The sequence below is a fragment of the Sphingobium sp. WR1 genome, assembly GCF_059693745.1.
The window spans coordinates 56247-286932 of sequence record NZ_JCATID010000004.1; the positions used below are offsets into that span (position 1 = coordinate 56247).

The 230686-nt window shown below is 63.2% G+C and carries 180 protein-coding genes and 8 pseudogenes (2 of these 188 only partly in view); 87 read left to right on the forward strand and 101 right to left on the reverse strand.

The window, feature by feature from the left end; genetic code table 11:
* The 9 genes from AC58EF_RS06880 to AC58EF_RS06920 all read left to right on the forward strand — a co-directional run.
* Positions 1 to 84 carry the end of a TraU family protein gene (locus AC58EF_RS06880; protein ID WP_497275539.1) on the forward strand. Its footprint begins 972 nt before the window's first position, so 84 of the gene's 1056 nt are visible here — the last part of the coding sequence; the start codon falls outside the window, past its left edge; the stop codon is at positions 82 to 84.
* 454 nt (positions 85 to 538) lie between these two features.
* Entirely contained in the window at positions 539 to 2398 is a 1860-nt protein-coding gene (locus AC58EF_RS06885) for a hypothetical protein (RefSeq protein ID WP_497275840.1), read from the forward strand.
* Entirely contained in the window at positions 2398 to 3483 is a 1086-nt protein-coding gene (gene traN, locus AC58EF_RS06890; RefSeq protein ID WP_497275841.1) for a conjugal transfer protein TraN, read from the forward strand. Before AC58EF_RS06885 ends, traN begins: the two co-directional genes overlap by 1 nt.
* Positions 3455 to 4285 carry a type-F conjugative transfer system pilin assembly protein TrbC gene (locus AC58EF_RS06895; protein WP_497275541.1) on the forward strand — a complete coding sequence of 277 codons (831 nt, stop codon included), beginning with the start codon at positions 3455 to 3457 and terminating at the stop codon, positions 4283 to 4285. The genes traN and AC58EF_RS06895 overlap by 29 nt, the downstream gene beginning before the upstream one ends.
* 16 nt (positions 4286 to 4301) lie before the next feature.
* Positions 4302 to 4856, forward strand: coding sequence for a S26 family signal peptidase (locus tag AC58EF_RS06900; RefSeq protein ID WP_497275543.1), 555 nt, complete (start codon positions 4302 to 4304; stop codon positions 4854 to 4856).
* Complete coding sequence (locus AC58EF_RS06905) at positions 4853 to 5695, forward strand: conjugal transfer protein TraF (RefSeq protein WP_497275544.1); 843 nt, start codon at positions 4853 to 4855, stop codon at positions 5693 to 5695. The genes AC58EF_RS06900 and AC58EF_RS06905 overlap by 4 nt, the downstream gene beginning before the upstream one ends.
* A complete protein-coding gene (locus AC58EF_RS06910; protein ID WP_497275545.1) occupies positions 5692 to 6291 on the forward strand; it encodes a hypothetical protein in 600 nt (199 codons plus the stop codon). Before AC58EF_RS06905 ends, AC58EF_RS06910 begins: the two co-directional genes overlap by 4 nt.
* Before the next feature lie 127 nt (positions 6292 to 6418).
* On the forward strand, positions 6419 to 7804 hold the full coding sequence (locus tag AC58EF_RS06915) for a conjugal transfer protein TraH (RefSeq protein ID WP_497275842.1): 1386 nt from the start codon (positions 6419 to 6421) through the stop codon (positions 7802 to 7804).
* A gap of 15 nt (positions 7805 to 7819) precedes the next feature.
* The gene (locus tag AC58EF_RS06920) at positions 7820 to 11539 is read left to right on the forward strand and encodes a conjugal transfer protein TraG N-terminal domain-containing protein (RefSeq protein ID WP_497275547.1); all 3720 of its coding nucleotides are present in this window, start codon (positions 7820 to 7822) and stop codon (positions 11537 to 11539) included.
* On the opposite strand, the gene AC58EF_RS06925 is transcribed toward AC58EF_RS06920, so the two are convergent.
* Complete coding sequence (locus tag AC58EF_RS06925) at positions 11523 to 12050, reverse strand: hypothetical protein (RefSeq protein ID WP_497275549.1); 528 nt, start codon at positions 12048 to 12050, stop codon at positions 11523 to 11525. The genes AC58EF_RS06920 and AC58EF_RS06925 overlap by 17 nt on opposite strands.
* Positions 12051 to 12270: 220 nt before the next feature.
* On the opposite strand from AC58EF_RS06925, the gene AC58EF_RS06930 reads away from it, so the two are divergent.
* The 4 genes from AC58EF_RS06930 (at position 12271) to AC58EF_RS06945 (ending at position 13926) form a co-directional block, all read left to right on the forward strand.
* Positions 12271 to 12531 (forward strand): helix-turn-helix transcriptional regulator, encoded by a 261-nt coding sequence (locus AC58EF_RS06930; protein WP_497275550.1) that lies wholly within the window; start codon positions 12271 to 12273, stop codon positions 12529 to 12531.
* A gap of 172 nt (positions 12532 to 12703) precedes the next feature.
* Positions 12704 to 13012, forward strand: coding sequence for a type II toxin-antitoxin system TacA family antitoxin (locus AC58EF_RS06935; protein ID WP_497275551.1), 309 nt, complete (start codon positions 12704 to 12706; stop codon positions 13010 to 13012).
* A gap of 21 nt (positions 13013 to 13033) precedes the next feature.
* The gene (locus AC58EF_RS06940; protein ID WP_497275553.1) at positions 13034 to 13564 is read left to right on the forward strand and encodes a GNAT family N-acetyltransferase; all 531 of its coding nucleotides are present in this window, start codon (positions 13034 to 13036) and stop codon (positions 13562 to 13564) included.
* A gap of 116 nt (positions 13565 to 13680) precedes the next feature.
* Positions 13681 to 13926, forward strand: a complete 246-nt coding sequence (locus AC58EF_RS06945; protein ID WP_497275555.1) for a hypothetical protein — start codon at positions 13681 to 13683, stop codon at positions 13924 to 13926.
* 237 nt (positions 13927 to 14163) lie between these two features.
* Here the strand turns inward: AC58EF_RS06945 and AC58EF_RS06950 are convergent.
* From AC58EF_RS06950 to AC58EF_RS06990, 9 genes and pseudogenes are all read right to left on the reverse strand, one after another.
* Positions 14164 to 14454, reverse strand: a pseudogene (locus AC58EF_RS06950) (transposase); the annotation flags it as partial.
* A 38-nt stretch (positions 14455 to 14492) separates the two neighbouring features.
* Entirely contained in the window at positions 14493 to 15476 is a 984-nt protein-coding gene (locus AC58EF_RS06955) for a 2-dehydropantoate 2-reductase (protein ID WP_497275556.1), read from the reverse strand.
* Positions 15477 to 15491: 15 nt separating this feature from the next.
* Positions 15492 to 16301 carry an aldolase/citrate lyase family protein gene (locus AC58EF_RS06960; RefSeq protein WP_497275558.1) on the reverse strand — a complete coding sequence of 270 codons (810 nt, stop codon included), beginning with the start codon at positions 16299 to 16301 and terminating at the stop codon, positions 15492 to 15494.
* Positions 16298 to 17104 (reverse strand): 2-oxo-hept-4-ene-1,7-dioate hydratase, encoded by an 807-nt coding sequence (gene hpaH, locus AC58EF_RS06965; RefSeq protein WP_497275559.1) that lies wholly within the window; start codon positions 17102 to 17104, stop codon positions 16298 to 16300. The genes AC58EF_RS06960 and hpaH overlap by 4 nt, the downstream gene beginning before the upstream one ends.
* Complete coding sequence (locus tag AC58EF_RS06970) at positions 17091 to 18548, reverse strand: aldehyde dehydrogenase family protein (protein WP_497275560.1); 1458 nt, start codon at positions 18546 to 18548, stop codon at positions 17091 to 17093. Before AC58EF_RS06970 ends, hpaH begins: the two co-directional genes overlap by 14 nt.
* The gene (locus AC58EF_RS06975; protein WP_497275562.1) at positions 18545 to 19945 is read right to left on the reverse strand and encodes an FAD-binding oxidoreductase; all 1401 of its coding nucleotides are present in this window, start codon (positions 19943 to 19945) and stop codon (positions 18545 to 18547) included. Before AC58EF_RS06975 ends, AC58EF_RS06970 begins: the two co-directional genes overlap by 4 nt.
* Positions 19942 to 20850, reverse strand: a complete 909-nt coding sequence (locus AC58EF_RS06980; RefSeq protein ID WP_497275564.1) for a fumarylacetoacetate hydrolase family protein — start codon at positions 20848 to 20850, stop codon at positions 19942 to 19944. Before AC58EF_RS06980 ends, AC58EF_RS06975 begins: the two co-directional genes overlap by 4 nt.
* Positions 20847 to 21725, reverse strand: coding sequence for a DODA-type extradiol aromatic ring-opening family dioxygenase (locus tag AC58EF_RS06985; RefSeq protein ID WP_497275565.1), 879 nt, complete (start codon positions 21723 to 21725; stop codon positions 20847 to 20849). The genes AC58EF_RS06980 and AC58EF_RS06985 overlap by 4 nt, the downstream gene beginning before the upstream one ends.
* Positions 21726 to 21751: 26 nt before the next feature.
* Positions 21752 to 23224 carry an aldehyde dehydrogenase family protein gene (locus tag AC58EF_RS06990; RefSeq protein ID WP_497275567.1) on the reverse strand — a complete coding sequence of 491 codons (1473 nt, stop codon included), beginning with the start codon at positions 23222 to 23224 and terminating at the stop codon, positions 21752 to 21754.
* A gap of 99 nt (positions 23225 to 23323) precedes the next feature.
* Here AC58EF_RS06990 and AC58EF_RS06995 point away from each other — a divergent pair, with 99 nt between their 5' ends.
* Complete coding sequence (locus AC58EF_RS06995; RefSeq protein ID WP_497275569.1) at positions 23324 to 24235, forward strand: LysR family transcriptional regulator; 912 nt, start codon at positions 23324 to 23326, stop codon at positions 24233 to 24235.
* A gap of 271 nt (positions 24236 to 24506) precedes the next feature.
* On the opposite strand, the gene AC58EF_RS07000 is transcribed toward AC58EF_RS06995, so the two are convergent.
* The gene (locus AC58EF_RS07000; protein WP_497275570.1) at positions 24507 to 27344 is read right to left on the reverse strand and encodes a TonB-dependent receptor domain-containing protein; all 2838 of its coding nucleotides are present in this window, start codon (positions 27342 to 27344) and stop codon (positions 24507 to 24509) included.
* A gap of 405 nt (positions 27345 to 27749) precedes the next feature.
* On the opposite strand from AC58EF_RS07000, the gene AC58EF_RS07005 reads away from it, so the two are divergent.
* The 4 genes from AC58EF_RS07005 (at position 27750) to AC58EF_RS07020 (ending at position 31057) form a co-directional block, all read left to right on the forward strand.
* On the forward strand, positions 27750 to 28187 hold the full coding sequence (locus tag AC58EF_RS07005) for a nuclear transport factor 2 family protein (protein WP_497275571.1): 438 nt from the start codon (positions 27750 to 27752) through the stop codon (positions 28185 to 28187).
* 9 nt (positions 28188 to 28196) lie between these two features.
* Positions 28197 to 28637 (forward strand): GlcG/HbpS family heme-binding protein, encoded by a 441-nt coding sequence (locus AC58EF_RS07010; protein WP_497275572.1) that lies wholly within the window; start codon positions 28197 to 28199, stop codon positions 28635 to 28637.
* Positions 28638 to 28651: 14 nt separating this feature from the next.
* Complete coding sequence (locus AC58EF_RS07015) at positions 28652 to 29512, forward strand: fumarylacetoacetate hydrolase family protein (protein WP_497275574.1); 861 nt, start codon at positions 28652 to 28654, stop codon at positions 29510 to 29512.
* 306 nt (positions 29513 to 29818) lie between these two features.
* The gene (locus AC58EF_RS07020; RefSeq protein WP_497275575.1) at positions 29819 to 31057 is read left to right on the forward strand and encodes a helix-turn-helix domain-containing protein; all 1239 of its coding nucleotides are present in this window, start codon (positions 29819 to 29821) and stop codon (positions 31055 to 31057) included.
* Between the two features lie 11 nt (positions 31058 to 31068).
* Here AC58EF_RS07020 and AC58EF_RS07025 read toward each other — a convergent pair whose 3' ends face one another.
* The 8 genes from AC58EF_RS07025 to AC58EF_RS07060 all read right to left on the reverse strand — a co-directional run bounded on the left by AC58EF_RS07025 (position 31069) and on the right by AC58EF_RS07060 (position 39583).
* The gene (locus AC58EF_RS07025) at positions 31069 to 33132 is read right to left on the reverse strand and encodes a TonB-dependent receptor (protein ID WP_497275576.1); all 2064 of its coding nucleotides are present in this window, start codon (positions 33130 to 33132) and stop codon (positions 31069 to 31071) included.
* A 307-nt stretch (positions 33133 to 33439) separates the two neighbouring features.
* Positions 33440 to 33928 (reverse strand): DUF6644 family protein, encoded by a 489-nt coding sequence (locus AC58EF_RS07030; protein ID WP_497275578.1) that lies wholly within the window; start codon positions 33926 to 33928, stop codon positions 33440 to 33442.
* A 15-nt stretch (positions 33929 to 33943) separates the two neighbouring features.
* Complete coding sequence (locus AC58EF_RS07035) at positions 33944 to 34444, reverse strand: DUF6644 family protein (RefSeq protein ID WP_497275580.1); 501 nt, start codon at positions 34442 to 34444, stop codon at positions 33944 to 33946.
* 154 nt (positions 34445 to 34598) lie between these two features.
* Complete coding sequence (locus AC58EF_RS07040) at positions 34599 to 35924, reverse strand: MFS transporter (protein ID WP_497275581.1); 1326 nt, start codon at positions 35922 to 35924, stop codon at positions 34599 to 34601.
* 41 nt (positions 35925 to 35965) lie between these two features.
* Positions 35966 to 37993 carry a PHB depolymerase family esterase gene (locus AC58EF_RS07045; RefSeq protein ID WP_497275582.1) on the reverse strand — a complete coding sequence of 676 codons (2028 nt, stop codon included), beginning with the start codon at positions 37991 to 37993 and terminating at the stop codon, positions 35966 to 35968.
* A 41-nt stretch (positions 37994 to 38034) separates the two neighbouring features.
* On the reverse strand, positions 38035 to 38334 hold the full coding sequence (locus AC58EF_RS07050) for a hypothetical protein (RefSeq protein WP_497275584.1): 300 nt from the start codon (positions 38332 to 38334) through the stop codon (positions 38035 to 38037).
* Between the two features lie 27 nt (positions 38335 to 38361).
* Complete coding sequence (locus AC58EF_RS07055; protein WP_497275586.1) at positions 38362 to 39114, reverse strand: hypothetical protein; 753 nt, start codon at positions 39112 to 39114, stop codon at positions 38362 to 38364.
* A gap of 40 nt (positions 39115 to 39154) precedes the next feature.
* Entirely contained in the window at positions 39155 to 39583 is a 429-nt protein-coding gene (locus AC58EF_RS07060) for a DUF6152 family protein (RefSeq protein ID WP_497275587.1), read from the reverse strand.
* Between the two features lie 270 nt (positions 39584 to 39853).
* Between AC58EF_RS07060 and AC58EF_RS07065 the strand changes: the two genes are divergently transcribed.
* From AC58EF_RS07065 to AC58EF_RS07075, 3 genes are read left to right on the forward strand one after another with little or no spacing between them, the layout of a single operon-like run.
* On the forward strand, positions 39854 to 40639 hold the full coding sequence (locus AC58EF_RS07065; protein ID WP_497275589.1) for a response regulator: 786 nt from the start codon (positions 39854 to 39856) through the stop codon (positions 40637 to 40639).
* Positions 40640 to 40662: 23 nt separating this feature from the next.
* Entirely contained in the window at positions 40663 to 42015 is a 1353-nt protein-coding gene (locus tag AC58EF_RS07070) for an ATP-binding protein (protein WP_497275590.1), read from the forward strand.
* The gene (locus AC58EF_RS07075) at positions 42012 to 42290 is read left to right on the forward strand and encodes a hypothetical protein (protein ID WP_497275853.1); all 279 of its coding nucleotides are present in this window, start codon (positions 42012 to 42014) and stop codon (positions 42288 to 42290) included. The genes AC58EF_RS07070 and AC58EF_RS07075 overlap by 4 nt, the downstream gene beginning before the upstream one ends.
* Here AC58EF_RS07075 and AC58EF_RS07080 read toward each other — a convergent pair.
* The 6 genes and pseudogenes from AC58EF_RS07080 to hppD form a co-directional block, all read right to left on the reverse strand.
* A pseudogene (locus AC58EF_RS07080) lies at positions 42249 to 43028 on the reverse strand (alpha/beta fold hydrolase); the annotation flags it as partial. The gene AC58EF_RS07075 and the pseudogene AC58EF_RS07080 sit on opposite strands and share 42 nt — an antisense overlap.
* Positions 43025 to 43423, reverse strand: coding sequence for a Rieske (2Fe-2S) protein (locus tag AC58EF_RS07085; protein WP_497275592.1), 399 nt, complete (start codon positions 43421 to 43423; stop codon positions 43025 to 43027). The pseudogene AC58EF_RS07080 and the gene AC58EF_RS07085, both read right to left, overlap by 4 nt.
* Complete coding sequence (gene maiA / locus AC58EF_RS07090; RefSeq protein ID WP_497275593.1) at positions 43420 to 44058, reverse strand: maleylacetoacetate isomerase; 639 nt, start codon at positions 44056 to 44058, stop codon at positions 43420 to 43422. The genes AC58EF_RS07085 and maiA (AC58EF_RS07090) overlap by 4 nt, the downstream gene beginning before the upstream one ends.
* A complete protein-coding gene (gene fahA / locus AC58EF_RS07095; protein ID WP_497275595.1) occupies positions 44058 to 45356 on the reverse strand; it encodes a fumarylacetoacetase in 1299 nt (432 codons plus the stop codon). The genes maiA (AC58EF_RS07090) and fahA overlap by 1 nt, the downstream gene beginning before the upstream one ends.
* Positions 45353 to 46645, reverse strand: coding sequence for a homogentisate 1,2-dioxygenase (gene hmgA / locus AC58EF_RS07100; RefSeq protein WP_497275843.1), 1293 nt, complete (start codon positions 46643 to 46645; stop codon positions 45353 to 45355). Before hmgA ends, fahA begins: the two co-directional genes overlap by 4 nt.
* 83 nt (positions 46646 to 46728) lie before the next feature.
* Complete coding sequence (hppD, locus tag AC58EF_RS07105) at positions 46729 to 47775, reverse strand: 4-hydroxyphenylpyruvate dioxygenase (RefSeq protein ID WP_497275597.1); 1047 nt, start codon at positions 47773 to 47775, stop codon at positions 46729 to 46731.
* Positions 47776 to 47849: 74 nt separating this feature from the next.
* Between hppD and AC58EF_RS07110 the strand changes: the two genes are divergently transcribed.
* The gene (locus AC58EF_RS07110) at positions 47850 to 48311 is read left to right on the forward strand and encodes a MarR family winged helix-turn-helix transcriptional regulator (RefSeq protein WP_497275844.1); all 462 of its coding nucleotides are present in this window, start codon (positions 47850 to 47852) and stop codon (positions 48309 to 48311) included.
* A gap of 15 nt (positions 48312 to 48326) precedes the next feature.
* On the opposite strand, the gene AC58EF_RS07115 is transcribed toward AC58EF_RS07110, so the two are convergent.
* Both AC58EF_RS07115 and AC58EF_RS07120 read right to left on the reverse strand, forming a co-directional pair.
* Positions 48327 to 48629, reverse strand: a complete 303-nt coding sequence (locus tag AC58EF_RS07115) for a hypothetical protein (protein WP_497275599.1) — start codon at positions 48627 to 48629, stop codon at positions 48327 to 48329.
* A 41-nt stretch (positions 48630 to 48670) separates the two neighbouring features.
* Positions 48671 to 49435 carry an MBL fold metallo-hydrolase gene (locus AC58EF_RS07120; protein WP_497275601.1) on the reverse strand — a complete coding sequence of 255 codons (765 nt, stop codon included), beginning with the start codon at positions 49433 to 49435 and terminating at the stop codon, positions 48671 to 48673.
* Positions 49436 to 49730: 295 nt separating this feature from the next.
* On the opposite strand from AC58EF_RS07120, the gene AC58EF_RS07125 reads away from it, so the two are divergent.
* A complete protein-coding gene (locus AC58EF_RS07125; protein ID WP_497275602.1) occupies positions 49731 to 52580 on the forward strand; it encodes a TonB-dependent receptor domain-containing protein in 2850 nt (949 codons plus the stop codon).
* Between the two features lie 82 nt (positions 52581 to 52662).
* Positions 52663 to 53166 carry a hypothetical protein gene (locus AC58EF_RS07130; protein ID WP_497275604.1) on the forward strand — a complete coding sequence of 168 codons (504 nt, stop codon included), beginning with the start codon at positions 52663 to 52665 and terminating at the stop codon, positions 53164 to 53166.
* Between the two features lie 20 nt (positions 53167 to 53186).
* Here AC58EF_RS07130 and AC58EF_RS07135 read toward each other — a convergent pair.
* The 5 genes and pseudogenes from AC58EF_RS07135 to AC58EF_RS07155 all read right to left on the reverse strand — a co-directional run.
* Positions 53187 to 53643 (reverse strand): annotated as a pseudogene (locus AC58EF_RS07135) (transposase); the annotation flags it as partial.
* 11 nt (positions 53644 to 53654) lie between these two features.
* Positions 53655 to 53792, reverse strand: coding sequence for a hypothetical protein (locus AC58EF_RS07140; RefSeq protein ID WP_497275606.1), 138 nt, complete (start codon positions 53790 to 53792; stop codon positions 53655 to 53657).
* The gene (locus tag AC58EF_RS07145; protein ID WP_497275608.1) at positions 53789 to 56839 is read right to left on the reverse strand and encodes a glycosyl hydrolase family 28-related protein; all 3051 of its coding nucleotides are present in this window, start codon (positions 56837 to 56839) and stop codon (positions 53789 to 53791) included. Before AC58EF_RS07145 ends, AC58EF_RS07140 begins: the two co-directional genes overlap by 4 nt.
* 71 nt (positions 56840 to 56910) lie before the next feature.
* Complete coding sequence (locus AC58EF_RS07150) at positions 56911 to 59907, reverse strand: TonB-dependent receptor plug domain-containing protein (RefSeq protein ID WP_497275610.1); 2997 nt, start codon at positions 59905 to 59907, stop codon at positions 56911 to 56913.
* A 137-nt stretch (positions 59908 to 60044) separates the two neighbouring features.
* Complete coding sequence (locus AC58EF_RS07155; protein WP_497275612.1) at positions 60045 to 63068, reverse strand: glycosyl hydrolase family 28-related protein; 3024 nt, start codon at positions 63066 to 63068, stop codon at positions 60045 to 60047.
* A gap of 214 nt (positions 63069 to 63282) precedes the next feature.
* Here AC58EF_RS07155 and AC58EF_RS07160 point away from each other — a divergent pair, with 214 nt between their 5' ends.
* Positions 63283 to 63762 (forward strand): gluconokinase, encoded by a 480-nt coding sequence (locus tag AC58EF_RS07160; RefSeq protein WP_497275845.1) that lies wholly within the window; start codon positions 63283 to 63285, stop codon positions 63760 to 63762.
* Positions 63763 to 63782: 20 nt separating this feature from the next.
* On the opposite strand, the gene AC58EF_RS07165 is transcribed toward AC58EF_RS07160, so the two are convergent.
* Positions 63783 to 64460, reverse strand: a complete 678-nt coding sequence (locus AC58EF_RS07165; protein WP_497275846.1) for a FadR/GntR family transcriptional regulator — start codon at positions 64458 to 64460, stop codon at positions 63783 to 63785.
* A gap of 19 nt (positions 64461 to 64479) precedes the next feature.
* Entirely contained in the window at positions 64480 to 65826 is a 1347-nt protein-coding gene (locus tag AC58EF_RS07170; protein WP_497275613.1) for a GntP family permease, read from the reverse strand.
* A 306-nt stretch (positions 65827 to 66132) separates the two neighbouring features.
* Here AC58EF_RS07170 and AC58EF_RS07175 point away from each other — a divergent pair, with 306 nt between their 5' ends.
* Genes AC58EF_RS07175 through AC58EF_RS07185 form a run of 3 tightly spaced genes read left to right on the forward strand, consistent with a single transcriptional unit; the run spans position 66133 to position 68557 of the window.
* Positions 66133 to 66429: a response regulator transcription factor gene (locus AC58EF_RS07175; RefSeq protein ID WP_497275615.1), complete on the forward strand. Its 297-nt coding sequence runs from the start codon at positions 66133 to 66135 to the stop codon at positions 66427 to 66429.
* A gap of 29 nt (positions 66430 to 66458) precedes the next feature.
* Complete coding sequence (locus AC58EF_RS07180) at positions 66459 to 67562, forward strand: Gfo/Idh/MocA family protein (RefSeq protein WP_497275617.1); 1104 nt, start codon at positions 66459 to 66461, stop codon at positions 67560 to 67562.
* A complete protein-coding gene (locus AC58EF_RS07185) occupies positions 67559 to 68557 on the forward strand; it encodes an SMP-30/gluconolactonase/LRE family protein (RefSeq protein ID WP_497275618.1) in 999 nt (332 codons plus the stop codon). The genes AC58EF_RS07180 and AC58EF_RS07185 overlap by 4 nt, the downstream gene beginning before the upstream one ends.
* 114 nt (positions 68558 to 68671) lie before the next feature.
* Here the strand turns inward: AC58EF_RS07185 and AC58EF_RS07190 are convergent.
* Positions 68672 to 69391: pseudogene (locus tag AC58EF_RS07190) on the reverse strand (DUF5597 domain-containing protein); the annotation flags it as partial.
* On the opposite strand from AC58EF_RS07190, the pseudogene AC58EF_RS07195 reads away from it, so the two are divergent.
* The 4 genes and pseudogenes from AC58EF_RS07195 to AC58EF_RS07210 form a co-directional block, all read left to right on the forward strand.
* Positions 69386 to 69575: pseudogene (locus AC58EF_RS07195) on the forward strand (family 1 glycosylhydrolase); the annotation flags it as partial. The pseudogenes AC58EF_RS07190 and AC58EF_RS07195 overlap by 6 nt on opposite strands.
* A 681-nt stretch (positions 69576 to 70256) precedes the next feature.
* Complete coding sequence (locus AC58EF_RS07200; RefSeq protein ID WP_497275619.1) at positions 70257 to 71468, forward strand: NAD(P)/FAD-dependent oxidoreductase; 1212 nt, start codon at positions 70257 to 70259, stop codon at positions 71466 to 71468.
* A gap of 107 nt (positions 71469 to 71575) precedes the next feature.
* Positions 71576 to 71980, forward strand: coding sequence for a hypothetical protein (locus AC58EF_RS07205; protein WP_497275621.1), 405 nt, complete (start codon positions 71576 to 71578; stop codon positions 71978 to 71980).
* 577 nt (positions 71981 to 72557) lie between these two features.
* The gene (locus tag AC58EF_RS07210) at positions 72558 to 73472 is read left to right on the forward strand and encodes an MBL fold metallo-hydrolase (RefSeq protein WP_497275622.1); all 915 of its coding nucleotides are present in this window, start codon (positions 72558 to 72560) and stop codon (positions 73470 to 73472) included.
* 238 nt (positions 73473 to 73710) lie between these two features.
* Here AC58EF_RS07210 and AC58EF_RS07215 read toward each other — a convergent pair whose 3' ends face one another.
* A complete protein-coding gene (locus tag AC58EF_RS07215) occupies positions 73711 to 74448 on the reverse strand; it encodes a TetR/AcrR family transcriptional regulator C-terminal domain-containing protein (protein ID WP_497275624.1) in 738 nt (245 codons plus the stop codon).
* Between AC58EF_RS07215 and AC58EF_RS07220 the strand changes: the two genes are divergently transcribed.
* From AC58EF_RS07220 to AC58EF_RS07285, 14 genes and pseudogenes are all read left to right on the forward strand, one after another.
* Positions 74447 to 75472, forward strand: a complete 1026-nt coding sequence (locus tag AC58EF_RS07220) for an HlyD family secretion protein (protein WP_497275625.1) — start codon at positions 74447 to 74449, stop codon at positions 75470 to 75472. The two genes, AC58EF_RS07215 and AC58EF_RS07220, sit on opposite strands and share 2 nt — an antisense overlap.
* Complete coding sequence (locus tag AC58EF_RS07225; protein ID WP_497275627.1) at positions 75469 to 77073, forward strand: MFS transporter; 1605 nt, start codon at positions 75469 to 75471, stop codon at positions 77071 to 77073. The genes AC58EF_RS07220 and AC58EF_RS07225 overlap by 4 nt, the downstream gene beginning before the upstream one ends.
* Positions 77070 to 78500 carry an efflux transporter outer membrane subunit gene (locus AC58EF_RS07230; protein WP_497275629.1) on the forward strand — a complete coding sequence of 477 codons (1431 nt, stop codon included), beginning with the start codon at positions 77070 to 77072 and terminating at the stop codon, positions 78498 to 78500. The genes AC58EF_RS07225 and AC58EF_RS07230 overlap by 4 nt, the downstream gene beginning before the upstream one ends.
* Before the next feature lie 4 nt (positions 78501 to 78504).
* A complete protein-coding gene (locus AC58EF_RS07235) occupies positions 78505 to 79179 on the forward strand; it encodes a TetR/AcrR family transcriptional regulator (protein WP_497275631.1) in 675 nt (224 codons plus the stop codon).
* A 210-nt stretch (positions 79180 to 79389) separates the two neighbouring features.
* Positions 79390 to 79797 carry a response regulator transcription factor gene (locus AC58EF_RS07240; RefSeq protein WP_497275633.1) on the forward strand — a complete coding sequence of 136 codons (408 nt, stop codon included), beginning with the start codon at positions 79390 to 79392 and terminating at the stop codon, positions 79795 to 79797.
* Entirely contained in the window at positions 79787 to 81892 is a 2106-nt protein-coding gene (locus tag AC58EF_RS07245) for an ATP-binding protein (RefSeq protein ID WP_497275635.1), read from the forward strand. Before AC58EF_RS07240 ends, AC58EF_RS07245 begins: the two co-directional genes overlap by 11 nt.
* Before the next feature lie 483 nt (positions 81893 to 82375).
* Positions 82376 to 82993, forward strand: a complete 618-nt coding sequence (locus tag AC58EF_RS07250; RefSeq protein WP_497275637.1) for an RrF2 family transcriptional regulator — start codon at positions 82376 to 82378, stop codon at positions 82991 to 82993.
* Between the two features lie 3 nt (positions 82994 to 82996).
* On the forward strand, positions 82997 to 83764 hold the full coding sequence (locus AC58EF_RS07255) for a response regulator transcription factor (RefSeq protein WP_497275639.1): 768 nt from the start codon (positions 82997 to 82999) through the stop codon (positions 83762 to 83764).
* A 24-nt stretch (positions 83765 to 83788) separates the two neighbouring features.
* Positions 83789 to 83923 (forward strand): annotated as a pseudogene (locus tag AC58EF_RS07260) (IS5/IS1182 family transposase); the annotation flags it as partial.
* A gap of 280 nt (positions 83924 to 84203) precedes the next feature.
* Positions 84204 to 84635, forward strand: a complete 432-nt coding sequence (locus AC58EF_RS07265; protein ID WP_497275640.1) for a MarR family winged helix-turn-helix transcriptional regulator — start codon at positions 84204 to 84206, stop codon at positions 84633 to 84635.
* A gap of 72 nt (positions 84636 to 84707) precedes the next feature.
* Complete coding sequence (locus AC58EF_RS07270; RefSeq protein ID WP_497275642.1) at positions 84708 to 85229, forward strand: 2Fe-2S iron-sulfur cluster-binding protein; 522 nt, start codon at positions 84708 to 84710, stop codon at positions 85227 to 85229.
* A complete protein-coding gene (locus AC58EF_RS07275) occupies positions 85226 to 86212 on the forward strand; it encodes an FAD binding domain-containing protein (RefSeq protein WP_497275644.1) in 987 nt (328 codons plus the stop codon). The genes AC58EF_RS07270 and AC58EF_RS07275 overlap by 4 nt, the downstream gene beginning before the upstream one ends.
* Positions 86209 to 88527: a xanthine dehydrogenase family protein molybdopterin-binding subunit gene (locus AC58EF_RS07280; protein WP_497275645.1), complete on the forward strand. Its 2319-nt coding sequence runs from the start codon at positions 86209 to 86211 to the stop codon at positions 88525 to 88527. The genes AC58EF_RS07275 and AC58EF_RS07280 overlap by 4 nt, the downstream gene beginning before the upstream one ends.
* Positions 88528 to 89190: 663 nt before the next feature.
* On the forward strand, positions 89191 to 92058 hold the full coding sequence (locus tag AC58EF_RS07285; RefSeq protein WP_497275647.1) for a TonB-dependent receptor: 2868 nt from the start codon (positions 89191 to 89193) through the stop codon (positions 92056 to 92058).
* Between the two features lie 171 nt (positions 92059 to 92229).
* Here AC58EF_RS07285 and AC58EF_RS07290 read toward each other — a convergent pair.
* Positions 92230 to 92529: pseudogene (locus tag AC58EF_RS07290) on the reverse strand (integrase core domain-containing protein); the annotation flags it as partial.
* Between AC58EF_RS07290 and AC58EF_RS07295 the strand changes: the two are divergent.
* A pseudogene (locus AC58EF_RS07295) lies at positions 92521 to 92619 on the forward strand (IS3 family transposase); the annotation flags it as partial. The pseudogenes AC58EF_RS07290 and AC58EF_RS07295 overlap by 9 nt on opposite strands.
* Positions 92620 to 92803: 184 nt before the next feature.
* Here the strand turns inward: AC58EF_RS07295 and AC58EF_RS07300 are convergent.
* From AC58EF_RS07300 to AC58EF_RS07310, 3 genes are all read right to left on the reverse strand, one after another.
* Entirely contained in the window at positions 92804 to 93469 is a 666-nt protein-coding gene (locus tag AC58EF_RS07300; protein WP_497275649.1) for an FABP family protein, read from the reverse strand.
* Positions 93470 to 93612: 143 nt separating this feature from the next.
* Complete coding sequence (locus AC58EF_RS07305; protein WP_497275651.1) at positions 93613 to 95133, reverse strand: CehA/McbA family metallohydrolase; 1521 nt, start codon at positions 95131 to 95133, stop codon at positions 93613 to 93615.
* A gap of 2 nt (positions 95134 to 95135) precedes the next feature.
* On the reverse strand, positions 95136 to 97616 hold the full coding sequence (locus AC58EF_RS07310; protein WP_497275653.1) for a TonB-dependent receptor: 2481 nt from the start codon (positions 97614 to 97616) through the stop codon (positions 95136 to 95138).
* A 272-nt stretch (positions 97617 to 97888) separates the two neighbouring features.
* Between AC58EF_RS07310 and AC58EF_RS07315 the strand changes: the two genes are divergently transcribed.
* The 3 genes from AC58EF_RS07315 (at position 97889) to AC58EF_RS07325 (ending at position 102224) form a co-directional block, all read left to right on the forward strand.
* Positions 97889 to 98467, forward strand: a complete 579-nt coding sequence (locus AC58EF_RS07315) for an RNA polymerase sigma factor (RefSeq protein ID WP_497275654.1) — start codon at positions 97889 to 97891, stop codon at positions 98465 to 98467.
* Positions 98434 to 99402, forward strand: coding sequence for a FecR family protein (locus AC58EF_RS07320; protein WP_497275656.1), 969 nt, complete (start codon positions 98434 to 98436; stop codon positions 99400 to 99402). The genes AC58EF_RS07315 and AC58EF_RS07320 overlap by 34 nt, the downstream gene beginning before the upstream one ends.
* Before the next feature lie 203 nt (positions 99403 to 99605).
* Positions 99606 to 102224 carry a TonB-dependent receptor gene (locus AC58EF_RS07325; protein ID WP_497275657.1) on the forward strand — a complete coding sequence of 873 codons (2619 nt, stop codon included), beginning with the start codon at positions 99606 to 99608 and terminating at the stop codon, positions 102222 to 102224.
* Between the two features lie 22 nt (positions 102225 to 102246).
* Here AC58EF_RS07325 and AC58EF_RS07330 read toward each other — a convergent pair whose 3' ends face one another.
* Genes AC58EF_RS07330 through AC58EF_RS07355 form a run of 6 tightly spaced genes read right to left on the reverse strand, consistent with a single transcriptional unit; the run spans position 102247 to position 108884 of the window.
* Complete coding sequence (locus tag AC58EF_RS07330; RefSeq protein ID WP_497275659.1) at positions 102247 to 102615, reverse strand: cytochrome c; 369 nt, start codon at positions 102613 to 102615, stop codon at positions 102247 to 102249.
* A 3-nt stretch (positions 102616 to 102618) separates the two neighbouring features.
* The gene (locus AC58EF_RS07335; protein WP_497275661.1) at positions 102619 to 103836 is read right to left on the reverse strand and encodes a molybdopterin-dependent oxidoreductase; all 1218 of its coding nucleotides are present in this window, start codon (positions 103834 to 103836) and stop codon (positions 102619 to 102621) included.
* A gap of 29 nt (positions 103837 to 103865) precedes the next feature.
* On the reverse strand, positions 103866 to 104936 hold the full coding sequence (locus AC58EF_RS07340; RefSeq protein ID WP_497275847.1) for an LLM class flavin-dependent oxidoreductase: 1071 nt from the start codon (positions 104934 to 104936) through the stop codon (positions 103866 to 103868).
* A gap of 5 nt (positions 104937 to 104941) precedes the next feature.
* Positions 104942 to 105850, reverse strand: a complete 909-nt coding sequence (locus AC58EF_RS07345) for an aldo/keto reductase (RefSeq protein WP_497275662.1) — start codon at positions 105848 to 105850, stop codon at positions 104942 to 104944.
* Entirely contained in the window at positions 105847 to 106878 is a 1032-nt protein-coding gene (locus AC58EF_RS07350) for a LacI family DNA-binding transcriptional regulator (protein ID WP_497275664.1), read from the reverse strand. Before AC58EF_RS07350 ends, AC58EF_RS07345 begins: the two co-directional genes overlap by 4 nt.
* Positions 106875 to 108884 (reverse strand): alpha-glucosidase, encoded by a 2010-nt coding sequence (locus tag AC58EF_RS07355; protein ID WP_497275666.1) that lies wholly within the window; start codon positions 108882 to 108884, stop codon positions 106875 to 106877. Before AC58EF_RS07355 ends, AC58EF_RS07350 begins: the two co-directional genes overlap by 4 nt.
* Positions 108885 to 109059: 175 nt before the next feature.
* Here AC58EF_RS07355 and AC58EF_RS07360 point away from each other — a divergent pair, with 175 nt between their 5' ends.
* The gene (locus AC58EF_RS07360; protein ID WP_497275668.1) at positions 109060 to 111375 is read left to right on the forward strand and encodes a TonB-dependent receptor; all 2316 of its coding nucleotides are present in this window, start codon (positions 109060 to 109062) and stop codon (positions 111373 to 111375) included.
* 173 nt (positions 111376 to 111548) lie between these two features.
* Here the strand turns inward: AC58EF_RS07360 and AC58EF_RS07365 are convergent, their stop codons facing one another.
* Positions 111549 to 112781 (reverse strand): MFS transporter, encoded by a 1233-nt coding sequence (locus AC58EF_RS07365; RefSeq protein WP_497275669.1) that lies wholly within the window; start codon positions 112779 to 112781, stop codon positions 111549 to 111551.
* Positions 112782 to 112975: 194 nt separating this feature from the next.
* On the opposite strand from AC58EF_RS07365, the gene AC58EF_RS07370 reads away from it, so the two are divergent.
* From AC58EF_RS07370 to AC58EF_RS07385, 4 genes are read left to right on the forward strand one after another with little or no spacing between them, the layout of a single operon-like run.
* Positions 112976 to 114058 (forward strand): YeiH family protein, encoded by a 1083-nt coding sequence (locus AC58EF_RS07370; RefSeq protein WP_497275671.1) that lies wholly within the window; start codon positions 112976 to 112978, stop codon positions 114056 to 114058.
* Positions 114058 to 115542, forward strand: coding sequence for a glycerol-3-phosphate dehydrogenase (locus AC58EF_RS07375; protein ID WP_497275673.1), 1485 nt, complete (start codon positions 114058 to 114060; stop codon positions 115540 to 115542). The genes AC58EF_RS07370 and AC58EF_RS07375 overlap by 1 nt, the downstream gene beginning before the upstream one ends.
* Positions 115539 to 117020: a glycerol kinase gene (locus tag AC58EF_RS07380; RefSeq protein ID WP_497275675.1), complete on the forward strand. Its 1482-nt coding sequence runs from the start codon at positions 115539 to 115541 to the stop codon at positions 117018 to 117020. Before AC58EF_RS07375 ends, AC58EF_RS07380 begins: the two co-directional genes overlap by 4 nt.
* Positions 117020 to 117511, forward strand: a complete 492-nt coding sequence (locus tag AC58EF_RS07385; RefSeq protein WP_497275676.1) for a flavin reductase family protein — start codon at positions 117020 to 117022, stop codon at positions 117509 to 117511. The genes AC58EF_RS07380 and AC58EF_RS07385 overlap by 1 nt, the downstream gene beginning before the upstream one ends.
* A 132-nt stretch (positions 117512 to 117643) precedes the next feature.
* Here the strand turns inward: AC58EF_RS07385 and AC58EF_RS07390 are convergent, their stop codons facing one another.
* From AC58EF_RS07390 to AC58EF_RS07405, 4 genes are all read right to left on the reverse strand, one after another.
* A complete protein-coding gene (locus AC58EF_RS07390) occupies positions 117644 to 119032 on the reverse strand; it encodes an efflux transporter outer membrane subunit (protein ID WP_497275678.1) in 1389 nt (462 codons plus the stop codon).
* On the reverse strand, positions 119029 to 122085 hold the full coding sequence (locus tag AC58EF_RS07395; RefSeq protein ID WP_497275679.1) for an efflux RND transporter permease subunit: 3057 nt from the start codon (positions 122083 to 122085) through the stop codon (positions 119029 to 119031). The genes AC58EF_RS07390 and AC58EF_RS07395 overlap by 4 nt, the downstream gene beginning before the upstream one ends.
* Positions 122085 to 123134, reverse strand: coding sequence for an efflux RND transporter periplasmic adaptor subunit (locus tag AC58EF_RS07400; protein WP_497275681.1), 1050 nt, complete (start codon positions 123132 to 123134; stop codon positions 122085 to 122087). Before AC58EF_RS07400 ends, AC58EF_RS07395 begins: the two co-directional genes overlap by 1 nt.
* A 134-nt stretch (positions 123135 to 123268) precedes the next feature.
* Positions 123269 to 124093 carry a MipA/OmpV family protein gene (locus tag AC58EF_RS07405; protein WP_497275682.1) on the reverse strand — a complete coding sequence of 275 codons (825 nt, stop codon included), beginning with the start codon at positions 124091 to 124093 and terminating at the stop codon, positions 123269 to 123271.
* A gap of 134 nt (positions 124094 to 124227) precedes the next feature.
* Here AC58EF_RS07405 and AC58EF_RS07410 point away from each other — a divergent pair, with 134 nt between their 5' ends.
* Positions 124228 to 125082, forward strand: a complete 855-nt coding sequence (locus tag AC58EF_RS07410) for a LytTR family DNA-binding domain-containing protein (protein ID WP_497275684.1) — start codon at positions 124228 to 124230, stop codon at positions 125080 to 125082.
* On the opposite strand, the gene AC58EF_RS07415 is transcribed toward AC58EF_RS07410, so the two are convergent.
* A complete protein-coding gene (locus AC58EF_RS07415; RefSeq protein ID WP_497275854.1) occupies positions 125043 to 125306 on the reverse strand; it encodes a hypothetical protein in 264 nt (87 codons plus the stop codon). The two genes, AC58EF_RS07410 and AC58EF_RS07415, sit on opposite strands and share 40 nt — an antisense overlap.
* On the opposite strand from AC58EF_RS07415, the gene AC58EF_RS07420 reads away from it, so the two are divergent.
* A complete protein-coding gene (locus AC58EF_RS07420; protein WP_497275848.1) occupies positions 125214 to 125714 on the forward strand; it encodes a TetR-like C-terminal domain-containing protein in 501 nt (166 codons plus the stop codon). The two genes, AC58EF_RS07415 and AC58EF_RS07420, sit on opposite strands and share 93 nt — an antisense overlap.
* 344 nt (positions 125715 to 126058) lie before the next feature.
* On the opposite strand, the gene AC58EF_RS07425 is transcribed toward AC58EF_RS07420, so the two are convergent.
* The 10 genes from AC58EF_RS07425 to AC58EF_RS07470 form a co-directional block, all read right to left on the reverse strand.
* Positions 126059 to 126520: a hypothetical protein gene (locus AC58EF_RS07425; protein WP_497275685.1), complete on the reverse strand. Its 462-nt coding sequence runs from the start codon at positions 126518 to 126520 to the stop codon at positions 126059 to 126061.
* 122 nt (positions 126521 to 126642) lie between these two features.
* Complete coding sequence (locus AC58EF_RS07430; RefSeq protein ID WP_497275687.1) at positions 126643 to 129174, reverse strand: TonB-dependent receptor plug domain-containing protein; 2532 nt, start codon at positions 129172 to 129174, stop codon at positions 126643 to 126645.
* A gap of 359 nt (positions 129175 to 129533) precedes the next feature.
* On the reverse strand, positions 129534 to 130583 hold the full coding sequence (locus AC58EF_RS07435) for an ABC transporter substrate-binding protein (RefSeq protein ID WP_497275689.1): 1050 nt from the start codon (positions 130581 to 130583) through the stop codon (positions 129534 to 129536).
* A 14-nt stretch (positions 130584 to 130597) separates the two neighbouring features.
* Positions 130598 to 131455: a TauD/TfdA dioxygenase family protein gene (locus AC58EF_RS07440; protein ID WP_497275691.1), complete on the reverse strand. Its 858-nt coding sequence runs from the start codon at positions 131453 to 131455 to the stop codon at positions 130598 to 130600.
* A gap of 333 nt (positions 131456 to 131788) precedes the next feature.
* A complete protein-coding gene (locus tag AC58EF_RS07445; RefSeq protein WP_497275693.1) occupies positions 131789 to 133030 on the reverse strand; it encodes a purple acid phosphatase family protein in 1242 nt (413 codons plus the stop codon).
* Between the two features lie 50 nt (positions 133031 to 133080).
* Entirely contained in the window at positions 133081 to 136275 is a 3195-nt protein-coding gene (locus AC58EF_RS07450) for a TonB-dependent receptor (RefSeq protein WP_497275694.1), read from the reverse strand.
* Between the two features lie 115 nt (positions 136276 to 136390).
* Positions 136391 to 137350: a FecR family protein gene (locus tag AC58EF_RS07455; protein WP_497275696.1), complete on the reverse strand. Its 960-nt coding sequence runs from the start codon at positions 137348 to 137350 to the stop codon at positions 136391 to 136393.
* A gap of 2 nt (positions 137351 to 137352) precedes the next feature.
* Positions 137353 to 137883: an RNA polymerase sigma factor gene (locus tag AC58EF_RS07460; RefSeq protein ID WP_497275697.1), complete on the reverse strand. Its 531-nt coding sequence runs from the start codon at positions 137881 to 137883 to the stop codon at positions 137353 to 137355.
* Positions 137884 to 138039: 156 nt separating this feature from the next.
* A complete protein-coding gene (locus tag AC58EF_RS07465) occupies positions 138040 to 138867 on the reverse strand; it encodes a kinase (protein WP_497275699.1) in 828 nt (275 codons plus the stop codon).
* A gap of 51 nt (positions 138868 to 138918) precedes the next feature.
* Entirely contained in the window at positions 138919 to 139884 is a 966-nt protein-coding gene (locus AC58EF_RS07470) for an alpha/beta hydrolase family protein (RefSeq protein WP_497275700.1), read from the reverse strand.
* A gap of 61 nt (positions 139885 to 139945) precedes the next feature.
* Between AC58EF_RS07470 and AC58EF_RS07475 the strand changes: the two genes are divergently transcribed.
* Positions 139946 to 140527 carry a TetR/AcrR family transcriptional regulator gene (locus tag AC58EF_RS07475; protein ID WP_497275701.1) on the forward strand — a complete coding sequence of 194 codons (582 nt, stop codon included), beginning with the start codon at positions 139946 to 139948 and terminating at the stop codon, positions 140525 to 140527.
* An 88-nt stretch (positions 140528 to 140615) separates the two neighbouring features.
* Here the strand turns inward: AC58EF_RS07475 and AC58EF_RS07480 are convergent, their stop codons facing one another.
* Genes AC58EF_RS07480 through AC58EF_RS07490 form a run of 3 tightly spaced genes read right to left on the reverse strand, consistent with a single transcriptional unit; the run spans position 140616 to position 144518 of the window.
* Positions 140616 to 142229: a sensor histidine kinase gene (locus AC58EF_RS07480; protein ID WP_497275702.1), complete on the reverse strand. Its 1614-nt coding sequence runs from the start codon at positions 142227 to 142229 to the stop codon at positions 140616 to 140618.
* Positions 142202 to 142912 (reverse strand): response regulator transcription factor, encoded by a 711-nt coding sequence (locus AC58EF_RS07485; protein ID WP_497275704.1) that lies wholly within the window; start codon positions 142910 to 142912, stop codon positions 142202 to 142204. Before AC58EF_RS07485 ends, AC58EF_RS07480 begins: the two co-directional genes overlap by 28 nt.
* A gap of 31 nt (positions 142913 to 142943) precedes the next feature.
* On the reverse strand, positions 142944 to 144518 hold the full coding sequence (locus AC58EF_RS07490) for a DUF4153 domain-containing protein (protein WP_497275705.1): 1575 nt from the start codon (positions 144516 to 144518) through the stop codon (positions 142944 to 142946).
* Between the two features lie 254 nt (positions 144519 to 144772).
* On the opposite strand from AC58EF_RS07490, the gene AC58EF_RS07495 reads away from it, so the two are divergent.
* A complete protein-coding gene (locus AC58EF_RS07495) occupies positions 144773 to 146296 on the forward strand; it encodes a vWA domain-containing protein (protein ID WP_497275707.1) in 1524 nt (507 codons plus the stop codon).
* Positions 146297 to 146339: 43 nt separating this feature from the next.
* Here AC58EF_RS07495 and AC58EF_RS07500 read toward each other — a convergent pair whose 3' ends face one another.
* Positions 146340 to 148736, reverse strand: a complete 2397-nt coding sequence (locus AC58EF_RS07500) for a TonB-dependent receptor (RefSeq protein WP_497275708.1) — start codon at positions 148734 to 148736, stop codon at positions 146340 to 146342.
* A gap of 223 nt (positions 148737 to 148959) precedes the next feature.
* Here AC58EF_RS07500 and AC58EF_RS07505 point away from each other — a divergent pair, with 223 nt between their 5' ends.
* Positions 148960 to 150648: an arylsulfatase gene (locus AC58EF_RS07505; RefSeq protein ID WP_497275710.1), complete on the forward strand. Its 1689-nt coding sequence runs from the start codon at positions 148960 to 148962 to the stop codon at positions 150646 to 150648.
* 47 nt (positions 150649 to 150695) lie between these two features.
* Here the strand turns inward: AC58EF_RS07505 and AC58EF_RS07510 are convergent, their stop codons facing one another.
* From AC58EF_RS07510 to AC58EF_RS07535, 6 genes are all read right to left on the reverse strand, one after another.
* On the reverse strand, positions 150696 to 153272 hold the full coding sequence (locus tag AC58EF_RS07510; protein ID WP_497275711.1) for a TonB-dependent receptor: 2577 nt from the start codon (positions 153270 to 153272) through the stop codon (positions 150696 to 150698).
* A gap of 203 nt (positions 153273 to 153475) precedes the next feature.
* The gene (locus AC58EF_RS07515; RefSeq protein WP_497275713.1) at positions 153476 to 154786 is read right to left on the reverse strand and encodes a DUF5690 family protein; all 1311 of its coding nucleotides are present in this window, start codon (positions 154784 to 154786) and stop codon (positions 153476 to 153478) included.
* Positions 154783 to 155628: a phosphonoacetaldehyde hydrolase gene (phnX, locus tag AC58EF_RS07520; RefSeq protein ID WP_497275715.1), complete on the reverse strand. Its 846-nt coding sequence runs from the start codon at positions 155626 to 155628 to the stop codon at positions 154783 to 154785. The genes AC58EF_RS07515 and phnX overlap by 4 nt, the downstream gene beginning before the upstream one ends.
* Positions 155625 to 156764, reverse strand: a complete 1140-nt coding sequence (locus tag AC58EF_RS07525) for a TIGR03364 family FAD-dependent oxidoreductase (RefSeq protein ID WP_497275716.1) — start codon at positions 156762 to 156764, stop codon at positions 155625 to 155627. The genes phnX and AC58EF_RS07525 overlap by 4 nt, the downstream gene beginning before the upstream one ends.
* A gap of 154 nt (positions 156765 to 156918) precedes the next feature.
* Positions 156919 to 158208: a metallophosphoesterase gene (locus AC58EF_RS07530; protein ID WP_497275718.1), complete on the reverse strand. Its 1290-nt coding sequence runs from the start codon at positions 158206 to 158208 to the stop codon at positions 156919 to 156921.
* Positions 158209 to 158231: 23 nt separating this feature from the next.
* Positions 158232 to 160484, reverse strand: coding sequence for a TonB-dependent receptor (locus AC58EF_RS07535; protein WP_497275720.1), 2253 nt, complete (start codon positions 160482 to 160484; stop codon positions 158232 to 158234).
* 170 nt (positions 160485 to 160654) lie between these two features.
* On the opposite strand from AC58EF_RS07535, the gene AC58EF_RS07540 reads away from it, so the two are divergent.
* Positions 160655 to 161281 carry a TetR/AcrR family transcriptional regulator gene (locus tag AC58EF_RS07540; RefSeq protein ID WP_497275721.1) on the forward strand — a complete coding sequence of 209 codons (627 nt, stop codon included), beginning with the start codon at positions 160655 to 160657 and terminating at the stop codon, positions 161279 to 161281.
* 89 nt (positions 161282 to 161370) lie between these two features.
* Positions 161371 to 162285, forward strand: a complete 915-nt coding sequence (locus tag AC58EF_RS07545) for a LysR family transcriptional regulator (RefSeq protein ID WP_497275723.1) — start codon at positions 161371 to 161373, stop codon at positions 162283 to 162285.
* A 91-nt stretch (positions 162286 to 162376) separates the two neighbouring features.
* Here AC58EF_RS07545 and AC58EF_RS07550 read toward each other — a convergent pair whose 3' ends face one another.
* The 4 genes from AC58EF_RS07550 to AC58EF_RS07565 all read right to left on the reverse strand — a co-directional run bounded on the left by AC58EF_RS07550 (position 162377) and on the right by AC58EF_RS07565 (position 167921).
* Positions 162377 to 163498, reverse strand: coding sequence for an alkaline phosphatase (locus AC58EF_RS07550; protein WP_497275724.1), 1122 nt, complete (start codon positions 163496 to 163498; stop codon positions 162377 to 162379).
* Between the two features lie 14 nt (positions 163499 to 163512).
* Positions 163513 to 166398 carry a TonB-dependent receptor gene (locus AC58EF_RS07555; protein ID WP_497275725.1) on the reverse strand — a complete coding sequence of 962 codons (2886 nt, stop codon included), beginning with the start codon at positions 166396 to 166398 and terminating at the stop codon, positions 163513 to 163515.
* 87 nt (positions 166399 to 166485) lie between these two features.
* Positions 166486 to 167403: a FecR family protein gene (locus AC58EF_RS07560; RefSeq protein WP_497275727.1), complete on the reverse strand. Its 918-nt coding sequence runs from the start codon at positions 167401 to 167403 to the stop codon at positions 166486 to 166488.
* Between the two features lie 8 nt (positions 167404 to 167411).
* Positions 167412 to 167921 (reverse strand): RNA polymerase sigma factor, encoded by a 510-nt coding sequence (locus tag AC58EF_RS07565; protein ID WP_497275729.1) that lies wholly within the window; start codon positions 167919 to 167921, stop codon positions 167412 to 167414.
* Positions 167922 to 168155: 234 nt separating this feature from the next.
* On the opposite strand from AC58EF_RS07565, the gene AC58EF_RS07570 reads away from it, so the two are divergent.
* The 3 genes from AC58EF_RS07570 to AC58EF_RS07580 all read left to right on the forward strand — a co-directional run bounded on the left by AC58EF_RS07570 (position 168156) and on the right by AC58EF_RS07580 (position 177150).
* The gene (locus tag AC58EF_RS07570; protein WP_497275730.1) at positions 168156 to 172784 is read left to right on the forward strand and encodes a DUF8508 domain-containing protein; all 4629 of its coding nucleotides are present in this window, start codon (positions 168156 to 168158) and stop codon (positions 172782 to 172784) included.
* Between the two features lie 164 nt (positions 172785 to 172948).
* On the forward strand, positions 172949 to 175486 hold the full coding sequence (locus AC58EF_RS07575) for a TonB-dependent receptor (protein ID WP_497275732.1): 2538 nt from the start codon (positions 172949 to 172951) through the stop codon (positions 175484 to 175486).
* Positions 175483 to 177150: an alkaline phosphatase D family protein gene (locus AC58EF_RS07580; RefSeq protein WP_497275733.1), complete on the forward strand. Its 1668-nt coding sequence runs from the start codon at positions 175483 to 175485 to the stop codon at positions 177148 to 177150. The genes AC58EF_RS07575 and AC58EF_RS07580 overlap by 4 nt, the downstream gene beginning before the upstream one ends.
* Positions 177151 to 177218: 68 nt before the next feature.
* On the opposite strand, the gene AC58EF_RS07585 is transcribed toward AC58EF_RS07580, so the two are convergent.
* From AC58EF_RS07585 to ectA, 7 genes are read right to left on the reverse strand one after another with little or no spacing between them, the layout of a single operon-like run.
* A complete protein-coding gene (locus tag AC58EF_RS07585) occupies positions 177219 to 178541 on the reverse strand; it encodes an MFS transporter (protein WP_497275734.1) in 1323 nt (440 codons plus the stop codon).
* The gene (locus AC58EF_RS07590; RefSeq protein ID WP_497275736.1) at positions 178538 to 179773 is read right to left on the reverse strand and encodes an MFS transporter; all 1236 of its coding nucleotides are present in this window, start codon (positions 179771 to 179773) and stop codon (positions 178538 to 178540) included. Before AC58EF_RS07590 ends, AC58EF_RS07585 begins: the two co-directional genes overlap by 4 nt.
* A gap of 22 nt (positions 179774 to 179795) precedes the next feature.
* Entirely contained in the window at positions 179796 to 181235 is a 1440-nt protein-coding gene (locus AC58EF_RS07595; protein ID WP_497275738.1) for an aspartate kinase, read from the reverse strand.
* Positions 181232 to 182155, reverse strand: a complete 924-nt coding sequence (thpD, locus tag AC58EF_RS07600) for an ectoine hydroxylase (protein WP_497275739.1) — start codon at positions 182153 to 182155, stop codon at positions 181232 to 181234. The genes AC58EF_RS07595 and thpD overlap by 4 nt, the downstream gene beginning before the upstream one ends.
* Positions 182156 to 182185: 30 nt before the next feature.
* The gene (locus AC58EF_RS07605; protein WP_497275740.1) at positions 182186 to 182599 is read right to left on the reverse strand and encodes an ectoine synthase; all 414 of its coding nucleotides are present in this window, start codon (positions 182597 to 182599) and stop codon (positions 182186 to 182188) included.
* A 15-nt stretch (positions 182600 to 182614) separates the two neighbouring features.
* A complete protein-coding gene (gene ectB, locus AC58EF_RS07610) occupies positions 182615 to 183925 on the reverse strand; it encodes a diaminobutyrate--2-oxoglutarate transaminase (protein WP_497275742.1) in 1311 nt (436 codons plus the stop codon).
* An 11-nt stretch (positions 183926 to 183936) separates the two neighbouring features.
* Positions 183937 to 184428: a diaminobutyrate acetyltransferase gene (gene ectA, locus AC58EF_RS07615; RefSeq protein WP_497275849.1), complete on the reverse strand. Its 492-nt coding sequence runs from the start codon at positions 184426 to 184428 to the stop codon at positions 183937 to 183939.
* A 276-nt stretch (positions 184429 to 184704) separates the two neighbouring features.
* Between ectA and AC58EF_RS07620 the strand changes: the two genes are divergently transcribed.
* From AC58EF_RS07620 to AC58EF_RS07645, 6 genes are all read left to right on the forward strand, one after another.
* Positions 184705 to 185193, forward strand: coding sequence for a MarR family winged helix-turn-helix transcriptional regulator (locus AC58EF_RS07620; protein WP_497275743.1), 489 nt, complete (start codon positions 184705 to 184707; stop codon positions 185191 to 185193).
* Positions 185194 to 185266: 73 nt separating this feature from the next.
* Positions 185267 to 186142, forward strand: a complete 876-nt coding sequence (locus tag AC58EF_RS07625) for a helix-turn-helix domain-containing protein (protein ID WP_497275745.1) — start codon at positions 185267 to 185269, stop codon at positions 186140 to 186142.
* A gap of 211 nt (positions 186143 to 186353) precedes the next feature.
* Positions 186354 to 188039, forward strand: a complete 1686-nt coding sequence (locus AC58EF_RS07630; RefSeq protein WP_497275746.1) for an MFS transporter — start codon at positions 186354 to 186356, stop codon at positions 188037 to 188039.
* 8 nt (positions 188040 to 188047) lie between these two features.
* Positions 188048 to 189160, forward strand: coding sequence for an HlyD family secretion protein (locus tag AC58EF_RS07635; protein ID WP_497275748.1), 1113 nt, complete (start codon positions 188048 to 188050; stop codon positions 189158 to 189160).
* A complete protein-coding gene (locus AC58EF_RS07640; RefSeq protein WP_497275749.1) occupies positions 189160 to 190521 on the forward strand; it encodes an efflux transporter outer membrane subunit in 1362 nt (453 codons plus the stop codon). Before AC58EF_RS07635 ends, AC58EF_RS07640 begins: the two co-directional genes overlap by 1 nt.
* A gap of 313 nt (positions 190522 to 190834) precedes the next feature.
* Positions 190835 to 191488 (forward strand): Crp/Fnr family transcriptional regulator, encoded by a 654-nt coding sequence (locus AC58EF_RS07645; RefSeq protein ID WP_497275750.1) that lies wholly within the window; start codon positions 190835 to 190837, stop codon positions 191486 to 191488.
* A gap of 53 nt (positions 191489 to 191541) precedes the next feature.
* Here the strand turns inward: AC58EF_RS07645 and maiA (AC58EF_RS07650) are convergent, their stop codons facing one another.
* Positions 191542 to 192177: a maleylacetoacetate isomerase gene (maiA, locus tag AC58EF_RS07650; protein WP_497275751.1), complete on the reverse strand. Its 636-nt coding sequence runs from the start codon at positions 192175 to 192177 to the stop codon at positions 191542 to 191544.
* Positions 192170 to 192868: a fumarylacetoacetate hydrolase family protein gene (locus AC58EF_RS07655; protein WP_497275752.1), complete on the reverse strand. Its 699-nt coding sequence runs from the start codon at positions 192866 to 192868 to the stop codon at positions 192170 to 192172. The genes maiA (AC58EF_RS07650) and AC58EF_RS07655 overlap by 8 nt, the downstream gene beginning before the upstream one ends.
* A gap of 233 nt (positions 192869 to 193101) precedes the next feature.
* Between AC58EF_RS07655 and AC58EF_RS07660 the strand changes: the two genes are divergently transcribed.
* The 4 genes from AC58EF_RS07660 to AC58EF_RS07675 all read left to right on the forward strand — a co-directional run bounded on the left by AC58EF_RS07660 (position 193102) and on the right by AC58EF_RS07675 (position 197732).
* Positions 193102 to 194007: a LysR family transcriptional regulator gene (locus AC58EF_RS07660; RefSeq protein ID WP_497275753.1), complete on the forward strand. Its 906-nt coding sequence runs from the start codon at positions 193102 to 193104 to the stop codon at positions 194005 to 194007.
* Between the two features lie 150 nt (positions 194008 to 194157).
* Positions 194158 to 195510 (forward strand): MFS transporter, encoded by a 1353-nt coding sequence (locus AC58EF_RS07665; RefSeq protein WP_497275754.1) that lies wholly within the window; start codon positions 194158 to 194160, stop codon positions 195508 to 195510.
* A 27-nt stretch (positions 195511 to 195537) separates the two neighbouring features.
* Entirely contained in the window at positions 195538 to 196434 is an 897-nt protein-coding gene (locus AC58EF_RS07670) for a shikimate dehydrogenase (RefSeq protein WP_497275755.1), read from the forward strand.
* Entirely contained in the window at positions 196431 to 197732 is a 1302-nt protein-coding gene (locus AC58EF_RS07675) for a carbohydrate porin (protein WP_497275756.1), read from the forward strand. Before AC58EF_RS07670 ends, AC58EF_RS07675 begins: the two co-directional genes overlap by 4 nt.
* A 19-nt stretch (positions 197733 to 197751) precedes the next feature.
* Here the strand turns inward: AC58EF_RS07675 and AC58EF_RS07680 are convergent, their stop codons facing one another.
* Positions 197752 to 199623 carry a bifunctional sugar phosphate isomerase/epimerase/4-hydroxyphenylpyruvate dioxygenase family protein gene (locus AC58EF_RS07680; protein WP_497275757.1) on the reverse strand — a complete coding sequence of 624 codons (1872 nt, stop codon included), beginning with the start codon at positions 199621 to 199623 and terminating at the stop codon, positions 197752 to 197754.
* Positions 199624 to 199764: 141 nt separating this feature from the next.
* Positions 199765 to 200691: a LysR substrate-binding domain-containing protein gene (locus AC58EF_RS07685; protein ID WP_497275758.1), complete on the reverse strand. Its 927-nt coding sequence runs from the start codon at positions 200689 to 200691 to the stop codon at positions 199765 to 199767.
* 309 nt (positions 200692 to 201000) lie between these two features.
* Between AC58EF_RS07685 and AC58EF_RS07690 the strand changes: the two genes are divergently transcribed.
* Genes AC58EF_RS07690 through AC58EF_RS07700 form a run of 3 tightly spaced genes read left to right on the forward strand, consistent with a single transcriptional unit; the run spans position 201001 to position 206783 of the window.
* Complete coding sequence (locus AC58EF_RS07690; protein WP_497275759.1) at positions 201001 to 204192, forward strand: efflux RND transporter permease subunit; 3192 nt, start codon at positions 201001 to 201003, stop codon at positions 204190 to 204192.
* Positions 204185 to 205390, forward strand: a complete 1206-nt coding sequence (locus tag AC58EF_RS07695) for an efflux RND transporter periplasmic adaptor subunit (RefSeq protein ID WP_497275760.1) — start codon at positions 204185 to 204187, stop codon at positions 205388 to 205390. The genes AC58EF_RS07690 and AC58EF_RS07695 overlap by 8 nt, the downstream gene beginning before the upstream one ends.
* The gene (locus AC58EF_RS07700; protein ID WP_497275762.1) at positions 205380 to 206783 is read left to right on the forward strand and encodes an efflux transporter outer membrane subunit; all 1404 of its coding nucleotides are present in this window, start codon (positions 205380 to 205382) and stop codon (positions 206781 to 206783) included. The genes AC58EF_RS07695 and AC58EF_RS07700 overlap by 11 nt, the downstream gene beginning before the upstream one ends.
* A gap of 48 nt (positions 206784 to 206831) precedes the next feature.
* Here the strand turns inward: AC58EF_RS07700 and AC58EF_RS07705 are convergent, their stop codons facing one another.
* The 10 genes from AC58EF_RS07705 to AC58EF_RS07750 form a co-directional block, all read right to left on the reverse strand.
* The gene (locus AC58EF_RS07705) at positions 206832 to 207494 is read right to left on the reverse strand and encodes a peroxiredoxin-like family protein (protein ID WP_497275764.1); all 663 of its coding nucleotides are present in this window, start codon (positions 207492 to 207494) and stop codon (positions 206832 to 206834) included.
* Positions 207495 to 207785: 291 nt separating this feature from the next.
* Entirely contained in the window at positions 207786 to 208577 is a 792-nt protein-coding gene (locus AC58EF_RS07710) for a class II aldolase/adducin family protein (RefSeq protein WP_497275766.1), read from the reverse strand.
* An 82-nt stretch (positions 208578 to 208659) separates the two neighbouring features.
* Entirely contained in the window at positions 208660 to 209625 is a 966-nt protein-coding gene (locus AC58EF_RS07715; RefSeq protein WP_497275768.1) for an ABC transporter substrate-binding protein, read from the reverse strand.
* Entirely contained in the window at positions 209600 to 212182 is a 2583-nt protein-coding gene (locus AC58EF_RS07720; protein WP_497275770.1) for a TonB-dependent receptor plug domain-containing protein, read from the reverse strand. The genes AC58EF_RS07715 and AC58EF_RS07720 overlap by 26 nt, the downstream gene beginning before the upstream one ends.
* A 130-nt stretch (positions 212183 to 212312) precedes the next feature.
* The gene (locus AC58EF_RS07725) at positions 212313 to 213272 is read right to left on the reverse strand and encodes an ABC transporter substrate-binding protein (RefSeq protein ID WP_497275772.1); all 960 of its coding nucleotides are present in this window, start codon (positions 213270 to 213272) and stop codon (positions 212313 to 212315) included.
* 3 nt (positions 213273 to 213275) lie between these two features.
* Positions 213276 to 214364, reverse strand: a complete 1089-nt coding sequence (locus AC58EF_RS07730) for an LLM class flavin-dependent oxidoreductase (protein ID WP_497275774.1) — start codon at positions 214362 to 214364, stop codon at positions 213276 to 213278.
* A gap of 17 nt (positions 214365 to 214381) precedes the next feature.
* Positions 214382 to 215644, reverse strand: coding sequence for a rhodanese-like domain-containing protein (locus tag AC58EF_RS07735; protein ID WP_497275776.1), 1263 nt, complete (start codon positions 215642 to 215644; stop codon positions 214382 to 214384).
* Entirely contained in the window at positions 215641 to 216255 is a 615-nt protein-coding gene (locus AC58EF_RS07740; protein ID WP_497275778.1) for a cysteine dioxygenase family protein, read from the reverse strand. The genes AC58EF_RS07735 and AC58EF_RS07740 overlap by 4 nt, the downstream gene beginning before the upstream one ends.
* On the reverse strand, positions 216252 to 217040 hold the full coding sequence (locus tag AC58EF_RS07745; protein ID WP_497275780.1) for an ABC transporter ATP-binding protein: 789 nt from the start codon (positions 217038 to 217040) through the stop codon (positions 216252 to 216254). The genes AC58EF_RS07740 and AC58EF_RS07745 overlap by 4 nt, the downstream gene beginning before the upstream one ends.
* A 2-nt stretch (positions 217041 to 217042) precedes the next feature.
* Entirely contained in the window at positions 217043 to 217876 is an 834-nt protein-coding gene (locus AC58EF_RS07750) for an ABC transporter permease (protein ID WP_497275782.1), read from the reverse strand.
* 294 nt (positions 217877 to 218170) lie between these two features.
* Between AC58EF_RS07750 and AC58EF_RS07755 the strand changes: the two genes are divergently transcribed.
* Complete coding sequence (locus AC58EF_RS07755) at positions 218171 to 219007, forward strand: LysR substrate-binding domain-containing protein (protein ID WP_497275784.1); 837 nt, start codon at positions 218171 to 218173, stop codon at positions 219005 to 219007.
* Positions 219008 to 219029: 22 nt separating this feature from the next.
* On the opposite strand, the gene AC58EF_RS07760 is transcribed toward AC58EF_RS07755, so the two are convergent.
* The 4 genes from AC58EF_RS07760 to AC58EF_RS07775 are packed head-to-tail and all read right to left on the reverse strand — an operon-like array spanning position 219030 to position 222284.
* On the reverse strand, positions 219030 to 219977 hold the full coding sequence (locus AC58EF_RS07760; protein ID WP_497275786.1) for an NAD(P)-dependent oxidoreductase: 948 nt from the start codon (positions 219975 to 219977) through the stop codon (positions 219030 to 219032).
* Position 219978: 1 nt separating this feature from the next.
* Positions 219979 to 221160: an acyl-CoA dehydrogenase family protein gene (locus AC58EF_RS07765; protein WP_497275788.1), complete on the reverse strand. Its 1182-nt coding sequence runs from the start codon at positions 221158 to 221160 to the stop codon at positions 219979 to 219981.
* Positions 221161 to 221164: 4 nt separating this feature from the next.
* Positions 221165 to 222139 (reverse strand): ABC transporter substrate-binding protein, encoded by a 975-nt coding sequence (locus AC58EF_RS07770; protein WP_497275790.1) that lies wholly within the window; start codon positions 222137 to 222139, stop codon positions 221165 to 221167.
* Between the two features lies 1 nt (position 222140).
* Positions 222141 to 222284 carry a hypothetical protein gene (locus AC58EF_RS07775; protein ID WP_497275792.1) on the reverse strand — a complete coding sequence of 48 codons (144 nt, stop codon included), beginning with the start codon at positions 222282 to 222284 and terminating at the stop codon, positions 222141 to 222143.
* Positions 222285 to 222835: 551 nt separating this feature from the next.
* On the opposite strand from AC58EF_RS07775, the gene AC58EF_RS07780 reads away from it, so the two are divergent.
* From AC58EF_RS07780 to AC58EF_RS07815, 8 genes are all read left to right on the forward strand, one after another.
* On the forward strand, positions 222836 to 223432 hold the full coding sequence (locus AC58EF_RS07780; protein ID WP_497275794.1) for a DUF7676 family protein: 597 nt from the start codon (positions 222836 to 222838) through the stop codon (positions 223430 to 223432).
* On the forward strand, positions 223429 to 224217 hold the full coding sequence (locus tag AC58EF_RS07785) for a (2Fe-2S)-binding protein (protein ID WP_497275796.1): 789 nt from the start codon (positions 223429 to 223431) through the stop codon (positions 224215 to 224217). The genes AC58EF_RS07780 and AC58EF_RS07785 overlap by 4 nt, the downstream gene beginning before the upstream one ends.
* Positions 224202 to 225209 (forward strand): DUF6925 family protein, encoded by a 1008-nt coding sequence (locus AC58EF_RS07790; RefSeq protein ID WP_497275798.1) that lies wholly within the window; start codon positions 224202 to 224204, stop codon positions 225207 to 225209. The genes AC58EF_RS07785 and AC58EF_RS07790 overlap by 16 nt, the downstream gene beginning before the upstream one ends.
* Positions 225210 to 225259: 50 nt before the next feature.
* Positions 225260 to 226171, forward strand: a complete 912-nt coding sequence (gene dmeF / locus AC58EF_RS07795) for a CDF family Co(II)/Ni(II) efflux transporter DmeF (RefSeq protein ID WP_497275800.1) — start codon at positions 225260 to 225262, stop codon at positions 226169 to 226171.
* A 264-nt stretch (positions 226172 to 226435) separates the two neighbouring features.
* On the forward strand, positions 226436 to 228355 hold the full coding sequence (locus tag AC58EF_RS07800) for a TonB-dependent receptor plug domain-containing protein (RefSeq protein WP_497275801.1): 1920 nt from the start codon (positions 226436 to 226438) through the stop codon (positions 228353 to 228355).
* On the forward strand, positions 228355 to 229257 hold the full coding sequence (locus AC58EF_RS07805; RefSeq protein ID WP_497275802.1) for an ABC transporter substrate-binding protein: 903 nt from the start codon (positions 228355 to 228357) through the stop codon (positions 229255 to 229257). Before AC58EF_RS07800 ends, AC58EF_RS07805 begins: the two co-directional genes overlap by 1 nt.
* Positions 229257 to 230240, forward strand: coding sequence for a FecCD family ABC transporter permease (locus AC58EF_RS07810; RefSeq protein WP_497275803.1), 984 nt, complete (start codon positions 229257 to 229259; stop codon positions 230238 to 230240). The genes AC58EF_RS07805 and AC58EF_RS07810 overlap by 1 nt, the downstream gene beginning before the upstream one ends.
* Positions 230237 to 230686: the 5' portion of an ABC transporter ATP-binding protein gene (locus AC58EF_RS07815; protein WP_497275804.1), read on the forward strand. 318 nt of this gene lie beyond the right edge of the window; only the first 450 of its 768 coding nucleotides appear in the window; its start codon is at positions 230237 to 230239; its stop codon lies off the right edge, out of view. Before AC58EF_RS07810 ends, AC58EF_RS07815 begins: the two co-directional genes overlap by 4 nt.

The window sequence follows — 230686 nt, forward strand, 5'->3', positions numbered from 1 at the left end:
GCCAAACATGCTCCGGGCAAGGACAACGCCCAGTTCATGTCCTTTGAAAAGGTGATCTGCTGCGCGGGGGTCTCGACCCCATGAGCCGATCCCCTCCCCCAAGCCCCGCAGCGACCCGGCTCTCTGCCCGGTCTGCCCGCCAAGGCCATGTCGGCCCGGCCGGACGCTGCGCGGGTGGAGCGGCGCCGGCGCCATCCGGCGCCGCTCCTTTCCCGGTTTCTTCTCCTGTGGCTTGGAAGACGCAGGAGAAGGAGGTCGGCACGGCCGGATATACCCCCGGCGAGCGAGGCTACCCCCCTCTGCCTGAAGCCCCGTTCGCTTCGGCCGTGCTGACCATAGTAAATGGACGGGCAGCCTTCCGCTGTCTGTCGGCGCCTTCCGACGTCGCCGCACTTTGCCCCCTGTTTCGCCTGCGCTGGGTGGGTGGCTCCGGCAGAGACGAGGGTCAGTCGTGAAACTCCATATCTCCGCCGGCCTGGCCGGCCTCTGCGTGCTACTCGCACAGCTCGCACAGGCGCAAACGGCCAGCACGCAGGACATGGATGCACGGGCGCGGGCCGCCGCGGCGGCCTCGCGCGCCAGGTCATCGGACAGCGAGGCGATCACCACCAATTATCTGACGCCGGGCCTTGCCAACCAGCCGATAAGCACAGTCGACAACAGCCGCAGCTTCACGCCCAACCTTGCCTGCCAGCAGAGCGCCACCATGCTCGAACTGCTGGTCCAGCCCGGCGCCACCGGCGACATCACCCATCTTTCGATCGCGCAGGACAAGGATCTGGATGGCCATTTCGATTCCAACCTGACCGTGCCGGTCCCGGTCTCGGGCATTTGCGCCAATGGCGTCATTGCCTGCGATCCGGGGAGCTGGAACAATTGCCGGTCCTTCCAATGGGACGTCGCCGCGTCTGGCGACCTCAAGCTCACGCAAGTCGATTTGCCCGCGCTTTCCGGCTGCTATTGCGTCAATGCCAGCTGCGGCGCGAACCTCGTCGCGGGCAACCTGCCCTCGGTGCTGAAGGATCTGGGCGGCGGGGTCGTCGGCGCGCTCACGACCGCAGATCCCCGGATCGGCGTCGCGCAGGCGAGCATCGAGGGACCGGTCATCCGCTATACAGGCGCGCAGACCACCGCCTGTACAAATTCGCCGCAGGTCTTGGCCACCGCCTATCGCGCCAATCCGACCGCGATCAGCGGGGACGCGTCTTCGGCCTCGAAGACAAGTTCGGTCTTTACCGCGCTCGCCGCCTCTCCCGCCGGCAATGGCAAGGCGGAGGAGACACGCAGCTGCACGATCGAGCGCGAGATCACCGTCAAGGCATGGGATTTTGAAGATATCGTCGCGGCCAGCGGCTCCATCACATCGACCAGCAGCTGTGGCACCGGGTGCCTCCGGTTCGAGATCCGGGGCGCGGGCAGTTGCGGCAGCAACCCGCCCGTCTATGCGGTCAACTTCACGCCGCTCGATGCCGCGCGTATCCGATCGGCGCGGATCGTCGAGATGGGCGCGGACGACTGGGTCCAGGCCCGGATCAACGGCGTGGTCGTGGGCTATGCCGGAAAGCGGCCCTGGACCGGCGATGCCCTCCCCTCGGGCGACTGCCGCATCAGCGACGATCCCTGGTACAACCGCAATCCCGTCGACTTCACTGCGCAATTGCAGGCCGGCGCTACCGCGGTCGGCGCGCGCATGCGCGGCGGGGGCGGCGGCAATTGGGGCTATGTGACCGTCGAGATCCAGGTCGACACAGACTGCGAGGTCTCCGAGCGGCTGGTGAACCTGTGCGCAGGCTATGCGGGCGACACCGCCTGCCGCCTCACCCAGGAGGATGTCGATGGCGTCGAGACGGTCCGCAACGGCGTCAATACCGGACTCAAGCCCCTGCCCCAGACCAGGCTGTTCGGCACTGGAAGATGCACCTACCAATATAGCCGCGACTTTTTCCTGCGAACCCGGCGCTACGCCTGCCTGATCGACACATCGGGAACCACGCAGCCCGATCTTTCACGCGCCGCCTATATCATCGATCATTCGACCGAGACGCTGCTCGCCGATCAGACGCGTGGTGCCGACGGCTCGCTCAGCCAGACCACCCGCGCCTTTACCCTGCCCGACCGCCCCACGGTGGCAGCCTGCGAATCCGTCTGCAAGACCAGAGCACCCAGCGCCAATAGTGGCGTCGCGCCGGCCGGAACCGTCGCGCAAAAGCAGAATGTGCCGGTAGGCTGGGACAGCTTCTATCATGTCTGCGCCAGCGACAATGTCTGTCCGCTGGGTCCGGGCGAAGAGATCGTCTCAAACTGCGGCTGCCTTGATGATTTTCCCGAGGCGGTCGTCATGATGCAGACTGTAAGGCTCGCCGGTTCCGATCTGGCCTGCACGGCCGCCAGCCGATGATGCGTCGCCTCGCCATCGCCTGCGCTGTAGCGCCCCTCTCCCTTGTAGCTTTGGCGTCCCCGACCCATGCCGCACAGCTCTGCGCCGCAGACCTCAATGGCAATGGCGATGCCGCCGACGCGGGCGAAATGGCGCAGTGCCTGACGACAGCCGATGGCGTATCGCTCTGTCCGATCGGCAAGGTCGATTGTGTGGCGGATAGCAGCGGGGCCTATGGCTGCCCTCTGGGCGCGGCCTATGCCTGCCTCACCCCGTTCGGCGGCGGCGTGCCCGCCTGCTCTTCCCATAGCTGCATCGATACGAGCGTCACCCCGATCGAGACGGAGGAGCCGGTCGATGATCCGGGCGCACCCGCCGACGGGCCGGTCGATGCCGAGGGCAATTGCCTTGGCACCATCGAGATTTTCGGCGGACGCGCGCTGCGTTGCCGCCCGCCAGGGGCGAGCACTATTTTCCAGAATTGCTGCAAGGATAAGGGTAGAATCGTCAAAGACGGGATGGGCGGTTCACTCAGTTCGATCACGACCAAGATCGCGATCGCCAAGGGCGTCTTCACGGGCATGAAAGCGGCCTACACCGCCTTTAAAGCCGGTGCGACCGCGAGCGAGGCGGCGAGCGCGGGCGCTAACGCGATCATCGTCGGTATCGATCCCACCTCGATCGCGATCAGCCTCGCCGTCAACTATATGATCGAACTGTTGCTCCAGGGCTGCGACCAACAGGATATGGAGACCGGCATGCTGCGGGGCTCGGACATGTGCCATGAGGTCGGCAGCTATTGCGTGTCGAGCATCCTTGGCGTCTGCATCCAGAAGGCGATCGGCCATTGCTGCTTCAACACCAAGCTTGGCCGGATCATCCAGGAACAGGGCCGGCCCCAACTCGCGGCCTTCAATGAGCTTGGCTGGGGCACCCCCAAACATCCTTATTGCCGCGGCTTTTCTCCGCAAGAGTTTCAGGCGCTCGATTTCAGCCGGATGGATCTCTCCGAATATTATGCCGACATCGAGGCCCGCGCCCAATCCGACATCCAGATCGACATGAAGGACAAGGTCGATGCCTATCTGCGCACCATCACGCCCTGACCGGCGGCAACGGGTCAGCCCCTCGCTGCTGTTAGCCTTCGCTTCGATTGGCGTTGCCAGCCCGGCAGGCGCGACCGAACCGGTCGATGCCGAACCGCCGACGCCGACAAAAGCACAAGCGGGTCCAACGTCCATTCCCGTTCCGGGCGAAGCGATGCGCAGGCGGGCTTTCGACGCGCTCGGGCGCAGGGGCCGCTTCCCCGAGATCGAAGCCCGGGCGAAAGCGGACCGGCAGGCGGCGACCGAGCGCATGGCGGCAGAACATGACGCCATGCAGGCGAGGCTTTACCAGGCGCTTGGCCTTGCTATTCCCAATGATCCCACTGCGCCAAAGCCTCGCACCCCTACAAGCAAGGCCTGGGTGCCGCTGATCTTCGCCTCTTCCTCCATGCCGATCCCGACCCTGCGCAATTATGCCGCGCAGCTCGAAAAGGCGGGCGGCGTCATCGCTTTTCGCGGCGTGCCGGGCGGCCTCAGCCACATCGGCCCGATGGCGAAACTGAGCGCTCGGATATTGCGGCTTGATCCGGGATGCGAGGGACCGGCCTGCGCCATGCGCAGTGTCCAGCTCGTCGTCGACCCGATCCTGTTCCGCCAGCATGGCATTGCCCGCGTGCCTGCCTTCGCGATGGTACCGGGCGATCCCACCCTCCCCTATTGCGAGCGCGACGAGGAGAGCGGCCCTCGCGCGAGCCACATCGTCTATGGCGATGCCGCGCTATCGGGCCTGATCGAAGAATATGCCCGCCTTGGCGGAAAGGAGGAGGTCAGCGATGCTGCGTCTCGCCTGTCTCGCCGCTAGGGCCGCCTGGCCTCGCATGAGGGCGCTCCCTGCCGACGCCGCCTTGGCGCTGGGCGGCGCGGTCGGGGGTCAGCCGGCCAATGGTCGGCGCTTCTGGACGATGCTGGCGCTGATCCTGCCCGTCGCTTCGCTTACCTCGCTCGGTCTCTCCCGCGTCACGCTGGTGATGAGCCCGTCGATCGACGCCTGGGCGGTCAGCCCTGTGCCCGGGCCGATCAGCAAGGGCGACCTCGTTCAGTTCATGCTCTCCCATCCGGTGGCGGGGCCAAGGCCCGTCAGCGTCACCAAGCGCGCCCTCTGCATGCCCGGCGAGCGGCTGCGCGAAATCGAGCGTCCGGCGGTTGACGGTAAGCCGGGAAGCCGCAGTTGGTATTATTGTGGGCGAAGCTTCCTCGGCGCGAGCCGGCCCTTCGGCCGCGATGGTCAGATCCTTCCCCATCTGCGCTGGGGCGATCGGCCGATCCCGCCCGGCTATATCTATGTCGGCTCCGATCATGCCGGCGGTTTTGACAGCCGCTATTTCGGGCCGGTGCGGATCGAGCGCCTGACCCGCATGGAGCGCATCCTGTGAGGGCGCGCATCCTTGCGCCGGCGCTGACGATGCTGCTGTCCATCCCGGCGGTCGCGCAGGAACCTTCGGCGCGACAGGGATATTGGTGGTATGTCCCCAAGCCCGATCCGGCTGAGCCCGGCGCAGCGGACATCAAGGCGCCCGTCATTCCGCCCATGGCCGATCTTGCCAGATGGTCGCCACCTCGGATCGCCAGGCTCATCATCGAGCAGCGCGATTATGCCGCGACCGTGCTGACGGTTGAGGCTGTGTCGGATTTCTGGCGGCTGCAGGATTTTGCCCGCCGCAAGGCCCGCGCCTTTGCCGGCGTCACTCAGCTCGCCATGCTCGCCCATCCTGAACTGAGCGCCAAATCCGCCAATCCCATGGTCGGCGACGCGCGCGATGCGCTGGGGGCGGAGAAGGACGCCGTTCGTCGCTCCTACCTCCGCTCGCGCGGGAGCGAGTTTGCGCTGGTCATGTTCTCGCGCGCCTCCTGCGGCTATTGCCGGGTGCAATGGCCGATCATCCAGCGCTTCCAGGAGGAGACGGGCTGGCAGGTGATGCGTCAGGATCTCGACCAGAAGCCTGAGCTCAGCGCCCGCTTCGGGGTCGAGGTGACGCCCACCACCATGGTCATCCGCCGCAACTCAAGCCAGCGCATGGTCATCGCCAATGGCGTCGAGGCCTTCCCGACGCTGATCCAGACCGCCTATCAGGCGGTCAAGCTTCTCTCCGGCGATATCCGGCCCGAACAGTTCCTGACCGGCGCGGGCGAGGAGAATGGCTTCTTCGATGCGCTGGCCAATGGGCCGGTGGCGGCGGGTGATCCTGCAGGCACGACGGGAGCGCGGCCATGAAGAAGGCGGCCACCTTCGCGATCTTCGCCGTCCTGCCAATGCTTGTGCTCGCTCCAATCTACGCTGCTGTCGCCGAGCCGGATCGCGCCTTGGCCGCACGCGCCGCCATCCATCCCGTCACAACCCAGGCGGAGATGCGGGCCTGGCTCGCCCGGGTTCCGCAAACCCGCGACTATCCTCCAGACTTCGACGCCACGCTCAAAGGTCAGGGCGCGGCGTTCATCATCGAGATGAGCACCACCCCCGGCTGCGTCCCTTGCGGCGATCTCTGGACCAGGCTGCTTGCGCTCAAGTCCCGATACGGCCTGACAGTCCGCACGATCGGGGAACCGGAAGCCATGCTGCGATCGGGGCGACTAGGTCTCCCCTGGATCGGCCATCCGGTCCTCTGGCTACGCCCGGTCTCCGACAGCGGCCGCACCCTGCCGATGGCGATCGGTACCGATCATGCGGTCAATATCGCGCGCAATCTCTATCTCGGCATTAAGATGCAGACCGGCGTACGTCCGGCCGTCGGCGTGCGGGCCATGGCCAAATTCACCGGGATCGTCGGGCTACCGGCGCAATCCGCACCCTCCCATCGTCGGAAAGGCTGAGCAATGGCGGGCTCGGTCTCTCTCCTTCCCCCCCATGCTTTCGGAGTCCGCCATGGCCCTCGCCGTCCTTGCCCCTGCATTTTTGAACCTGCGCCGCCTTTGCCGTCCGATCCCCTTGCTGGGGGCAATGCTGGTCGCAAGCTGCGGCATGACCGTCGCGCCCGCCCATGCCCAAAGCTGGGCCGAGCATTGGTTCGACAATGTGACCTATACCAGCCCCGGCAGTTTCGAGGACCAGACCCGCGGCTATGTGACCGCCGGCGGCATGTCGGGCCGGATCGATGTCCATAGCGATTATCTGACTAGCCTCACCCTCCCCAAGGTGAAGGCGGGCTGCGGCGGCATCGACATGTTCTTAGGGGGCATGTCCTTCCTCGACCCCGACTATCTCGTCCAGAAGCTCGAAAGCATCCTCCAGGCCGCGCCCGCCGTCGCCTTCCAATATCTGCTCGAGACGCTCGACGAGAAGATGGGGAACATCATCTCGAAGATGGAGGCGGCAACCAATTTCCTCAATTCCATCCAGGTCAACGACTGCCGCCTCGCCAACCGCATGGTTCAGATCGCCAAAGGTGACGATAATATGTCGGGCATCATCGAGGAGATGACCGGCTACAAATCGGTGAAAGAAGGTTACGCCAAAAGCTATCAGCAGAGCCGCGAGAAGATCCAGGCGAACGGCAACAGTCCGACGGAGGATCTGAAGGATGCGCTCGCCAACTGTCCGGCGGAAGTAACCGACATCTTCCGCACCGGGTCGCTGCTCGCGCATGCCGCCTCGCGCGTCGGCGCGTCGGACTGGGCGGGCGTGATGCGCGCCCGGGTGGGTGACGTGTATATGCGCTGGGACGCCACCGACAAGGTGCCACTGTTTGCCGCTATCCCCGCCTGCGCGGCGCAGGATACCGAATCCTCCGATGATTTCCTGAGCGGCCGGGTGATGCGCCGCGCGCTCGCCATGCCGCCGACCGCCGCCGACTGCACCCAGGATGGCGGCAAGGGCGCGCTGGCGCTCACCCGCGAGCGCATGACTGCCATCGCCGAGAAAATCCGCACGCGCGCGGCGCTGACGGCCGAGGAGCGGCAGTTCGTCGCCAATGTCCGCACCCTGCCGGTCTACCGCATGCTCGAATGGGGTGTGCGCCAGGATGTGGTGGATTCGGTGATCGGCGATACCGACGAGCTGGTTGCGCTGACCCTTGCCTATCAGATGCTGAACGACCTTTCGCGCAGCATCGATTTCGCGCTCTCCAACGCGGAGCGCGGCACCAATGCCGCGGGCGCCAGCAACGGGACGAGCGCCAATATCTGCCAGACCCGCATTCTCACCAAGGGGATCGAGCAACTGCGGGACCTGCGCGAGGAGGTGCTGCGCCAGCGCGCGCAGATGCGCCAATCCTATCTCGCCGCCCTCTCCCAGGCCAATCTCTCGACCGGCTATGCGGGCCTCATCCGCCAGCGCGACCGCGATGCGCGCGATGCGGCCGGCGCGGCCGCCAACCGCAATCGCTGAGTGGGGACACGATTGATGCAACGCTTTGCCCGCACCCTCGCCAGCCTGACGGCGATCTCGATCACCTCCCCTGCTCTCGCGCTGGAGACAAGTTTCCACAGCTATGACGGCTTTGCCGAAACGGTCGATGCCTTCCGCCTCGTCTCGATGATCTTCGCCGATCCGCGCTATGAGACGCTGGTGCTGATCGTCGCGGTGGTGGGCCTCGCGCTGGGCGCCGTGCTCGCCATGATCCGTGGCACCGGCATGGGCTTGGTCGCCTTCGGCCTCCAGATGCTGGTTGGTATCGGTCTTTTCGTCGGCCTGGTCGCGACCACCGGCACCGTCCATGTCTATGACCGGGTGCGCAATGCCTATCAGCCGGTCGGCGATGTTCCGAACCTGATCGTCCTGGTGGCGGGCGTCACCAACATGATGGAGCGCGCGCTCGCCGAGACGATCGACGACAACACGCTCGCCCCCCATGCCAAGCTCGAGTTTGGCGCTGGCGGCCATGCCTTCGACCTGTTCCTGAATGCGGTGAGCCCGCGCGGTCCCATGACCGATGCCTTTCTCGATGCCACGATCAAGGATTATGTGCGCCAATGCTATCCGGTGGCCCGGGTTTCGCCCGCTTACGCGATCGACGACGACCAGTTGTTCCGCACCAGCACCGACCTCCCCGCATCCTTCGCGGCGATGGCGGGGCCGGCGACGTTCAGCACGGTGTTTACCGCTGCCGACAAGGGCGGGACGACGGTCAGCTGCAACGAGGCCTGGGAGCATATCGCGGACCGGCTGTCCGATCCGGCGGTGTTCGAAGGCTATTCGATGCAGGTCTGCCAGCGCACCGGCTATGACATCGACAAGCCCGACCAGCTCGCCCGCTGCCGCAGCAATCTTTCCGAGATGGGCGACATGATGCTGGGTACGCCGCTCACCGCCCAGGCCTTCCTCACTGATGTGCTGCTGGGAACCAGCGTAGGCGATGTATTGTTCGAGGACAGTCCGGCGACCGCCTCGCGGGTGATGGCCAACCGGGCCGTGGCCGCGGGCGGCCTGGCGACCATGTCGACCGCCAATGAATGGATGCCGACGATCCGCGCGACCGTGTTCGGGATCATGCTGTTCATGATGCCGATCGCCCTCCTGTTCGTCCTCACCCCCATCAACCTGCGGGTCGCGAGCTTTGCGCTGGGGCTGTTCGTGTTCGTAGCGCTCTGGGGCGTCATCGATGCGGGCATCTATCAGCTGACGCTGGGTCGGGCGATGGCGGTGCTGGCCGAGATGCGGTCCAACCATCTGGCGGCCAATGCCTGGATGCTGGCCCCTTCCTCGGCGATGAAGGCGCTGGCGATCTTCGGGAGCTTTCGCACTGCGGCGGCGGGCCTGGCCGGCGCGTTCGTGTTCACGGTGTTCCGCTTTTCGGGCAATGTCTTCTCCTCCTTTACCGGCGGGTCGCTGGGTGTCCAGGCGCAAGGATCGGCTGCCGCCGCTGGCGTGTCCACATCCGAGGGTCTCGCTTCCGCGCTCGAAGCGCAGGCCTCGGCCATGGGCACGGGCGCGCGCCGTGGTGCCGCGTCGACCTTCGGGGATTTTGGCGAGCGATCGAGCTTCGGCGCCAATCGGAGTTTCGGCGCGGCGGGCGCGGTCATGGCATCCCATGGCACTGGCGCGCCCGGCGGCGCGGCGATGGGGCTTGGCGCGCTCGATTCCGCCCGCGAGATGGGCGGCCTTGCGCCCGCGCTTCATGGCCGGGACCTGGGTGACCCGGCAACGATCAGCGCGGTTCGCGCGGCGGCGGCTACCGGCGCCATCCACAATTTTGCCGAGAAGGATGCGCTGCGGAGCCTCGGAAACCGCTATTTTGGCGCAGGTGAGGCCGGCGAGAAGGCGTTCGGCGCCTTCACCCAGGGGCTGGTCCAGTGGCGGGCCTTCGGCGACACCCGCGCTTATGGCATGATGATGCAGGCGGCTACCCGGCATTTTGAACGGGCTGGTTATGGCACCCAGGATGCCGAACTCAAGGCGAGCGGCGTCGTGGCCGAGGCCAGCGCCGATCCGACGTTCGCCAAGCTCATCGCCAATAGCTTCGCGCAGGAGGCAATGCTTCGCAATGATCTGACGGCAGCGCAGGTGCAGGTCGGGGCGATGGAAGGACGGCGCGACTATGCGGGAGACAGGGTCGCACGGGTGGAGCGCGGCAATGTCGCGACCGAACAGGCCCACCGCACGGGCGGCAACGAAGGCCAGCGCAACGCTGTTGTCATGCTGGGCCTGCCCGTTGACGAGATGAGCCGCCGCATCGCCTTCATCAACGCCCTCTCCGGCGAAGCGCGTTCGTCTGCCATCACACAGCTCTCCCGCGCCACTGGCCGCAATGAGGCCCAGGTCGCCAAGGCCCTTGAAACGTATCGGGCCGCCACGGAGCTCGGCACCGCAGATGGGGCGACCGCCGAGGCGGCGCGCGAGGGATCGAGCGTCTATGGTCGGACCCGGGAGGCCGCAGGATATGACTTTGCCGAGCGATCAGGCAAGCTCGATGCCCAGCGCGAGGTCGGCCATGACGGCACCCGCAGCGCCGCGCGTATCGGAGAACAGCGACGGCAGTCGGAGAATTTTGGCTTTGCGCAAGGCGCCGAGGCGGCAGGCATGTCGACGCGGGAAGCCGCCCGTCTCGACAGCTTCATTCGGACCCTGGCCGATGCAAGCGGCAATCAGCTCGACATGGCGGAAGGCGGCGCAGATGGCATTGCCGACCGGGCGCGAAACGCCCGGATGACCAGCATCGTCGAACGCGAGCGCCTGTCGCGGATGCAGGGGCTGCTGCGCGCCAACGGCATCGATATGAGCAAGCGGCAGATCGCCATGGACCAGAATGGCGACTTCAGCCTCAACCTGACACCCGCGACCACAGCGCAGATGTGGAAGGCGGGCCTGCTCAACGAGAGCCAGCTTGGCGCGGTCGCCAATGGCGGCCATGCGCGGTTCAGCCTCGCTCATAATGACCTTCTCGTCTCCAGCAGCGCCGGGTTCGAGAAATCCGCCCGCAACGACACCAGCACACGGTTCGAAGCGGGCAAACAAGCTGGCCCCGACACGATCGAGCATTTCATGGGCGGCGGCGCCGAAGGCCGGGCTGCCATGGCGAACTGGCTGCGCGGCGGGTTCGAAATGGACCGAAAGGGCAATTGGCGTCTCAAACCGCAGGTCGCGGACACGCTACAGCGCGACGTGCAGGCGATCATAGCTCAGACAGGGTGGGAGCGCTCGATCGCAAGATCGGCACAAGATCAGAATACATTCAGCATATCGGCACAAGGCGAGATTGCAGGTTCTACATCGAGTGGACGCGGCTCAAGCGGCCGAGCTCTACCGAATGCTGCTGCCGGGCGCGTGGGCGGATCGATCGGCTTTTCAACACAGGAGACCGGATCGACTAACGAAGTGGCAAGCGCTCAACTGAGCGTGGTGAATTACGATGTTCGACAAGCGATCTCAGATTCCGAACGCGCTGCATCTAAATCTGGGAACCCGGCAGAAGCATTCACCAGCCATCTCGCGACCGAAATCCTCGGCCCGCAAGGCCTGCGAAATAGATATTTGCGCGAGGGGGATAGCAGTCGGGGAACGGCAGACATCAACGCGCCTGTTACGTCCATGGAGCAATCGTCGATTCTGCATACGGGCCGCCTTTCAACCGATCTCGGTCACGGACCCATGGATGGGAACCCAGAGTTCAAGACCCGCGATTGATGTAGCCCGGATTGAGAGGGTTCAAGGGACTGCCGATCCAGAAAGCGCCAGAGGTAGGTTCAAGCGGATCGACCTCTTTCGGCATCCCTGATGGGCCGAGTTTCCGTTTTCTCCAATATTCCTCCTCGTCCATCTCATCCTCGTCAGTCGCAGGCAATCGGGCCAGCCAGCATTTGAGAAATCCAAACGAGAGGACGAGCGCTACGATTGGCGGAAAGAAGAAGACGTTCAGATATCCACCGGCAGCGGAATGATAAATTTCAGCCAGGGCGTCAATCTTGAGCGATGCGAGCATGCCCAGCCAATAGACGGGTACGCCACTCCACCAGAGCTTTGCATGCCACGGTCGCCAAATCCAATTCCTGAGATGGAGTTCGCTGCGTTCTTGTTCCGTGCCGTCGGGTTCAATGGTTGAAGCCATCATCAATTCCTCTTCACCAAACCTATCATCTTGGCCCGACTCCGAAAATAGCGAACCATCGGATATAAGGATGTTTCGACCTTTGCTCATCTGCTCTCGTGGAGCAGCTTGATCCTCCGCGCGCCACTGAGCTTGCCCTCCCTCTTCCCTTCCTGCACGTCCAACTTTCCCCGGAAGTTTCCCATCTCACTGAATGTGGTTTCCCTTGGGTAAGATCAGCAATTTAATTGATTCTCTTGCAATTCGAGGGCATCTTACCGTTGGCCGGGCAGACCTCGTTCATGAGGTGGATAATGCCTAAAAAATTTCGATGCCATCGGCTGCGCCGGAGGTCGTCACATCTGCTGCGAAAGATCGCCGTACCGATACCCTTTGGCGCATTGCCACGGTTGCTAAGCGAACAGGTCTCTCCCGCGCAACCATTTACAGGCTGGAAGCGGCGGGCAACTTCCCCCGCCGACAGCAGATCAGCCCAAGGTGCGTCGGATGGTATGGAAGCGATATCGAGGATTTCATCGCAAACCCGATTGCCTTCATTCGATCCGTGGAAAGGCGATCTCCTCGGCGATGACGGCCGGTCCTGCGACTAAATGCAGTTACGCAGTTGCGACGATCCAGTTCGGCAACGGAAGGTAGCTCGACAATATCCACCGGTCCCGCCTTACCACCTCTCATCGCCTGTAATGTATTGACATTGTCGTTACAGATCGATATATTAGAGGCACAAAGGAAAGCATGAAACCATGGCGCAGACGGCACAGCCTCATTCGAACCGACGTTCTCCGGCACCCAAGAATGATGTCATTCAGATTCGAGCCTCTGCAAGCATGAAGGCCATCCTCACCCGTGCCGCGTCTTTGCGCGGCCAGAAGCTCTCCGAATTCATGCTCGACAGCGCGCGCCGGGAGGCAGAGGACGCAATCTTGGACCAGCGCACCTTCTTTCTGGACGCCGAGCAGCATGATCAGTTCCTGGCCATGCTCGACTCTCCGCCTGCGCCGTCAGAACGGCTGAAAAAGCTGATGCAGCGGAAACCGGTGTGGGAAAGCTAACACCCGGCTAGCGATAGCTTCATGGCGAGAATCCGCATCACCGCGCCAGAGCGTCTGGCCGCGCAACATGACGTCAAAAACTTTGCAAATGGCGCGCATGGATCGCTGGACGCCTGGTTGAACGATCGCGCACTCGCAAGCGAAGGCAATTCGGCGCGCACCTATGTGGTGTGTGACGCAGCACAGCCCCAGCGGGTGGTCGGCTATTACACGATCACCACCGCGATGGAGCAGCGCGTGGCCCTGCCGTCAGCAAAGCTGCGGCGCGGCATGCCCGAGCAAGTCCCGCTGCTGCTGATTGCCCGGCTCGCCGTCGATGCGGGGTATCAAGCTATTGGCCTTGGCGCCGACCTGCTGGCCGATGCGCTGCGGCGCTGCGCGGCAGCATCGGAAGTCGTCGGTGCCCGGGCCGTGATCGTTCATGCTATCGATGAAAAGGCAGCCGCGTTCTACGCCCGGCACGGTTTCATAGCTTCGCCATTGGGCGATCTGGTGATGCTGCTGCCTATCGAAACGGTCAGGTCGCTTATGGATGACGAAACGGTCGATTAGTCCAGATTTCCGCAAGACCTATCGAAGATAAATAGTGGCTTATGCTTTTTTTGCGTTGATAACCTAAGACAATATCTGGCTATTTTAATCCATTGGAGAAAATTACAGGTAGTTCGATGAGCAGCGTAGCGCCGCAGGTTATGACGACGGTCAACGCTCCTTATGGGACGAACCTTTCCGCTTATAATCTGGCCGAACTTCTCATCGATCTCGAAAGAGTGAACACCTTTAACGCTATTTCCTTTTCTTTCTTCTCGGAGATTCCTCCTGACATTCAACGCGATTTTCTCAGGGAGATGGGTGTCAGCGCTTTAGCGGTCCGTGCTATGAAGGTGACGGTGTCATCGATCATGCGACCCTAAGCACTCTGATCACGGCCCACTACATGCATCGCAAACCTATTTATCGCGGTTTTTATCGCGGTATTGGTTGAAGAATGGATGCCTATCTGCCAAACTGCAAAAACTCACGGAAACCCGTGGGTTCTGGCTAGGCAATTTTTATCGCTAACCTCCGATCAAATGTTACGAATTCATTGCGAATCTGGATTCTACATTGGAGCTAAGCTGCTGAAGTTATTGGCCAGATTCTAAAATGCGATGATCGGGCTGAAGAAAGACCTGCCGGATCGCGGCGGCAACGACGGTGTTCTGCCCCTTGGGCACGTAGCCCAGCTCGTTCCTCATGAAGTGGACGCGACAGCGCTGCCAGGTGGCGCCGAGCACGCGGGTGATTGCGGCCTTGAGGCCTTCGTGGTCATCAGAGATGACGAGCTTCACGCCCTTGAGCCCGCGGCGCGCCAAGTCCTTGAGGAAGGTCGACCAGAACGGCTCGGCCTCGCTCGGGCCGATATGGAGGCCGACGATCTCGCGCTTGCCCTCGGTATGGACCCGAAAGCAGCGCACGCTCTGCGGCGAGCCTTCTCCGGTCAGGATCCAGGATAGAGTCCGCGCTGGACCGCGAAGAGTCGCGTGATCCCTATGAGTGCGTCCAACATCGGGGTCTCGATACCGAGCTGCTGCGCGATTTCTCGCGGCGCCCCGAGCAGCTGGTCGACCTCCAACGGTCGTCCCGCTTCTACATCCTGAAGCATCGACGTCTTGAAGGCTCCCAGTCGTCGCGTCACCGCCTGGCGATCTTCCCCCCGCTCCATGATGAGACAGCCGATCATGGCGCCGATGGCTTGAGCTTCGGCCATGACGGCGAGAATGAACGACGCTGCCAGCGGATCATCCAAGATCCTGTCGCAGGTCGCACCCGTGACGGCAGAAATCGGATTCATCGTCATGTTGCCCCAGAGCTTGTACCAGATCTCGTATCTGATCCTTGAGCTCCGTTCGACGTCGAAGTCGGCGTCCTCGAAGATGCCGGCGAGCCGGTCGAGGCGCTCCGAATGTCGCCCCCCCGGCTCCCCGAATATCAGGCCATTGCCGGCCTTATGAACGATATGCCCCGGCGCCTTCGACATCGCACTCGCATGGACGACATTGCCGATCACCTGATCATAGGGAAGCGTTTCGGCAATGATGCCGCTCTCGTCCACCGACAGGAGCGGCAAAGAAGGCCGATCGCCGTCGTTCTCCAGGAGAAACCACCAAGGTACGCCGTTCATCATCGGCACGATCGATGTCCAGGGGGTGATCATCGGCAAGATTCGAGGCGCCAATGCCGCCAAGGCCGGCCCCTTCACCGAGATGAGTACGATATCTTGAGGCCCCAGATCCGCCACGCTGTCAGAAGCTGCGACCGATGCGACCAGCGTCTCTCCACCGATATCGAGCTTCCAGCCGTCCGCTCTTATGGCCTCCAGCGTGTCGCCCCGCGCGAGGACGCTGACATCATGTCCGCGTCTTGCGAGACGAACGCCGATCCATCCGCCGATCGCACCGGCCCCGACGATACCTATGCGCATTCTACCTCCATCCGTTCAATAGCCCTTCGCGGTGAGCCCGGAATCGACATCGGCCGCCTTGGCGCCGCGAAGCGCGGCGAGCCGTTCGCTGGATCGCGCCAGCAGGGAGACATCCGTACCCACCGCGATGAACGTGCAACCCGCCTCCACCGCGCGATCGAAACCGACTTCATCCAGCGCCAAGGTTCCGACGGCTTTCCCACTGGCGTGAGCCATATGGATCGCCCGTCGGATCGTCTCGACCATCACGGGATGGTCCGGCTGACCGCGATATCCCAATGCCGCCGACAGATCCGAAGGACCGATGAAAATTCCATCCACGCCGTCCAAAGCCGCTATCGCTTCGAGATTCCCGAGGCCAGCGACGGTCTCGATCTGCACCAGCAGACAGATATCCTCGTCGGCCTCCTCCAGATATCGAGGAAGGCGGTTCCATCGCGCCGCTCGCGACAGTCCGACGCCGATGCCGCGCACACCTTTCGGCGGATAGCGCGTCGCTCGAACCAGATCTGAAGCCTGCAACGCCGTATCGACGAACGGGATGAGGAGGGTCTGGAACCCGATGTCCAGATATTGCTTGATCAAGGCTGTGTCGCCGCACGGCAATCGCGCCACGGGATGAGATGGATAGGGCGCGACGGCTTGCAACTGCGCGACCATGCCAGGAATGTCGTTGGGCGCATGCTCGCCATCGAAGAGAAGCCAATCGAAACCCGCTCCGGCACATATTTCGGCCGTGTAGGGGTTCGCGAGCGCCTGCCAGAGGCCGATCTGCCGCTGCCCTCGCATGATCGCCTTTTTGAAACCGTTTCGTCCCATCTTCATACGAACCGCGCAGCGATCGAACCCAGGGGGCCATAGTCGACATGAAAAGTGTCGCCCCGCGCGATAGGGACAGGAGCCGTGAAAGAGCCGCTCAGAACGATTTCGCCGGGCTCCAGACCGACGTCGAAGGGAGCAAGCTTGTTCGCCAGCCACGCGATGCCCTTCGCCGGATGATTGAGTACCGCGGCCGCGACGCCGGATTCCTCGATGACGCCGTTCTTGTAGATCAGGGCCGATATCCAGCGAAGATCCAGAGCGTCTGTCCGGACCGGCCGACCACCCGTTATGATGGCCGCATTCGCCGCATTGTCCGCGATCGTATCGATCATCGTACGTGTCCTGCCACTTGCGGGGTCGGACCTACGAATACGTGCATCGATCACTTCGAGCGTCGGGATTACCCAGTCGGCCGCCTCCAGGACGTCGATGATGGTCACTTCCGGTCCCTTCAACGGCCGCCCGAGAATGAACGAAAGTTCGACTTCGATGCGCGGCTCGATGAACCGATCAAACGGAAGATCTCCCCCCTCGGGCAGAAGCATGTCGTCCAGCAACGTTCCGTAATCCGGCTCGTCGATATTTCCGGCCCTTTGCATGGCCTTGCTGGTGAGCCCGATCTTGTGTCCGACGGCCCGCCGACCACCGCCGATCTTCTTGGCGACCCAGGCGGTCTGCACCGCATATGCATCTTCGAACGTCATGTGAGGATAGCGCAGGGAGAACAGATCCACCTGACGACGGGAGCGTTCGGCTTCGTCCAGCTCGTTCGCGAGGCGCGAAACAAGATCATTATCGAGCGGCATCAGCTATCTCCGAATCCGCGTTGACGTAGGCCGTCTTGACGGCAGTGTAGAATTCGGCGGCGTAGGTCCCCTGTTCACGCGGCCCGTAGCTGGACTGCTTGCGGCCTCCGAACGGCACGTGATGGTCGACGCCGGCCGTAGCAAGGTTCACCATCACCATGCCGGCTTCCGCCCTCCGCTGAAATTCCTTGGCATGGCGCAGCGAATTCGTCGCGATCCCCGCACACAGGCCGAAGGGAACGTCGTTGGCGATGGCGAGCGCGTCTTCGAAATCGGCCGCCTTAATGATGGAGGCGACCGGGCCGAACACCTCTTCCTGATTGATGCGCATGCCGGACTCACTGCCGGCGAAAAGCGCCGGGGAGAGGAAATATCCGTCCGTTCCCCGTTCCAGCCTTTCTCCGCCCTTCACCAGCGTCGCGCCTTCCCCCTGCGCCACGGCGATATAGTCGAGGTCGATCTCCAATTGTCGCTCGCTGGCTACCGGACCGATGGTCGTCGATGGATCCCTCGCATCTCCTACCCTCTCTCGACCCATGGCCGCGATCAACGCTTCCAGGAAGGCATCATGTATCCCTTCTTCCACGATCAGCCTGGATGATGCCGTGCATCTTTGACCGGTCGAGAAGAAGGCGCCATCGAGCGCGCAGCGGACCGCCAGATCGAGACGCGCGTCATTCAGAACGACGAACGCATTCTTCCCGCCCATCTCGAGCTGGACCCGCGCGCCGTGCGCGCTCGCCTTGGCAAGGATATCACGGCCGACCCGCGCAGACCCCGTGAAGCTGATGGCGGCGATCCCCGGACCGCACAGGGCATCGCCAAGCACGTCGCCACGCCCCATGACCAGATTGAACACGCCCGCAGGAGCACCCGCCCGATGGATGATCTCGGCGAGCATCCAAGCACTGGCGGGCGTCGATTCCGCCGGCTTGAAGACGACCGTGTTCCCATAGGCGAGCGCGGGTGCGATCTTCCACGCCGGTATCGCGAGAGGAAAGTTCCAAGGCGTCACGAGCGCGACGACCCCGATCGGCTCACGCGTGATCTCCACGCCGACGTCCGGTCGAAGCGAAGGCAGCTTCTCACCCCGCATCCGATACACCTCCGCGGCGAAGAAGGAGAATATCTGGCTGGCTCGAACGACTTCCTTTCGGGCATCGGCAAGGGCCTTACCTTCCTCCCGAGCGAGCAGGTCGGCCAGCTCTTCCCGGCGCACGGAGATTTCCCGCGCCACCCTTTCGAGCAGATCGGCTCTCGTTCCGACCGAACTGGTCGACCAGGACCTGAACGCGTACCGTGCCGCAGCCAAAGCGCAGCGCACCTGCTCTTCGTTCGCATGGTCGTAATGACCGACGACATCGGAAAGATCGGAAGGATTGACGTTCGGCGTCGATATGCCTGCCGACCACTCGCCGCCGATGAGGTTGGCGTGCGAATTCATGCGAACACCTTGCCGGGGTTGAGTATCCCCTTCGGATCGAGAGCTTGCTTGACCGAAGCCATGAGTGCCATTTCCACGGGCGACTTCAGCCGTTCGGCTTCGGAGGTGCGCAGGGCTCCCAGGCCGTGCTCGGCCGAGAACGTACCGCCATGGTCGACTGCCAGATCGTGGATCACGGTATTGAGCGCGCTTTGCGATGCCAGGAAGCGACTTTGGCTCGCGCCCGGCCGGGGCGAGAAATTATAGTGGAGATTGCCATCTCCCAGATGCCCGAAAGTGACGGGGATCATGTCCGCCACGAGAGGCCGGATGGCGGCTTGGGCGGCTTCCAGGAATGACGCGATGCTCGAGAGCGGGAGCGCGATGTCGTGCTTGATCGTCTTGCCTGCCGAGCTTTGCGCCTCCGAAATGCTCTCACGAATCCGCCAGATTGCGAGACCCTGTGCTTGTGACGCGGCGATCGTGGCGTCACATATCGTGCCACGTTCGAAAGCATCGGCGAGGAGCGCTTCGAAGACGTCCCGACTCTTCTCGTCCCCGCCGAACGGGGAGAGCTCGACAAGGGTATACCAGGCCGCTGATCCGATGGGATTGCGGCTTCCGGGGATGTGCGCTTCGACCAAATCCATCGCCTGGCTCGAAACCATCTCGAAGGCCGAGAGAGCTTCGCCGAAACGCGCCTTGATGTCGTGGAACAGCTCAAGCGCGGATCGAACGGAGGGCAAGCCGATGAATGCGGTGATGTGCGCCGCCGGTGCTGGAAAGAGCTTGAGCACCGCCCCGGTGATGATCCCGAGCGTCCCTTCGGAGCCGATCATCAGATCCCTCAGATCGTAGCCGCTATTGTCCTTGCGCAACGCCCGCATACCATCCCATATCTTCCCCTCGGCGGTGACGACCTCGATACCGAGACACAGATCGCGGGCGTTGCCGTAGCGCAGTACGCCGGTGCCTCCCGCGTTCGTCGCGAGATTGCCGCCGATGGTGCAGGATCCTTCAGCGCCCAGGCTCAACGGAAAGAAGCGCCTTGCCTCGCGCGCCGCTGCTTGGACCGTCGCCAGGATGCATCCGGCATCCACGCTGATAGTATCGTTCACGGGATCGATACCGCGGATGCGATCGAGCCGCGAAAGCGAAAGCACGAGAGCATTGCCACTCCCATCGGGAGTAGCTCCACCCGACATGCCGGTATTTCCGCCCTGAGGCACGATGGGGACATCATGTTCCGAGCACCAGCCCACCACGGCGGCGACATCCTGTGGTGTGTCCGGCTGGGCGACGCCCAACGCTCGACCGTGCCACATGTCCCGCCAGTCCGTGAGGAAGGGCGCGACGTCGGCCTGCTCGGTCAGCAGTCGGCCCGAGAACCGGGAGGACAGACTCGCGAGCCCGCTCATCTCGCTTCCCTTACGGACGCGCGATAGTTCGCCTTGAGATCGGCTCGAACTCTCTCGTCGAACCCCAGCGCCACCCGTCTTACTTCGGGCGTATCCATAGGCGGATGGCCGATGTCGATCGCTCTGGGAGCAGGACCTTCGACGACCCTGTTGGTGAGGCGACCGATGTTGGTGATCTCGACTTCGATCGTGTCGCCAGGGTCGATGGAGCGTGAATGCGCCGGTGTTCCGGTACAGACGATATCACCGGGAAGAAGCGTGATGTGGCGGGCGATATCGGCGATCATATAGTCGGGACCCCAGATCATCTCCTCCCCGATGTCCGCTTCCTGGACGATGAGACCGTTCCGGTAGGTGCGCAGTGTCTGTTCGCGCGGATCGACGCCCGACACGATACCCGGCCCGATCGGACAGAAGCCGTCCATTCCCTTCACCCGCAGCATCGATCCCTGATCGGTATCGCGGAAATCCTGAGCGCCCATATCGAGAACCGGCGCGAAGCCCGCTATGTGATCCCACGCCTCCTCGGGAAGGATGTTCCGCGTCACCCTGCCGATGATCGCCGCGAACTCGCCTTCATAATTGAGGTAGCGGACGTCCGCCGGCTTGACGAGCGTGCCATTGTGCCCGTTGAGCGACGTGAACGGCTTGGTGAAATAGGTGGGCGTGAGCGTGGGCCTCGGGTCGTTCCGCGTTTCCACACCGCGCGAGGCGTAGCTCAGATGCACGGCGATGATCTTGCTTGGTGCCGTCGCGCAAGGCGGCAGGTGGACGAGCGCGCTTGGGTCGACCACCCGGCCGTCGTCGAGCCGCAGCTCAGATGCCCCTACCATGGTTCCCCAGCATGCGCTGCCTTCTACGAGAACCTTGCGCCGCTCGATACGTGGGCCATCAAGGACGCTCATGCCGCACTTCCCTCGTCCTCTAGGTCGAACCAGATGTGGATGTTGCCCGTCCCCCGAGCGTTCTCATATTCCGACAGAGGCTCGCCCCTTGCACGGCACGCCGCGCCGCCGAGAGCTCCGATCATCTGGAGATAGTGCCCGCCAAAGCCCTCCCAGGGAATGCGCGCGTATTCGGTGGGAAAGCGCTCGAGGATCACGTCATGGCGTCCTTGGCGGAACAGCTCCACGACTTCCAGATCGCTACACCTATTCGCTTCGCTCGAGACGTTGGCAGCATCGAATATCCGCTGGTGACGTTGTACGCTATCGATGTCGTTGAACTTGTGGCTGAGGGCTCCGCTTGCCAGAAGAACGACCCTCGAATCCGATCGGCCGATGGCCTCTCCGACCGCTTGCCCCATCGCGATGAAATGATCGGGCTTGCAGTTCTGGCAGTTGCTCGCGGTGAGTACCCTCTCCTTCGCGTTCAGCAGATTTACGACGTTGATCGTGGCATAGTGGCGCGGCAGATCGGGCGCGTCGATCGCCAGAGCGGGAACGCTCCGCTCCTCCGCAACGCTTTGGATCAGATGCGCGAGATCCGGCGCCCCCCGATAATCATACGCCTGTCCATGCAGATACCATGGCATTTCATCGGAAATATAGTTGCCCGAATAGCCTTCACCGGCATCGAGAAGATGAAAGCCGGTCGTGAACCAATGGGTGTCGAAAATCAGCAGGACGTCGGGCGCGACCTCATCGATCTTTCGCCTCAACCGCCGATAGCCTGCAATAAGATCGGAATCCCGCCCGGCCCCGACCTGCAGCCGAAAATCATCCGATTGCATCAGGCCGGGATGGTGAGAGACGAGAGCCGCTCCTACGATTTGTCCCATGATCTGTTCTCCGCTCGTGCGATCGGTCAACGATGGCTGAAGCTGGGCACGAAGGGCTGCTTGGGCAGGATGACGTCCTTGACGTCACTGAAGAACTCGAAGCTCCAGTCGCCTCCTTCACGCCCGATTCCGCTCTGGCGACAGCCGCCGAAAGGTGCGGCGAGGTCCCGGATGCCGAAGCTGTTGACCCAGATGAAACCGGTACGCACCCTTTCCGCGACGGCACGCGCGCGCTCGGTTTCGCCGAAGCAGACGCCCCCCAACCCATATCTGCTGTCGTTGGCCAGCGCGATCGCCTCGTCATCGTCGCGGAAGCCCTGCATGACGAGAACGGGACCGAATATCTCGGATTGCACGACCTCGGAGCCCTGCTCAACCCCGGTCAGCATGGTCGGTCGGTAATAGAGATCACCGAAGGCGTCGCGCCCTCCACCCCAGAGGACTTCGGCTCCCGCGGCCTTCGCACGATCGACGAAACCCTCGACGCGCTCGATCTGGCGAGGATGGATGATCGGTCCCACCTCGGTCGCCGCATCTCGCGGATCGCCGATTACGAGTTCGGCGACAAGCCGGCTCATCTTATTGATGAACGCCTCGCGCACGGCTTCGTGGACCAGAAAGCGGGTACCCGCGAGACAGACCTGGGTCGCGTTGCGATACATGAGCGCACCGGTCTCTGCGGCTCGATCCAGATCGGCATCGGCCAAGACGATGAACGGAGACTTGCCCCCCAATTCGAGACTGCAGGGAGTGAGGTTCGCACCCGCGGCCTGCGCTACGGTCTTCGCGGTTTCCACCGATCCGGTGAAGGAGATGCGCGCCACACGTGGATCCGCCACGAGGGCAGCCCCTGTCTTCGCACCCGTTCCCTGGACGATATTGAAGACGCCCGGCGGCAGTTCCGCCGCCGAAGCGGCATCGGCAAGCAGCGAACAGGTCAAGGGCGCCCATTCGGGCGGTTTGATGATGACCGTGTCACCGGATGCGAGGGCCGGCCCCGCCTTCCATGTCGACAGCATCAGCGGTGCGTTCCAGGGCGTGATGATCACGCATACCCCCGCCGGATCATGACGGATTAGATGCGTGGCCTGGGCGGTCTCGATGACCTTGTCCTGAAGCCTCAGGGCCGCGTCCGCGAAGAAGGTGATATTGAGCATCGCTCGGGGCACGATGCCGTGCCGCATGCGCGAGAGAAGCACACCCGCATCGTTGGATTCGGCAAGGCAGAGCAGATCCGCACGCTTGCCGATTTCCTCGGCGAAACGAACGAGATAGGGAAGTCGTCCCTCGGCGCCGAGGGCGGCCCAAGCGGGAAAGGCTCGCGACGCCGCTTCGACCGCCAGTTCCACCTCGGCCGCCCCACCGAGCGCCACGTCACCCAAGACCCTCCCGTCGATGGGTGAAAATATCTCGAACCGCTCGTCGGCGTCGATGCGTCGTCCGTCGATATAATGTAGGGCGGAGATTTGTTCGCCGCCGATGAGAACCGCTTCCGTCATGCCGTTCCTCCTGTCCGAGGAGGAACTACCCTCGGGCTTTATCTACTAGAAGCGAAATATCCGATAGTCTTTTTGAATTTTTCTGTATAATCTAAGCCCATGTCCCCGCATTTCACGCCCCGGCAGATCGACGCGTTCGTCGCTGCAGCCGAGCTCTCCAACTTCACATTGACGGCGCGTCGCCTGGGGTTGACTCCATCGGCGGTCAGCAATCTCATCAACGATCTGGAGGGATCGTTCGGTTTCACTCTCTTCGAACGGACGACCCGCAAGGTCTCTCTGACGGCGGAGGGCCGAGAATTCCTGCCTTCCGCGCTGGCAGTGCAACAGCAGATCAGCCGAGCCTCCTTCGCCGCTGCAGACATCGGAAATCGCGCCATCGACGTCGTGCGCGTCGCCGCTCCGATGGCCATCGCCGCTCTGATATTGCCGCCCCTCATAGCCGCCTATCGCCGCGGCAAGCCGAAGACGCTCGTGCGGATTCTCGATACCGGCGTCGAATGGCTGGCCGACCGGGTTCAGATCGGGGAGGCGGATCTCGCCCTCGGCCCGGACCGCGCCGTATCGGTCGACATCGCCAAAGCGGATATCTTTCCGACGTACTGGGTTCTCTGGTGTCATCCCCAGCATCCACTCGCAGCGAAAGGCGACGAGATAGAGTGGCGAGAATTGTGCGATGCCGACGTGTATGCCGCTGGGCGTGATCATGAGCACAGCATCGGCGCCTATCTGCCGGCTGGATCCGACGCCGTCCAGGTTCGTCCCGTTCAGATCGTGGAGAACCTCTCGACTGCACTCGGGATCGCAGCAGCCGGCCTCGGCGTCACCTTCTCACCGGACTATGTCACCCCTTTCGCCCAGGCGCTCGGCCTCGTGAAACGGCCACTCATTTCCCCGCGAGTAGTTCGATACATGACCCTCTATCAGCCGGCAGACAGACCCTTATCGTCCGCTGCCGGTCACTTCAGTGCCTATCTCGCGGTCGAACTCGGCGCGACGAACGGAGAATAGCACGAAACCCGAAAAGCTCGCCATGATCGCGATCGAGGCCTGAAGCGGAGTGGAAACGCCTCACCTGGGGGAACGCAGCTCGATCATGAAGCCGTGCGCGTTGCCCGGTTCGACGACGAGCGATCAGATCGGCAGGATCGTGCCTCCCGGAGAAGAGCCCTGAACGGAACCAAGACCGCGAAGCGAGGCACAAAGAAAAGGGGGAAACCAGAGGTTTCCCCGCCCAGTTTGCGCACCACAGCCAGGGCAGGCTGGTGCCTCGGTGGGTCCGTCACATCTTGAAGCGCAGCCCGATCGTATAATAGCGGCCGATCGCGTCGTCGCCGTTCACGGCCGGATTGCCCGTACCCGGCGTCCCGACGCGGGTGGTCGACGGCGCGATACGTGGGTCGCGATCGAACAGGTTGTTCACGTTCAGGAACAATTCGAGCGACTTGTTCCCGACATCGATCGCCTTGCTGAGACCCAGATCGGCATAGAAAGCCGATGAGAGATCCCCGTCCGCGAAGATCAGGTTCGGATTCTCGCTCCGCGTCTGTGCGCTATAATAGCGCAGTTGCAGATTGGCATTGAACCCGTCGACCGTGTAGCCGAGGAAACCGGTCACGCGATGCTTCGATAGACCTGGAGCCCCCGCGAGATTGAGCAGGGTCGAGGTGGGAAAAGCGCGCGTCTTGAGCACCGGCTGATAGGTGTAGAATGCCCGCAGATCGACCTTCCCTGCACCGAGATCGAAATTGTAGCTGCTCTCGAGATCGATGCCGCGGGTGAAGGTCTCGGCCACGTTGAGGTTGCTGTTGAGGACCATCGTTGGAAAGTTCGCCGCGGACGTGTCGCTGAACGGCAAGGGACGCACGATCGCCGCGCAGACGGGCGAGGCACCGTTCGATTGCTCGCAGTCCTGAAGGATCGAGGCGTCGGCGCCATTGATCGTCCCGATCGCGTTGTTGATCCGGATACTGAAATAATCGACCGACAGAGAGAAACGCGGAAGCCATGCCGGGGTGTAGAGGAAGCCGACCGTGTAGGTGCGAGCGACTTCGGGCACCAAATCGACGTTCCCGCTCTTCTGCACGTCCACGATGCCCGACACACCGGTATGAGGATCGTAGATGTTGGCGAAACTCAGCGCACGACCCGCGAACAAGTCCGAAAGCGTGGGTGCGCGGATATCTTGGGAAACGGCCCCTCGAAAGCGCAACTGATCGAACGGCTGCCAAATGGCCCCGACCTTCCAGGTCGTGGCGTCTCCGGATGTCTTGTAGTGGGTCTGGCGCAGCGCGCCGTTGATGGCGAGCCGCTGCGCGAAGGGAACATCCTCGAGCAGTGGCACCAACACTTCGCCTCCGACTTCCCAGACGTCGTTGCGCCCCGACATGGCGGACTCGGTCGGGTAGGCCCACATCAGCGTGGGAGGCGTTGCGAGCCGGATGCCGGTGAAGTCGGGGACCGTGAGCGAACTGGAATCCGTCGTCTGGACCAAGCTCTCTTCACGATATTCGAAGTTCAGCGATACGGAGACCGGCCCGGCCCAGGTCGAGAATGGAGAACCGTTGATGCTCGCTCCGAAGTCGTGCATCTTGTTGCGCGCGGACCAGGAGGTGTCTTCGTAGATGAAGTCCTTGGCCGCTTGGCTCTGGTTTCCGACACCGAACATGTTGATCGGCGCACATCCCGGATAGAGGCCGGGATTCGTGATGGAGACACGGCAGACGATCGCACCCTGATTGTCGCGGACGGCATCGAGCGCAGCATAGAAATTCGGGTAGTTGATATTGTTGTGCGTGACGGAATCTACGTCTGCCTGACCGTAGGTGTAATAAGCGTCCCAACGAAAATCACCCAGCACGGTTCCGGTGAGCCCGACGGTATAGCGTTGCGAGCGCGTGCTTTGATCGAGCGTGGAATCGGCCGACAGATCGTTGTTGAGGCGCCCCAATCCGAAGAAGGGTGTGTTCGTGGCGGTGAGCAGCGCTTGGGCGTCTGCGGGAAGGAAGGGATTGCCGCTGTATATCCGGTAATTATTGGGCCTCTCGTTGGAATTGTGCATTCCGTTGGTCTTGGACTCCGCCCAACTGGCCTGAGCATAGAAGCGCACGGAGTCGCTGAGTTCGTAATCGAAGCGCCCGAAGAACTGATTGGTTTCGATGGGTGGGACGAGATTGACCCCCTGATAATAGGAGCCATCGCCGCCTATCGCGAGATTGGGCGTCGAAGTCGGCACCCCGGCATTGAAGGACGCGAGCGTGCCGCTTCCCACGAACTGACGACCGGTGAAGGGGCCACTACGCGCCAGACCGCCGTCCGACACATTGGAGATCCGGCCATTGTTCACCAGCACGAAAGGCTGCGAACTCGTCCCGAGGCCGGCATAGGTCGGCGCGGTGGCGCTCCAATCCCGATCCGCGGTCGAGGCGATCCCCTTGTTCTCGTAGCGCTCGGCGCTGAACAGGAAGTGTCCCCGATCGCCGATGTCGAAACCGCCGGCGACGCCCGCTCGCCAGGAAGCGGCGTCGCCGGCTTCGGCGATACCGCTCTGGATTTGGGCCTTGAGTCCCTTGAAATCACGATCGAGGATGAAGTTCACCACACCCGTGACGGCATCCGAGCCGTAGACCGCCGAGGCGCCGCCGGTCACCACTTCGACGCGTTCGACCAGCATCTGCGGGATCGTGTTGGCGTCGACCTGTCCATTCAATGCAGTCGCCGGAACCCTACGACCGTCCTGTAGCACCAGCGTGCGGATGGCACCGAAGGAACGCAGATTGATGAAGTTGCCCGAGAATATGTTGGAACGTCCGCTGCCGGCACCGTTCCCGGCACCGACGTTGTTCGTCGAGCCCGCGAATTGCGGCATCTTGTTGAGCGCCTCGGGAATGCTCGAAGGCGTCAATTGGAGCTGCTGAGTTCCTGCCACGGTGAGGGGCGTGGGCGCATCTCGGCCGTCTCTGATGGCGCGCGACCCGGTGACGATGATGTCTGCGGGGTTCGCAGTGGCCGCTTCCTCGGCTTTCCCACCGGCGTCGGTTTCGACGGCCTGTTGCGCCAGCGCCGTCGGCGAGAGCGCCAGCAGGCACACACCCGCGTTTAGAGCCACGAACAACTTCATATTCCCCTCCAGCAGTCTTCAGATTCGAAACGATGGGCTGCAGTCCATTCCGGCCTCCTTTTCGAAATGCCTGGACATGCTGCGCCGTGCTTTGTTTCAAATGAAACTAATAAGCAAATAATTTCTGTATTTTTGATATTATGTCGAAGTTTGTCGGTTCTTATCTTCATTTATAGAATATACATCTTTGAACACAAAGATAACAATTAATATTTATTGGCAGAAATCTTGACTATTACATCTCGAAAGGAGAAATATCCGCTCATAGACCGAGCGGTGCAAGATCAATTCCGGGGGTATGGTGCGCCTCTTCACACCACGGCGACTTCGACCGCCGCAGTGAAGTGATCGGTTTCCGACGCACGGACACTGCGGATACCCGGCCGACGGCTGCAAGGAGAGTTCATGGACATGAAGGCTGACGACAACCCCGCAGATATCCTGCTTCGCTTCACCGCAGCGGTCGATCGGCGCGACCACGAGGCAGCGGCGGCCTGTTTTGCGGAGAACGGATCTTTCCGTCCAGGGGAAACACTCATAGAAGGCGTGTCGCAGATCGAGGCCTTCTATGAGCGGCGTCTTGCCGATCCGCGGCGAAGGACCAGCCATATCTGGGCCAACATACTCATCGACAGGGTCGACGAAGACCATGTCGCAGTCAGCGCGACACTCTCGAACTATGCGTTGGAACCGCAGATCTCCGAAACGGAGGTCCAGCTTCGCATCGGTCGGGTCACGTGTGAGCTCGTGCGCGACGCGCGGGGTACCTGGCTCTTCGCCGAGCAATCCTACGAAAAGACCTTCGCTCTCGTACTTCCCCTCAGTGCGGCCGGGCCGCGATAGGAATCGAACATGCCATCAATGACCCTCGAAACCGCCGCGACGATCGTGGATGGAGCTCTCGCTCATGCCTCGACGCTCGGCCTCAATCCTCTGACCGTGGCCGTACTCGATGCAGGCGGTCATCTCGTCGCGTTCAAGCGCCAGGACCGGTCCGGCATATTGCGTCCCGAAATCGCCATGGGCAAGGCTTGGGGCACCCTCGGTATGGGCCTGGGAGGTAGATCCCTCGCTCAGCGGAGCGAAATCGCACCGGCCTTCTACACGGCTCTCGTCGGCGCATCTGCAGGCCGGGTCATCCCCGTGCCCGGAGGCGTACTCATCCGCGATGCGTCCGGCGACATCATCGGCGCCGTCGGAATCAGCGGCGACATGCCCGACAAGGACGAAGCATGTGCTGTCCAAGGGATCAGCATGGCCGGTTTCGACGCGGACGTCGGCGGTAGCCACTAACCCGGAGAAGACAGTTGAAGCTCGCTCAATTCCATGATGGCACCCAATGGCGTCCCGGCGCGGTGGAGGGTGACGAGATCATCGACCTGCTCTCGGGCGATGCCGGGGTCCCCGCTTCCGTCACCCGGATCGTCGCGGGCGGCGAACAGGCTCTCGCCTTGGCGAGACGTGCAGCGGCATCGGGCATCCGCCGACCGCTTTCGTCCGTGCAATTCGGTCCACCCATCACACCGCGCAAGTTCCTCGGTCTCGGCCTTTGCTATCGATCACACGCTCGCGAGATGGAACGTAGGGGGCAGGTCATCCCCAAGCATCAGGTCTGGTTCAATAAACAGGTCACCGCTCTGAACGGTCCCTATGATCCGATCCATCTGCCGCGCGTGTCCTCGCATCTCGACTATGAAGGCGAGCTCGCCATCGTGATCGGGCGCAAGGTCAGACATCTCAAGGCGCAAGACGCATCGTCCGCGATCGCCGGCTACATGATCTGTAACGACGTGTCGGTGCGGGACTGGCAGCAGCGATCTCCCACCGCGACGCTCGGCAAGTCGTTCGATACTCACGGCCCGGTGGGACCATGGTTGACCACGGCGGACGAAATTCCTGATCCGGGCAACCTCGCGGTGCGGACCTGGGTGGACGGCGAACTTCGACAGGATGGCAATACGCAGGAGATGATCTGGACCTTCGGGCAGATGCTGGAGGAACTCACCTCGGTCTTTACTCTGGAGCCTGGCGACATCTTGTCCACGGGCACGCCGGCCGGTGTCGGCCAAGGCTTCGATCCTCCGCGCTTCCTCACGGTCGGACAAGTGGTACGCGTCGAGATCGAGGGTCTGGGCTATATCGAGAACAGCGTTGTGGCAGAGCCGTGATGTCCGGCGGCCGCCCCACCCGCATTCTGGGGCAGGCCGCCGCATGCGTTCCTGGCTCGCCTCGTCGAGCGCGACACGAAGGCCGTGGTCTGATCGATCTACGTTCGCGGCAACTCTTCGCTCCACTGCCGGCCCGTCCTGGCAGCACCATCGACCAGTGACCGGATCAGTGGGGGATGGCGAGGATATGGGCGGACCGATCGAGGAAAGGTGTCCCGCCTCGAGCGAGCGGCGGGCTCGCGTAAAGAGGACAGCTTCGCGAAGCATGACGAGCGTTGCGGGGCGGGGTGAATAGGTACCGAGATCATGGATATGTGCGTTGGAGACGGGCAGACCGCCCTGGAAGCCGCGGCTGACGAGCTTCGACAGAATCTGGCCTGGGGACAGACGGACGTCCTACGACGCGTGTTCGAATTCCTCTTTCAGCGTTCGCTCGAAGGCCGAACCGCACGCGAAGTGGAGATCGCGCAGGAGGTATTCGGGAAGTTCGAGGGCTATGATGCCACGACCGACGCGTCGGTTCGCGTTCATGTCCACCGGCTTCGGCGCAAGCTCGACGAACATTATGCCGGTCGTCCGGGCGCACGCATCGTCATTCCCCGCGGTGCCTACCGGATCGTGTTGGGAGAACCGATCGCGATCTCACCCGAGGTTCCACGAGCCATCGTCGCGCCGACCGGATCGCGCGCGCGCAGGATCGGATTGATCGCGGGCTTGTCCCTCCTGCTCGTCGCCGGTGGATACTGGGCCGCGCATCTCAAATATAGCGCGGGACCGCCTGCAGCCTCGACGGGCCTTTGGTCTCCCTTGATGAAGGACGATCGCTTGAAGCTGGTCGTCACAGGAGACTATTACATCTTCGGCGAAGCGGCGCCGGGCGGCAGCGTGACCAAGCTGGTCCGCTCCTTCACCATCAATTCTCGTAAGGATCTGGATCAGGCGATCATGGAGCGACCCGAGCGGAACGGCAACTATCTCGATCTCGATCTCCACTATCTTCCCACCAGCATCGCGCCCGCCCTTCAGCGAATATCGCCGCTGCTGGAGGCGGCAGCGGCTCGATCCCCTACCCGACCCAGGGTTATCTCCATGTCGCAGCTACCCACGGATGCCATCCGCAATCCGGATATCGTCTATGTCGGCTTCCTCAGCGGCCTCGGCGAATTGCGCGATAGCGTATTCGATCTGTCGGGATTTTCGATCGGCTCGAGTTTCGATGAATTGGTCGACCGGAAATCCGGACTTCACTACATGTCCGATTGGGAGAATGTCGTGGCGGACCGAACGCCGCGCCTCGACTATGCCTATATCGCCGCCCTGCCCGGCCCTACCGGCAACCGGATCATCGTGATCGCAGGTACGAGGGATGCGGCAGTGATGCAGGCGGCCGAGATCGCCTCGGATCCCCATCAACTCGCCGCCATCCCTGATGACGTGTCCAAGGCGAATTCCTTCGAGGCGCTCTTCGCCGTCAAGACGCTGGGCAACCAGAATCTGTCGAGCCGGCTCGTCTTGGCAAGGCGAACGAAGAGCACCACGCTTTGATGCTCCTTCTCCTATAACTTGTATTTGAAGCCGACCCTGACGGTACGCGGTTCGACCACTCGGCTCAGTCGACCATCGGTCGGAGCAGCATCGAAACCGGGTATGTAGGATTCGTAATAATAAGCGATATCCTTGTCCCGGCTGTTCAAGATGTTGAGGATTTCGCCGTAGATCTCGAGCCGGCCCGGCTTGAACCCCGCACGCGCGTTGACCACGTCGCTGCCCTTGTCACGCACGCTGTCGTCCTCGAGCAGTGGATAGGGGCCCAGATGCCGCCATCGCAACGACCCTTCCCAGCGCCCACGCACGACCGAGGCTCCCAGCTGCCCGGCATTCTCGAAAGCGTTCGGGATGTAATCGCCATTGTCGTAGCGCGAATGGCTGGCCGTGAAATTCCCGTCGATAGCGAGCCAGGAGAACGGTCGCCAGAATGCTACGAACTCATAACCATGTCGGCGGCTGGCGCCCGTCGGTTCTACGGCGTTCGAGTCACCCACGAACCTGAGTTCGCTGCCGACGTCCAGCCACCAATAGGTAGCCGTCATGTTGAGCTTACCGAGCTGAAGGCGGGCCCCGAGCTCCTTGCCGGTGCCTGCGACCAGGAGAGGAACGGGCGTCTGCGTCACCGCTCCACGCGCATCGTTGGAGTGGAACCCCCTCCCCCAATTGGCATAGAGTTCGAACCGGCTCGATATCTCGTAAGCGGCACCCAATTTGGGGGAAACCAGCGCCTTGTGCCCGCTGCCTTCCCCCAACGCCGCAGCCTGTATGTCCTGAGCCGACACGTCGAACGCATAATAGTCGCCCCTCAGGCCCGCCGTCAGTCGCAATGCCGTCAAGGGCTTCCAACTCGTCTCGGCATAGGCAGAGGCCGATGCCTCGCGTACCGAATAGGTCCCGAGGCTCGCGATGATGATGCCCTGATCGCTGTTCGCGACACCGACATTCCCTATATCGTCGTAGCGATCCTCGGTTCCCAAGCGGAGCGTCAATCGATCGGAGAGCGCGTGTTCCCAATCGGCCTTGACGCCGAAGATCCAGCGTTTGTCGAACTGCGTGATCTGTGCGCTGCTGCCATCCGCATTGGCGTAGGTCGGGTTGGAAGACATCTTCCAGTCGTAGAATTGTGCGTAGACGTTGCCACGAAAACTCGGCGCCGCGAGCTGCGCGTTGGCTATGAAACGCGTCGTCTCCCCCCTGGCACTCGGGTCGGGGGAACAGAAGACGTCGGCGCATTGTGCCGACCCGACGATGCGCTCGGGAATCTGTTCGGTGGGTCTCCATGAACCGCGATAGCCCTGAAGACTGAGATCGAGCTGCTTGTCTCCGAGAGGAAGGGCATATTTCGCGAAGCCGGCATAGTGTCGCAGATGCTCGGCCTCCTCCCAGGGCCCGTCATATCGCTTGACCTGACCGATGAGCGTCAGATCGCCCGGACCGACCCCCTCGATCGTGCCCCCGCCGGCGATCTTACGTCCTCCAAAGGAACCCCATTCGACCGCGACCCACGGACGATCGAACCCCTCGATCGTTCGCATGTAGCTCGCGCCCGCAAGAGCGAAGTCGCCCCCGTCGGCGCGATACGGCCCCTTACGATAGTCCTCCCGCTCTATGATCTCGGGGATGAGACCATTGAGATCGAGATAGCCCTGGCCATGCCCGTGCGTTCTCAGGTTCATCTGCACACCATCGATATAGGTCGTGAAATCCGATCCATGGTCGAGATTAAAGCCCCGGAGGAAATATTGGTTGGCCTTGCCGCTGCCGGAATGTTGGGCGGCGACCATGCCTGGGACCGCTTCGAGCAGCTCGGCAGTGCGCAACAACGGACGGACGAGTAGATCGGCGCCCGAAACGGTTCCTTCGCTCGCGGCATGAGCCACGCCGATCTTCGCCTCCGCCCGCCCGAACACGACTATCTCATTCTCTCCATTCACATCCGCTTCGTTCGGGACGGGGTCGGCGGAGACGGCGGTCTGCGCCAACACGCCGGGTGTAACAGCACAACCGGTGAGAAGAAGCGCATAACGGTAGAGAGACGGTGCAACGGGCATGAGGTCGATCCTTTCAGCCATCGTGCATCCTCATTTCTCGAGAGCTGCAGCAAGCAACGAACAGTTCCGTATTCGTTACGGAACGTTATCACGCCTCCGTTACCATGTGGCCGATCTAGCAGGCGAGGCCCCGATCTCTAGACGTGTCGTCATCGTCACCGACCGGACCGCTCTGCAGTTTCATGGGTTTCGTGAATGCCGAGCCCCCGCGATAGCGACTTGGACGAGACCGTTCTATCGAGGTCGTCGCGCAGGAATATCCTGCACATCGGGCGATGGGCTTGCTCTACCCCTTCTCTACACCGGGAGTTTTGCTCCCCGAGGCGCGTCACACGAACCCGATCCACCTGCCGGCGAATACCACCGCGACCCAGAAGCAGAGAGACAAACTCGCGGCGACCCGGGCCATGATGGGGGTCGGAATATTGTTGTTCCAATCATGCACCGAACGGAAACTCGTGACGTGAAAGATCGCCATGTTGATACCCGCAAGCAAGAGAAGCACGATCTTGATGCGGAAGGGGATGTTCTCGAAATAGCGGGATGCCGACGAAACGAACATCAGCACTCCGGTGATCACCGCGACTACGAAGGCGCTCCAGGTCCACGGCAGGACTTCGTCGGAAAGCTGCAGGACACCCATGTTCCGGGATGAAACACCCAGAAGTCGCAGATCGAGCATCGCGATCGAACCTACGACGAGCACCAGGGCGAGAACATGCAGGGTCTCGATGGTCGGAAACATCCAGGACGATTCCGCGATCGCGAGCGCCACGCTTGTATTCTCGAGCCAGGTGAAAAAACCAAGAAAATCCATCACTCGTCTCCCGCCTCAGACCGCATTGCCGCCCGCGTAGGCGATCCAGCGCCCACAGGTCACGATCGCCACCCAAGCGACCAACGAAAGGCCGCCGCAAAGTCGTATGAGGTTACGCTTGTCCGGCGCCAGGTCCCGGAAGCGATGGTCCTCGAGCAGATTGCGGACCGGCAGGGTCACTGCGACGGCGAACACGAGCAGACCCATCTTCGTCCAGAAGATCCAATTCAGCAGTTCACGGGCAGGCTCGCTCAGAATCATGGCAATTCCTGTTAGGAACAGAACGACCAGTGCTCCCCATATCCAAGGAAAGAAGCGTTGCGCCAGCCCATGCAGGGAATGTTCACGGCCGATGAATCCGACGAGCCTGAGATCGAGCATTCCGATGGACGCCATCACGATCGCGATCGCCAATATGTGAATGCTTTGGACGACCGGCACCACCCATGCGGTGTTCGCGATGAATTGCGAAGCGTCCGTGGAGGATAACCAATCACTTATGGCTTGCATGGTCATTCTATTTCCTCTGCCTAGTTTTTTCGTTTCGGACCGTTCGCGGAGGCATCGATTGACGCGCGGCGAGATCGGGCCGCCGACATCGCTCGTGCGACCGTAGGATCGGATCGGGACCAAGTGTCCTGGCCGATCGCTCCGCCAGGGAGATTTTGGTTCAAACCGAGGCCGGACGGCTCGTGCCGAGAACGAAACGGCCCATGGCGAACACCCCAATGGCGGCAAGCAACGAGACCCCGCCGGCGACGACGAAGAGATTCGCGGCCGACATGCCTGCGCCGATCAGCAGACCACCCAGCACGGGTCCCATGATGGCGCCGATACGCCCGGTTCCCATCAACCATCCGATGCCCGTCGCCCGAATGGCAGTCTCGTAGAAGCTCGCCCCCAGAGCGACGACGCACATTTGAGCGCCGATGCTCAATGCCCCCGCGATGAAGCAAGTGAGCAGGAGCAACCCGGTCGAGTGCGCGCTCGCACCGATGACCGCGATCGCGAAGGCGCCGAGCAGGTAGCCCCACCCGATCGGACGTGTCGGCCCCATTCGATCGGCTAGACGGCCGATGACGAGGCACCCCAGAATGGCACCGAGATTGAGAGCCGCCACGCCCAACACCGCACCTTCCATTCCGACCCCGGCCTGGCGCGCGAGAAGCGGCAACCAATTGACCAGGAAGTAGGCGAGCATCAGGCTGAGGAGAAAAGTGACGGTCAGGATCGACGTGCCGACCAGTTTGCTTTCAGAGAAGAGAAGGAAGATCGGTGCCCGATTGGACTCGGCGCCATCGCCGAATTCTTCCGCCTGAAGAAAGTTCATGCGTCGTTTCACGCGGTCCGCCGCGGCATGGTCCTCCTTGAAGAGCAGAAACCGCATGGATTCCGGCACAAGCAGAGTGACCAGCGGCAGAAGCAGAAGCGGCACCACTCCTCCGATGTAGAAGAGGATCGGCCACCCGAAGGTCGGGATCAGCTGCGCGGCGACTATACCGCCGATGACCGCGCCGAGCGGAAAGCCGCAGAACATCAGCGAAACGATCGTCGCACGGCGGCGCGGCGGCGCATATTCGGACGTCACCGCGATGACGCCCGGCAGCGCGCCTCCGAGACCGAGGCCCGTCACGAAGCGTATCACGAACAGATCCGTCAACGACGTCGCGAACGGCGTCAGAAGCGTCACTGCTCCGAACAGAAGGATCGCAACGATCAGGCTCGGCTTGCGGCCGAAGCGATCGGCCGCCATGCCGAACCCGAGCGCCCCGAAGAGCGCCCCGAAGAGCCCGGCGGCGAACACGCTGCCGAACCGAGCCGCCTCTATCTCCCACGCAGTGGCAATTTCGGGAGCCGCGAGCGCGATCGCCTGTGTATCGAATCCATCAATCAACGCCACCATCGCACAAAGGAGGAAAGTGGTGATCTGATGGGGAGTGAGCGAGATCTCGGGTGTCAGGCCGGCCGCCGGCACGCCCTCGGTTGTGCTTATCATTTTCGGTCCATTCCCGTAATCCGTTGTCCGGCCGACATTCGTCATCGACCACTGTAGGACAGCGATCCGTCCTGATTGCGTCGCCACTGCTTGAAATAGTCCCATTCGAGTTGGGCGCTGCGCGGATCCTGACCGTGAGACATGTCGGTCACCCAGACGAATTTAAACAGATTGAGGGGCTTGGGATCCGCGCTCATGTAGGCGCTGATCTGGAAGCGTCCATCCTTGTAGCGCTTATCGATCCCCTCCTTCACGAGTTTCGCGCCCGGAACGAGGACTTCGTACGGCACCGTGTTCGGGCTGTTGAACGTCACGATCCGATCGGCGGTCTTGATGTTGTTGTATGCCTTCATCTCGTCGATAGCTCCGCGAAGCACCCCTTGGGCCGGAATCTTCGCGTCGGTCGATCCGCCGGAGTCGACATCGCCGTAGAGAAGGATCATCGGAAGACGCACGTCTCCCTTGGACTTGAGCTCCGCCACGCGATCAACGACCGGTTTCGCCATCGGCCCAATACCGTTGTTGGGCGAAACGGCCGCGAAAATCTGTGGATGGGTCGTGCCCATCATGTAGCTCATGCCACTGCCGAGCGAGAAGCCCTGCATGTACACGCGGCTGCGGTCTATGCCGTAGTTCGCGGCGAGATCGTCGATGACACCGGTGATGAACTTGGCGTCGGATCCGTCCGGGTTATCGAACTGCCAACGGTTCTGCTGACCGTTCACATAGACGGTGATGAAGCCCTCCTTCTCTCCGACCTCGTGCATACGAATCTGACTCGCATACATCCACGCCGGGAAGAAGGCGCCATGCGCCGCGACGACCAATGGAAGCGACTGCCCCTTGGTGTAGTTGCTGGGAGTCTTCACATAGTAGCCGTATGTCTTCCCATCGACCTGGAGCGTTCGAGCGTCGAACGTCGAGCGAACCTCCGCCTCTGTCATGAGACGTCCCAGGTCCCCATTGGGCGAGGAAGTCCATCGAGCGATATGGGCGAAGAAGTCGCTCCATATGACGCTAGATAGCTTCGCGTCGTATTTGGTATTGAAATCGAGGCTCGTCATACGAACCTGCTCGTGGGGATTGACCGCATTGCGGAAGATCTTAGCAGGTATCCCTCCGACCTCGCGGTCTTCCGCGGAGGAAGCGACAGCGTTGCTCCGCTTCCAATAGTCGGCGACCTTGACCTCTGCCGGAGAAGCCTCGCCCGTCGTCAAGAGCCACGCCGCGACGGGCACCTCTTTCTTGAGCTGCTTCCAGACCGGCAGCGCATTCTTGTCGGCGCGCATATATTGGAAATATGCCTGTGCCGGATCATCGCCCTTGCGATAGGCCGCATCGAAGGGGGCACCATCGAGCGTCGCGATCGCCGCGAAGACGCCAGGATTGTTGATGACGAATTCCTGAGCGACGGTAGCGCCAGCCCCCACTCCCGTTACATAGTGGAACGGTACCCACGTCTGCGCCCGAGGCGCGCGCGCGCCTCCGCGTCCACCGCCGCCTTCGCCTTCGCCCGCCGCGGCGCGCGCGCCTGGCGCTGCCGGGCCATCCGCACCTGGCCGGCCTCCGGCTTGGGGATCGGGCCGATTACCGCCGCCGCCAGCGCCTTCTCGTCCCGGTCGTGCGCCACCACCGACGAACAAGTGCCCGATCGCGTGGTCGTAGACCGCCTTCACATAGGCATCCTCGCCGCCGCTATTGGAAGCCCACCGTCGACCCTCGGGCTGCAGGAAGACGACGACGAAATTCTGCTCGTCCGCAAGCTTGAGCCACCCTGAGTCCCGCGCGAATGCTTCGGCCGGCTGATCGTCGTCGGCAAGCACGTAGACGACATAGTTGAAACCATCGGCTCGGTAATTCGCCGGCACATGATAGAGATAGGCTCGGTCGCGCCCCTTGACGCTGACCATGTTGCGCAGAAGCGGTGCAGCTTCTGCCGCCAGTGCTTGAGGCGAAGCGATCAGTCCGAGCGGTATCGCCAGAGTAGCCCCTAAAACCATGGCGAGGGTCATGCGGGCGGCCGAGATGCCGATTGCCCGCCTGGTCTTCTGGAACGACGAAATATGCACCCGATCCTCCTCTATAATTCTTCTGTCACTAGCGCCGATCGTCATGGACGATGGCAGGCGGGGTTCTGACCGTCGGGATCGGCCGAACAGAAATATTTGTTCGACCGCGTCGTGCCGATCCATTTGATTACCCCCTTGGCCTTTTCGACCTGGGACACCGACACGCTCTCCCAGGCGAGGTTGCCGATGGCGAGGCTCGTCGCGCGTTGAAGCGTCTCGGTCTGATCGGGCGTGTGCGGTTTGAAGAACATGCGCCGGTCGCTCGTCACTTGAGCGTTCAACGCTTGTTGGAACAGAAGCAGTGCAGCCAGGCAGGCACCGCCATATGAAAGCTTGGACATAAGACCTCCTGAAACTCGATCGACGCGCTAGTCGGCAGCAGGGCGGCCAGCGGCCTGTGCCGGCCGATCCCTGTCGTTCTCGTTGCGATCATATTCGACCGGTTCCCAATCGGGCCGCCGGTAGAAGACCTTCTCGGTCGTCCACGGCTTCGTAAACGCCTTGGGATCCTCCACGGTGATCTCGTCCACGAGCGTCTTGAAATCGCGAAGGTAGAAGCGCTCCTTGATCCGCAGCTCGTCACTATGCGGGCCGTTCCCGGGAAGCCGCGTATCTTCCCTGATGCAGCAGGTCTCGACATGCAGCTCCCCGTTCACCCAACGACCGACGGAGTGGCCGTTCGAGCTCGGAAGCGTATCGGGAGTATGGACCCGCCCATCCGTGAAGATCCGGCGGAAATTGTCCTTGTTCTCCGACATGATGGACACTTGCATGCGGCTTATCTGGAGCTCCATCGGGAACAGCATGCTCATGAAACCCGGCATGGAGTTGAATGCCGAACCACGATTGGGCGCGATACTCTTGGCCAGCGCCTGATACTCGCTGTTATAGGGCGGGTCCTGTGGCACGCCGACAGGTAGACGGTTGTCCCAGACATTGTCGTCCGCACGTTCCCAGAGACCGTCCCAATCTGGGAGCTTGGCCAAATCCGGTATTTCCGGGGCTCCGCTCGGATAAGATGCGGTTTGGGCGATCGCCACGCCGGAGAACGACATCAACGCGGACAGGGCCACGGCGGCCACCATATGTCGACGGCGCTGCGCTTGAGAATGCTGCTTCAAAATTTCCTCCCCTCGAAGGCACGTGCGTCGAGCGATTGCGTTAGTTGGGCGTGATGCCCGAGCTGATCGTCCTGCCATTGGCGAAGGTGGCCGAAAGGAACGCCCCGCCCTTCTGACCATTGCGCAGCGGGTACATGTCCACCGTGATCTTGTCGCCCGGCTTGAACGTCGTGCGATTCCATCCACGACGGATCAGTGTGTTAACGCTCGCCCCTTCGAGGCTATATTCGACATCCCGACCATTCTCGGTGACCATCAGCTGCAGCCAGCTGTGAGGATTGGTGAACTGCCACTGCTTGACGGTTCCCTTGATCGTCACTTTGCGATCCTTGTCGAAACCGGCGAACGAATGGTGCGCGAACGAAGGCTCCACCACGCCACTCAGAGCCACCAGCACAGCGAGACCCGCCATGACAGCCTGCTTGGGGCGAGTCTTTAGTCGATGCATTGCCATCTCCATGGATTCCATATTATTTGTTCCATCAGTCTTCACATGCTTTCGATGCGTAGTAGTCCACATAACTATTCGATAGTCTCCAAGATAGTTATTTATTATCTGGGCGACTTTTGTCTTATTTCCGTGAAATTCTATACTTAGATATATTTTGACACATTACGATAAATTTGCTCGACACGATCGAACCGACTATGGGTCGGCCAGATTAGTGTCTTTGCAGCCGATGCATGCTATGATCGCGCAGGAATGAATCCTGGGCACCCAAGTCCCCGGAGGAGAGGAATGATTACGCAATTCGCGCAAGCCCCCGATGGCCCGGAAACCGGGCCGGCCCCGGCCCGACATCAGACGTTGCTCCTGGTCGACGACGACACCGAAATACGGTCGCTCGTCGCGGAGCAGCTGGGAGCCGCCGGCTATTCTGTGATCGCCGCCTGCGATGGCCCTACCATGCGGGCGGCGCTTGCCGGACACGAGGTCGACCTGATCATTCTGGATCTCAACCTGCCCGGCGAGGACGGCCTCTCTCTATGTCGTGAGACGCGCACGCGACGCGACACTCCCATCATCATGCTGACGGCACGCGGCGAGGCCATCGACAAGATCATCGGGCTGGAAGTGGGTGCGGACGATTATCTGGCCAAGCCCTTCGACCCCCGCGAGCTGATCGCAAGGGTGCGAAGCGTCATCAGGCGGGCCTATACTCCCATGAAGCCCCCGGAGACGCCGCCGGCCAAACGTGCACGCTTCAGGGATTGGATCCTGGATTTCGAGCACCGACGGCTGTTCAAGGCCGATGGTCGGATCGTGATGCTGTCGGGAAGCGAATATAGTCTTCTCAAGTTCCTGGTCGAACATGCGAACGAGATACTCACCCGCGAAGAAATACTCACGCTCGTGGCAGAGGAGCACCGCGCGGAGCATGGTCTTCACGCAGAACAGAGGCTGGCAGATCTCCAGATCAGTCGACTTCGGCAGAAGCTGAACGAGAATGCTCGCGCTTCCGACCTCATCATGACCGTTCGAGGGCAAGGTTACGTCCTGGCCGCGCCGGTCACGTTCGAATGAGGCGCCCCCGTTTCTTCAGCACGATGTCGGGCTGGTTGTTCCTGTTTCTCCTGATCGGCGTCACCGGCTCCGCCGCTTTGGCCTTGGCACTCGCCGACAGACAGCGGCAGGAAGATCTCTTCAGAATCCGGTTCGAACGACTGATCGACAGAATGAGCGACTTTCTTTCCGTCGCCGATAGCGTGCCCTCTCCCTTACGACAGGCACTGCTCCAGAAAGGTGTCACGGGCATCCGGCAAGCCACGGGCGACGAACGGATCGTCAAATTCGACGAGGATCTCAGTCGCAGCCTCGCATCGCGTCTGCCGGGGAAAAATGTCGATGCTCGCATCGCGCGCCCCGACACCTGCTTGCGGCAACCGGCCGGCAGATTGAACGGCGAACGGTTCGAATGCTGGGTCGTGACCGCGACATTGTCCGATGGCCGCGTAATCCACCTTCAACTGCGAGGGCACATGAAGCCGGATCGACTTGCCTTGAACCCCGTAGTGGTTGGTGTTCTGGCCGTTCTCGTAGCTACGCTGGCGCTCGCTGCCGCCCGTATGGCGGCAGCGCCGCTAGGCGATCTTGCTCGAGCGGCCACGGCTTTGGGAGCGGATCTCGACCGACGCCCCCTGCCGGAGCGTGGGCCTCATGAAGTTCGAGAAGCGGCGCGTGCATTCAATCATATGCAGATGCGACTACGAACATATCTGGTCGAGCGGACCCAACTCCTTGCATCGATCACCCACGATCTGCAGACGCCGATGACCCGCTTGCGGCTCCGCCTGGAGAAGGTTTCCGATGCGGCATTGCGCAGCCGTCTCATAGACGACCTCGGTGCGATGCAGGCGCTCATCCGCGAGGGCCTCGACTACGCCCGGAGCAATCAGACAAACGAACCGTTCGCCAGCTTGGATCTGGATCAGTTGCTGGATCTGGTCGTGGAGGACAGCTCGGAAGGGAACGCACAGGTACGCTTCGCGCACCGCAGCGACTGCTATGTCGAGGTCCGTCCAAGAGCACTCCAGCGATGCCTCGAAAATCTCGTGGACAACGCCCTCAAATATGGTGGGTCCGCAGAGATAAGTGCGTGCTACGCCGGCGGACGTGCGGTGATCACGGTCAAGGACGAAGGGCGGGGAATCCCTGAAGACAAGCTGGGCGAAGTCTTCGAACCATTCGTTCGCCTGCAATCGAACGACGCATCGGCAGCAGGCGTAGGGCTGGGCCTCGCCATCGCCAAGACATTGGCGGAAAAGAACGAAGCGGACCTTTCTCTTCGCAATATCCCCGGCAGTGGCCTAGAGGCGCGCCTGATCCTCAATCGCGGAATAGAACGCCGCTCCGGCGCCCCGCATCCAACGCCTCTACCGGAGAACCGACAGCCAGCGTGATCGCCCCTGTTTCGGTTCAGGGATTTCGAAAGATAGGCATCTATGATGGATGTCGCCATATCGCCCTTCGTGCCGAGCTCATAATTGAGCGCGTTGTGATCCCGCCCCGGGATGATGTGGACCGCTGCTGGCGTACCTTGCTTTTCAAGCGCTTCCCGGAGCGACTGCGCCTGAGCCTGCAGGTCCGCCGACTGCGCATTGAGCATGAGAAAACTTTTGGCGTTGGGCAAAGCGGCGTGGCCGACAGGCGCCAGACGTTGCCGGTTGGCCGGTGATCCGAACGCCCCGCCAGGCCGCGCAGGACGTGGATTCACCGAGGGATCGAGACCGGCGCCGTCCAGGAGAATGACGCCGGCGATCGACGAGACGTCGACGCCCGCTCGCTCGAGGAATACCGGGTCGGTGCCGATGAGCGCCGCGACATGCCCACCCGAGCTGTGGCCCATGAGGAAGATCCGGTTGCGCGCGAATCCCAACTCGGCGGACCGCGAGACCAATGAGCCCACAGCGTCGGCGACATCCTGGACCTGTTCTTCCACTGCCACCTCGGGCACCAGTCGATAGTTCACCGAGGCATAGGCATAGCCTTTGTCGAGGAAGTGGCCGATCTTGGGGATGCCCTCTTCGTCGGATTTGTCTCCGCCCGACCATCCACCTCCATGAACGAAGATGATGAGCGGCGCTTCCGCACGTCGGCTCGGATAGAAATCGAGCCGCTGCGACACGTCCTTACCGTAAGCCAATTCACGCACGGACGTGGCGTCCGCTCCTGCTCCCGCGCCGAGCAGCAGGATGGCCGGACAAAGAGCCAAACTCGACCAGAAACGCCTCGTTCTACTCATCCTCTCTTTCCTTTCCTTTTCCTGTTTCGTGGGCATTGAAAATGCTGCATCTCGGTGATCCGCACAGCTCGAGCGCGGAAAGCGACCGAAGTGAACGTCGATCGGGTGCGGCCGTCTCGGTCCAAGTCGTATCTTCCATCTCCGATCGACGTCTTCCGGTGCCGGCTTCATCCCGATCGGGAAACATCGACGTCCTTCGGTCCAGGGCCGGTGACGATGCGGTCACCTTCGATGTGGACCGGCCATTCGGTCAATCGAGCGCCCCGACACGGGCCCCCGATGCATTCACCGCTGATGGGATCGAACAACGCCCCGTGCCAACTGCATGTGATGAGTGTCGCATCCGGAGTGAGGTAGGCATCGAGCTCCTGAGCCAACGGCAGGCCCATATGAGGACAACGATCGACATAGCCCTGGATTCCGTTGGGCGTCCGGACCACGAACCCATGAAAAAGTCCGTTGCGCGATCGAACGACGAAATTGCGAGCCGTGAGGACGGGAATGAGGTCGAGCTCCCCCAGTACGACGCCTACCGGAGTGCGGTCGATCCGTCTATTCTCTGTCATGCCGGATCGGCATCGGGCTGACGGGACGGATGCGCGGCGACGACAGCATCGATATTCGCGAAGCGGTCGCACACCGCCCTGATCGAAGGGTAGGAGTCCGTATCGATACCGAAGCGCTGCGCCGAGTAGAGTTGCGGGAGGAGAAAACAATCCACCAATCCTGGCTCGTCACCGAACGCGAAATCGCCCCCATAGCGACGGATCTGCGTTTCCAGTGCGGCGAATCCTTCACTGATCCAATGGCCGATCCACTCCTGCGGAGTTTCCGGACTCGAAGAGGCGATCTGCCGCAACCTATTGAGCACCCGCAGATTATTGAGCGGATGAATGTCGCAGGCGATCAGCCCCGCCATGCTTCGGACGATCGCTCGGTCACCTGGATCAGGTGGGAGAAGCGGAGGCAGAGGGTGCGTTTCCTCCAGCCACTCGATTATGGCGGAGGACTGGGATATCACAAGCCCCTCGCTCTCGATGGCCGGCACTAGGCCCTGCGGATTGACTGCACGGTATGCATGACTTTCCTGTTCGCCAGATCGCAGGTCGTGATTGCTCTGTACGTAGGGGAGCCCCTTCAATCCCAGCGCTATCCGAACCCGATATGAGGCCGTGGAGCGCCAGTAACCGTGGAGAAGCATCAGCTCCTCCTCGCCGGAAGGATCCGAGCCCGACACTCGCCGAAGCCGATGGGAACATAGCCTAGCGCACTCGCCGAAGCCGACAGGATGATCTCGTCTCCGTCCTCGAGGAACGTACGTTGCTCGCCCGAAGGCAGCAAGATCGGGTCGGATCCCCCACGGGTGATCTCGAGTAGGCTACCGAATGCATCTCGCTCGGGGCCTGAGATCGTCCCGGTTCCAAGCAGATCACCCGCATTTAGATTGCAGCCGTTCGAAGCGTGATGGGTGACGATCTGGGCTGCAGTCCAATACATGTTTTTTGCAGGCCCTTCGCTCAAGCGCAAGGGCTCCAGCCCCTCGTCGCGCATGGCCTGGCTCGAAAGGGAGACGGAAAGATCGATCGCGAACGCTCCCTCGCTCTGGTCTCGCTCGTTCCAGAGATAGGGCAGCGGCCGAGGATCACCACTCTCGCGGCTTGGTTGCGCAACCCGGAATGGCGCCAGCGCTTCGGGCGTGATCACCCAGGGCGATATGGTGCTATGGAAGTTCTTCGCGAGAAAAGGCCCCAGAGGCACATATTCCCAAGCTTGAAAATCCCGCGCTGACCAGTCGCTAAGCAGGCAGAAGCCTGCAATATGTTCATTGGCCCGATCTATCGGTATAGGCTCGCCCAATTCGTTCCCACGACCGATCCAGATCCCCAGCTCCAGTTCGTAGTCCAATCGTTTGGAAGGGCCGAAGCTCGGACAGGCTTGGTCCCCACCCTTTGCTTGACCCGATGGGCGCACGACGTCGATACCCGAAGGAAGAACGGATGAAGCGCGCCCGTGATAGCCGATGGGTACATATTTGTAATTGGGTAGAAGAGGATTGTCCGGCCGGAACAGCCTGCCCACGTTCGTCGCATGATGGATACCGACATAGAAATCGGTATAATCACCGATGGTAGCCGGGAGATGCATCTCGCACTCTTCCGTGCGATGGAGGGCCGGAAGCAATGCTTCACGATATCGGCTGTCGGACAGGATGATCGAAAGAATACGCCTTAGCTCTCGTCTCTTTTCTGCTGCCATCGCGAAAAAGCGATTGAGGCGGACATCGCCGAGCGGCGCGTGCAGCGTCTCTGGGAGCACGGACAGGATGGCGGTCAGGTCGAGTACATGATCGCCGATCGCTACCCCTGCTCGAGGAATGCCTCCATTCGGAGAGAATATTCCCAGAGGAAGGTTCTGAATGGGAAAATCGGGATGCCCGTTCGCCTCCTCCACCCAGCTTTCGAGCGTACGCGAATGGGTCTGATCGATGTCGCTGGTCACTGGATCGTATCTCCGAAAGGCACCTGAGCCTTGCGGAATCCGTCCCAACACGTGTCGTAGTCGTATTGCGCGAAAGGTGCTTCTGCCGCGAAGCGCGTGGGACGGAACATGAAGCGGCTCTCGAACATGAACGCCATGGTCTGTTCGATCTTGTGAGGAACCAGATCGGACGAGATTGCCGCCTCATAGCTTGTCCGATCCGGACCATGGCTTGCCATCTGATTGTGTAGCGAAGCGCCGCCCGGCGCGAATCCTCCTGCCTTCGCGTCATATACGCCAGTGATCAGCCCCATGAATTCGCTCATCACGTTTCTGTGGAACCACGGAGGCCGGAACGTATCTTCCGCGACCATCCATCGTGGAGGAAAGATGACGAAGTCGCAGTTGGCGGTACCCGGCGTGTCGCTAGGGCTGGTGAGGACCGTGAAGATCGATGGATCCGGATGGTCGTAGCTGACCGTGTTGATCGTGTTGAAGCAACGCAGATCGTAGCGGTACGGCACCAAGTTGCCGTGCCAGGCGACGACGTCGAACGGTGAGTACGGCAGATCGGTCGTCCAGAGGCGCCCCTGGAACTTCTGAATCAACTCGCCCGGCGCATCGGAATCTTCGAACCAGGCCCGAGGCGTCTCGAAATCACGCGGATTGGCCAGACCATTGGAGCCGATCGGCCCCAACTCCGGAAGACGAAACAGCGCACCATAATTCTCGCAGACATACCCCCGAGCGGCACCGTCGAGAAGGTTCACGCAGAACCTCACGCCACGCGGCACGAGCGCGATCTGCTGCGGATGGACATCGAACCGTCCCATTTCCGTGATCAGCTCGATCCCGCCCTCCTGGGGCACGATCAACAGTTCGCCGTCCGCGTTGAAGAAGGCCCGCCCGGTCATGGATAGATTGCATGCGTAAAGGTGAACGCCGATCCCGGCCCCCGTTTCCACGGCACCATTGCCGCAATAGGTCACCAATCCATCGACGAAATCGGTCGGATCGGTAGGCATCGGCAAAGGGTCCCATCGGTGACGGTTCGGGGACGCGGGATGCTCGTCGAAAGGACCCGACCGAACGTGCGAAGGCTGGGCATAGGGCTTGTATGGAGGATGCTGCGCCGTCGGCCGAAGCCTGTACAGCCAGCTACGCCTGTTCTCTGCCCGAGGCGCGGTGAAAGCCGAACCCGAGAGTTGCTCCGCATAGAGGCCGAACGGGACCGTCTGCGGCGAATTGCAGCCCACCGGCAACGCCCCCTCGACCGCCTCGGTAGCGAAATGGTTCCCGAAGCCGGGCATCATCCTCGCGTCGCCGGTCGCCGACGCCGTAGCGTCGGAAATCTTCTGGATCACGGTCATCTTCTTCGTCTCCCCGGTGTGGATCAAGAGTCGACGGTGATCACGCCACGGCGGATCTGGTCGAGTTCGATCGACTCGTACAATGCTTGGAAGTTGCCGTTGCCAAACCCTTCATTGCCCTTGCGCTGGATGATTTCGAAGAAGATCGGTCCGAACATGTTCTCGGTGAAGATCTGCAGCAAGATTCCCTCATTCTCGACGTCCCCATCGATCAGGATACGGTTCCCCCGCAGGCGCTCCAGATCTTCGCCATGCCCGGGAACGCGTTTGTCGACCAATTCGTAGTAGGTCTCGATCGTATCCTGAAGCCGGACGCCACGAGAGCGAAGCTTTTCGACCGTCTCGTAGATATCGTCGGTAGACAGTGCGATGTGTTGGATGCCCTCCCCGTTATAATCCTTGATGAACTCTTCGATCTGACTCTTGTCGTCCTGGCTTTCGTTGAGCGGGATGCGGATGGCACGGTCAGGGGCGATCATCGCCTGACTGAAAAGACCGGTCGCCTTGCCCTTGATGTCGAAATATTTCTGCTCTTCGAAGCCGAATATCCGTCCATAGAAGGTCGACCAGACACCCATCTGGCCGCGACGGACATTGTGGGTCAGGTGATCGAGCAGATCCAGCCCTACGGACGCTTCGGCCGCCTTCTCCTTCCATCCCTCGACTTCTTCCCAAGATGCGAACGGGTCGGCTTCGACCAGATAGAGCAATGCTCCTCCGATCCCTTCGATAGCGAACGCCCCCGGTAGTGCACTCTCAGAGGTATCCGCCGCATTCGCACCACGCTGAAGGGCATTCGCATGAGCATCCGCCGCATTCGCGACATGGAACGCCATTCCGTTCGCGGACGGACCATGTTCTGCGCGAAAGCGCTCCGCGTGACCTCCACCGGAATTGAGGACGAACGCCGTCCTTCCCTGACGATAGAGTGTCAGGCCGCGCGCCTCGACCCTTGCTGCAGCCACGAAGCCGAGTTGTTCGAACTGCGCCGCCATGGCTGCGGGATCGGGCGAAGTGAACTCGCAGAATGCGAAACCATCAAGGCCCAGGGGATTGTCGATGCCAGTCACGCGAATCTCCATTTAGTTACATTTGAAACCAATATGCGCGTTGTGGAATTGGTGTCAAATGTTACTACATGCCGATGACCGAGAAACTTCTGCTGCTGGAACGATTCCTTCCCTATCGCCTGTCGTTCACGAGCAATCTGGTGAGCGACACCGTTGCGAGCGCGTATGAAGCGCTGTTCGCCTTGCGAATTCCCGAGTGGCGCCTCATCGCCGTGATCGCGGAGAACCCGGCGGGGATCACTCAGCAGGCGATCGGTCTCAAGACCAGAATGGATAAAGTCTCCGTCAGCCGGGCGGCGACCAGCCTCATCGACCGAGGCCTCATCGCGCGCCAGCCCAACCCTGCGGACCAACGCTCGCACCTCCTCACGCTCACTGCTGCCGGCCGCGAACTCTACGAAGCGGTGGTTCCCAAGGCTCTCGATCTCGAACAGCGCATTTTCGGCGCGTTCACGAAGCAAGAGATTGATCAGTTCGAGAACATGCTCAGGAGAGTGGACGCCATCGTATTGGCCTCGGACTCGACTGCTGCATGATGAGAGACCTGACATCTACTCGCCTCCGTCAGTCGTTCCTGCCTCGCCTACTGCACGATCACCACCCATCACCCGGAAAAGCGTGATAAGGTTGGCGGCGCGCTCCTGGCGTATGTTCGTCGGGAATATGGCGCCGCCGCCGGCAAGCGCTCGCCGGAGCTCCAGCGGATCCGCGCTCGACTGCTGGATGTCCCCGAATATCGGATCGAGACGCTGGATTATCGCCAGCGGATCGATCTGGTTGGCCGTCACCTGCGCACTCGCGAGATTGGCGCGAGCTTCGTTGAATGGGCGGATATTGGGGATAAGGAAACTCAAATCTAACTCCGCAATGGATTGGGGCGAACGCGCTGAGGCTGCTACCTCGCCCCTTCCTCTCTCCAATCCCTCAGCCAGACCTGCACACCAGGCAAGGCCTTCACGAGGTCGGCGAATTTGCGGACATCGCTCTGCCCATAGTGATACGGGATGACTACAGCGGGCCGAAACGCCTTCACCGCGTCCGCCGCCTGCTCGATCGTCATCGTGTATGGAAGGTTCATGGGAATGAATGCCACGTCGATCCTTTCGAGCGCACGCATCTCCGCCGTATCTTCCGTATCACCGGCTATGTATATTCGGCGTCCGCCGACATCGAGGACGTAACCGTTACCGCGCCCCTTGGAATGGAAGCGCAGCCTGTCAGGGCTGATGTTGTACATCGGGACGGCTTCTATCTTCGCCCCGAGCGCCGTCGATGAAGCGCCGTTGGCGAGTACCGTGGTCCGAGCCTGCAAGCCGGGTGGCATCAGATCGCGAACGGCCGCTGGCGCAATGATATGCGTCTCGGGACCCACGACGGCTTCGGCGATCGATACGTCGAAATGATCGCGATGGATGTCGGTGAAGAGGATCAGATCCGGCTTGGGCAATCCGTCATAAAGCGACTTGTCCCAGGCAGGATCCACGAAGACCGTCTTGCCGGACCATCGCAGCACGAAGCTCGCATGCTTGATCGGCTGGATCTCCAGATCCCCCGACTTCGTCGGCAGCCGGTCCTGTGCGAACGATGCGGAGATGCAGCCGAGCACCGGCAATGCTGCCAGAACGAACGCCAGTATAGGAATGCGCGATCCGAAGGCCATTTATTCACTCCTACCTACTTGCGATTTCCGCCCAACTTCGGGCAACCCGACCGAGCCCCTACCCATGGTCGACCAATGGCCCACCCCTACGCTTCGGTAGAGTCGAGTCATGATGACTCAGCTGCAATTTAAGTCTTACACAAGATAATATATCCATCAAATAAGATAATTTGTCGAACAAACTTTGATAAATCATGACAAACTAATAAATATATTGCTCATCATAATTTCTACTGGAAAAATTAAAGTACAGACCAACCGAGTCTGCTAGAAATATGAGAGCGAAGGGAGAGATATGTACCGCAAGAGAGCTTGGCTTTCAGGCGCAGCCTTGATCGCAATGGCTACACCGGCATGGGGGCAGGATGCCGGATCGACCGAAACCGAACCCGCCGCCCTCGAAGATATCGTGGTGACCGGTTCGCGTGTCATTCGCGACGGACAGGATGCCCCCACACCGGTGACGATCACCTCGGCGCAGCAATTGCAGGTGACGCCGTCCAACATTCCCGACGCGCTCAACAAGCTACCCCAGTTCGCTGGCTCGACCACGAGCGTCGGCGCAGGCAATGGAGCGGGAGCCGGTCGCTCGAACATCTTCACCGGCAATTATCTCAACCTGCGAAACTTCGGCGCCATCCGTACGCTCGTGTTGCAGGACGGGCGCCGCTTGGGGGCCACCGCGGTGAACGGTCAGGTCGACACCAACACCATTCCGCAGATGCTGGTCGAACGCGTGGAAGTCGTGACCGGCGGCGCTTCGGCGGTTTACGGCTCCGACGCCGTGACCGGGGTCGTGAACTTCATCTTGGACAAGAAGTTCAACGGCCTGAAATTCAATGTCCAACAAGGTATTTCGGACCGCGGTGACGCTCCGTCATGGCGCGTCGGCGTCGCCGGAGGGTTCGACATCGGTGATCGCGGACACTTCGAGTTCAGCGCCGAACATTACGACAACAAGGGGATACCCGGACAATCGGAGCGCGATTTCGCTGCCGATCGCCCGGTCTACACCGGGGGCGGCACGGCGACCAACCCCTATGTCCTCACCGATCATGCTACCGTGTCCAACGCCGCATTCGGAGGCTTGGTCACGAGCGGTCCATTCGCAGGGCGGCAATTCGTGGGCTCCGGCACGTTAGCGACCTTCAATCCCGGCACGCCCACGCGGACCCAGAACATCGCGAGCGGGGGCGATGGAGGTTACTTCCAGGGGACCCTGGTCAACAACCTCGAAACCAACCAGATATTCGCCAGGTTCGATTATCAATTGGGGGACGATCTCAGATTCTTCGCCGAAGGCAGCTATTCCGATGGATCGACCCAGACCCAGAATCTGAATGAGCGGGTCGCGAGTTACACGATCTACAGTGGCAACGCCTTTCTACCGACATCCGCACAAGCCATGCTCACGGCTGCCAACGCTCCATCATTCGTCATGAACAGGATCAACAACGATCTCTCGATCTATGCCTCGACGGACCAGAAGACGAGGGTCTACCGCGGAAGTGCCGGGCTGGAAGGCAAGATCTTCGGCGATCTGGATTGGCGGCTCTACTATTCACATGATGAAGCGAAGGTGACGTCGGTCACGAGGAACAACGTCAATTACCCGAATCTCTATGCGGCTCTCGATGCCGTACGCGACGTCAACGGCAACGCGGTATGCCGCATCACGCTCACCAACCCTTCCAGCCCTCTGGCCGCGGGCTGCGCGCCGATCAATATGTTCGGCGTCGGCAACCAGAGTCAGGCCGCCCTGGACTATGTTCTGGGCGACACCTCGTGGCAGGCCGTCAACAAGATGGATGACCTGGGTGCGAGCATCTCGGGTACGGCATTCGAAAACTGGGCCGGCAAGGTCGTGGCGTCGATCAATGCGGAATATCGCAAGGTGTCGATGAAACAGACGACGAGCGACGATCCCAATTACCTACCTCCCGGCATCTACACGGGGGTCAGAGGCGTCAACGCGACCAGCTTGCCGCCGCTATGGGGCTATACGACCGAACCTCCGCGCGAGGGCCAGAACGAGGTTTGGGAAGTCGGCGGTGAAATTCTGTTCCCGCTTCTGGCAGACCTGCCTTTTGCCCGAAAGGTCGATTTCAACGGAGCCGTGCGCTACACCCATTATGACAGCAGCGGGTCCGTCACGACCTACAAGTTGGGCCTGACGTACGAACCCATAGAGGGTCTCAAATTCCGTGCAGCAAAGTCGCGGGACATCCGCGCACCCACCCTCGCCGACCTTTCTCCGATCACGGGCCTCAGCTTCACGAGAATCGTCGATCCGCTCACTGGCGTCACCGGCAACGTCAACGTCCAGACGAGCGGAAATCCCGATCTCGTGCCCGAGGTCGCCAGGACCTATACCGCGGGCGTCGTCTATCAGCCCAAATGGCTTCCTCGCCTGACTCTCGCGCTCGATTACTACAATATCCGCATCAACAATGCGATCAGCTCGCTTGCCGGCACCAACGCATCGATCCTGCAGCAATGCGCAGCATCGGGTGGCGCCTCGCAGCTGTGCCAACTCATCGTTCGCCCGTTCCCTTATACCAATACGACGGCAGCGAACTTCCCGACACTGACGCGGACGATCAGCCTCAATATCGCCGATGCCAGGACGGAAGGCCTCGACGCGGAAGCAAGCTATAATTTCTCTCTGAGCGAAATCGCCGCGAAGCTTCCCGGTGAATTGCGACTTCGTGCCTTGTACAGCTACCAGCCCCATCTCGAGACTCGGTCGTATCCCGACGCCCTTCCTGATGATGATGCGGGCCAGGTAGGGATGTCCAAGCATCGTCTAACGGGCATGGTCAGCTACAGAAGCGGTGGTTTCGGCCTGGACCTTCAGATGCGTTACCTGGGCAAGCAGAAGCGCCAGGAAACGCTGGAAGCCGTGTATGCCGATCCCTATCTGCGATCCGCCTTCTATACGGACTTGAACCTGTCGTACGACGTGCCCTTCCGCAGTAACGGTACGGCCCAATTCTTCTTCAACGTCGGCAATCTGTTCGACACCGCTCCCCGCATTTCTCCGGCTCTGCTCAGGACGAGCGCACCGGGGACCGCCAACCCAGCGGTGTCTGGCGACGACTCGATCGGACGTTACTACACCGCAGGCCTCCGCCTGAACTTCTGAGGCTCTTTCCCAGGGTCGGGGCCCGCTTCGGCGGGCCGCGACTTTATCCTGCCTTCGGTGAACAGTCGCAAGAAGGACTGACATGACTCGAGCATTCCGTACTCTGATCCTGACCGCGATGGCACTATCCGGCTGCTCCGAACATCAAGCAGCGGACAAACCCGTCGTCGAGAATAAGGCCGAAGCGGGCGAACCCGTCTTCTACACGAAGTTGCCCACGAAGGAGTTCATGCTCCACGTGATGCAATATTCCGGTGATGGGATCTGGAAGCGGCAGGGCTGGGTGAGCAATGCCAGCGGCGATCATTCATTGTTCCCGAAGAACGATGGCGAATGGGAAGATGCCGAAAGTGCAAGTCTCGCCCTTGCGGAAATGACCAATGTCCTGCTGATCCCGGGCCGACGAGTAGAAGAGCCGGCTTGGGACGAGGCAGTCAAACGGGTCAGAAGCGTCGCGCTGGAGGCCGCCGCGGCAGCGGAAAAACGGGACCCGAGCGCTTTTCTGAAAGCCGGAGGTGATCTCGATGTCGCCTGCGACAGCTGCCACGAACGCTACGATCCGACATTCGCCAAGCCACAGGAATGAGCTCTCATTAGACACCTCCTTTATCGCAGTTTTATCGCGATTATCCTCTGTGGTGGTCTCAGAGTCGGTGCCGAAATTAAACTGCATAGATGCCTTGCGATCCGCCTGGTGGCGAGCTGGATCGAGGCGACGGAGATCCCTAGGCGGTCGCGGATGCGATAGTCTGTTCGAAGTCCTTGGCAGGCGGCGGTTTCGGTTGAGCCATGCAAGAGTTCGCTCGACAACCCAGCGCCTTGGCAGGACTTCGAAGCCGCTGGCAGCGTCTAAGCGTTTGATGATCTCTACCGTCCATTCCCCGGTGCGCTTCAAGGCGTCCTTGAGCTTGCTTCCCGAATAGCCGCCGTCGGCAAACACGTGGCGTAGCCACGGGAAGCATCCCAGGATCTCTGTGAGCACCAGTGGCGCACCGTCTCGATCCTGAATATCGGCGGTGTGAATGACGGCATGGACCAGATACCCTTGGGTATCGCTGAGGATATCGCCTGGCGTCACCCGAGACCCAGGTCGACATGCGCAAGGGCGCGATCCCGCCCGCCCTTGACCATCTTCCAGGTCGGGATAGCAAGCGCCGCCGTGACCGCGAACAGGGACAGCAGAAGGGCAAGCAGGCGCGCAATCATGGTCATGCGCCCTGCTCCAGCGTCACGGCATACAGACCATGGTGGGACAGGATGAACAGCGTTCGCCCCTCTTTCCCCCCGATAACCAGTTGCAACGGGCGTTCAGGCACGTCGATCCGCCCGATTTCCCGCCCATCGGCGGCGTGGACGAAAATCTGCCCATTGGCGATATAGACCCGCCCTTCCCGGTCGCGCACGACGCCCTCGCCGCCCCGCTCCGCGAAGATGGCCAGGTCGGTCATGGCGCCGCCTGCGCCGACCACGGCGCTATATGTCCGGTTTTCAGAGCCGTTGGTTATGTAGACGCGCTCGCCCGGCTTGCCCTGGATGAACCCGTAGCTGTCGAGCGAGTCCGAAAAGCGCAGGCCGCGATGGTCCGCCGGTCCCTGCGCGAAGACGCGCCATGCCGGCAGGGTGACGCTGCCGTCGGGCGAGACATATTCCCTGGCCTTGGGCAGCGCCATATCGCGCGCGAACATGTCCGCCAACGTCGTGAATGCATAGGTCTTGGGATCGATCTGATCCTTGAACTCACCATTGTTCCACCAGTTGACGGGCAGCACCGTGGCTGCGCCTGGATGCGGAGCCACGGATGTCGCGGGAATGACGCTGATCTCGCTGTCCGGCGCATCGGGCCTGACGCTATAGACCGTGCCGTTGCGGCCATAGGAGGAAAGAACCAGCAAGTTGCCCGAACGATCCACAGTCAGGTTGACCGGATCGAGCGTGGCGTCGCGCACCATTTCCAGCCGTCCTTGATCGGACCAGCGCCAGATGCGCTGGAACTTGCGGTCGATGAAATAGAAACGCCCTTGCGCGTCCACTGCGCCGCCGCCGGCAGAGTGGAAACCTGCTGCGAGTTTCTCCACCCTGGCGCCCAGGAAGGTGGAGGGCGTGACCGGATCGGGCTTGGCCGGCACATCCAGCACGGCAAACTCCCGCTCGCGCACGTCGAGCCCATGGGTCACGTCCCTTATGCTATTCTCGAACGGGAATTTGGTGAGCCGCAAAAAGGTCGCGCAGCCATTTTCGTCGCAGGTGGCAAGGCCGCTTTCGCCATTCACATGGACGTTGCGGAAACGGATATCATGGGAATTATAGAGGGTGACGGCGGCCGGCGCAGGCTCACGGGTGCGGGTGACGCGATAGCCGTGGAAGTTGGCGACCAATATATTGTGGGAATTGCGGATCTCCAGCGCGACGGCATTGCCGCTCTCGCCCGCTTCACCTTCGGTCTGGGGCGCCAGCAATTCCCAGTTGGAAACGCGGTTGAGGCCGATTTCGGTGCGGACATGATGTTCGACCGACGCCTGGATCAGACGACCGGGCGTGTCCGTGTCGGATATCAATATGCCGGGATGACCGAAGGTGCTGGGACTCCAGATATTGGCGAAGGTGCCACCACCGCCCTGCGTGACCCAGAGGCTGGCATATTGGCCGGCCCAGCGGCGCGCGGCGTCGGGATCAGCGGTAGCATTGTTATTATAGGGCGTGACGCGGCTGCCATCGAAGCGATCGGTGCCATGGCCACCCTGGAACTTGACGTCGTTGACCATCGAGTGGGCGCCCGCTTTCCACAGCAGCGCGGTGGCGCGCGGATTGGCGCCGTTGGTGTTGAGGCCAAGGCCCGCGACGATCGCATCGCCGCCCTGGGCGCTTTCGACCAGCGCCTTGGGCGCACCGACCCCCGCCCAGGCGGGGGTCGTGTCGGGCAGCACGATCTGCGTCAGGCTGGGGTGCAAGCCCAGCAGCACCGTGCCGGGGCGTAGACGCAGCGTATCGCTGACCCGATAGAAGCCCGCGGGCAGATAGACGACACGATGGCTATCGATCGCCTTCTGGATCGCGGCCGTATCGTCCGTGCTGTCATCGCCCTTTGCACCGAATGTGCGGACGCTCACCCATTCGGATACCGACGGCAGCGCACGAATGGCGGGCGCGGCCGGCGCGGGCAGGCTCGCGATGCGTTCCGCCTCCATCTCGGTTCTATATTCGCCGATGCGGCCAAGACCGGGCAGGGTCAGGCCATGGGTGAAGGATGTGACCTTATAAGCCGCGCCCGCGCCTGCCACCGTCCGGCCGCTCTCGCGGAAGCGGGCGAAAGTCGGGCTATTGGCGGCCAGCACATTCTGGAAGCCGATCTGGGTATAGACATTCTTCTCGTTGGAGATGAGGACGCCGGCCTTCGACACATTTTCGAACCGGACATCCTGGCCCCAGAGCCAGTCGCCATAGCCGCGATCGATCTCGATTCCGACCGGCACATTGCGGAAAGCGACGTTGACGAGGGTCAGGCCCGCTTCATGCTCGCGAATGGCCGCGTCACGCTGCCCTTCGAAGGTCGCGTCGACCAGCGCGAACGGCCAGGCGGGCGACGGCTTCTCGGCCAATATGCCATAGCGGCCACCCCTGAAATGCAGGTCTTCGGCTTCGTTGGCGACATGGTAGAGACCGGCCAGGCCAGAGCCGATGTCGAAATCGACATGGCTGACGAAGCTATGCTGCGCGGAATGGAAACGGATCGCGGTGGCGGCCGGATTGCCGTCCAGGATACGGAAATCGATATTGGCAAGCGCGGAATAGAAGGTGCCGGGATTGGCGTCGGCTATGTCCTTGTTGAAGGGCACAGTGCCGGCAGGCGGGAAGGCGGCAGGCCGGGTGTCCTTGTCGGTCTGACGCGTGCTACCGGTGAACATCAGCATATGGGCGACGCCGCGCTGGAAGCCGGGCGTGTTCTTGCCGAGCAGGATGATCGGCCGTTTCTCACCGATGCCGAAGATGCGGACCCCCGGCCAGAGGAACAGGGTGCGGCTGATCCGATAGGTCCCGGCGGGCAAAAAAACGATGCCACCACCGCCCTTCTCCGCCGCCTTGTCGATTGCCTCCTGGATCGCGGCGCTGTCGTCGGCGCGGCCATCACCCACCCCTTGCACGGCGACGGCGCGGGGTTCGTCGGGCGCGCTGACATAGACGGACGGGGAAGCCTGCGCCGTCTGGACCGCCGCCAGACAGAGCAGCATCGATGCGCAGGCGCCGATCAAACAGCGATACATTCGGCAAGCTCCGAAAAGAAGATGTCCCGGCCGTGCAGAACCGGGACGAGGTTGGGGGAGATCAGGGACGATCAGAAGTTGAAGCGGACACCCGCGCGATAGATGCGGCCCAGCGTGTCGTAGAGCGCCGGATTGATATCCAGACCGGTATTGGTCTGGGGCGATGCGACCGGGTCCTTATCGAACAGATTATCGACCTTGCCATAGATGGACAGACGGTCGCTGAACTTGAAGGTCGCGCCGATATCCATATAGAAGGCGCCCTTCATCCTGTTATAATCGATGGTCGGATGATTCCCGGTCGAGGCGGGGCAGGACGACTGGCAGACCACATATTGGTTGCCGAAGGTGCCGTCGCTGAACCAGCGTTCCTGCACCGTCAGGCTGAACCTGCCGCTGTCATAGGTTTGCACCGCCAGCCATTTCCAGTCGGGCGTATTGCCGTTGTTGGCGCCGGCCTGATCGACCGGGTCCACGCCGGCGACGCCAGCATTGACGATGAATTTGCGGATATGGGTGCCCAGCGCGCGGACGGTGAAATTGCCGGGCAGCCCAAGCGGCTGCTGCCACTGGTAGCTGGCCTCGATATCGAACCCGCTGGTCCGCCAGGAGGCGAGATTGAACGGCTGGACATTGATGAAATTGTCCTGAACATTGGCATTGTCGAGGCTGAAGCCGCCGCAGAAGGCCTGATTGCCATCGAAGCAGAATTGCACGATCTGCTGCGCTGACAGGCTGGAGATAACTCCCTTCAGCTTGATGTCATAATAGTCGAAGGACAGGCTGAGGCCCGGCAGCCAGGACGGCCGCGCCAGAACGATGCCGATTTCGGTGTTGCGCGCGATTTCCGGCTTCAGATTGGGGTTGCCGATCGTTCTCTGGAACGCCTGCACGGCGGCGCCCTGGAAGGGGTCGTTGAAATTGGGCAGCGTCGTGACGGTCGGCGCCGCGAACAGCTCCGACAGGTTGGGCGCACGCACGTCGCGCGACGTCACGGCACGCAGGCGAATGCCGTCGAGCGGCGTGTCCCAGGTACCGCCCACCTTCCACGCCCACACGGTGCCCGACGTGCTATAATGGGTGCCGCGACCGGCGGCATTCAGGTTCGCACGGCCCACCGACTGGCTGTCGAACAGCGGCAGGTCGACTTCCAGAAAACCTTCATAGACTTCGTATTTGCCGCGGCCATTCTTGTAATTGCCGGCTGCCCAGTTATTGCCCTGCGCTGCGTTGAGCAGCGGATCGGCGGGATAGTCCGGGCTGTTGGGGCTGAGGTCCGAAACGCCGGCGCCATAGGGGTCCGCATTCACCCGGTAGAATTCCCGACGATATTCGCCGCCGAACGCGACCGACACCGGCCCGGCCCACAACTCGAAGGGATTGCCCGAGAAGTTCAGGCTGGCGACGTCCTGGGTCAGCTTGGTGTGCTGGAACGGACCATTTTCATGCGGGGCGACATAGGCGAGCGCCGACGCAGAGGGGGTGAAGCCGCCGAAGATGTTGATCGGCTGGCAGCCATTGGCCCGCGCCACCGGATCGGCGCAAATGATCGCCCCGTTGAGGGTGATCGCATTGGCCGCCGCCGCATAGCGGTTCTGAAGGACAATATCCTTCACCCGGATGTCGGAAATGGTGATGCCATGTTCATAATAGGCGTCATAGTTCCAGTCGGAGCCGCCGACCTCGAACTTGCCCTTGGCCCCGGCGACGAAGCGATATTGGCGCCGGTCAGTATAGACTTGCGGATCGGGGAAGGCAGCGTTGCTCGACCCGAAATTGAAGAAGGTAATGCCGGCAGTGGCACAGCGATCCTTGACCAGTTGCGGCAGGAAGGCGTTGGCGCATTCGACCCTGAGGCTCGCGCGGCCATAGCCGGGGCTGGGTTGATTGTTGGTCTTCACCTGCGCCACATTGACCGTGACATAGGCTTCATTGTCCTCGGCAAAGTCGAAGCCGATCCGGCCATAGCCGTTGATGCGCTCCAGCTTGGACTTGAGCGACGCGCCCGACCCCGGCGCGCCCGACAGATCGCCGCCCTCGCAAAAGCTGTTGCCGGGATAGCAGTTGGTGACGGCGCCGGTGCCGGTCGGCTGGCCGTTCGACCCATAGTTGAAATTATAGGGCGTGCCATTCTGATCGAAGGCGATGCCCTGCAACGGACCATTGTTGATCAGGCCGTAGCGCGCGAACTGATAGGGTTGCGCATAGTCGCGATAGTTGAACTGCGGCAGGCCATTATTGGTCTGGCCGGTATTCATCAAGGTGGTGGCGCGATACCAGTCGCGGCTGCCGGCCAGGTCCGTGCCGAAATCGCCCGCGCCGACGCCGCCTTCATGGTCATATTCACCGCTGAGGACGAGATGGAGGCGATCGTCCATGAAGGACTTGCCATAGGCGGCCTGGACCAGCGCCGTCTCGTCATCGCCATATTTGGTGATGCTGCCCAGGATATTGCCCTTGAATCCTTCGAAATGGGTGTCGGTGATGAAGTTGACGACGCCGCCGACCGCGTCCGACCCATAGGAAGCCGAGGCGCCGCCGGTCACGACGTCGACCCGCTTCACCAGCAGTTGCGGGAACATGCTGATGTCGGGCACGCCGGTAACGTTGGCGCCGACCACGCGCTGGCCGTCGAGCAGCGTCAGGGTGCGGATGGGCTGGAGGCCGCGCAGCGAGAAGGAGCTCAGCCCCTGCTGGCCGCTCGACGTGCTGAAGGTGCCGGTCGCCGCGCCGGTCGATCCCTGGAGCGAAGGCAGCTGGGCCACGGTGTTGAAGATATTGGGCTGCGCATTGTTGGCGATCTGCTCCTCGCCGATAACCGTGGTGGGCGTGGGCGCATTGAAACCGCTGGTGGTGATGCGCGATCCGGTGACGACGATATCGGCGGCGCGCGGCGCGGACGCATCGTCGGCCTGGTCCTGCGGCGTGATGCTCTGGGGCTGCGGCGCGGGGGCGGACTGGGTCGGGGTCTGGGTCTGGGCCTGCGCCAGTCCGGCCAAGGCCATGGTCGCCACCGCCGCCAGGCTGACGCCGGCCAGTTGCCGATGGATTGCGATCGTCACTTTCATTGATCCTTCCCCTTTATATCCGACCCATCCTCCCGGAGCCGGTCGCGCCCATGTCGGGCGATCCTACAAAGCCTATCCCCGCGCCCCGTCCGCCGCACTTACGACATAGGTCGTAGATGCTGCCGGAAGCCCTGATTTCAGGGCTTTGCCGCGTAGAGCGCGTGATGCGTCAAGATGAAGAGCGTGCGCTTGTCCGGCCCGCCGAACAGGATCTGCAACGGCCGGTCCGGCACGTCGATGCGTCCCGTTTCCTTGCCGTCGGGACCATAGACAAAGATCTGCCCGTTCGCGACATAGACGCGCCCCTGACCATCCACCGCGACGCTTTCGCCGCCGCGATTGGCGAAGGGCTTGAGGTCGGTCAGCGTGCCGCCCGCGCCGACCGTACCGCTATAGGTTATATTCTCCGACCCATTGGTGACGAACAGGCGCTCGCCCGGCTTGCCGCCGATGAGGCCGTTCGCGTTCAGGCTGTCGGACCAGCGCCAGCCTGTATGATCGATGGGGCCCTGCTGCCATGTGCGGAAGGCGGGCAGGGACAGGCTGCCGTCGGGGGAGAGATATTCCTTCGCCTTGGGCGTGCCGGCGTCGCGCGCGAACATCTCGGCGAGCGTGGTGAACGCATATGTCTTGTGGTCGAGCTGGTCCCTGAACTCGCCATTATTCCACCAGTTGACCGGCAGCAGCGTCTTCGCCGCGCCGCCCGCGCGTATCGGGGTCGGCTGGATCAGCGTCATCTGGTCCTTCGGCCCTTCCGGATCGACAGAATAGACGCCCGCCTTCGGCCCCAGAGAGGACAGGACCAGCAGATGACCCGACCCGTCGATCGCCAGATTGACCGGATCGAGCGCATGGTCGCGAACGATCTCCAGTCCCTTGGTTTCGCTCCAGCGATGGATGCGCTGGAAGCGGCGGTCGATGAAGTAGAGCGCGCCCTTGGCGTCCACCGCCGCGCCGGAGATCGACCAAAAGCCATCCTCCAGCTTCTCGACCCTGGCGCTGCTGGGCGAGACCGGCGTGATCTTGCGGTCGGCCGCGCCGATGTCGAGCTTGGCAAATTCCCGCTCGCGCACCAGCAGCTTGCGGCTCACATCCTCGATCGCATTGTCGAACGGATATTTGCTTGCCCGCAGGAAAGTGCCGCAGCCTTCGTCGTCGCAGGTCGCATAGCCGCTCTCGGCATTGATATGGACGTTGCGGAAACGGATATCGCTCGAATTGGTCAGCCTGACCGCGCTTTTTTCCGGCGCATAGGTGCGCGTCACGCGATAGCCATGATAGTTGGCGAACAGCAGATTTTTCGAATTGCGGATGTCGAGCGAGATGGCGTCCGGGCCGTCATCCACCTCCTGCTCGGTTTGCGGCGCCAGAAACTCCCAATTCTGCACATTGTCGAGCACGAATTCGTTACGGGCATGATGTTCGACCGACATTTCATAGACATGGCCGGGCGTGCTGGTGTCGGTGATATAGAATCCAGCCTGCGCGAAACTGTTGGGACTCCACACGTCGGCGAAGGTACCGCCGCCGCCGTCCGTCACCCAGATGCTGGGATATTGGGCGTCCAGCCGTCCGTCGGTGACCGGATCACCCGTATTGACCCGCAAGGCGCCCAGCATCTTGCCGTCGGCGGTCGGCGTGCCGCCGCCGCCCATAATCTTCACGTCCTCGACCAGGCTTTTCTCGCCCGATCGCCACAGCAGCGCCGAAGCGCGCGGATTGATGCGGCCGGTGAAGAGGCCAAGGCCCGACAGGATATTGTCGCCGCCTTTGGGGCTTTCGAGAATCGGCAGCACCGGGCCGAGACCCGCATGGGCAGGATTGTCGTCGGGAATATAGAGTTGCGTGATGGCGGGATGCAGGCCGATCAGCACGCTGTCGGGGCGGATGGTGAGCTTGTTCGTGATCTTGTAGAAGCCGACCGGGAAATAGAGGATGCGATGGCTGTCGATCGCCTTCTGGATCGCGACGGTGTCGTCGGCCTTACCGTCGCCCATCGCGCCCAATGTGCGGATATTGACCCATTCGCGCATCGGCGGCAGGTCGCGAATGGCCCTTTCGCGCGGCGCGGGCATGGCGGGCAGGACCTGAATATCCGCTTCCGTCTTATATTCGCCCTGATGGCCCAGGTCCGGCACGGCGAGGCCGTAGGAGAAATTTGCGACCCTATAGGCCTTGCCCTTGCCATCCACCGTCCTGCCGCTGTCGCGGAAGCGGGCGAAGACCGGACTGTTCTGGACAAGCGCATTGTCGAAACCGACCTGGGTGAAGACATTATTCTCGTTGGAGATGACGACGCCGGCCTTCGACACATTTTCGAACCGGACATCCTTGCCCCAGAGGCTGTCGCTATAGCCCCGGTCGATCTCGATCCCGACCGGCGTGTTGCGGATCGCGACGTTGACGAGGGTAAGATCGACCTCATGCTCGCGGATGGCGGCGTCGCGCTGGCCGTCGAAGGTCGAGTCCAGAAGGGTGAACTGCCAGGCGGGGGAGGTCTTTTCCGTGACGATGCCGTAGCGGCCGCCCTGGAAATGGACATTCTCGATGACATTGCCGGCTTGATAGACGCCGGCGAACGCCGTGCCCAGGCGGAACTCCATGTGGCTGAGGAAGGCATGCTGCGCCATGCGGAAGCGCACGCCCGCAGCCGCCGGATTGCCCGCGCCGATCTCGATATCGACATTGCTCATCGACGAATAGAAGGTGCCGGAATTGGCATCCCGGACCACTTTGTCGCGCGGTACGACGGTCGGCACCGGAACGGGCACCTTGCCGACATTATACTGATCGCCGCCCGCGAAGATGACCATCGTCGACACGCCCTGCTGAAATCCCGGTGTGTCGGCGCCCAGCAGGATGACCGGCCGGGTAGGACCGACGCCATAGACGCGCACGCCCGCCGGTACGATCAGGCTGCGCGTGATGCGATAGGTGCCGGACGGCAGGAAGACGATGCCATGGCCGGTCTTGTCGCGCGCCTGGTCCAGCGCCTGCTGGATCGCCGCGCTGTCGTCGGCCTTGCCGTCGCCCTTCGCCTTGACCGTGACGGCATGGGGTTCGTCCGGCGCGACGGGGAAAACCGACGGGCTTGCGGCCCGGGCCGGCGCTCCCAAAGTGGTCGCCGCCAACAAAGCCGCGATCATGCTGCGTCCGATCATAGCCGCCTCTCCATGCTGTTATCTACCTGGGATCGCCTGATTAAAGATCCGGCCTGGACTTGGCACTTGCGACGAAGGTCGTAGTTTGCACGCGGCGATCCGCGATTCTATAGCGAGGGAACAGTGTCGCGGCGCCGTTCGACGCCGTCCGTCTGCAAGGGACGTCGCTTTGTTATCATCCTTGGCCCCTTCGTCCGCTCTCGCCGTGATCGTCATGGGTGTGAGCGGCTGCGGCAAATCGACGCTGGGCGCCCTGCTGGCGGACGCCATGGCCTGTCCCTTCCTGGAGGGGGACAGTTTCCATGCCCCCGCTGCGATCGAGAAGATGCGCGGCGGGCAGCCGCTGACCGACGAGGATCGCTGGCCCTGGCTCGACCGGCTGGGCGCCGCGACTGCGACAGCGAGTGAGACATATGGCGCAGCGGTCGCGGCCTGCTCCGCGTTGCGGGAAAGCTACCGGGACCGGCTGCGATCGGCGATCGGCAGCCATGTGCGGTTTGTGCTGCTGGACAATAGCCGGGAGGAATTGTTGGCCCGGCTCAACAACCGGCCCGGCCATTATATGCCAGCGACCCTGCTGGACAGCCAGATCGCGACATTGGAGCGCCCGGCCCCCGATGCGCGCACGATGATCCTGACCACCGATGTCGCGCCGGAACAGTTGCGGGACCAGGTGCTGGCCTGGCTAAGCTGAAGCGCTTCAGGGCAATCGCTTCAGGGCATCAGGCGACGGCGCCCTTCCCACAGATGCCAGCGCATGGCGAGCGCTGCGCCTTCGGGATCCTGGGCGCGGATGGCGGCGACGATCTGCTCATGTTCGCGCAGCATCGTGGCGATGACCTCCGGCGGGCGTGACCGGCTGATGTCGACGCCCGCCCGCATGATCTTGTCCACATCGCCATGCAGCGCGTCGAAGGCGAGCAGGAAGGCGGGATTGCCCGTCGCCTTGGCAATGCGGCGATGCAGTTCCATATCCTCGACATGGGCTGGTTCGCTGGACAGGAGTGCCGCGCGCAGCATCTCCATCCCTTCCTCCACATAGGCCATTTCCTGGGCGGTGCGACGGGTCGCGGCGAGGCGCGCCGCCTCCGCCTCCAACACGAAACGCACTTCATAACTGCCCAGCGTGGTCGGCAGCTCGGTCGATGCCATGAACATGGCCAGCCGGTCGGACGGGCGGCTCTTGACGAAGGAGCCGGCCCCGCGCCGCGCCTCCGTGATGCCGTCCGACGCCAGCCGCATCAGCGCCTCGCGCACGATCGCGCGCGACACGCCGAACATTTCCGCCAGCCGCGCCTCCGACGGCAGGCGCGCACCGACCTCCAGATCCTCCGCCTTGATGATGTCGACGACCTGCGCATAGACATGATCGGAAAGTCGCGACTGGCTCATCATGACCTCACCCCCCTGATCAGAAGATGCTGCTCGCGACAAGCACCAATAGCAGGCCGACGATCGCCACCACCGTCTCCATGATCGACCAGGTCCGGAACGTGCCGGGCATATCGGTGCCCAGATAGCTCTTCACCAGCCAGAAGCCCGGATCATTGACATGGGAGAAGAAGAGCGAGCCGGCGCCGATCGCCAGCACCATCCATTCGGGTTCCACGCCCGACGCCGCCACCAGCCCCTGCATCACACCGGCCGTGGTGATGGTCGCCACGGTGGCCGAGCCGGTCGCCAGGCGGATGCAGACCGATACGCTCCAGGCAAGCAGGATCGGCGAGATTGCGCCGCCCTGGGCAATGCGCACCAGCATGTCGGACAGGCCGGCCGTCACCAGCACCTGCTTAAGCGCGCCACCCGCCCCGATCGCCAGGATGATGCCGCCTGCGGGCGTCATCGCCTCCGTCCAGATCGCGTTCTGGATGGTGCGGTCGGTAATGCGACGGCCGAACAGCAGAGGCAGAGCGACCAACACCGCGACCAGCAGGGCGACGACCGGATCGCTGACCCAGGCCAGCCAGTGGAAATGGACGGCCATGGCTGGTGGCAGCAACGCGACCGCCTGACCGGCGGCGATCAGCACCACCGGCAGGAGCACCGCGGTCAGCGCGCGGCCCACCGAGGGCGTAGGGACATCTGCCTTCACCGGATCGAGCAGGGGCGGATTGAGCTTGACGCCCGGCGCCGTGAAGCGCGCCAGCAGGGGACCGGCGATGATCGCGGTCGGAATGCCGACGATAAGGCCGTAGACGAGCGTCAGGCCCAGATTCGCGCCCAGCGCATTGACCGCCAGCAGCGGCCCGGGATGCGGCGGCACCAGCGCATGAACCACCGACAAGCCCGACAGCGCGGGCAACATCAGGCGCAATTTGGCAGTGTCGCCATTTTGCCCGGCCGGCAGCGCCGCCGCCGCCGAAGCGACGATCGGCAGCAGCAGAACCAGGCCGGTTTCGAAAAAGAGCGGCAGGCCGATGACGATCGCGGTGAAGAGGCTGGCCCAGGGCGCGCCGCGCACACCCGACAGGCGCAGCGCGGCGCGCGCGAGGCCGCCCGCGCCGTCCGACAATTGCAGCATCGCGCCAAGGCCAAGGCCCAGAGCGACGACCAGGCCGGTCCCGCCCAATATGGCGCCCGCGCCCTTTTCGACCGCCTTGGCGGTTTCCTCCATCGGCAGTCCGGCGAGCAACCCCACGGTGAAGGCGCCGCAGAGCAGGCCGACAAAGGGATGGAGGCGCCCCCGGATGATGAGGGCGATGGACAGGGCGATACCCACGCTGGCGGCAAGGACAAGCCGATAGTCCGCCGGGCTCATCGCCGCTGCGCCCCGGCGCCGGCGGGGAAACCCATATCGGCAAACGCAGCCGAACGACGTATTGATAGCGCCATCCTACCCCTCTCCTAATCCGCTGGAATCCAGCGATTCAGCCCTATGAACCTTGAAATCTGTTAGACAGATTATAGAGGAAAATTCTCGATATCCTAGATTATTCGTGAAAACAGCCAATTTTTTGCTTGAAGCTGTCTGACTGATTCTCTTATTGTTAGCGTTACCGACTCCGATGCCGCCAGCGGGCCAATAAGTTGGCGCACTTTATCGGACCGAACAGGGAGAGGACGGATGCACTTCGCGATGGATTTGCACGATAGTCTCGATCAGCAGGAATTCGGACGCGTCGACCGTAGAGGCGCAGAACCGCCCCGCCTGACCCCGACCCAGATGAAGGTGCTGCGCTGCGTCCATTCGGGGCTGCTCAACAAACAGATCGCCTATGAACTGGGCATGGCCGAGGCTACAGTGAAGGTCCATATGACCGCGCTGATGCGCAAGCTCAATGTCCGTAACCGCACCCAGGCGGCCATCGCCGCCCGCAATCTGGGCTGGTTGCGCCCGGCCATGAGCCGCGTGGCGGACTGAACGATCCCTTCATGGGCTGGGAGGATGGCATGACGACCGGTTCCCGTCGCGAGATATTGGGTGGCCTTAGCGCCAGCATGATGCTGACAGGCCTGCACGCACGCGCGGCGACACCGCCGGCACGCAGGATCGGCTATGCGATCGTCGGCCTTGGCTCTTATGCCACGCGCCAGATCATGCCGAACTTCGCCGGGTGCGACCATGCCCGGCTGGTGGCGCTGGTCAGCGGCACACCCGCCAAGCTCGACCGATATGGCACGGAATATGGGATCCCGAAGACCCACCGCTACAGCTATGCCGACTATGACCGCATCCGCGACAATCCGGATATCGATGTGGTCTATGTCGTGCTGCCCAACAGTCTGCATGCCGAATATAGCATCCGCGCCGCCCAGGCCGGCAAGCATGTGATGTGCGAGAAGCCCATGGCGATATCCGTGGCGGAATGCCAGGCGATGATCGCCGCCTGCCGCAAGGCCGGCACGAAACTGATGATCGGCTATCGGTCGCGTTTCGAACCCTATAATCGGCTGGCGATCGATCTCGCGCGCAATGGCCATGTCGGGCCGACGCGGCTCATCACCGCCGATCACGGCTTTCCGATCAGGCCGGATCAGTGGCGGCTGGACCGGCCCCTGTCGGGTGGCGGATCGATGATGGACATCGGCATCTACAGCCTGAACGCCGCGCGCTATCTGACCGGGGAGGAACCGGTGGAGGTGAGCGCAGTCGACTCCACCGACCGGTCCGATCCGCGCTTCCGCACCGTGGAGGACCGGATCAGCTTCCTGCTGCGCTTTCCGTCCGGCATCATCGCCAATTGCATTTCCAGCTACAGTTCATCCCATAATGCGTATCGCGTCAGCGGCACACAGGGCTGGATCGATATGGAACCGGCGACACCCTATTCCGGCCAGACGATGACAATCCGCAAGGATGGCGTGACCGCGCCCCGCACGCTGCCCGCACCGGCGAAGAACCAGTTTGCCGGGCAGCTCGATCATATGGCCGAATGCATCATCGGCGGTGCGACGCCGATCGTGGCGGGTGAGGAAGGGCTGGCCGACCTGCGCGTGATAGAGGCGATCTATCAATCCGCCGCCGAGGGACGAAGCGTCAGGATCAACGCATGATCGCACGACGCACCGTGCTGGCAGGCCTGGCGAGTCTGCCGGTCGCGGCCATGGCTGCGCCGGCTCCCGCCCCGGCCGGTTTCATCCAACGCCTGGCGCCCGGCCTGGACGCGATCCTTCCGCCGTCCGCCAAGGTGGAATTTCTGGCGGAGGGATTCCGCTGGGCCGAAGGGCCGGTGTGGGCGCCGCAGGGCGATTATCTGCTGTTCAGCGATCCGCCCGCCAATATCGTCTATCGCTGGCGCCGGGGCGAAGGCGCCACGCCCTTCCTGTCGCCGTCCGGCGTTCAGGGTGAAATCCCGGCGGGGGTGCGGGAGGCGGGCCTCAACGGCCTGACCATCGACAAGGACGGCGCATTGGTCGCCGCGGACAGTGGCACGCGCGCGATCGTGCGCATCGACCTTCAGACCCGTAAGCGCACTATCCTGGCCGACCGGTTCGAGGGCCAGCGATTCCACAGTCCCAACGACCTGTGCATCGCGCCATCGGGCATGATCTATTTCACCGATCCGCCCTATGGCTTCACCGACGGTGATCAGTCCATCCTGCGCGAGTTGCCGCAGAACGGCCTTTATATGCTCGCTCCGGACGGCAAGGTGACGTTGCTGGACGGCAGCCATCACCGCCCCAACGGCGTGGCGATCGCGCCGGACGGGCGGACCCTGTATCTCGCCCTGTCGGACGAGAAACGGCCCGAAGTGCGAGCCTATACGATAGGCAGGGATGGGCGGCCGACCGGGCAGCGCCTGTTCCACGACTTCCGCCCCGAACTGGCGCAGAGCCAGCCGGGCCTGCCCGACGGGATCAAGGTTGGCCCCGGCGGCCATGTCTTCGCCACCGGGCCGGGCGGCGTCCATATATTGACGCCGGAGGGTGAAGCGCTGGGCCTGGTGGGCACCGGCAAGGCGGTCGCCAATATCTGTTTCGGCCAAGGCGGTGCCAGCCTGTTCCTGACATCGTCGGACAGGCTGGCGATGGTGCCGCTCTTGTCCTAGAGCCTGTTCCGATTAAATTGAATCGGAACAGGCTATATTTTTTGTTTTCAATGATTTAGCTACAATGGCCTTCGGCTCCGAGTCGTCAGATGTTCCATCTGACTTGAAATCGCTTTAGCGATAGCGGCCCATCGTCACCTTGATCCACACCGGCTGGTCGATCGGGTTCAGGCCATAATCGGTCTGATCGCCATTCCAGATGCGGTCCATAACCCAGGCGCCCTTATCGAAATGCCCTTCCTCGACCCGGACGACCATGCCGCCCGGCGCGCTGCCCGACTTGGGATCGAAGGAGACGCGGACATGGTCGCCGGTGAAGAGAAATTCATAGGCCGATAGCTGCGCAACCACCATGCCGCCGGTCGGCGCAGCCGTCCAGGCCGGCAGGTCCGTCTTGGGGAACCATGCGCGCTGGCCGAACTGCTAGTGACCGAAGCTGGCGATGATGGTCCAGTCGCCCATGGTCGTGCTGACCGGCGCGCCGTCATCCGGCTCGGCCGCGCCCCAGACGGGGTGGTCGAAGGCGATCTTCGCCCAGGGCGCCGCCGCCACGATCCGATATTTGGCGGCAAAGGCGTCCAGCGTCGCGTCGTCGAAACCCTTGGCACCCAGCGGGTTATAATAGCCGGTTCCACCCATGCCGAAGGGCGCAAAGCCGATCACGCCGCGGCCCAGCGCCGCCCAGAAATAGCGCGCATATTCAGCGGCATTGCCGATTTCCGGCATCATCAGCGCATTGTCCGCCCGGGTGTAGAGGTCGACATGCTTGAAGACATTGCGGCTCGCCCGGTCGTAAATGTCCGGCGCGGCCAGATCGAGCGAAGGCGCCGCCGCGCCACGCGCGAGGGGCTGCCGGTGAAAGACTATTTCGTCTGGAGCCTGATGGACAATTTCGAGTGGGAGGACGGCTATACCAAGCTGTTCGGTATCCACCATATGGACTTCAAGACCCAGAAGCGCCCCCAAGCTGTCCGCCGACTGGTATCGCGAGCTCGTGCGCAGCAACAAGCTGGTATGAATATGATCCTGGAGAATGGGATAGCTGCGCGGATGCAATCGACGTCTTGCCCGTTTCGCTTCCATCTCGGATAAGGCGGCAAAACCAAGGACCAGGGTGAGCGATCGCATCGTACACTGTTGGGTGAGTTGATCGGCGAAGAGCCGATCCGCAAATGCGCTGGCGAACTCGCTGTGAGGGCCATGAATCAGCTTACGATACAGTCTGCTACTCTGCAGAAAATGAATCTCTCCCATCTCGCCTCTCCTTCGCATGAACTGGGATGGAAAGGTCTAAATCTATGTCGATCAGGCCGCCGCTAGATCGTAAGCGATGTCCTCAGCCCACGTCGATTCAGCAGATGCGCCATATTGTGAAAATCGAGACCTATGCTTTCAGACAGGATAACCTCAACCATTGCATAGGGTGCCTCATTCTCGACAGTTCCGGGCCGTTTTCATTATAGATGAAACGTCAAATGGAGTTACCAATCGACTGAGGAGAGCAAAGCAAGGCAGTGAAGCCTCACCCGAACCGATGAAGGTCCCAGATATGCGGATAGCATCGAGAACGGACGTCGATGGCGCTTACTGATCTGGCTCTCTTGCTCCCCTGATTTTGGCGTGCGTCATGCTTCCGCTTCGGCGGGGATGCCAAACCATCACTTCACTGTTGTCTTCGATCAGGACGAGGAGGAATATCATGTCCAAGCATATCGTGATTATCGGTTCCGGCTTTGCGGGAATGATGGCAGCCTTAGGCGCATCTCGCCTGCGTCATGAAAAGGGCGTCTCGCCGGACGATTTGATGATCACTATAGTCTCGCCAGAGCCGGAGTTGGTCATCCGCCCGCGTCTCTATGAACGCAATCCTGAACAGATGGTCGCGCCTCTCACCGAATTGTTCGGCGCGACCGACATCAACTATTACAAAGGCACCGTCGAGACAATCGACAGCACTGCGTCGACGATTGCGATCCTCGCGAGCGATGGCACGTCGACTAGCCTGAACTATGATCGACTGGTCCTTGCCGCTGGCAGCGACGGCTTTGCTCCTCCGATCCCTGGTCTCGCCGAGTTCGGCTTTGCCGCGACGCAACTGGCCGAAGCGGTAGCGCTCGATCGCCATTTGCACTCGCTGGCGGAGAAGCCGGCGTCGATCGCGCGCAACACAGTCGTCGTCGGTGGTGCCGGCTTCACGGGGCTGGAATTCGCGACCGAGATACCGGGGCGTCTGCGCGAGATACTGGGCGAGGATGCCGATATCCGCGTCATCATCGTCGACCGGTCCGAGCATGTCGCGCCGGCGATGGGCGCGGAGCCACGGCCTTTTATCGAGGAGCGGCTGCGTGCGCTGGGCGTGGAAACGCGATTGAATGTCGGCATCGCGTCACTCGATGACAGCAGCGTGACCCTGGCCAATGGCGAGCAGATCGAAACCTCGACTGTGATCTGGTCCGGCGGCATGCGCGCCTCGCCGCTGACCGCGCAATTGCCCGCCGAGCGCGACAATCTGGGCCGCGTCATCGTGGAGCCTGATCTGCGCGTGCCGGGTCCGGGCAATATCTTCGCGACGGGTGACACCGCCAAGGCGCAGACCGATACGGCGGGGAATTATGCGGCCATGTCGTGTCAACATGCCCGCCGTCTGGGCGCCTTTGCCGGACACAACGCCGCCGCGGATCTGCTGGGAGAGGCGACTCTTCCCTACGATCAGCCCGTCTATGTGACCTGTCTCGATCTTGGCCCCGACAATGCCGTCTTCACGCGCGGATGGGATTCCAAGCTGGAGATCAGCGGCGCACAGGCCAAGGCCGTCAAGAAGGAGATCAACGAGGTCTGGATCTATCCTCCGGCGGCTGAACGTGCGGCGGCTTATGAGAATGTGCTCGCCGCCCGCACAGTCGATTTTTAGGCGCTGACGGCTGAGGCGAAGCCCTGACAGCGGGGAAGATGTCCCCGCTGTCGTTACCTTCGGATCGGGGGGACAGGATCGAACTCGTTGATGAAAGGAACAGTCCGATGCTTCTCGAAAATCAGGAGCTATTGCATAGCGAGGACTTTGCAAACGAATTGGCCTGCGATTTCCGATTTTGTCCGGATCATCCTACCAACCTGGTCCAACCGGACTCGGCTTCGTTGACTGCGTTGGAACAAAGCGTCGTTGCGATTTCGCTGTTCGATCATCCTTCCAGCATCGAGCCACCTTGCGCGCTCATCCGGTTCCTCGGCTGGATATGTGGCAGTTCTCCCCCAAACCAACTCGCGGACGACCGGCTGGAGGCATTGCGGCGCTATTGCATTCTGGTGCGCGTGGAACGTGGTGTGCTGAGTGACCAGGAATTTGCCAAGGTACGCACGGTCGGCTTTTCAGATTCGGCTTTGCAGGAAGCGAGCGAATTGGTTGCGCTCGGCCAGAGGCGTTGATGGCTAGGCACCTGCGCGGGTCGCCACCGGCTGGGATTTCGTTATCCCGCCTTGCCCGCTTCCTTGCGGTTGGGATGTTGGGCGGAGGCATTCTAGTCGCGATCTTTCTCTGGTTTCGGCAACTTCTGGGCGATGCGCATTTTGCCGCCATGCCGATACCAATATTGCCTGTCGTCATTGCGTCGCGGCTGACAACGATCGCGGATCGGCAGCGCCGGTAGAAGCGGTCATATTCATCCTCATACTCTGGACGATGTCCCCAATAATGCTCTCAGCGAAAACGCCGCCCATGATATGTCGGGCCGACCGTGCAGCACGATGAGTGCTGCGCCGAGTCCGGTATCGGCCATAATATTCACAATTAAAATTATGGAAATTTATCTATATTACCTCAATAAATCTGATATATTATCAGCAATTAAAGTTAATATTGATTTATTGCACGATTTTTTATTGAAATTTATAGCTTATACTTTTGTATGGTTCACACGATACTTTAATACCAATGGACTGAATGCGCCACTCGACCTAGTCTCGTTTACGCCATGTTTGAGGCGTCATTCAGGAGGATCGAGACATGAAACAAGACACCTTCTCCATCCTACGGGGATCGGAGGTCCAAGATCTCGTGCCGTCGCGTTACGCGCTGCGGGTGGGCGAGATCGAAGTGCTTGTCATCAGCGACGGTGTTCTGCCGCTGCCGTTCGCCACCTTGGCGACCAATAGCGACCCGGCCGAGCTGGCCGCCTGGCTGGACAACATGCGGCAACCACCCGAAACTTTTAAATGGCCGCTCAACGTGGTCGTGATCCGTAGCGGCGGCCGGACGATACTCGTCGATGCCGGGATCGGGGCCGAGTTCCCGGCGGACTTGCCGCAGTCTGCGGGGCTGCTGGCCCGACGCCTGGACGCCGCTGGCATCGACCTCGAAGCAGTGACTGACGTGGTGATCACCCACATGCATGTGGATCATGTCGGTGGGCTGCTCGCCGACAGGCTGGGCGGCCGGTTGCGCCCCGACGTGCCGATTCATTTGGCTGCCGCAGAGCTTGCCTTCTGGGAATCCCCCGATTTCTCGCGCAACAGCTTTTCCGGGATGTCGGAGGTGCTGGCGGCGACCGCCAAGCGGTTCGCCGACGAGTATCGTGACCAGATGCGACTGTTCGAGGACAAATACGAGGTGGCGCCGGGCGTCGTGGTGCGGCGCACCGGCGGCCACACGCCGGGGCACAGCGTGGTCCAGTTGGCCTCCGGCGGCGACCGGATGACGTTCCTCGGTGATGCCGTATTCCAGGACCATTTCGACCGCCCCGACTGGTATAATGCGTTTGACCACGACCCCGAGGACGCGGTTCGCGTCCGGATCAACCTCCTGCGGGAGCTGGCGGCGAGCCGCGAACTGATCGTGGCCGCTCACGTCACCTTCCCCTACTGTCGGGTGGCCATCGCCGGCGACGTTTTCCGCCTGGTGCCAGCCTATTGGGAGTTCTGACCGAATTGAGGTTCAGCAGAGTGAACGACTGCGCAAAACAGATTGCGCGCCGCCTGCTGACACGCCGCCCGAGAACGACCCTCGCCTCCCCCCACGTTCTCGGGCGGCGACCACCCCCTTTTCAAGGAGAGGGAGTATGCAGACCTATCGAGATTCACGACTTTGCGCGCGTCTCCGTCCATCCCGACCATTGGTTGAGGGGATCGTCGCGGGGTGGTGCAACGCATTTCGCTTGTGGCTAGCTAGCCGCCTCCGCGCGATAACCAACGCCGTTGAGGAAAATATCGACGGCGGACATAGTCAACGCGCTCCGTTCTTTGGCCTTTGGCGGAGACCTTATGCCCAGGACGACCTGAAGGTGCACGTTGCCGCGGATCATGCCCACGAAATGATCCGCTGCGGTAAGGCTGTCGCAGGCGCCAATCTCGCCGCGCGTCTGAGCGGCTGCGAGGACGTCGGCGAGCGTCCGGCTCGCAAGACCCGGCCCCAGCTCGTAGAATTGCCGCACAAGGTCCGGAAAGCGGGCATGTTCGGTCACTGCGATGCGATAGACGCCGAGCAGCGCGGGCGACATGTAGATGTCGATCAATTGCAGTCCGAAGTTGAGGAGCATGTCCCTCAGTTCCTGACCTTCCGGATTGTCGATGCTCAACGTTTTGAGCGCTCGGCCGGCCTGATCGGAAACGATCGCGGCGAACAATCCCTCCTTGTTACCGAACTCGCTGTAGATGTTGCGCTTCGATCCGCCCGTGCGCTCGATGATGTCGTCGATCCGAGTGGCGGCATAGCCTTGTTCAAAGAATATGACCGCCGCGGCCGCCAGAAGCGCATCGCGCCCGACTTTCGACCGGTTTCCGCTCGTCACCTCAGACACGCGGGATTCTCCTTCTTCTGCATTCAACGTCATTGACTGGTAATAATCAGTACCGTAATAGTCAATGGTAACGCATATTACCGGAGTGATCATGGCGAGCATGACAAAAAGGAAAAAGGCCGGCCTGCTGTTGATCTTCGTCGCAGTGGCGATCGGAGTTGCCGGTTGGGCGTGGGCGGCGGCTGAAGAGGCCGCAGCGACCGACAACGCCTATGTGCGTGGCGACGTCACGTCGCTGGCGCCCAAGGTCGCGGGCTATATCGTCGCGGTCGAAGTGCGCGATAACCAGGCTGTCAGGGCCGGCGATATTCTCTTCCGCATCGACGACCGCGACTATCGCGCCAAGCTCGCGCAGGCCGAGGCCAACGTACAAGCGGCGCACGCACGTCTGGCGAGCAGCGCCGAGGATATTCGATTGCAGCATATATTGGTGCGGCAGGCGGCGGCGCAGCGGCGCGCGTCGTCGGCAGATCTTGTGCTCGCGCGCAAGACCAGCGACCGCCGGGAGGCGTTGGTCGACGGTGGCGCGGTCAGCCAGGCGCAGGTCGATGAAAGCGACACTGGCCAGACGCGTGCGCAGGCCGGGTTGGCGGCATCGAACGCAACGCTTGATGCTCAGCGCCAGCGGATCGACCTGCTCGGCACGCACCACGAGGCGGCGGTCGCGGCGGTCGCGCAGGCAGAGGCAGCGCGCGATCTCGCGCAGATCGATCTGGAGAATACGATCGTCCGGGCGCCAATCGCAGGTGTGGTCGGCAATCGCCAGATCCGCGTCGGTCGGCTGGTCGCGCCGGGCGCACCGTTGCTGGACATCGTGCCGGTCGGCGACCTCTATGTCGTCGCCAATTTCAAGGAAACCCAGCTTGAACATATCCGGCCCGGGCAGGCGGTGCGGATACGCGTCGATGGCTATCCCGGCGTCGCGCTCGACGGCTTCGTCGACAGCCTCGCGCCGGGCAGCGGGTCCGCGTTCGCACTGATCCCGGCCGACAATGCGACGGGCAATTTCGTCCGTGTCGTCCAGCGCGTGCCGGTGAAGATCCGACTGCGCGGAAATCCGCTTGCCGGGCGGCTCGTCCCGGGCCTCTCGGCGCGGGTCGAGGTGATGCGCGGTAGCCGGTCATGACCGCCGCTGCTGTCTCCGAGGCGGCGCCCGCCGAGGCCACGACCGGCTGGTTGCTCGTCGCCGGCATCGTGCTTGCGAGCCTCACCGAGGCGGTTGCGAGCACCATATTGTCGCTCGGCCGCGCCGATATCATCGGCGATACCCACGCGACACCTGACGAGTTCGCCTTGCTCGACGTCGGCTATACCGCGCTCAAGCTCATCGGTTTCGCGTTGGCGCCCTGGTTGCTGACGCGGATCGATCCGCGGCAAGTGCTGCTGGCCGCGACTTTGGTCATGGGCGCGGCGTGCGCCGCGGCCGCCGTGACGGCTGACCTCGACCTGCTGATCATGCTTCGCCTCGTTCAGGGACTGGCAGGCGCCACATTGCTTGTCAGCGGGCAGGCGATCCTGTTCTGGAACTTCCCGGCGGCGCGCCAGCCGATCCTGCAGGCGATATTCGCAATGGGCGCGACCGTCGCGCCCGCGACCGTCGCGCCCTTGCTCGAGGGATGGCTGATCGACGCGCGGGACTGGACCTCGATATTCTTCTGGGTCCTGCCCTTGTCACTCGCAGGCGCGGGCCTGCTCATGATGGCCGCTCCGACCCCGGCGCGGCCGGCGCCGCCGCGCCCGCTCGACGGAATGAGCCTGCTCGCGTTCGCCGCCGCCATGCTTTGCGCAACCTATGTGCTGATGCAGGGGAGCCGCTGGGACTGGTTCGAAGCAAGCCGGATCGGCTGGCTGACCGCCATCGCCGTGATCGGCCTCATCATCCTCGCCATTCGGCAATTCCGGGCGCGGTCAGATGCCCTGCTCGACCTTTCGACGTTCCGGACCGAGGATTTCGCCTTCGCCTTCTTCGTCAGCTTCGTGGCGGGCGCCGCGCTGTTCGGCAGCGCCTTCCTGATCCCCGGCTTCGCGGTTTCGGTGCTCGGCTTCACCCCGACCGAGGCCGGCGCGTTGCTGCTGCCGAGCGGTGCCTGCTTTCTCGCGACGCTGCTGTTCGCCGCTTACATGATGCAGGCTCGCGGATTGCCGCCGGTCGCGACGGTCCCCTTCGGCATCCTGTCGATCATGATCGCGATGTGGATGCTCTCGGGCTCCAATGCCGAAAGCGGCAGCGCGGACATGATGCCAGCGGTGCTGCTGCGCGGTTTCGGGCTCGGCTTTCTCTTCCTGTCGATCAACTTGATCGCGTTCAGCAAATTGCCCGCCGCGAGCGTCGCCTTCGGCATCGGCATCTTCAATATCGGGCGCCAGCTTGGCGGGCTGATCGGCGTTGCGGCGCTCCAGACCTCCATCGATCATGGCGTCGTCCACAATCAGACGATTTTGGGCGCCGCGATCAACGCGGGATCGCCCGCGCTCGCCGAACGGATCGCAGCGACGACCAACCTGCTCGTCGCGCGCGGCGTCGAGGCGGGGGCCGCGGCAAAGACCGCCACGGCGATGGTTGGTCGCGCCGTCGGTGGGCAGGGGGCGGTGATCGCCTTCGACACTGCGTTCAACCTCGTCGCCTTGCTCTTCGTCTTCGGCGCACCCTGCATCGTCGCGTTCAAGATCCTGCTCGCCAAGACGATGGGCAAGCACAAACCCGTTCCAGCAGAGGCAAGTTCATGACACAGCCCCGATATTTCGCCTTCGCCGCTGCGCTTGCAGCGTTCTGCCTCGCAGGCTGCACGACGGTCGGTCCGGATTATATGCGGCCCGAAGTCACGGTCGGCGAGGCATGGATCGGCCAGGTCAGCAGTGAGGCGGTCGATGGCGCGTGGTGGCGCAGCTTCAACGATCCCTTGCTGACCGAACTGGTCGATGCAACGATCGCGGGCAACAAGGATCTCGAGGAAGCCGGTGCCCGGCTGCGCGAGGCGCGCGCCAATCGCGACGCGGTTGTCGGTCGGGAGTTGCCGCAGGCGAGCGTATCCGCAAGCGCAACCGAAAACCGCCTCAGCGAGAACGGCCTTTTGCCGGTCGGGAAGGTGCCTGGGCTCGGCCGCAATCTGTCGATCTACGACATGGGGTTCGACGCCTCGTGGGAAATCGACCTGTGGGGCAGCACGCGACGCGCCATCGAAAGCGCCGAGGCGCGCGTAGAAGTGGCCGAAGAAGGACGTCGCGCGGTCGTCATGCAGGCCATCGCCGAGGTTGTGCGATCCTATGTCGACCTTCGGACGGCGCAGGCGCTCAAGGCCAGCGCCGCCGTCGATGCGCGAGCGCAGTCCGATATCGCTCGGCTGATCGCCGATCGCCTGCGCGTCGGACTTGCATCGCGCGTCGAGCTGGTGCGTGCCGAAACGCTGGCGCGGGGGACTGCCGCCGCGATCCCCGCTTATGACAGCGATGCGGCCGCAGCGGCCTTCCGTATCGCGCTATTGGTGGGACAACCGCCGGAGGTGCTGCACGCGCGACTGCGCGACCCCGGCCTGCTTCCGGCCGTCGATGCCGAAATCGCCGTCGGGCTGCGATCGGACCTGTTGCGGCGGCGGCCCGACATCCGGCAGGCCGAGCGCGACCTCGCTGCCTCGACGGCAGAGGTCGGTGTGGCGACGGCAGAGCTTTTTCCGCGTTTTTCGCTGCTCGGCGGGATCGGGCTAGAGGCTCAGACACTGGGCGATCTTTTTTCCGGCAACAGCTTTCGCTTCCAGGTCGGGCCGTCATTGCACTGGCCGATCTTTTCAGGTGGTCGCATCCGCGCGCAGATCCGCGCAGCCGATGCGCGCGCCGACGCAGCCACGGCGCGATACGAACGCGCGGTGCTGAGCGCACTTGCCGACAGCGAAACGACGATCAATCGTTATGCAGCAGCGGGTTTCGTGCAGGAGGAGCGTCAAGCGGCGCACGCCGCCGCCGCTGAGGCGGTCGAACTGATGCGGCGGCGCTATGCGGCGGGTGAGGAAGATTTGACCGCACTGCTCCAGGCGCAGGTCGCTTATACCGCAGCCGACCGGATGCTGATCCAGGCACGGGCGGCACGACTCCAGCAACTCGCGGCGCTCTACAAGGCACTCGGCGGCGGGTGGGAAGCAGTCGAAACTACCGTGTCCTGATCCCATGCCTCTGCAGGCCATCTCTGGGGAAAGCGGCAAGAGTCGCGTCGTTGCGCGTCGGGCGGCGCAGCGCCGCCGCATCCTGGCGGTTGCGCGGCGCCATTTTTTGACGTGTGGACATGCCGCTACGTCGATGTCGGCCATTGCGGCGGAAGTCGGCGGCTCGAAGGCCACGCTGTGGGGGCATTTTGGGTCCAAGGACGATCTGTTTGACGCTTTTGTCGACAACGAGACTGCGACATTCCACGTTGAAACCTTTGCGGTCCTCGGCCATCCAGGCGAAGCATTCGCAATTCTCGGCTCCTTCATCGAGGCCTTTATCGCGTCGATGTCGACGCCAGCCGCCTTGAAACTCCAACGTCAGGTGGCTGGTGCGACCGGACGCGCGGCGGCTGGACAAATGCTTTACGATCGATTGATCAGCGCCGCCGAAACGACGCTTGCCGGCTTTTTCATATCGCACATGGCGGACGGAACGCTTCGTCGCGGCGATCCTCGTCGAACCGCTGAACTCGTCATCACGCTTTGCCTCGGCTCGGATCAGCAGAGGCTGTTCTGGGCGATCGAGCCGCCAGGCGCCCGGACCACGGTGCGCGCGCAAACCGCGCTCGATCTTCTCAAAGAAATGCTGCGCCCGGACGGAGGTAAGCGGTTCGCGGCCGATGGAGAAAGGAAATGAGTCGCAACTCGGCTTCCTTGCGCGCAGAAGGCAAAGCTCTCATGATGAAGATACAGGCCCATCAATCGGCGAATTGATACGAATCTGGGGGAATTGCGCCTCGAACTGTGAGAAATCCAACCTTCCTAATCCTTCGTATAATTACAATGCCGTGCCTTGTAAGCGACAGTGGCATAGACTGTCGAAGTCTATGAAAGAGAGTTCAAGCGCGTGGCCAAGATTCCGCTCGTCGCGATTGTCGATGATGACGAAGAAATTAGCGAAGCGCTTTGCGAGTTGCTGATGTCGACCGGGCTCACGTGCCGTTGCTTCGGCAGCGCATCTGCCTTTCTGGCGACCTATCCCGCAAGCGGCTTTGACGCCTTGGTCACCGATATCCGAATGCCCGGGATGAGTGGAATCGACCTGCTTGATCGGCTTCGCACGATCGATCCGGCGTTTCCCACGATTGTCCTGACATCAGTCAGCAACGAGCGTGATCGCAATCGAGCGTTCGAACTTGGCATCATGGCATGGCTGATGAAACCGGTTACCGACGATGTCTTGCTGGGTCATCTGCAGTCCGCTTTGGCGGGAGGGGACTATCTTTGGCCAGAGGAATATTGGGATGAGCGATAAGGCGCCGGACGGCGCCTCTCCAATGGCCTCCACTGCTTCGTGCGAGCCTGACATCGCAGACCTTGTGTCGGAAAGTGTCATCATCTTCGACACGACGGGCTCCATCCAATATTGGAACCCCGCATCGGAAGTGCTCTACGGCTGGCCGGCCCTTGCAATGCTCGGTCAAGATATCAGGAATCTGTCAGAACCTACCGCCGGCGGAAACGAGCATTGGCGCCTGCTAATGCTGGAAGGTGTTTGGCAAGGAACGGTCATCCGGCGGACATCCTCGGGAGCGACAGTCATTGCTGACGTTCGGCAGTATGTTCGATTCGATGGGGAGGGCAGTCCGCGCGACATCGTTGAGTATGGGCGGCGGTCGTCAAAGGATGGTTCGGAAGATGGCGCCGACTGGCACATGCCAGACCGATTGATGGCGGCGAGTTGGGAGTTGGACATCGCGGGCGCATTGCGCTGGATCACCGAGATCGAGGTCTTGCGTAGCGCCGGCTTGACCGCGGATCAAGAGCGACTCACGATGCTCGCACACGAGATAGTGCAGGCAACGCGGATTATCGATGTCAATGAACGTGCTGCACGGCTGGTCGGGGGCAATCGTGGGCGAGAGACGATGATCGGTCAATCGATCGCAGTTTTCTGGCCGATCGAGGCCCGCTCGGCACTGGCCGAACTCATCGCTCAAGCCGTGGCCGGCGGAACGGCCGACAGGACTTACCGGCGCCAGCTTCCATCGGACGGAATTTTGCGTGACCCGCTTTTGACGGTTTGGTTGCCAGAGGCCGGTGGGCGTCCCAATAGAGTATTTGCCGCAGCTAATGGCACAGCCGATGACGATCGATCCTATCTTTATCTGCGTGCGAGCGAGGCGCGCTACCGCAAGCTTGTCTATTATATGCCGGTCGCGCTGTGGCAGGTCGATGCGAGCCATATGCGAAATATTTACGCCGACCTTTATGCGAAGGGTGTTCGTGACTTCGATGCCTATCTCGACGAACATCCCGAGTTAATCCGGCTCAGCGCCGACACGGTTCCGGTCACGGATGTCAATCGCAGCGCAGTTGAACTATTCGGCGGTGCGACAATATACGATCTTATGCGGCCGGTGGGTTACTTGTTCACCGAGACGCCCGATGCGCTGCGTCGCGTAATGGTTGGCCGCTTCAATAACGAGCAGAATTATAGCGAACTGATCAAAGTTCGTTCGCTCGATGGACGGCTTCTCGATGTGCATTTCTCGGTTACCTATCCAAAGCTGCGGGCCGAACTCGACGTAACCATCTTCAGCATGACCGATGTGACGGAGAGGCTGAAAATGGAATCCGACCTGCGCCAGATCCAGGCTGATTTTGCGCATGCCGCGCGCGTCGCCACGCTCGGTGAAATGACAACCTCGATCGCGCATGAGGTTAACCAGCCACTCGCCGCGATCACGACCAATGCGGAGACGAGCCTGCGCTGGTTGTCGCGAAAAGAACCAAATATTGAAAAGGCAAAGGAGTTGACGGTGCGGATCGTTGCAAGCGCGCGCCGCGCGGGCGATATCGTTCAGCGCGTTCGCGAGATGGCAGTGAAGCACGCCCCCCAACCCGTTCCGCTTCCTCTCAACGAGGTTGTTGAGGAAAGCCTGCTCTTCGTTCGCCACGAGATCGAGATCCGTAATATTCGGGTAGCCGCTTCCTATGCGCGGAGGCTTCCGCCCATCATCGGCGACCGCGTCCAACTCCAACAGGTCGTGGTGAACCTGTTGATGAATGCGGTGCAGGCGATCGAAGGCCGGGGCGATGGCGAGATAATGGTGTCGACCGAAATCGATGGAGCCGGCGCTCTTGTCTTCAGCTTGCGCGACAACGGTCCGGGTATTCCGACCGATAATCTGGGCCGCATCTTTGATGGATTTTTCACGACCAAGGATCAGGGCATGGGTATCGGCCTTGCGATATGCCAGTCTATCGTAGCGGCGCATGGGGGGACATTGTCGGTATCCAATCGGCCGGAGGGAGGCGCGGAATTTCGCGTTGTCTTGCCGCGCTCGGAAGTCCAGAATGAGGCTGACGGAGACGGCCCGCGGCAAGATCTACACTCCGAGCATTGACGGGATATCCCAGTGGCTCGCGCTGCGGAATAACTTTATCGGGCAGAGTCTCCCCTCTTGATGGCAAAGCTTCATAGGCGCCAGACGGATGTCAGGCACCCGGCGTCCAGTCGCAATAGCCAAGGGCCTACGGGCGGCCAATCTGCCGGATCGGAATAGTTGATGCCGGTAGGGGGAGGTTGCATGAATCTTCGGCAACCGCCCCCTACCGACCCTCGAAGAATTGCTCGCGAGCCCGATCATCCAGCTTGTGATGAAGAGGGCTAACGTCGTTGCGGATGATGTAGGGCGGGTGATCGATGAGACTTGGGCGCATCACGCGAACGGGACGGCTGCCTATTGCTGCGCCCGTAACAATATATTCGATCGACCCAGGCAGCTGTACAAATGTCAAGAAATTCCCAGCCCTGAGACCGTGATTTCCGTTGTCGTAGCGCTTATCGGCGGTAGACAATTTTAACATGGATCTATATGGGTTGTGTTATGAAAGCGCTATCCCGCGATACGCCCGCATCTCCGACTGACGACGGTCGCGCCGTTGTCAGCCTATATGGAGCGGCTGTCGAATACGCCCTTCATTGCCTTCTCTGGCTGGTGCCCCAGCGAGACACGCCAGCCAGCAGTCGTGATCTCGCCGAGTTGACGGGAGTCTCGCCGGCATTGGTCGCAAAGCTGCTGCCCAAGCTCGAAAAGGCCGGCCTGCTTTCGGCCCAAACTGGCGTCGCCGGCGGTTATCGATTGGCCAGATCTGCTGATACGATCACCGTTCTCGACGTCGTTGACGCGGTCGACGGCGGAAAACGGCTGTTCGACTGTAAGGAGGTGCGGTTGAGATGCCCCTTGTTTGGCGATGATCCGCCAGCCTGGGCGAGCCGCGGTTTTTGCTCAATCCATGCCGTCATGCTGCGTGCCGAGAAGAACATGCGCAAGGAGATGGCGGAGACTACGCTTCTGGATATCGCGAACGCAGTGGGGCGCAAGGCGCCTCCGACGTTCAGTGCCGAGTTTGGGCAATGGCTTGACGATCGCACGGCGGACAGAGAGCGGACTCGTATTGCCGCGATCAGGGATGGTGCCAAGCGGCGATCACAGGGGAGTTGAACAATGACGCATTCAGACCTTGGCTCATCACTGCTTAACGCGCAGCGGGATTTCCCCACACAAGGTCAGGCGTCTCCACCTGCCAAGTCGACGGACTCGGCTATTGAGAAAGACACGTCCTGTATCATCGAGGAGGCTCAGCCGCGCGTGATCGTGATCGACGACGACGACGATGTCCGCCACGCGATCTGCGACCTCCTGGCCTCGGTCAACATCGACGTAGCGGGATACGCCTCTCCTCGAGATCTCTCGGGCACTGACATCCTTGAGCGACCGGGCTGCATCATTCTCGACGTCCGTATGCCGGGCTTGAATGGCCTGGACTTCCAAGCGCAACTTTCCGCCGATGGAATCTCGGCTTCAATTATCTTCCTGACAGGGCACGGCGACATCCCCATGACCGTTCAGGCGATGAAGGCTGGTGCGGTGGAATTTCTGACCAAGCCGTTCCGGGACCAGACGCTGTTGGACGCAGTGAACAGGGCTATCGCAGCGGATCGTGAACAGCGAGACGCCGCCGTGCTCACCAACCGCAATGTCGCACTCTACAGCTCTCTTACGCCACGCGAACGACAGGTCATGCACGCAGTGGTGGCGGGCGCCCTCAACAAGCAGATCGCGTATGAACTGGGGATCACCGAGATCACCGTGAAGCTTCATCGCAGCAGCGTCATGAAGAAGATGAACGCGCAATTCGTAGCGAACCTGGTACATGCGTGGCAGACACTCCCGCCACAATTCCGTTGCGCGCCAGAAATTCGTGGCGGCTAAGTCCAGAAATTTCAACATCTTCGCGTCTCCCTGGAGGTCATGAAGCTGCCCGAAGGCAAACGCGGCTTCGTTCTCTTGCCGCGTTGTTGGGTCGTCGAACGGTCATTTACATGGGCAACCCGCAGTCGTGAGCGGAAAGCGGACCATCGGCACCTGGCGGTCAAAAATTGGCGGCTGAGCGTCTTGGAAGGGTCCGACGCTGCGCAAAAACATCGATGGCGAGTTCCATCGCGCGAGCTTGATCCCGAGAGCATCGTCATGGATTTTTGCTGCGCGAAGAGAGCAGCCCCGACTCCAGCATTGTTCATTTCGATTGCAGCGGAATGGTTATACGCAGCCTTGGTCGATCCCGCCCATGGGACTGGAATCCAGTTTTGGTGACAAAGTTATACGCCAGACCGTCTAGTCATAAGCAGGCTTGGCGCGTTATGCGATTGCCATGACCAAGCCGACCGATGACCAACTCGCCACGCTGGGCTCCGCGTTCGAAACCTTTACGCGTCGGTATAAGCTCGCCGAAGCGATCAGCGGGGAAAAGCCGCTGAACGAACTTGACAAGCAAACGCTTTTCTATGTGGCACAACATCCTGCCTGCGGGCCAAGCGACGTGGCGCGGTTTGTGGGTACGCCCAATACAACGATTTCATCGGCTACCGACCGTCTGGTCAAGCGTGGCTTTCTCAAGCGCGCCCGGGTTGAAGAGGATCGCCGGGCCGTCGCATTGGAACTTACCGACGAGGGCCAGGCTTATGTTATGGTCCAGCGTAAAATGTACCGGAACCTGTATCGGCTGATGCTGGACCGGTTGCTGCCCCAGGAGCGTGATCAGTTCATCGCCATGATCTCGAAAATCGTATATAACGATGATTGAATAATACGAATTTCGTTTTATCTTAATGGCAGCGAACTGTCGCGCACATGCGTCGAACGAGGAGCATGCCCCATGTCGATAACGGTCAACGGCCAGGATTTTCCGCTGCCAGGAGATGCCCGGGTCTCTCTGCTTGATATGTTGCGCGAGCAACTGCACCTGACCGGCACCAAGGTCGGCTGCAATCAGGGGGCTTGCGGAGCCTGCACTGTCCTGCTCGATGGGAAACGTGTCCTGTCCTGTCTCACTCTGGCGGCGCAGGCGGACGGGCGATCCGTCACGACGATCGAGGGGCTGGGCACTCCCGAGGCGCTGAATCCCCTGCAAGCCGCCTTCATCACGCATGACGGCTTCCAGTGTGGCTATTGCACGCCGGGTCAGATCTGTGCGGCTACAGCCATGCTGGAAGAAGTCGCCGCCGGCATGCCGAGCTATGTCACCGCCGATCTCGCGGCGGACCATATCACTCTATCGCGGGGCGAAGTGCAGGAACGGATGAGCGGCAATCTGTGCCGCTGTGGCGCCCATAACGGGATCATAGACGCGATTCTTGAAGTTGCCGGTCTCGAAGCTGCGGGGGAACATCGGCCATGAACCCTGTCACCTATGCTCGCGCTGCGTCGGTTTCCGACGCCGTGCATATGGGCCGCGTTGAAGGTGCTCGCCTGCTTGGCGGGGGCACCAATCTGGTCGACTTGATGCGTAAGGGAGTGGAAACGCCGTCGCGGCTGGTTGACGTGACGGCCTTGTCAGAGAGGATCAATCAGTCGGACGACGGTGGCCTCGTCATCGCCGCAGCCGCGCGCAACAGCGCGGTCGCGGCGCATCCGCAGGTGCGTTCCCACTATCCCATGCTGTCGCGCGCCATTCTGGCCGGTGCATCGGCCCAAGTCCGCAATATGGCGACCATGGGTGGCAACCTGATGCAGCGAACCCGGTGCATGTATTTCAACGATGTGGCCGGCGCGCGCTGCAACAAACGGGTGCCGGGCAGCGGGTGCGACGCGATCGGCGGCTTCAACCGCTATCATGCGATTTTGGGCGGTTCGGCCACCTGCATCGCCACTCATCCATCGGATATGTGCGTTGCGCTCGCCGCGCTTGATGCCCAGGTGCATATCGCGGGTCCAGGTGGCGAGCGTGTCGTCCCGCTGGTCGCGTTCCATCGCCTGCCCGATGAGCGGCCCGATATCGAAACCATGCTCGATCCGGCGGAGATCATTGTTGCGATCGCGCTTCCGCCGTCCCCATTTGCGGCCCGCTCCGCCTATCGCAAGGTGCGCGACCGGGCGAGCTATGCCTTTGCCCTTGTCTCGATCGCGGCGGGGTTGATCATGCGCGATGGCAGGATCGACGATATCCGTGTCGCGTTCGGCGGCATCGCGCCCAAGCCATGGCGCGCGAGCCGGATCGAGGAGGCGCTGCGCGGCGCGCGCCTGTCCCTGCCCGAGATTGAGGCAGCGTTCGAGGCGGAATTTGCCGAGGCCGCGCTGCTGCCTGGCAATGGTTTCAAGCGCGGACTGGCTAAGCGAACCCTGCGGGCCATGCTCGTCGAACTCGCTGGAGACGCCCAATGACCAAGATCCAGAATGCCGTGATCGGCTCGGTCAGGACCGTCATCGGCTGGGTGCCAGCAGGCTGGCTGCCGGGCGGCACTCCCGACCCGCTCATCGAACGCAGAGCCGCGATCGGGCGGCAGGCATCGCGGCTCGACGGACCGCTCAAAGTCACTGGCGAGGCGCAGTTCGCCGCCGAAGTGACGGCGGAGAATCTCTCCTATGCAGCGCTGGTTCATAGTCCGATCACACGCGGCAGGATCGCGCGGCTGAACACCGCCGCGGCAGAGGCTGCAGCCGGCGTGATTCTGATCGTGACGCACCGGAACATGCCGCGCCTGGGCACGCTTCCCCTGATCGGGATAAGCGACATGTCGGCTGTCGGGAACAGCAATCTGCCGATCCTGCAGGACGCGCAGGTCCATTATAACGGCCAGATCGTCGCGGCGGTGATCGCGCAGACGCAGGAGCAGGCTGACCATGCCGCATCGCTGATCGCCATCGACTATACGGCGGAACCGGCGAAGACCGTGTTCGAGGATGCCAAGGCCGATGCCCGGACCCCCGCTTCGGTCCTGTTCGAGAAGAACCATGTCTCGATCGGCAATGCCGAGCGTGAACTGGTGCGGTCGGTCCATAAGGTAGACAATCTGTATCGCACGCCGTCGCACAATCACAATGCGATTGAACTCCACACGGTCACCGCCATATGGGAAGGCGACTCCCTGCTGGTGCACGATACGACGCAGATGGTCGCGCCCAGTGCCACCGCGATAGCCAAGCTTTTTGGCCTCAAGAAGGAGCAGGTTCGCGTCCTCTCGCCCTTGGTCGGTGGCGGCTTTGGCGGCAAGGGCATGTGGGATCACCAAATCGTCGCGATTGCCGTAGCGCGGATGGTCGGTCGGCCGGTCCGGCTGACGCTCAGTCGCGAGGGCGTCTACCGCATCATCGGCGGCCGGACTCCATCCGAACAACGCGTCGCCATCGGCGCGGACGCAGCGGGCAAGTTCACCGCACTGATCCATAGCGGTTATTCGGTGATGCCACCTTATGGCGCTTGCCCGGAGCAGTATACGCTTGGGTCACGCGCGCTCTATGACGCAAAGAGCTGCGAGTTCCTCCAGCGTCATGTCGATCTCGACATCGTGCCCAACACCTTCATGCGCGCGCCGGGCGAAGCGATCGGCACCTTCGCGATCGAGAGCGCGGTCGATGAGCTGGCGCATGATATGAGAATCGACCCGCTCGATCTGCGGTTGCGCAACATCGCAGATCGGCATCCGGTTTCCGGCACGCCCTTTTCCCAACATGCCCTGGCACAGGCCTTCACCGATGGCGCCAAGCGGTTCGGCTGGGACCGGCGAGATGGGGAACCGGGATCGCAGCGTGAGGGCGAATGGCGGATCGGCATGGGTTGCGCGACGGGCAGCTTCCCGTATGCGCGCATGCCGGGTGCCAATGTCCGCATCACGCTGCGGAGCGACGGGTCGGCAATCATCGCCTGTTCCGCGCAGGAAATGGGGATGGGCACGGCCACGGTGCAGGTGCAGCATGCGGCCGACCGGCTGGGGCTTCCGCTCGAGGCCATCAGTTTCGAGCTGGGCGATTCGGACCTACCCGCAGCACCCATGGCGGGCGGATCGTCCCAGACGGCGTCAGTCGCCGGGGCGATTATCGCGGCTTCGGACAAGCTGATCGAGGAACTGCTGCGTCTGGCCGGCAACGCCAGCCCTCTGGCCGGTCTACGCGCGGGCGAAGTTCATCTGATCAACGAAGGCATAGCGAGCATCGCCGATCCGATCCGATGTGAGAGTTTCCGGTCGATCCTCGATCGCGCCGCGCGCGGAGAGGTTACGGTGACGGCCGCAGGCAGCGTGCCGCTCGAAATGTTCAAATTCGCGATGCACAGCACGTCCGCCATCTTCTGCGAACTGCGCGTCAGCGACGTGACCGGAGAGGTGCGCGTCGATCGGCTGCTCGGCTCCTTCGATTGCGGCACGATCCTTAATCCCAAAACGGCAGCTAGCCAGTTTCGGGGCGGCATGATCATGGGCCTCGGGCTGGCCCTTACGGAAGAGACATTGTTCGATGAGCGCAGCGGCAGGGTCATGAATGCATCGCTCGCCGATTATCATATTCCCACCCATTTGGACGTGCCGCAGATCGATGTGATGTGGACCGGCATCCCCGATCCCCGGTCGCCGCTGGGCGCACGCGGCATCGGGGAGATCGGTATCACCGGGGTCGGCGCGGCGGTGGCGAACGCCGTGTTCAATGCAACCGGCAAGCGCGTGCGCGACCTACCGATCACGCTGGACAAGCTTTTGCCGGATTGAAGGGGAGAGCCGTGACTGCCTTCCTCTAAGGCTCCATGTCAGTCCGGAGGGCGCAGGCACCCGCTTGCCGCGCCGCGCCTCATCATCGCCACTGGAGCAATCCCCATTTTCCATCTGATTTCGCATTACCATCCATCCTCGTCGCCACGCGCTTTCTCCGGCCTCTGCCCTGGGCGCTTCCTCGACGATGCGCTCGACGACCCGCGCGACCGGCTCGATGACTTGACCGCCGTGCGCCTCTTCCACTTCGCGACGGTCTTCTAGTTGACGCCATAGCGCTTCGCCAAGACCCTCAGGCTCTCTTGACTATGGACCGCCGCTGTCGTGCGGGCGCTCCCATGAAAAATCTGGCCCATTCCATTCCTGGCTCAATAATGCACCATCAAATACCGGGACTAACACCTAAGGTGGGCGACTCGAGCGACAAACTTCGCAACGTGAAGGCATCTCAACAAACGTTTGCGTTAACATGGTGAGCTATCGGCATTTGAGGGTCTCGGCGAGTTAATTCATCGCACACCAGCGCTTGTTCGTCGCATTGTCATTGAACGCAACTCTACAGCAGAGCTCAATCTGCTTGAGTTGGTTTAGCGGTAAATCAAACTCATGAGGCGCACCGCTATTCTTGCTCGGTAACGACGATAATTTAGTTGGGAGAGAGATATGAGGCAGTGGTGGATTCTGGCCGCATTGGGTGCTGGCTGCTCAATACCTTCCTTGGCCGCCGCGCAGGGCGCGGCCGCCGAAGTCCTTCAAAACCCGTCGACAGGCGCTGCAACGGACACTCTGAGCACGGCGCGCGGCAACTCCGACGCAAGCTCTGCGGATATCGTCGTTACTGGCATTCGGGCCAGCCTCAGTTCCTCCGCGCAGACTAAGCGTGACGCCAACCAGATCGTGGATTCGATCAGCGCCGTCGAAGTCGGCAAATTCCCCGACGCGAACATCGCGGAATCGCTTCAGCGCATCACCGGCGTTGCCATTGACCGTTCGGGCGGTGAAGGCCAGTTCATCACCGTTCGCGGCCTCGGCCCCGAATTCAACACCGTCCTCGTCAATGGCCGCGTCATGGCGACGGACAATACGGGGCGCGAATTTTCGTTCGACGTCCTTTCGTCCAACATGATCCAGCGTACCGACATCTACAAGTCACCGGTGCCCGAACTGCAGGAAGGCGGTATCGGCGCGACGGTGAACATCGTCACTGCCCGTCCGCTCGAAGGACGCGACGGTCTTCATGCGACGGCGCAGCTTGGCGCCATCTACGACACGCTGCGGGAAAAGGCATCGCCCGATTTCGCTGCGAACGTGTCGTGGACCAATCCGGACAAGACGTTGGGCATAGTGCTGGCGGGCTCCTATACCAAGCGCAAGAGCCAAGCCGACACCATCGCGATCGACGGCTGGATCAATGGACGGCCCGATATCGTCCAGAACGTGAACGGCGTGCCGACGCTCATCACAGGCTCTGATCCTCGCTATCCGGTGTCGGGCAACGTCAACGTGCCCCAGAGCCTCTACTATCAGCGCGCGCAGGAGGAGCGCGAGCGCATCAACCTATCGGGTACGGTGCAATATCGCCCGTCCGATACGCTTGAAATCACGATCGACGGCATTTATTCAAAGTTCAACGTCCGCGGCGTCGTCCGCAAAATGGATAACTTCATGGCGGCACCCTATTATCAGCCGACCTTCGATGAAAACGGCACCATGACCAGCCTCAGCATGCTGGGTGCCGACTTCCTGGCGCAGAACCCGCAATTCGCGGCGGAATATGGTCCGCTGCTCACCAACAATGGGATAAATGCCAAGATCGATCATGTCTACAACACCACCAACCGCCTGTCCGACAGCTATCAGATCGGCGGTAACATCAAGTGGAACCCCACAGACGATATCCAAGTCATGTTCGACGCGTCGATGACGGGAGCGAACCGCAAGTCGCCCAACCAGTATCTCGTGATCGGCGGCCTGCTGCCCTACACCTATCAGTTCAATCTGAACGACGGCGGCGACCTGCCCACCGTCACCTATGACAATGGCATCATCAACGATCCCAATTTCCAGCGCCTTCACTATATGGGGATCGACAATAACCGCTCGCGCGATCGCGGGTCGGAATTCCATCTCGACACCAAATGGGACATCCAGGATTCGATCCTGAAGTCGGTCAAGATCGGCCTGTCCTATACCCAGCGGCGCAAGATCAACCGCTCCTTCAACAACAGCGATTCCAGCTGCACCTATTGCGGCTATCAGGTGCCGATCGCATCGGGCCTGTTGGAGCCCTATGATTGGAGCAACCTGCTCGGCGGCGATCGCAACATTCCGCCGACCGTGTTCCAGTTCGACCCCGAAGCCTTCCTTGCCTATCTCAACGATCCCGCGACGCTGTCCATCCCGTCGAACGGCCGTACGCCCGCACAACAGGCTGCATTTGCACAGGCGGCGCTGGCGCTGGACGGGGGCCCCTTCGGTGTCCGCGAACAGCTGCGAGGCACGGTCAACGTCCGCGAACGGCTCACGGCGGGCTATATCAGTATGGAGTTTGGCGGATCGGCCTGGAACGGCAATGTTGGCGTGCGCGTCATCAAGACCGATGTTCTCTCCTCCGGCTTCGACACTCCTGTTACCAGCATCACCGCCACGCCGGGCGACGACACGCTACAATATACCTATGGCCCCGCGACCGCGATCGCGGTGCGCAACAGCTATGTCAATGCGCTGCCATCGGCGAACATCAAATATAATCTCACCGACAATCTGATCGCGCGCGCCGCCTTCTCTCAGTCGATCACCCGCCCGACGCTGACTGACCTTGGCGTCAACAACAACTTCGGCGGCCGTATTTCCATTCCGACTTCCTCTGGCGGCAATCCCAACCTGCGGCCGTTCCGGTCGACCAACTATGACCTCGCGCTTGAATGGTATATCTCGCGTGTCAGCTATCTCAGCATCGGCGGCTTCTACAAAGACCTGTCCGACTTTCTCGAACTCCAGACGCTGCCCGTTCAGCAGTTCGGTCGCACCTTCCAGGACACCCGCACCCGCAATGGCCAGACGGGCACGATCAAGGGCGTGGAAATCGGCGGCCAATATTCGTTCGATGCACTGGGCGGTTTTGCATCGGGTTTCGGCGTCACGGGCAACTACACCTATGTGTCGAGTTCGGCCAAGCGCGACCAGACGCTGGAGGATTACGGATGCGGCTATAACGGCCTGTCACCCCACTCGGCGAACGGTAGCCTCTTCTTCGAAAAATATGGCTTGTCTGCACGCGTGTCCTACAACTGGCGCTCCGATTATCTTCGCAACTGCCGCGACAGCCAGTCACGTCCGCGCAACCGATCGTCCTATGGCCAGCTGGACTTCAACCTTTCCTATGACCTGACGTCCAATTTCCAGGTCTATGTTCAGGGCGTCAACGTCACTAACGAATATGTGGACGAATGGTCGGCGGTGAAGAGCCGCTTCCTGCTGCTCCAGGATACAGGCGCCCGCTATAATTTTGGTGTACGCGCCAAATTCTAGCTCTGGCGGAACAGGTCCGGTCCGCTGTCTGCTGCAGAATCCAGCGGCAGCGGATCGGGGTTACCTATCGGCGCTGGCACCTTGATGAGACATGCGTGAAGATCAACGAAAGATGGTCTATCTCCGGCGCTGTGAACCGCCCCGGGTTTGCCGGAGGCTATTTGGTTTAAGTTACGCAGCCATGGAGACATCGTCCAGCATGGCATAATATTGCTCTTCAGCCTCGGCGGGTGGGATATTGCCGATGGGTTCCAGCAAGCACCTGTTGTTGAACCGGTCCACCCATTCGAGCGTGGCATATTCCACGGCTTCAAAGGATCGCCATGGCGCTCGCCGGTGGATAACCTCGGCCTTGTAAAGGCCGTTTATGGTTTCGGCCAAAGCACAGTCATAGCTGTCACCGACACTCCCGACTGAGGGCTCGATGCCTGCTTCAGCGAGGCGCTCCGAGTATCTGATAGAGACATATTGGCACGACAATATGGTTGCTACGGCTATCGCCGGGTGACGGCGTTGCTGCGCGATGCGGGCTGGACGGTCAACCGCAAGCGGGTCGAGCGCCGGAAACGGCTTCGCCGCCATTGCCGCCCTCCGGTTCCGCTTCGCTCCACCTCCAGGCGGCAATGGCAACGGAGGCAACAATGCACTAATAATCGACACGGACCACTCACTGGGGGCCGATCACAGAAAACATCTATCTCCTATCTCCCATAGGCAAACAGCCAAGGGAACGTAACGGTCGGCTTTAATCGCCTGAGGCCTTTTTCGCGCGCAGGTCCAATATGTGTTTGAGGGGATTGGGCTTGCCGAATGCGACGCGCCTGAGGGTATTTTTGTCATGATGGTCGAACGGTGCAGGTCGGCCGTGCACCACCAGCGTGGTACGCACGTCATAGCTCCAGGCATCATCGCCATCGAAACATATGTCGATCTGATAACTGTCCGTACGAAAGCCATATTCGAGGAAAGCCGTCGAGCAGATGCCATCCTGGGTCTGCCCGCGCGTGGCCCGCAGCGAGAGCCTGTCATCCCCTGGCTGCGCATGGCCTGCGGCCAGCGCGACCTGCCCGCGGGGGATCGCGAGCGTCTGAAGAATTAATCCGGTCGCCGGTTCCCAGAGCCAGTATCCGATCTGGTCGTGGAAGGTGATATCCTCTTCCTTGGTCGTGATGTGCGTGTGATAGCGCAATCCATAGAAAAGTTGAGGCCCATTGGTCTGCGGATCGATGGCGTCGAACGAGGCGCGCTCGATGAAGACGCGCCGCTCGGGCGCATCGGCCTTAGGGTTGATATCCACGCCCTTATGCGCTTCCCATCGACCGGCAAGCCGAGCCAGCGGGCCCAGATTTGCCAGCGTGTCAGGATCGACATTGGTCGGCTCGGTGAAGATGTCATGCGGAAACGGGTTCATTTCTTTCCCCTAAGCAGTGCGGTCCTTTCGCACAGCATAGGGCCATCCAACGATTTACCCAACGCCATTCCCTGCCCACCAACAACCGATCCTTCCCAGGCGTTCAACGGTTGGCACGGAAATGGCTGCTAAGTCCCATGATCTCAATTCACGGAATTTACATAGATGGGATTACCGATCAGCAGCAGACGGCCGTCACTTCCACGCACATCCGCGCTGATCCAATGGCGCGCGCCGTCCGAAACCCAGTCGAACCTATTGTCGATAGAAGCTTTTCCGATCGGAAGACGATATTTCCGTCCGTCGATGAGCAGGTCGATATTCCCCGCCGTCACCCCCTCGACCGAGATGATGAGCCTGACCTTCGCGCCCTTGCCGGCGGATAATGTACCGCCCATGACGACCCTGGCACCCTCGCTTTCGGCCCGAAGGTCGAGAATGCGATCATGCGTCCCCTCGACATCCACGAACGCCCTGCCCGCCCGAACCCCGTCCAGGAAGCCCCGTGTCGACAGGTCTTGCATATAGACGACCGTCGTCGGCGTGCCGATGGCGCCCGGCTTGTCGGCGGGAATGTCCGCATTGTGGTTGTCGCTGCCGCCGATGGCGGTGACATGCTGTCCGTTATCGAGCAGCCGACGCCAAAGGCCCAGACCCTGCAAGGGGCTTTCCGCCGAGCCGGTCTCCGCCATGGTGCCGCCGTTCACCACCTCGACCGCCTGCACCGCGCCGGGAGGAAGGTCGGCGATGCGCCAGCCACAGCCCATGCAGATTTCGCCCGACGGCGCGCCGGCATGATTAAGCGACACGATGCCGCCCTGTTCCTTTACCGCGTCCATCCACTTCGCCGCCTCGGCATAGGTGGGCGCAATGGTGCGGAAATCCAGAAAGCCGGTAGAGCCAAAAACATTGCTATGGCCGAAAAAGGTCGTCACCTCCCGCCCCGGGAGCAGCAGCATCTTGTCGAACGAACCCTGCAATTCGCGCAGGGCGGCAAAATGCGCTGTCGTATTATGATCGGTGAGAGAGATGAAATCTAGACCCCGTGCCGCCGCTGCCTCGACGGTTCGATAGACCGGGCATGGCACCTTCTCTCCCTTTTGGGAGAGGCATTTGCCGTCGCTGTTGCCACTGTGCATGTGCAGGTCGCCGCGATACCATCCCGGCGCGGGGTTGAGCGGCGCTTCCTCGAAGGCGGTAAAGGTCGGCGCGCGGTCGATGAAGATGCGAGCCTCGAACGGCGCCTCCACGCCCTCGCGGATATTGGGGACGCCCAATATGATGTTCCAGCGTCCGGCCGGCAGCGGGCCGGGCAGATAGCCCGGCGTCGCCTCCTCCAGGCTGAGCGTCATATGATCGCGCGTGCCGCCGCTCCAGCCCCGGAAACGCTCCGGGTCGGCAAGGCCGAGGTCGATGACTGATTTCTGCTCCTTGCCACCATAGCGGAACCGGATGGTGACGCGCGCGACGCCTTCGGGCAAGTCGAAAGGAACCTGTCGATAATGTTCGTAATCGGCACGACCGATCGTGCCGGTGATCGTGCGATAGGGGACCGCTTCCTGACCCGCGGTGGAGGGGGCCGGCTCGGCTGGCCGCCCCCATGCGGGAAAGGACAGCGTCAGGACGAGGCCGACGAAGGCGGCGGATGCGATCCCCTTCCCCATGGTCAGAACTTGTACATGAGGGCGGCACGGAAATTCCGGCCGATCAGCGGACGCGCAATGAAGGTGTTGGCCCCCGCATCTGCATTCTGCACTTCACCGGCACGCGGATTACCTTCGGTCAGGCCCAGCGAGTTGGTGAGATTGTCGACATAGCCATAGAGCGACAGGCGGTCCGTCACCTGCGCGCGGGCGCTGAGGTTAATGGCCGAATAGCCGGGCAGGCGCACCGAGTTGGCGGTGTCGACATAGCGTGGGCCCTGATATTCATAGGCCGCCTGGATACGCAGGCGATCGTCCAGCAGGTTGACGCCCGGCACGACGCGCAGGCTGACCTTGGGGATGCGGATCAGGCGGTTGCCGTCATAATCGTTCACGCGCTGCTGCGAGTCGGTATAGACCAGCCCCTTATATTTCGGATCCTGCAGGGTGAGTGTTGCCGACACATCGAAGAAGCGCGCCGGCCGCACCGTGCCCTCCAGTTCCAGACCGAAGGTCTGCGTGTCCGCGAACAGCGCCTCGGTCCTGGAAGCGCCCGTGTTCAGGTCGAAGCGATAGTTGGTGAAGGAGACATTATTATATTTGGTCCAGAATCCGGTGGCGTACACGTCGAACAGCGGACTGTTATATTTGAAGCCCACTTCGCCCAGATCCATCGTCTGGGTGATCGGTTTGGCCGTTGGGCTGGTGATGAAGCTGCCAAGGCTGGGCATACGGTTGGCATAGGTGTAGCGGGCGAACATTCCAGCGCGCGCGTTGAACTGATAGTTCATGCCCGCCGTCACGGTCGCATGGTTAAACGTCTCGTCATAATTGGCGGAAAGGCCGCTGCCCGTGATGATCGACGAGGTCGAGGGCGTGCCCAGATTGACGGTCTTTTTCAGCGCCACCGAACCACGCGCATTCATGCTTTCCCACCGGACGCCGCCGTCCAGGCGGAATTTCGGCGTGATCTGCCATTCGTCGGCCAGATAGAGGGCGTGGGTGGTCTGCTCGCCATGGGCGTCCTCCCACTCATAGCCATATTTGTAGATGCCGTTGGTGTCGGAGAAGCTGCGCACAACATTGCCCGCCGCGTCGACCGCGACCAGGCTGAGCAACCGGGCATTGTCCTGCACGTCGAGCAGCGCGGTGGAGGAATAGCGGCTGAAATATTGATCGATTGTTGCGAAATAATAGCCGAAGGTGACGTCGTGGGTGGTCGATCCCATCTCGAAGCGATGAGCGATATGGGTGTCGCTCATGAATTCCTTCACCGGCATGGTGATGCCGCGCAGACCGCCATTGATGACGAGGCCGTTGCCGTTCTGATTGGCGGTATCGTAGATTTCGCCGCTGGTCGTATAGCGCAGTTGCAGCGCGGTTGCGCCCGGCGCCTGCGACAGGAGACCCGCATTGGCGGTCAGCAGGCTGGTCGCGCTTTGCAGACTGTTGGGATAGACGCCGTTGCGCCGCGTCGTCGTGTCATTGTAGCGCGAGGTGTTACTGATCTTCCAGCCGTCGACCGGCTCGATCTCGAAATTGGTGGTGATCTGCGTCCGCTTGACCTGCGTTCCAACCGTATTGTCGAAATCATAGATGCTGCCATCGCCCTGCACCATCTTGATATGCGCGGTTTCGGGGCCGGCGACCGTGCCGCTGTGGCCGTTGAAACCTGGCACTGCGCGGATTTCACCGTCGGAATAGGTGCGCATGGGGATGCCGGTGTAGAAGGCGACCCGGTCGTCCACGCGCTTCACATCGACGCTGAACTTCGCATTTTCCCACTCGCGCGAAATGGTGGCGCGGATCTGGCCGCCCTTGTTGGCTGTAAAGCCGGGATCGCGCACGCCGCCTTCGGACCGATAGAAGCCGCCGACCGCGACCTTCCAGTCGCCCACCGGCGCACCGATCCAGAAATCGGTGCGGTAGAGGCTGTCGGCGCCCAGCGTCATCTTGATAAGGCCTTCCGCCTGATCGCCGACCTTGCGCGGAATGAAGTTGATCGCGCCGGCCGGCGCGTTGGAATAGAAGAGCGAGGCCGGACCGCCGCGCACCACCTCGATCCGCTCGATCGTCTCGTCGATGCGGAAGGCCTGGTCGGCGTTCAGATAACCGAGCGCCGGATCATGCTGGACCGGGATGCCGTCCTCCAGAAGCTGGACCGAGCCGAAGCCGTCGACCGGCACGCCGCGGGCGCGCACATTGCCGCTCGCCTCCCCGCCTGACGCCTCGACCCAGAAGCCGGGAACCGACTTCAGCGCTTCGGTCACGCTGGTGGGCGCCTGGAGGCGCAGATTTTCCTCGGAAATGTTGGTGACCGAATAGCTGGTTTCCGCCTTGGTCCGCACCTTGGTGCCGGCGCGGCCGGTGACGATGATGTCGTTGAAATTGCCGCCCTGCGTATCGACGCCATTGTCGGCGGGCTTTTGTTCCTGGGCCAGCGCAGGCATGGCGCCCGCGCACAGGATCGCAACGAGCGATGCAGTAGTCAGCAAGGATTTCATGGTCGGTGTCCCCTTTATTCCGTTCCCGAAAGCTCTGGCGCAGGCGCAGCCGACCCCGTTGCCGGAAGCGCGGTTGCGCGACCGGCATGGGCGGATGGCCATGCGTTGAACTGTCGAGGCGCAGACGGTGAAAGCGGACGGCGCCGCTACTCGAAACGAAAATATTTTTCACAAGCGTCGAACCGCGCCTGTCCGCTTCACTGTCAACCGACTGTAACAACCGCGCCCTAGGGCACGGACCATCTGCCGATTCCGATGGAGCGTAACGAGACATGCCCATGCTTCGCGACATCGACATCTGGTTTGCGGACCATGTCTTTGTCTTCCATCAGGAACATCGCCGTTATGCCTTGAGTCTCGTGCGGCAACAGGACGAGGCGGAGGAACTGGTCCAGGAAGCTTATGCCCGGCTGTTCGCGCTGGAGGATTGGGCCGGAATAGCCAATCCCCATGCCTTCACCATGCGCATCATCCGCAATCTGGCCATCGAACGCTTCCGCCGCGCGGACGTGGTGCGGCTCGATCAGGGGGCGATGCTGACATCGCTGGAGATCGCCGATCAGGACCCTACGCCCGATGTGATCGCGATAGACCGATCGGAATTGCGCCATATCGTCCGCGTCATGCAGGAGATGCCGCCCCGTATGCGCGAGGCGCTGCATCTGCGGAGAATTGAGGGACTTCCTCCCGCGCTTGTAGCGGAGAGAATGAATATTTCCGTCTCCACCGTGGAAACGCATCTGGTCAGAGCCCTTCGCCTGTTGATAGAGCGGCGGAATCGACTGGATGGATCGGTGAAGGCGGAGCAGGCATCTCAATGCGAGAGCAGGGAAAGGTTGGAACAAGTCTGAGCAATCAGGCCATTGAATGGCTGGTGGCGCTCGACAATGGTTCCGCCGACGCCGATGCGTTCGAAAGGTGGCGCAATGCCGACCCGCGTCATGCCTCGGCCTTTGCGCAGGTGGCGGCGACATGGAAGCGGACGGCGGACCAGCGCCTGTCCGCCATGCTGGACACATCCGTATCGCAGGATGAGGAAATCAGCACCCCAGCCTCCCGCGCCATGGTTTCGCGTCGTGCGGTTGCAGGGGGACTTGCCGGCCTGCTGGGGCTTGCCGGGGCGGGCGCCTTCATCGCCTGGCCGCGTCGCGCCTATGCCGAAACGACCGTAGGGGAACGGCGTATCCTGAGCCTTCAGGACGGCAGCCAGGCCATGCTCAACACCGATACGCGCGTGGCATGGCGGTTCCATGGCGACGGGCGCGATTTCTGGGTCGAACGGGGGGAAGCGACCCTCTTGGTGAAGGAGGGCGGCCAGCCGTTCCGGCTCTATAGCGATCCCATCGACGGGCGGCTGAGCGCGGGTAAGTTCAGCCTGCGGATCGACCCGAGCGAAGCGCGTCTGCTGGTCCTGGCGGGGCGCGCGGCCGCCATCTACCGCAACACCCAAAGCCGAACGCTCGATGCCGGCAGCCTGCTCAGCGTCAGCCATGGCGATGTGCATGTCGACCAGCTTTCAGCGGAGGCCCTGTCGGACGCAATCGCGTGGGAACGCGGTGAGATCCTGTTCCGCGGCATGACGCTCAATCAGGCGATTGCCGAATATAATCGCTATCTCAAGGTCAAGCTGGTCGTGCAGGACCCGGCGCTTGGCGCGACACGATTGGGTGGCACTTTTCATACCACCGATCCCGAAGCCTTTCTCGTCGCGCTTGAGGACGGCTTCGGCATTGCCCATCGCCAGCAAGGCGAGACAATCTTGCTGTTCCCATCGCGCGGCACTTGAACGCTTCCAGAGCCTGACACAAAGCTGTCGCGTAGGAGCGCCACTGGAGCGGGATGCCTCCGACTCGCCGCCTTTGCTTCCTCCTGACGTTGCTGGCGGCTGCGCCAACGGGGGCGGCGGCATCAACCTCATTGCCCTCTCATTTTCACATTCCTGCCCAAAGTCTCGCCAGCGCACTCGACCAGTTTGCGCGCCAGACAGGTATGCAGATCCTCTACCCCTATGCCTTTGCCGCCGCGCGGCGCAGTCCGTCGCTGGAGGGTGCGATGACGCCTCGCCGCGCGTTGGAGCGGCTGCTCCGCGGCAGCGGCCTCGGGATCATCCGCTTCGCCGACGGCATCGTCACGCTGAAGGCGATACCGCAACCGACTCCGGTGCGGCGCGGCGCCCGGCCCACGCCGCCCGCTCCCCCGCCTTCCCCCGAGCCACGCCCCGCGCCCTCGCCTGACATCATCGTCACGGGACGCGCGCTCCAGACGCCGCTGAGCGCGCCGGAACTCAGTTATGCGATAACCCGGATCGACGCCGAGGCGCTGGCCCGTGCCGGACCGTCATCGACCGCCGACCTGTTCAAGCAGATCCCCGGATTCTGGGTGGAAAGCACGGGCGGTGAAGCCAGCAACAATATCCGGGCGCGCGGCATACCGACCGACGGCTATTCGTCCGTGGCGTTGCTGGAAGATGGCCTGCCGGTCCAATATGATGGGGGCCTTGGTTATCTGAACACCGATCAGATATTCCGCAGCGACGCGACCATTGATCATGTCGAGGCCGTGCGCGGTGGCCCCTCTGGCATCTTCGCAGCCAATGCGCCGGGCGGGAGCATCGACTTCCTGACCCGCGATCCTCTGCAAAAGCCCGGCTTCACCCTGTCGGCGACCGGCGGCAATTTCGGCTATCAGCGTGTCGATGGCTTTGCCGGGATGCGGCTGACGCCGGAACTGGGCGTTTCAATCGGCGGCTTCTATCGCCGCGACGACGGTTTGCGCGATCCGGGCTACACCGCCGATCGTGGCGGCCAGTTCCGCGCCGGCCTCCATTATGATGACGGGACGACGCGCCTGTCGTTCAATGTCAAACATCTGAACGACCGCGTCATCCTCTACCTCCCGGTTCCGCTGCAATTCGACGATCAGGGGAATGTGGGCGCCATTCCCGGCTTCGACCCCTTGTTCGACACGCTGGCCGGACCGGACAATCTCCATGTGACATTCAAGACGTCGTCGGGCCCGCAGACTTTCGACCTGTCGGAAGGAACCCATAGTCGTATGGATTTCTATACGCTGTCGGGCCGGCGCGCATTGGGTGCGAATGCAGCGCTGGGCGTGAAGGCGCGGCTGCGCACGGGAATCACATCGCGCAACGGCCTGTTCCCCGTCGGGCGTCCGCAATCGGGTATCGATTATGCCGCCGGCGTCTGGCCCCAGCTGGCGGCCGCCTTTCCCACGGCCGTCGGGACGGAAATACGCTATGCCGACAGCGGTGCCCCCCTTCTGCCTGACAGCAACGGCAACGGCCTGGTCGTGGGCGCCAATCTGCTTTCCGTCCGGCTGCCGATGCGCGAATTCATCGGCGACGTCCGCCTGACCGGGCAAATGCAGCAATGGGGTTCGCAGGATCTGGCGGTGGGGCTGACCTATGCCGACAGCGCGCTGGAGTATGATCGCATAATGGGCACCGTCCTGCTCGACCTGCACGGACAGGCACGACGACTGGATGTTGTGGCGGTGGATGCGCGCGGGCAACGGGTCGGGTCGCTGACCGACAATGGCTTTGTCAAATATGGCTCCCTGTACGATGGCGTAACGCTGAAAACCGCCAATCTGGCGCTCTATGCCGCGGACGAGTGGAAGCTGGGCGAACATTGGCGCATCGACCTTGGCGGGCGATGGGAACAGACGCATATCGGCGGTCGGGTGGAGGGCTCCTCAGCGGTCGATCTGGGCGATCCGGCCACCCTGGCCGACGATGCGGTGCTGACCGGCACGGGTCTGTTTTCTCCCGTCGACCGGCATTTCTCGGGCTTCAGCTGGACCGCGGGCGTTAATTTCCATCCCGATCGCGGCACCGGCCTGTTCCTGCGCTTCACCCGCATCGCCCGACTGCCGAGCGCGACGGAATTCTACGCCGAGCCCGACCGGACGGACGAGGCGATCGTCCCCATCACCATGACGGAAGCCGGCCTGATCCTGCAGCGTCGCCACTGGAACTTGTCCGCCGTCGCATTCAGCACGCATTTTTCGCGGCTTCCCTTCACCGACCATCGGTTCGACCCGGCCACCAGCACCTATGTTGACCAGACATCCATCGCCGATACCGAAGCCATGGGCCTCGAAATGTCGGCTTATGCGAAGCTGTCCGGCCCGTTCAGCATCGATGTGCAGGCGACGCTACAGGATTCGCGCTATCGCAATTTCCGCTACAATGAGGTGTCCGACGGGGTGCCCGTGACCCATGACGTTACCGGCAATCGGTTGATCCGCGTACCGCGCATCGCTCTGCGCGCCAGCCCCAGTGTCGATCTGTGGTCCGGGCGCCTGCGGATCAGCGCCGACCTCATCCATTATTCCGCGCGTTATGCCGACATCGCCAATTCGCAGCGTCTGCCTCCTTTTTCCATGATCAACGCCCGGATCACCGCCAGAATTAACGATCATGTTACGCTGACCGCCAACGGCACGAACCTTACGAACAATCTGGGCCTGACTGAAGGCAATCCGCGCATGGGGTCTTTTGATGCGGGGGGGATGACCTCTCGCTATTTCCTGGCGCGCCCGGAATTTGGGCGCACGATTCGCGCCACACTTCATTTTTCCTATTGAGATGCGGGAGCCCCGACGGGAATCAGGGTCGGCTCGGTGCAATTGCAACCAGTGCGTCGACGATCGCCGGGGTTTCCGCCTCCTCCATCGGCGCCTTGAACGTGTCGCGCATCTTCTCGACAATGGCGGTCCATTGCTCACGCGTCAGGGGCGGCTGGTATCGGACCATCGTCGCCGAATGGCAGGACAGGCATTTGCCGTTAAGCAGACTGGCGGCCGGGCTGTCGCCAAAGCTATCGCTGTCGTCAGGCAGGGTGATGCTGTCGGAATGCAGCGCCGCAATCGGTACGACGGCGGCCTGTCGGGAACCTTTCGCGCCTCCACGATCGGTGTCGCTGCACGCGCTGATAAGGGTCAGGCTAAATAGGATGAAGGGTGTGAACAGGCGCATGGCTCAGACAATCGTTACGGGGCAGGCTTCGATGCAGTTACGCATATAGCCGCCGGGGTTCCAATTGGGCGCGACCGGCTGTGCCTCGCCTGCATCATTGGTGCACCGCGCCATCAAGATGAGTTCGCCCTTGCCGTGCAAAGGCAGGCTGGTGGCGAACCGCCGGAAGCTGTAGCGTCCCTCGTTCGGTCCCAGTTGCGCGTCGCGCCAGCTGCGTCCTCCGTCGGCCGACAGTTCGACCCTGCGCACGGCCCGATCGCCGCCCATTGCGATGCCGCCGACGCCGAGGCGCGGGCGGTAGGCGATGCGTGCGCCCGGCGCGACGCTGGTGATCCAGGATCGCGGATTCATCCGGCTGATCGGCTCCTTGGGAAAATCCTTGGCTCCTGGCGGCACATCGGCATGAGGCGTGGCGGGAATCTGATAGGCCTTGGCCATCCAGAAATTCTCGTCCGCTCCATCGCTCAGCTCGATATGGTTGAGCGACTTGATCCAATAGGTCGAATACCAGCCCGGTACGATCAGCCGCAGGGGAAAGCCGTTGAGCAGGGGCAGTTGCTCCCCGTTCATGGCGAAGGCGACCATCACCTCCCCATCCATGGCATGATCGACCGACAGTGATTTTTCGAATGCATCCACCTGCGTAAGCGGCTTGTCCAGCCCACCGAAGCGCACGATCCGATGCGCCGCGTCGACGCCGGCGGCATTCAGCAGCGTGCGCAGCGCCACGCCTTCCCAGCGGGCGTTACCCATGGCGCCATGCATCCACTGTGCGCCCGGCACACGCGGTTCGAACAGGGCGCGGCTGTTGCCCGAACATTGGTTGACCGCGGCATAGGATATGCGCGGCAGCTTCAGCAGGTCTGGCAGGGAAAAGGCAAGCGGCCGCCGCCCGCCCGTGATCGCCAGCCGGAACCGGGCGACATCGACATCCAGCGGAATGTCGGCCCAGTGCCAGCGGACGAAGAAGCGGTCATTGGGCGTGAAGACGCTCTTGTCGAACACCTCCATCGGCGTTTCGAGCAGCGGCGGGCGGTTACGCAGCACCAGCATGGCCCACTTTTCGGGATAATCGCTGGACAGCGGCAGCGTCTCGGTTCGCCCGCCGGGCAGGAGCCGGTTTGCCGCCAATGCGGCACCGCCGGCCACCGCCATCATGCCACCGGCCAGTAGCCGGCGCCGCGCCATCATGCGCGCCAGGATCGGATCGAAACGCTCCATACCTCCTCCCTTTCGCCAAGCGCCGCCTTTTACAGCGTCAGCGGGGCGTGGTTGATATGCGGCAGAACATGGCGAGCGAACAGGTCCGCCTCGGCCGCATGGGGATAGCCCGAAAGGATGAAGGCGTCGATGCCGGCGTCCTGATAGGCGCGCAGCTTCGCCAGCACCTGGTCGGGATTGCCAACGATCGCCGCGCCGCAACCCGAGCGTGCCCGGCCGATGCCGGTCCACAGATTATCTTCGACAAAACCGTCGCCGCTCGCCGCCGCACGCAGTTCAGCCTGGCGAGTGACGCCGACACTGGCTGTATCGAGCGACTTCTGGCGGATGGCCTCGCCCGTGTCCGCATCCAGCTTGGACAGCAGGCGATCGGCATAGGCGCGCGCTTCTTCCTCTGTCTCGCGCACAATGACATGGGCGCGATAGCCGAATTTGAGTGTGCGGCCATGTTTGGCGGCGCGCGCGCGCATGTCGGCGATGATGTCCTTCACCTTGTCCATCGTGTCGGGCCACATCAAATAGACGTCGCAACCCTGGGCGGCGGCTTCGCGTGCATCTTCGCTGAGCCCCCCGAAATAGAGCGGCGGGCATTTGCCCGAAACCGTGCTGATCCGCGCGGGCGCCAGGTCCAGATCGTAGAATTCACCCTTATAGGTCAGATGCTCGCCCGATAGCATGATCTTCAATATCTGCATGATTTCGAGTGTGCGTTGGTAGCGCGGCTTGCTCTCCATCTTGTGGCCCGGCAGGTCCGACGAGATGATGTTGACGGTCAGCCGGCCGCCCAGGATGCGGTCAAGCGTCGCGATGCGGCGCGCCAGTTGCGGCGGCCAGTCCTCACCCATGCGCACGGCCCACAGCAAGCGCATCTTCTGGACCAACGGCGCAATGGCCCCGGCGAAGATGGTCGTGTCGATACCCAGGCTATAGCCCGAAGGCAGCAGGATATTGTCGAAACCACCCTTTTCCGCCTGAAGGACGATGTTGCGGCAATGCTCCCAGCTGGATGCCAGCATCGGGTCAGGCTGCCCCAGAAATTCATAGTCATCATCGCATAGTGCCGAAAACCAGCTGACTTCGCACGATTTGGTGATCGTCATTTCATTCATGGCAGGGGCTCTCCTTTTGACGCGACCAGCACCCCGTACCAATGCTCCCGGGTCCAGCGGACCTTGAGCGCATCGGCGGCTTCGACGATACGGGCGGCCTTTTGTGTTCCAACGATGGGAATGGGGCGCGCGGGATGCGCCATGATCCAACTATAGGCGGCCGCGGCGCGCGACACCCCATGGTCAATAGCCACAGCGTCCAGCGCGGCGGCGACGGCTTCCTCACGGGGGTTACCGGGCGCAGCGATGCGCCCGCCCCCCAGCGGCGACCAGGCCATGACCGCCATGTCCATCGCGATCGCCTGATCCAGTTCGCCATTGTCGATCGGCCCGAGCTGGAGCGGAGAAAGCTCCGGCTGGGTCGATATGATCGGCATCGGCAGGAACTGCTGCAGCGTCGCAATCTGGCTCGAAGTGAAGTTGGATACACCGAAGGCGCGGATCTTGCCGGCTTGGTGCGCAGCACCGATCACGCGAGCGATCTCCGACGGATGGGTCAATATATCCGGGCGGTGGATCTGCCACAAATCCACATGGTCGACGCCCAAACGGGTCAGCGACGCGTCGATCGCATTCTCCAGATAGGCGGCGCTGGAATCATAGGGGACGCCCATGGAAATGCCGCCCTTGGTCGCCAGCACCAGCCGGTTGCGCAGGCCCGGATCGCGTGCCAGCGCCCGGCCAAGCAGCGCTTCGGATGCGCCGAACGGTTCATCATTGTCCGGTCCGTAGATATCCGCCGTGTCGATGAAGTCGATTCCCGCATCGATCGCGGCGTGGATCAGGCCGACCACACCGTCGACATCCTCACCGCACAGGCGCCAATTGCCCCAGGCGAGCGAAGATACGGTGATATCGCTTTGCCCGAGCGGGCGTCGCGCATCAGGGGCAGGTAAAAAAGTCATTCGTGATCCTGTCGGTCTTGCAAAGGAGGAAGGATGGAGGCGACGGAGGCTCGTTCGACCAGCTGATGCGGCAGACGCTGGTGCTGCCGCTGCGCGCCTTCCAGCAGCAGGCGGGTGGCGGCAAGCGCCAGTTCGCGCGTCGGCTGATGAATGGTGGTCAGCTGCGGCCACACCATGCGCGCCAATGTGGTGTCGTCGAAACCTACGACAGACAGGCTTTCGGGCACGGCTATGCCCATATCATGCGCGACCGACAGAACGCCGGCGGCCATGTCGTCATTGCTGGCGAAAATGGCGGTGGGCCGCCTGGATGCGCCCAGAAAACGGTGCGCTGCCGTGACGCCGCTTTCGAAATCAAACTCGCCCGGCGCGACCAGCGCAGGCTCGAAAGGCAGGCCGGCGCGATCCAGCGCACGACGGTAGCCGAACAGGCGCTCCTCCGATGCCATATGATTGGCATGGCCCTTGATGAAGCCGATCGACCTGTGCCCCTTGTTGATGAGGTAGGTGGTCATGTCGTCGGCAGCCTGCGCGTCGTCCATGAAGACCGATGCGGTCATGGCATGGTTCGTGCCGGGGGAAATCCGCACGAAGGGAATGTCCATGCGTTCCAGCGCCTGAAGCACCGGAACGCAGTCGGTGACGGGAGAGGAAAGGATTACCCCGTCGACATGGGTCTCCGTCACCAAACCCCGCACCTGCTCTCCGACGCCAGGGTCCGTGACATCGACCGGCTGGGCCAGCAGGCGCGTACCCGAAGGCTGGCATCCTTCCGAACAGCCCATCTGAATCTGGTTCATATAATAGGGGCTGTGATTATCGTAGATGAGCGCGATCTGACCGGACTTGGTGCCCGCCAGGATACGCGCGGCTATGCTGGGACGGAAATCCAGTTCCTGCATCGCCCTTTCGACCCGCTCACGCATTTCGTCGCTGACGTAGGGATGGCCGTTAAGCACCCGGCTGACGGTCTTCACCGACACGCCCGCACGCGCCGACACATCGCGGATATTGGATCTCTCACTCATTTCTTCGCTACCTCCAGCAAGGAGGCGAACAATGAAGCGAAGGGGCTGGAGGGTCGATAGAAAACCGGCGGCTGGCCATAGGGGGCTACTATGTCATGGCGGCCAGGTGCATAGTCCCGCTCGGTCCATAAGTGCCGCCAGGGCGCGTCGCCCGGGAGGATAACCGACCGCATGGCCGCGTCCGCTTCGACCACTGGTGCGACCAGCATGTCCGCGCCATAGAGATACTGGTCCTGAACGCCAAACAATGCCTCCTCATAATGATGGAGGAAGAGAGGGCGCTGGGCCGGCAGGCCGGTGGCGACCGCCTCGTCACTGAGGTGCCGGACATAGGGCGCGAGCGCAGCGTGCACCCGCGACATGGCGGCAAAGTGAGCGAGCAGTTCGGGCGTGCTGTCGATCTGGATATTGTCATCGGGGCGATTGCCCTCGTGGCTGCGCATCACCGGCGAGAAAGCGCCCAGCTCGCACCAGCGCAGCATCAGGTCGATGGTCCGAACATTGCCGTGCAGGCTGGTATAGCCCCCGACATCGCTGTGCGAATAGGCGTTGCCCACCAGCCCCGCCGACAGGGCGGCGGTGACCGCCGTGTTGATGCCGTCATGGCGGGTGAAGTCGACCGACTGGTCGCCCGCCCAGAGCAGCGGACAATGCGCCTGCACGCCAGAAAAGCCGGCCCGCATGAAGAAGACCGCCTCACCGGTCTTGCCCCGCGACGCCACCGCCTTCGCGTTCGCCTCCGCCCACAGCACTGGCCAGCGATTATGCGCGAACATCGGATCGCTGCCATCATGGAGGCGCAGGTGGACGGGCAGATATTCGCCGAAATCAGCCATCCAACCGGACAGGCCGAAATCGAGCATTTCCCGTCCGATGATCCGCTCGGCGAACCAGTCGAGGCTGTCGGGATTGGTGAAGTCGACGACGCCGCAATCGAACTCGCCGAAATCGACAAGATAGGGTTCGTCGCTATCCTGCCGCAGCGCCAGATGCCCGCCCGCTCGCGCTTCCTCAAATTGCGCGCCGTCCGCCGCCAGATAGGGGTTCACATAGCCAAGGAAGCGAATGCCGCGTTCCGCCAGCGAAGTGATGCGGCCGGGCAGGTCGGAATAGCGGGCGGGTTGCCAGGCCCAGTTCCAGAACAGACGGCGCCCAAAGCTGGTCTGCCGGATGCCGATCCAGTCCTCACACCACAGGCCCGCTATCGCCGCCCCAGCATCGATGATCCGATCGAGACGGGCAAAACTGTTGTCGCCATCCTTCAGGCCGACAATGGCACCGCCTATCGCCCAGTCCGGCAGCGCCGGCTGGCGTCCGAAATAATGGCTGAGCCGGCCCACGAGTCCAGCGATGTCAGATGCAGCCAGAAAATCGAGCTGGGCATTCCCCTCCCAGATTTCGATCCGATGCCGTTCGCAGTCAGTGAAGTCCAGCACCGAATAGCCCGTGCTGGTCAAATGGCAGGCATAGAGGCGCGATGACAGAAAGGTCGGCTGGGGATAGTTGGTCCACCAATAATCTCCGCCGGCCATGCCCTGCTCGTCCATCAAGCGCGTGAGTTCGGTCGATTTATCGCGTCCGACGCCCGGTTCGCTGGTCCAGATCGGAAAGCGGCGGCCCGACAGGTCGAGATAGCTCATCTGTTCGCCGCCGCCCCAGACATGCTCGCCCGGCAGCGCGATCAGGTCGATCCAGATGCGGTCGAATCCGGGCCGCAGCACTTCGACATGCAGCGACTCGCCCTGACACCATAGTCGCGCGCCCGGTGGGCCGCCCCCGTCTGCGCGCAGGATGACGCCATCGCCGGACAATTCGAATTCGACGTGCGGCAAAGGAGAAAAGCCGGTGGGCGTGTCACTTATTCTGAAATTGCCGCGCACCATTTCGACGTCGGGGCTGCCCCGCGCAATAGTCAGTGCGGGCCGCCCGGATGTATGACGCAATATCTCCAACCCGTTCAGCCAGCAGGAAAACCCGTCATCATGCCTGGAGAAAATCAGCGCCACACCCAGCCCCGTCTGTGCTTTTTATGAAACAGGGTCCGCTGCACCAGCCCCGTTTGATATGACACCGCTTGACATAAAATCCGACGTCGATCAAGAGCTAACCTAAACCTACGGGAAAACCCGAGGTACAGCTTCGACATTGGAACTGCATGTCGCTTTGAGGATGGAGGGGATTATGACCTTGATTACACGCACATCTGCTCATGCCGGCCGAGTTGCGCTGGGCCTTTCATCATCGATTCTGGCGATGGCGACGACCTTGCCCGCCCATGCGCAGGTGCAAGAGATTATCGTTACTGCTCAAAAGGTTGAACAAAATGTGCAGGATGTGCCCATCGCCATCAGCGCCGTGACCGGCGAAGCCATGGCCCGTGCCGGCGCCAAGAGTCTGGAAGATATCGGCGCTGTTGTCCCTTCCGTTACCTTCCGCAAGGGCACGACCAACGCCAACAGCGCCATTGTGATGCGCGGCGTCGGCACCATCAGCTTTTCGATCGCGGCAGAACCAAGTGTGTCCACCGTTGTCGACGGCATCGTTCTCAGCCGGTCGGGGCAATCCTTCCTCGATCTGGTGGATTTCGATCGGCTCGAAGTACTCCGCGGCCCGCAGGGCACGTTGTTCGGCAAGAATGCGTCGGCGGGCCTCGTCAATATCGTGTCCAAGGGCGGCACCGACGATCTGGAGGCCGAAGCTACTGTTTCGGGCACAACCGATGAAGAATATCGCGCCCGCCTGACCGTGGCTGGCCCAATTGCGCAGGATCTCACCGGCCGCATCACCGGCTTCTATGGCAATTTCGACGGCAATATCACCAATATCGCGGGCGGCCAGGATCGCACCGTTAACGGATATGAGCATTATGGCGCACGCGGCCTGCTGGACTATGACGGCGAAGGCGGGCGGCTGCGCCTGATCGCCGACTATTTCAAGGCGAACGATGATTGCTGCGCCGAAGTAACCGGCGTGTCGCGCGGAACCGTCCTTGACAAGGAACTGGGCATCACCCCGCAAGGCGAAGACACGCGCAAGGTGAACCAGAATCTGGTTACCCGCTCGCTCGACCGCCAGTGGAGCGTCACGCTCAATGCCGACATCGACACCTTTGCCGATCACACCTTCAGCATCGTGACCGGCTATCGCAACTGGCAGAATACCGAAATTCGCGACGGCGACTTCCTGCCCCGTCCCATCGTCGGCACGGGCGAACTGCACGATCGTGGCGTCGTCAAGACCGAACAGGTGTCGGCAGAGGTCCGCCTTGCCTCACCGCAGAACCAGGCGCTCACCTACCAGGTCGGCGGCTTCCTCTGGTATTCGAAGAACACGCAGGATTTCACTCGCGCCGATATCACCTGCGACAGATCCACCCTGCCGGTGGACCCGGTGACGGGCGGCCAACCGTGCGACCTGAACGATACGGTTAATACCTTGTTCCCGACCGCCTCGTCCAACAGCGACGTGTCCTTCCGCAACTGGGCGCTCTTCGGTCAAGCCACCTATGAAGTGACCCCCAGCCTGCGCTTGACGCTCGGCGGCCGCTATACGCACGATAATGTGTCCTACACCCATTATCGTGCGCCCGGCTTCAATGCGACAACTGGCCTTCCCGCCACTGGCCCGGGCGTTTCCGGCGTCGGCGCAGGCGGTAGTCTGGCCAGCGGCGGCAACGGCACTAATTTGTCGAGCGGCGCGACCAGCGCGAACAATTTTTCAGGCAAGGCGGTGGTGCAATATGATGTCGCGTCCGACGTCATGGCCTATGCGAGCTATACGCGCGGCTACAAGGGACCGGCCTTCAACGTCTTCTTCAATCACACCGCCCCAACCAATTCGACGCCGATCGACCCGGAGACGTCCAACAGCTATGAAGTCGGCTTCAAAAGCCAGTTCTGGGACCGCAAGATCCAGCTGAACGCGGCTGCCTTCCTGGTCGACTATGACGGATTCCAGGCAAACAACTTTGTCCTGCTGAACGGAGCGGTCGTCACCAACCTCACCAATGCGGGCACCGTGCGGTCCAAGGGGTTCGAGGTTGACGCGACGTTCGCGCCGGTCGCCGGCCTCACCTTCCGCGCCAACGCGGCCTATGCCGATGCGCGGGTGCGCAAGTTCAACCCGAACCCGCTGACCAATGCGCCGGACGCGCGGGACGGCACGCGCCTGCCGCTTGCACCCAAGTTCAATTATACGCTGGGCGTGGATTATGACGCGGATCTCGGCCCGGTGAAAACCTACCTGTCGACCGATTGGCGCCATGTCGGGAAGCAGTTTTCCGACCTTGGTGAAAGCGGCCCGATCGACGCTTATGGCCTGTGGAACGCCAGCATCGGCTTTTCCGACCCGGATGATCGCTATCGCCTGACCTTCATGGTCCGCAACATTCTGGACGACAGCTATGTGCTGCTGAACACCAGTGCAGGCCAGCGCCTGATGATCCCGCGCGACGCGGATCGCTATGCCGGCCTGACGCTGCGCGTGCGCATGAAATAAGGGGAGAGCGGCCAGCGTCTGCACGCGCCATTCCGCTCACCCTTTGCCCCCGGATGCTTCGCGTCCGGGGGCTTCATTTTGCGCATCAGTCGCATCTGGCCGGAAGATGGCCTGCACCGATATGGTCAAAGGCAGGAACGACCCAACGGGCTGCCCCGCCTCTACCATCCTTGTCAGGCGGCGCCGTCTGCGGCGTGCAATCGCGGTTGCATCAAGTGGATGAAGAACAGCGCCACCAGATAGGCACCACCGCACAGCACGAAGAGTGGCGCATAACCCAGGCCGCTGTCCAGCGACCAGCCCGCCAGTTCGATAATGGCTGTGCCAGTCAGATTGCCGCCGATCGCGCCGAGCGCTATCACCGTGGCAATGCGCCGTGCGGGCACGATTTCCGTCGCCATGCCGAACAGGTTGGTCGAAAAGCCCTGGTGCGCGAACAGCCCCATGCCGATGCACAGAGCCGCAACCCACGGACTGGACACCGCCATAGCGATCGGCATGATGAGCACGGTCAAGGCGAAGGCCAGCATCGCCCCTTTACGCGCCACATTCATAGTAAGGCCGCGATGCAGCAATGCCGGATAGAGCGCACCCGAACAGATGGCGCCGAGCGCTGCAAGCGTGAAGATAATGGCTATAGGCCAACCCAACGCGCCCTGCGCCATGCCGAATTGCCGCGCGAAAAAGTCCGGGGTCCAGAACAGGACGAACCACCAGACGAAATCGGTACAGGCCTTCGCTCCAATGATGGTCCAACTGCGCTTATCAGATAGGATCGCATGCCATTCCACCTTACCGCCGGCCGGAGCGGATGCACCGGCGACCGGCGTCAGCTGTGCGGTATTGATCCGCCACAGGACCAGCCACACCAGCCCGAGGCCGCCCGTCACCAGAAACGCCGCCTTCCAGCCGAAGGCGATGGCAAAGGGTGGAATCAGCAACGGCGTCAGGATCGCACCGATGTTGGGCGCGGTATTGATGATGCCTATGCCGACCGATCGCCTTTCGGTGGGTAGATAGATAGCCGCGGTCTTCATCGCAGCGGGTGTATTGACGGATTCAGCGGTCGCCAGCACGGCGCGGGCGACGACGAACTGCTGCACGCTGGCGGCCAAAGCATGTGCCATGCCGGCGAGGCTCCATAACGCGACCGCGAATCCATAGGCAAAGCGCACACCGAACCGATCCACGAACCAGCCGACGCCAAGCAGCGATGCCGCCGCCGCCAGTTGGAAAACGGAGCCGAGATGGGCGAATTGCTGGTCCGACCATTTAAACTCAGCCTCCAGCATTGGCTTCAGCAAGGCCAGCACCTGCCGATCCACATAGTTAAGCGCGGTCGCAAGAAATATAAGCCCGATCAGCATGTTCTGCGCGCGCGCGGCGCCGGGTTGCGGCGCTTTCATAGGGCGATGCCCCCGCTCGCGTCTGGCGAGCCAGCCCCCATGGTTTCGTGCTCCGTCGTCATCCTTACCTCTCCCCGACCATCCTGGCCGTTTTCGTGCAAAGCTCTTGCCCTGCCGCGTCTGTGCTCATACAGATGGGATATGACACCGTAGGACATACGACAAGCCTTTTGATAAGCGAGAGACGGGCGAGGATGAAGACTATTCATTCCGATCATGCCGGGGACCTGTACGGCGAACTATTCCTAGCCGCGCAGACGGGCACGCCGGCCCCGTCGCGCACCGCCCTGTGGCGCCGGCTTTGGCCTGGGTTCGCCATTTGTGGCATCGCCAGCATCGCGGCCGCCTGGTTGTCCGAACATTATGGCGCGCCGATCATCCTGATGGGCTTGCTGATCGGGCTGGCGCTCAATTTTGTCACAAGCGAGGCCCGGACCCACCCGGGGCTCGACTTCGCCTCAAAGACTTGCTTGCGCTGGGGCATCGTTGTGCTGGGAACGCAGGTCACTGTTGCGCAAATCGGGGAATTGGGGCCGGTGCCTTTCCTCGCCTTGTTCATGGTCATGGCCGCCGCGATGGGCGCGGCGCTCATCGCGGCCCGGCTTGCCGGCCAGTCCATGGCGATCGGTCTGCTTGCAGGCGGCGCGACGGCGATCTGCGGCGCCTCAGCCGCGCTGGCGCTGTACGGCGTGCTGGGCAGCCGCCGCATAAGCCAGGGCCAGTTCGCCCTGACGCTGGTCATCATCTCAGTCGCCAGCGCGCTCGCCATGTCCTTCTACCCGCCACTTGCCGGCGCATTGCATATGGATGACCGACAGGCCGGTTTCCTGATCGGCGCGTCAATCCATGATGTCGCGCAGGCGATAGGTGGCGGCTATGCCTATTCCGACATGGCAGGAAGCTACGCCACGATAGTCAAGCTGACCCGCGTCGCGCTGCTGGCGCCGGTCGTCGCGATCGTGTCGATCATGGTCAGCGACGATGAGGGCAAGGACAGAGGCTGGATTCGCAAGCTGGCGCTGCCCTGGTTCATCACCCTGTTCCTTGCGGTGGTGGCGATCAATTCCCTTGTCATCATTCCCGCGCCGGTTGCCCATGCCAGCCTTATCCTGTCCAAGGCGCTGCTGCTGCTGGCCGTGACCGCGACGGCCATGCGCTCGCGCCTCGACCTCATCATGCAGTTGGGCTGGCGTGCGACCTTGCCCGTGACCGCCGCCACGCTGGCTTCCCTTCTTGTCGCCATGGCGTTTACATGGACGTTGTTGGGAGCCGTCTGATGCCCGAGTTTCTCTATGACATCGCCATCATCGGCGGCGGCGTGAACGGTTGCGGCATCGCCCGCGACGCTGCAGGCCGGGGCGCGAAGGTGCTACTGCTGGAAAAGGGTGATCTGGCGGGCGGCACCTCTTCCGCTTCGACCAAGCTGATCCATGGGGGGTTGCGCTATCTGGAACATTATGAGTTCGGGCTGGTGCGCGAAGCGTTGAGCGAGCGGGAGCAGCTATGGGCCATCGCACCGCATATCATCTGGCCAATGCGTTTCGTGCTGCCTCATGTAAAGGGATTGCGACCGCGCTGGCTATTGCGACTTGGCCTGTTTCTCTACGACCATATTGGCGGGCGCAAGCGTCTGCCTGCCACCCAATCCGTCGATCTACGGCGGCACATTGCGGGCACGCCACTCAAGCCCGGCTTCGGCCCCGCCTTCATCTATTCCGACGGCTGGGTGGACGATGCGCGGCTCGTGGTGCTGAACGCGCGCGACGCGGCCGACCGAGGGGCGACCATTCGCACCCGTTTCCCGGTGGAGGCGCTCGAACGCGTCGGTGACTTCTGGTCCATCCGAAGCGGCGGACAGGTCCTTCATGCCCGCGCGATCGTGAATGCCGCGGGGCCTTCCGTGCTCGACCTGCTGAATGACGCAGGACAGAAGACCGACCGACGTATGCGGCTGGTGCGCGGATCGCATATCGTCGTCCCTCGCCTGTTCGATCACCCCTATGCCTATTTTTTCCAGATTCCCGATGGCCGCATTTTCTTCGCCATTCCCTATCAGGACGATTTCACCCTGATCGGCACGACCGACCGTGACCATCGGGGTCCGCTGAGCGAGGTCCATGCCAGCGCGGAGGAAATCGCCTATCTGTGCGACGCGGCCAACGCCTATTTCGCGCAATCGATCGGCCCGGCCGACGTGGTGTGGACCTATTCCGGCGTCCGGCCGCTGATCGATGACGGATCGGGCAAGCCGGAGGCCGCGACGCGCGGCTACAGCTTTGAACTGGACTGCGATGCGGGAGGGCGAGCGCCGATCCTCTCGATCTTCGGCGGCAAGATCACCACCTATCGCCATCTCGCCAAGGACGCTGTCGACCAACTGAAACCGCATCTGTCCTCCCTGACGGGGAACGATTGGACCGCGCACGCCCCGCTGCCGGGCGGTGATTTCCCGATCGACGGCATTGAGGCGCTGAAAGCAGACCTGGCACGCGATTATCCCTTCCTCGACGCGCCGACAATCAACCGTATCGCCCGCGCTTATGGGACGCGCACGCGGTTGTGGCTGGGCAAGGCGACCGATATGGGTGGATTGGGGCCGCATTTCGGCCATGGCCTGACCGGGGCGGAGGTGGACTATCTGATCGCGCAGGAATGGGCGAGCCAGGCGGATGACATACTCTGGCGGCGCACGAAGCTCGGCCTGCGGCTGAATGCGGCGCAGAAGGAACAACTCAGAACATATATGGGTGAGGTGCAGTGAGCGGCGAATATATATTGGTCCTGGACGAAGGAACCACGTCGAGCCGGGCAATGGTCTACACGCCCGACGGGACCATCCTGCATGTGGCGCAGCAGGAACTGACGCAATATTATCCTCGGCCCGGCCGGGTCGAACATGACGCCGCCGAAATCTGGAGCCGAACGCTCGATTGCGCGCGACAGGCGGTGGATGCCGTGGGCGGGGCCGACCGCATCGTTGCGCTCGGCATCACCAACCAACGGGAAACGGTGGTCGCATGGGATCGGCGGACTGGAGAACCCATAACCCGCGCGATCGTCTGGCAGGACCGGCGCACGGCGTCGCGCTGCGCGGAATTGCGAAAAGCAGGTCATGAAGCGATGCTTCAGGCGCGCACGGGTCTCGTCATCGATCCTTATTTTTCGGGCACCAAGATGCGTTGGGTGCTCGACAATGTGCCCGAAGCAAGGGCGCTGGGCGATCGGCTGGCGCTGGGCACGGTCGAAAGCTGGCTGGTGTGGAAATTGACTGGCGGGCTCCATATCACCGATGCCAGCAACGCCAGCCGCACCCAGTTGCTTGCGCTGGACGGCGCGGATTGGGACGATGAACTGCTGGACCTTTTGGGCGTGCCGCGCGCCGCGCTCCCGACTGTGGTGGATAATCTAGGACGGTTCGGCGCCTGCGATCCCAACCTGTTCGGCGCGGCCATCCCGATCTGCGGCCTTGCCGGCGACCAGCAGTCCGCCGCGATCGGCCAGCATTGCCTGTCGGTCGGCGATACGAAAGCAACGTTCGGCACCGGCGCCTTCATCCTCACCAACATGGGAACAAATCTGCCTTCCTCGTCCCATCGTCTGCTCGGCACCATTCTTTACCAGCAGAGCGGCCGACGGACCTATGCGCTGGAGGGATCCGTCTTCGTGGCGGGCAGCCTCATCAAGTGGCTGCGTGACGAGCTGGGCCTTATCGCCAGCGCCGGGGAAACCGAGGCGCTTGCCCGGTCCGTCCCCGACAATGGCGGCGTCCTGTTCCTGCCTGCGCTCGCAGGGCTGGGCGCGCCCCACTGGCGGCCGGATGCCAAGGGCGTACTGACGGGCCTGACCCTCGGCACGAAACGGGCGCATCTGGTGCGTGCGGCGCTCGAATCCATGACTCACCAATGCCACGACCTGCAATCGGCCTTCGCCGCCGACGGCCCCGCCTGGACGAAGCTACGCATCGACGGCGGCATGAGCGTCAATGACTGGATGGCGCAGGATCTGGCCGATATTCTGGCTTTGCCGGTCGAGCGACCGGCGGATATCGAAACCACCGCACTGGGCGCGGCGATGCTGGCCGGCGTGGGCGCCGGCCTCTACGCCTCTATCGGCGACGCCATGGTGATGGGGAGCAACGTCACGCGCTTCACGCCCTCTATCGATCCCAATTCACGCAAGACCCGCATCGCCTTCTGGCGGGAAGGCCTGCGCCATCAGCTCGAACTAGGGGGTCAATGATGACACAGAACGATCTCCAGTCGATCGGGCCTGGCCATTTCCGTTATGTCATGGGCCATTATCCGACCGGTGTCTGCGTCATCACCGGCCATGACCCCGATGGCGCGCCAGCGGGCATGGTCGTCGGCAGCTTCACTGCGGTATCGCTGACTCCGCCGTTGGTAGCCTTCTTTCCCGATCGCCGTTCGTCCAGCTGGCCGCTGATCAGTCCGTCAGGCCGATTCTGCGTGAATATGCTGGCGGCCGATCAGAGCGAAATATGCGCGCGTTTCGCGGCGAAGGGCGGTAACAAATTTGACGGCATGGCCCATCGGCTGTTGCGCGGGCTTCCATTGATCGACAACGTTATCGCCTCGATGATCTGCGCCATTAGGGATGAAACAGGCGCGGGCGATCATCTAATGGTCATGGGCGCGGTCGAGGAAATGACGGTTCACCGCGACGCACCGCCGCTGCTGTTCCTCAGAGGGCAGTTGCTCGCCGCCGCCTGACCGCCTCAGCAACGGGTTGCGCAGGCGCAGCTCGTGACCAGCGCGACGGCGCGACCAAGTCCATCAGTCGACCCGGAGATGAATACCATCTTGCCTTTGAGAGGCATCGCAGATGTCTCGCTTTCTTCAGGTTCACCCGCCGAGCGCACGACGGCAAGCGATAAGCGCGCGCGCCATATCCGCCCGCGCCGCCACTTCAGCGGATCGGGCCGCGAGCAGGTCGCGATCCGCCTGGAGCACCTCGATCAGGCTGACCTCGCCCGCCTTCCATGCCTGTTCGGCAAGGACGCGGGCGCTCTGCTGGGCGGCGACCTGGCGCGCCAGCACGGCGGCGCGGGCGCGATTCTGGACGAAGGCGGCAAAGCTGGTCTCGACATCCTCGCTCGCGCGCAGCACGGCTTGGGCGTAGGCGGCGAGCGCCTCGCGCTCCGTGCCGCGCGCGCCCGCTACCTGCGCGTCGATGCGGGCAAAGTCGAACAGGCGCCAGCGCAGGCCGGCCGCGGCCTGGATGGCGTTGGCGCCGTCGGTCAGCAGGTTCGAGGCGGCATTGGCCTGGAAGCCGAAAAGAGCGGAGAGCGAGAGACGCGGATAATATTCGGCGAGGGCCTGGCCGATCCGCGCATGAGAGGCCGCCAGCCGCCGCTCGGCCGCGACCAGGTCAGGGCGACGGCGGAGCAGATCGGCCGGGCTACCCGCGCCATCAAAGGTCGACTGGGGAAGCGGCGCGGGCGCGTCGAGCCCGCGCCGGTCGGCCTGGGGCGCAAGGCCGAGCAGTATAGCAAGCCGGTTGAGCTGCGCCTCGATGCCGGCATCGAGCGGGGCGATCGTGGCGCGGGCGGCTTCGGCTCCGGCACTCGCCTGCTCCGTCTCGCGACGGGATGCCTCCCCGGTCTCGCGCTGCTGGGCCACGAGGCGGAGGAGGTAGTCTGCGGCCCCCGTCTGGTCGCGGGCGATGGCGCGCTGCGCCTGGAGCGCGCGGAGCTGGATATAGGCGTCAGCGACCTCGCCGGCGACCGACAGGCGCATCGCCGCGCCGGTCGCCTCCGCCGCCTGGGCCTCATAGACGGCCGCCTCTCGCCCGCGCCTGAGGCCGCCGGCAAGGTCCACCTCCCAGCTCGCGCCGGCCGAGAGATCATATTGGCTGACCCCGCGATCGATGCCGGGAGCGAGGCCGACCAGCTGGCCGAGGCCGCTCTCGGTCGACTGGCGCGCGCGCGCGGCGCTCCCCTCGACCGAACCGCCGGGGAGCAGCGCCGCGCCGGCACCGCGCAGGGCCGCCCGCGCCTGGTCGATCCGGGCCATCGCCTGCGCGATGTCGAGATTCTGCGCGAGCGCCGTCTCGACCAAGCGGTCGAGCGTGGCATCACCAAAACTTCGCCACCATTTCCCCTCCGCGCCTGGCGGCGCGGAGGGGGGGCCGCGCCATTGCGGGGCGACCGCTATCGAGGGGGCGCGATAGTCGGTGCCTGCCGCACAGGCGGCGAGCGGCAGCAGGAGGATGGACGCGAGGACGGGCTTCATGCCGGCTTCTCCTGGTCACGGCCGGCGAGCAGCAGATACATGACCGGCGTGGCGATACGGGACAGGATGGTGGAGGAGACGAGGCCGCCGATGATGGCGATCGCAAGCGGCGAATAGAGGCCCGAGCCCTCGATCGCGAGCGGCAGCAGCCCGCCGATCGCCGTCACCGAAGTGAGCAGAACGGGAAGGAAGCGCACCTCGCCCGCGCGTTCGATCGCTTCGCGCAACGCCAGCCCCTCGGCGCGAAGCTGGTCGGTGAAGTCGACGAGCAGGATCGAGTTCTTGATCTCGATCCCGATCAGGGCGACCAGACCGATCGTTGCGGTGAAGGACAGCGAATAGCCGGTGAGCCAGAGTGCCGTCACCGCGCCGAACAGGCCGAGCGGGATGATTCCGGCGACCACCGCGACGGTGCGGAAGCGGCCGAATTCGAGCACCAGCACAGCGAGGATGCCCAGCACGGCGATCAGGATGGCGGCGCCCAGACCGGCGAAGCTGCGCGACTGCGCCTCTGCCTCGCCGCCCAGCGACAGGTGGTAGCCCGGCGGCAGCGCAAGCGCCTGTGAAATGCGAGCGAAACCGTCCTGCGTCACGCGCGAGGTGAGGAAACCGGGACGGACATAAGCGGTGACGGTGACGGTGCGATCGCGGTTCAGCCGGTCGATCCGTGCGGGACCGCCTTCCGGCTTCGGCGCGGCGATGGCGGAGAGCGGCACGGCGTCGCCGCCCCGCGCCGGAGCATAGATGCGGTCGAGCGCCGAAAGCTCGTTGCGCGCGCCCATGGCGAGGCGCACCGTCACCGGATAGTCGTCGCCATCGGTATCGCGGAAGCGCGCGGTGGACTCGCCGCTCAGCGCCAGCCGGGTGATCCGGCGCGCGTCGCCCGCCGCCACACCGAGCGCCGCCGCCTTGTCCTCGTCGATGCCGAGCGCCAAGTCGGTGCGGTCGAGCCGTAGTGGATTGCCGACGTCGCGCGTGCCGGGTGTAGCGGTGAGCACCGCTTCGGCCCTACGGGCAAGCGCCTTGAGCATGGCGAGGTCCGGGCCGCTGATGCGGATCGCGACCGGCGCCTCGGTCTGCGCGCCCTGCTCGAAGACATGGACGCTGATCTTCGCGCCCGGCCAGGCGGCGAACTCGCGGCGCATCCGTTCGATCTGCGCGTCGCTTTTCCCAGGGCGCCAGGTGGAAAAGGCGGCCGCCACTTCGCCAAAATCAGGTGCGGGTTCCTCCTGCGCGACATTGTAGTAGAGTTGCGGATTGCCACGCCCACTGTTGGCCGCATACCAGGCGATGCCGGGCTCGCGCGCGAGCCGACGTTCGACATGGCGGACGGCACGATCCGTGGCGGCGAGCGCCGTACCTTCGGGCGTCTCCACCCGCACTAGGAACTGCGGCGTCTCGGCGGGGGGGAAGAGGCTGCTTCCGATCGCGCCGAGCAGCGGCACGGTGAGCAGGCAGAGCGCGAGGATGACCGCCAGCGCCCGCCACGGCCGCGCAAGCCCCACATGAAGCACCGGACGGTAGAGGCGGTGGATCGCGCCGTTGATCGCCTGAAGCAGCCGGTTGCCTCCTGGATCCTCATGGCGCGAGAGCAGCCGGCTCGCGACGAAGGGGATGACCGTCATTGACACGACGAAAGAGGCGGCGACCGTCGCCAGCACCGCGACGGGCAGGGAGCGGATGAACGCGCCTGACCCTTCCGGCAGCATCATCAGCGGCAGGAAAGCGAGCATCAGGCAACCCGTACAGCCGATCACGGCCAGCGCGATCTGGCCGGTGCCCTGGAGCGCGGCCGTGGTCCGGTCCTCACCCTCGCGCAGGCGGCGTGCGATATTCTCGGTGACGACGATCGAATCGTCGACAAGCAGGCCGAGCGAGAGCACGAAGCCGGCGATCGAAAGCTGGTTCAGGCTGAAGCCAAGTGCATGGATCAGCGCCAGCCCCATCAGAAGCGAAAGAGGTATCGAGACCATCACCACGCCCGCAGCGCGCCAGCCGAGCGGCAGCAGCGTCACCGAGACGATCAGTAGCGCCAGCACGAAATCGCGCGTCAGCCCGCCAAGCCGATGGCTGACATTGTCTGCCTGGAAAAAGGCGCGCTCGAGTTTCACACCGGCGGGCAGCGTCTTTTCGAAGGCGTCGAGCGTCGTGCGCAGGTCGCGGGTGATGGCGGTGACGTCGGCGCCTTCCTTCTGGTTGGCGGAGACGAGCACGGCCCGTTTTCCGCCGAAGCGGGTGATATGCTCGGCCTCGGCGGTTTCCCAGGAGACCGTGGCGATATCGCGGACATGGACGATGCGGCCGTCGATGCTCGCGACAGGCACAGCCTCGACCGCAGCTATGCTGCCGAAGGCGCCAGCCTGACGCACCGTCAGCCGCCGGTCACCGGCATGGACCGCGCCGACCGGCGCCTCCGCCCCCGCGCGGGCCAGCGCATCGGCGACGGCGCTCGCCGGCAGACGAAGCTCGGCGAGGCGGCCGAGATCGAGCGCCACACGCATCTCCGACTGGGGCGCCCCCCAATAGCGGGCATCGCGCACGCCGGGCACGCGCTGGATCGCCTCGCGGAGCCGGTCGGCGACCTTCTCCAACCGGCGCATCGGCAAATGTTCGCTCACCAGCGCGACCTCCATGATCGAGACCTCGATCGTGCGTGCGCGCAGCACGTCCATCCGGGTGACGCCGGCGGGCAAGCGGGCGCGCAGTGCGTTCACCTCGCGCACCACCTCGTCATATTTGCGATCGGGATTGGTGCCCCAGGTGAACTGGACGCGCACCTGGGCGGCGCCGTCAGCGCTGGTCGAACGAACCTCCTCGACATCATCGAGCGCGTCGAGCGCATCCTCGATCGGCTTGGAGACGAGCTGCTCCATCTCGGCCGGTGTGGCGCCGGGCATGACCGTGCGCACGGTCATGAAGGGCGACGGGAATTGCGGGTCCTCGGTGCGCGGGATCGCCGAAAAGGCGTTGAGCCCAAGCAGGGCGAACAGCGCGACCAGCACCAGTGTGAACTGCCAACGGATGATGAAGAAGGCGACGGGATTGAAGCGCATCAGCGGGCGCTTCCGATGACGCGCACGCGCTGGCCGTCGGCGGCAAAGCCGGCGCCCGAAGTGATGACCCGCGCCCCGGCGGGCAGGCCCGCGACCAGCGCGTCCTCACCCGAGAAGCCGAGGAAGCGGACAATGCGCCGCCGCCCGCGCTGCGCGTGGACATCGAGCAGGAACAGCGCGGCGAGGCCGTTTTTCGCCTCCAGCACCGCCTCGGCGGGAACGGCGGTGATATCCGGCGCGCCTGCGGCGGCGCTGGCGATCTCGACGGTTCCGGTCATGCCGCTCACCAGGCCGCTCGGGTCGCCAAGACGAACCTCGACCTGGACGGTGCCGGTGCGGGGATCGACGCTGGCGCCGACCCGGCTCACCACGCCGGGCACGTCGGAGCGGCCGGCGACCGACAGCCGGGCAGCCGCGCCGGCGCGCACGCGGCCGATCGCGTTCTCAGGCACCGGGATGCGCACCAGCAGGGGGCTATCCACGTCGGCGAGGCGGAGCACGGCCTGACCGGCCGAGACGGTTTCGCCTGCCTGCGCGATGCGCTCCAGCACGATACCGGATGCGGGTGCGGAGAGCGTCGCGGAAGCGCGATTGAACGCTGCCGCCCGCAGTGCCGCGCGCGCCTGGTCGAGGGCAGTCCGCCCGTCCTCATAGCGGGCATGAGCCACGGCGCCGGTCTCGTTGAGCGTGGCATAGCGCGCCAGCGCCCGTTCCGCCCGTTCGACGTCGCCCTGCCCCTGCGCCACGCGCGCTGCGAGGTCGGTCGCGTCGAGCTGCGCAAGCGCCTGGCCGCGCGACACCTGATCGCCAATATCGGCGTCCAGCCGCGCGAGCGTGCCCGGCACACGGAAGGCGAGCGTCATCTCACGCGCGTGCGCGATCCGGCCCACCGCCGAAACGCTACCCGAAGCCTCACCCCCACGCGCCGTAACGACCTCGACCGGCAGTGGATCGGGCTCCTTACTTTGGGGCTGGGCAGCGCCGCAGCCCGCGAGCAGCGCGGTCACGGCAAGCGCCGGCAGCAGGCGTTGGGTATGGGCAGGGATCATCGGGGTTGTCGTTCCTCGGAATTGGCATCGAAGCACAGGCAGGTGGCGAACCAGCCGATGCCGCAGGCGATGAGCACGAGGCCGGCAAGGGCCAGCATGACGCGCTTCCACCAGCACATCGGCCGATTCCGGCCCTAGAAGCGGTAGGACAGCGCCAGCCCGCCGATCGCCTGGTGCCGCGAGCCTTCGTCACGGACGATAGGGCTGTCGGCAGCGTCCCCGGCCAGATAGGACCAGCCAATCCGGCCAATCAGACCCCAGCGCCGGTTGAATTGGTAACCGATGGTTGCTCCCGCACCCAGGTCGCGCAGCGCGGCGCCGGGGCGGTAGGCATCGAGGGTCGTGCGCGCAGCCTCGGCATCGGTCACGCCAAAATAGGTCCGCGTATATTTGGCATCGCCCCAGGTCGCGCTGGTGTCGAACGACAGCGACAGGCTTTGCGAGCGCACCGCCACATAGGCGGCGCTGGCGGAAACCAGCACACCGTCATGCGCGCCGGAGACGTCGGCGAGCGCGGTCAGGTCGAGCTGTACCTGGCCCTGCCCCGCCGCATTACCGCCGAGCCGCAGTCCAACGAAGCCGCCCAGCTCGACCGCGGTGTCGATGGTGTCAAGCAGCGCGATCTGCCCCTTGGCATCGTTATCGCGGCCGAGTCGAAGGTTGGCGACGGGGCCGGCCGCGATCATATCGTGCGACACGATGTCGACGCGCAGGCGCGAGCCTTGGAAGTCGACCGAAACGTCGCCGTTGCGGACAGTACCGATCACCAGCGGGATCAGGCGATAGTCGTCCGCCCCGTCATAACGCGGCGCAGCGCCAGGGCCGATCGCCACGAAGCCTGACCAGCCTTCTTCGTCAGGAGCTTCCTCCTCGGCTGCGGTTTGCGCGAAGGCGGTCGTGGGGGATGCCAGAAAGGCAAGGGTGAGCAGCAGCGACGAGGGCATGATCTTCTTGAGCATGGGCAACTCCCGGTGAGTTGAAGGAAACGCCCTTGCGCTAAGCGGAGCCGGCGACACGGTGCGACCCGAACTGCGCGGTTGCGTCGAATCGCTTCGTAATTTACGCCGTAAATGCGCCACTCTGGAGCATTAGCATGCGTGACTTCGCGATTTCGCCAATTCCCGCCAGGGTCGAGAAGCTGTGGGCGGAGATCGGCTTGGCTGTGGGGCTCGGTCTCGTTCTCGCGGCCATGGGTCCGTTCAGGACCTATGAAGGCGAGCCGCTTCAGCGCATCGGATTCTGGATCGGACTCTCGGCGGCCTGGTTCGTGCTCGCCATGGCGGTCGACCTGCTGATCGATCACAGCCCGCTGCCAGACCGTCTCGATGCCCCTCGCCGGCTTGTGATCAAGGTGATGCTGGCCGCGTTCCCGATGCTATTGTTCGTTGCGCCGGCCACGCAAGCGCTGTTCGGTTGGGCGCCGGGCTTGCACAAGCTCCTATGCCTCTATCCCAAGACCCTGTTGATCGGTGCTGGGCTGACGCTCGTCTCGGCAGCCCTGCTCAGCCGGCCCGCGCACCTGCCGGGTCGCGATGAGCCCGCGTCGTCGGACGTGGGAGTCGACGACGCAGCGCCCTTGGAAAGGGCGCCTTCGACGATCGAGCCAAATCCGGGCCAGGAAGACAATGCCGACGCATGTCCCCTGCAAAGCCGGCTCCCGCCTCATTTGCGCGGGCCGATCCTGTGCCTGCAGACCGAAGATCATTATGTGCGGATCCATACCGAGAAAGGGTCGACCCTCGTGCTGATGCGGATGCGCGACGCCGTGGAGGCTATGAATGGAAGCCGTGGGCTTCGCGTCCACCGATCCTGGTGGGTGTCCCTTGCGGCCATTAAGGTGAGCGAGCGAAGCGGTCGCACGTTGATCCTGGAACTGGTGAACGGCCTCGTGGTGCCAGTCTCCCAGCCTTACGCCGCAACCGTGCGCGAAAGCTTCAGTCCCTCGTGAAACGACAGCAAGATCGTCCGGCCAAAATGCAAACGCTCTGGGTCGCCGGGGCCGGTCATGAAGAAGCGCGCGCCATGCTGCGTCGCGCGGCCTTTGAGCTCATCCGGCGAGACGGCGCCCGAAATCTGTCGATGCGCGGTCTCGCAACTTCGCTCGGCATCAGTGCGATGACGGCTTATCGATATTATGTCGACAAGGAAGAGCTTTTTCGAGATCTCAAGCATGAGATCGCCGCAAAATTCGCGGCTGCATTGAAGGCCGGATCCGACGCTGCCTCGACCCCGATGGAACAGCTCCGTTGCATGGCGATCGCTTATCTCGAATATGCGTTGGAGCATGAGGAAGACTATCGGCTGTTGTTTGATGAATGGCTGGGCGAGATCGACCGCACCTCAGCTCTTCCGCCAGCAGACGCCCCCGGATGGGATCTGCTCATCTCGCTCGTGAAGCGGCTGAATCCCCGCTGCGACGAAAAGGCAGTCGTGCGGACCGCCCATTTGCTCTGGTCGACCGTGCATGGGCTTGTCATGCTACATCTTGCAGGGCGGGCGCGTCTCGATCCGCCGGTCTCTCACACCGTCAATCCCTATCTGGATATGCTGCTTTCTACCGTCGGGACCGCGACGGGTTAGTCGCACGCAGTTGATTGCGACTAGTCGGCCACCGGCGCGGGTCGATGCCGCCGAACCGATCGATATCGCCCTCTTTATCTTCGGTGTAACGTCACTCTTCGGATAAGGCCGAACACCGCTGGTTTCGCCGCGATCACCGTTCCTTGGCACGGCGGACGAATCACTGCCCGGGACGTACGACGGCGGACGAATCACTGCCCGGGACGTACGGTGGAATCTCGATGAACATATGGACGTGGTGCGCCTGAGCCCAACAGGCGCGACAAACCATCCCATTCATCCACAGGGCCTTCCCTTCTGCCCTATACACGCCAATTCCCGGGCCTTGCTGTCAAGCCCGCGTCTCATTTGCCCGAATAAGTCAGAATGATCGCCGTATGATCCGCCTCCTTGGTGATCGCGATCGCGGCCTTCCGCCCCGCTCCGATGGCCGACATCATGCCTGTGCCTCCCGACAGAAAGTCCGACGTCTTGCGCAGGCCGGCGGCCGCAAATCTGTCCCGGTAAAAGACCATGACGGCGTCGGCGGCGTCCGAGGTCGTCAACCGCACCTCATGGCTTCCACCCTCGGTGGCGGCCGGGACTACAGCGGCAAGCGTTGAACCCGGATAGCGGGGAGCGAATTCGGGCAGGGCGATATCACGCGGCGGTGGCGACGCAGCACCGGTGGCGGCTGGTGCCGGATGGAGCGCCTCGGCGGTATTCGCCCCAAGGTCGGGTGCAGCCTCGCCACCGGTAGATTCGTTACGCGGCTCCGAACCGCACGTCGCCAGAAGCATCAGGACCGGGAGAATGAGGACACGCATGGAGACTCTCCTTCCATCCGGTCCAGGCTACCCCAAACCCGCCTGCCGACGCAAAGGCCATGGCCAGTCCCGTTCGCCAGAGCGCGCCGCCGTTGGATCGATGGTTGAGGCCGTTACGGCTCTTAGAACTTCACGCCCAGCCGCGCATAATAGAAACCTCCGCTCAGGCCAAAGGGCGCAAAATTGCCGTAGAGGCCGGAGCCGGTATTCGCCTGGATGACGCCGATGGCATCGGGATAGATGTCGAAAAGATTGTTCGCGCCCATGGCTACATTGATGATCGACGTCAGTTGCGCCGAAATATCCAGGTCAGTCACCCATTTGGGACCGAAGGTGCGGTCATCCGCGGTAGAGGTCTGGCTGGTCCCGGTTTCCGTATATTTGCCGAAGCGCGTGACGCGCAGCAGGCTACGAACCGGACCGATCGTCCATTCACTACTCAGCACCAACTTGTCGCGGGGCGTTGCGCTAGTCAGGTCCGCACGCGCCTGTCGGCCGAACAATATGGTGTTTGACAGGTTGCCGGGATTGTCCGCCACCCTCAGCAGCCTGGTCTTGTTGTAGCTATAGGCGGCATTGAGCTTGAAATCGCCAAGCGAGCCGGTACGCAGCATATATTCCGCCACCGCATCGATACCGCGCGTGCGGGTGTCGACGCCGTTGATGAAGAATTGCGCGCTACTGATGCCCGGCACACCGCGCGCGGCGAGGATGGCGGTCACTTCGGGACTGGCGAGAATTGCCCTGGCTTCCGCGCTGTTGAGGATTTCGGTTTTCACGATCCGGTCCTTGATGCGAATCTGATAGCCATCGATGGTCAGGCGGAACGGGCCGCTTTCAAAGGTCGCGCCCGCCGTGAAGTTCAACGACTTTTCCGGCGTCAGCGGTTTGGCGCCGAAATAGCCGGCGATCGGATCGTTGGGCGCCAGGAACTTGACCAGTTGCGGCACGCGATCGCCATCGATGGTGATGCTGGTGTTCTGTGAGGTCGAGAAGCCCTGCTGTGCCAGCGACGGCGCGCGAAAGCCGGTGTTCACGCCGCCGCGCAGGGCGAAGCCGGATGCGATCTCGTAACGGGTGGAGAATTTGCCGCTGACCGTATTGCCCGAACTGTCGGTATAATGTTCGGCCCGGCCGGCAATACCGACGAACCATGCCCTGGTGATGTGGACACCGATATCGACAGACGCAGCGACATTGTTGCGGGTGAGGACGAAGGCATCGGCCGGCGTCGTGCCGGTGAAGGAGACGAGGCTGGCTGCCGGGCGCTGGCCGCCAAAGGCCAGTTCGAAGGGCGTCGCGCCGGTCGGGATCACATAGCCGCCATCGCGATAGCTGTCCGGCTCGCCCGCCTTGTTCTGAAACCGCTCCCACCGATGCTCCAGCCCGAAGGCCAGGGTCAGCGGCTCAGCCAGACCCAGGTCGAAGGCGCGGCTGAAATCGGCATTATTGACCCAGAGGCTGGCAATCTGTTTACCCATGAAGAAGCTGGTCTTGCTGCCCGGCCCCAGCGACGGGTTGAGCGTGTCGACCGCGCCCAGCTTCGCATCGTCCCGGCCAAAGCTGCTGCTGAAATCGGCGTCGAGGCCGGCCAGACTGGTGCGCACCCCGGTCGTGACCTGGAAGTCGGTTTCCCAGATGCGGCGTTTCGCCAGAAAGCCGTTGGGATAGATTTCGGGCAGCGCGTTGATGTTGTTCGCGTTGAACTGTCCGCGGCCGTCCTTGATGTCGCGGTAGCTGAGCGTCGAGAAGCTGTAGAGCGTTGTGGCGTCGCTGACCGGCAGTTCGGCATTATAGGAGCCGTTGACGATGTAGTCGCGATTGGTGCGACCATAATTGCCGGCGCGATTGCGATCGATCGTCGCTTCGGGCGGATCGCGCGAGCCGTCCGCCAGGCGGGGATAGAGATCGACGGAGGCCGCGACGATCGCGCCGGACGGATCGGCGCGGTCGTGAAACTTGCCTTCCACCGCAAAGCGGACGAAACCGCCATCCGCGCCCAGGCGGGTGCCGTAGCTGACCGATTGCTGGATTAGCTCCCCGCCCTTCTCATAGTGGCTGCCGGCAGTGGCGGCGAACTCGCCACCTTCGGGCGAGGCATCGAGGATGAAATTGATCACGCCCGATATCGCGTCCGAACCATATTGGGCAGCGGCGCCATCGCGCAGCACCTCCACCCGGCCGACGGCATTGGTGGCGAGCAGGTCGATATCCACCGGGGTGCTGCCGCCCGACACGCGGGAGAGATTGTTGATGAGCGAGGTCGTGTGCCGCCGCTTGCCATTGACCAGCACCAGCACATAGTCGCCGCTCAGCCCACGGATGGAGATCGGCTTGGCGCCCGAGGAAGTGCCGCCGCCGCCCAACGCCGGAACGGTGAGCGAAGGGACGATATTGCCCAATATATCCTTCAGGCCGACGCGGCCGGTCGCCTGCAGTTCGCGTGTATCGATGACGTCGATCGGGACTGGGCTGTCGGCCACGGTGCGGGGACGCGCGCCACGCACACCCGTCACGACGATGGCCCCACCCTCGGCGATTGCGTCATCGGGCGCGGCCGGCTCTACCTTATCGACCGCATGGGCGCTGCAGGCGAGCGCGACGACGAGAGAGACGGTAGAAACCGTGTGCTTCAGCAGAGGCAATAGGATCATCTTCATTCCCTGAGACGTGTATTTTCAGGGATGATTGCTATCGGTCGCAGCAAGGCAAATTAATCAAGTTAAATTGGAAAATGTTTATTTAAACTTGAATTAAAATTAAAAATATATCGGCAAAAAATATTTATAGCTATAGAGAATATTTATCGATCTATTGTTTATTTCTATTTTCTCCGCCAGTCTGAACGTATCGATGATGATATTCTGATTGGCACGGCGAGGCGGCCATTCTTGCGCATCATAATGAACGTGGCATTAGCCTCGTGACGGCCGCAGCCGACAGGCAGGCCTGTTGCGGCAAGGCCGACCAGCGCATGACGGCGGGAGAGGAACATCGACATCCTGCCCACCGTCTATGCGCCGGCGGGGCGGATTGCTTCCGCCACCTGCCGGTTGAACGATGTGTCATAGCCCTTGTCCGCCCTGGGAATGTCCGGGATAATCCCGGCCGCATGATAGCGTTCGAAAATCCGGCCCTGTTCGCGAACAAGTTCTGTATCGATCGGCACCGCATCGCCGACATAGGATTGGGCGGCGAAACGCGCCACCGCAAAGGGGATGCCGGTTTCCTGCGCCAATATACGGGCATAGTCGTCGAGATGATTGCGCGCCCAGGCCCGCGCCCGCGCCAGGCGCGCGATATAATCGCCGAGCAGGACGCGCTTCCGTTCGATCGCCTTGTCATTGGCAGCATAGAAGCCGACGCCGGTGGGCAGATTACCGCCATCGGCCAATATCCTGTCGCCATCCTCCAGCACGGCGATGCCGACATAGCTGCCCCAGGTGGCCCAGGCGTCGATCGCGCCGGACGCCAGCGCCGCTTTCGCTTCGCCGTTGGACAAATAGGTCCAGCGGATCGTGCTGGCATCGATCTTCGCCCGTTCGAACAGGCGCAGCACCAGATCCTGCCCGGCCGATCCCCGGATCGTCGCCACCTTCCTGCCCCGCAGGTCGGCCAGGGTGCGGACGGACGAATTTTTCGACACGATGATGGCCGACGCCTTGCCGGCATGTTCACCCGCGGGTCGGTAGGCCGTCACCGCCTTGATATGCGCGCCGCCGGCATAAGCGAAGGCAAAGGGCGCCCCGCCAATGCCGCCGACATCGATCGCGCCGGCATCCAGCGCCTCCAGCAATGGCGAGGCAGCCGGGAACAATGCCCATTTGATCCGATAGGGCACATGGTCCAGTTCTCCCGCCGCCTTGAGCAGCGCACGCGCGCCTCCGCGCTGATCGCCCACGATCAGGGTCCGAGCATCATCCGCCGCGCCCCAGGATGCCGGACGGAACAGGGCGAAGGTCAGCGCGGCCAGCACCAGCCCCAGCGCGCCCCACAGCCAGAGACGGAGATGGCGTCGCGCCACCCCCGTTCCGTTCGAATCGGATGCGACCGGATCGGTCATCGCCGCCGCGCCGTTCAGAGATCGGCGTAGAGCGGTTCGTCGGCGATCAGGACACGATGGAGCAGGCGCGGATAATCGCCATAGTTGCGCACCGCATAGTGGACGGCAGCGCGATTGTCCCAGAAAGCGACCGATCCGGGCTTCCACGAAAAGCGGACCTGGAATTCAGGCCGCTTATATTGCAGCAATATCTGGTCGATCAGGTCCCGGCTTTCCGCCAGGTCGACGCCCAATATCTGCGGATCCTGCGTCAGATTGACCCAAAGTATCTTCTGGCCGGTTTCCCGATGGGTTCGCACCACCGGATGCGCGACGATCGGATAGTCATGACCGTCCGCCAGCAAGGCCGGACGATAGTCGTGGGTGACGTGCAGCCCCTTCAGCTTCTCCTTCAGTTCGTCCGAAAGCCCCTCATAAGCGAGATGCGCGTCGACCCAGACGGTGTCGCCCCCGACCGGCGGTATGTCGACCGCGCGCAGCACCGCGCCCCAGGTCGGCACCAGGCGCCAACTTGTGTCGCTATGATAGGCTTCGCCCGGCTTCACCTTCACCTTGGCCTGGCGCTTGTCGAAGCGGGCATTGTCCAGCGCGGAGATATTGTGGATCGGCGTGACCTTGGGATCGTGGGTCGTGCTGGGATGTGTGTAGAGCGGCCCGAATTGGCGCGCGAAGGCGGCGTGGCTTTCATTGTCGAGCTGCTGGTCGCGGAAGAAGACGACCTTATATTGCAGCACGGCTGTGCGGATCGCGTCCCGCACCTCCGGGCTTATCGGCCGGGAAATGTCGATGCCATGGATCTCCGCGCCGATGGTCGGCTGAAGCGGGCGGATGTCGAAATTGGCGGTAGTCCGTTCGGCTGCGGCTGTGGACATGATCTTGATCCTTTCCTGCCATATGGCTCCCCGAGATGGAGCGATATGGCGAGGTGTAGAAAATCACGCGGCGCAAATCCCATGATAAATTCTCGCCTTCTTATGATGTTGGATCGTCGGGTACGAATATCCTTCCTTTTCATGCGCACCTATTTGCAATAGCCCGCATGTATCGAGAAATTCCAATAGATGATGTGATCCGATCTCATGTCAATTTGAACAAATCAGCGGTGTTTGAGCGGTTCTCTTTATTCGAGAACAAGCCACAGCCCTCACCTGCGCGCCATGGCTTGCGGGAAGATCGGCATGACCCACGGGCCAGAAGAATGCGAATTATTTCCGCAGGACAACCTCGTCCAGCGGCTTGCCGGTCGCGGTGAAAGCGCGATAGGTCAGGCTGTCATGACCGACGTCGATCAGCTGATAGGCCTGCGTGCGCGAGGCCGATTTGCGCGCCCAGGGCAAGGAGGCGACGTCGTACATTTTGGGTCCGGCGACCGAGACGGCGTAGGTCGCGCCCTCCCCATCCTCGACCGGGCCGTCGGGGCCGATGGCGCCGCGGGCATAGCCATGATCATGGCCTTGCAGCACCAGGTCGACCCGATATTTGTCGATCAGCGGCTTCAAGGCTTCGCGTACGCGCGGATTGTCCCGCTTGGGTTCGCTGGAAAAAAGCGGGAAGTGGAGGAACATGACCGTCCAGCGGTTAGGGTTGTGCGCCAGCAGCGGCTCCAGCCATTGAACGATGGCGGCGCGGGATTCGCCGTCGCCATGCAGTTGCGGCGCGTCAATCGAGATCAGGCGCAGGCCCTGATAATCGGTATACCAGTTGGTCTCGCGCAGCCGGTCGATCTTTGCCGGTCCATTTTCGGGCAAGGTGAATTGGCGACGCCATTGCGGGTTCAGCACCGGTCCCCGGCCATATTCATGATTGCCCGGCGTCGGCATCTGCGGCGTCTGGGCATAGAGAAAGCCGCCGGCGGCGAACCATTCGCCCCATTCCGCGTCGCTGTCATGCCGGTTGATAAGGTCGCCCGCATGGATCACAAAAGCTACATCCCCCGCCTGACGGAAGGCCATGCGCAGCGTGCGCGAGGCTTCGGACAATATCTGGTTCTGCATGTCGCCCATATAGATGAAACGGAAGGGCTTCTCCGCTGCCTCTGCAGTGCGGAATTGCAGCCATTCCGACCAAGTCGCGCCGTCCCCGACGCGATAGGCATAGACGGTGGCGGGCTTCAGCCCCTTGAGAATCGCGGCGTGATAGCTGGCGCGGAAGGCCGGATCCTCGCGCACAGCGATGGTCGCGTCCTCGTCGCCCGCGGGCTGGGCCAGCGGCGCCTTCACGAAATCCGGCCCGTCGGTCGCCTCGGCATATTGCACCTGTCCCGCCTGCCCCGGCGCCGAACGCCAGGTGATCGCCATCTCATGCGCGGGATCGGCGGTGAGGTTGAGGATGATGCGCTCGGGCCTGACCGTCGCCGGGGCGAGCGGCGGTTCGGCCGGCGTCTGGGCGGACGCGGCCGGCGCAAGGGCGAGCGCAGTCGAGAGGAAAAGCAGGCGGGGAGAGATCATGGATGGATACTCGCGGTGAAAATGGGGCGCCCGGGAGAGGGTAATCGGGATCAGAAAACGAAATTCAGCCCGGCCGTGATGCTGCGCCCATTCTTGATATAGGCGCGGCTGGCTCCCGTGCCCGATGACACGGTGTACCAATAAGTGTGGGCGTCGAAGAGATTCTGCACCTGGAGCGAGGCGGTGGACTTGCCGAACACAGTCTTGCGCAGCGTCAGGTCGACGAAGCTGTAGCCCTGCTCATAGGGATTGTTGCCGAAATCCTGAATGCCCTCCATGAACTTGGACTGGTGTGTCCAGGCGCCGTAGATTTCCCAGCCCTTGCGCTGCCAGAAGATCTGCACATTGGCGATGCGGCCCGGCGTTTCGACCAGCGGCAGCGTATAGCCTTCGGGATGCCAGTTGATGCCGGTTTCGGCGCGCGACTTCTGCAGCGTCAGGTTGACGCCGAAGCCCAGCGAACCAAGCGGCCCCGGCAGCCAGTGCAATATCTGCTGGGCGTTGAATTCGATGCCATAGACCTCCGCCCATTTGCCGTTGTTGGGCATCAATATTGTTACGCCTTCCGGCGAGATATTCTCGCCTGATGTGCCGTTACGGATGTTGCTGGACGAAGAGCGATAGAGAAAATTCTTGATATGCTTGTAGAATCCGGCGACCGAATAGGCGCCCGTCGCCCCTTCATAATGTTCAAGACTGAGGTCCAGGTTGATCGCGCGCATGGGCTTCAGGTTCGGATTGCCCTGCTCGATCGACATCAGCACCCAGTCGCTGGTAGGGTTTTCCTCGCCGTCACCATCGGGATCGGTGTCATAGCCATATTCGCGCGCCGAACTCATACGGGCGATGTCCGGCCGGGCGAAGCTGGTCCAGGCCGCCGCGCGCAGCTTGGTGCGCGGCGTGAAATCGTAGATCATGTGCAGGGAGGGCAGGACATTGGTAAAGTCGCTGCGGTCGGTCGAATAGCGGCCGCCCTGCACCTCATCCAGATTATAGGCCTCGATCTTGTTGCGGGTCGTTTCGACACGGACGCCGCCGATGAAGGTCGCCTTGCCGACCTTCGCCGTTGCCATGGCATAACCGGCGATGACTCGCTCATTGAAGCGAAAGCTGTCCTCATCGGTGATCACCGCGTCGGCGGGGCTGACGGCGAAGCCGTCGAACACGCTGCTTTGCCCTTCTTCGGCGCGCCCCAGTTCGGCCAGCATCTTGCCATTGTCGATCGTCGTGCCGAGCCGATAGAGGCCGCTATACTGGCCGCCGAACAGGCTCGTCACTGCCTTGCCGTAGAAGGCGGAAAAGTCGGCGAGCGTGCCACTGGCGTCCAGGTTCAGGAACTCGCCGCTATAGGTGCGGCGGCGCGAGTTGAAATATTTGGCGCCGACCTTGATGCTGTCGAGCCAGCCGCTTTCCACCTTCCAGAGCAGGTTGAACTGGCCCTGCCACAATTTCTCGCTGCTGCCGCCGATTTCGCCGGACAGGCCGGCAAAGGCATATTCCGACGGATCCTGCACCGCCGCCATGCCGGCATCGTTAAGCAGCCATTTGGGAAAGCGGCTGTCACCCGCGCTGCTGAACAGCACGCCCGTATTTCCCAGCCAGCCATATTTGTCGCTGCGGAACTCCAGCTCATAGCCGTCATCCAGATTATCCTCGGACTGGGAATAGGAGACGTCATAATCGATCGTCACTGCGCCAAAACGGCTGACGCCACCGAAATTGGCCGAGGCGAGGCTGCCTGTCTCGCGCGATCCTTCCCAGAAGCGTCGCAGACGGAAACCCTGCGGATCCCAGGTGCCCGACCCGCCATAGAGGCTGTAGAAGGAGCGCGAGGAACGGTCGGCGTCAGTGATGATGCCGTCGCCATCCTGATCCTCGATCTGGGCGGTGGTGTAGCCATAGATACGACCCAGTTCCTCGTCATAGCCGACGACATTGTCATCGGGCTGGGCCAGACTGGTGTCGCTGCTGTCCACTTGCACCAAGCGAGCCGAATTCCGGCCGGTGTCGTTGCGGAAATTCAGCCGGTTGAGAAATTCCTCCTTCTGATATTTGTTATATTGGCCGCGCAGGTGAAGGTCGTGATCGTCCGATCTGTAGTCAAGGCTGCCATTGGTGCCCCAGCGCTTCACGTCCGTCTCGCCGAAGGCGATGTCCATGCCGCGCATCACGAACTTGTTGGGGTCCCAGCCCAAGGTCTCGCTGTTCTCATACCAGCTCATCGGCTGGTTGTCCCCATCGACGCCATTCTGCTCGAACTGCGACCGACGGCGGCTCCAGCTACCGGAGATGAAGACGCCGAGATTGTCGGTCAGCCGCCTGCCGAAGGCGCCCGATAACTGGCCCGACTTGCGGTCGTCATATTTGTCGAGAAAGCCGCCCTCCGCGGACAGGCGGACATAGGTCCTGTCATGGTCGAAGGCCGTCGGCGTCTGGATATCGACGGAGCCGCCCAGCGCATCACCGTCGCGGTCGGGCGTCAGCGATTTGTAGACGGTGATCTGCTTGATGCCGTCAGGCGGCAGGACGCTGAGGCGGACGCCCCTAAAGAAATTATCGTCGCGCGATCCCGCGCCGCCCAACCGCACGCCGTTCATGGAATAATTGTTGAGTTCGGTCGACAGGCCGCGAATGGTGATGCGGTCGCCCTCACCGGTCGTATGATTGCGCACCGCATTGACGCCGGGCAGGCGCGCCAGCGATTCCGAGACATTGTTGGTGGGCAGTTCGCCCATGTCGTCGGCCGTCACCGTATCGGAAATCTTGTCCGACTGGCGCTTGGTTTCCAGCGACGCGTTCACCGCCTTGGCAAAGCCGGTAACGACGATCTGCGCCTGCGGTGCTTCGGTGGCGCCCGCAACCGGAACAGCGGCGGCGCGCGGCGCGGGGGCAGCCTCCCCGCTGCGTGCGGCGACAGGGCGCGTCAGCGCGCCGGGGCGCACGATCACGGTCGTGCCGACGATGCGGACCTCGACATCAACGCCATCAATCAACGTCCGCAACGCCTGCTGTGCGCTCATCCGGCCGTTCACCGCGTGGCTGCGCCGCCCCCGCAGCGCATCGGGCGAGGCGGACAGCTGCATCCCGGTCACGCGCGAGAAGCTGGCCAATGCCCCGGCCAGATCCTGCGCCGGAATGGAAAAGCGGAAGCTTTGGCCCGTGTCGGGCGCGGCGGCGACCGTCGCGGGAAGCGCGACAGTCGCAAGGACGATGCCGGACGCGCAACATTTCAATAAGCTAGGCAAGAACATATTTCCCCCGATTCAGACGAATGTCGAACGGGAGACGTGGCTCATGATCCAAACCCTACAAAAGAAAATTATTACTTTTCAATTACATGATTATGTATTTGCGATGACATCAGAGCTGATCGCCAAGAACATAGCTCCCATCTTCCTCCCGCCAGCGCAGATCATGCGTCGCCGCCAGCGCTTCCAGCACCATCTTTGGATCCGACACCCGGAACCGGCCGCTGACGGGAATGATCCCCAGCGCGGGATCGGCCAGCCGCACCGGCTTTGCCGAAAAGCGGTTCATCCAATCCACCAGTCGCTGCATCGGTGCCTCTTCGGTCTCGTACCAACCGCCCAGCCATCCGGGCGCATCGCCAAAGGGGGCGGGCAGCCGACGGCCACGATTGCCGACGATGCGGATCGCCGTGCCGGCCGGCAGGCGCCATGCCGAACCGTCCGCCGCCTCGACGCCCACCAGCCCGCGATAGACCCGCACCGCAACGGCGTCCCCGCCCTGCCGGTCGACGTCGAATGCCGTCCCCAGGACCAGGATCTGCTTACCTGCACTGGCGATGGCAAAGCGGCGCCAGCGTTCATGCGCAACGTCGAAGAAGGCCTCGCCCTTCTCCAGCGTCGCGCTGCGCGACCAGGGCGTGATATGCACGGTCAGCCGGCTGCCGCCGCTCAGCGTCACCTGCGTGCCGTCGGCCAGCGCAATGCGCTGCACCGGGCCGGGCCGGACTTCGAACGACCGATCGACGATCACCCGCGGCAGCAGCAGCGCCGCCGCCACCGCGCAGGCCAGCGCGGCCCCGGCGCCCAGCGTCAGTGGCCTGCGCAGGAAGGCGATCATCCAATCCAGCGCTTCCCGCACCGGATGCGGGCGCGGCCGCTGCCATGCGACCTCCGACAACGCCTGGACGATAGCGTCGGATTCCCAAAGCGCCCGCATCCGGCCGAAACGCGCGACATTATCGGGATCGGCCATGATCCATGTGTCGAACGCGCGCGCGACGTCGGGCGCGGGCGCGGGTCCGCTCATCCGTTCGACCCAGAAGGCAGCCTCCCGGTCCTGCTGCTGCGCCATGGTCATTCTCCCAGCCATTCCGGGCCCAGCCCGGCGCGCTCGAACGCCGTTCTCAGGTCCACAAGGCCTCGTGTGATATGCTTCTCCACCGCCTTGACGCTCAGCTTCAACTCCTCCGCGATCGCCGCGCAACTCTGGCGCCGCAACCGCCGTCGCACGATCACCTCGCGCCGCAGAGGCGGCATATGTTGCAGCGTCCGGGTCAATATCGCCACCGCCTGGCGCGAATGGACGACGCGATCAAGCGAGGGCGCGGTGCATTCCATGCTTTCGTCCACTTCCCCGGACTGGCGCCCCTCGCGACGATAGATGTCCACCACCAGATTGTCGGCGATGCGAAAGCCGAGCGCATAGACGCTGCCGATTTCGTCGCGCTGCTGCAGCGCGATGAGGCGCGTCAGCGTTTCCTGCGCGACATCCTCCGCCAGGTCCGACCGGCCGGTCCTGCCCCGCACATAGCGCACGAGGGCGGAACGGACCGCTGTCCAGTCCCGCTGGTCTTCGGGCGTCGATGCGCGGCGGATCGGAAACAAGGCCGAATGTCCTGAAGGAGGATGACCCCGGCGCGCCTATAGGGCACAGGTTACGATTCGAAGACGAAACGACCCTTCTTGTGACCACCGCGTCGCCAGGGTCGGCAGCGCAACAGGAGCCGCTTGGCACCCACATCGATCCCGATCATGCAGCAATTATGATGATGGCCCGGTCCTCAATCGCCGATCCCTTCCGAGTGGCAGAGTCAGGTCGGCCCGGTCCGGCATCTCGGTCAATATATACCGGGTCAGCCGTTCATAATGTTGCACGAATCGGTCGAGCTGCGCCGCGTCCATCGCCCGGCTCGCGCCGCGGGCGACGAGCGCCGCTTCCTGTTGTCCGCGCCATGTCCGCACCACCGGAAAATCGGGCGCGGCGAGCAGCGCCAGCCGGTCGATCCAGGCGAACAGCTCGGCATAAGGACCGCGGAGCTGATGATTGACATGGCGGCGCCATATCCGGTCGGCGTCTTCATCCCGCTCCAGCGCATTGACGGGTATGGCAAGGTCCGCTTCCGGCTGTGGTCGGGCGCCGACGCACCAGCCCTCGAAAATCAGCAGATCGATCGGCCCCGCAATGGCTTCTCCGTCCCCGAAAGGCTCATCCTGCCCCTTGTCGAAACGCGGCAACAGCACCGGCGCGCCGGCCTTCACCGCCTCCAGGATGGCGATGCCCCGCACGGTGTCATGGGTGCCGGGCACGCCCCGCGTGCGGAACAGGGGATGGATATCCGCCGCCAAACGTGCGCGTTGCCTGCGCGCCAGATAGAGGTCGTCCAGCGACAGAATCGCCGTTCGCCGCCCTTCCCGCGCCATCAGCGTCCGCAACCCCGCTGCAAGCGTCGACTTGCCCGATCCCTGCGCGCCACACAGACCCAGGATCAGCGGCCGATCCGCCGCCACCGCCAGCCAGTCGCGCGTGGCTGCCGCTATGCGGTCTAGCGGCACGTTGCCGGCAAAGAAGCAGTCAGGATTGTCGGCCATCTTCATCCCCATGACGCTATATCGGACAGACCGACCAACGCGGCCGCCCGATCATAGCAGCCTCCGCCCGGCAAGGCTGCGCATCAGATGGCCTTCGCGATCGGAAACCACTTTGTCCGGCCACGAATTTCGCCCCTCGTGCAGCCATGACAGCGTATCGACCCAGAAGTCGGAAGCATGGCTATCATGAAAGAGGCCGAAATGGCCCAACGTCTCGCGGCCATAGTCGGAGGGCCGGAGCAGCACCGCCGTTCGCTCGGCGCCGCTATAATATGCCAGCGTGCGGCGAATGGCCGGCACGGTGCCGAGTTCGTCGTCCGAGACCGCCACCGCCAGGATAGGCGCCGTAACCGCTGCCATCCGCAGCAGCCTATCCTGACGCTCGGCAACCGGATGGCTGCGTTCGAAACGCAGGCCGCGAAAACTCCACTCGTTGGCGACCCCTGCCGGCAGATCCTCCAGCCATCCGAGCCGGCGACCGGGGAAATAGCCGCACGCCGCCGTAAGAGCCGGCATCGCGACATGCCATTTCAGGAAGAGGCGCAACCGGCGACCGGAGGCATAATCACCCCACCAGGCATATTGCGCGCCGACCGTCAGCATCCGATCGATCGCGGGCGCATTGTCGGCCAGGCCGGGCAGGAATCCGCCGATGCTGTGCCCGACCACGATGAGCGAGCCGCCGCGCTTCCGCTCGTCCATGAAACGGAGCGCGGCCGCGAAGTCGCGCTCACCCCAGTCCCGCCAGCGATAGCCGCAGCGCACCAGCCGATCCGGCCGCGATTGACCGATACCCCGATAATCATAGGTCAGGACGTCGAACCCGTGCCCGGCCAGGAAGCGGGCATAACGGTGATAGTAGCGCGCCAGGACGCCGGTGGCGTTGTTGATGACGACGGCGTGGGCCGGTCCATCGCCCGACGCGGGCCAGAGATGGCCGCCAAGGCGCACGCCATCACGACATATGATCTCGATCGTTTCTCCGGTCATGCCTTTGTCGGAAGCTGCGGAACTCATGCCGGCCAGATAGACCGCCGGAAGAATTGTGTATATTCACTAGTCGGTATACATCTGCCGCATGAAGAAGGCGACGGCCCCCACACGCGAGCGCATCATCGAAGCGGCTGGAAAGCTGTTTCATAGGGAAGGCATCCGCGCCGTCAGCATGGATGGGGTTGCCGAAAAGGCGGGTGTGACCAAGAGGACGCTCTATTATCATTTTCGCAGCAAGGACGAATTGATCGAGGCTCATCTGCAAGCGCGCGATCAGCCCAATCTGGCGCTGTTCCAGCGCTGGTTCGCGGAAACCGACGGCGACAGGGCTGACAAGGTGCGCGGCATCTTCCGCAATCTCGCCGCCTCTGCCCGGCACCCCGGATGGAAGGGATGCGGTTTCCTGCGCACGTCGGTCGAACTCGTCAATATGCCAGGACACCCCGCCATCGTAACCGGGCGCGCGCACAAGAAGCGGGTCGAGGACTGGCTGTGCTCAGTCCTGGACGACGCGCTGCCGCCTGCGTCCGCCCGGCAACTGGCACGGCAGATCATGCTTCTCCTCGACGGAGCCTTTGCTGTCGTGCTTCTCCACCGTGACGCCGGTTATATGGACGATGCCGGCGACGCGGCTGCATCCCTGATCATGGGCGCTGCGTCGCCGTAGCGTGGGGCACGGTTTCCGCCTTGAACGGTGCGGCCTCTCCGCGCTTGATGGCATAATTGCACAGGCCCTGAGGCAAAAAAGGCGACGCCTAAGTCGCCGTTCCTTGAAATGCCGTCCCCACAGTGAGTCGAAAATGCGCGCCGCGGTCGGTAGGAAGCAGGTGCAGCTCCCCGCGATAGGCAAAGAGCAGCGACCGGGCGATTGCGAGGCCGAGGCCGGTGCCGCCCTCTCCCCTCTTGCTGGTAAAGAAAAAATCGAAGATGCGGTCCCTGTCCCCCGGCGGAATGCCCGGTCCGTCATCGACAAGATCGATCCATGCGACATTCTCCCGCGCCGTGACGATGATATCGAGCCGTGACGCCCCAGCCTGTCGCGCATTGTCGGCCAGCGTGGTCAGCACGGTTTCCAATGCCCCCGCGTCCATGGTCAATGAGGGAAGCCGTTCAGGCACATGGAGATTGACGGCGAAATCCTTGCTCGCCAGCGCGTCCGCCACCGATGCCAGCACCGGCGCGGCCGCTGTCCGCGTATCGCGTTCGCCGACCAGCACATCCGCTCTCGCCAGTTCCATCAGCCGCCGCACCAGCCGCGACAGGCGCTCCGCATCGGCGGCCATATTGGCCAGGAAACGCTCCCGGTCGGCAGGCGTCATATCGGTGCCATGATCCTGCAGCAGTTCGATCGCGCCGGAAATGCCAGCCAGTGGCGTCTTGAACTCATGGCTGACCGAGGACGCGAAGTCGCGCAGATAGCGGGAGCGTTTCTCGATACTGTCGGCCATTTGCTCGAAATCCTGATAGAGCGCCCGGATTTCGACCACCTGCAGGGAAGGATGACGCGGCGCGACCCGACGACCCGAGGATAATTCGCGGGTCGCCCGGCTCAGCCCCTCGATCGGCCTGACGATCGCACGGGACAGCACGGCGGAAAGCAGGATCAACAGCAGGAAAATCGCCGACGCGCCAAGCGCGATCTTGCCCCGATCCTCATAGATGCCCAGAAAAAGCGCACGGGGGGATCGCGATATCAGCAGCGCCCCGACAACACGCCCGTCGACACTGATCGGCACGGCATGATGCAACCGGATACTCGCGGCGCGGCTCAGCCACTCCAGCGGATAGCGGGCTGTCGTGCCCTCATTCTCTCGCAAGACCGTTACCGCCCGGCCGCCAAGCGCCGCCCGGATTTCCGGCAGAGCAGCCAGGCTTCGCCCGCCTTCCCGACCGTTCAGCACCACGCCGTGCCGATCGAGCATCAAAATGGACGACAAGGTGGTCAGTTTGGTTTCGGCAAAGGCGGGCATCATCTGCCGCGCGAGCGCAACGGCCGCGCCATCGGGTCGGTCGCGCGTTACCGTCGCGTGCGGCCGCGGTGGAAGGATTGGCGAGGAGCGCAGGTCCACCTCGGTCATCCGGTCATGATAGCGCACCGGGGGCGCGGGCGTGGCGGGGCGGGCAACCATCCCCTTCCAGACCACCGCCGCGCTTGCCGCCAGGGCTGCACCCTGCGCCACCAGTTCCGCCTCGGTCCGTCGCACCAGCGCATTTTCGTAGACGCGCAGGAAGACCGCCCCGAAGCCCGGCAACGCCGCCACGAACAGCAAAGTCCCGAGCAATATCGTGCGCAGCCGCAGCACCGGCCAGTGCCGGGCGATCCGCACCTTGAACCCTGCCATCATGCAGGCGGCGCCGTCCCGCTGCATCCGCCCAGCCGGTAGCCGATCCCGGCGCGCGTCTCGATGATGTCGACGCCGCCGACATCGGCGAATTTGCGGCGCAGGTTACGGATATGGCTATCCACTGTCCGGTCGGTCAACGCAAAGCCCGGTCCCCGGAAACGATCGATGATCTGATCGCGCGAAAAGATACGGGACGGCATGGCGAGCAAAGTGCGCAAGATGGTGAACTCGGTCACTGTCAGGCCGACCTCCCGGGCCTGCCAGTGCGCAGACCAGCTTTCGGTGTCCAGGCTGAGCAGCCCATGGCGGATGACGCCGACATTTTCCACCGCCGGCGGCCGGGCGGCGGTGCGGCGCAGGATCGCCATGGAGCGCGCCACTACTTCGCGCGGGGAAAAAGGCTTCACCACATAATCATCGCCGCCCAGTTCGATGCCCAGCACGCGGTCGATCTCATCGTCGCGCGAGGAGAGGAAGAAGATCGGCACGTCATTTTGTGCCCGAAGCCTGCGGCAGACCTCCAGCCCGTCCATGCGCGGCATGTTGATGTCGAGGATGACAAGGTCGGGCGCGTGCCGCTCGACCTTGTCCAGTGCCTGCTCGCCATCGGCGGCCTCGATCGTGTCCAGTCCCGCCTTGCCGAAGGCGAAGACGAGAAGCTGTCGGATATGGGGATCATCATCGACGATCAGGATAGTGCTGGGCATGGGACATAGGATCATTTCCCAAGCTCCTCTGTCAACGCACGGACGGTCTTGCGGTCGAGATTGTCGGGCTCCGGAGGGGAGCAGGCAGTGGCGGGATCAGCGCACCAGCGCAATCCCTCGGCCCCGGCGTCAGCGCCGGTGGCTTTTGCTGGGCTGACATGAGTCGCGCTTTTTCCAGCCGCCTTTGCCCCAACAGCGTCCAGCCCCGACGCTGATCCTCCGCCAGCGCCCGATAGAGGCGCAGTCGTATCGACTGCACCCGTTCGCGAAGCTCCGGCCGCAGATCGGCGCGCTGCTCCAGCGACAACAGGGGCAACAGAGCGGAATCGCCCAATGCGTTGAGATAGCAGAGATCGAGCGCCGCGCCCTGACCGCCGACCTCCCGCGCATGACGGACATTCCATTGCGCCGCAATCGCCCCCAGATCGACGAAGCAGACTATCGTCAGCACCAGTCCCACGGCCGCCAGATTGATGTTGATCAGCCAGGCCGCGCTTCGGTCATACAGCAGCCGCCAACAGATCGCTACCAGCCCGAACGCCACCAACGCCATCCAGACCAGCGCCGCGATGCGCAGGCGGGTCAGCGAATAGGCCTCGATATAATCCGCCGTCCGCAGCATTGCGGACGAGACGAGAAAAATATTCTGACCGATCCACAGCATCACCAGTTTGCGGATCGCGGGGTTCGACGCGGTTTCCGATCCGGGCCGCAACGTTACGAGGACGAACAAGGCCGCCAGCAGGGCCGTGGCGATCAGCGGATAGGCGCCGCGATGCGCATAGTCCGCCATGGTCATGCCTTCGGGCACCGGTGCCCAGCCCCAAAGCCAGGCAATGTCCATCAGGTTCTGGAGAATGAAGATCAGGTTGAAGAGGACCAGCGACAGCGTCACCGAAGCGACCGACACGCCCGGCAGGCGCCATTCGCCCCGTCCGTCAAAGGTCGGCAGCAGACGCCGCGGCAGACGCGGGCGCAACAGGCTCCAGACCATGATGAAGAGAAGTCCCCAGAACAGCAGCCGCACGATCAGTTCGGGCGACAGATCCGGCAGCAACAGCGACGAAAGGAAGCGCTCGATCAGCGGATTGGCCGTAGCGAACAGGCCGAGGATCACCCCGCTGCCAATGGCCGGGAGAGCGAGCACCGCCAAGGCGGCGTGAAGGCTCCAGCGACCGGCACGCCCCGCCGCCCTTATCTTCAGAATGCGTTTCAGATCGATCAGCGGGCCGAACGGCGCCCGCACAGCTTGCCACAGCAAGCGCTGCAACCAGCGCCATCCGTCATCGATGCGCGTCGTTGCCGGGATCAGCGCGGCCATGCCCGCCGCCGTCCAGAACAGGAGCCAGGCCAGCAGGCTCGCATCGTGAACCAGCGCCAGTCCGAACAGGCCCGCCGCAGCCACTGCCATCCACGCTCGCCGGTCGCGCCACACAGCCGGCCGCCCCGCAAGCAATGCGCCCAGCACGGCCAGCGTGAAAAGTCCCAGATATCCGCCGTAATAATGCCGCTGACAGAATAGCCAGTCACCGATCCAGACAATCAGGACGGCGGGCGCCAACTTCCATCGGAAGCGCGCGGTCAAGGGCAAGGCGGAAGCGTGCATCAACTATCTCCCCGAAATTTCGGGCAAGATGCGACGCGCCCAAGCAGATCGTCGGGTGCGGCCGGTCAATAGTTGGCGCAGATCCTGTGCAGAAGATGTGCAGGCCGCATCGGAAAGGGCGGAAAACCGTCGGTAACGCCCTGCGGCTTTCGCCGGCGGCTGGGCACGAGGCCCGGCAAGGCTCCATTCGTCGCTTGCCAGCCCCGTTTTGCCGCCTCTATTTTTCTCTCTACTGTTACAGTGGAGAAACAAGGATGCGCTCTCGCCTGGCAATCACCCTGGCCCTTTGCCCCAGCCTGATCCTCGCCGGATGCAGCCAGCCACCGAGCGGTCAGGCCTATAGCGAAGCGGCGAATGGCGCGGCCGCCCGAAACGATGGCGAACGCTATGACGGCCGCCCGGTCAGTCCGATCCATCAGGTGGCGGCCGAACCCGTGTCCACGTTCGCGGTCGATGTGGATACCGGTGCCTATGCCAATGTCCGGCGCATGTTGCTGGGCGGTCAGGTCGTCCCGGCCGACGCTGTGCGCACGGAGGAGATGATCAACTATTTCCGCTATGACTATCCCCTGCCCGACGACCGCTCCATCCCCTTCAGCGTGACGACGGACGTGTCGACCACGCCATGGAATCCCGGCACGCGCCTGCTGCGCATTGGCCTTCGTGGTTATGATGTCGCACGGGCAGAGCGACCGCCGGCCAATCTGGTCTTCATGGTCGATGTGTCGGGATCGATGCAGGATGCGGACAAGCTGCCCCTGGTCAAGCAAGCGCTTTCCATGCTTGCCGACAACCTGCGCCCCGAAGACAGTGTGTCGATCGTCACCTATGCGGGCTTTGTCGAAACGCTGGTCGAGGGCAGCCATCAACCGGCCGAGATCAAGGCGGCGCTGAGCGGACTTGATGCCTCCGGATCGACCGCGGGCGGCGCGGCGCTCGAACTGGCCTATGCGACCGCCCGCGCCCACTATATCGCCGGAGGCATCAACCGTATCATCATGGCGACCGACGGCGACTTCAATGTCGGCCTGACCGACCAGAAAAGTCTGGAAGAGATGGTGCGGCAAAACCGCGAAGACGGCATTACCCTCACCACGCTGGGTTTCGGCCAGGGCAATTACAATGACGCGATGATGGAAGCCGTGGCGGACCTCGGCAATGGCAACCATGCCTATATCGATAGCGCCATGGAGGCCCGGAAGGTGCTGGAAGAGGAGCTTTCCTCCACCCTCTTCGTCATCGCGAAAGACGTGAAGGTGCAGGTGGAATTCAACTCCGCCATGATCAGCCAATACCGCCTGATCGGCTATGAAAACCGCGCTCTTGCCGAAGCGGATTTCACCGACGACAGAGTCGATGCCGGCGAGATCGGCGCAGGGCATCAGGTGACGGCGCTCTATGAAATCGTCCCCAAAGGTGAGGAGGGATGGACCGCTCCGCGCAAATATGCCGTCAGCCCCGCGCCCGACGCGCAGGCGGGAAACATCAGCGAAATCGCCACGGTCCGCCTGCGCTACAAGTTGCCCGGGGGTAGCCGCAGCAGCCTGATCGAAAGGCCGATCCCGGCCACGCTGCTGGCCGGTGCGACAAGACCCGAAGGCGACATGGCCTTCGCCGTGGCGGTCGCGGCCTTCGGCCAAAAACTGCGCGGCGACACGCGGTTGGGCGACTTCCGCTATGCCGATATCCCACGTCTCGCCGGCGGCCAGAGCAATTATTGGCGCGAGGAATTCCTGCAACTCGTGCACCTCGCCCAAAGGGACGAAGGGCCGGGCTGAGTTGACGGCTCAACGCTTGGGCATTGCGGGCGCCGCCTCTGCTTTAGATGCGGGTCCGCAAGGTCACGCCATAAGTCCGCGGATCGCCCAGCGTGCCCGTGATCGCGCCCGTATTGGCGGCCGACAGGCTCTGGTAATAATCCTTGTTGAAGAGATTGCGACCCCAAAGCTGCAAATCGACGCGACCGTCGACCGCACGGATGCCGATACGGACATTGAGCAGGCTATAGCCGGCGATCAGTGAATAGCGCGAAAGGCTGGCCGTGGTATAATAGTTGGACCGATAGCTATAGTCTGCGCCCAGATATATCTCGGCATCATGACCCAGCGCCTTTCCGACCGGCGCCTTGCCTTCACCGCCAGCGGAAAAGGCCCATTTCGAAACGCCCGGCAGGCGCCGTCCCGACAGATCGCACAAGCTCTGGCCGATGATCTCGATCGGGCAGGGCGCAGTCGAATAGCTGACATATTGCGCATCGGTATAGGTGCCCGACCCGTATAGCGAGAGCCAGGGCGTCGGGTTGGCGCGCACATCCGCCTCGATGCCGCGGGTGCGTACCTTGCCGACATTGGTGAAGAAGGAGATGTTGTTGCGGTCGACGTCCACGATCGTCGTCTGATAATCGCTCACGTCCGTCCAGAACCCCGCCAGGTTCGCGCTGAGTTTGTCGGCCCACCAACTGGTCTTGAGCCCTACCTCATAGCTGTCGATGGTTTCGGGCTTGATCACCGGGTTGGCCGCATAGGGACCGGTCGTGGTGATGTTGGCCAGATTGAGGCCGCCGAATTTGTTGCCGCGGCCATAGGTGGCGTAAAGCAGCGCGTCGGGCGTCACCTTCCAGGACAGCGTCGCTTGCCCGGACAGACGGCCTTCCTTGGTGCGCGCTTCGTAGAAGTTGGCGGCACCGTAGCGGGCGCGGATGGAAAGGGCGGCCGCCTGCTGCGCGGCGGTCAGTCCGTCGAGGCTAGCGCCGGTCGCTTCCTGATCGAACCAGCCGCTCTTGGTCTCATAGGTGTAACGCAACCCCGTGGTCAGATCGACCGTCGGCGTGATGTGCCAGATCGTCTGTCCGAATGCGGCATAGCTGTTGGTGACGGGCTTCGAATGGCTGATGATGGTATAGCCGTTGAGGGCCGCGGCGCCGACGACCGGATCGACGCTGGGCGCCAGGAACCATGCCGCCGCATCCCGCCCATAGGCATTGAGCGCCTCGGCCTTGATCGATTGCCAAAGATAATAGACACCGGCGATATAATCGACCTTGCGCTCGCCTTCCGATGCAATGCGCAATTCCTGGCTGAACTGCTGCTGGTTGTTGCTCTGGTGGAAATCGGTACCGGCATCGAGCGGCGTGCTGTCCCCGTCATTGTGCGGATACCAGTCCCAGCGGCGCCAGGACGTGACCGATGTCAGCGTGTGGCCGGACAGGCTCAGATCGGCAATGGCGGAAACGCCACCCTGTTGCATCTTATAGCGCGGATTGCCGTCGACATCGACAATACGGTCGCCCGGCGCCGCTGTCACAGTCTCCAGCCCTAGTCTTGTTGCCCGATCGGTATAGTTGTTCGCGAAATTGGCGCCATTGTCATAGGTGCGGATCACGCCCGCCAGCACGGATGCTGCGGTCTGGGATTTCTGGAAACCATAGTCGCCGATGATACGGAGCCTGAAATTCTCGGTCGGCGTAAACAGCAATTGTCCGCGCAGGCCGAAATCATGATAGTCCTGCGTCTTGCTGTCGTCATAGCGGTTGGTGACATAGCCGTCCCGATCCGTTTTCGATACGTACAGACGCGCTGCAAGCACGTCGTCGACCAACGCACCGCTCGCATAGGCGTGGAACTGGCGGAAGTCATAATTGCCATAGGTGACGTCGCCACCGAATTCCGGATCGAAAGTCGGCGATTTTGTCGTGATCACGACCGCGCCGGCAGATGTGTTTTTGCCGAACAGCGTTCCCTGGGGTCCACGCAATACTTCGATCCGTTCGATATCGGCAAGGTCGAATACCGCCTGACCCGGACGCGCCAGATAGACCTGATCCATATAGACGCCAACGGCCGGTTCAAGGCCGTCATTATAGACCGAGACATTGTTGCCCAGTCCACGAATATTGATGCTGGTATTGCGGGGATTGGTGACAGTCACCACCAGACTGGGGCTGAGCGCCTGAAGATCGCGCAGATTATAGGTGCGGGTCGCGGCCAGTTGCTCCCCGCCATAGCTGTTGGCGGCAACGGGCACGTCCTGGATCTTCTCGTTGCGCCGGCGCGCGGTGATGATGATCTCGCGCCCGCCGCCGTCCGGCGCATCCAGCGCCGCATCTTCCGGCGCTGGGGTCGCAGCAGCAGCCTCTGCTGCCTGCGCTGGAGCCATGGCGCTTGCCGCTGCCACGGCTGCGAGCACGACAAGAGATGTGGAATGAAGCGGCGCGGTCATGAGGCCCCCTTTCTGGCGACTGACAAGGTTGAGTCTTTCTCAATGGAGCGAGTAGAGAATTGGCTGGACTTTTGGCGAGACATTTTTTCTATCAATGAAGTAGACAATTGATTGTTTCGAATCCGTTTCCCGCTCGCTTAGGCCGTGGCTGTCATTCGGAATCGGATCAGGAGATGGGCGAGTGAATAAGAAATTGAAATTGTTAATGTTTCTTGCCGGAACTATGTTGTCGAACACGATCCCGGCGCAGGCCCAGACCGCCGCGGACACCCACGCCGTCCCGACTGTGCCCGCTTCGACGACGCATCAGCCCAATTTCCTGCTGATCGTGGCGGACGATCTGGGCTGGTCCGATCTCGGTTCTTTCGGCGGGGAAATCCAGACGCCCAATCTGGACGCGATCGCCTCGTCCGGCGTCCGGTTCACCGGCTTCCACACCGCGCCTACCTGTTCACCGACCCGCTCGATGCTGTTGAGCGGGGTCGACAATCACCAGGCGGGCCTGGGCAGCATGGCCGAAGTGCTACAGCCCGATCAGATCGGCCAGCCCGGCTATGAAGGCTATCTCAACGACCGTGTCGCCTCGATCGCCGAATTGCTGCACCAGGGCGGCTACCGAACCTTGATGTCGGGCAAATGGCATCTTGGCCTGACGCCGGAACGCGGCCCGGCCGCGCGCGGCTTCGAACGATCCTATGCCCTGCTCCAGGGACTGGGCAATCATTTCGGCGCTGACCAGAACAAGGCATGGAAAGCGATCGACGCGGCGCCCACCTATCGCGATAATGGCAAGCTCGTCGCCTATCCCAAGGGGCGCTTCTCGGCGGACTATTTCACCGATCGGCTGATCGGCTTCCTCGAAGAAGGCGCCGGGGACCAACGCCCCTTCTTCGCCTATCTGCCCTATTCGACACCGCACTGGCCGCTTCAGGCGCCATCGGAGGTGATCGCCAAATATAAGGGGCGTTACGACGCCGGCTATGAAGCGCTGCGGGAGGCCCGGCTCAACCGGCAGAAGGAACTGGGACTGGTCCCGGCAAATCTTGCCCCGCATGACTGGCAGGATGTAAAGCCCTGGGCGTCGCTGACGCCGGAGGAAAAGGCGATCGAGTCGCGCAAGATGGAGGTTTATGCGGCGATGGTCGATCGGATGGACCAGAATGTCGGCCGCGTGGTCGAGACGCTCAAGAAGCTCGGCAAATATGAGGACACGGTCATTCTTTTCCTTTCCGACAACGGGCCGGAGGGCAATGTCATCGACGCCCCTCATCAGGCCGTTCCGAACCCGGAAGGCAAGGCCAGGCTGCACATAGACAACAGCCTCGGCAATATCGGCAAGGCGACATCCTATGTCGGCTACGGACCCGGCTGGGCGCAGGCCAATAGTTCGCCCTCATGGCTGGTGAAAAGCTATCCCACAGAAGGGGGCACGCGCGTCACCGCCTTTGCAGCCGGCCCCGGAGTCGCCGGCGGGCGGATCGCCACCGGCTTCCTCGGCGTGACCGATGTCGCGCCGACATTGCTCGATCTGGCAGGCCTCAAACAGCCGGCAACCTTCGCCGGCCACGCCATCCTGCCCTTCCAGGGCCATAGCCTGCGGCCAGTGCTGAGCGGCGAGGCGGCGGAGATACGTCAGCCTACGGAAGCGGTCGGAACGGAGCTTTTCTACCGGCGCGCGCTGCGCAAGGGGGACTGGAAGGCCGTCTACCTGCCCACATCGGCCAGCACATACTCGCGCAAAAGCTACGGCACGGACGCATGGCAGCTGTTCAATGTCGCCCAGGACCCGGCGGAAGCCCATGACCTGGCGGCAAGCGAACCGGCAAAGCTCCAGGAACTGGTCGAGGACTGGACCCGCTATGCGAAGGACAAGGGGGTGGTCGTGCCGACCGAAAACGGCGCAAAGAAATAGTCTATGGGAAGGCTCGGCCCAATGATCATCAGGCCGAGCCGCTTATATCAAAAGATCGCGGCCTTCACCCCGAGCAGGAAGCGCGGGCCATAATATTCGACCTGCAACGGCCGTCCCTTGTTGCCCAGATAATAATGCAGCTTCTGGTTAGTGAGGTTGCTCGCCTCACCGAACAAAGTGACCGACGGGGTCAACTGCCAGTTCACCGTCAGGTCCAGGCTGGTATAGGCGCCATAATAGCTGTCGCTGGCGGCGTCCGCGCCATATTCCTCGATGAACGCGCCCTTATAGTTCATGGCTAGACGGCTGGAGAAGCGGCCGTCGTCATAATAAAGCGCGACATTGGCAAGGTTGTTCGCCTGGCGCGGCACCCGCACTTCGCGACCGTCCGGCAGGGTGAAGTTGGAGCGGATCAGCGTGTAGTTCGCGTTGACCCCCAGATTCGACAGCAGCCCCGGCAGGAAGGTCAGGCGGCGTTGCAGGTTGAATTCGAAACCATAGAGATCGCCCGATGCGCCGTTGGCCGGCGTCAGGAAGGCGACGCCATCGATGCCGCGATAGGTGCCGATGCGGCGGGAATCATAGATGGGATCGCTGATCCGCTTGTAGAAGGCGCCTGCCGAAATGACGCCGTCATTGCCGAAATAATGTTCGAACAGCAGATCGGCGTTCCAGGCATAGGTCGGCTTCAGGTCCGGGTTGCCGCCCTGAAATTCCAGATCCGCTTCGCTGAACGCTCCGCCCGGCGCCAGGTCGCCGAAGTCGGGCCGCGCGAAGCTGCGGGTGATGGCCGCGCGCAGGTTTGTGTCGCCATCGAACCGATAGGTCAGGTGCAACGAAGGCAGGACCGACAGATAATCGTTCGAACGGCGCTCCTTTTCCAGCGCGCCGTTGATCAGCACCTGTCCCGCCACCGTGGTCTTGGTGTGTTCCAGGCGAATGCCGCCCAGCAGCGTCACGGCATCGCTGGGGTTCCAGGTTGCCATGACATAGCCGGCGGTCTGCTTTTCATAGAGGCGAAAGGTGCGACCCAGCGCGCCGCCATTTTCCGCCGTCGCCGACCCCGCCGCATCCAGCACCAGATTGCCGCGATTGGCGATATACCAGTCCACCAGATCCTTTTCCGACACGACCTGCGAAAACTGCGCGCTATATTGGGAGCCGATCGCCAGCTCGTCCAGATATTGTCCGCGCCCCGGCTGGTTCATCAGCGGGAAGTCCGCCAGCGTCGGCACCGGCCCCGCCGCCGGGTTCCATGTGTAAAACAGATCCTCAAAAAAGGCGTCGCGCAGCTTGTCGCGATATTTGGCGCCGGCCTTGAAGGTCAGCGTGTCGCTGGCGGGCAGCGTGACATTGCCCTCCAGCACGATTCGGTCGGTTTCCTTCACCCGGATCTTGTAAAGTTCGACATTGGCGAGCCGCGTCAACGACGGGTCCATCTGGAAGGAGGAGGGCAGATGGTTGCTGATCGCGTTGGCCGGATCGGTTCCGCCATCGATCTCATTATAGGCAAGATTGCCCGATCCGCGATTTTCCAGCCCCTGATAGCCGACATTGCGCTGGTCGAAGCGGACCACGAAATAGCTGTTGTCGCGTCCATCGGGCGTGTCGCCATAGTGGAAGAGATTTTCGTAACGCGAAGCCTTCCAATCGAACTTCGCGCCGCCCGACCCAAGCATGTGAACGCCGCCTACTTCGCCGCCCGACAATTCGGTGATGAGGGTGTTGAAGATATTCTGCACCTCGACCCGGTTGGAGGCGAAGTTCAGACGGTGCTTGTAATGCGTCTCGTCATCCTTGAGCGAGCCATAGATGCCGCGCGCATAGAGCTTGCCACCATCGTCGAATGCATATTCCATGGCGCCGTTGAGGCCGATCGTCTCGCGCACGCCGGTATAGTCGCGCAGTTCCAGACGGGTGATGCCGATACCGTCGCCGCCACGGCGCGGTTCATAATTGTCGGTCGCCCAATGGCGCTTATAATAGGTGCCCGACAGCACGAAGCCGAACTTGCCGTCGCCCAGGCGATCGCCATAGAGCGCGCTGGCAAGAAAGCCCGCCTTGTCGGCTTTTTCCGAATAATTGCCGCCCGCCGTCAGTTGCAGCGTGCGCTTGTCCGGCGCGGTCTTGGTTATGAAATTGACCGATCCGCCGATCGCATCCCCCTCCATGTCGGGCGTGATCGCCTTGGCGACGACGACCTGCTCGATCAGTTCCGATGGGAAGAAGTCGAAAGCGGTCGCGCGGCTGGTCGTCTCCTCCTCGGCGGTCGGCAGGCGGTTGCCGTTGATGAGGGTCGAGTTCCATTGCGACGGCAGGCCGCGCACCGCGACAAAGCGTCCTTCACCCTGGTCGCGCTCGATGGCGACACCGGGCAGGCGCTGCACGGCTTCGGCGGCATTGCGGTCCGGCAGGCGGCCGATGCCGTCGGACGTCAGGACATTGACGATGTTGTCGGCCTTGCGCTGCGCCTCGATCGACTTCATCTCGCCCGAGACGATCGTTCCAGTGACGATGATGTCGCTGGACGCGGCGTCCGGCGTCGGAGCCGTTTCCGCCTGTGCAGCGGTTACAAAGACAAGTGTGCCAATGCTGACTGCGGACTGAAGAACGAACCTGGTCATGATGTCACCCCTCGATTGATAGCGCCGCCTTTTTTGCGCGGCCGGATCATGACGAATGCATTGCCATGACATGCTGCGATGCCTCCAATTCATTGAGTGCATTGCAGCAATAGACGTGAATATAGAAAAGCAGGACGAACTTCGCCTCGCACAGCCGGGCCGTGCGAGGCGAAATTCGTCAACGTTGATCGGTTTTCGACGTCTTATCTGCCTCCGCTCAGTCTCTTGGTAAAATAGGCGATGGAGGCTGTCGCCATGACCAGGCAGAGTCCTGCCCCGGCATAGGCAAGCGCAATGAAGAAGTGCAGCCAGTCCATCGTGACGCCGGGCATGTTGCGCAGCAGCGTCAGCAGGACGCTACCGCCATAGCCCGAAGCATCCGCGACATAGATCAGGAATCCAGCGGTTCCGGCGCGACGGCTTGCCGCCACCAGACGGTCGAACAGCATCGCGTTGAACGGCGTATAGCCGAGATAGAGGCCAAGGCCTGACAGGATCATCCAGTTCAGCGGCGACAGCCAGCCGATCTGGAAGGCCAATGTCGACAGGCCGATCAGCGCCGCGCCCGCGAGCACGATGGCATGGATCACGATCAACGCGCGCATATTATCGCGGATGAAGACCAAGCTGGCGAGGATCACCAGCGTCACGAGCGCGATCGGCGCCTCGCTGGCGGTGAAGACGCTCGACACACCCGCATAGCCCAGGTCGGCCCAGATCTCCGCGGCGAAATTGTCGCGGAAATCGCGGATCGCGGTGAAAAGCATATAGGCGAGCACAAGGAAGGCGACGCCGGGACCATAGTGGCGCAGGAAAGCGCGGCGCGCCTCCGCCGGCATGGGCGGCCGGGCCATGCGCTCGGCCTGCTCCTCCGGCGTCGGCGGCGGCAGTTGCGCGAGGCCCACGACCGCGACGATCAGCAGGGGCATGAAAATAATGCCGGTCGCGGCGGGCATCCAATATTCACCCACACCCATGTCGGTCATCAGCCAGAGGCCGACCGATTTCACCATGCCCGACGATATGATGAAGCTGGCGCACAGGATCGCCGCGACCACTTCGCTGGTGCGCCGCCCTTCGACATAGCCGAAGACCAGCCCCCAGATCATGCCCAGCGGCAGGCCGTTTAGGAACAGGGCCGCGACCTTCCAGTTGGGCGGCACCACGGCGAAGAGCAGGAGCGCGATCCAGGAAGCGGCGATCAGGCCGATGATCGCCACGCCGCGCCGAGACGCCGCCATTTCGGACACGACCTTGACGCCGATAAACTTGGAGAGCGCATAACCCGCAACCTGGGCGATCACGAGCGCGATCTTGAAATCGATCACCCCTTCCCAGCCCGGCGCGTCAGCATAGGTCGCCGCCGTGAAGGGCTTGCGGAAGGCATACATGGAAAAATAGGCAGCGAAGGCGACAAGACCACCATAAAGCGCGAACAGCGCCGGATGCGCCTGCGCCAGACGCTCCGTCAGCGTCCGACCATGGGGCACGCGCTCCGCCACCAACGCGGTCACGCCGGCTGGCCGATCAGCGTGCGGGTGGCGGCGGCGCCGGGCTGCTGCCTCTTGGCCATCGCTTCCTCTATCGACCGGATGGCAATGCAAAGATCGGCGACACTTTCGATCACGAAATCGGCGCCCGCATCGGCAAAGGCAGCGATAACCGACGCCATGCGCGTCATCCGTTCCTCCGCCGACAGCGCCATGAAGTCGTCATAGGCCATGCCGACGCCATTGCCCGATCCGGCAACGGCGATGGTCCACAAGCCTGCATTGCGCCCGGCGATGATGCCGACCGGCGCATCGTCCACGGCCACGCAGCATCCCGCGGGCCAGGCGGAAAGCGCTGCCATCGCCTGCCACAGCATCAGCGGCGCCGGCCGCCCCATCGCGGTTTCCCCGGCGCAGACGATCGCGGCGGGCGTATAGCCCTGCTCGGCCGCGGCGGGGATGATGTCCGCCATCATCGCGCGGGTATAACCCGTGGTCGACCCGACCTTGATCCCCTTGTGCCGTAATGCCGAGGCAGCCGTCGCTGCGCCGGGGATGAGATCGCGGCACAGCGCGGCGCTGGCTGCCATTGCCGGTTCCAGCTCGACCATCAGCGCGTCGACATCCGCCTCGCTCCATGCGCCGCCCTTCACCGACCGCCAGCGTTCCGCCATCGCGTCTTCGGACAGGATGGCGACGACATGCTCCCGCTTGGCCATGCCCATATAGCGGCGGATAATCATTTCGTCGGCCGGAACGCCAGCCTTCTCGAAAACCTGCTCCATCGCCATGACCGGCGCGCGGGAGCCGAAATCGATCATCGTGCCTGCCCAATCGAACAGCACCGCGACAATATCCGACATCATGCAATCTCCTTGATCGGGGCGTTGAGCGCCGCGCCGACCACCCGTTCGCCAATGGCAAAGGCGCTGGACATGCCAGCGCCGCATGTCACGGAGGTGACATGGACACCGGGCGCGGCTTCGTGGGTGAACCAATTCTGTTTGGACGAGGAGGCATAGACACCGATCCAGCGTTCGACGACTGGTGGCGGCACGCCCAGCACCGCGCGGAACTCGTCCAGCATCAATGCGTCTATCCGTTCATGGTGGAAGGGGTCGGGCGTATCGCCATAGTCATGGCTGTCGCCGACGACGAGCGACCCGTCGCCGGACTGAACAGCAATCAAATGGACGCCCGCGTCAATCTGCGCGGATTGTTCCGCCTGCAATTGAGCGGCGAGCGCCGTCGCCTGCGGCAGTGCGGTATAGCCTTCATAGCGTGCTAGGCCAAGGTCGCTCATCACCGGCCGCGCGAGACGATAGCCGGGCGGAGCGAGGCGCAGCATCTGAAGCTTGCAGCGCGTAACGTCATGGGCAGCCATGACATCGGGGAACAGCGCGTTGAGGTCCTCGCCCGGACAAACGAAGGTCGCCTCCGCCCGATAAGCTCCGTTACTGGTAGTGATGCGTCCCTGTTCGCAGCCGGTCACGCTTGCCGGCGGCGCGAAGGTAACGCCCATGTCCCGCTCCAGCCAGGCGGCTATCCTGGGCACCGCCTCCCGCGCCTCGACGCGCAGTTCATGCGGGCTGATCAGTGCAGCTTCGCAACGGGCGAAAGGCGTTTCGGGGTCCAACATCCGAAGCTGCGTGTCGGTCAGCAGGTTGCAGCCCTCCCCCATTTCCGTCTGGAGAAACGCATCCAGCACGGCGACCGCCGCCTGGCGCCGCACCGGCAGCACCAATCCCGTCTGCTCGACGGCAATGCCCGCGCGCGGCGCGACCTGCGCCCATATCTCCCGCGTCCGGCGGGCGAGCGGCCACATGCCATGACGCTCCTGCCCAGTCACGGTGACGAAACCGAAATTGCGGATGCTTGCGCCGGTAGCGCGCGCATTGCGGTCGATCACGACCACGCGCTTGCCCGCCCGTGCTGCCGCCAGCGCATGAGCGAGGCCCACTATGCCGCGCCCGACCACCGCAACGTCAAATTCTCGGTTCATGCTGCCCTTGCCTGCCTGTGACCAACTGTCGCAATCCTGCGTCACGGGCGGTTTGGGCCGAACGGCCGATCAAGGCCAATGCATATGAGGCATAGCGACCATAGACGCACGGGCCAGGGTTGCGGCGCGAACTCAGGTCCGCGCCGCATACCGATCAGTTATCGATGCGTGCCGTCTTGTCGAAGCGCGCGCGGAAGTCGGTCAGGTCGATGGCGAACTCATCACCCTTCACGAAGGTCGCATCGTCCATCTTGGGTTGCTCAACGGGCCGATACCAGGCGGCATAGTCCGGCGTTTCGCTGCTCAGCTTTTTATAGTGGGTGGAATAGGTGCGGATCTTCACCGCCGGCGTCGCCGCGCCCATGTCGAAGGTCATGAGGCGCAGCCAGCCATCGCCGATGCCCTCGCCCTGTTGCAGCTTCACGCCTGCATCCTTGGCGGTCTGGCCGCGGGCCTGATAGTCGGACAGGATCTGATAGACTTTGTGTCCATAGCGGTTGTCGTCGGCGCGGAAGGCCTGGGCATGTTCGTGACCGCACAGCAGCATGAAAATCTGGTCGTGCTGGCTCAGAAACTTGTCCCACACCATCTGCGGGTTGTTATCTTCCGGGTCGACGGCGGCATTGTCGATCATCGGATTGGCGATCCGCGCGCCGCTGGTGTCCAGATAGTCATGGGTCGATACGATCGTCGGGAGGCCCGGATATTTCTTGATGACCGATGCCGCCCAGGCGAGCGAGGCGTTGGGCGCGTCGAACTGAAGGCCGATGTGCAGGAATTTATAGCCGCCCGCGGTGAAGATCTGCGCGCTGTCCGCCCCGTCGTCATGGCTGGCGACATACCAGCTCTTGCCCTTGAAGAAGTCCGACTGGTCGGAAAAGACCGACTTGAAGTTGGTGAGGCCGCCTGCGTGCAACATTCCCAGGCTCGACATATCCTTGAACTGCGCAGCGGGTGGATGGTTGGCGTCGGTCCACATCGCGTCATAATCGTGATTGCCGGGCACGACGGAGAATGGCACCTTCCCCGCGATCATCTCATAACCCTTGCGCGCCATCGGCATTTCGACCGTCTTCACCTTGGGCGTCGGAGCGAAGTGCGTGTCCATGATGGGATTGGCCACGCGCTTGAACCCGCGCGCCGCATGGGCGGGGTCGATCGGCAGCGTCTGGTGCTGCCACACATCGCCCAGCGCCGTCACGAAGGCGATGTCCCCGCCCGCACTTTCCAGATTGGCGGCGATATAGGCCATCTGGTCCAGAAACTGCTGGCTGGCGTCGAAGGCGAAGCCCTCCGCCTTCTGATGGGTATAGTCTATATAATTCTGCGTGTCGGGAATGACCGCGATGGTGAAGCTGTCGTCGGCCGCCAGCGCGGGAACGGCCAGCGAAGCAAGGGCGCAGCCCAAGAGCGCACGACGCGCGAGTGTCTTGATGGAAGTCATGCAGCGTCTCCTGTTGAACGATGTCAGAAATTGAAGCCGAATTCGGCGCGGTAGGTGCGGCGCGTACCGGCGATGAAAGTCGGAATACCGAAATAGTCGCCGGTATTACCGGCATCGACGATGAATTTCTTGTCGGTCAGATTGTCGCCGATCAGGGCGAAGCTCCAGCGCTTGTCGGCGGGCGTGAAGGTGATCCGGGCGCTGAGCAGGCCGTAGCCATTCTGATATTCGTCGACCACCCGGTCCGAATAGGCGGCCGGGGTGCGCTGCTGCAGGTCCAGCCGGTCATTATCCTCGAAGAAGAACATTTTCGACTGCCAGCTGTAGAGCGGCGCGAAGCCGATGGTGCCGCCCTTGAGCGGCGCTTCGAAATTGCCGCCGATCGCGAATTTATGGTCCGGGCTGTTGCGGAAAAAATTGCCGTCATACAGGCCAGCGCGGAAACGGGCATGATTGTAGCCATAGCTGCCGAAGATCGAGATGCCCGGTTTGATCTCATAGCTCAGCTGGGTTTCGAAGCCGGTCGCGTCCGCCTTGCCCGCATTGACCGTGGCGACGATGCCGTCCTTCAGGCCCAGCGTCTGGAAATTCTCATATTTATAATGGAAGACCGACGCGTCGCCGACCAGCTTGCCGTCGAGCAGGCGGAACTTGACACCGATCTCGCCCGATTTCAGCGTCTCCGTGGGGATCAGCTGCGATGGCGTCCTGGGGTTCAGCTGCAACACTTCGGGACGCTTGCCGATGCCATAGACGGCATAGAGATTGACGTCGGGCGTCAACTTGTACCGCACGCCCGCGCGACCGGTGACATTGCTGGAACTGTTGCTGCCCCGGATCACCGCATTGCCGGGCGTCGGCTGCAACAGCAGGCCGCCGCCGGTCAGTGATGATACGCCCAATGGCGTCAGCCCCTGGAGCGTCAGATCCTTCTTGTCCCAGGTCGCGCGGCCACCGGCGAACAGTTCCAGCCGATCGGTCAGATGCGCGGTCACATCAGCAAAGAGGTCATAGGTATCGATCTTGGCGCCGGTCAGCTGCTGGTCGAGCTGAAACGCCTTGAGCGCGTTCGCCCTCGATCCGAGCAGCGCGTTGATCTGATCGTTGGTCAGGCCCTTCGGTGCGAACTGTTGCAGCACGCCGCCCAGCAGCAGCGCCATGGCCCGCTCGTCGTAGCCCATTTCCATGCTCATGCCGTTATTGGCGTGGAAATAGCTGCCGCCGACAAAGCCCTCGAAAATGCCGAGGCCGGAGAAATTGAGCCGCAATTCCTCAGAGATCTGTTCGCCATCATTGCATTGATGATAGGCGATCAGGTTGGTCGGCGTCCCGTCATTGTCACCCGACTGGCAGGCATCATACCAGCGATAGCCGCTGATCGAGGTCAGGCTGAACCGGTCGTTGAGGCGCCAGTCGGCGGTGCCGCTGACGCCGACGATTTCGCGGTGGAAATAGGGATCGGGCAGCGTGCCGAACGTGTCGAGATGTGTCGGCGTCCAGAAATTGAGATCGCCCACCACGGCGCCTGTGGTCTGGTCGAGCGGCAGGAAGGTGTGCGACTTGAACGGCACACCGCCCTTGGTATCGTCGACATCATAGGTGGCGACCAGGTTGAACTTGAAGTCACTCGACGGTTCCCATTTGCCCGCAAAGCGATAGGCCTGCGCGTTGACGGCATTATAGGTGCCGCTGCCGTCGCTATCATCGACGAAGCCGTCGCGCTTGCGCTTGAGCGCGCCGAAACGAATCGCCAGCGTTTCGCTGATGGGCAGGTTCACGACGCCCTGTAGGCTGTAATAATTATAATTGCCCGCGCCGCCCTTCACTTCGACCGACAAATCATCGGTCGGCCGTTTCTGGAAAATGGAAACGCCGCCATTGAGCGCCGAACGGCCGTGCAGCGTCGACTGGGGGCCTTTTTCCACTTCGATCCGGTCGATATCGAACAATTCGCCATAGGCCGAAGCGGTCTGGACCACGGCGACGCCATCCTGAAACACCGCGACGCGCTGTTCGGCCTGCGGCGAGAAATCGTTGGAAGTGATGCCGCGCACTGAAAAACCCGGCGCGAACTTGTCCTGCAACTGGATCACGAGCCCCGGCGTTATCGCGGAAACCTTGATCAGTTCGGTGCCGCCGATCTGGTCCAGAAAGGCGCCGCCATAGGCGCTGATCGACATCGGCACATCGGTGATACGCTGTTCGCGCTTCTGCGCGGTGACGACGATATCGCCCGACGGACCGGAAACATCCTCCGGCGCGCCATCGGCAGCCACCCGATCCGCAGCAGATACATGAGTCGCAGACAAAGCCAATATACTGGAAAAGGTAAGGAAATTTCGGAGCATGAGGCACACCCTTTGACGTGACACTATTTACGAGACGCGCCTGTATCGATATTATGTGACAAATTTGTGTGCGACCGCAGCACGGGGTAGAAAGCGATATGGATGCCTATGCACAGGAAGTTACGCGCGGCCGCGGGCGACCCCGCGACGAGGAAAAGGACAGCGCCATTCGTGAGGCCGCTTGGCGGGTTCTGGCGGAAAAAGGCTATGAAGGGCTGACTTTCGAGGCGGTTGCGGAGCTTGCGCAGTGCAGCCGTTCGACCCTCTACCGACGTTTTGCCGGCAAAGCCGAACTGGTGGAAGCGGTCCTTGGCCAGACGTCCCGCGCCCTTGAACCCAATACCGACAATATGGCCCCGCGCGAGGTGCTGATCGCCCATGCGACCGCGCTTCGTGAATATATGTCGGACGTTCGCGGTCCCGCCACGCTCAACGTCTCGGTCAGCGCTCCGCACCATCCCGAGCTCGCGGAAGCAATAAAACGTCACTCATCGGGCGAGCAGGAATATTATCTGCGCGAATTCAGGCGCCTCGGTCCGCAAGGCATGTCCGCAGAGGCTTTGGATTTCGCTTTCAATACATTGGTGGGCAGCGTCATCTTCCATGTCGCGATCCGGCGCATCGCCCCAAGCGACGCACAGATCGCGCTGCTGGTCGACCAGTCGATCGCCCTACTGAACGAAGGCAACGGCTGCGAGCAGGATCGTTTCGAAGAACGACCATAACACCGGCCGCGACCGATGCGCATGTCGCTGCCGTGACCAACTTGTAACATATTTGCGTCACAGGGGCGGTAGGATCGGCGAGGAGCCTGGTGTCGCTCCACATGGAGCAGGGGGTTAGTTTGAGCGTCAATTTCCTCCATCTGCGCTCCTTCTACGCCGTCGCCAGCGAACGCAGCGTCAGCAAGGCAGCGCGGCGGCTTAATATCTCCCAACCGACTTTGTCGAAGCAATTGAAGGCCTTGGAGGATCGCTACAAAGTCAAGCTGATCGAGGGCACGCGCCCGCCGCTGACGCTCACATCCGCCGGGCGCGCGCTGTTCGAGAAGGCCGAAGACCTGTTCGGCATCGCCGACGAGATCGGCGCGCTTTTGGGGGAGGACGACATCGACAGTGGCGCGTTGCTGCGCCTAGGCACCGACTCGCCACCTTATGCCGCCGAATTCATGGCCGCCTTCAAGACCGAAGTGCCCAACGCCCATTTTCGCGTCACCATCGCCAACGCCATGCAGACCAACGAACTGCTGCTCAAGGCGCAAATCGACATCGGCATCATCTGCGAGCCGCCGATCGAGACCGACTATAGCTATACCCCGCTCTATGCCGACCGGCTGGTCGCCATCCTGCCCGCTTCCTGGCCTGATGACGGGGCGAGCATCTTGCCGCTCGAACGACTGGGACAGGAAATCCTATTGGTGCGCGAAGCGACTTCGCGCACTTTGGCCGCGATGAACCGGCTGCTGGCCGACACGGAAATCACGCCGCGTCAGACGATGGAACTCCACACGCGCGAAATGATCCGGGAAGCAGTCGCGCAGGGCATCGGCATGAGCCTCATGTTCGAAAAGGAATGCCCACCCGACAGCCGCATCCGCGTCCTGCCGCTCGACACGCGCTCCTCGCTGATCGAGGTCAAGGGCTATCTGGCGGTCAGGACCGAGCGCAAGCGTATGCCCCTGATCCGCCAATCCCTGGCCATCGCCAAGAAGATGGCGGCGCAAGGCTGACGCTGCGCTGCCTTATGAGGCGAAGGGGGTATCGCCAACCTCTCCACCCACATTCATCCGCCGACGGCTCAAAGCCACGTCCGATGCGCCATTAGGACTCCTTGTTCCAGCCCATCGCCTGCATCATGATGTCGAACAGTCGCGTATTCGGGAAGAAACCGTGCACGCGCTCCGCCCCCGGCCCGGAAGCCGCAGCGATAACCTCCTCGCCCGTATGACCATCCTCGACGCCGATCACCGGATTGGTCGCAATCGTCGCGCCCGGCTTGGCCGCCTCAGCCGCATATTGCTGAGCAAGCGGCGTCCCGCGCACGCCTCCACCCATGCGCAGCGCGAAGCTGTGATCGGCCGTGAACAGGATCAAGGTATCCTTGCCGGCCATGGCGCTGACCCGGCGGATCATATCGTCCATTTCGACGACATGGCGCAGGCCCTGTTGCGGATTGTCGGTATGCATGTCCCATTCGACCATCAGGAAATAGCCCTTGGGATTGCGCGCGAGTTGGCCAATCGTCGCTTCCACTGCCGGGATCGGAGCGAAATCGGCGTCACGCAGAATGGCTGCCCGCCCGGCCGCGCGCACAAGCGCGGGGTCAGCACCGAACTTATATCCCGCCTTTGCAAAGGCCTGCTCGGGCGTCGTCTGCCGCTTGGCGAAAGAGGTGGCTGCATCCGCCTGCCCCTTGCCGATCAGGATATCGACGCCGTCCCCGAAACGGGGCGCGAGCATCTGGCGGAAAATCTCATCCTGGTCCTTGCGCGAGGCGACATGGGCGTAGCAGGCGGCCGGTGTGGCGTCCCAGATCTTCATGTTGGTGACGACGCCCGTCGATAGCCCGCGCTGCTCGGCATATTCGAGGAAGCTCTTCACCGGAGCGACGCCGCCGCCCGCGCCCTTGGGCACGACCGATATCATCCCGCTGTCCGTCTTTTGGCCAGTCATGATGGCACTCATGCCAGCGCCCGAATCCGTGACCCAGTTGTTCAGCGCCGACGTGTCCGACAGGCCTATATTGGGCATGGATTGAATGAACAGCGACTGGGGTCGGTCGTTCGCCATGATCCCGGCCGCATTCAGGGTCGGAACGCCGCCCGCATCGCCCAGGAAGAGGATGATATTGCGCGCTTCCTGCGCTCGGGCCGGGGCACAGGAAAGGGACGTGGCCAGCAGCACGCCCGCCGCCAGCGCCGCCTTGCGGGACAAAATCTTCATAATCATTCCTTCCATCAGAAGCGCGCCCGCACGCCGGCCATCAGCGTCGTGCCATAATCGGTGTAGCCGGCAAAACGATCGTCGCGGACATATTGCCACTGGACGCCCCCCGCCACATTGATGCCCTGCACCACGAATGTGACATTGGGCGTCACCTTGTAGGAAATATCGAAATCGAGGCTGCCGAAGGCTGCGTCGTTATTCGCGGCCAGGCCTGCACCGCCGACGTCGCGCAGCACCTTGCCCCGCCAGCTATAGCTGGCGCGCGCGCCGATCGGTCCCTTTTCGTAGAAGGCCGTGAGGTTGAAACTGTCCGCCGCCACATCGGTTAGATCGTCGCGGAAAGTGGTTCCATCCGACATCGCATAGGTGCCCTTGCTGGCGGTATGCGTGTAGTTGGCCTGGAAACCGAGGCCGTCGAAGGGCGCGGGCAGCATCCTGAACAGTTGCTGATAGGCGATCTCGACCCCCGCGACATAGGCATTGCCGCCATTTTGCGGCGCGGTCAGGCGGTAAATCTGGCCATCCAGGTCGAAATTGCGGGTCTGCTGGAAGACGAAAGTGGTGATGTCCTTGTAGAAGGCGCCGCCGATCAGCGCGCTGCCCGGCGCGAAATACCATTCCACCGTGCCGTCATATTGCCAGGCTTCGAACGGGCGCAGTTCCGGGTTGCCGCCCACCGCGGTCAGCACCGTGGGGTTGGAATTGATGGTCAGCCGCGGCGCGAGATCGGCGAGCGACGGGCGCGTGATGACCTTGGATACGGCGAGATGCATCTGAAGGGTGGAGGTGAATTCGGCGACGAGATTGAACGAGGGCAGGACATTGCCATAATTGCGCTCGTAGCGAACCGGCAGCGCCGCGCTGCCATTGTCGGCATAGCCCGACGAAGTCTGGCGGGTATGGGCGTAGCGCACGCCTGCATCGCCGCGTATGGTCACGCCGCCGACCGGAAAGCTGAATTCCGCCATGCCATAGCCGTCGATAATCCGTTCATCGATCGCATAGCTGTTGCGGCGGTCCCCGCGCGTCAGGTCCGCGCTCAACAACGCTTCCTTGCCGGTGGCAGCGGCCCAGAACCGATCGGGGTCGGGCATCACCCAGTTTTTCGGCAGAATGCCCCCGACGCCATCAAGAAAATCGTCGACCGGAAAGGCGTCGAAATAGCTGTCGTCGAAGCGCTGGCCCGCAATGCCGCTGGTGAAATTGATATCCCGGCGGTTATAGGTCCGGTCGCGCTTCTCATATTTGGCGCCGAACCGCAACGCGCGCACCGCGCCATCCAGGTCGCGCGTCACGTCGAAGGTCGCGGCGCGCTGCTTGTCCAGCGAATCGTTGACGCGATATTCGATCCGCCGGCCCGGCAGGGTCGTCGATTCCGTCAGATCGGCCGTCTGGAAAGTCAGGTTGGGCAGACGGTCGCCCACCTTGCCGTAATCGAACGCGACATTGCCGACCGCGCCCAGCAACCGGGTGCGGTAGATGGGCGTGGGCGTATTGGAATAGGCCCGTCCCAGACTGGCGTCGGCAGCCAGCGTCCAGCCATTGGCCGACCATTTGGCATTGGCGCCGATCAGCCAGTTTTCATATTCGAGGCGAGACGTCTCACGCCCGATCTGGGTCGAGGTCGCCACGGTTGCGCTGGTCAGCACGCCATTTTCGATCACCGCCGTTCCCGGCACGATCGCGCGCGGCGTTGTCGCCGAGAAATCGGTCGAATAGGTCAGTTCGTCATAATCGATGTTGAGGCGGCTCCACAGGCCATCGACATTCAGTTCGAACCGGTCGTCGGGCCGCCACTGGATTGCGCCGTTCAGGCCGATGCGATCGCGATTTTCGCGTTCCAGCGTCGGCCGCGTGCTGGTCGGCACCAATATCGTATCGCCGTCGAGCGCCCCGTCGCCATTGCTGTCGATGCGACCTTCCGTCCAGCCTACACCGGTGATGCGATCCTGCCGCGTCGTGCGCTCGTCATAGACCGCCGCGATCAAAGCGCCGAACGTGCCTTCCTCATTCACCCAGCTCGCCATGCCGGAAATGCGGGGATCGACCGTGTCGGCAAGGCGCGGCGAACTGGCGGTGGCGGAAAAGGCCAGCATCGGCTTTTTGAGGTCGATCGGGCGAAAGGTCTGCAGGTTGACGATACCGCCGATGCCGCCCTCGGCCAGGTCGGCGCGCGGGCTCTTGATCACTTCCACCGCCGACATGAGTTCGGACGGCAGCGTGTCGAAACGGAACTGGCGCCCGCTCTGCCCGCTGTCGCGGACATTCTCATTGACCGCCGCGGCGCGGCCGTTGAGCGTCACGACCTGAAAATTGGCGCCCAGACCGCGAATGCGGACGAATACGCCCTCGCCCCGATCGCGCACGATCGATACGCCTGGCACACGCTGAAGAGCTTCGGCGATATTCTGCGCCGGAAACTTGCCGATATCCTCGGCCTTCACCACGTCCACGACATTGGCCGCCTTGCGCTTTTCCGCCAGCGCACCCGACAAGCTGGCGGCATAGCCCGTAACGATGATGTCGGGATTGGTGTCCGTCGTCGCGGTGCTGGCGGCATCCAGTGGCGTGGCGGCCGCCGCGACGATCAGCAACGCGCCGTTGGGCTGGCGGCGAACCGCCAAGGGTTTGCCCTGGATGAGCCTTTCGACTGCGGCCATCGCACCCATCCGGCCGCTGACGGGCGCTGTGGTCATGCCTGCGACAACCTGCGGCGCGAACAATATGTCGGTGCCTGTCTGCCGGGCGAGCGTTTCGAACGCCTGACTCAAAGGCTGCGCCGCGATCTGGACGGAAACCACGCGCTCCTGCGCCTGTGCGGGCACGGCGCAGAAAGCGGCCAGTGCGACACCCAGCACAAGCGAACGGCGCATCTTGCGCGATGAATTGACGGTCACGAAAACACCCCCATGAACACGGCAACGGTGCCGCGCTCCCCCGACGCACCAGGGGACCGATACCTCACCCCGGAGGAAAAGATTTTTTCAGCCGCCCAACAATATCCTGTCATCGACCTGCCGCATACGGATCGACAATAGTTGCGACAGGGCCTGCGCCAGCGCCACATTGTCCCCCATGCGGTACATGCCGCTCACCCGCAGCCCGCCCGTGTGCGGATCGGCGATCACGAGCTTCGTCCGGCTGTAGCGATTGGCCTCCGCCGCCACGGCATCCAGCGGATCGTCGTGAAAGGCGGCCCGGCCGCTTTGCCAGGCCTGCGTCGTCTCGGGGTCGGGGCGGTCGATCTTTACCGCATCGCGCGCATCCGATTGCAGCCGCTCCCCCGGCGCCAACATGCGACGCTGCACGCCGTCGATCGCGACCTCCGCCTTTCCGGCCAGGGACGTCATCGCGAAACGATCATCCCGGTCGCGCCGCAGGTCGAACCGGCCTGCATCGGCGGTGAACGCGCCCTTGCCGGCCTCTATGGCGAAGGGAATGGGTGCGGGCTTTACGGAGAGCGCAACCCGTCCCCGACGCAGCCATAAATGCCGGCGGCGCGCATTGGCGAACACCTGAACCTGCGTATCGGCATCGAGGAAAAGAGACGAACCTTCGGCAAGCAGCACGCGGCGCTGCTCACCAATATCTGTCTCATAGCGCGTGCCGGCATAGGCTGCCTGCATGGCGACCATGCCACCACCGCCCACCACCAAAGTTCCAGCGCAGGCGGCCAGCACCCGGCGGCGCGACACAAGCGGCAGCCGCGCCTGAGGGGGCGCGACACCGACGCCCGGCACGATCGACCAGATATCCGTCGCCCGTTCGAAGGCCTGCGCATTGGCTGGATCCGCGGCGAGCCAGGCGTGAAAGGCCCGCTCGTCGTCCGCAGTCTTGCCGTCCGCATTGAGCCTTGCGATCCAGTCCGCGGCGGTCCGGGGTGATGGGCGCTCACCGGACATATCGGAACTCACCAATCCTTCGTCCAATCGCCCAGGAACGTCATTGCCCTGGCCATATGCTTCTCGACCGCGCTTTGGCTTATTGCAAGCCGCTCGGCAATCTCGCGATATTTAAGATTGTCGATCCGTTGCAGCAAGAAGACTTCGCGGGTCCGGGGCGGCAACCTGTCTATCCCCTCACGCACCCGCGCGAGCCTGGCCCGCGCGATGATCGCCTCATCCTGCATGGGTCCACCGTCACGCACCATGTCGAGCGCATCATCCCCGGTATTCGCGCCTCGGACCTTCTCCCGGCGATAGGCGTCCCGCGCCCGGTTGACCGCCGCCCGGACAAGGAAGGCCTCCTCATTGTCCGGCCGGTCCGATCGCGCGGCCATGCGGACATAGGCGTCGTGCAACAGATCCTCGCTGTCCGCACGCCGGGTGAGACGCTCGACCTGCACGAGCAGACCTGCCCAACCTGCCCAAAGGCGGCTGGTCGATGCCTTGTGCCCGTGCCCGATGTCTTGATCGCCCATGGGCGAGGCGACTTAGGTGTCGCTACGGACAGTTTGATGACCGACCGGCGTCAGTTCGATGACACCGCTCCTTCCTCTTTTTTGGGCAAATTCGCGGGCGATCGCAATCGCTTCGGACCGCCACAGATTTGTCACCTGCCCGTCCTAGGGATGGCGGCAGGTCTGACTTTTCGCGACACATCAAGTCCATGCGGGATTTGGTGGGCGCGGTCCATTTGTGGGGAAATGCGTGTCATGGCGTCGAACGTCTTCATTAACGAAATCCATTATGACAATGCTGGCACGGACAGCGGAGAATTTGTGGAGATCGCCGGGCTGGCGGGCACCGACGTCACCGGATGGAGCATCGTCCTCTACAATGGCAATCCCAGTTCGCGCGCCAGCTACAGCACCCAGACGCTGAGCGGTGTGATCGCCGACCAGCAAAATGGCTATGGCACGATTCGCGTCGCCTATCCCGCCAACGGCATCCAGAATGGCGGATCGGGCGCCAATGGCGAGCCGGACGGCGTGGCGCTGGTCGACGCGCAGGGCAATGTCGTCCAGTTCCTGAGCTGGGAAGGCAGTTTCGTGGCGGCCAACGGCCCGGCCGCCGGCATGACCAGCACCAATGTCGGCGTCTATGAGGACGGCGCGCAGAGCGGCACGTCGATCGGCCTGGTCGGCAATGGCACGAGCGCCGGGGATTTCCAGTGGGCGCTCATCAATGGCGCGACGGCGGGGACGGTGAATAATGGCCAGAGCTTCGGCGGCACCGGCCCGACCCCCACACCCGGCACGCTCGGCATCGCCGACGCCAGCGTGATCGAAGGCGACAGCGGCACGCAGGAAATCATCTTCACCGTCAGCCGCACGGACGGCAGCACTGGCGCGGTTTCGGCCGATTGGACGCTGAGCTTCGGATCGGCCGATGCGGCCGATTTTGACGCGGGTATCGCCACGAGCGGCAATGTGACCTTCGCCGACGGCGCGACCACGGCGGAAATCCGCCTGCTGGTCCGGGGCGATACGCTGTTCGAGGCGAATGAGAGCTTTGCCGTCACCTTGAGCGATGTCACCGGTGGCGCAACGATCGGTCGCGCGACCGCAACCGGCACCATCAGCAATGACGATACCGCGCCGCCCGCGCCCGCCGCCAACGTCTTCGTCAACGAAATCCATTATGACAATGTCGGCACCGATGCGGGCGAGGCGATCGAGATCGCCGGGGTCGCAGGCACCGACCTCGCCGGCTACAAGCTGGTTTTCTATAACGGGACCAACACGCCGGACGCTGCGCCGGTCTATGACACGCTCACCCTGTCGGGCGTGATCGACGATGAAGGCAATGGTTTCGGCGCCCTCTCCTTCGCGCGGGCGGGCATCCAGAATGGCGGCGCGGATGGTTTCGCGCTGGTCGCGCCCGACGGCACGGTGATCCAGCTTCTGTCCTATGAAGGCACCTTCACCGCCGCGCCGGGCACCCCGGCCGCCGGCATGACCAGCACCGACATCGGTGTGGCGCAGGAACCCGCGCCGGGCGCCGGCCTCACGCTCCAGTTGACCGGCGCCGGGTCGAGCGCCGCCGATTTCAGCTGGACCGCGGGTTCGGCCGGAAGCTTCGGCTCGCTCAACGCCGGCCAGTCCTTCCTGCCCGCCGACGGCCCCAGCCATCTGCGCATCGACGACGCCCGGATCGTCGAGGGCGACGACGGCACCGCCAACATGGTCTTCACCGTCCATCGCGCCGGCGGTCAGGCCAATGCGGTGAGCGTCGATTATGCCGTCGTCCTCGACGGCACGGCATCCGTCGACGACCTGACCGCCGACGCATTGCTGTCCGGCACGATCAGCTTCGCGGCGGGCGAATTCACCAAGCAGATCCTCGTCGCGGTCAAGGGCGACACGCTCAGCGAAACCAACGAAACCCTATCGGTCCAGCTGGGCGCGGCGACGGGCGACGTGGTCATCGACCGGGGCGGCGCCACCGGCACCATCGTCAATGACGATCCCATCGCGCTGTCCATCGGCGCGATCCAGGGCGAAGGCCATATGTCGGCCTATGTCGGCCAGACCGTGATGACTGACGGCATCGTCACCGCCGTCGCCGGCAACGGCTTCTACCTGCAATCGGCGGTGAGCGACGGCAATGACCGGACCTCCGACGGCGTCTTCGTCTTCACCTCCTCCGCGCCCGGCGTTGCCGTCGGCGACGTCGCCAGCGTGCGCGGCACGGTGGCGGAATATGCCGGCGATGCGCAGAGCCTGTCGGTCACGGAGATCGTGTCGCCGACTGTCAACGTCACCAGCCACGGCAACGCACTGCCGACGGCGGTGTTGATCGGCGAAGGCGGGCTGACCCCGCCGACCCAGGCGATCGACCATGACCCGCTCACCAATTACGACCCGGCCAATGACGGCATCGACTTCTGGGAAGCGCTGGAAGGGATGCGCGTCACCATCGACGCGCCGCAGGCCGTGTCCAACACCAACGCCTTTGGCGAAACCGACGTCGTGGCTTCGCATGGCGCAGGCGCCACCGGCATGAACGATCGCGGGGGCATCACCATTTCCCCCAATGAAGACGGCACGGTCGACTATAATCCCGAGAAGATTCAGATCGACGCCGACAGCATGATCCTGCCTGGCTACACCCCCGATCACAGCATCGGCGACCAGTTGGCCAGCGTTACCGGCGTGGTCAATTATGCCTTCGACAATTATGAGATATTGGCGACCGAAGCCGTCACCGTCACCAAGGATGTGACGCTGGAGCGCGAGGTGACGACGCTGGCGGGGGACGCCAATCATCTGTCGATCGCCACCTATAATCTCGAAAATCTGGATGTGGGCGACAACAAGTTCGACATATTGGCCGACAATATCGTCTATAATCTGAATGCGCCCGACATCATCGCCGTCCAGGAAATCCAGGACGCCGACGGCGCCGGCACGGGATCGGACCTGTCCGGCACGGTGACGGCGCAAGGCCTGATCGACGCCATCTACGCCCAGTCGGGCAAGACCTACGCCTATATCGAGATCGCGCCCGATACGGCCAATTCGACCGGCGGCGAGCCCAATGGCAATATTCGCAACGGCTTCCTCTACAATGTCGATCGCGTCTCCTATGTCGATGGCAGCGCCGAACTGATCACCGGCGCAGCCTATAATGGCAGCCGCAACCCGCTGGTCGCGCAATTCAACTTCGCGGGCCAGACGATCACCGCCATCGACGTCCACTTCACCTCGCGCGGCGGCAGCGACCCGAACTGGGGCAATACGCAGCCGGCCGAAGCCGCGGGCGACGCGGCCCGCACCGCCCAGGCGGCGGGCGTCAAGGCCTATATCCAGGAGCATCTGGCCGACGACCCGTCGCTCAACATCGCGGTGCTCGGCGACTGGAACGGTTTCTATTTCGAGAACGCCCAGACCCAGCTGACCGATCCGGCGCAGGGCGGAATGCTGACCAACCTCAATACACTGCTGCCGGCCGAAGAACGCTATAGCTATATGTTCGAGGGTAACGCCCAGCAGCTCGACAACATCCTCGTCACCGGCGGTCTGGCCCAGAATGCGCAATATGATGCCGTCCATCTCAATGCGCAGTTCGACGGCAGCCGCGCCACCGATCATGACCCGCAGCTCGCGCTGCTCATGCTGGGCGCCGCGCCGACCGATCTGGTGCTCAGCCACGCCGAAGTCGCCGAAAACCTGCCCATGGGCAGCATCGTCGGCACGCTGGCGGCCACGGACACGGCGAACGACGTGCTGACCTATACGCTCCTCGACGATGCGAACGGCCTGTTCATCGTGGACGCACAAACCGGCGTGATCAGCACGACCGCCACGCTCGATCATGAGGCGGTCGCCTCCCACATGATCGTTGCGCAGGCGACCGACACGGGCGGCCTGTCGGCCCAACAGGGCTTCACCATCGCGGTCGGCGACGTCAACGAAGCCCCGACCGCCGTGAACGACCTCATCACGGTGAACGAGGATGCGACAAGCCCGAATCTCTGGTCGACCCTGATCGGCAACGACAGCGATCCCGACACAGGCCAGATCCTGACGATCAGCGCGGTCGACACCAGCGGCACGCTGGGCAGCGTCATCTTCGACGCGGCCAGTCAGGAATTGCGCTATGTCGCGGACAATGATGCCTTCGATACACTGGCGACCGGCGCGAAACAGACCGACAGCTTCACCTACACGGTGAGCGACGGCAACGGCTTGACCAGCATGGCGACGGTCGAGATCAACGTGAACGGCATCGCCGATGGCATTACCCGCACCGGCTCCATCTTCTCCGACACGCTGAACGGCACGGCGGGCGAGGACAAGCTGTCGGGTGGTCTGGGCAATGACACGCTGAACGGCCTGGATGGGCACGACATTCTCGACGGCGGCCTGGGTAATGACAGGTTGAACGGCGGCATCGGCCATGACGTGCTGTTCGGCGGCCTGGGCAACGACATTCTGAATGGCGGCGATGGCAACGACATATTGTTCGGCGGGCTTGGCGACGACATGCTGACCGGCGGCAACGGCGCTGACTTGTTCCATTTCGGCCGGCTTGAGGGCAGCGACCGGATTCTCGATTTCAATGTGGCTCAGGACAGCATCGTCCTCGACGACGGCGTGTCGGTGCTCCGCTCCAAGGTGTCGGACGTCGACCGCGACGGGGTGAAGGACCTGACCCTGACGCTCAGCCTCGGCTCCAGCGTCACCCTGTTGGGGGTGAGCGACGCCAAGGCGGTCAAGTTCGCCGATACCGACTATTGGTCCGATCACCAGCCGGGCCTGGGCGGCGCGTTGGATGGTATCGGGGATTTCATCCTTGGTCGCCTGAGCCCGCTGCTGGATATGAACCATAGCCTGTAGGTAAACGCGGCCAAGGCGGATGAATGATGATGACCACGCGATGGGTCGCCCATCGCGTGGTCATCGCCTTTTACCGAGCTGGGACGATCAATTTCCGATCCGGTTTCCCACTGTCATGCTGGCTTCATACTCCCCTCCTAACCGGACGCCGAAGGGGAAATATCATGTATATTCGTTCGCTTACGATCGCAGCCCTCAGCCTGTCCGCTTCCGCTACGGCAACCGCCTATGCGCAGGCCGCGGATGTCGAATCGGGCGATTCGATCATCGTCACGGCGCAGCTGCGCGAACAGGACGCGATCGATGTGCCGATGGCATTGAGCGTCGTCGGCAACGAACAGCTTGACCGGTTCGGCCTCTATGAATTCGATGCGCTCTCGCGCTTCGTTCCCGGTTTCGAGGTCCAGAACCAGTCGCCCAACAATCCGGGCTTCGTCATGCGCGGCATCACATCGGACAGCGGCACCGCGTCCAACGAGCCGCGCGTGTCGGTCTTTCAGGATGGCGTGTCCATTTCCAAGTCGCGCGGCTCCTATGTCGAACTGTTCGACGTCGAGCGCGTGGAGATCGCCAAGGGACCGCAATCGACCCTCTATGGCCGTGGCGCATTGATCGGCGCGGTCAACATCATCCAGAACAAGGCGAAGCTCGACAGCTATGAAGTCGCGGGCCGCGCTTCCTACGGCAATTACGACGCCTGGCTGGCCGAGGCTATGGTCAATGCGCCGATCGGCGAGGGCATGGCGATCCGTCTCGCGGGACGCATCCGCAAGCGCGACGGCTATGTCGAAAATCTGCTGGGCGGCGAGGACTTCAACTCGGTCGACACCAAGGCGGTGCGTGGCAGCTTCCATGGCGAAAAGGGCGACCTCAGCTTCGATTTGATCGGCAATTATCAGAAGGACAGCCCCAACGGCACGGCCTTCAAGTCGATCGCCTATAATCCAACCGATCCCGCAACCGGCGCGGTGATCGGCAATCGTGGCCGCAACAGCGGCGCAGCGCTGGTCGCCGGCAGCGGCTTCGAAGGCGGCAAGAATCTGGGCCTCGACCGGCAGGTCTGGGGCGTGACGGGCATCGCCAGGCTGAAGCTGGACGACCGCTTCAGCCTGACCTCGACCACCGCCTTCCGCCGGTTCGACGCGCTCGAAATCTTCGACGCGGATGGCATTTCGCTGCCGATGCTGACCGCCGCAGAGGATGCGCGCGGCCGTCAGACCAGCCAGGAATTCCGCCTGACCTATGAGGAAGGACCGATCACGGCCTTCCTGGGGGCGAGCTATTTCCATGAGGAAGGCACCCAGCGCGCCCCGACCCAGTTCGATGAGCGCGCGGCGCTTGCACGGCTGGCGGGCGCTCTGAATGGTGGTGGCGCGATCCCCGGCCGCCCGGCGAGCGATCCGGTTCCCGCCGCCATCCTGGCCAGTCCGGCCTTTACCGGCGCCCTGCTACAGGGTGTGGCGAATGCCTATGGTGTCGCGCTGTCGGGCGCGCAGGCGCAAGCGATCGCCGCCAACCTCAAGTCCAATCATCTGGAAAGCACCACCAACGGATCGCGCACCCGCGCGTTCGACTTGTTCGGCGACGTGACCATTCGCCTGTCGGATCAGTTCGAGATTGGCGGCGGCCTGCGTTATACCCATGACGACAAGCGTTCGACTTTCGTCTCTTCGGTCGAAAATGGCCGGTCGATACTGGGCGGCTTTATCGGCGCGCTGAGCCAGCCGGCGGCGGTGCGCACGGCGTTGTTGCAGGCACTTGCCGTGCCGGGCGCAGCCACCATCCCGCCCTCCGCCGCCTATCCGGTGCCGCTGTTCGGCCTGGGGGCGCAGCCGACCGCCGGCAATGGCGGCGAGGACAGCGATATGCTCAGCAATGGCGGTTTTTCCTGGCGGTTGACCGCGCGCTACAAGCCGAACGAAGATGCCAGCCTGTACGCAACCTATGCACGCGGCCGACGGCCGGAAGTATTGGCTGCCAGCGCGCCCTCCGCGCCACTCGCCGCGACGCGCTTTTCCATCCTCGATTCCGAAACGGTCGACAGTTTCGAGGTCGGCGCAAAAACCGCGTTGATGAACCGCACCCTGTTCATCGACGGCGCGGCCTTCTATTATCAATATGATAATTTCCAGACCACGGTGCAGCAGGGAACGCAGTTCGTCCTGACCAATGCAGGCAAGGCGGAAAGCTACGGCTTCGAAGGCCAGCTCCGCTGGGTGCCGAACGATATGCTCACCCTGTTCGCGACCTATGCCTATAATCATAGCCGGTTCAAGACCGGGGTGCGCGACGGCAATCATTTCCGCCTGTCGCCCGATCATAGCGCCTCCTTCGGTGCGGAAGCCTCGCTGCCCGCCGGCCCCGGACGGATCATCTTCACGCCGAGCGTCACCTGGCAGTCGAAGGTCTTCTTCGACGACGACAATGACCGGCCGGACCTGCAACAACCGCCGGCGGCGCTGGTTGCCGACAATATCCAAGACGAATGGCAGGGCAGCTATGCGCTGGTGAACGCGCGGCTGGGTTATGAAGCGCCGGATGGCGCCTGGCGGATCGAGGGCTTTATCGAAAATGCCTTCGACAAGAAATATATCATGGATGCGGGCAATACCGGCGACAGCCTGGGTATGCCGACCTTCATCGCCGGCGCCCCGCGTTTCTACGGCATTTCCGCCAGCTTCCGCTTTGGCGGTGCCCGATGAGCGGCGACATGGTGAAGCTGAACCGCCGCTCCGCTCTGGGGCTCATCGGTTCGGGCGCGATCCTGCCCAATGTCGGCATGGCGGCAACCCCCGTCGCCGCCAGCTTCGCCCATGGCGTAGCGAGCGGCGATCCCACGCCGCGCGGCGCGATCCTGTGGACCCGCGTCACGCCCGCCGATCCGACCCAGAGCGAAGCGATCGGGCTGCGTTGGCATGTGGCCGATAGCGCAAACGGACGGCCGGTCGAAAGTGGCACAGCCCAGGCCCGGCCGGCGCGGGACTTCACCGTGAAGGTCGAACCGCGCCGTCTGAAAGCCGGGCGGGATTATCATTACTGGTTCGAACTGGCTGACGGCGGCAAATCGCCGGTCGGCCGCTTCCGCACCTTGCCGGACGGCGCGGCTGCCGACGCCGTGCTGGCGGTTGTGTCCTGCCAGCTTTATCCGGGCGGCTTCTTCACCGCCTATGATTCGATCGCGGCGCTCGAACGGATCGATGCCGTCGTGCATCTGGGCGACTATATCTATGAATATGGGGCTGACGGCTATGGCGCGGAGATCGGCCGCAAGCTCGGCCGGGTGCCGGAACCCGCGCATGAGATCGTCACCCTCGCCGACTATCGCACCCGCCACGCCCAGTATAAGCGCGATCCGAGCCTGCAGGCGGCACATGCGCGGGCGGCCTTCATCTGCGTCTGGGACGATCATGAAACCGCCAATGACAGCTGGATCGGCGGAGCGGAAAACCACCAGCCCGCCACCGAAGGCGACTGGGCGAAGCGCAAGGCCGTGGCGATGCAGGCCTATTTCGAATGGATGCCGATCCGCGACCCGCAGGGCGACGATGGCTGGGCGGCGATCAACCGCCGTTTCGATTTCGGCGATCTTGCGACGTTGCTGATGGTCGAAACGCGGCTGCTCGCACGCAGCGAACAGGCCGGTTTCAAGGGCGAGACACCGAGCCGGTCCGAGGTCGAGAGCGTGCTGGCGCAGCGCAACCGTCCCGACCGCGAGATGCTGGGCGAACCGCAACAGGCCTGGCTGGAGCGGGAACTGACCGCATCGGTCAAGGCCGGCACGCCCTGGCAGATATTGGGCAATCAGGTGGTGATGGCGCGCGTGAACGGACCGGACCTGGCCAGATTGTTCGGTGCGGACAAGGCGGCACAGATCGTCGCCGCGCTGGAACCGCAGGTGCGTGCGCAAGTCGAAATGGCGCAGGCCGGCTATCGCGCTGGCCTGCCCTTCAACCTCGACGCCTGGGACGGCTATCCGGCCGCGCGCGAGCGGCTCTATGAGAGCATCCGTCGCTCCGGCGCCCGTCCCCTCGTGCTGGCCGGGGACAGTCATGCCTTCTGGGCCAATCAACTTGCCGACAAGGACGGCAATCCGGTTGGCGTGGAATTCGGCACATCCTCGATCAGCAGTCCGTCGATCGGCGACACCCTGCCGCAGGTGCCGTTGGGATCGCTGCTCCGCCAGGCCAGCCCGGAGGTCCTGTTCTGCGATCAAGGCGCCAAGGGCTATATCCTGCTGACGCTCACGCCGGACCGCGCCGTGGGAGACTATATCGCGATGTCGACCATCTACGAGGCCAAGGGGACGGCACGATCTCTGGCACGCTTTGCCGTCCAGGCCGGCGCTTCTACGTTCGGCAATCCCTGACACTGGCGCAATCCGGTATGGGCGGCGCAATCGCGCCATACCGGACGCCATGCCTGATCCATCGGCATTCAGTCCCGTCGGAACGGATCATGCCACAGTGATCGGCCGGCCGTTTCCGGCATGAAATGGAGCGCCACCAACCCCACGACACAGGCGAGCATCATGTAGAAGGCCGGCATCAGTTCATTGCCGGTCAGGCCGATAAGGCCGCTGCCGATCGCCGGCGCCGTGCCGCCGAACAGCGACGTGGACATATTATAGGCGATGGCAAAGCCGGCAAAGCGCGCCGCCGTCGGAAACAACGCGGGGAACGTCGCGGAAATGGTCGCCAGTTGCGGCACGTAGAGCAGGCCGAGAAGCACGAAGCCGATGATCGCACCGGCCAGGCCCGTCGCGATCAGCATGTAGAGCGGCACCACCGCCACCAGCAGACCGATCAGCGACAGCCGCCACATCGGCCTGCGACCGATCCGATCAGACATATGGCCGGCGACCGGCAGGAAGAACATCATGAAGAACATGCCGATGATCGGCACCACCAGCGCCTCGTCCGGCGATAGCCCGATGCGCCGCTGCAAATAGGTCGGCATGTAGCTGAGCAATGTATAATTGACGACGTTGAGCGCCACCACCAGGCCACCGACGACCAGCATTGGCCGCATATGATCGCGGATCAAAGATCCGAGCGAGGGTGAACTGCTTCCTTCGGCCGCCTGTTCGCGAAAGACCGGCGTATCCTCCATCCTCGACCGCAGATACATGCCGATCAGCCCCATCGGCGCGGCCACCAGGAAAGGGATGCGCCAGCCCCACTCATGCATGATCGCGTCACCCAGCAGCAGCGAGAAGCCGAGCATCAGCGCAGCGCCGAAGGAAAATCCGGCGAGCGTCCCGAACTCCAGGAAGCTGCCGTAGAAGCCGCGTCGGTCGTCCGGCGCATATTCGGCCATGAAGGTCGCCGCTCCGCCATATTCGCCGCCGGTCGAGAAGCCCTGCACCATCCGCAGCAGGATCAGCAGCGCCGGCGCCCAGAAGCCGATCCGCGCATAGGAGGGGATGAGGCCGACGGCGAGCGTCGCGCCGGACATCAGCAGGATGGTCAGCGCCAGCACCGACTTGCGCCCCAGCCGATCGCCAAGCGGCCCCCAGAAGAGTCCCCCCAGCGGCCGGACGAGGAAGGAGATGGCGAAGGTCGCCAGCGCGAACAGCACGGCGTCGTCCACCTCGCCGGGGAAGAGCGCGGCGGAGATATAGGTCACGCCATAGGCATAGATGCCATAGTCGAACCATTCAGTGGCATTGCCCAGCGCAGAAGCCGCAATGGCGCGGCGCAGGGTGGCATTGTCGGCAGTGGCCGGCCGGATCGGCGCGAAGGTGGCGGAAGCGGTCATGACATTTGTCCGTCGACTGTATTGGGGTCAAGCAGCGATGCCACCGGGGTGGTGCGCGGCACGATCTGGAAGTCCTGCTGGTCGGGCACGGGCACGGGCGGGGTCGCCGCCTGGCGCCAAAGGCCAAAGCCGAGCGTCGCGCCAGCGCACAGTCCGATGAAGAGAAACAGGCCGCCGCCGGGCACGAAACTCATCAGCATGGCCGCGCCCAGCGGGCCGACCGCCGCACCGGCCGAATAGAGCAGCACCAGCCGCCCGCTTGCCGCGACCCGTTCGGTCGCGAGCAGCCGGTCGTTGCAATGGGCGACGCACAGCGGATAGAGCGCGAAACTGAGACCCCCGAACAGCGCGCCCAATGCGAGCAACAGCGGCCCGCCCGAAGCCGACATCGCCAGCGTGAGGCAGACCGCCAGCGTGGCGGCGAAACAGCCGACGATCACCCGCCGCCTATCCAGCCGGTCGGACAGGCGGCCGAGCGGCCATTGCAGCGCGACCCCGCCCAATATGACGATCATCATGAAACTGGCGGTCGCGCCAAGGTCCAGCCCCAGCCGCCGCACATGGACGGCCGCCATGCCGTAAAAGGCGCCCAGCATCAGCCCGGTCGCGACCGACCCGACCGTGCCGAGCGGCGAGGCGATATAGAGGGCACGGATGGTGAAGGCCTGCGCCTCGACCGGCGCCGGGGCGCTGCTGCGCGTCATGCAAAGCGGGATGACGGCGAGCGAAATCAGGATGGAGGCAAGCTGGAACGGCACCGCTGGCAACGCGCCGCTGGCCGCCAGCAGCAATTGTCCGACCGCCTGCCCCGAATAGAGCGCCACCATATAGGCCGCGAGCACGCTGCCGCGCGTCTCCATCTCCGCCCGGTCGTTGAGCCAGCTTTCGAGGCAGATGAACATGCCCGCGACGCAGACGCCGTCGACAAGGCGCAGCATCGCCCAGAAAAGCGGATATTGCAGCAGCACATAGGCGAGCGTGCTGGCCGACAGCAACGAGACGAAGGCGGCGAAGGCGCGGATATGGCCGACCTGTCGCACGATCCCGCCGGCCCGCAGCGCGCCGGCCACCAGTCCACAGAAATAGGCGGTCGCGACCGCGCCGATCGCCATGGTGCCCGCCCCCGCGCGCTCCAGCCGGAGACTGATCAACGTGGCCAGAAAGCCGCTGCCTGCCATGGCCATGAAGATGGCGAGCAGCAGGCTGCGAACGGGGTGGATCGCTGACAGCATCGGGAAGCGTTCCGGCCACGGCTCATGCCGCGCGCCGGTCCTCCATCTTGCTGGCATCCTCCACCAGCGCCCGATGCAGCGCGCCGATGGCCATGTCATAATGGTCGACGTCGACGATGAACTGCACATCGACATTGCGGATCTGGTGCTGCATCGCGACCATGGGCACATGCGCGGCGTCCAGCGCCCTCAGGGCATCGCGCACCAGCCCCGGCCGCGAAATGTCGCTGCCGATCGCCGAGACGATCGCAACCGGCTGGGCCGAGATGGCGGCATCGGGATAGAGCGCCTGAAGGTCGGCGATCACCCGCTTCACCGTCGCCGCGTCGGCCGACAGATAATGGGTGATGGTGTTGGCATTGGACGCCTTGCTGACGATCCAGGCGCCATGGCGGGTCAGCGCCTCCAATATCGCGGCGTCATAGCCCTTCACGCCCACCATGTCTTGCTCGAAGAACTGCAAGGCCTGCGCCTGGCGCACCCCGGTGACGATCTCCACGCGCGGGGTGGCCGACACATAATTGCCGCAGATCAGCGTGCCGCCATCCTCCCTGTCGAAGGTGTTGCGCACGCGCAGCGGAATGTCGGTCTGACGTAACCCCCTGCCCGCGCCGGGATGGATCGCCTCCATTCCAAGGTTCGCCAACTGGTCCGCCACGTCATAATTGGTGCGGCCGATCTTTCGCGCCTTGTCGATGCCGACCAGCCTCGGGTCCGCGCTCGACAAATGAAATTCCTTGTGGATGATCGCCTCGCGCGCCTTGGTCACGACGGCGATGCGCGAGAAGGTCATTTCCGAATAGCCGCGCGCATAGCGGCGCACCATCCCCTCGCTGCACCCGGCATAGCCGGTGACGATCGGCAGGGTGGTGGTCAGGTCGATCGGCGCGAAAGCTTCCATGATACGATCGTCCAGTTCGCGCATGTCCCGCTGGTCCCACAGGGTCAGGTCGACGAACTGTGCGTTGACGCCGCGGTCGCGCAGCAGCAGCGCGGTCGAATGGGCGCTGTGCGCCTCGCCCAGGCCTGCGAGCAGTTCGCGCGCCGTCACCAGCTGTTCCCTGACGCAGAAGCGGCCATGGCTGCGCAGCCGGGCGAGATCGTCGAGGCAGGCGGCGACCGCGTCGATGCGCATGTCGACAAATGCGTTTGCTTCGGCCAGCCGGTCGGCGCGCACGAACATGCTCGCACTGCGATCCTGCATGGCGCGGCGCACCGCCTCCATCGACTGGCGCCAGCCGTCGGCATCCTCATCAGCCACGAAGCGCGCATAAACGCCCGGCGCGCCGCTTTTTTTGTGCTCCAGCAGCAGGTCGGTCATGCCGGCATAGGCCGACACGACGAAGATGCGGTTGTAAAGGTCCGCGCCCTTGCGCCCGGCGATCAGCACATTGTCGAACAGGGTGGCGGTGGCGGCCATGGAGGTGCCGCCTATCTTTTCCACGCTATGAGGATGGCTCATGCCCGCGCCTCCTCCTTCATCAGCGGCCTGGCGACAGGCGTGATGACCGTTGGTTCGCCGCGCGCTGCGATGAAGGCGGGGCGCGGCTTGTCGACACCAAAGGGCGCCTCCAGCCGGTTCGACACGGCGTTGTAGACCAGGAAAGCGTTGGCGCGCGGAAAAGGCGTGATGTTCCCGTTCGACCCGTGCATGATATTGCAGTCGAAGATCACCACCGATCCCGGCTTGCCGGTCGGCGCGACGATCCCGTATTCGTGCGCCAGTTCGGCCAGGCTGTCCTCGTCGGGGACGCCATATTCTTGGCGTTTCAGTGACTGGCGATAATGATCCTCCGGCGTTTCCCCGACGCAGGTTAGATATTGGCGATGCGATCCGGGAATCAGCATCAGCGGGCCGTTATGCGGAGTATTTTCCGCCAGCAACACCGACATGGACAATGCCCGCATACGCGGCATTCCATCCTCGACATGCCATGTCTCGAAATCGCTGTGCCAATAGAATTCCTTGCCCTGGAAGCCCGGCTTATAGTTCAGTCGCGACTGGTGAATGTAGACTTCGTCGTCCAGCAGAAAGCGGGCGACCCCGGCCAGCCGTTCGTCGGCCGCCAGCCGCCCGATCACCCGGCTCTGGGCATGGATGCGGAAGATGGAGCGGACTTCCTTGCCGCCTGGTTCAGTAATCACCGTTTCGGTTTCCAGCGCATCCGGGTCGGCCAGTAATGTGCCGGCCTCGCGCTGGAGGAAGAGGATCTCTTCGTCGGCGAAAAGATCCTCCAGCACCAGATAGCCGTCACGGTCGAACTGCGCCGCCTTCTCGCGGCTGATGGGCGCACCCTCGCTCCAGTCGCCATGGACGACCGGATCAAGACGCGGCAAAAACTCCGCCACTTGCGCGTGGCGGGACGGGTAGAGGTCTTTCATGGGACTCCCCCTTTGGAGGTTCAGACTGGTTCAGTCGGCCAACGCGGTCGCGCGCGCGGCGCTCGTGTCGGCGGGATAGGCGCCGTTCTCGTCATGCACTTCCCCGCCTGTGACCGGCGGGTTGAAGGTGCAGGCGCACAAAATGTCGGTTTCCGGGCGAACGACATGCTTGTCATGGGCATTGAGCGCATACATGACGCCCGGCGCCAGCTGATGCGTGACGCCCGTGCCCAGATCCTCGATCGTACCCGTGCCCTTGAGCACCAGCACGGCCTCCAGATGGTTCTGGTAATGCATGTGCAGTTCCTGCCCCGCATACATGGTGGTGACGTGGAAGGAAAAGCCCATATCGTCGTCCTTCAGCAGAAGGCGAGCGCTTTCCCAGCTCTTCGACTTCACATTGCGGTCGGACTTGCGGATATCCTGAAGTTTGCGAACGATCATCTCTGTCTCCTCCTCTTATTCTGCGGCGACGCCATAGGTGACGATCAGGGCGGAACGGACGCTGTCCTCCAATATGTCGAGACCGGCCGACAGGATGGCGTCCTCGATCACGAGAGGCGCCAGCACCTTGACAATCTCGTCATGCGCACCGCTGGTTTCGATGATGAGCCCCTGCGCGAAGCAGGCGGCGGTGATATTTTGCGCGGCTTCGCCCGATCCGACGTCGATGCCGCGCATCATGCCGCGGCCGCGCGTCGACAGCCCATGTTCGGCGGCCATCGCGTCGAGCCGCCGCTCCAGCAGCGCACCGCGCCGGGCAATGTCCTGCTGGAAGGCGTCGTCGCCCCAGAAATGGCGCAGCGCGGCGGTGGCGGTAACGAAGGCATGGTTGTTGCCTCGGAAGGTGCCGTTATGTTCGCCCGGCGCCCATTGGTCGAGGTCCGGGCGGAACAGGGTGAGCGCGAAGGGCAGGCCCATGCCCGACAGCGACTTCGCCATGGTGACGATATCGGGGGTGAAGCCCATGCCTTCGAAGCTGAAGAAGCTGCCCGTGCGGCCACAGCCGGCCTGGATATCGTCGACGATCATCAGCGCGCCGTGGCGCTTCGCGATCCCCGCAATCCGGCGCAGCCATGTACCCGAGGCCGCGTTGAGGCCGCCTTCGCCCTGCACCGTTTCCACCATGATGGCGGCCGGCGCGTCAAGGCCACTCGACGGGTCGGACAGGCGGCGCTCCAGCAGGTCGGCGGTATCGACGTCCGGGCCGTGATAGCCGTCATAAGGTTCGTGGCTGACATGGCTGAGCGGCACGCCCGCGCCGCCGCGCTTGGCGGCATTGCCGGTGCAGGCCAGCGCCCCCAGCGTCATGCCGTGGAAGCCGTTGGTGAAGGCGATCACCAGTTCGCGGCCGGTGATCTTGCGCGCCAGCTTGATCGCGGCCTCGACCGCATTGGTGCCGGTCGGCCCGGTGAACATCGCCCGATAGTCGAGGCCACGGGGCTTGAGGATCGCATCCTCCAGCGCCGCGAGGAAATCCGCCTTGGCGTCGGTGTGAAGATCGAGGCCGTGGGTGATGCCGTCATCGGCGATATAGTCGACGAGCGCGCGCTTGAGCACCGGATGGTTGTGCCCATAATTGAGCGTTGAACAGCCCGACAGGAAGTCGAGATAGCGGCCGCCCTGATTGTCGTGCATCCACACGCCTTGCGCCCGGTTGAACTGGCGGGGCATGGTGCGGGCATAGCTGCGCACGGCGGATTCGCGCCGCTCGTAAATGGCGGTATCGGGCATGGCGACGGTGGGCTTGGGCAGGGTCGTCAAGGTCATGGAAATCTCCTTCAAGGGCGGGGCGACAGCGGCAGCGGGCCGATGCGCACCTGCCACTCGGTGGCGTGAGCGCCGGCGAAATGGGCTTCGCGCTCGAAACGGATGCTCTTTTCGACGGGAGTGCCCCAGCGACGCGCCAGCCCCTCGAACAAGGCCCAGGACGCACGATTGTCTTCGGTGATCGTGGTCGTCAGATGGGTGATGCCGGCCTGCTCGGGTCGCGTCAGCAGCGCGTGGATCATGCGCCCAGCGAGGCGCTCGCCTCGCGCGGCGGATGATATCGCCACCTGCCAGATGAAGAAATTTGCGGGCGCAACCGGCGGGCGGTAGCCTGATACCCAGCCAACCAGCATATCGGCGCGCTCCGCGACGATGCAACTATCGGCAAAATCGGTGCATTGCAGCAGGTTGCAATAGGCCGAATTGGGATCGAGCGGCGGACAGGCCGTGATCAATCCGCTGATGGCCGGCCCATCGGTGGCGACGGGTTTGCGCAGTAATATGTCCTGCCCCTCGCCCCGTTCGGAGCGCGCAGAAGCCCGTGGCGGCGTCACGGCCGCTGTAGCTTGGGAATCAAAGATTATTCATCTCCCGAATTATATTTCCATGGGAAATTGAATCTCCCCGTCGAGACGGGCGCTTATATGCCGACATACAGCGTATCTTTCAACCCTGATTGAGAAATTATATTTTACTTATCGAAGTATATATCGGGAATGTCAGTCATGGGCGATTGTCCAAGTTGGTGTCGGCTACCGCTTCGGGCTATGCGCCAATCCATGGATTCTGAAATTGCCTCGCTGACCCTCCGCGCACTCCGCCGCGTCCTGCGCGCGACCGAGATCGGCAGTCGCCAACTGGCCGCGACCACCGGCCTCACGCCTTCGCAACTGCTGGTGCTACGCGAAATCGACGCGCGGTCCTCTGCCACACCGTCCGCCATCGCCCATGCCCTGCAATTCAGCCAGGCCACGATCACGACCATTATCGACCGCCTTGCCGCGCTGGGCTTCGTGCAGCGGCAGCGCAGCGACAAGGACAAGCGGCAATTCCATCTCAGCCTTCTGCCCGATGGGAAGATCGCGCTGGCCGATGCCCCCGACCCGTTGCAGAAGACATTTACGGATCGATTCGTCCAATTGCCCGCCTGGGAACAGGCGATGATCCTCGCTTCGGCGGAGCGGCTTGCCATGCTGATGAACGCCGACCGCATCGATGCCGCTCCCCTCCTCGACAGCGGACAGATCGACCGGTCCGAACCGCACTGACCGGCCCACGGATCAAATCCGCGGCACGGCGCATGACGTTGTTGCCCTGGCCGATCCAAACTATGGTCGCGCGATGTCGACCGCGCCCGTCCCCAGCTTCTATCTCTATGGCGAACCCCAGCGCAGCGTGGCGGAGGGCTTCGTCCATGTCGAAAGTCTGGACGATCGCTCCCGCCCGAGCGAATGGACGATCCGGCCGCATGTCCATCACGATCTCAACCATATCATCCTGATCGCCGAAGGCGGCGGCGCGATGCAGGCCGAGACCGTCCAACTTTCCTTCGACGCGCCCTGCCTGCTGCTGATCCCCGCAGGCATCGTCCATGGCTTCAGCTGGCACCGGGAGTCGCGCGGCTATGTCACCACTATCGCCGCCAGCTATCTCCAGCATCTCCTGGCCCGCGACGCCGATCTCGCACCGCTGTTCGCCCGCGCCCATGCGGTGATGCTGCCGCGGGAGGATGGAGCGGACGCCGAAGCGGTCATTGCGCGGATGGCCAAGGAACTGGGATGGTCCGGCCCCGGCCAACGCGCCGCCGTCGAATCCGCCCTGCTGTTGCTGATGGTGCTCGCCCTGCGCCATGCGACGCTGGCGGAAGCCGCCCGGCAGGGCACCACAAAGCAGGCGGCGCTGGTCGCGCGCCTGCGCGAGCGGATCGAACAACGCTTCCGCCAGCGCGAACCTGTTTCCGTCCATGCCAGGGCGCTCGGCGCCAGCCTCACCGCCCTGCGCCAGGCCTGCGCCCGTGTCGCCAACAGCTCGCCCGCGCAGATGCTCGACGATCGCGCCCTGCTGGAGGCGCGCCGCCTGCTTCTCTATTCCCAGTTGTCGGTGGCCGAGATCGCCTATGCCGTCGGGTTCGAGGATCCCGCCTATTTTTCTCGCTTCTTCACCCGCCATATCGGCCAATCGCCCAAGGCCTGGCGGGATGAGCGACGGCGATGCTGAAAGATGACGGAGGAAATCACTGACGCCACCCATTTGCGGCCGTTCTGATCACGTAATGGCCGTTGGCGATATCGCCTCGCCGCGCTAAGAGGTTGGTGTTCAACCTGCTCCAGGGAGGGGTAGCCCGGTGAGGTTAGAGGTCGTTCTGCTGTTGCTCCACGCGCCCGTGGCGGCGCGCCTTCGCCATTGCATCGGCTGAGAGCGGGCCGGCATGTCGGAAGAGGCCCAGCCCTATGTGTTCAAGCCTCATGAACGGCCGACCCTGCCCGGCTCGCCCGCCAATCCCGATCATCCTTCGCGCCGGAGGCTGGGCTATTTCGCGATCGGTTGCCTGATCGGCGTCACCGGCGGCCTCGGCAATGCGCTGGTGGCGGTGAACCTCAATTTCGCGCAGGGCACGCTGGGTCTTAACAGCGACGAAAGCGCATGGCTGACAGCCGCCTATTTCATGACGAACGTCACCGCCAACCTGCTGCTGGTGAAATATCGCCAGCAATTCGGGTTGCAATCCTTCATCCGCTATATTCTGGTTGCCTATGCACTGACGACGATCATGCATCTTTTCGTGCATGATTTCTGGACGTCGGTGGCCGTGCGCGCGATGAGCGGGGTCGCCGCGTCGGGCCTGTCCACCCTCACCATCCTCTATCTGATGCAGAGCCTGCCCGCACCCAAGCGACTGGCGGGCGTGATGATGGGCATATCCATCCCCCAGCTGGCGACGCCGCTCGCCCGCGCCTTGTCGCCCCATCTGCTCGAATCGGGTGACTGGCACATGCTTTACTGGTTCGAGATGGGACTGGCCTTCGCTTCGCTCGCGGCGGTGATGGCCCTCCCGTTGCCACCGAGCGAGCGGGAGAAGGTGTTCGAGCCACTCGATTTCCTGACCTTCGGCCTGTTCGCGCCGGGCCTCTGCCTGCTGATCGCGGTGCTTTCTGAAGGACGGATCCAATGGTGGACCGCGCGCGACTGGATGGGATATGCGCTGGCGGGCAGCGTCCTGCTGATCAGCGCTGCCCTGCTGGTCGAGCATCATCGCGCCAACCCCCTCATCAACACGCGCTGGCTGGGCCGGCGGGAGATAGCGCGCCTGATGCTGGTCGCGGCATCGGTGCGGATTTTGCTGTCGGAACAGGCGTTCGGGTCGGTCGGCCTGCTCAACATCGTCGGCATGATCAACGACCAGATGATCACGCTCAACCTGATCGTGCTGGCCGCATCGCTGGCGGGGCTGGCGACGGCGGTGCTGACCTTTCGGCCCGACAATGTCACCCGTCCGATCACCTTCGCGATCATCCTGATCGCGATCGGCGCCTTTATGGACGCCGATGCCACCAACCTCACCCGGCCGGCCAATCTCTATTTCAGCCAGGCGCTGATCGGCTTTGCGTCACTGCTGTTCCTGGCGCAGGCGATGGTGATCGGCATCGCGCGCACCCTGCTCGCAGGCGGCAAGCATTTCGTCAGTTTCGTCGTGTTGTTCAGCATGAGCCAAAGCGTCGGCGGCCTTGTCGGCACCGCGCTGCTCGGCACATTCCAGGTGGTGCGGGAGAAATATCATTCGCATGAGCTGGTGCAGCATATCGTCATGACGGACCCGCAAGTGGCGGCGCGTGTCCGGGCGGGCGGAGGCGCGGTCGCGGGCGTGATCGGCGACCCGGCGCTGCGTAGCGCGGAAGGGGCGGCGATCCTGGGCCAACAGGTGGCGCGGGAGGCCAATATCCTGGCCTATAACGACGTGTTCCTGCTGCTGGGCGTGCTGGCGGTGTTGACCGCCCTGTGGGGCTTTGCCATCCGTTATTCGATCCGGCGGCGCGGGGAAATATCGCCGGTCATCCTGCTCCAGCAGAAAATGATGCAGGCACAGGCGGCGCAGCAGGCCGCGGGCAGCAAATAAGGGGGTCTATGAACCAGCCGACAGCAACCGGGGACGAACCGGAAACGAGCGACCCGCAAATCCATCCCCCGGCAGGTGGATGGCGCCCGCCCACGCGCAGTCGCACCACCGCCATTGCGATCGTGCTGATCGCGCTCATCGCGGTTTCGGCCATCCTCTATGCCTGGCAGTTGCCGCCCTTCGCCGGCCTTTCCGAACAGACCGACAATGCCTATGTGCGCGGCAAGGTGACGATCATCAGTCCGCAGGTCAGCGGCTATGTCACCTCGGTTCCTCTCCAGGATTTCGCCGAGGTGAAGGCCGGACAAATTCTTGCGACGATCGACCGGCGCATCTACGCGGCCAAGGTGGAGCAGGCGAAGGCCAATCTGGCCGCCCAGATCGCCGCCCTGTCCAATTCGCAACAGAACCAGCTGTCCCGCGAGGCCGCCCTGACCGGACAGGAAGCCGCGATCGGCAGCGCGCGTGCGCAGTTGGCGAAGGCGCAGGCCGACATGCGCCGCGCCGACGCGCTGGTGGCGGATGGTTCGATTTCCGAGCGGGAACGCGACCAGACCCGCGCCGCCCTGCTGGCCGCGCAGGCATCCTTGCAGCAGGCGGGCGCCGCCCAGCGCATCGGCACGCAGGATGTCCGGTCGGTGCTGGTCGGCCGCGCGGGCCTGGAGGCCGCGGTCGAGGGCGCGCGCGCACAACTCCATCTGGCCCAGATCGATCTGGACAACAGCATCATCCGCGCGCCGGTCGCCGGGCAATTGTCGGAAATCGGCGTGCGCAACGGCGCCTATGTCACGGCCGGCACCCAGCTCATGTTCCTGGTGCCGCACGATCACTGGATCATCGCCAATTTCAAGGAAGCCCAGACCCGCAAGATGCGCATCGGCCAGCGCGCCACATTCCGGGTCGATGCGCTCGGCAACGCCAGGCTGACCGGCCGGGTGGAAAATCTGTCCCCCGCCGCCGGATCCGAATTTGCGGTGCTCAAGGCCGATAATGCCACCGGGAATTTCGTGAAGGTCGCGCAGAGGATCGCCGTCAGAGTGCGGATCGACCCGGGCCAGCAACTGGCCAGCCGCCTGCGACCGGGCATGTCGGTCGTCATCAAGATCCATACGAACGACTGATGCGGCGCCTCCTCATCCTGCTCTTGCCATTGTCAGCCTGCGCGGGTCCGCAGGTCGAGACGGCTGACGTCGCACCGATTGTCGCGCCCTCGGCCTGGCGGACCGACGCCGGACCAACCGCACCGTTCGATCGCGACTGGTGGCAGGGCTTTGGCGATCCTGCCCTCACCGCCATGGTGGAACGGGCGCTCCAGAATAACATCGACATTGCGATTGCGGGCGCCCGTATCCGGGAAGCCCGGGCGCAGGAAAGCATCGCGCGCGCGGCGCTGTTGCCGACGCTGGATGCCGTCGGCACCGGCGCGGAATCGCGCAGCGTCAATCCGTTCGGCCAGCCAGTGGTCCAGACCGCCGCCCAGCCGCAGGTCCAGGCCGGATGGGAAGCCGACCTGTTCGGCCGCCTCTCCGACCGCGCCTCGGCAGCGCGCTCGAGCTGGCTCGCGAGCCAGGCGGCGCGCGATGCCGTTCGTCTGTCGGTCGCAGCCACCGCCGCAAGCGGCTATATCACGTTGCGCGCGCTCGACGCCCGTCTGGCCGTCGCGCGGCAGACGCTCGATGCGCGGGCGCAAGCGCTCAAACTGGCGCAACGCCGCAGCGACGCCGGCTATTCCCCGCGTCTCGAGCTTGCCCAGGCCGAGGCGGAATATCAGGCAACCGCGCAGGTGATCCCGCCGCTGGAGCAGGCGATCGCACGGCAGGAAAATGGCCTGCGTCTGTTGACCGGCGATTTGCCCGGCTCCGTCGCGCGCGGTGCATCTCTCGCCAGCCTGACCGAGCCCGCCATTCCCGACGGCCTGCCATCGGACCTGCTGCGACGGCGCCCGGACATCGCGCAAGCCGAACATCAACTCGCGGCCAGCGACCGATTGCTCGCGGCCGCGCGCAAGAATTTCCTGCCGCAGGTCCGCTTGACGGCCTCGGGCGGCGCAGCCTTCTCCACCTTGCTGTCCGATCCCATCAGCATCTGGTCGATCGGGGGCAGCATCCTTGCGCCCCTCTTTCAAGGTGGCCGGCTGCGCGGAGGCGCCGAAGTGGCCGGCGCGCAGCGGGATCAGGCGGCGCTGGGCTATCGCAAGGCGGCGCTCGGCGCCTTTCGCGAGGTCGAGGATGCGCTGGCGGCGACGCGCCACAGCGACGCGCAACGGGTCCTGCTGGAACGTCAACGCCAGGCGGCGGCCGAGGGCTTACGACTGGCGTCGAACCGCTACCGCGCCGGTTATTCGCCCTATCTGGAGCAACTCGATGCCCAGCGCGGCCTGTTCGGGGTCGAACTGGCGCTGGTGCAGGCGCAGGCCGATGCGCTGACGGCGCGCATTGCCCTCTATCAGGCCATGGGCGGCGGCTGGAGCGCGGGCGATTGAGACGCATGACATCAACCATGACGCGGATATCCGAGCCACTCATGGCGGGTGTGACAATCAGCCCGTCGACCACATTGAACCGGCTTGAGGCGACCGAAAATAGCCCGGAGGCACATGCCTCCGGGCCAGGAGAAAGGCTGCTCTGACAGAGCTACCTTCGGGTCGCGCGCTCCTCATAATCCAACTCGGCAGCCCCAACCTGTGACGAAGATCACATCTTCCGCAGCTTCTTTTTTCCCCTACCTATTTTCCAGGCGGGACATTGGGTTATGCCGGGGCTAGGACCCAGGAAATGATGTCAGGGGCGCGGATCTTGGATCGGGAAGACCAGATTGAAGTGATCGGCGCGGTTTTTCGGTGCGACCGGAAATCCGCTGAGTCGCTTCGACAGGTCTTCACTCTCCAGCATATCGCCGCAAAGCAGATATTGGCGCGTCAGGGCGAAGCCTCCTTTCACTGCTGGCTCGTCGTCGAAGGATATGTCGCCATCCAGACCTTCGGGCTGGAGGGGCAGCGGCAGCAGCTGGCCCGGCATGGGCCCGGCGAATTTTTCGGCGCTTATCCGTCCGCCACGACCTGTCGAGCCGAGATCGAAGTGCTGGTCGATACGCTCCTGCTCCGCGCCGACACGCTTGCGCTTGCCACGCTCGTGGCCACCGACGCGCAGATTGGCGCGGGAATGGCCGGACTGCTCGCCCGCCAGTTGGATCGTGCGCTGGACCGCATGGCGACCCGCTCGACATACAGTGCTGCCGGGCGCGTCTATAATGAATTATTGACGCTCGCGGACGGGCGGGATCATATCGCCCCCGCACCACAAATCACGACGCTGGCCATGAGCGCCGGCACAACCCGAGAGACGGCATCACGGGCCGTGGCGACATTGATCCGCCGGGGAATCGTGAGCCGCGAGGACGGAAAGCTGATGATTCACGCCCCGCGTATGCTCCGTGACCTGATCGTTTAAGGCCTGGGAGTTTAGGTGCGCAGTCCGCCAATAACCAACCGCAAGAGACGCCATCATTCGGCGTCAGGCTGATTCTGTGGCGCCGCCCGGCTGAATGCGTCCAGCGTCAGGCAAGTCCTCTCAACGACCTCCAGCCTTGGCCAGCGAAGGTTCACCCCGAAACGACGGGCATTGACCAGTTGCGGCACCAGGCAGATGTCCGCAAGCGTCACCTGATCGCCGAAGCAATAAGGCCCCTGTTCATCGGCGAGCAGCCGGTCCAAGGCCTCCAGCCCTTCATCGATCACCTGCCTCGCCCAATCGGCAACCTCTTCCTTGGCCAAGCCCAATGCCCGCAAACGATCCAGAACCCGAAGATTTTGAATCGGATGGATGTCGCAGGCGATTAGTTGCGCCGCGGCCCGGACTTTGGCCCGGCGCACCGGATCGTCGGGCAGCAATTTAGGCCCGCCGACCGTCTCGTCCAGATATTCACAGATGGCAAGACTCTGTGTCAGCACCGTGCCTTCCATCTCCAGCGCCGGCACAAGACCCTGCGGATTCAACGCCAGATAGTCGGCTGTCCGCTGCTCTCCCATGCGCAGATGATGAATGGCATCGGCATAGGCGATACCCTTGAGGTTCAGGGCGATCCGCACGCGATAGGTTGCGGTCGACCGGAAATAGCCATGGAGGACCGGTTCAGTCATTGGCGGCAGGCCCAATTTTGATGACACAATCACTCAAGCCTTCAATTGTCACGATGATTTCGTCCCCCTCCACCACTGCGCCAACGCCCGCAGGCGTGCCGGTGTAAATCAGGTCGCCAGGCTCCAGCCGGTAGAAGCGCGAGACATAGGCGATAACCTCCTCGACATTCCAGATCATCTCCGCCAGATCGCCGTCCTGCCTCACCTGCCCGTTGACGGTAAGGGCGATACGGCCGGCCGAGAGATGACCCACTGCTCTGGCCGGATGGATCAGCCCCAGCGGCGCGGACTGCTCGATATTTTTGGCGACGTCCCAGGGGCGTCCCTTTTCGCGCGCCTCGAACTGGAGGTCGCGCCTCGTCATATCAAGACCGGCGGCATAGCCATAGACATGGGCAAGCGCGTCGGCCGCCGCGATATTGCGCCCGCCCTTGCCGATGGCGATGACCAGTTCGGCCTCATAGTGAAAGTTGCTCGTTTCCGGCGGATAGGCGATGGTGGTTCCCGACGGCACAATATTTTCCGCCCATTTGGTGAAGAAGAAGGGCGCTTCTCGCTCAGGGTCCCTGCCCATCTCTCGGGCATGGGCGGCATAGTTGCGGCCGATGCAAAAGAGGCGGCGTACGGGAAAGCCCCTGCCCTCGCTGGTGGCGGCGATCATGGCCGCCTGCGGTTCAAACAGGATGGTCACGCATCAACTCCTCGACATGGATTTCACGTCCACAGCTAAGCCGAAAAGGGCGCGGAAATGAAGGGCCATTCCGCGGCAAGATGCTCACCGGCCCGTCCAAAGGGCCCTGATGGGCGCCTTCACCATCAACCCCGTGCGTCGGTCGCGCTGAAGCGGAACGCCCTTTTCTGTTGTTTCATCGCCTCCCAATGGACTAGCCCCATTTTTTCCCTTCGCTTGGTGATGACTGGCCCATGCTCACCGTTCGACAGATTGAGATGTTCCGTGCGGTGATGATCACCAAGACGGTGAGCGGCGCCGCCCGCATGTTGGGCACGTCGCAGCCCGGATTGAGCCGGATGCTGGCGCATATGGAGGACAGGCTGCATTTCCGCCTGTTCGACCGCACCCGCGGGCGGCTGGTCCCGACCCAGGAAGCGCGCATCCTGTTCGACGAGATCGAGCATATCTACAAGGGGTTCGACGACCTCTCCCATGTCATCCAACGCCTGGCCAAAGGCGAAGACAGGCTGTTCCGGGTCGGCGCCTCCCCATCGCTCGGCCATTCGATCGTGCCGCCGATGCTGGCGCGGCTCACCGCCAACTATCCCGGTCTGACGATCCAGTTCGACATCCTGTCGGTCGAGCAGGCGACAGACTATCTGGCGCTGCAACGCGGCGACTATGCGTTGAGCGTCTTTCCGATCGACCATCCCAACATATTGTCGAGCCGGATCGGCGCCGGACGCATGGTCTGCGCGGTGCCCGCCAGTCATCCCCTCGCCGGGCGCGAACGGATCAGCGTCGCCGACATCGCCGGCGAGCAATTGCAGTCCTTCCGTCCCGATACCCCCCATGGCCGCGCCATCGCCGAGATGTTCGCGCGCGCCGGACGCGCGTTGGAGATTGCCTCCTATATCCGCTTCGCAGAAACCGCCGTCGCCTTTGTCGCCAACGGTATGGGCATCGCCCTGGTCGACAGCTTCACCGCGATGCAGCCCCATGCCGACACCATTCGCTTTCTGGAATTTGAAGACCCGGGCGTCCTTCCGGTCTATATCAACCGCAATCTGGAATCGCCGCGCGCAATCATCGGCGAGACGTTTGAGGAGATCGCCCGGACCGCCTTGTTCGGCCTGCCGCGTTCACCCAAGGCATAACATAAAAGCATAGAGGATCGAGATTCCTCTAGTGGAAATTGCCCATGGAAAGGAGGACGGAGGCATACCCGCAGAATAGAAGCCGACAGGCCGCCGGGCTGGTTCGCAATGCAGGGGCGCCATGCCCCCGAGAGGATGAAAGGCGTTTCCATGGCCAGCTATTCCCCCACCGGCACGGTATCCGTGCGGCCCTATGTGACCGTGGATAACGCCGTCCCGCCTGCTTCGGATTCCCGCTGGACCGCGCGCCAGATACTGGTCGTCGCCACCTGCTTCATCCTCAACATGCTCGACGGCATGGACGTGCTGATCCTGTCCTATGTCGCCCCTGCCCTGTCCGCCGACTGGCAGGTCAGCCCCGAAAGTCTGGGCGTGGTGTTCAGCGCGGGCCTGGCCGGCATGGCGGCGGGCGGGCTACTGATCGCCCCGCTTGCCGATCGCTTTGGCCGGCGCAAGCTGATCCTCGCCTCGCTCATCATGATGGCGCTGGCCATGTTCGGGTCCAGCATCGCGACGTCGATCTTCGAACTGATCGCGAGCCGCTTCGTCGTCGGCATCGGCATCGGCACGGTGCTGGCCAGCATGGCCGCGTTGACCGCCGAATATGCGCCGGCGAAGCATCGCACCTTTGCCGTGGGCTTCCTGCAAGCCGGCTATCCGGTCGGTGCGACCATCACCGGCTTCGTCGTCGCCAGCCAGGTGGCGACCCATGGCTGGCAGGCGATGCTGCTGGGCGCGGCGATCCTGTGCGCCGTGGCCATTCCGCTGGTCTGGCTGCTGCTGCCCGAATCCATCGCTTTCCTCCTCAGCCGTCAGCCCAAGGGCGCGCTGGACAAGGCGAACCGCCTGCTCGTATCGATCGGCCAGCCGCGCCTCGATGCGCTGCCGCCGCAAAATGTGAGTGCAGCCCATCATGCCGGCGTCCGCGGCCTGCTGAGCGACGGCCGCGCGTCGAGCACCATATTGCTGTGGCTGGCGATCATCTTCAGCTTCATGACGCTCTATTTCGTGATCAGTTGGATCCCCAAGCTGGCGGTCGAGGCCGGCCTGCCGGCCAAGGACGCCATCTATGCCGGGGCGATATACAATATCGGCGCCTTTTTCGGCACCTCCTCGATCGGTCTGGTGGCCATGCGCTTCGATCTGCGCAAGCTGATCCTGACCTATATGGTGCTGGCCGCCGCCGCACTGGTGGTGTTCGGATCGGTCGCCATGCCGCTGGTCGCGACGCTGGCCACCGCCTTCCTGATCGGCGTGTTCGTGCAGGGCGGCTTCAACGGCTGTTACCCACTGGCGGCCAGCCTCTATCCGCCCGAAGCGCGCGGCACCGGCATCGGTTGGGCCATGGGCGTGGGCCGGATCGGCGCGGTGATCGGGCCGATGCTGGGTGGCTTTCTGCTGGCGGCCAAAGTGTCGCTGCCGGTGATCTTCGGCATCTTCGCGGTGCCGGTGGTGCTCGCCGGCCTGTGCGCCGCGATGATCCGCCTGCCCAAGGCCGACTGATTCAATATTAGGAAGAAAGACGTTTCCATGTTCCAGCATCCCGTGCGCGATACGGGCCGGTCCCGCGCGTCCATCCTCTGCGGACTGATCGGCAGCGGCATCGCCGGATCGCGCAGCCCCGACATGCACGAAACCGAAGCGCGGGCGCTCGGCCTGACCATGGTCTACCGCATTCTCGATGGGGGGGTGATGGACTATGGCGCCGCCGACCTGCCCCGTCTGCTGCCGATTCTCCAGGCGATGGGTTTTGACGGCCTCAACGTCACCCATCCCTTCAAGCAGGATGTGATCCCGCTGATGGATAGCCTGTCCGACGCCGCCAGGGCGCTGGGGGCGGTCAACACGATCCTGTTCCGCTATGGCAAGGCCCATGGCGAAAATACGGACTGGTCGGGCTATCGCGCGCATTTTCTTGCCGGGTTGGGGGATCGCCCGCACAGCCGGGTCGCTTTGATCGGCGCGGGCGGCGCGGCGGCGGCGGTGGGCTATGCCCATCTCCATCTGGGCGCGAAGCGGCTCATCATCTTCGATCCGGCGCAGGACCGGGCGAAGACGCTGGCGGATCGGCTTGGCCGCCTCTTCCCCATGGCGAAGGTCGGCATCGCCGCCACGGCGGGGGAAGCGATCGAAGGCGCCGACGGCGTGGTCCAGGCCTCCCCCATCGGTATGCTCAGCCATCCCGGCCTGCCCTTCGATCCCGACCTGCTGACGCCCGATCAGTGGGTATCGGACATCATCTATTTCCCGCTCCAGACTGCTTTACTCGAAGCGGCGGCGGCCAAGGGCTGCGCCACGCTCAATGGCGGCGGCATGGCGGTGATGCAAGCGGCGCACGCTTTCGCGCGGTTCACCGACACCGAACCAGACAATCGCCGCATGATAGCGGAATTCGATCGCGCCACCAAGCGGAGCGCCGCCGCATGATCCCCGATGCTCCACCCGCCATCATCCTGCCCGTGCAGGTCGCCGCCCGCGAAGCGCCGCAACTGCAGGGTCCGCCTGCCGGCCCGCAGACCCCACCCCCCGCGCCGATGGCAAAGCCCGGCTGGCGCACCAAGCTGAAGGACAGGGGCGTTACCCTCGCCTTCTCCTACGTGTCGGAAAGCGCCGCCTCGATCAGTGGTGGGCGCGATCAGGGCGCGGCCTATACACAGCAATTGCTCGCCTCGGCCGTGGTCGACACCGGCAAGGCCTTCGGCCTGGCCGGCGGCAAGATCATCGCCACCATCATCCATCGCAAGGGCGAGGATCTGACCGCGACCCGTATCGGCAATCTGTTCGAAGTGCAGGAATTGTTCGGCGGCGGGCAGGATCTGCGTCCGGCCGAACTGAGCTACGAACAGCAGCTGAACGGCGGGAAGACCGCGCTCAAGTTCGGCCTCTACCATACGGGCGACGATTTCGCGACCTTGCCGTCGGGCTGCCAGTTCCAGAATTTCGCTTTCTGCCCGCGTCCGACGACCCTCTTCTACAATAGCGGCTTTTCGGGCTTTCCCATTCCCCGCTGGGGCGTGCGCGCCCGGCAGGAGGTCGCCAAGGGGCTGAGCGTCACCATCGCCGCGTTCGAGGTGAACAGCATCCGCGCTCAGATCGGCAATGGCTGGCAACTGGCGCCGCGCTTCGACAGCTTCGTGCTGCCGGTCGAACTGGGTTGGAAATCCGGCCAGCAAGAAAGCGGGCTTCCGGGGCTGGTGCGTGTCGGCGCTCTGGTTGACACCACCGACCGCGCCGATGTGCGCGACGACATCCATGGCGACAGCTATGTCCTATCCGGCCTTTCCCCGGCCATGCGGCAGGAGCGTTGGAGCGCCTGGGTGATGGCGGAAAAGATGATCGTCCGCTTCGGCGCCGGCGATCGTGGCCTGTCGCTGTTCGGCACCGCCACCCTGTCGGACCGGCACACCGCGCGCGTGCCGCTGTTCCTGAGCGGCGGCTTCGTCGCACGGGGGCTGTGGGACGGCCGGCCCAAGGATAATTTCGGCCTGGGGCTGGTCTATGCCCGCGTCAATCCGCGCATTTCCGACCGCCAGCGCGACCAGCAGTCGCTGGGACAGGCGGTCGACGTGCAGACATGGGAAGCCAGCGGAGAGATATTCTATGGCTGGCAGGCGACGCGCGACCTGCTGTTGCGACCGAACCTGCAATATATCCACCGCGTGGGTGCGACGAGCCGCTATGCTGATGCGGTCGTGGCGGGGCTGACGGTGAAATTGATCCTGTGATTGCGGAGGGTCGTGGTCATCAGTCCACGACCGGCTCGTCCCGGAACCTATTCTGCGCCGCCAGCCGAACCCCGGCATTGGGCGCACCATAGCCGGTATAGCCGGGTGTACGCTGGACGATCTCGAAGAAGAACAGCTTGTCGAAGGCGCGGCTGTAGACCTGCCAATAGCCATTGCTGTCGGCATCCTCGTCGTAGAGGATGCCCAGTTCCGCCATCTGCGCGATCGTCGCATCGTCGAAGCCGAAGCGGGCCGCCAGATCCGCGTGATAATTGGCTGGGATCGCCAGCATCGCCGCGCCGCCGTCCCGCAGCGCCCGCGCCGTGGCGAAGATATCGTCGGTGCCAAGCGCGACATGCTGATAGCCGCCGCCAATACCCTGTTCCAGAAAGCGCGAAGACAAGGTCTCCCGCGCGTCCGAGGCGTTGAGCGTCACGCGGAAGGCCCCGTCCGGCGACTGGAGCGCCTGACTATGGACCAGGCCCGACGGGTCGATGACGTCCTGCGCTGCTTTCGCCTCCAGCCCGAACAGCGCGCGCCAGTAGAGCTGCCAAGACAGGAATTCATCCTCATGCACCACGGCCGCCAGATGATCGAAGCCGCGCATGTGGACCGGCGCGTCCGGCTCGACATCGCGCGCCACGAATTCCCGCGCCCAAAGCCCCTCCACCTCATTCTCGTCGATCAGATAGACGAGGCTGCCGCCCACGCCGCGCAGCGCCGGCATGGCCATGCGGCCGGGCCGGCCTTCGGGACTATAGGCCTTGATCCCCAGCGCCGCCGCGCGCGCCAGCACCGCAGCCTTGTCCTTCACCCGCACGCCGATCGCGCAGATGGAGGGACCATGGGCGCTGCGATAGGCGCAAGCGAACCCCCTGGGTTCGGCATTGATGACGAGGTTCACGCCGCCCTGCCGCCAGCGCGTCACCTTCTTCTGCCGATGCTCGCCCGCCAGGGTGAAGCCCAGCGACGCGAAGATGCTGCCAAGCCGGGCGGAACCGGCGCCATCGGCGGTGAACTCCACGAATTCGGCGCCCAGCATCGGCTGCGGCGCGGGCATTCGCGTTTCCCGTCCCAGCAACCGCCGGGCCGCGTCCCGCACATAGTCGAGCGAGCGATGCCCATCCTCCGCCACCAGCATCGCGCTGTTGGACCGGAAACGGTCGTTGAAAATCTCCAGCGACAGCGGCCCGTCATAGCCGGTGCGCAATATCTCCGCGACATAGGTCTCGACATCCAGCCCGCCCTGCCCCGGCAGATTGCGGAAATGACGGCTCCAATAGAGCAGGTCCATGTCGAGCAACGGCGCGTCGGCGAGCTGGACGAAGACGATCTTGTTCCCGCTTATGGCGCGGATGCTCTCGCTCGGGATCTTGCGCGACAGCGAATGATAGCTGTCGAGGATGATGCCGATATTCGGATGATCGACCTGCTCGACGATCGACCAGACGTCGCGATGGTCGAAGACATGGCGCCCCCAGGCCAGCGCCTCATAGCCGACGAGAATGCCGCGTTTTGCTGCGCGATCGCCCAGTTCGCGGAAATCATCGACGATGCGCTCGCGCTCGCCCAGCGAGACGGGCGAACAGTTGGAGCAGACGAGGATGCGGTCCGCGCCAAGCTCGCCCATCAGGTCGAACTTGCGCTCCGCCCGGTCCATCGCGCGCTGGCGTAGATGCCCCGGCATCCCCTCGAAATCGCGAAAGGGCTGGTAGAGCATACAGGCAAGGCCGAGATCGCCCAGCATCCCGCGCACCTCGCGCGGCGACAGGGGCGAGCCGATCAGGTCGTTTTCGAAAATCTCGACCCCGGCGAACCCTGCCGCGGCGGCCGCGCGCAGCTTTTCCTCCAGCGTGCCTCTGAGCGAAACGGTGGCGATGGCGTTGGGCATGACGGCTCCTGTGTCGAGCCGCCAACATCCCACCATCCGACCATGACGATAAGGGCGCATGAAGCACCTTTCCATGCCATAAGGTTATAGACATGCCGGCTTCAGACCTGTTCGCGTCAACAAACTGGTCCGAGCGTCGGGCTATGCAGGGATTTTCGCAGGCGGCGATGTTTCCTTCGCGTCGCCGGCGGCCAATATCGTTGCCTTGAACGCCTGCGAGGTGGGCGATAAATCGTCCCGATGGACGAGCCACAGGCGGCTGACAACCGGCGTCGCCAGCGACCTGTAGGCCAGATTGTCGACATGCAGGCGCGTCAAGGACTGCGCCAATATCGTCGCGCCAAAGCCGGCCGCCACCAGACCGAGCAACGTCGCAAGGCTGCCCGCCTCCTGCGCGATGTTCGGCCGGAAACCGGCCTGCTCGCAAAGGTCAAAGAAATGCTCGTTGAAACCCGCGCCGATGACGGCGCTGTAGAGGACGAGGGGTTCGTCCTTCAAATCCTCTATCGACGGGTCCTCCGCCTGCTGCGCCAGACGATGATCCTGCCGTATCGCCAGGAACATTTCCTCCTCGATCAGCGGCATCGAAACCAGTCCCTCGGTCACGAACGGCCGGTCGAAGCAACGGACGATCGCCACGTCGAGTTGCCGACGCTCGACCGCATCAATCTGCCCGTCGCGCCCCATTTCCAGCAGGGTCAGCTCGACATTCGGAAAAGACTGGCGAAATGTATAGAGCGCGCGGGCAACGCGCGGGACGAATGGTCCCGATGCGGTAAAGCCCAGGGACAGCTGGCCGATCTGTCCCATCTGCGCGAGCCGCGCGGTTTGCGCCGCCCGCTCCGCCTGCGCCAGCGTGGCGCGCGCTTCCGGCACGAACAGCCGCCCCACGTCGGTCAGCGACACCCGCCGGCTGGTCCGTTCGAACAGTTGCACGCCCAATTCCTCCTCCAGCGCTCGTATCTGCTGGCTGAGCGGCGGCTGCGAGATGCCCAGTCGCAAGGCGGCACGCCCGAAATGCATTTCCTCGGCCACGCACAGGAAATAGCGCAGATGTCGCAGGTCCATAAATCAAGTCGTCCAGGCTATCGATAATGCCATATTATATATTAGACGCGGAAGATTCTAGGTTGCATGGCGAAACCGGATGTGGCGGTGGTTCGCTGTCGTTCCGAAGGCCGCGCGCGATCCGCCCCCCTGATGCCGTGGCCCGCCGGACCCGGACCATCGTCACATTCATGAATGACATTCATCAGATCATGCCGTGGCAAGCGGCTTTATCCGCCGGGATGATTGCGGTAACAACGGACATCCCTTCAGGAGAGGCATCATTATTTTCAACTCCGGCGGTTCCGCCGGCGCGTCCCGGAGTCGTGGATGATCGGTATCGTCAAGGTTGCCCTCAACCGTCCTTTGACCTTCATCGTTATGGCGATCCTGATCGCGATTGGCGGCATCCTTGCGGCCGTCCGCACGCCCGTCGACATGTTCCCCAACATCCGCATCCCGGTCGTGGCGGTCGCCTGGCAATATGCCGGTCTGGCGCCGGAGGACATGGCAAACCGCATCGTCGGTCCCTATGAGCGCGTGCTGACGACGACGGTCAACGATATCGAACATATCGAAAGCCAGTCCTTGCAGGGCATCGGCATCGTGAAAATCTATTTTCAGCCCGGCGCCGACATCCGTACCGCCACGGCGCAGGTGACATCGGTGTCGCAGACGGTGCTGCGCCAGATGCCGCCGGGCATCACCCCGCCGCTGATCCTGAACTACAGCGCGTCGACCGTGCCGATCCTGCAACTCGCCCTGTCGGGCAAGGGATTGTCGGAACAGCAATTGTTCGATCTGGGCCAGAACCAGATCCGGCCGCAGCTCGTCACCATTCCGGGCCTTGCCATGCCCTTTCCCTCGGGCGGCAAGCAGCGGCAGGTGCAGATCGACCTCAATCCGCTGGCGCTCCAGTCCAAGGGGCTGTCGGCGCAGGATGTGGGCAACGCCATCGCCGCGCAGAACCAGATCAACCCGGCGGGCTTCGTCAAGGTGGGCGCGACCCAATATAGCGTGCGGCTGAACAACGCCCCCACCTCGATCGCGGCGCTCAACGACCTGCCGGTCAAGGTGGTGAACGGCGCGACCATCTATATGCGCGACGTCGCCTATGTCCGAGACGGCAACGGGCCGCAGCAGAATATCGTCCATGTCGAAGGCAGCCGGTCGGCCCTGTTGACCGTGCTCAAAAATGGCTCGACCTCGACGCTGGCCATCGTCGACGGGGTAAAGGAAGCGCTGCCCCGGATCGCGGCGACCCTGCCGGACAGCCTGAAGATCCTTCCCGTCGGCGACCAGTCGCTGTTCGTGAAGGCGGCGGTCGAGGGGGTCGTCCATGAAGGCGCCATCGCCGCGGCGCTGACGTCGCTGATGATCCTGCTGTTCCTGGGCAGCTGGCGCTCCACCGTCATCATCGCCCTGTCGATCCCGCTGGCGATCCTGGCCGCGATTGCGGCGCTCGCCGTCTTCGGCCAGACGCTCAACGTCATGACGCTGGGTGGCCTTGCGCTCGCTGTCGGCATCCTGGTCGACGACGCCACGGTGACGATCGAGAATATCAACTGGCACCTGGAGCAGGGCAAGGGCGTGACCCAGGCGATCCTGGACGGCGCGGCGCAGATCGTGACGCCGGCCTTCGTCGCTTTGCTCTGCATCTGCATCGTGTTCGTGCCGATGTTTTTCCTGCCGGGGGTCGCGGGCTTCCTGTTCGTGCCGATGGCGCTGTCGGTGGTGTTCGCGATGATTGCGTCCTTCATCCTGTCGCGCACGCTGGTCCCGACGCTGGCCATGTATCTGCTGAAGCCCCATGTCGAACATGGTGACGCCCACATGGCCGGCAGCGCGACCTCGCACAACCCGCTGGTCCGTTTCCAGCGCGGATTCGAGGCGCGGTTCGAGACGATCCGCACCGGCTATGTCGGGCTGCTCCACCGTGCGCTCAATGCGCGCAAGCCTTTCCTGCTGGGCTTCATGGGGATCGTTATCCTGTCCTTCGGCCTGCTGCCGATGCTGGGCAGCAACTTTTTCCCCACGGTCGATTCCGGGCAGATCGCCATGCATATCCGCGTGCCGGTCGGCTCGCGGATCGAAGATACCGCCGCCCGCTTCGACCGCATCGGCCAGGAAGTGCGCAAGATCATCCCGGCGGACGAACTCGGGTCGATCACGGACAATATCGGCCTGCCGGTCAGCTCCATCAACACCGTCTACAACAACAGCGGCACGATCGGGCCGCAGGATGGCGACATGCTGATCGCGCTCAATCATGGCCACCGTCCGACCGAACAGCTGGTGGCCGAACTGCGCCGCGAGATGCCGCGCCGCTTCCCCGGCACGACCTTCGCCTTCCTGCCCGCCGACATCACCAGCCAGATCCTGAACTTCGGCGCGCCCGCCCCGATCGACATCCAGATCGCGGGCAGGGATGCGGAAGCCAACCGCGCCTATGCGCAGAAGCTGCTGGCGCGGATCGCGACCATCCCCGGCCTTGCCGATGCGCGCATCCAGCAACCCGGCCGCGCGCCGCAACTGGACGTCGATGTCGACCGATCGCGCGTCGGCCAATATGGCCTGACCGAGCGCGACGTGACCACCAGTCTGGCGAGCCAGCTCGCCGGCACGTCGCAGACCGCACCCGTCTTTTTCGTGAACCCGGAAAATGGCGTGCAATATCCGGTCGTCGCGCAGGCGCCGGAATATCTGGTCGGATCGCTCAGCGACCTGTCCAACGTGCCCGTGTCAGGCGCCAATGCGACCTCGGTCCAGCCGCTGGGCGGGCTTGCCACCATCGTCCGGTCGAACACCCTGCCGGTCGTGTCCCACTATAATATCGCGCCGGTGCTCGATATCTTCGCCACCACTCAGGGTCGCGACCTTGGCGCGGTTGCGGGCGATATCGAGAATATCATCAAGTCGATGGAGAAGGCGCAGCCCAAGGGCGCGACCGTCACCATCCGCGGCCAATATGCGACGATGAACACCGCTTTTTCGGGCCTGGGCTTCGGCCTCGCCGCCGCGGTGGTGCTGATCTACCTGCTGATCGTGGTCAATTTCCAGAGCTGGGTCGATCCGTTCGTCATCATCACCGCCCTCCCCGCAGCCCTCGCCGGCATCATCTGGATATTGTTCATGACCGGCACGACCCTGTCGGTGCCTGCGCTGACGGGCGCGATCATGTGCATGGGCGTGGCGACGGCGAATTCGATCCTCGTGGTGAGCTTCGCCCGCGAGCGGCTCGCCGAGCTGGGCGACGCGACCAAGGCCGCACTGGAAGCCGGCCTGGTCCGTTTCCGTCCCGTGCTGATGACCGCGCTTGCCATGATCATCGGCATGGGTCCGATGGCGCTGGGCCTGGGCGAAGGCGGCGAACAGAACGCCCCGCTGGGCCGCGCGGTCATCGGCGGCCTGATCTGCGCAACGATCGCCACCCTCTTCTTCGTTCCCACCGTCTTCGCCCTTGTCCATCGCAAGCACGGCCAGAAGACCCCCATTACGGAAATGCAGCCGAGCCATGTCTGAGCATAACACCCTCATCGAGAACCCTGCCGCGACGGGACCGGACAGCCGCACACTGAAGCGCGTCGGGATCAGCGCCGCGGTGATCGCGATCGCAATCGTCGGGATCGGAGTCATCTCAAGGATCAGCGCAACCGAGGAACTGCGCCAGACGGCGGCGGACGCGGCTCTGCCCACCGTCGCGGTGGTGGCGCCCAAGGTCGATGCGGAGGGCAGTGCGCTGGTCCTGCCGGGTAATGTCCAGGCCTTCAACAGCGCCGCCATCTACGCGCGGACCAATGGCTATGTCCGCCGCTGGCTGGCCGATATCGGCGACCGGGTCGGCGCAGGCCAGCCGCTCGCGATCCTCGACGCGCCCGATGTCGATCAGCAACTCGCCGCCGCCCAGGCCGATTATCAGACCGCGCTCGCCAACCAGCGGCTCGCGGCGACCACGTCGAAGCGATGGGCGACGATGCTGAAGGAAGACGCCGTCTCGCAACAGGAAGCGGACGAAAAGGCGGGCGATCTGGCCGCCCGGATCGCCGTGTCCAATGCGGCGCTCGCCAATGTGAATCGTTTGAAGGCGCTGCAAGGCTTTACCCGCCTGTCCGCGCCATTCGACGGCGTCGTCACCAGCCGTTCGGCGCAGATCGGCGCGCTCGTGGTCGCGGGCAATGCCGCCGCCCAACCGCTCTTCACCGTGTCCGACATCCATCGCGTGCGTATCTATGTCCGCGTGCCGCAGGGTTATTCGGCCGCAGTCAAGCCGGGAACCACGGCGACCTTGTCCCTGCCCGAATATCCAGGGCGCACCTTCAACGCCACCATGACGAGCAGCGCCGGCGCGATCGACCCACAGTCGGGCGCGGTTCTGGTGCAATTGCAGGCGGCCAATCCCGACGCCGCGCTGAAGCCCGGCGCCTTCGCACAGGTGCGCTTCCAGGTCGGCGCGGGTCAGGGCAATGCCCTGAGCCTGCCGGGTAGCGCCATCCTCTATGGCAATGACGGCCCGACCGTCGCCGTGGTCGGCCAGGACGGCCGCGTCACCGTGAAGCCTGTCACCATCGCGCGCGACGAGGGGGCGACCGTCCAGATCTCGGGCGGCGTCACCGCGCAGGACAGGGTGATCGACACGCCGCCGGACGCGATCCGCACCGGCGACCGGGTCCAGGTGCAGACGGCGGCGGCCGGTGGAAAGGACGCTGCGAATGGGCGTTGATCGCCGGGCCGCGGCGCTGCTGCCCATGTTCCTGGCTGCCTGCTCGATGGCGCCGGACTATCATCCGCCCGAAACGGCAGCGCCAGCGGCCTTCAAGGAAGTGGCCGGCTGGACTGCCGCCCAGCCGATGGATGACGTACCCCGCGGCGCCTGGTGGGAAGCGTTTGGCGATCCGGTGCTGAACGATCTGGAAATGCGCGCCGAAAAGGCCAGCCCGACGCTGGCCGCCGCACTCGCCCGCTACGATCAGGCGCGCGCCGCCGCGCGGATCGAAGCTTCGGACCTTGTTCCCACGATCAGCGCCGGCGCGGACGCCAGCCGCCGCCGCGTGTCGGGCAACCGCTTCCAGGGCAATGGCAATGCGGTGACTTACAACGACTATGTGGTCGGCGGTTCGCTCGACTATGAACTGGACCTTTGGGGTCGCATCCGCAACAGCGTGACCGCCGCGCGCGCCGACGCGCAGGCGAGCGAAGCGGATCTGGCGTCGGCACGACTGAGCCTTCAGGCCGCCGTCGCCGACGCCTATGCCCGGCTGCGGGGGCTGGATGCGCAGGCCGCCTTGCTGCGCCAGTCGGTGGAGGCGTTCGACCGCGCCTATGATCTGACCGCCACGCGGCGGAAGGGCGGCATCGCGTCGGGCATGGACGTCAACCGGGCCAAGACCACGCTCAGCAACGCGCGTGCCCAGATTTCCGCCGTGGCGAACGAGCGGGCGGCGACCGAGCATGAAATCGCGGCGCTGGTCGGCGCACTGTCGTCCGACTTTTCCATCGCTTCGCAGGATGCGCTGCCGCAGATGCCCGCCATCCCGGCCGGCACGCCGTCGGAACTGCTTCAGCGCCGTCCCGACATAGCGGCAGCCGAACGGCGCATCTATGCCGCCAACGCGCGGATCGGCGTCGCCAGGGCGGCCTATTTCCCGTCGTTGACGCTGGGGCTGACCGGGGGATGGGAAACGACGCGCGGCGACCTGCTGAGCAATCCCAACAGTTTCTGGGGTCTTGGGCCGTTGTCGGCACTCGTCACCCTGTTCGATGGTGGACGACGCAACGCGCAAGTCAAGATGTCGCGCGCGGAATATGACGAACTGGCCGCTTCCTATCGCGAAACGGTGCTGGGCGCTTTCCGACAGGCGGAGGACGCGATCGCCGCCAGCCGTCATCTCGCCGCCCAGTCGGTGGACCAGCGTGACGCCGCGCAGGCGGCCGAGCGGACCAGCAAGATCGCCTATAGCCGCTATCGCGACGGCGCATCGGATTATCTGGAAGTCGTCACTGCCCAGACCGATGCGCTGGAAGCCCAGCGCGCATTTCTTGCGGTCGAAACCGACCGGATGCGGGCCGGCATTGCGCTGGTGAAGGCGATGGGCGGCGCGGCAACCGGCGCCTGATCGCGTTGTGTCTCGAAAGGAAAGACGCGCTCTGGGACAAGGGAGGGATCAGGGCAATCTCAGCGCGACATGATCGAGTATCGTTTCCGCCTCCGGCCGATCGAGCCAGTCCGGGCTGACCTGAAGCCATTCGACGCGGCGGCCCGCGCCCACCAGCAGGACGGCCGGTTGGGGCAGTTCCCAGCTGTTGGTGCCGGTGACTTCGCCGATCCAGCCGGCGGGCGGCGGCGAGGGACGATCGTCGGGAACGAAGCTGATGCCCAATGTCCGGGCAAGGCCATTGTCCGCATCCGTGGCGACGGCAAAGGGCAGCGCATGGCGCAGCTTGATGTCGCGCAGCCGGTCGGGCCGCTGCGGGCTGAGCGCCACCAGCGGGATGCCCTTCTGTCGCAGCGTGGGATAGAGGTGGTCGCCATAATAAGGCAGCGCGATATTGCAGGCGGGACAGCCAGCGAAGCGGAAGAAAAGAAAAAGCGCGGGACCGTGAGCCGTCAGCGCATCGAGACTGAGAGTCTCGCCATCGACTTCAGCGAAGGACAGGGGCGGCAGGATGGCGCCGGGCTGCGCGACCGCCGCGGGATCGAAACGGTCGACCAGCCGCGCGCGCTGACGCGCATTCCCGTCCAGTTGTGCGGCGGTCCAACTGCGTTCCCGCTCCGCCTGCAACGCGGCATAGCGGGCCTTGAGCGTATCGGTGAGAAGTGTCGCCATCATGATCTCCTTGCGGTCGGGGTCATGATGGCTGCCGTCAACGCGCCCCGCCAATGAGAGTTGGCGGGGAAGCGTCGATGAATTGTCATAGCTTCAGGCGGCGTCCCGATGCGCGCGGTTCGAGGCGTGACGACTGGCCGGGAAGGGGGCGTCGGGATCACGCCCCTGCCGGGATGGCGTCGGCGATGGTGGCGCCCAGGTCGCGGCCCCGATTGCTGTCGCCGGGGCCGCCGACTCCCGTCGGGACGAGACCCAGCTTCAATTGGCGCCTGGTCATGGCTTTCCTCCAGTTCAGGCGTCGAAGCCGGGCGACTGGCGCCCGGCCTTGCGCAGAGCGGCTTCCCAGACGAGATCATAATGCGACTTGCCGCCTTCCACCGGCTTGCGCTCCCGGCCCATCTGGCGGCGCACTTCCTCCTGCGCCTCTTCCGGCGCGATCAATATCCGGTCGCGGCCGATGGAAAGCGTGCGGACCTGTGCCTTGCAGGCTTCCTCCAGATGATAGATGCCGCTGAACGCCTCGCCCGGTGACGATCCCAGCGCCAGCGTGCCATGATTGCGCAGCAGCATGACCTTGGTATCGCCAAGATCCGCGACCAGCCGCTCGCGCTCGTCCAGATTGAGCGCCACGCCCTCATAGTCATGATAGGAGAGGCGCGGGATCAGCGCGAGCGCGCGCTGGTTCAAGGGCAGCAGCCCTTCGGCATGAGCCGATACCGCCATGCCGTCGGCGCTGTGGAAATGGGCGATATAATGGGCGTCCTCGCGCGCGCCGTGGATCGCCGAATGGATCACATAGCCGGCATAGTTGATGCCATAGTCGCTTTCCCCGACGACATGGCCGTCCAGGTCCACCTTGACCAGGCTGGACGCCGTGATCTCATCGAACATCAGGCCGAAGGGGTTGATCAGGAAATGATGCTCCGGCCCCGGCACGCGGGCGGAAATATGGGTGTAGATGAAGTCGTCCCAGCCATGGAGGGCCGAAAGGCGATAGAAGGCGGCGAGGTCGATGCGAACCTTCCATTCCGCCTCGCTGACGCCGGATTGGCGGAAACGATCATCCTTCAAGACAGTGGCCATGGCGATGCTCCTTTACGGGCGAGTGTAGGAAGGCGGCTGCTTGCCGCCCAATGAGAATGTCTGAAGGGTCGGACAGCGCTGCTCATGTCGGGAAGACCGTCGGATCGACGATATGGGCGACATCGACGCGGACAGGCAGTTCGCCATCGGCGTGAAAGCGATCGACAACGCGCTGCAACGGTTTGATGACCGTCGCATCCGGCGGGACGAGAAGGGGATTTTGCCGGTCGACGATCAGCTTCGCCAATTTCGGGTCCACGCCCGTCGCTTTGGCGAACACATCGGCATAACCATCCGGGTGCGCCTGCGCCCATTGGCTCGCCGTGCGAAACCGGGCCAGCACATCCTTGAGCGCGCCGCGCTTCGCCGGATCGTCCAGCGCCTTTTGCGAGGCGGCGATCAGGGTGAGGCCGGTATTGATTCCCTGCCCGTCGCGCAGCATCCGGGCGCCCCGCGCCTCCGCCGCGATCTGATAGGTGCCGAAGGTCGCCCAGGCATCGATCCGGCCGGCGGCGAAGGCGGCTGCGGCATCGTTGGGCAGCATGAAGCCGATATCAACCCTGCGTCGGTCGAGCCTGGCTTCCTTGAGCGCTTCGAGCAACAGATAGTGCGAGATGCTGCCGCGCGCGCTCGACACGATCACGCGGTGGCCGGCGAGGTCGGCGACACGGCGGATGGAGGAGCCTGGCGGCACGATGATGCCAATGTCGCGGGTGGAGGAAACAGAGCCGGCGATGACTTTCAGCGGAACGCCCGCCGCCGCCGCCAGCACGACCGGCAGGTCGCCCGCCGGCGCGGTATCCACCGCCCCGGCGTTGAGAGCCTCCAGCAGCGGCGCGGCGCCGACGAAATTGGCCCACTCGATATCATAGCCAAGAGACGTGAGCGCACCCGCCGCCTCCGCCTTCGACTGGAGCAGGTGAACCTGATCGCCCAGGACCAGCCGGGCACGCCCGCCCTTCCCAGCGCCACCGCACGCAGTGAGGCCGAGCGCGGCGGCGCCCGCCACAAAGGTCCGGCGATCAGAAAGCGAGTGCGATACGCCCATAATAATAGCCGCCTGCGGGATTGAAGGGCGACGGGCCATAATAGCCCTGCCCCGTCTGGGGATTGCCCGGCCCGTTGGTTTCGGGACGAACGTCGAACAGGTTGGTGGCGCCGACCGACAATGTGGCGAACCGCGTCACCTTCGCGCTGATGCTGGCGTCGGTGATGATCTTCGCGCCGAAATGCCGGTCGTCGCCCGCCGCCGTGCGCTGGGTATATTTGCCGTAGCGGGTGGCGGTGACGCTGAGGCCGAAAATGCCCTTCGACCAGTTCAGCGTGCTGACCAGCTTGGTGCGCGGCTGAAGCACTTCCAGTTCGCCGATCTTGTCGCCGCCGAAGAAGACGGAACCTGCGCCCAGCAGCGCATTGCCGTCGGTGTCGAAAAGTTGCGACGGGGTCGCGACGACATCCGTCACCTTGGTCTTGCTATAGTTGAAGGCGAAGGTCAGGCCCAGCTTGCCCAGATCGCCAAGGTTTCGGCTATAGTCGGCGACCAGGTCGAAGCCCTTGGTCTCGGTGTCGGCGGCGTTGATGAAATATTCCGCCTGTTCGATGTCGGACAGGCCGTTGGCGGCCAGAATGGCGGAAATGCCGGCGCCGAACAGGCGGCCCGTGCGCTCGATGCGGTCCCTGATGCGGATATAATAGCCGTCCAGCGTCACCGACAGCGCGGGGATGGGCGTGAAGACGAGGCCAAGGCCGGCATTCCATGTCTTTTCCGCCTTGAGCGGCTTGGCGCCCAGTAGCTGGCCGACGGTCGAATCCGCCGTCACCAGCTTGGCGACGGTGGGCCGCAATTCGGTCTGGCCGGTCGCCGGGTTGAAGAAGGACGAGGTGCGCCCGTCGGTCTGGGCGTAGCCGATCTGCGTCAGCGACGGCGCGCGGAAGCCGGTGCCGACCGTGCCGCGAATGGCCAGCGCCGGGCTGAACTCATAGCGGCTGTTGAGTTTGAAACCGACCGGGCTGCCCGAACCGTCGCTATAATGTTCGGCGCGGATGGCCGCGCCGATATACCAGGCGTCGGTCGGATAGAGGCCGAGGTCGATATAGCCGGCATAGACTTTCCGGCTGATATCGGCTTCGTCCTCCGGCGACAGCACGATCGCGCCCTGCACCACCGGCGAGGCGACGCGGCCGACATTCCAGTCATATTGCTGGTCGCCCGGCTGGAATGTGTAGGTCGCATCCTCATAGGCGAGGGGATCGCCGGCAAAGGTGCGGAAGCGGTCGAGCCGATATTCGCCGCCGATCGATATCTGCAACGGCCTAGCGAGGCCGATCTCGAACTCGCGCGTCAGGTCGATATTGTGAGTCCATTGGCGGAATTCGAAATTGGCGAGATTGGGCCAGCTGGTCGGGCTGTCCGGTCCCAGCGAGGGGCGGATCGAAAGTTTGGAATATTGGCGGCTGGCGTTGCGGCCAAAGGAGGAGGAGACGTCATAATCCCACCCGGCCAGCGTTCCGCGCAGGCCGCCGACGAACTGAAAATCATTCTCGTCGATATTGTTCAGCGGATAATAGCCGTCCGGGAACAGGGCCGTGAAATTGGCGGTGCTGTTGGGACGGCGAAAATTATTACCGATCTCAGCATCACGTTCGCCATAGGTGCCGAAGCTGTAGAGGGTGGCGTTGTCCGTCACCGGCAGTTGCGCATTATAGGCGAGGTTGAACGCCTTGATCTGCGGATCGCCATTATGCGCGCCGTCGCGGTTCCACTGGGCATTGCGGGCGTTGGCATCGGCGATGTTCGCCTCCACCTGCGCGCGGGTCAGGCCGCTGGTCGCCACCACCTGGTCGATGGTGCGACCCGACGGCAGGCCATAGACATTGGCATCGGTCGCGGGCAGGTTCCACCAGGCGCCGCCCCGCTTGCGGACATCGCCGCTGATCGTCAGGAAGCCGCCATCGCCGATTTTCGTGCCATAGCGGATCGTGCCCTTCCAACTGTCGGGCTTGCCATTGGCCTCGTAAAGCGTGCCATAGGTGAAATCACCGCTCAGCCCCTCCTTTTCGGCGAGCTGGATGTTGATGACCCCGGCGATCGCATCGGTGCCATATTGGGCGGCGGCGCTGTCCTTCAACACCTCGATCCGGTCGATCGCGCTGGTGGGGATGAGGTCGATGTCGACCGGGTTGGCGCCGGACGTATCGGCGGTCGAATTGTTGAGGAAGGCGCCATTGTGCCGCCGCTTCCCATTGACCAGCACCAAAGTATAGGCGGGCGCCAGACCGCGATTGGTGACGGGGCGGCCGATTGAGAAGACGCCGGCATGGGTCGACCCGAAATTGAGCGACGGCAGCAATTTGGACAATGCTTCGCCAAATTCCGCCGAGCCGGTCGCCTGCAATTTTTCCGCGCCGACCACATCGATCGGCGCGGGACTTTCCGCCACGGTGCGGGGCGCGCCGCGGACGCCGGTGACGATGATCGTTCCCGGCTCCGCGGCGTCGCCTGCCGCCGCCTTCGGCGCGGCAAGTGCCTGCGCGGTCGCCGGCACGACAGCGAAATGGACAATCGCGAGCGCGGTGGAGGCAAGGTAGGTTTTGTGGCGGTGCATTTTCTATTCCCCCATATGTATTTCGAGGGACCGTTTATTTTCTATAATTTTAGTTGAACATCGACTTTGCGTGACGATCTATGAGTAAGGCTTAACTTTAGATCATCTTTCTAAAGCGAAATTTATTGTTTCAACTACCTTTTCCGAAACTCGTGTCGAACGCCGCACCGACGTCCCGCTCGCCATCGGTCAGTCCGGCCTTGCGGAAACGCCCGGTGATCGCCTGTTCATGCGCGATGATCCCGGCATCGATCGGTCGGGACACTCGATTGTTGCGGTCGAAGCTGGCGCGGGCGATGTCGAGCGGCAGGCCGGTTTCCTGGGCCAGCACCTGCGCGAACCGATCGGGATGGGCGCGCGCCCAGGCGACGGCCCTGGCCTCGCGCTGGAGGAAATCGGCCAGCAAGGCCCGTTTGGGACCGATGGAATCGGCATGGGCGATGTCGATATAGAGCGGCAGGCCATAGTCTTTTGCGTCCACCACAGCGCGCGCGCCTTCCTTGATCGCCACATTGGTATAGGGCGTCCAGGTCGCCCAGGCGTCGATCGATCCGCTGTCGAAAGCCGCCTTGGCGTCGCCCGGCGGCAGGAAGGTGACGCGCACCCTGTCCGCCGGAATATGGGCGCGCTCCAGCGCCTGGAGCAGCAGATGATGGCCGATCGACCCACGCGTCGTGGCGATCGACTTGCCGACCAGATCCTGCGCGCCCTTCACCGGCGAGTCCGTCTTGACGAGGATGGCGAGCGCCTCCGGCGCCTGGTTGGCGGGCGCCTGAACAGCGATGGCCTTGACCGGGCTGCCGCTCTGATAGGCGAAGATGAAGGGAGCGTCGGCGGCAAGGCCGAGATCGGCCGCCCCGCCGCCCACCGCTTCGAGCAGCGGCTGGGCGGCGGGAAATTCCGACCATTCCACGCTATAGGGCGCGCCCTTGAGCACGCCCGAGGCAAGCATCATCGCCCGGACCTGTCCCTTCTGGTTGGCGACACGCAGGACATTGTCGTCGCTATGCCTAAAAGTCGCGGCGGCGAGCCCGAGGCCCGCCACCGCGACAAGGGACGCTGGCAGGATGGCGACGTTTCTCTTCGACATGGATCAGCCCGCCAGTGCGAGGCCCGTCGCCTCGCGCTCGGCGACCTTGCGGCGAACCACCGGCAGCAATTCCCGGCCATAGAGGATGGAATCGCCCAGCGGATCGAAGCCGCGGATCAGGAAATGATCGATGCCGATATCATAATAATCGAGCATGGCGTCGGCCACCTGTTCGGGCGTGCCGACCAGCCCGGTGCTGTTGCCCGCAGCCCCGGTCAGCGCCGCGACGCCGGTCCACAGCCGCGTATCGCGGCGGTTGCTGCTGGCCGTGTCGAGCAAGCGCAGCGACCCCGCATTGGGCGGACGATGGCCGGTGAGCGGCAAGCCGGCGGCGAGACGATTTTCGCGCACCTGCTCTTCGATCTCCGCCGCGCGTTTCCACGCGGCTTCTTCGGTATCGGCGATCACCGGACGCAGCGAGAGCGAAAAGCCCGGATCGCGGCCATGGCGCGATGCCGACTTGCGCACGGCGCGCACCGTGTCCTTCACCGCTTCCAGCGTTTCGCCCCAGAGCGCATAGACATCCGCATGGCGGCCCGCGACCTCGATCGCCTCGTCCGACGATCCGCCGAAGAAGACCGGCAGATTGTCGGGCTTGATCGCGCTGAACGCCTGGCGGATATCATAATATTTGCCCTGATGGTCGAAGGGCTGGGCCGCCGTCCATTCCTGCCGCAGGATCGTCAGATATTCGTCGGTGCGGGCATAACGTTCCGCCTTGACCGTCCGCGTATCGCCATCGCGCGCCATTTCCTCGTCCGCGCCGCCGGTGATGATGTGGACCGCGACGCGGCCGCCGGAAAGCTGGTCCAGCGTCGCCAACTGGCGCGCAGCGACGGTCGGCTGGGTGAAGCCGGGACGATGCGCGACCAGGAAGCCGAGACGGGTGGTGATGGCGGCGGCATGGGCCGCCACGATCTGGCTTTCCGGGCTGTTGGAACCGAAGGGAATGAGGACGCGGTCGAAGCCGCCCTCCTCCTGCGCTCTGGCGGCTGCGTTCACATAGTCGGTGTCGAGCGCGCGGCTGCGCACCGCCGATTGGGTTTCGGACCCGTTGTTGAAACCGATATAGCCGATGAATTTGACGCTCATATGCCTTCTCCAGAGTGTCAGATGACGTAGAAGCCGTGGGTGCCGTCGCGCTCCAGCTGGGCGACGAGGCCATATTCCCAGTCGAGATAGGCCTGCATGGCGGCGGCCTTGTTGTCTGTGCCCTCATAGGGCCGCTTGTAGCGCCCCTCCGGCCCGCGCGGAGGCGGCGCGCCGTCCGATCCCTTTTCGAGCGCGACCGTCGACCAGTCGACATCCAGGATGGACACGTCCCAACCCAGTTGGGCGAGCCAGGAGGCGGTCATGTCGGCGCGCGGCCCGACAGGATCGGTCACGACGATGCGCGCGCCGCGCACCGGGGCATTATGATCGGTTTCCTGCACCAGCTGCCCCCCCTGCGCGTTGCGGAATCCGGGCAGATGGCCGCTTTCATAGTCGCGCGGCTGGCGCACGTCATAAAGGTAGAGGGTGCGGCCGCTATCGGCCCTGAACGCCGCCAGTTCCTCCCAGCCGATGCGTTTGACGCCCGCCCGATAGGCGACGTCGCGGGCATGGGTGCGCGCTTCTTCGGTTGCCGCATCATCGACTTCGGGTGCGACGCGGGTCTGGCCGTTTTCCAGTTCCTGCCCCGCCAGCGTCCAGCCGATCGTGCCGTTGCGCAGCGCAAAGATCCTGTTCGGCAGGCCCGCATTGACCAGTGACTGGGCGCCGATGATCGAGCGGGTGCGACCGGCGCAGTTGACGATGATCGTCGTGTCGGGATCGGGCGCGATCGCCCGCGCGCGCAGCACCAGTTCGGCGCCCGGCACGCTGGTGCCGGTAGGAATGCTCATTATGTGATATTCATCGTAACGACGCGCATCGAGAATGGCGATGTCGGCCTTTTCGCGGATCAGCGCCTGCACTTCCTCCGCCGCAAGCGAGGGCGTGTGGCGGCGATGCTCGACCAGTTCGCCGAAAGCCTTGGAATAGCTGTTGACGTCCTCGAACAATTCATAGCCGGCGTCGCGCCAGGCCGAGAGGCCGCCGTCCAGTTCGCGCACATGGGTATAGCCCAGCCCTTCGAACCGGACGGCCGCCTTGCGGGCCAGGCCTTCGCCATTGTCATAGACGATGATCGGCGTGTCGAGACGCGGGATGCGCCAGCGCGCTTCCTCGTCGATGCGACGCAACGGGATCTGCGCGGCGAACAGCGGATGACCCTGCGCGAACTCATGCTCCTCGCGCACGTCGATGATGGCGATTTCACTGCCGATGAGAAGAGCGTGGCGAATATCCTGCGGCGTCGCTGTCTGGACGCGGTCCAGTGTATCAAGGCTCATATGCTTTTCGATCTGTCCCAGAGGTTGGGGATTACGCCGTTGGCGTAACCCGAAATGAAGCTTTTGGGCGCGCCGTCGGGCGCGTAGGTCGCCCGCTCGACCGCGCCGATATTGGCGCCATAGACATGGATGCTGATGGACGGCCGATCGGTCAGGCCGTTGGTCACACGATGGATGTCGCCCAGTCGCGGCGAGAAGGCGTCCACTTCCCCCTGGCGCAGCAGTTCGTCACCTTCCGCCACCAGTCCGCCAGTCGGCAGGCGGCGGAAACGCTCGACCTTCTCCACGCCGCGCAGCACGCCGACCAAGCCCCAGATTCCATGGTCGTGGATCGGGGTCGACTGGCCCGGTCCCCAGACGAAGCTGACGACGCTGAAGCGTTCGCGGCTGTCGCAGTGGAGCAGATATTGCTGATAGCGATCGGGATCGGGGCGCGTGTAGGCCGGCGGCAGCCAGTCGTCGGTCGCGATCAGGCGGGCGAGCAGCGAACGGCCGCTTTCCAGTATCGCCTGCTCATCCCGCGTGGCCGCCAGCAGATCGGCAAAGGCCGTGACGAAGCCGCGCAACCGCGCCGTATCGACAGGCCGTTCGAGGACAGCGGCCGCGCTCATTCCGCAGCTTCCGCGATCGGCGCGAACCGCACGACGCCATCGCCATGATCGTCGCCACCCAGATGGGACAGCAGCTTTTCGCGCAGGCGCGGGGCAAAGCTCGCGCGTTCGCCACGGGGCGCGACGATGCGTTCTTCTGCAACAATGCGCCCCTTGTCGAGCACCAGCACCCGGTCGGCCAGCGCGATGGCTTCCTCCACATCATGGGTCACGATCAGCACGGCTGGGCGATGGGTGCGCCAGAGCGACAGGACCAGATCATGCATCCGGTAGCGGGTCAGGGCGTCGAGCGCGGCGAAAGGCTCGTCCAGCAGCAGCAGCCGGGGTTCGCGCACCAGGGCGCGGGCCAGGGCGGCGCGCTGCGCCTCGCCCCCCGACAGGGTCAGCGGCCAGGCGTCGATGCGATGGCCCAGCCCCACTTCCCTGAGCGCCGCCTCCGCACGGGCGCGGATATTGCTCTTCAGCCCGAGCGCCACATTCTTCCAGACGGGTTTCCACGGAAGGAGACGCGCGTCCTGGAACACCACGGCGCGGGAATCGGGCACGTCCACATCCTGGCCGCGCACCTCGTCCAGACCCGCGAGCGTCCGCAGCAAGGTCGTCTTGCCCGATCCCGACCGGCCCAGCAGGGCGATGAACTCGCCGGGCGCTATGTCGAGGTCCAGACCGTCGATGATGGTGTTGGCCCCGAAGCGGCGGATAAACCCCCGCAGCCGGACGACGGGATCTGGCTGGGGCTGGTGGACGGCGCTGTCCACCGTGGAAAAGCCGAGGCGAGCGTCCATGCTTATTGCTCCACTATGCTGGGGCGCCAGATGAGGGCGCGGGCTTCGATGGTGCGGACCAGCCAGTCGGCGCCAAGACCGAGAATGGCGTAGACCATGAGGCAGACGACGATGATGTCGGTCCGCATGAAATCACGGGCATTGTTGATGAGATAGCCAAGGCCCGCCGATGCGTTGATCTGCTCGGCCACAACCAGAACCAGGATCGACACCGACAGGGCGTAGCGCAAACCCACCAGCAGCGCGGGCAGCGCCGAAGGCAGCACGACATGCCAGACCTGTTCCCAGCGGCTGAGGCCGAAGCTCTTCGCCGCATCGAGCAGGCGCAAATCCACCCCGCGTATCCCGCTGTAGAGGTTGAGATAGACGGGGAAGATCGTCGCGAAGGCGATCAGCGCGACCTTGGGCGTTTCGCCGATGCCGAACCAGACGATGAACAGCGGTGTGAGCGCCAACGCTGGAATGGTGCGCTTGATCTGCATGAGCGGATCGACCGCCAGCTCTCCGGCGCGCGAAAGGCCGGCGACCAAGCCGAGCGCCAGGCCCAGGCCGACGCCGATCAGCAGACCGGCGGCGACGCGCGCGAAGGATACCAGCAAGTTGGACGGCAATTCGCCGGACACGACCATTTCGATCAGCGTCCCGAGAACGGCGGACGGGGGCGCCAGCGTGCGCTCCGGGATCAGGCCGATGCGCGACCCCGCCTCCCACAGCAGCAACAACGCCAAGGGGGACAACCAGCGGCCGCCGAAGCGGGACAGCGAAAAGCGCCGCGCCGGAGCAGGCGTGCGCCCGCTTCTCACGCGGAAAAGAGTGTTGATCGTCAAAACCGCCATGTCCGGGCCTTTTGTGAAAGCCCGGACAAGCCAACATGAATTGTCTACTTATTCAATTGAGTTTTTTGCGGCAAACCTATCAGCATTCTTCATAGGTCCCGTTTCATCGCCGCTGCGGGGCGGATCAGCGCGGAAAATGCTGGTTCCTCCGCCTGTCGGATCATCCTTGGCAAGTTTTTTCTCGACGGATTAAATCTCTACTATTTTGATTGATATATGAGTATCGGCGATAGATGAACGCCCCGGTCCCGACATCGGATCGACCATCTTCCCATATATGAAGGAGGGCCTGCCGTGCCGGTCAATCTGCCGACCAACTTGCTGCGCAGTTTCGTCGCCATCGTCGACACCGGATCGATGCTGAACGCGTCGGAACAGGTGTTCGTGACCCAATCCGCGCTCAGCCTTCAGATCAAGCGGCTGGAGGAACTGGTGCAGCAGACGCTGTTTCTGCGCGAAGGCCGTCGCCTCAACCTGACGGCGGCCGGGGAGCTTCTGCTCGATTATGCACGGCGGGTGCTGTTGCTGCATGACGAAGCCGTCGCCGCCGTCAGCGCGGGACGCTTCGCCGGTCCCGCGCGGATCGGCATGGTGCAGGATTTCGCCGATACGCTGCTCAGCGGCCTTTTGTCGCGCTTCTCCGAACTGCACCCCGATGCGCAGATCTACGCGCGAGTCGCGGGCACCGCCGAGCTGCAGACGCTGCTGGAGCGGCGGGAACTGGACATCGTGCTGGGCTTCGCCGCGCCCAATGACAGCCATGCCGTCACGGTCGCGCCGATGAGCTGGTATGGCGAGGCCGCGCTGGCCGATCGCGCCGTCATTCCGCTGGCGGTATTGGAGGAACCGTGCCGCTTTCGCGAAGCCGCCATCCGGGGGCTGGAGGATGCGGGGCTGCAATGGCGGATCGCCGTGGAAACGCCCAATCTGGCGACATTGAAGGCGGCGGTGGGCGCGGGCCTGGGCATTACCTGCCGCACCCACTTGTTCCTTGGCGACGGCCCGGCGCTGGACCATGATCGCCTGCCGCCGCTCCCGCGCGTCGCCGCCATCCTCCGTTCCGGGGACAAGCTGGACCAGGCCGCCCATCGCCTGGCCGAACTGGCGCGGGAAACGGTGGAGGCGCTCTGAACCGCCTCCCGCGCTGCCTCCATCAATATCCCCGCAGCGGATCGACGATATCGCTGGGCGGCTCGCCGCGCATGAAGCGGGAAATATCGTCGCGCACCTTTTCCAGCAGGCGATGACGCACCTGCGTATGATTGCTGGAAACATGGGGGGTGAGCCGGATATGCGGGTGCATGTAGAGCCTGTGCCCTTCCGGCAGCGGTTCGGGATCGGTGACGTCCAGCGTCGCAAAGCCCGGCCCATCGTTGCGGTCGAGCGCCCGCACCAGAGCGTCCTGGTCGATCACCGATCCGCGCGCGACATTGATGATATGGGCGCCGGGCTTTACCCGCGCGAACAGGGCGTCATCGAACAGATGATATGTCTGCGGCGTCGCCGGCACGGCGATGACGATATGGTCGGATTGCGCCACCAGCGCCCCGATGTCACGCACATGCTCGACGCCGCTGATGCCGGCCTGGATGCCCGAGCGGCGCAATCCCACGACCTGCGCGCCCAGCGCCAGGCCACGCCGCGCCACCGCCTGGCCGATCGCCCCCAGGCCGACGATCCCGATCGTCGTGCCCGACACGCGGCCAAGCGGCACGTTGATCCATTCGGCACGCGACCGGGCCGTCACAGCTTCCAGATTCTTGGCATGGGCATAGATGGCGGCGATCACATAATCGGCGATCTCGTCCGCAGCGACGCCGCGCCCACAGGTGACGAGCGGCGCATCGAGCAGCCATTGGGGATAGACATCAACACCGGCCGAGGCGCTGTAGACCCATTTCAGCCGGCCCGGCCACAGCGGCGGGCGGGCGACCGGCGGCTGTCGCCAGGCGGGTGACGGACGGACCAGCAGCAGATCCGCCTCGCTTGCCGCGCTCCATGGCTCATCGTCGGCGACATCGATCAGAATCGGCGCGATCGGATGCTGACCCAGACCCCGGTTGAAATCGGCGTCGAGCTGACTGGCGATGATCAAGGACATATCAGTTCCCCAGCCCGGCACGACCGGCGGCGATCAATATCGTGTCGGTCTGGGGCGAATGGATACGGCTGCACAGCACGTCGCGATAATGACGCTCCAGCGGATTCTTCCGGCTGATCCCCGGATTGCCGGTCAGTTCGAGACCAATCTCTACCGCCCTGATCGCATTGGCCGTGGTCACATATTTGATCATGTTGACCTCGCCCGCGCCTGGCGGATCGCACGCGTCATGCCGCACGGCTGCGTCTCGGATCAGCGTGCGGTTGACCTGAAGCAATGCCTCTATCTCACCGAATTTCTCCTGGACACGCGGCAGGGTGGCAAGCGATGCGCCCAGATTGGTCGGCACGCGATCATTGAGATAGGCTCGCAGCCAGTCGCGCGCGGCCCGCGCCACGCCATCATAGATGGTCGAGATGGACAGCGCGTTCCAGATCGCAGGGCCGGGATCGCCTGCGCCGGCCGCCCAGTCTTCAGGACGGCGAATGTCGACCGCATGATCCAAGGGGGTCGGCGTATCGTTGAAATGGACGGCATGGCTGACCGTCGCCCGCATACCCAGATGATCCCATGTCGGCTCTATGGTGATGCCCGGACTGTCGGATCGGATCAGGAAATTGCCGACCCGGAGGTCATTCTCCTCGGTCTTCGCCCAGACCGAAAACCAGTCCAGCCCGGTCGATCCGGTCGAATAGATTTTCGTGCCGCTGAGCGCCCATCCATCCGCCGTCCGCCGCGCGATCGTGGCCGGCAGACCGCCCCGCACCGGCGTCCCCAGTTCCGGCTCGACCCGCAGGCCGCCGATCAGGCCCCGGCCCGCCACGGCCTCGCGCGCCAGCCGCTCATGAATATGCAAGGGCCAGCCCTGGGCGCGCGTGGGACTGGCATGATAATGATAGGTCATGAACAGGATCAGCGCGGTCGAGGGGTCGCCCTTCGCCACCGCCGCCAGCACGCGCAGCGCTTCGGACACCGACGCCCCGCGCCCGCCCAGCGCACGAGGCACGGTGAGCGCGATCAGCCCCTGCCCCGCCAATATGTCGAAATTGGCGCGGGGAAACTCGGCGCTGCGGTCATAATGTTCGGCGTTGGCCGCCAGCAGCCGGGTCAGCCGATCGAGCTGGTCGGCAGGCACCGATCCTTCGGGCGGCAGCGGTTGCACGGAAATTGCCTGGGTGGCCATGATATCAGCCTCTCTTGGGAATGGCGTCGTTGAAGCGGGCGTCCCAGAGCGGACGGACATCCACCCGCTTGGGGACCAGCCCGGCCTTGAAGAAGACATCGGCGACCTGCTGCTGCGATCCGATCGCCTCGGGTGTTACCGGGCGCAGCTCATAGGTCGCGCTCCTGCGACGGAACTGATCGAGCACATAGTCGCGCGGCACGCCGATATCCTGGGCGACGATGCCGGCCCATTCCTCCTGATGCGCCGCGGCCCAGCCGAAGCCATGCTGCACCAGCGCCAGATATTCGCGGATGATTGCCGCCTTGCCCGGATCGGCCAGCGCATAGACATGGGCGGAAACGAGATAATTGCCCGAGAGGATGCCATAGGCCGTGCGCAATATACGCGCGCCATCGGTCGCAATCGCGCGCTGGATCGGGTAGCCGTAGATCGCCCAGGCATCGAGCGATCCCCGCGAAAAAGCCGCCGCACCGTCCGACACGCCCATCGCGACGGGGGTGATGTCGTCCCAATTGAGCCCTGCCTCCTCCAGCATACGGATCAGGAAATATTGGGCGGTGGTGGCGCGAACATAGCCGATGCGCTTGCCCTTAAGGTCAGCGATCGAGCGTGCCTTCGATCCCTTCGGCACCAGCACCACCTGGTTGTTGACGTCGCCATGGGCGACCGCGATCTGGCGAAAGCTCTGGATGGTCGAAGCCGCCGCGAAAATCGGCGGAATCTCACTCATCCCGCCATAGTCGAGCGATCCGCCATTGAGCGCCTCGACCACCAGATGGCCGGACTGGAACTCGTTATAGACAAGGTCGAAGTTCCTAGGCTGGATCCCAGCAGCCTTGAACAGCAGTCGCGTATCGCCATCGCCCTTGCCGGTGATCGACACGCGCAAGGCCGGGCGGCCCTTGCCGGCAGTACCGCAGGCCGAAAGCAGCACGCTGCCCGCCGCCGCGCCCAGCAGATTGCGTCTGGAAAACATCTCAGCGACCGCCAGCCACGTCCCGTCCGCGCGCGCCTCCGCCGTCGCGCTCGAACAATGTCACCGTCGGATCGCGGAGAAATTCCTGCCGGGCGGCATGTTGCAACCGGGCAAACCTGTCCTTCCACCGCCTTGTCCATGCCATATCGCTATCGTCCTCCAGCGTTAGGGACGATTTTTCTATCATTTAAGTAGAGATTTGTATGTCAAGTAATGCTGCGCTGTTTATTAGCAGGGCTTGCTCGCGCTTCTGCTGCCAGTGAAGTCGGATCGAATGCCGCCAAGACCCATTGGAATGCTCTGGCACATGAACTTGGGGTCGTTGCAAGTCCGCGGAGGACGGTCGAGCGGGCCGTTGCCGTTTATCAACGGCAACGGCCCGCGCAAGCACGCGCGCGACGCGGTTCGAGACGCCGCCAGGACAACCGTACCAAATAGCGAATCTGCACAGCAACGTTGTCGCGAACGTGCCGTTACCGTTGGAGTTAACCGTAACTAACGTGATCGAGCCGCCGCCACCTGCCATCGGAAGAGACACAACAGCAGAGGAGTGCATCGAATACATCCGGCGGCCGCGAACATTTGCGGACGTTTCAACTTTTCCTTCCCCTCTCATGGCGACCTGGCATTGCCGCCAGGTCGCGCTTTTTCCGGGGAAGGTCGCCCAAAAACAATGAAGGATGGAGACGGATATTCATGACTGCGCCGACGATACCGCTAGAACCCGTGATCGAACGCGACCGGCATGGCCGCCCCGCGACGCAGCGGTGGATGCTCCCCACGGCGCCTGATTATCTGCTCCGCATCCTGACCGATATTTTCGAGACCTATTGGGACCAGATCATCTTTGGCCCCATCATTCCGGGCGCCGCCTATGAATGGTCCTGCCCCGTCGCACCGGACCGGATCGAATTGTCCGGCGGCTATCTGACGATCGGCTTTGGCGGGCCGCATTTTCATCTCTGCATCGGTGCCGATGGCACGGCGCCCACGGATACGGCCCATGCCGCTTCATTGCAGGAACGGCGCCCCGGAGAGGCCAGCCTGTTCCGGTCGCTCGACGCGCAGGGCGCGCCCAATAGCTGGGGATTTGAGATGCGCAACGGCGCAGGCGCGCCGATGCTGTCCATTTACTTCGCCAACCCCTTCCTGGCGGGTGGCGACAGGCTGGCCGATGCGCCGGACTGGTCGCGGCTGGCGATGTGGCGCGATATCGCGCGCCGCTATCTGGGACGAATGCCCGAGGCGTTTGACGAAAGCAGCGCCGGTTTCGGCTGGGCAACGGCGGCATGACCGCATTGACGCCCATGCGTGCGCGGGTGGGCGACGCGCCGTCCGACATGGCGGCGCTGGCGGCGGCGACGGCCTATTTGCGCGTGACCGACGATCCCCCCGACGGCGACGAATTTATCGATGCGGTGGCGCTGACCGATCCTCAATCCGGGCCGCTGGCGGACCTGCTCGACCGATTTGCCGGAGCCGGTTTTGGGGCCAATCGCCGGGCAGCCGCGGCATCGCTGATGCTGCGTTATGGCTGGGCGGCCGGCCCGATCGCATCCGCGCATCTCGTGCTGGGGCAGGCGATGACCATCCATGACTTTGCGCTGCGCTTCTCCACATCGACCCTGGTGGAAGGAATCTGGATACGCCGGGCAAGCTTTGCGGCACGGCCATCGGCGGCAGCGACAAGACAGGCCGTGCGCGGCGCTCTGATGGCGTTCAGCGAGGCCCTGGTCGAAAGCCAGCACCGCTGGTCGGGCTATTCCCGTCATGCGCTCTGGTCGATGCTCACTTCGTCCTGGGCCGCGCAATATACGGCGATCGGCGAGCGGATCGGGTGCCGCGATACGGCCGTCCAGGAAACCCGATTGATGCTGGCGGACGAACCGCAACTCAACAAGGCGATGCCCGAAATCTATGAGGTGCGCTTCGGCGAGCGGTCGAAAATCTGTCAGCGGCGCAAGGCTTGCTGCCTCTTCTATAAAGGTCCCCAACGGCATTTCTGCGCCAGTTGCCCGATCCTTCCCGGCGCCGAGCGTCTTAAACGCAATCAGGAGTGGGTATGCCAGACACAATAGTGCTTGAAAGATCGACAAATGCTTCATCCTTCGCGCAGCTGGTCACCACGGCGCTTGCCGACAGCCGCCACGGCTGGAGCATCGGCACGTTCGGCGCTGTCGGCGAATATATGCGCGATGCCGATGAAGCGGTGATCTGGGATCGGACAGAACAGAATGTCGCCGCCCATACGCCGCGCGCGGCAATCCGCATCCGGCTCGACTGCAATCCTTCGATCATCGCCTTCGAAACGCTGTCGAGCGACGGCGAAAGCTGGGGACAGGCCGTTGCCTTCTGCCTGCCGCTTCCGCCTGAACCCGAACATGGCCGGATCGTGCCGCTGGGTCTCGACGATGATGCAGTTCGTGCGGAGGACAAAGGCAGCCATCTGTTCGATCTCGGCGTAGGCAGAGGGCATGTGCATTTTTGCCTGCGCACCAAGGATCATGGGCTTATCGCGGCGTTGGATGCCGCGGCCGATCAACCGCTGTTCAGCGAGACGGCCGCGCCGGTGATGACGCATGTCATGCGGGCACAGCCCCAGCGGGTTCTGCTGTCGCCGCTCGGCCGGGTCGAAATCTATACGCCGATTCCCGCGCCCGACGGCAAAAGCCCGTCGGGGCCGCATACCCATTTACTGCCCAAATTGATCAAGGCCGGCCGCACCCATGCCGCCAATGCGCCGATACCCGAGGGAATGCAGCCGGCGCTGATGCTGCATCCGCTCTCCCCCTGGCGCGATGCCATGGGACAGGCTGTGCCGTTCGACCCATATCTTGATGCTGATTTTCTGGCGATCCTTCAGGACTATGGGCTTGCCGACGAAAATCGGGTGCGTGCGGAAATCGAAGAGGTGGTTGATGCGGCGGTCGCACCGGAATTCTTCCACTGGCCGGAAACTCGCCGCGCCCGCACTGTGGCACGCATCGCCTTGCGCCGGATCGGCCAGCGCGATCCGCACGGTCCCGCCCGGCTCTGGCGCAAGATTCATGACGGGATGGACGAAGATTGATGCTGACCTCAACAGTTTATGACCCAGCCCCTGAAAGATTGCCTCCCGTCGTGACGCAGGCTCTGGCTCCCCCGCATTCCCATGTCTTCCTCGGCTCGCATCACAGCCACAATGCCCGCCGCACGCACTGGGTGGTCGTCCTGACCGCCGTGATGATGGTCGTGGAAATCGGCGCGGGCTATCTGACCGGATCGATGGCGCTGCTTGCGGATGGCTTCCATATGGCGACCCATGCCGGCGCATTGGGCGTCGCGGCATTGGCCTATGGTTTTGCGGCGCGCCATGCCGGCGACCGGCGGTTCAGCTTCGGCACCGGCAAGGTCGGCGACCTCGCCGGCTTCGCTTCGGCACTGGGACTTGGCCTTGTCGCGCTGGGGATCGGATGGCAATCGCTATGGCGAATGTTCGAACCGGTGCATGTCGCGTTCGAGGAAGCGGCCCTGATCGCCATTCTCGGCCTTGTCGTGAATATCGCCAGCGCCTTTCTGTTGGGTCATCGGCACGGCCCGGACCAGGACCATCATCATGGGCACGCCCATGCGCACAGCGACAATAATCTGCGCGCGGCCTATCTCCATGTCCTGGCCGATGCCCTGACATCGATCCTGGCGATCCTGGCCTTGCTGGCGGGACGCTGGCTGGGATGGATCTGGCTCGATCCGGTGATGGGCCTTGTCGGCGCCGTGGTGATCGCCCGATGGTCATGGGCCTTGATGCAGGATACCGCCGCGACCTTGCTCGATATGACCGACTTCCAGATCGAGGAAGAGGTTCTGGATTGTCTGGACGAGGTGCGCGGTCTTGATCTTCGCGATCTTCATATCTGGCGCCTCGGTCCCGACGCCTATGGCGCGATCGTCACATTGGCGAGCGATGAGCCGCTCGACGCGGAAATGGTGCGGGCACGATTAAGACCTGTGCATGAGCTTGCCCATATCACGGTCGAGATCCAGGGGCGCTGACGCGATGATCTTTAGCCAGCCGCCCTGACAGGCAGCTGTGACCCGCGAGCCAGGAGACCTGCCGGCGCACGGGTCGCTCTTGCCTTGGTCCAGGGGATGGTCACGGCACGGTAGTTTTCCGTCTGAGCGACAAACTATGCGGCCGGGGCCGCGCGGTTGCGTGACAACGGGTGCCAGGGGCGCCCGCCCGTCGTTGCGCGTCGGCCGGAGACTATCCAAGACGCCCCGCCTTTCACGTTACTCCGGGTGCCAAGGGGGAAGACCATGAAGACCATATTTGCATCGATGATCGCGATCGCCGCGGCCACGCCCGCCCATGCGCAGTCCGCATCCGGCGACGCCGGCGATGACCAGATTGTCGTCACCGCCAGCCGATCGGGCGAAGGCGTGAAGGTGAGCCAGCTGGGTGCGTCCGTCACCATTCTCGACACACAGGCGCTGGAGACCCGCCAGACCCGGATCGTGTCCGACATATTGCGTGACGTGCCGGGCGTCGCCGTCAACCGGACCGGCGCGATCGGCGGCCTGACCCAGATCCGCCTGCGCGGCACCGAGGGCAATCATGTCCTGGTCCTGATCGACGGTATAGAGGCGGCCGACCCCTATTATGGCGAATATGATTTCGGCACGCTGATCGCCGATCCCGAAGCGCGGATCGAAGTGCTGCGCGGGCAGCAATCCTCGCTCTACGGGTCCGACGCGATCGGCGGCGTGATCCACTATATGACCCTGTCGGGTGCCGAAGCCCCCGGCTTCTCCGCCCGCGCGGAAGGCGGCTCGTTCGGCACCTATACCGGCAACGCGCGCGCCGCCGGTGTCGCGGGCGACCTCGACTACGCGGTGTCGGCCGCCTACTATCATACCGATGGTACGCCCACCGCCCGCAACGGCACCCGCGATGTCGGTTCGGACAATCTGGGCTTGAGCGCCAAGCTGATCTGGACGCCGACCGAAAGCCTGAAGGTCACCGGCGTCGCGCGCTACAGCTACACCGATGCGGATATCAATGACAGCGAGAGCAACCCTGCCAGCCCGCTGTTCGGCTACACCGTCGACAGTCCCGGCTCCTATTATAAGAACAAGGCCTTTTACGGTCTCGTCAGCATCGAGCATATAGCGCTCGACGGACGCTGGACCAACAGCCTGACGGGCCAGATTACCGATACGACGCGCAAGGGCTATGATGCCGACGCATTCGACTATGGCGACAAAGGTCAGCGCTACAAGGGATCGTTCGTCAGCAGCCTGCGCTTCGGCACCGACACGGTCGTTCATCGCCTGACCGCCGCCGTCGATGTGGAGCGCGAGCAGTTCCGGAACACCGCGCCCGCCTTCGCCTTCAACGGCAAGCGTCATACCGACAATGTCGGCCTGGTCGGCCAGTATGAACTGCTGGTCAACGATGCCCTGTCGCTGGGCGGCTCCATCCGCCGCGACGAGAATAACCGCTTCGATGATGTCACCACCTGGCGGGTCCAGGGCAGCTATGTCTTCGCCACTGGCACGCGCATTCGCGGCGCTTATGGCACGGGCGTCAAGAATCCGGGCTATTATGAACTCTACGGCTATTCCGACGGCGAATATATCGGCAACCCGAACCTGAAGCCGGAAAAGTCGCAAGGCTGGGAAGCCGGGATCGAACAGACCATCGGCGGCAATTCGACCATCGGCATCACCTATTTCGACAGCAAGCTGAAGGACGAGATCTACACCACCTATCCCGCCCCTGACTATGTCGCGACGCCGGGCAACCGGACGACGCAATCGAAGCAGCACGGCATCGAGGCGTTCGTCAGTGCGCGGCCGATCCCGCAGCTTCGCCTGGACGCGGCCTATACCTATCTCAAGGCGCGCGAGAATGGCGCGGTCGAAGTGCGGCGGCCCAAACATGTCGCGAGTTTCAACGCGACGGTCTTCTCCACCGACGAGCGTTTCTCAGGCACGCTGACCCTGCGCTATAATGGCCGTCAGCGCGACGTCGCCTATACCGATCCCAGCTATGTGCCGGTGCCGGTCTCGCTGCGCGAATATGTGCTGGTGAACCTGAATGCGGAATATAAGCTGACCACCAACGTGACGATCTTCGGCCGCGCCGAGAATCTGGCCGACGAAGATTATGAGGAAGTGTTCAGTTTCGCGAACCCCGGCCGTGCGGCCTATGGCGGCGTGCGCGTCCGCTTCTGATGAGAGGCATCGGCATTCTCGCGGGATTGCTGATGGCCGCGCTGCCGGTTTGGGTCGGCAGTGCGGTTCGTCATGCCGCGCCGGCTGGTTCCCTCCCGCCGATACGGGTGATGTCGATGAACCAGTGTACCGACCAACTCCTGCTGGCGCTGCTGCCGCCGGATCGCATCGCATCGGTGACCTGGCTGTCGCGCAATGCCGGCGGATCGCTGATGGCGGCCGAGGCGATGCATGTCGGCATCAATCACGGCCTGGCCGAGGAGGTGGTTCGCCAGAAGCCGGATCTGGTGATCGCGGGCAGCTTCACCACCCCGGCAACACGCGCTCTGCTCAAGCGGCTGGGTTACCCGATGATCGAGGTTGAAACGGCCAATGATTTTGCCGGCATCCGGGCGATCACGCGGCAGGTGGCGAAGGCTGTGGGCGAAACCGCCCAGGGCGAGGCCCTGATCGCGCGGATGGATCGCCAGCTTGCCGTCATCGCCGCAAATCCGGCGCCTCCCGTCCGGGTCGCCGCCTGGGATGGCTCGGGCTTCAGTGCCGCGAAGGGCACGCTGTATGATGCGGTTCTGACCGCCGCCGGCGCGGTCAATGTGGCCAACCGGCCGCCCGCGTCCAGCTATGGGGCGCCCGATGCCGAAGTGCTGCTGCGGGCCGCGCCGGCTCTTTTGGTGCAGGGTATGCCGATCGACGAGAAACCGGGCCTTGGCGTCAATCTGGCGCGACATCCGCTGGTCCGCCACTATTGGGCGGGCGCGCGCACGGTCCATATCCGGCAGGCCTATTATGTCTGCGGCACGCCCCTGATCGGCGATGCCGTGCTGGCCTTGCGCGCGCAGCTTCGTAACGCGGCGGCAGCGGTGCGCTCGCCGCTGCCCTTTGCGCCGGGCGGCGCCCGATGATGGCGCGGTGGCTGCTGCCTGTTCTGTTGCTGCTCCTGCTGCTGACGGTGGGCGCGTCCTTGCTGGCCGGCACCGTCTGGCTGCGCCCCGAAGAGGTGGTGTGGACGCTAGCCCATCCCCAGACTGATCTCGCGGGCTTGATCCTCATCGAAATCCGCCTTCCGCGCGTGATCCTGGCGATCATGGTCGGGGCCATTCTGGGTCTGTCGGGCGCAGTGCTGCAAGGGCTGCTCCGTAATCCACTGGCCGAACCGGGCACGCTCGGCGTATCGGCGGGTGCGGCGCTCGGGGCGGTGATCGCCATCTATTACGGTTTCGCGAGCAGCTTCGTGCTGGCGACGCCGCTGTTCGGGCTGATCGGTGGCTTCGTCACGGCAGGCCTTGCCCTGCTGCTGTCGCGCAGCGGCGGTACCTTGTCGCTGATCCTGGCCGGCGCGGCCATTTCCAGCATCGCGGGCGCGGGCGTCAGTCTCGCGCTCAACCTCTCGCCCAATCCCTATGCGGCCTATGAGATCATGAGCTGGCTGATGGGATCGCTGACCGATCGCAGCTGGGATCATGTCCGCCTCGTCGCGCCGTTCATCCTGGCGGGAGGCGTGCTGCTGCTGCTCACCAGCCGCGCGCTCGACGCGCTGGCGCTGGGCGAGGTGCAGGCCGAAAGCCTTGGCATAGACGTCGGGCGGACGCGGCTGCTCGCCCTCTTCGGCACAGCGCTCGGTGTCGGCGCCGCCACGGCGGTGGCAGGAGTCGTGGGTTTCGTCGGGCTGATCGCGCCGCATATCGTGCGTCCGCTGGTGGGGCACCGGCCGGGCAAGGTGCTGCTGCCGGCCACGCTGGCGGGCGCTTTCCTGGTCGTGCTGGCCGATATCGCAACCCGGCTGCTCGTCTTCGGTGTGCCGATCAACCTGGGCGTCTTCATCAGCGTCATCGGCGCGCCCTTCTTTCTCTGGCTGATCCTGCATATCCAGAGCCGCACGGGATGAGCGCGCTGACCCTGGAGCAGGTGCGCGTTGACCGGGCCGGCCGGACGGTGCTCGACGGGATCGACATGATCTTCCAGGCGGGGCGGCTGACGGCGGTGATCGGTCCTAATGGCGCAGGCAAGAGCACGATGCTCGACGTCGCCACCGGCCTGCTGAAGCCGCATTCCGGTGCAGTGCGACTGGGCCAGGATAGCCTGGCGATGATCGGCCGACGAGTACTGGCCAGGCGGCGCGCCTATCTGCCACAGCGCGCCGCCGTCGATTGGCCGATCAGCATCGAGCGAGTCGTGGCGCTGGGCCTGACGCCATCGCTCCCGGCCTTTGGCGATCTGCCGTCGCAGATGCGGCCTGCGATCGACCAGACGCTGGCGGATTGTGATCTGCTGGCGTTGCGCGATCGATCAGCGACGCAGCTTTCGGGCGGCGAACTCGCCCGTGTCATGCTG

What these genes read in the sequence shown, in the direction of transcription:
- AC58EF_RS07470 (WP_497275700.1), bottom strand. Translation starts at nt 139,884, where the DNA reads ATGAGTTCCGCAGCTTCCGACAAAGGCATGACCGGAGAAACGATCGAG.
- AC58EF_RS07570 (WP_497275730.1), top strand. Translation starts at nt 168,156, where the DNA reads ATGGCGTCGAACGTCTTCATTAACGAAATCCATTATGACAATGCTGGC.
- AC58EF_RS07805 (WP_497275802.1), top strand. Translation starts at nt 228,355, where the DNA reads ATGAGAGGCATCGGCATTCTCGCGGGATTGCTGATGGCCGCGCTGCCG.
- AC58EF_RS06895 (WP_497275541.1), top strand. Translation starts at nt 3,455, where the DNA reads ATGCCTATCTGCGCACCATCACGCCCTGACCGGCGGCAACGGGTCAGC.
- AC58EF_RS07270 (WP_497275642.1), top strand. Translation starts at nt 84,708, where the DNA reads ATGTCGATAACGGTCAACGGCCAGGATTTTCCGCTGCCAGGAGATGCC.
- AC58EF_RS06990 (WP_497275567.1), bottom strand. Translation starts at nt 23,224, where the DNA reads ATGACGGAAGCGGTTCTCATCGGCGGCGAACAAATCTCCGCCCTACAT.
- AC58EF_RS07550 (WP_497275724.1), bottom strand. Translation starts at nt 163,498, where the DNA reads ATGAAGATTTTGTCCCGCAAGGCGGCGCTGGCGGCGGGCGTGCTGCTG.
- AC58EF_RS07035 (WP_497275580.1), bottom strand. Translation starts at nt 34,444, where the DNA reads ATGACCATGCAAGCCATAAGTGATTGGTTATCCTCCACGGACGCTTCG.
- AC58EF_RS07625 (WP_497275745.1), top strand. Translation starts at nt 185,267, where the DNA reads ATGTCGACCGCGCCCGTCCCCAGCTTCTATCTCTATGGCGAACCCCAG.
- AC58EF_RS07200 (WP_497275619.1), top strand. Translation starts at nt 70,257, where the DNA reads ATGTCCAAGCATATCGTGATTATCGGTTCCGGCTTTGCGGGAATGATG.
- AC58EF_RS07170 (WP_497275613.1), bottom strand. Translation starts at nt 65,826, where the DNA reads ATGAGCCCGGCGGACTATCGGCTTGTCCTTGCCGCCAGCGTGGGTATC.
- AC58EF_RS07395 (WP_497275679.1), bottom strand. Translation starts at nt 122,085, where the DNA reads ATGCGCTTCAATCCCGTCGCCTTCTTCATCATCCGTTGGCAGTTCACA.
- AC58EF_RS07245 (WP_497275635.1), top strand. Translation starts at nt 79,787, where the DNA reads ATGAGCGATAAGGCGCCGGACGGCGCCTCTCCAATGGCCTCCACTGCT.
- AC58EF_RS07065 (WP_497275589.1), top strand. Translation starts at nt 39,854, where the DNA reads ATGATTACGCAATTCGCGCAAGCCCCCGATGGCCCGGAAACCGGGCCG.
- ectB (WP_497275742.1), bottom strand. Translation starts at nt 183,925, where the DNA reads ATGACCTTGACGACCCTGCCCAAGCCCACCGTCGCCATGCCCGATACC.
- AC58EF_RS07710 (WP_497275766.1), bottom strand. Translation starts at nt 208,577, where the DNA reads ATGGCCACTGTCTTGAAGGATGATCGTTTCCGCCAATCCGGCGTCAGC.
- AC58EF_RS07440 (WP_497275691.1), bottom strand. Translation starts at nt 131,455, where the DNA reads ATGTCCACAGCCGCAGCCGAACGGACTACCGCCAATTTCGACATCCGC.
- AC58EF_RS07330 (WP_497275659.1), bottom strand. Translation starts at nt 102,615, where the DNA reads ATGCGCCTGTTCACACCCTTCATCCTATTTAGCCTGACCCTTATCAGC.
- AC58EF_RS07060 (WP_497275587.1), bottom strand. Translation starts at nt 39,583, where the DNA reads ATGGAATCCATGGAGATGGCAATGCATCGACTAAAGACTCGCCCCAAG.
- AC58EF_RS07025 (WP_497275576.1), bottom strand. Translation starts at nt 33,132, where the DNA reads ATGGCTGAAAGGATCGACCTCATGCCCGTTGCACCGTCTCTCTACCGT.
- AC58EF_RS07665 (WP_497275754.1), top strand. Translation starts at nt 194,158, where the DNA reads ATGGCCAGCTATTCCCCCACCGGCACGGTATCCGTGCGGCCCTATGTG.
- hmgA (WP_497275843.1), bottom strand. Translation starts at nt 46,645, where the DNA reads ATGCCCGGCTTCGGGAACCATTTCGCTACCGAGGCGGTCGAGGGGGCG.
- AC58EF_RS07715 (WP_497275768.1), bottom strand. Translation starts at nt 209,625, where the DNA reads ATGGGCGTATCGCACTCGCTTTCTGATCGCCGGACCTTTGTGGCGGGC.
- AC58EF_RS06935 (WP_497275551.1), top strand. Translation starts at nt 12,704, where the DNA reads ATGGCGCAGACGGCACAGCCTCATTCGAACCGACGTTCTCCGGCACCC.
- AC58EF_RS07085 (WP_497275592.1), bottom strand. Translation starts at nt 43,423, where the DNA reads ATGACAGAGAATAGACGGATCGACCGCACTCCGGTAGGCGTCGTACTG.
- AC58EF_RS07800 (WP_497275801.1), top strand. Translation starts at nt 226,436, where the DNA reads ATGAAGACCATATTTGCATCGATGATCGCGATCGCCGCGGCCACGCCC.
- AC58EF_RS07575 (WP_497275732.1), top strand. Translation starts at nt 172,949, where the DNA reads ATGTATATTCGTTCGCTTACGATCGCAGCCCTCAGCCTGTCCGCTTCC.
- AC58EF_RS07500 (WP_497275708.1), bottom strand. Translation starts at nt 148,736, where the DNA reads ATGACCGCGCCGCTTCATTCCACATCTCTTGTCGTGCTCGCAGCCGTG.
- AC58EF_RS07790 (WP_497275798.1), top strand. Translation starts at nt 224,202, where the DNA reads ATGCCAGACACAATAGTGCTTGAAAGATCGACAAATGCTTCATCCTTC.
- AC58EF_RS07205 (WP_497275621.1), top strand. Translation starts at nt 71,576, where the DNA reads ATGCTTCTCGAAAATCAGGAGCTATTGCATAGCGAGGACTTTGCAAAC.
- AC58EF_RS07670 (WP_497275755.1), top strand. Translation starts at nt 195,538, where the DNA reads ATGTTCCAGCATCCCGTGCGCGATACGGGCCGGTCCCGCGCGTCCATC.
- AC58EF_RS07475 (WP_497275701.1), top strand. Translation starts at nt 139,946, where the DNA reads ATGAAGAAGGCGACGGCCCCCACACGCGAGCGCATCATCGAAGCGGCT.
- AC58EF_RS07265 (WP_497275640.1), top strand. Translation starts at nt 84,204, where the DNA reads ATGACCAAGCCGACCGATGACCAACTCGCCACGCTGGGCTCCGCGTTC.
- AC58EF_RS07160 (WP_497275845.1), top strand. Translation starts at nt 63,283, where the DNA reads ATGGGTGTGAGCGGCTGCGGCAAATCGACGCTGGGCGCCCTGCTGGCG.
- AC58EF_RS07125 (WP_497275602.1), top strand. Translation starts at nt 49,731, where the DNA reads ATGTACCGCAAGAGAGCTTGGCTTTCAGGCGCAGCCTTGATCGCAATG.
- AC58EF_RS07705 (WP_497275764.1), bottom strand. Translation starts at nt 207,494, where the DNA reads ATGGCGACACTTCTCACCGATACGCTCAAGGCCCGCTATGCCGCGTTG.
- AC58EF_RS07775 (WP_497275792.1), bottom strand. Translation starts at nt 222,284, where the DNA reads ATGGCATGGACAAGGCGGTGGAAGGACAGGTTTGCCCGGTTGCAACAT.
- AC58EF_RS06920 (WP_497275547.1), top strand. Translation starts at nt 7,820, where the DNA reads ATGCAACGCTTTGCCCGCACCCTCGCCAGCCTGACGGCGATCTCGATC.
- AC58EF_RS07690 (WP_497275759.1), top strand. Translation starts at nt 201,001, where the DNA reads ATGATCGGTATCGTCAAGGTTGCCCTCAACCGTCCTTTGACCTTCATC.
- AC58EF_RS07635 (WP_497275748.1), top strand. Translation starts at nt 188,048, where the DNA reads ATGAACCAGCCGACAGCAACCGGGGACGAACCGGAAACGAGCGACCCG.
- AC58EF_RS07445 (WP_497275693.1), bottom strand. Translation starts at nt 133,030, where the DNA reads ATGATCTCTCCCCGCCTGCTTTTCCTCTCGACTGCGCTCGCCCTTGCG.
- AC58EF_RS07325 (WP_497275657.1), top strand. Translation starts at nt 99,606, where the DNA reads ATGCAGATCCTCTACCCCTATGCCTTTGCCGCCGCGCGGCGCAGTCCG.
- AC58EF_RS07320 (WP_497275656.1), top strand. Translation starts at nt 98,434, where the DNA reads ATGCGAGAGCAGGGAAAGGTTGGAACAAGTCTGAGCAATCAGGCCATT.
- AC58EF_RS07695 (WP_497275760.1), top strand. Translation starts at nt 204,185, where the DNA reads ATGTCTGAGCATAACACCCTCATCGAGAACCCTGCCGCGACGGGACCG.
- AC58EF_RS07590 (WP_497275736.1), bottom strand. Translation starts at nt 179,773, where the DNA reads ATGCTGTCAGCGATCCACCCCGTTCGCAGCCTGCTGCTCGCCATCTTC.
- AC58EF_RS07640 (WP_497275749.1), top strand. Translation starts at nt 189,160, where the DNA reads ATGCGGCGCCTCCTCATCCTGCTCTTGCCATTGTCAGCCTGCGCGGGT.
- AC58EF_RS07180 (WP_497275617.1), top strand. Translation starts at nt 66,459, where the DNA reads ATGACGACCGGTTCCCGTCGCGAGATATTGGGTGGCCTTAGCGCCAGC.
- AC58EF_RS07285 (WP_497275647.1), top strand. Translation starts at nt 89,191, where the DNA reads ATGAGGCAGTGGTGGATTCTGGCCGCATTGGGTGCTGGCTGCTCAATA.
- AC58EF_RS06925 (WP_497275549.1), bottom strand. Translation starts at nt 12,050, where the DNA reads ATGAGCAAAGGTCGAAACATCCTTATATCCGATGGTTCGCTATTTTCG.
- AC58EF_RS07350 (WP_497275664.1), bottom strand. Translation starts at nt 106,878, where the DNA reads ATGAGTGAGAGATCCAATATCCGCGATGTGTCGGCGCGTGCGGGCGTG.
- AC58EF_RS06960 (WP_497275558.1), bottom strand. Translation starts at nt 16,301, where the DNA reads ATGAAGATGGGACGAAACGGTTTCAAAAAGGCGATCATGCGAGGGCAG.
- AC58EF_RS07175 (WP_497275615.1), top strand. Translation starts at nt 66,133, where the DNA reads ATGCACTTCGCGATGGATTTGCACGATAGTCTCGATCAGCAGGAATTC.
- AC58EF_RS07250 (WP_497275637.1), top strand. Translation starts at nt 82,376, where the DNA reads ATGAAAGCGCTATCCCGCGATACGCCCGCATCTCCGACTGACGACGGT.
- AC58EF_RS07630 (WP_497275746.1), top strand. Translation starts at nt 186,354, where the DNA reads ATGTCGGAAGAGGCCCAGCCCTATGTGTTCAAGCCTCATGAACGGCCG.
- AC58EF_RS07745 (WP_497275780.1), bottom strand. Translation starts at nt 217,040, where the DNA reads ATGGACGCTCGCCTCGGCTTTTCCACGGTGGACAGCGCCGTCCACCAG.
- AC58EF_RS07780 (WP_497275794.1), top strand. Translation starts at nt 222,836, where the DNA reads ATGACTGCGCCGACGATACCGCTAGAACCCGTGATCGAACGCGACCGG.
- AC58EF_RS07210 (WP_497275622.1), top strand. Translation starts at nt 72,558, where the DNA reads ATGAAACAAGACACCTTCTCCATCCTACGGGGATCGGAGGTCCAAGAT.
- AC58EF_RS07725 (WP_497275772.1), bottom strand. Translation starts at nt 213,272, where the DNA reads ATGTCGAAGAGAAACGTCGCCATCCTGCCAGCGTCCCTTGTCGCGGTG.
- AC58EF_RS07000 (WP_497275570.1), bottom strand. Translation starts at nt 27,344, where the DNA reads ATGAAGTTGTTCGTGGCTCTAAACGCGGGTGTGTGCCTGCTGGCGCTC.
- AC58EF_RS07465 (WP_497275699.1), bottom strand. Translation starts at nt 138,867, where the DNA reads ATGGCCGACAATCCTGACTGCTTCTTTGCCGGCAACGTGCCGCTAGAC.
- AC58EF_RS07230 (WP_497275629.1), top strand. Translation starts at nt 77,070, where the DNA reads ATGACACAGCCCCGATATTTCGCCTTCGCCGCTGCGCTTGCAGCGTTC.
- maiA (WP_497275593.1), bottom strand. Translation starts at nt 44,058, where the DNA reads ATGCTTCTCCACGGTTACTGGCGCTCCACGGCCTCATATCGGGTTCGG.
- AC58EF_RS07495 (WP_497275707.1), top strand. Translation starts at nt 144,773, where the DNA reads ATGCGCTCTCGCCTGGCAATCACCCTGGCCCTTTGCCCCAGCCTGATC.
- AC58EF_RS07485 (WP_497275704.1), bottom strand. Translation starts at nt 142,912, where the DNA reads ATGCCCAGCACTATCCTGATCGTCGATGATGATCCCCATATCCGACAG.
- AC58EF_RS07720 (WP_497275770.1), bottom strand. Translation starts at nt 212,182, where the DNA reads ATGCACCGCCACAAAACCTACCTTGCCTCCACCGCGCTCGCGATTGTC.
- AC58EF_RS07510 (WP_497275711.1), bottom strand. Translation starts at nt 153,272, where the DNA reads ATGACCAGGTTCGTTCTTCAGTCCGCAGTCAGCATTGGCACACTTGTC.
- AC58EF_RS07420 (WP_497275848.1), top strand. Translation starts at nt 125,214, where the DNA reads ATGCGCGGTCTCGCAACTTCGCTCGGCATCAGTGCGATGACGGCTTAT.
- AC58EF_RS07540 (WP_497275721.1), top strand. Translation starts at nt 160,655, where the DNA reads ATGGATGCCTATGCACAGGAAGTTACGCGCGGCCGCGGGCGACCCCGC.
- AC58EF_RS07530 (WP_497275718.1), bottom strand. Translation starts at nt 158,208, where the DNA reads ATGACTTCCATCAAGACACTCGCGCGTCGTGCGCTCTTGGGCTGCGCC.
- AC58EF_RS06930 (WP_497275550.1), top strand. Translation starts at nt 12,271, where the DNA reads ATGCCATCGGCTGCGCCGGAGGTCGTCACATCTGCTGCGAAAGATCGC.
- maiA (WP_497275751.1), bottom strand. Translation starts at nt 192,177, where the DNA reads ATGACTGAACCGGTCCTCCATGGCTATTTCCGGTCGACCGCAACCTAT.
- AC58EF_RS06995 (WP_497275569.1), top strand. Translation starts at nt 23,324, where the DNA reads ATGTCCCCGCATTTCACGCCCCGGCAGATCGACGCGTTCGTCGCTGCA.
- AC58EF_RS06945 (WP_497275555.1), top strand. Translation starts at nt 13,681, where the DNA reads ATGAGCAGCGTAGCGCCGCAGGTTATGACGACGGTCAACGCTCCTTAT.
- AC58EF_RS06975 (WP_497275562.1), bottom strand. Translation starts at nt 19,945, where the DNA reads ATGAGCGGGCTCGCGAGTCTGTCCTCCCGGTTCTCGGGCCGACTGCTG.
- AC58EF_RS07735 (WP_497275776.1), bottom strand. Translation starts at nt 215,644, where the DNA reads ATGAGCCTTGATACACTGGACCGCGTCCAGACAGCGACGCCGCAGGAT.
- AC58EF_RS06910 (WP_497275545.1), top strand. Translation starts at nt 5,692, where the DNA reads ATGAAGAAGGCGGCCACCTTCGCGATCTTCGCCGTCCTGCCAATGCTT.
- hpaH (WP_497275559.1), bottom strand. Translation starts at nt 17,104, where the DNA reads ATGCCGCTCGATAATGATCTTGTTTCGCGCCTCGCGAACGAGCTGGAC.
- AC58EF_RS07020 (WP_497275575.1), top strand. Translation starts at nt 29,819, where the DNA reads ATGGATATGTGCGTTGGAGACGGGCAGACCGCCCTGGAAGCCGCGGCT.
- AC58EF_RS07040 (WP_497275581.1), bottom strand. Translation starts at nt 35,924, where the DNA reads ATGATAAGCACAACCGAGGGCGTGCCGGCGGCCGGCCTGACACCCGAG.
- AC58EF_RS07185 (WP_497275618.1), top strand. Translation starts at nt 67,559, where the DNA reads ATGATCGCACGACGCACCGTGCTGGCAGGCCTGGCGAGTCTGCCGGTC.
- traN (WP_497275841.1), top strand. Translation starts at nt 2,398, where the DNA reads ATGCGTCGCCTCGCCATCGCCTGCGCTGTAGCGCCCCTCTCCCTTGTA.
- AC58EF_RS07740 (WP_497275778.1), bottom strand. Translation starts at nt 216,255, where the DNA reads ATGAGCGCGGCCGCTGTCCTCGAACGGCCTGTCGATACGGCGCGGTTG.
- AC58EF_RS07385 (WP_497275676.1), top strand. Translation starts at nt 117,020, where the DNA reads ATGACACAGAACGATCTCCAGTCGATCGGGCCTGGCCATTTCCGTTAT.
- AC58EF_RS06955 (WP_497275556.1), bottom strand. Translation starts at nt 15,476, where the DNA reads ATGCGCATAGGTATCGTCGGGGCCGGTGCGATCGGCGGATGGATCGGC.
- AC58EF_RS07680 (WP_497275757.1), bottom strand. Translation starts at nt 199,623, where the DNA reads ATGCCCAACGCCATCGCCACCGTTTCGCTCAGAGGCACGCTGGAGGAA.
- AC58EF_RS07130 (WP_497275604.1), top strand. Translation starts at nt 52,663, where the DNA reads ATGACTCGAGCATTCCGTACTCTGATCCTGACCGCGATGGCACTATCC.
- AC58EF_RS07620 (WP_497275743.1), top strand. Translation starts at nt 184,705, where the DNA reads ATGGATTCTGAAATTGCCTCGCTGACCCTCCGCGCACTCCGCCGCGTC.
- AC58EF_RS07760 (WP_497275786.1), bottom strand. Translation starts at nt 219,977, where the DNA reads ATGTCCTTGATCATCGCCAGTCAGCTCGACGCCGATTTCAACCGGGGT.
- AC58EF_RS06985 (WP_497275565.1), bottom strand. Translation starts at nt 21,725, where the DNA reads ATGGGACAAATCGTAGGAGCGGCTCTCGTCTCTCACCATCCCGGCCTG.
- AC58EF_RS07770 (WP_497275790.1), bottom strand. Translation starts at nt 222,139, where the DNA reads ATGTTTTCCAGACGCAATCTGCTGGGCGCGGCGGCGGGCAGCGTGCTG.
- AC58EF_RS07700 (WP_497275762.1), top strand. Translation starts at nt 205,380, where the DNA reads ATGGGCGTTGATCGCCGGGCCGCGGCGCTGCTGCCCATGTTCCTGGCT.
- AC58EF_RS07255 (WP_497275639.1), top strand. Translation starts at nt 82,997, where the DNA reads ATGACGCATTCAGACCTTGGCTCATCACTGCTTAACGCGCAGCGGGAT.
- AC58EF_RS07365 (WP_497275669.1), bottom strand. Translation starts at nt 112,781, where the DNA reads ATGAAAGCGCCGCAACCCGGCGCCGCGCGCGCGCAGAACATGCTGATC.
- AC58EF_RS07370 (WP_497275671.1), top strand. Translation starts at nt 112,976, where the DNA reads ATGAAGACTATTCATTCCGATCATGCCGGGGACCTGTACGGCGAACTA.
- AC58EF_RS06900 (WP_497275543.1), top strand. Translation starts at nt 4,302, where the DNA reads ATGAGGGCGCTCCCTGCCGACGCCGCCTTGGCGCTGGGCGGCGCGGTC.
- AC58EF_RS07660 (WP_497275753.1), top strand. Translation starts at nt 193,102, where the DNA reads ATGCTCACCGTTCGACAGATTGAGATGTTCCGTGCGGTGATGATCACC.
- AC58EF_RS07010 (WP_497275572.1), top strand. Translation starts at nt 28,197, where the DNA reads ATGCCATCAATGACCCTCGAAACCGCCGCGACGATCGTGGATGGAGCT.
- AC58EF_RS07345 (WP_497275662.1), bottom strand. Translation starts at nt 105,850, where the DNA reads ATGACTTTTTTACCTGCCCCTGATGCGCGACGCCCGCTCGGGCAAAGC.
- AC58EF_RS07070 (WP_497275590.1), top strand. Translation starts at nt 40,663, where the DNA reads ATGTCGGGCTGGTTGTTCCTGTTTCTCCTGATCGGCGTCACCGGCTCC.
- AC58EF_RS07400 (WP_497275681.1), bottom strand. Translation starts at nt 123,134, where the DNA reads ATGATCCCTGCCCATACCCAACGCCTGCTGCCGGCGCTTGCCGTGACC.
- phnX (WP_497275715.1), bottom strand. Translation starts at nt 155,628, where the DNA reads ATGATGTCGGATATTGTCGCGGTGCTGTTCGATTGGGCAGGCACGATG.
- AC58EF_RS07685 (WP_497275758.1), bottom strand. Translation starts at nt 200,691, where the DNA reads ATGGACCTGCGACATCTGCGCTATTTCCTGTGCGTGGCCGAGGAAATG.
- AC58EF_RS07565 (WP_497275729.1), bottom strand. Translation starts at nt 167,921, where the DNA reads ATGGGCGATCAAGACATCGGGCACGGGCACAAGGCATCGACCAGCCGC.
- AC58EF_RS07505 (WP_497275710.1), top strand. Translation starts at nt 148,960, where the DNA reads ATGTTGTCGAACACGATCCCGGCGCAGGCCCAGACCGCCGCGGACACC.
- AC58EF_RS07605 (WP_497275740.1), bottom strand. Translation starts at nt 182,599, where the DNA reads ATGATCGTTCGCAAACTTCAGGATATCCGCAAGTCCGACCGCAATGTG.
- AC58EF_RS07120 (WP_497275601.1), bottom strand. Translation starts at nt 49,435, where the DNA reads ATGGCCTTCGGATCGCGCATTCCTATACTGGCGTTCGTTCTGGCAGCA.
- AC58EF_RS07215 (WP_497275624.1), bottom strand. Translation starts at nt 74,448, where the DNA reads ATGCTCGCCATGATCACTCCGGTAATATGCGTTACCATTGACTATTAC.
- AC58EF_RS07405 (WP_497275682.1), bottom strand. Translation starts at nt 124,093, where the DNA reads ATGCTCAAGAAGATCATGCCCTCGTCGCTGCTGCTCACCCTTGCCTTT.
- AC58EF_RS07145 (WP_497275608.1), bottom strand. Translation starts at nt 56,839, where the DNA reads ATGTATCGCTGTTTGATCGGCGCCTGCGCATCGATGCTGCTCTGTCTG.
- AC58EF_RS06940 (WP_497275553.1), top strand. Translation starts at nt 13,034, where the DNA reads ATGGCGAGAATCCGCATCACCGCGCCAGAGCGTCTGGCCGCGCAACAT.
- AC58EF_RS07050 (WP_497275584.1), bottom strand. Translation starts at nt 38,334, where the DNA reads ATGTCCAAGCTTTCATATGGCGGTGCCTGCCTGGCTGCACTGCTTCTG.
- AC58EF_RS07315 (WP_497275654.1), top strand. Translation starts at nt 97,889, where the DNA reads ATGCCCATGCTTCGCGACATCGACATCTGGTTTGCGGACCATGTCTTT.
- AC58EF_RS07390 (WP_497275678.1), bottom strand. Translation starts at nt 119,032, where the DNA reads ATGAAGCCCGTCCTCGCGTCCATCCTCCTGCTGCCGCTCGCCGCCTGT.
- thpD (WP_497275739.1), bottom strand. Translation starts at nt 182,155, where the DNA reads ATGAAAGACCTCTACCCGTCCCGCCACGCGCAAGTGGCGGAGTTTTTG.
- AC58EF_RS07235 (WP_497275631.1), top strand. Translation starts at nt 78,505, where the DNA reads ATGCCTCTGCAGGCCATCTCTGGGGAAAGCGGCAAGAGTCGCGTCGTT.
- AC58EF_RS07480 (WP_497275702.1), bottom strand. Translation starts at nt 142,229, where the DNA reads ATGCAGCGGGACGGCGCCGCCTGCATGATGGCAGGGTTCAAGGTGCGG.
- AC58EF_RS07765 (WP_497275788.1), bottom strand. Translation starts at nt 221,160, where the DNA reads ATGGCCACCCAGGCAATTTCCGTGCAACCGCTGCCGCCCGAAGGATCG.
- AC58EF_RS07525 (WP_497275716.1), bottom strand. Translation starts at nt 156,764, where the DNA reads ATGAACCGAGAATTTGACGTTGCGGTGGTCGGGCGCGGCATAGTGGGC.
- AC58EF_RS07300 (WP_497275649.1), bottom strand. Translation starts at nt 93,469, where the DNA reads ATGAACCCGTTTCCGCATGACATCTTCACCGAGCCGACCAATGTCGAT.
- AC58EF_RS06980 (WP_497275564.1), bottom strand. Translation starts at nt 20,850, where the DNA reads ATGAGCGTCCTTGATGGCCCACGTATCGAGCGGCGCAAGGTTCTCGTA.
- AC58EF_RS07415 (WP_497275854.1), bottom strand. Translation starts at nt 125,306, where the DNA reads ATGCTTGAGATCTCGAAAAAGCTCTTCCTTGTCGACATAATATCGATA.
- AC58EF_RS07030 (WP_497275578.1), bottom strand. Translation starts at nt 33,928, where the DNA reads ATGGATTTTCTTGGTTTTTTCACCTGGCTCGAGAATACAAGCGTGGCG.
- AC58EF_RS06885 (WP_497275840.1), top strand. Translation starts at nt 539, where the DNA reads ATGGATGCACGGGCGCGGGCCGCCGCGGCGGCCTCGCGCGCCAGGTCA.
- AC58EF_RS06915 (WP_497275842.1), top strand. Translation starts at nt 6,419, where the DNA reads ATGCTGGTCGCAAGCTGCGGCATGACCGTCGCGCCCGCCCATGCCCAA.
- AC58EF_RS07430 (WP_497275687.1), bottom strand. Translation starts at nt 129,174, where the DNA reads ATGATCCTATTGCCTCTGCTGAAGCACACGGTTTCTACCGTCTCTCTC.
- AC58EF_RS06970 (WP_497275560.1), bottom strand. Translation starts at nt 18,548, where the DNA reads ATGAATTCGCACGCCAACCTCATCGGCGGCGAGTGGTCGGCAGGCATA.
- AC58EF_RS07225 (WP_497275627.1), top strand. Translation starts at nt 75,469, where the DNA reads ATGACCGCCGCTGCTGTCTCCGAGGCGGCGCCCGCCGAGGCCACGACC.
- AC58EF_RS07165 (WP_497275846.1), bottom strand. Translation starts at nt 64,460, where the DNA reads ATGAGCCAGTCGCGACTTTCCGATCATGTCTATGCGCAGGTCGTCGAC.
- AC58EF_RS07220 (WP_497275625.1), top strand. Translation starts at nt 74,447, where the DNA reads ATGACAAAAAGGAAAAAGGCCGGCCTGCTGTTGATCTTCGTCGCAGTG.
- AC58EF_RS07335 (WP_497275661.1), bottom strand. Translation starts at nt 103,836, where the DNA reads ATGGAGCGTTTCGATCCGATCCTGGCGCGCATGATGGCGCGGCGCCGG.
- AC58EF_RS07675 (WP_497275756.1), top strand. Translation starts at nt 196,431, where the DNA reads ATGATCCCCGATGCTCCACCCGCCATCATCCTGCCCGTGCAGGTCGCC.
- AC58EF_RS07560 (WP_497275727.1), bottom strand. Translation starts at nt 167,403, where the DNA reads ATGTCCGGTGAGCGCCCATCACCCCGGACCGCCGCGGACTGGATCGCA.
- AC58EF_RS07425 (WP_497275685.1), bottom strand. Translation starts at nt 126,520, where the DNA reads ATGCGTGTCCTCATTCTCCCGGTCCTGATGCTTCTGGCGACGTGCGGT.
- AC58EF_RS07360 (WP_497275668.1), top strand. Translation starts at nt 109,060, where the DNA reads ATGACCTTGATTACACGCACATCTGCTCATGCCGGCCGAGTTGCGCTG.
- AC58EF_RS07280 (WP_497275645.1), top strand. Translation starts at nt 86,209, where the DNA reads ATGACCAAGATCCAGAATGCCGTGATCGGCTCGGTCAGGACCGTCATC.
- AC58EF_RS07275 (WP_497275644.1), top strand. Translation starts at nt 85,226, where the DNA reads ATGAACCCTGTCACCTATGCTCGCGCTGCGTCGGTTTCCGACGCCGTG.
- AC58EF_RS07435 (WP_497275689.1), bottom strand. Translation starts at nt 130,583, where the DNA reads ATGACCGATCCGGTCGCATCCGATTCGAACGGAACGGGGGTGGCGCGA.
- AC58EF_RS07310 (WP_497275653.1), bottom strand. Translation starts at nt 97,616, where the DNA reads ATGAAATCCTTGCTGACTACTGCATCGCTCGTTGCGATCCTGTGCGCG.
- AC58EF_RS07785 (WP_497275796.1), top strand. Translation starts at nt 223,429, where the DNA reads ATGACCGCATTGACGCCCATGCGTGCGCGGGTGGGCGACGCGCCGTCC.
- AC58EF_RS07150 (WP_497275610.1), bottom strand. Translation starts at nt 59,907, where the DNA reads ATGAAAGTGACGATCGCAATCCATCGGCAACTGGCCGGCGTCAGCCTG.
- AC58EF_RS07375 (WP_497275673.1), top strand. Translation starts at nt 114,058, where the DNA reads ATGCCCGAGTTTCTCTATGACATCGCCATCATCGGCGGCGGCGTGAAC.
- AC58EF_RS07455 (WP_497275696.1), bottom strand. Translation starts at nt 137,350, where the DNA reads ATGGCGCAGCAGCAGGACCGGGAGGCTGCCTTCTGGGTCGAACGGATG.
- AC58EF_RS07810 (WP_497275803.1), top strand. Translation starts at nt 229,257, where the DNA reads ATGGCGCGGTGGCTGCTGCCTGTTCTGTTGCTGCTCCTGCTGCTGACG.
- AC58EF_RS07340 (WP_497275847.1), bottom strand. Translation starts at nt 104,936, where the DNA reads ATGACGATCACCAAATCGTGCGAAGTCAGCTGGTTTTCGGCACTATGC.
- AC58EF_RS07595 (WP_497275738.1), bottom strand. Translation starts at nt 181,235, where the DNA reads ATGAGCCATCCTCATAGCGTGGAAAAGATAGGCGGCACCTCCATGGCC.
- AC58EF_RS07580 (WP_497275733.1), top strand. Translation starts at nt 175,483, where the DNA reads ATGAGCGGCGACATGGTGAAGCTGAACCGCCGCTCCGCTCTGGGGCTC.
- AC58EF_RS07005 (WP_497275571.1), top strand. Translation starts at nt 27,750, where the DNA reads ATGGACATGAAGGCTGACGACAACCCCGCAGATATCCTGCTTCGCTTC.
- AC58EF_RS07750 (WP_497275782.1), bottom strand. Translation starts at nt 217,876, where the DNA reads ATGGCGGTTTTGACGATCAACACTCTTTTCCGCGTGAGAAGCGGGCGC.
- AC58EF_RS07155 (WP_497275612.1), bottom strand. Translation starts at nt 63,068, where the DNA reads ATGATCGGACGCAGCATGATCGCGGCTTTGTTGGCGGCGACCACTTTG.
- AC58EF_RS07140 (WP_497275606.1), bottom strand. Translation starts at nt 53,792, where the DNA reads ATGACCATGATTGCGCGCCTGCTTGCCCTTCTGCTGTCCCTGTTCGCG.
- AC58EF_RS07110 (WP_497275844.1), top strand. Translation starts at nt 47,850, where the DNA reads ATGACCGAGAAACTTCTGCTGCTGGAACGATTCCTTCCCTATCGCCTG.
- AC58EF_RS07410 (WP_497275684.1), top strand. Translation starts at nt 124,228, where the DNA reads ATGCGTGACTTCGCGATTTCGCCAATTCCCGCCAGGGTCGAGAAGCTG.
- AC58EF_RS07490 (WP_497275705.1), bottom strand. Translation starts at nt 144,518, where the DNA reads ATGCACGCTTCCGCCTTGCCCTTGACCGCGCGCTTCCGATGGAAGTTG.
- AC58EF_RS07585 (WP_497275734.1), bottom strand. Translation starts at nt 178,541, where the DNA reads ATGACCGCTTCCGCCACCTTCGCGCCGATCCGGCCGGCCACTGCCGAC.
- AC58EF_RS07305 (WP_497275651.1), bottom strand. Translation starts at nt 95,133, where the DNA reads ATGGGGAAGGGGATCGCATCCGCCGCCTTCGTCGGCCTCGTCCTGACG.
- AC58EF_RS07730 (WP_497275774.1), bottom strand. Translation starts at nt 214,364, where the DNA reads ATGAGCGTCAAATTCATCGGCTATATCGGTTTCAACAACGGGTCCGAA.